Raw genomic sequence first — 230,686 nt, 5'->3', positions numbered from 1 at the left:
GAATACATGGTGAAATATAAACCAGAATATGAACTGTATTGGAGTTATGATCGTAGACATAAAAAAGTGTTTGAAAATAAAAATGTAAAGGCTGTTAGAAGATTTTCACCTAAGTGGATTCTAATCATGGCACAATCAAAATATTGGGTATCAAATAGCCGCTTGCCATTGTGGATACCTAAGCCAAAACATACTATATATTTGCAAACATGGCACGGTACACCTCTTAAAAGATTAGCTACCGATATGGATGAAGTTCATATGCCCGGAACAAATACGGTTAAGTATAAAGAAAACTTCATAAAAGAAGCAAATAAATGGGATTATTTAATATCACCAAATCGTTATTCTTCAGACATATTTAAAAGGGCTTTTCAGTTTAATCAATCCATGCTAGAAACAGGCTATCCTAGAAATGACTTCTTGATTAATAGTAATGATGATACGCTAACTGAAATTAAGGATTCCCTTGAGCTACCTAAGAATAAAAAAGTTATCTTATATGCCCCGACATGGAGAGATAACCAATTTTATGCGAAAGGTAGATATAAATTTGATTTACAAATGGACTTAGATCGATTAAAAAAGGAATTAGGAGATAATTTTGTTATATTATTAAGACTACATTATCTTGTGGCAGAAAACATCGATTTAACAGCTTATAAAGGATTTGTTTATGATTGTTCTAGTCATGAGGATATTCGTGAACTTTATCTTATTGCTGACTACTTAATTACCGATTATTCTTCTGTGTTTTTTGATTTTGCTCTGTTACAAAGACCAATGCTCTTTTTTGTATATGATATAGAGGAGTATAGAGATAAATTAAGAGGCTTTTACTTTGACTTTGAAGAAAAGGCTCCTGGTCCACTTCTAAGATCCACAGAAGAAATTATAAGTGAAATAAAGAAAATAGAGAAAACAGGGTTTGTTCCAACTGAAACTATCGAAGAGTTCTATAAGAAGTTTTGTTCTTTAGAGGATGGTCAAGCTACTAAACGAGTGGTTGACCAAGTATTTCAGTAAAAAGGATGTTCAAAAAGTCCGGTGAAAATGACACTTCGCATTTCTTCGTTGGCTTGCTTTTCGGATACTCACGTATTAATTGTATACGTTCCGTTCTTAGAAAACTTGGCGTTCGTCGTGCCCTAGTTGCACTTATGCAGAAACGCCTTCCTTTCTGCCTCAAAGCTACGCCGCCTTGAACTGCTCGGTCATTTTCATCCTTCTTTTGAACACGAACTAAAAAGGATGTTGAAAATGACAGTAAAAAAGGCAATTATTCCCGCAGCTGGACTTGGGACACGTTTTTTACCAGCAACAAAGGCAATGCCAAAAGAAATGCTTCCCATCGTCGATCGTCCTACAATTGAATATATTGTAGAAGAGGCAATTAATTCTGGAATAGAAGATATTATTATTGTTACAGGAAAAGGAAAAAGGGCAATAGAAGATCATTTTGACAATGTATATGAGTTGGAACAAAACTTAGTTCAAAAAGAGAAATTCGATTTATTGGAAAAAATAAGAAAATCTGCGAATGTAGAAATACACTACATTAGGCAAAAGGAACCAAAAGGTTTAGGACATGCTGTATGGTCTGCGAGAAAATTTATTGGAAACGAACCATTCGCAGTTTTACTTGGTGACGATATTGTTCAAAATGAAATTCCTTGCTTAAAACAGCTTATAAATGAGCATGAAGAAACGAATTCCTCTATTATAGGTGTTCAACAAGTACCTGATTCAGAAACTCATAAATATGGTATTATTGATCCGGAATCAGTAGAAGGAAAACGATATAAAGTAAAGAGATTTATTGAAAAGCCGCCAAAAGGGACAGCGCCTTCTAACCTAGCTATTATAGGACGATATATTTTAACACCTGAGATTTTCCACTTTTTAGGTGAGCAAAGTATTGGTGCTGGCGGTGAAATACAATTAACGGATGCAATTGAGAACTTAAATAAAGTTCAAGAAGTTTATGGGTTTGAATTCGAGGGAAAAAGATATGATGTTGGTGAAAAATTAAGCTTTATAAAGACAACTATTGAATTTGCTTTAGCAAGAGACGATTTAAGAGAACCATTATTAGAGTACATTGAAAGTATTAAACCGAACTTAAAAGGTTAAAAAATGAGGGATTATAATGGATAAACATTTATCTGAAAAAGCAAAAGAAATGTTGAACAATAAAGAGACAAAAGTATTTAATCATCCGAAGTCTCTTAAAAAGAGGTTTTTTAAGAGTGAGAGGAAAGTAACAATCGTAACAGCAGCTTACAATGCTGAACAGCATATAAAAAAATGTGTGAGTTCTGTCATTAATCAAACCTTATCATTTGATAAGATTGAATTTATTATAATTGATGATCATTCAAGTGACAGTACAGCTGATATATTGGTGGATTACTCGAAAAAATATTCAAATATAACGGTAGTATTATTAGGAGAAAACACTGGCGCAGCAGCAATGCCTAGAAATGTCGGAATTGAATTAGCTACTACCGATAAAATTCTGTTTTTAGATTCTGATGATTGGTTAGCGGAAGATGGAATTAAAAAATTAGTGGAAACCATGGATAAGAATAAGGATGATTTTGTTACAGGGCGAACGGTGAAAGTGGATGATTCATCTGAAGTTATCCATGCGGAATTTATGTCATATAAAAATAGATATCATATGTCTCCTTTTGAAATACCATATTTATTATATTACATGGGTCCACAATCAAAACTTATTAAAACAAAAATCTTGAAAGAAAACGACATACGTTTCCCAGAAATGAAATTTGGAGAAGATAAGCATTTTCTTCTTAGGGTATTAAATCATTGTAATTTTGCTTCTACTATTACAGATACTGTATGTTATCTGAATCGAATGAATGAAAATAATGCCTCTCTTACTAAGACAACCGATGTATTATATAAGAGAGAAGCAGACATGAAAATCATTAAAACGATTTATGATATGGATTTGCCTACTCATATAGAAAGTAAAATCATGAAAAGATTGGTTGAGTATGATTTAATTAAAGCTTGTGATAGTTTTGTTTTTGTACGAAGTGATAATAAAAAAGGATTTATAAATTATATTGTCGAAGCATTAAATATTTTAAAAGATCGTCCATATAATATAATTGAAACGTTTGATACGCCACTATATCAAGTAGCTGCGAAATTAGCTTTACAAGGTGAAGAACAGGACTTTATTAACTTATTTAAATGGTATAAGCAGGAAAAAAATAAGCATGTTGTCATAAAGGATGGACAAGCGTATTATGACGTTTACCCATTTGATGAGGATCATATCTATAAATTAATCCCAATCAACTTATTTGTTCGCGCAAATGATTCCTATGTTGAAAACAACTTTTATGTTCAAACCTTTGAAATTTACGGCGATCAAATTAGTGAAGTAGAACATGTTTTAATAAGAGATAGAAATAATACGGATAATGAGCTAACTGTTCCTGTAAAAATAACGGGTAATAAGGGTGAATTTCGTGTGAACTATGAAGACTTAAATACTTTAACTAACTCATTGTTTAGTGTGTTTATAAGATATAACGGTCATCATTTGGCGAATATAAAAAGAATTAATGAAAACAGTATTACTTACAAGAAGAGGAACTTCCAATTCTATACTACAAAGGCTGGTAATATTGGTTTTTCTCTTAAATAATCATGTATAAATCAGGCTATTCAGGCTGTATAGGTTAATGAATTAGCCTGATTCTTCATTGTGTTTTATTTCTGATACTTGTATAATTTATTTATGTGTAAGATGATGTTACATCTAAGATGTTTGAAAGGATATATCTATGAAATCTGCAATTACAGTTATTAAGGAGCAATTCAATCACTTCTATTTAATACGAAGGCTTTCACTTTATGAATTAAAAAGCAAAAATAAAAACAACTACCTGGGTATGTTGTGGGAAGTATTGAACCCATCTATACAAATCCTTATTTATTGGTTTGTATTTGGAACATTGTTAGGTCGTGCACCGGTTGAAGTAGGTGGGGAGACGATTCCGTTTATATACTGGCTTATGGCCGGATTCTTTCTTTGGATTTTCTTTTATCAGTCTACTATTCAAGGTTCCAAATCGATTTACTCCAGGCTTAAAATGCTATCGAAAATGAACTTTCCGATGAGTATCATCCCTAGTTATGTTATATTTTCGCAGTTCTATGTTCATTTAGTAATGCTAGGGTTATCCATCATTATTTTTCAATTTGCAGGTTATTATATTAATGTTTATTATATTCAATTGTTATATTATATCTTTGCAGCTATAAGTTTGATGTTTGCTATTTCACTTATAACATCAACCTTATCGACAATTATTCGAGATGTTCATATGTTACTTAACTCGGTATTAAGGATGATGTTATATATATCTGGGGTTCTTTGGCCATTCTCGATATTGGAAAAATACCCGCCAATTATCTTAACAATTGTGAAATTGAATCCTTTATATTATCTGATGGAAGGTTATCGTTCATCCTTCTTTGGAACAGAATGGTATTTCATTACAAACTGGCAATACACACTCTACTTCTGGGCGGTAGTATTCATTCTATTCCTATTCGGAGCAACACTACATGTTAAATTTAGAAGACATTTTATCGATTACTTGTAAAGGCTTGTGAATGTTATGGAAAAAGCGATTATTGTAAGTAATGTAACAAAAAAATATAAATTATATCATGGAACGAAAGAGCGTCTATTAGACTTGATCACACCTAAGAGTTACGGCGATGACTTCTACGCGCTTGCGAATGTGAATTTTGAAGCGGAAAAAGGCGACATTATTGGGTTCATCGGAACGAATGGATCCGGTAAATCGACATTATCTAATATCATTGCAGGAATTGTTCCGGAAACTTCAGGGAATGTACAAGTGAATGGACAATCCTCCTTAATTGCTGTTTCGGCTGGACTGAAAAATGATTTGTCTGGTAGAGATAATATAGAACTAAAATTACTCATGCTTGGTTTTAATAAAAAACAAATTAAAGAATTAGAGCCAGAAATCATTGAGTTTGCGGAATTAGAGAAGTTTATTGATCAGCCTGTAAAATCTTATTCGAGTGGGATGAAATCACGTTTAGGTTTTGCGATTTCGGTTAATGTGGATCCTGATATATTAATCATCGATGAAGCATTATCCGTAGGGGATAAAGCCTTTGCGGAGAAGAGCTTGAATAAGATGAAGGAATTTAAGCAAAAAGGGAAGACGATGATTTTCGTTAGTCATTCGCTTGGACAGATGAAAGAGTTTTGTGAAAAGATATTATGGTTGGAATATGGAATGGTAAAAGACTTCGGAACGGTAGAAGAGGTTATTCCAAAATATCAGGACTTTTTAAATCAATGGAAGAAAATGAGTAATCAAGAGAGAAAAGAGTATCGTGAAAAAGGAATAGAGCGTCAGAAAGAAGTACTATTCCAAAAAAGTTAAGACATATAAAAAAGGAAACTTGTCATTAAAGACAAGTTTCCTTTTTCGTATTTAGGGAATTATACTATTAGAGGGTTCTAATAAGGATTTTCCCCAGTTGTTGTTTGGGTAGGACTACTTAGCGTTGGATCATCAATAATATCTAGATGTGCCTGTAATGTTTGTTTGGTTTCTCCTAGAGCTAGCTCATCTAATTTATAGTAATACGTACGCCCAGGTTGATAATCAGAACCATCTAACGTTAATGTTTCGATATCTAGTGACTTACCTGAAGTTCCGTATGTGATGAAACTCTTCATCTCACCAAACCTCATATTCGTTGTTAGGTTGCCGCCAACAGCTTCAATGACATCATCAATATTCATGATTCCATGTACGGAAACACCTTTGGCGATGATTGCTTTCATAATTTCTTGTTGGCGTTGGCCACGCATAATATCACTATCTTTTTTACGAGTACGTGCTAATGCTAGAGCTTCTTCGCCATTTAACTTCTGTTCCCCAGGTAAAAGGTGAATCGCGTCTGCTTTGTCTTTTGAGTTCTGTTCTTTGAACTCATACGGAACATCTACTGTAATTCCGCCGACTGCATCTACCACTTCCATAAACGCTTCGAAGTTCACTTTCACGTAGTAGTCAATCGGAATATCTAAAAGACTCTCGACCGTATCGATAGTTGCAGTTGTGCCGCCATAAGCATGTGCGTGATTGATTTTCGTTTCATAGCCTACTCCTGGAATATAGACGAGTGAGTCACGTGGAATACTTAAAAGCTTAATGCTATTTTCCTTTTTGTTTAACGTAGCGACCATTAATGCGTCTGTTCTAGATTTCTCAGATGCTCCACGTTTTTCACTGGAGTCGATTCCCATGATAAGAACAGAAACATTATCTTTCGTCGGGTCGACCGGAATTTCTCGTAAATCTGATTTTTCTCTTCCATCATCTTCAAATGCACTGGAGAAAATGGAGTCAGCTTTTATATATAAATAAGATGCGTATGATAATATACCTACAAATACAATGACAATTGGTAACAATATTAGATAGATACGTTTACGAACTCTGCGTTTTTTCTTACGCCTTACGATTCGTGTCGATTCGTTTAATTGTCGTTTAGACATTTATTTTAATCCCCTTTAAATTTTTGATAGGATAATTAAAAAAATCAAAAAACCTAAACTTTATTTTACTATGAATCTATTTTTTCGTAAATGATTAAATGTGTAAGAATTGTCGAATGATGGAAAAAAAGAGTGAAACGAACTAGGAATAGTATTTTTGCTGTTCATTATTATTAACCGTGAACTATAAATTAACATTATTAATATTTATAAGCAAAATTAGCCACGTCCAGCTCCAGCGCCCAGCGACTAGCGAGACTTCCTTCACCTCCGTACGATAAAGAAGACTTGCCGAATGGTGAAACCAGAGGCTTAGTCGCACTTATACCCTTGTGGTGAAAGTCAACATCGACTCACTCCGTTCGTCGTGTTTCCTTTATCTCCTGCGGCTTAGTCCAGTCCGTACGTCGCTAAACGGGCGCTTGCGCTTTTGAGCTTCATTATGTAACAATAAGGTAAGTAATATAAAGTTTATTTAAATTTATATTCAATCATATTGACATAGATCTCATAATATACATACACTTGTCCTGAATATAATAAAAATTTGGAGTGAATTCATTGAAGCGATTAATTAAAGTTATGACTGTTTTTGGGACGAGACCGGAAGCGATTAAAATGGCGCCACTTGTTCTTGAATTACAAAAGCGGTCAACTGAATTTGAATCCATTGTTACCGTAACTGCACAACATCGTGAAATGTTAGATCAAGTATTAGAGATATTCGATATTACTCCTGACTATGATTTAAATATTATGAAAAAACAACAGTCTTTAGCACAAATTACAACTCGTGCTTTAGAAGGGCTAGATAAAGTAATGAAAGAAACAAAACCGGATATTGTCCTTGTGCATGGAGATACGAGTACAACCTTTGTTGCATCATTAGCTGCTTTTTATAATCAAATTGCTGTTGGTCATGTGGAAGCGGGGCTTCGTACATGGAATAAGTATTCTCCGTATCCGGAAGAAATGAATCGTCAGTTAACGGGAGTCATTGCGGATTTGCATTTTGCTCCTACTGAGAAGTCGAAGCGAAATCTATTAAATGAAAATAAAGCAGAAGATATTATATTTGTAACTGGTAATACCGCAATTGACGCGCTGAAAACTACAGTAGATCCAAACTATTCAAGTAAGATCCTAGATAGCCTAGGTGATGACAGATTAGTTTTAATGACTGCACATCGAAGGGAAAACCTTGGGGAAAATATGAACCAAATGTTTCGTGCGATTAAGCGATTAGTAGAAGCACATGATGATGTGCAGGTTATTTATCCAGTACATTTAAATCCAGTTGTGCAAAATACAGCGAAAGAAATTTTAGGCAATGATGATCGGATTAAATTGATTGAACCTCTTGGTGTAGTGGATTTCCATAACTTTGCTGCACGTGCGCATTTGATTTTAACAGATTCTGGTGGGGTGCAGGAAGAGGCGCCGTCATTAGGTGTGCCCGTGTTAGTTTTGCGTGATACGACAGAGCGGCCTGAGGGAATTGAGGCTGGGACGTTGAAATTGGCTGGAACGGATGAGGATACCATTTTTGATATGGCTAATGAATTGTTGAGTGATGAAGAAGCGCATGATAGGATGGCAAGAGCGTCTAATCCTTATGGAGACGGGGAAGCATCTAGAAGAATTGCGGATGCCATTGTAACGTATATGGCAAAGAAATAGGAGAGTAAAATGCGAGTGAGGGGCAGCCTTCACTCGTATTTTGGGTTCAGGGTGTAGAAAGATCAACTTATCGGTGCTTCTTGTCGTATATCAGCACACGAGGTTAATATATCAGTGCTCTATCTTGGTATATCAGCATACGAGGTTAATATATCAGTACTCTATCTTGGTATATCAGCATACGAGGTTAATATATCAGTGATCTATGTTGGTATATCAGCATACGAGGTTAATATATCAGTGCTGTATCTTGTTATATCAGCATACGAGGTTAATATATCAGTGCTGTATCTTGTTATATCAGCATACGAGGTTAATATATCAGTGCTGTATCTTGTTATATCAGCATACGAGGTTAATATATCAGTGCTCTATCTTGATATATCAGCATACGAGGTTAATATATCAGTACTCTATCTTGTTATATCAGCATACGAGGTTGATATATCAGTGCTCTATCTTGATATATCAGTATACGAGGTTGATATATCGGTGCTCTATCTTAGTATATCAGCATTATCTTTTTCCGTTGTCCCTGTCGACCTGTCATAGACTAATAAACCCTATCTTCATTTCCTTTCTCGCATGGGTGGGGAGCTTTTAATCTATTAAAAACTAACTAGGTTGTGCTAGTTTAGCCAATAGGAGTAATGGACTGGAGGAGAAAGGAATGGGAAAGGAGCGAGAGGAATATTTGTACGTAGGTCTTTAAGAACGGGAATAGACTTAGAAATGATAGCTTGGGCAGCAGAATTACCGTTGGAAGGAATCATGGAAATAAAGAATAATATGGAATAGGGGGATAATCTCAAAAATAAAAATAGCATGTGAAATTGAAGTGGTTTCACAAGCTATATAATCTTGGGGTTTAATAAAGTTGTTGTTCTATACACAACAGGTATATTCATCGTAGGTTTCATCAATCTAGTCGTCGTACTAATTAAAGAAATAAGTAAAAAATAATCCACCCGTCTCCACTGTTGAACAAAGGGTGGATTATTTACTCTAGTTCCACAGTGGCCGTACCACTACGGATATGCTGTCAAAGTCGAGGTGCTACCAACGCCTCGGCTTTCTTTTATTTGTATACATTTCTATAGCTTATTATACATAAATATATACTTTTAATCAAATTTAGTGAAAATAGGGTGCTATTTAGAACGGTTACCAAATTGGGGATATCATACTTAAGGACAAAGCATATACGTTTATTGTATAAAAAAATATTCCTTATGATTATATAGATAATTTAGCTGATACTATAATTACCTTCTTTCTATAAGTAATCCATTTTTTCGAAACATGATTATCTAATTTAAAGAGTAGTAAGGAACGTATTGTTTGGGAGAAATAAACCGTCAGAAAATAGAATAAAAAAACCGCATGAAATCAGGGATTAAAAATAGATTTCATGCGGTTTATTCATTTTAGAGGGACGAGCGACCTATGGGTAACGTTGTAGAAGGGGAACTAATCAATGTTAACAATAAAAGAACCTATAAAACAGTGAGGTATCTAAGAAATAAGCTACCAATCCCCTCTACAATGTAGTGGGTTGGTAGCCTAAGTATTTTACGACTGTTTTAACTTCATGTTATTCCAGTCTACTATATTAATCACCAGAGCTATCGTTCACATTATCCCCAGCTTCCGTATCTTCTGGATTTTCCGTTTCGCCTTTATCTATTTCATCCTTGTCATTTCCTGTTGATGGGTTGGCTTCCTCTTTATCCGGTTTATTATCATCCGGTTTTTGTTCCGGCTTTTCCTCTGGCTTCGGCTTTTCTACCGGTTTGGTTTCTTCTTTTGGTTTGTCGTTCTCTACTGGTTTACTATCCCCTTTATTCGAAGGCTTTGAACTAGAATTTGTATTTGGTTCATTTCCAGATGGTTTACGATAGGTGTTGGAACTAGAATTGGAACTGGAACTTGATGAATTCCTGTATTCATTCGTTCCGGTACTTTGGTTTGATCCGCCATTATTTGTCGACCCACTATAACTACTACTTGGGCTAATGGTAGGGGACGTGTCACCATTCTTTTCAAATACAGCTCGAATATCTTTATCTCCATCCATCAATACTTGTATTCTTGCCATATTTCCATTTTCTGATCCTTCCCAATGACTAAATACCCAACCGGATTTCGGTTGTGCATAAAGAGCAATGGATGTTCCCTGTTTAAAATGACTGTCTAATGTATCCCGAATAATGTTTCCTTCACCAGAAATAGAAAGATTTAATGTAGCCTGATCTACTGGTTCAAACACTGCCACAACAGAAATACTAGATTCCAATGTCATGTTTAGTGGATTCTGGGTCCCAGTAACGTCACCTTCCCATCTGACAAATTCGTAGCCGGCTTTCGGTTTTGCTTCTAATGTGATGTCCGTTCCAACTGGGTAACTCGTTTCATTAGGAAAGACGGATATAGTTCCTTCTCCTTGCACCTCTGTTTTAACAAACTTGTTTTTCCCTTCTACGATGAAATCTAGTTCCTTTTCTAAATCTTGGTACGTTACTGTAAGGCTTGTAACACCTTCATCCATTGCTTTAGCAGTAACTGCAATTCCATCTTTGGCGGATAGCTCGATGATTTCTTCGTCACTTGAACTCCATTCGGGGTTCAATTCCATTTCCTTTCCGTCCGCATCCACACCAGTAACCGTTAATTCCAATTCTTGATTAATGGAAAGAGGGTCGATTTCTTCTGGTGTGAATGTCATCTTATCCACTACTTGTTCCTCAATATGTAATTCATCCTTTTTTGTGAATGGGCCAACTTTTGCGGAAATAGCCACCGTTCCAAGTTCTTCCGCATGAAATGTCATGACTGTCTTTGATACATCTTCTATTGAACCATAATCCTCATTCTCTAAATCCCATTCTGCCTCAACTGGGAGGATGGATCCATCACTCTTTTCCCATTCCATTACAATATTGCGGCTATGGCCCTTTTGGATGTAATGTCTTTCTGGTGCAATTGTTATATTGGAATCTAGTTGGTCAATCAACTCGGTTAGTGCCTCATTATTGGTTGCTTCGATTCCGTCTTCTAATGTTTGTATGACTTGTGGCAAATCATTCAAACCTTCATGCGCCAAGGATAAAAAATAGTAAAACTGTGGTTCTTTCGGTTTTATTTCTATCCCTTCGTCTAATGTTCCAACGGCCTTGTCGTATTGCTTCAATCCCATATAGGCACTAGCAAGACCGGTCCGTGCTTCGGTATGGGATGCATCTTCCTCAAGAACCTTTTTAAATAACTCGAGACTTTTTTCGTATTCTTCTTTATCCAATGCTTCTTTAGCTGTCGCTAGATATTTTGTTGGAGAATCAGACTGCACGACTTGTATCGCAAAAAAAGCAGCAACTCCGATGGTAAGAGCACTTATTAAGATTAATAGAATTGATTTTTTCCTCTTTCTTCTCTTATTCTTCATAATTCTCATAAAAATAGGCCCCTCTAATATAGTGAAATTTACTATCATTATACATGATATGACATTTTTTTCTAGATGATAGGAGGGAGAACCTTACACTAAGTTGGAGTGACTAAGGTTAAAAAGTGAGTATTGGTTTGCTATGAGGCTATAATGGAATTAAATCAAATGTTCGTTTGGAAAAAGCACAATAACTAGAGTTTGAGGAAACTTGTCGGTATTTGTTAGTGTAAATGGTAGAAAAATAGAAGTAGACGGAAAAATATCGGTATCGGTGTTGAGCGGTGTATGTAAAACAAATGTTTGATCTATCGTAATTCTAGAAAATGATACTTTAAACAAACGTTTGATTCAAATCCCCACCCATCACCAAATTAACAAAAATTACCCATTATAACCAAAAACTTCACCGCCATAATGTAAGCGCGACCAAACATAAATCTATCAAGCATTTAATTAATAAAATTTCTGAACGCCCCCCATAAAACGACAAAATCTCGATTTAAATTTCAGAAAAGGCATACCTCAAACGAATTTGTTATGTTATAATTCCATACTGTAGTTAACTAATCAAGAAATTAACGCATAAATCATAGAAAAATAGCAAATCTTGGAGGTAAAGACATGGAAGAAACAATTTCCTTGAAGGAAATATTCGAGGTTTTAAGGAAACGAATATTACTTATCCTTTCTATTACATTAGGTGCAGCCATCGTAGCTGCTGTGGTTAGTTATTTTTTATTAACCCCAACCTATGAATCTAGTTCGCAATTTATTGTTAATCAGAAACAACAGGATCCAACAACACAATACACAACAGGTGATATTCAATCGAATGTACAATTAATTAATACGTATAACATTATTATTAAAAGTTCAGCAATCCTAGATGAAGTTGTGGAAAGTTTAGATCTAACATACACTTCTGAAGAGCTTGAAGATAAAATTAATGTAACAAGTGCAGATAATTCCCAAGTGGTTACAGTTACAGTAACAGATGAAACTCCTGCAACAGCTGTAAAAATTGCAAATACTATAGTGGAAACATTCCAGCATAATATTCCGGAAATCATGAGAGTTGATAACGTAAGCATTTTAACGAAAGCAGAACTTGCTAAAAGTCCTACTCCGGTTGCTCCAAATCCAATTCTTAATATAGTAATCGCTATCGTTCTAGGAATCATGGTTGGTGTTGGTCTAACATTCTTACTTGAGTACTTAGATAACACAGTGACAACGGAAGAAGATGTGGAGAAGAAACTTGGGCTACCTGTTATTGGGGTTATTTCTCAAGTGAGTGATAAGGATATAGCTGAAGGCAAGGCGGCTTTCCAACAACAAAGAACAAGAAGGGGTGGATTCGATGGCGCTCAAAAAACCGTCTAAAATAAATAACAAAATGAGACAGCTGATTACAAAGATTAACCCGAAATCACCTATCTCCGAACAATATCGTACGATTCGAACGAATATCCAATTCGCATCTGTTGATAATGAAATCAAATCACTTATAGTGACGTCTTCTGGACCTAGTGAAGGAAAGTCTACAACTACGGCGAATTTGGCTATCGTTTATGCACAAGCAGGAAAGAAAGTTTTACTTGTAGATGCGGATTTAAGAAAACCAACGGTACATTATACATTTCGATTAGATAATTTAACCGGACTAAGTAATGTTCTTGTTGGAGAAGTTACATTAGATGATGCTGCTAACAGAACAGATATTGAAAATTTAGATGTTATTTCATGTGGTCCGATTCCTCCGAATCCATCTGAGTTATTAGCATCAAGAAAAATGGAACAATTTATCGAAGAAGCGACACAGGCGTATGATTTAGTCATCTTTGATACACCGCCAGTATTAGCAGTGACTGATGCACAAATATTAGCCAATATGGTAGATGGTTCTATTTTAGTTATCCGTAGTAAACATACCGAATTAGAAACAGCTACGAAGGCGAAGGATATCCTAGAACCTGCAAGAGCAAAACTGTTAGGAACGGTATTGAACGGTCGTGAGAAGCAAGGTTCCAATTATTACTATTACTACGGTACCAATTAACAGAAAAAGACTCCTTGCATTTATTAACACGTGGGGGGTCTTTATCATGAAAAAGGGGTGTACGGAATGAATGATATCCATTCACATATATTACCTGGAATTGATGATGGTGCGAAATCACAGGAAGATAGTTTGAAAATGGCTAGAGAAGCCGTCAGACATGGAATTACTTCTATTATTGCTACTCCCCATCATCGAAATGGAAAGTATGACAATGACCGCGCAAGTATTAAGGGCCAGGTGGAAAAATTAAATGAACTACTTGTTCAAGAGAATATTCCTTTAACCGTTTTACCAGGACAAGAGACGCGTATCAATGGGGATATGATAGAAGACCTAGAGAATGCGGAACTTCTTCCTTTAAATGAAACGAAATATCTTTTTGTTGAGTTCCCTTCTGGCCATGTACCACGTTATTCAGCGCAAATGTTATTTGATATTCAAGTAGCAGGGTACAAGCCTATTATCGTTCACCCTGAAAGAAATAGAGAATTAATGGAACACCCATCAAAACTATATGAATTTGTGCAGAAAGGTGCACTAACCCAGGTTACCGCCGCTAGTGTGGTAGGGAAGTTTGGGAAGAATATTCAAACCTTTTCTCACCAGCTAATCGAAGCGAACTTAACGCATTTTATTGCATCAGATGCACATAACACAACGACTAGAGGGTTTTGTATGGATGAGGCATTTCGTGAAATGAAGAATAAATATGGTAGTGATTATTACTTTATGTTTATTGAGAATAGTGACTTATTAGTAAGTAACTTGAATGTTAATCGTATGGAACCTGAGCAAGTGAAGAAACGGAAGAAATTTCTTGGCTTGTTTTAGAAGCTTATTAAAATAATTTATTATGGGGGAAATAAAATGAGTAAAGTAAAAAAAGCAATAATTCCAGCAGCAGGATTAGGTACTAGATTCTTACCTGCAACAAAGGCAATGCCAAAAGAGATGCTACCAATAGTGGATAGGCCGACTATAGAATACATAGTTGAAGAAGCAATTGAATCGGGTATTGAAGATATTATTATTGTAACTGGTAAAGGTAAGCGCGCAATTGAAGATCATTTTGATAGAAACTTTGAATTAGAAGATAATCTAATGAGAAAAGAAAAGTTTGAAATGCTTGATAAAGTAAACCAGTCTTCTAATGTTGAAATTCACTATATTCGCCAAAAAGAACCAAAAGGGCTTGGTCATGCAGTATGGTGTGCTCGTAAATTTATTGGAAGTGAACCATTTGCGATACTGCTGGGAGATGATATAGTCCAAGCTGAAAAACCAGGATTAAAACAATTAATAGAGCAGTATGATGAAACAAATTCATCTGTTATTGGTGTACAACAGGTACCAGAAAATGAAACACATCGATATGGGATTATTGATCCGTTAACAATTGAAGGTAGGCGTTATCAAGTAAGTAATTTTGTAGAAAAGCCTGCACAAGGAACTGCCCCTTCTAATCTAGCAATTATGGGAAGATACGTATTGACTCCCGAAATATTTCAATTCCTTGAAGAACATGAACTTGGTGCGGGTGGGGAAATACAGTTAACGGATGCTATCCAAAAATTAAATCAAATACAAAATGTTTTTGCCTATGATTTTGAAGGGAAAAGATATGATGTAGGGGAGAAACTAGGTTTTATTCGAACTACTGTTGAAATTGCTCTACAAGATGAAGAGTTAGGTAAAGATGTTGAAAAATTATTAGAAGAATTAATATCCTTAAAAATAAATAACTAAGCACTTAGCGCAGATAAAAGTATATATTGGGTGGTGACATTTCTTGGAAATATCTACTTCTGATAAGAAAGTTAAAGATTCTGCTGTTAAAGAAATTAATTATCAAAAGGTTGTAGTTAATGATAATGAATTGTATCTAATAAGTAAGAGAACAACAGATATTTTCCTTTCAATTATTGGTATCATTTGTTTATCTCCTTTATTTTTTATTGTTTCTTTACTTATTAAGATAGAAGATAATAAAGGCCCAGTTTTTTTCAAGCAAATACGTATAGGTAAAGATGGAAGAAAATTTTATATGTATAAGTTTCGATCGATGGTATCTAATGCGGAGGACTTAAAAGCAGTTTTAATGGAACAAAACGAAGCAACTGGCCCTGTATTTAAGATTAAGAATGATCCAAGAGTTACTAGAATAGGTAGATTTATTCGTAAAACTAGTATAGATGAATTACCTCAATTAATTAACGTAATAAAAGGGGAGATGAGTTTAGTCGGACCGAGACCGCCTCTTCCTGATGAGGTTAACCAGTATAATAATTATGAGAAACAAAGATTAATTGTTACTCCTGGTTTAACTTGTTATTGGCAGGTTAGTGGTAGAAGTAATATAGGGTTTGATGAATGGGTAGAGTTAGATTTGAAATATATACGTGAAAGAAATTTAATGATAGATTTCAAATTAATTTTAAAAACAGTTCTAGTATTATTTGGTTCAAGAGATGCCTATTAATTATAAATGAAAAGAGGAAATGATAGTGAAAAATATTTGTGTTGTAGGTCTAGGTTATATAGGTTTGCCAACAGCAGTTGTCCTAGCTGATAGTGGTTACAATGTTCATGGAGTCGATATAAATGAAAATGCTATAGAAACGATTAATAAAGGTGAAGCACATATTTTTGAGCCTAATTTAAATAAAAAGGTTAATGAAGCTGTAGAACGAGGACTATTAACTGCATCGACAATTCCTGCAAAAGCCGATGTTTTTATTTTATCAGTCCCTACTCCCTTTAAAGAAAACCACAAAGCAGATTTATCTTATGTAGAAAATGCTACTAAGTCAATTGCAACTTATATAGAGCCCGGAAATATTATTATATTAGAGTCTACTAGTCCAGTAGGTACAACAGAAAAAGTAGTAGAATGGATTGAACAAGAAAGACCTGATTTAAATTTTGATGGACAAAGTAGTCAACAGGTTTATGTAGCTCATTGTCCGGAACGTGTATTACCAGGGAAAATACTTGAAGAATTAATTTCAAATGATCGTATAGTAGGTGGAATTAATGACATATCCACCGAAAAAACTGCTTATTTCTACAGTAGCTTTGTAAATGGTGAAATACTTAAAACTAATGCTAGAACTGCAGAATTATCTAAACTAACGGAGAATTCATTCAGAGATGTTAATATAGCTTTTGCAAATGAATTATCGATTATTGCTGACAAGCTAGATATAGATGTGTGGGAATTAATAGAATTAGCAAATCACCATCCACGTGTAAATATATTACAACCGGGGCCAGGTGTTGGAGGACACTGTATTGCTGTTGATCCATGGTTTATTATTGATTCTGCTCCTGAAGAATCTAGACTCATTCATACTGCACGAATGGTTAATGAATTAAAACCCAATTATGTTATAGAAAAGGTTACGGAAAAGGTCAATAATAAACCTAATTCTACTATAGCCTGTTTAGGCCTCTCCTTTAAAGCAAATATAGATGATTTAAGAGAAAGTCCAGCAGTAGATGTTGTGAAGGGATTGGCGACAAAATTCAAAGATACAGTTTATGTAGTGGAGCCATATATTAATGAACTACCCGTTAACTTAAGAGATTATAATATCCAGTTATGCAATACAGTTGAAGCTATTAATAAAGCAGATATAGTTGTATTGTTAGTCGACCATGATTATTTTAAAGAAATAGATGGTGACATTCTTAAAGATAAATTCGTTATTGACACTAAAGGTGTGCTTAACAAAGTCGTAGGTCAAAAACAAGGACCGATTGGGGAGTTAATCACTTGAAATACCTTATATTAACTAACATGTATCCAAAGGAAGATAGTCTTTATAGAAATGCATTTATCCATCGTAGAGTTTTAGAATATATAAAGTCTAAATTAGAGGTTGTGGTATTTGTTTTAGATAATAATCTGGATGAGATTAATGAATATACGTTTGAAGGTGTTAAAGTTATAGAGGGAAATAATGAATCATTTATTCATTTCGTCAAGAATGAAAAGCCTTATAAAATATTGGTGCATTTTATAAATAGACATATGATAAAGGCATTAAACTCTATTGATAGTCAGATACCAATAATTGTCTGGATTCATTTGATGGAAGCCATTGCTTGGTATAGGAGATTATTTAACTTTACTGAGCATAACTTTTTGAAATATATTTTACAAAATACTAGGCAATTATTTAACTTAAGAAAATTCATTAAAGAGTCAGAGGAAAGAGACATTAAATTCATTTTTGTTTCTAATTGGATTAAAAGTATTATGGAGAAAGATACTTTATCCAAAGTAAATAAATATCACATCATTCATAATGTAGTAGATACGGATTTATTTAAGTTTGAAGAGAAAGACACATCCCAAAGGAAAAAGATATTACTTATTAGGCCGTTTGAGTCAAGAAAATATGCTAATGATGTAGCTGTAGAGGCAATATTGAAATTGAAAAATAAGGAATTCTTCAATGATTTGGAATTCAACATTTATGGCTCAGGAAAGTTGTTTGATAAAACACTTAAACCATTAAGAGAACTCCCTAATGTAAATATAAAAAACAAATATTTAAAGCATAAAGAAATTAAACAAGAGCACTTGAAAAATGGCATATTTTTATGCCCAACCAGACAGGATTCGCAAGGGGTTTCCATGTGTGAGGCTATGTCTAGCGGATTAGTGACCATAACAACTGACAATTCAGCTATTCCAGAGTTTGTAGAGCATAAAAAAACTGGTTTATTAACTAAATCTCCAGCAGAGGTAGCTGAATCAATAGAATACCTATATTATAACCCTTCCGTATTTAATTATATTTCCAAGGAGGGTTCTGGGTCTATTTTTGATAAATGTAGACCAGATAAAGTTATTAAACAAGAATTAGAAGTAATACTAAACTAGTAAACATTAGGGGTAATCATTGGAGGTATAGGAATGCCTGGAATAACAGGATATATTGGGAGTAATATAAATCAACTTAATTTTATTAATCATGGTGATACTAATGAAGATAATCTAATAAAGAATAGAACCAAATCTGATAGCTTTTACTTTGAAAGGAAGGTAAACCAAAAGTTTATTAATGATAAGGTATTCTTTGAAGATGATAATTATTTAATAATTACTGATGGAGTTTTGCTAAATAGTAGACAATTGATGGCGAAATATCAAGAGGAAACATTAGAAAAGACATTAATAAGTATGTATAAAAATAAAAAGGAACTTTTCTTCCAGGACATAAGAGGTAGTTATTCCTGTGTTTTTCATGATAAAAATGAAGATTTATGGCTAATCTATACTGACCAGGTTGGCGATAAAAAGGTGTATTATTCTTTAATTGAGGGAGGGATATTATTAGGATCAAGAAGCAGCGATCTTTCAAATATATTAAAAGATAACAATAATTCACTTAGTTTAGATGAAGAAAGTTGTCTTTGTATGTTAACTTTTGGATATATGATTGATGATAATACTCTGTTTAAGGAAATTAAGAAGCTGCTACCTGGTCATTATATTAAGGTTGAAAGTAAAAAGATTGAAATTAAAAGGTATTTTCAATTCAATAATACCCCTACAATTTTTGGGAATGAAGATGAAATAATCGATGAATTAGATAGATTATTCAGAGATGCAGTCAAACTTCAATTTGATAAGGATCAGGAATATGGCTATAAGCATATAGCTTCTTTAAGTGGCGGACTCGACTCTAGGATGGTAAATTTCGTAGCTCACGATTTAGGATATAAAAATTTATTGAATTATACATTTTCACAGTCAAATTATCTTGATGAGAAAATTGCAAAACAAATTGCAGTAGACTTAAATCATGAGTTTATCTTTAAATCATTGGATGACGCAAAGTTTTTGCTTGATATCGAAAATGTAGTTAAGATTAGCGGTGGTACAAGTATTTATTATGGTATGGCGCATTCTAAAAATAACCTAGAATCTCTTAATTTAGCCCCGTACGGGCTTGTTCATACTGGCCAGTTAGGTGACGTTATTGTTGGGTCATTTTCGAAAAGTCGAAAACATGAAAAAGTAAGTTTCTCTGAGTATGTTTATTCCACGAAATATAAAGATAGATTGGACCGTATTGAATACATCAACTATGAAAATGATGAGTTATTTAAAATGTATAATAGGGGATTTAATTTTGCGTTAAATGGTAATCTTTCATTTCAAGAACAAACTGAGTCTTTTTCGCCATTTTACAACTTGGAATTTATGCAGTTTTGTCTTAATATTCCATTAGAAAAGCGGATTAATCATAATCTATATTACAAATGGATCTTAAGGAAATATCCAGCTGCTTCCCATTATATTTATGAGAAGATTAAGTCAAAAATTACAACCCCGAGATATTTAATAAAGTCAAAAAATCTATCCATAAAAATAGTCAATAAGGTTTTAAAAACATTAAAATTGCCGGCTTTATATGGTTACAATGCCAAGAGGGGAATGAATCCTTTTGATTATTGGTATAGAAAAAATCAGGATTTAAAAGAGTTCATTATTAGCTACTATAAAGAAAACATAGATTTATTAGATAGTCATAAAAGTATTAAAATTATGTGCCAAGATTTGTATAGGGATGGAATAACGGTAGAAAAGATACAAGTACTTACTATTCTGGCAACAGTTAAGGTGTTTATTGGTGATAATAGATGAATGAATTCTTAAAAAAGCTTATGCAAAAAGGTCTTTTTCACATTTTTGGCTCCAACTTAATCAATAAGATTATTAACTTCTGTAGTGGTATCTTTTTAGTTAGATTACTAAGTAAGACAGAATTTGGAAATTATAGCTACTCTCAGAATATATTAAATATCTTTTTATTATTTAACGGTTTAGGAGTATTGTTTGCTCTTTTACAATTTGGTAGTGAAGAGTCCGATGTGAAAAGAAACCTTTTTTATAAGCTAGGTTTTAAGGTAGGTATTCTTTCTAATTTAGTAATCTCAATCTTAATGATATTTTATGCTTTAACAATAGAGTTCCCAAATGAACAAACACAAATTGCATTAATTTTAATGTCATTTATTCCTCTATTTATGTTTTTGTATGAATTTATACAAAATTATTTAAGAACAGGATTATTAAATAAGGAATTTTCTTTTTTAAATACATTAAATAGTTTTCTAATTTTTACATTTTCTATCATTGGGGCTATTTCCTTTGGGGTATATGGTGTAATTATTGCTTTTTATATTTCGTATTTAATTTCAATCATATTTGGTTCTAATATTATAAGAACAAGGTTTACCTTTTTTAATAGGCAGAATTCAAATATAAATAGCATTGAAAAGAAAAACTTTATGGGATATTCTATTATCTCAATGTTTAATAATGTAATTTCACAAATTTTGTATTTAATTGATATATTCTTAATTGGCCTAATAATACACGATCCCCAACTAGTTGCAACATACAAGACGGCTACACTAATACCGTTTGCGTTAAATTTTATTCCACTTTCCATTATGACGTTTGTATATCCTTATTTTGCAAAAAATAGGAAAGAAAAGCAGTGGGTAAAACTCAGATTCAAAAAAATGGTAAAGATACTTTTATTAATTAACAGTTTTTTAGTATTCTTACTAATTATCGGGGCTCCTTTCATTATTAGGATGTTGTTTGGTAGTAATTATTCAGATAGTGATACTATCCAGGTGTTTAGAATATTATGCTTTGGATATTTAATAGCTGGTACACTTAGAATTCCTGCAGGTAATTTGTTATCAATGTTAAGACATGTGAAACCTTTATTTATAATTAACTTATTTGTCGGTATTGTAAATATAGGTCTGGATATAATTTTAATAAACAATTATTCAATTTATGGTGCTGCAATAACTACAGTCACTATTATATGTCTTTCTTCTGTTATTTATATTGTATTTTTAAACCGTAAGTTGAAAGCTTAGCTACCAGGTAAATAATATCTTTAGGAGTACAAACATGGGATTTTTTATTATAATATTTGGCTTTATTTTTTTTATAAAAAAAAATATAACTAAATTATTTTGTTTATATTTGTTTGTAAATCTTTCTATTCCATTTAATAATTATATTCATTATAAGTTGGTACTTGAATGGAAAGGCGTAGAAACAACAGATATCTTACTGTTATTTCTATTAATATTATTAGTGATTAATTTTATTAATATAGGTGTAAATATTAGATTTTCAAAATTGGATTTTATAATTGCGGCTTTATTTATATTTGTAGTCATCTATACTTTTATAGGGTTACAAAACAATAATGAATTTTTGCTGTCAGATGTTAAAACCTTCATTTACTTTTTTATAAATTATGTAATGTTTAGATCTTTAATAAATAAGGACAATTATTTAAGTGTAATTAAAACCTTTTTAAACTCTAGTTTTGTCTATTCTATTGTAGTGTTATCTTTGTATTTATTTATGCAGGATTACCTACCGTATATATATGGTGAAAGGTTATATGCTTGGTGGGGTAATAGAATTACATTTAGTAACACAACGTTATTTATTTTGACAATACCACTTTTATTGTTTGTACTAATTAAAAATGTGTTTCCAAAATATAAACTGTATTTCAGTATTGTTTTGCTTTCTAATGTAATTTCTTTACTCTTATCACAAACAAGAACTTTAATACTACTCTGTATTTTTAATTGTCTAATTGTTTTATTATTACTATTATACAAAAGTTATGGGCAATATAGAATAAATTGGAAGCTTGGTCTAAGGTTATTTGGGCTATTATTCTTTTTGACAACCACTTTTATAGTCTCAACTTATATTGGAACATCACAAGAAATTATTAGCGATATTGTTAATAGATTTCAATCCAATGAAGGTTCCTTAGACGTTAGAGAAATATCAAATGAAATGGCTGCGAATGAAATCGAAAGGAACCCCCTTGGCTACGGCCTTGGAAAAGAACTTGTTCTATATAACGTTGATTACACAATTAGTAGTGCGGGGGCATTTATTGATAATATCTTTTATACTTTAGGAGTAAAAGTAGGAGTAATAGGTGTATTAATATTTATAATAATCCTACTTAGTATTTTTATTGGTTTTATTTCTAATTTCAGAAAAAATAAGTTGTTTATGGCTCTTCTAATTATCCTTTATTTATCTTTTTTGATTACTTCAGCAGTGTTAAATGCACAGATTATTTATTCTGTACCGGTATTAATTATGTTTATAATGTTCATTACCGTACCTTTAAAGGTGTTGAGTTATAAATAGTATACAATTATAAATTGATTTAAGATAATATATTTAAAAAGTTAGGTTAGTGATGAAAATGCAAAGTATCCTTTTTATCATTTTGAATGATATTGATTTAGGAAATAACAATTCTGGTCCTTCTGTCCGTTCTTTAAGTATATTGAATGAGTTTAAAAAAAAGGGATTAAATATAGATATTATTATGGGGGCAAATCCTAAAGAGAGATTTCTGAAATTCAAGGAATTACCTGTTACTAATAACTATGATTATTGCTATATTGAGTCTAAGGTTGGGGTTACACGTCTCTATGATACATTAATTTTAAAATTAATTAAGAAAAAATTTAATAATGTAAAAACAGGTTTATATTATCGTGATATGTATTGGGCTTATAATATTCAAATTAGTAAAGGTAAATTGAAAAATATTCTAGTGCCAATTGTAAATAAATGGTTTTTAGGATTTTTAAGTAAAAATGTTAACGTGATTTTCGGTCAGAGTAACTCTTTTTGTGAAAAACTGAAGACTTTTACAAGGAATGAATGTGAGGTTAAAGTTCTTCCTCCAGGTTGTGAACAATTACCAGTAAAACAATCAACCAAAAAAGGGGTTGTGTATGTTGGTGAAATTGATCAAGTTTTTAGTGGTATTGAATTGTTAATTGAAGCTATGGAGCTTGTAAATATGAAACAAAGAGTTCCTTTAAATTTAGTGTGTAGGAAAAATGAATATCAATTAAATGATTATCTTCAGAAAGTTAATGCGGAACACGAATGGTTAAATATTTATCATGAAACTAAGGAAACAATATATAAAGTTTACAATAAAAGTAATTTAGCAATAATACCAAGATATAAAGATGAATACACAAAGCTATGTTTACCAATAAAATTATTTGAATATATAACATATGAACTTCCAATAGTAGCTATTAAACATGGTGAAGTAGCCAAGTTTATTGAAGAAAAAAATATTGGAATGACTTGCATTGGAAATCCTAACGAACTTGCAGAGAAAATATTAAAAACTATCAATTTAGATGAACGTGATAAGAAGAGCTTTATAAATAATATTAGAAAATGCAAAAAGGATAATACCTGGAAGGAACGAGTAGAGTTCATAAATGAAACTTTGTATAAGAAGAACACGTAATTAGAAATGTGGACGTGATAATAAATGAAAATCTTACATTATACGCTAGGACTTCCACCATACAGGTCAGGTGGGCTTACAAAATATTCTATTGATCTTATGAAAAATCAAATTACGCAAAATGATAAGGTCTATTTACTATTTCCAGGTCACTTTTTATTGGGGAATAAAACAAAAATCAAATTACATGACATTTTTGAAGGAATTAAAGTCTTTGAGCTTATTAATCCCTTACCAGTCCCCTTAATGGGTGGAATATCAAAACCAAATGAATTTATGAAACCTGTCTCTCCAAAAGATATTTATAAAAAATTTTTGGAAAATATAAATCCTGAAATTATTCATATTCATACCTTTATGGGGATACATCAGGAATTTTTTATTGCAGCGAAAGAATTAAAAATTAAGATGGTTTATACAACCCATGATTATTTCGGAATATCAACTAAACCTAATATTATTGAAGAAAGTGAAGATTATTTTACTTATAGCCATAGCGCATATAGCCTTCCTCTAATTTATTTAATGCAATCTAAGTTATATCGGATTACTAAGGATAGTAAACTGACTAAAAGGTTGCGAAGTTATAAAAAGGGGAATATTAAAGTTCAAGAGGAAAAAAATGGGACAAATGTTCACATAAAAGATAAAGATTTATCCGTACAATATAAAAAATTAAAAGACTATTATTATAAAATGTTAAATAGCATAGATTACTTTTATTTTAATAGTAGTATTGCAAAAGGCGTTTTTGAAAAGTTTATTGATGTAAAAGGTGAAATTGCCCCAGTTACGCACGACGATATTAATGATAATCGAAATCTGAAAACATTTGATACAAAAGCCCCGTTAAAAATCACATTTTTAGGTCCGTTGGAAGAATATAAAGGATTTCCTCTATTAAGAGAGGCATTGAATAATTTATTACAAAGAAACGAAACCAACTGGTATTTAAATATATATGGAAATACAAATGAAACTTTATTGGTTGGTAATGAGAAAAAGTATATTTCATTTCATGGGCGTTATAATCACGAGAAATTAGTGGATATTTTTAATAGTACGGATATTTTGATTGTTCCTAGTGTTTGGAAAGAAACATTTGGTTTTATCGCTCTCGAGGCTTTGTCACACGGCGTTCCCGTACTAATATCTGAGTATGTTGGTTCACAAGATATAATAAGGCATGGAAAAACAGGATTTATTTTTAAGGCTGATTCCGATGAATTAGCGAATTTAATAGGACTGCTGATTAGTAATCGATATATATTACAGGAACTAAACGAAAACATATGTGAAGAGGATTTTCCGTGGACTATGGAAATCCATACGAAACAGATCAAAAGACTTTACGAAAAAATAATAGGAGCAAATTAGATGAAAAACATTTTTATAATCGGCTCAAAGGGAATACCGGCTAAATATGGTGGTTTTGAAACATTTGTTGATGAACTAACGAAAAGAAGAGTCTATAAAGATATCACCTACCATGTATCTTGTATGGCGGACAATAATGATGAATTTTATTATAATAATGCACGTTGTTTTAATGTCAAAGTACCTGAAGTGGGAAGTGCTAAGGCAGTTTTATATGATTTACTAAGTATTAAAGAATGTATTCGATATATAAAAGAAAACCACCTAACTGATAGTATTGTTTATATATTAGCTTGCCGTATAGGGCCCTTCTTTTCTAAATACAAAAGGGACTTAGCAAGTTTAGGTGCACAAGTATTTGTTAATCCAGATGGGCATGAATGGAAAAGAAGTAAATGGAATTTTTGGATTAAACGTTACTGGAAGTTATCTGAACGTTTAATGGTAAAGCATGCTGATTTATTGGTTTGTGATTCAAAAGGAATTGAGTCGTATATTCATGAAGATTATTCTAATTATAATCCAAAAACGACTTTTATCGCATATGGGGCGGATGTAACAAAATCACAATTAAATCAGAACGATGAGAAGTTAGTTAGTTGGTATCAGGAACATGATACTAAACCGGGTGAATACTATTTAATTGTTGGGCGTTTTGTACCTGAAAATAATTATGAACTTATGATACGGGAATATATGTTATCCAAATCAAATAAGGATTTAATAATTATTTCGAATGTTGAGCAAAATGATTTCTACAAAGAGTTACTATTAAAGACAAAGTTTGATCAAGATCCACGTATAAAATTTGTAGGTACTGTTTATGATCAAGAATTACTAAGAAAAATAAGAGAACTTGCCTATGGGTATTTTCATGGCCATGAAGTAGGTGGAACGAATCCATCTTTACTTGAAGCATTAGCTTCTACTAAAGTGAATTTACTTTTGGATGTTGTCTTTAATAAAGAAGTAGGATTAAATGGTGCAGTTTATTTCAACAAGAATAAAGGTAATTTATCTTCTTTAATTAATGATGTTGAGAAATTTGATGATGATAAAATTAAGGATTTAGAGTTTGAAGCACATAAACGAATTTCAGATGAGTATTCTTGGGACAAAATTGTTAATAAGTATGAGATACTCTTTTTAGAAAAAAAATAATTTTGAAATTGGAGGTGATTTTTTGAAAGGAATTATTTTAGCGGGTGGAAGCGGGACGAGACTATACCCAATTACCCGGTCAATATCAAAACAATTAATACCCGTTTACGATAAGCCAATGATTTATTATCCGTTATCTATTTTAATGTTAGCTGGGATTAGAGAAGTACTAATCATCTCAACTCCAAGTGATACCCCACGCTTTGAACAGTTGCTGGGAAATGGATCTGAATTTGGAATTCAAATAAGCTATGCTGTCCAGCCTTCACCTGATGGGTTAGCACAAGCTTTTATTATTGGAGAGGACTTTATTGGTGACGATAATGTTGCACTTATCCTAGGTGACAATATTTTTTATGGTCATGGTTTTACTAACCTATTAAAAAAGGTGGTTTCCAGAGAATCGGGGGCAACCATTTTTGGTTATAATGTAAAAGATCCAGAAAGATTTGGTGTAGTAGAGTTTGATGGGAATGGAAAAGCCGTTTCAATTGAGGAAAAACCGGAAATACCGAAATCCTCTTATGCCGTTACGGGGCTTTATTTTTATGATAATCGAGTTGTAGATATTGCTAAAAGTATAAAGCCATCTGAACGTGGAGAATTAGAAATTACGGCTGTAAATGAAGCTTATTTAAATATGAACGATCTTCATGTTGAATTATTAGGCCGTGGCTTTGCTTGGTTGGATACTGGAACACATGAGTCTTTATTAGAGGCATCTGCATTTATAGAAACGATTGAAAAAAGACAAAGTTTAAAAGTTGCCTGTTTAGAGGAAATAGCTTATCGAAAGGGTTATATTTCAAAAGAACAATTGCTAGATTTGGCTGAGCCGTTAAAGAAAAATGGGTATGGTCAATATTTAATAAGCCTTACTAATCAACTAAAAGTAAATAAAAAGTAAGAAGGTGCAAAACATGGAAGTAATTAATTCAAGACTAAAGGAAGTCTTTGTAATAGAACCAAAAGTATATGGGGATCATCGTGGATGGTTTACTGAGACTTATAGTAAAAAGGTACTTGAAGATTATGGAATAAATACAGAATTTGTTCAGGATAATCACTCTTTTTCAGCAAAGAAGGGTACTTTACGTGGATTACATTATCAAATGGACCCAAAGGCACAAGCAAAACTTGTTAGGTGTACGAAAGGTGCTATTTTTGATGTAGCAGTAGATATCCGTAAAGGAAGCCCTACTTACGGAGAATGGTTTGGAATTGAATTAAGTGCTGAAAACAAAAAGCAATTATTTGTCCCAAAGGGATTTGCACATGGGTTTATGACTTTAACTGATAATGTAGAGGTCCAGTATAAAGTAGATGAAAACTATTCACCAGAAAACGAAAGAAGTATTTTATGGAACGATCCCGTCATAGGTATTAAGTGGCCAATGAATATCAAACCGGTTTTATCTGTGAAAGATGATGCGGCTCCACTACTTGATGATGCTGATAATAATTTCATGAGTGGTGAGTAAATAATGAAGATATTAGTAACAGGATATGGTGGACAACTAGGCTATGATGTAGTCAGAGAAGGTTGTAAACGTGGATTAGATATGCAGGGTACTACATCAAGTGATTTAGATATTACGAGTGAACTTAAGGTGTTAGAATACATCCAAAAAATAAAGCCGGATGCTATTATCCATTGTGCTGCTTATACTGCTGTGGATACTGCTGAGGATAATCAAAAAATTTGCTATGATGTTAATGTGAATGGGACTATGTATCTTGCAAAAGCCGCGAAAGAAGTAAATGCGAAATTTATCTATATTAGTTCGGATTATGTATTTGATGGAAAAGGAGATTTTCCTTTTTCTGAAATAGAATTGCCATCTCCACTTGGGTATTACGGGAAAACGAAATTTCTAGGTGAACAGGTTGTTCAATCATTGTTAGAAAAGCTTTATATTGTTCGTATTTCATGGGTATTTGGAAAAAATGGGAATAACTTTGTTAAGACTATGCTTCGTTTATCGGAAACAAAAGATGAAATAAATGTAGTTGGTGATCAAATTGGGTCCCCTACCTACACATTTGATTTAGCAACTTTGCTAATAGATTTGATTCAAAGTGACAAATTTGGAATTTACCATGCTACTAATGAAGGATTTTGTAGCTGGGCAGATTTTGCAAGGGAAATCTTTAGGCAGGCTAATGTTGATGTAAGAGTAAATTCTATAACTACAGATGAATATCCAACACGTGCAGTCCGACCAAAGAATTCTAGAATGTCTAAAGCAAAGCTTGTAGAAAATGGTTTTACTCCTTTGCCAGTTTGGGAGGATGCGGTTAAAAGGTATATTCAGGTATTAAAAGCAGAGGTGAAATAGATGACAAAGAAGAAAATTCTTGTAACTGGTGGAGCTGGTTTCATAGGTGGAAACTTTGTTCAATATATGGTTGATAAATATCCAAGCTATAATATTTATAATCTAGATTTGTTGACCTATGCCGGAGATTTGGCAAAGCATCATGAAATTGAAAAAAAAGAAAATTACCATTTTTTAAAGGCAGACATTGCAGATCGGGAGGCAATAATTCCTCTATTTGAAAAAGAAAAATTTGATTATGTAGTTCATTTTGCCGCTGAAAGCCATGTGGATCGTTCAATTACAGATCCTGGAGTATTTGTTCGTACGAATATATTAGGAACACAAGTATTATTGGATGCAGCCAAGGAAGTCGGCATTTCTAAATTTATACATGTATCAACTGATGAGGTTTATGGTGAATTAGATTTTGATCCAACAACCTTTTTCTCAGAAGAAACACCATTACAACCAAATAGTCCGTATAGTGCAAGTAAAGCATCTTCCGACTTATTAGTTCGTGCATACCATGAAACATATGGATTACCAATCAATATTACACGTTGTTCAAATAACTATGGGCCATATCACTTTCCTGAGAAGTTGATACCACTTACTATTTCTAGAGTATTAAATGATGAAAAAGTACCAGTTTATGGAGATGGCGGAAATATTCGCGATTGGTTACACGTTATGGATCATTGTGCTGCTATTGATTTAGTCATGCACGAAGGTGTTAATGGTGATGTATATAATGTTGGTGGTCATAATGAACGCACAAATCTAGAGGTTGTTAAAACTATTATCAATGCTTTAGATAAATCGGAGGATTTAATAGAATTTGTCAAAGATCGATTAGGACATGATAAACGTTATGCAATTGATCCTACTAAATTAGAACGATTAGGTTGGAACCCAAATTATACTTTTGAAACAGGAATCTCTCAAACCATTCAATGGTATCTTGACAATAAAGAATGGTGGGAACAAATTATAAGTGGAGAATATAAAAAATACTTTGAAAGGAACTATTCCTTAAAATAAGTTTGATATTCTTTAGAAAATTGCTATTTGAAATTTTGACCAAAAATTAATTCAAAGTTGGTAGATATAGATGAAAAAAAAAGTAATGGTGGTTTTTGGAACGAGGCCAGAAGCTATAAAAATGTGCCCCTTAGTTAAAGAACTAAAATTCCGGGATAAACTGGAAACTATTGTTTGTGTTACAGGGCAGCATAGAGAAATGTTAGATCAAGTTTTGCAAGCTTTTGATGTTGTTCCAGATTATGATTTATCAATCATGAAGGCAAAGCAGACATTATTTGATGTAACAATAAATATTTTAGAAAAAATGAAGGTTGTATTAGATGAAGTCAAACCGGATGTAGTCCTAGTGCATGGTGATACCTCTACAACTTTTGTAACATCACTAGCATGTTTTTATTTACAAATTCCAGTTGGTCATGTTGAGGCGGGGCTAAGGACTTATAATATTTATTCTCCATATCCTGAGGAATTTAATCGACAGGCTGTGGGAATAATGGCGAAATATAACTTTTCTCCAACAGAGATGTCTAAAGAAAATCTTTTGAAAGAAGGAAAAGATCCTTCTACTATTTATGTGACAGGTAATACTGCTATTGATGCTCTTAAAACAACAGTTAGAAATGATTACTCACATAAAGAATTAGAATGGGCACAAGATAGTAAACTCATAATGATAACGGCTCACAGAAGAGAGAATTTAGGTGAACCGATGAGGAATATGTTTAAAGCTATCAAGAGAATTGTTGATGAGCACATGGATATTAAGGTTATTTACCCTATTCACATGAATCCAGCAGTGAGAGAGGCTGCAAATGAGATTTTAGGAAATTGTGATAGAATTAGGATAATTGAGCCTTTAGAGGTTTTGGATTTTCATAATTTTTTATCAAGTTCTTACTTGATATTAACTGATAGCGGGGGTATTCAGGAAGAAGCACCAAGCTTAGGTAAGCCAGTTTTAGTTATGCGTGATACAACAGAACGCCCAGAGGGCGTAGCTGCTGGAACATTAAAATTAGTTGGAACAAATGAGGAAAATATTTACAATACATTTAAAGTACTTCTTGAAGATAAGGTAGAGTATGAAAATATGAGTAAAGCAAGTAATCCTTATGGTGACGGATTTGCTAGCAAGAGAATAGCCGATGTCTTAGAACTTTAAAAGGGTTATAGTAATTAAAATTATATTAATATAATTTTAAGGGAGTTAAATAGTTCACACCTATTATTAGGATTGTGAACTATTTTGTTTTGCATATATGCTCTATCCAACTTATTAATTTTAGATTATAATGTGGTTTGTATAAAATTTTAATATAGGGAAGATGAGAATGTCTACTAAAGGAAGGAATAAAATGGAAAAACCTCTTTGGAAGAAAATAAGTTTAATTGTTTTATCAATCGTTTTGGTCCTTATTATAGGTGTTGGTGCATATACCTTCTCCATTTTTAGTCATGCCAAACAAGTAGTAAATGATAACATGCAAGAAACGGTTACTAATATAGACAAAAAGGTAGTTAAACAGAAAGTGAATGATAGGCAATCACTTAATATACTCCTTCTTGGCGTTGATAAACGTGGCGGTGATAGAGGACGTTCGGATGCTTTAATGGTACTATCCCTTGATCCAAAGAATGATAGAATGCAGCTCGTGAGTATTCCAAGGGACACTCGTACTTTGATAGTAGGAAAAGGGACTGAAGATAAAATTAATCATGCATATGCCTTTGGTGGAGCAGATATGTCCATAGCAACGGTAGAAAACCTTCTAGATATCGAACTAGATTATTTTGTCCAGATTAACATGGAGGGATTAGCAGATCTAGTTGATTTATTAGGTGGTATTACGGTTGAAAATGAGTTAGACTGGGTGGATACAGGATACTATCAAAAGGGTTATCATTATGAGAAAGGACAAATTCAATTGGACGGTCCGCAAGCGATGGGATTTATTCGTATGAGATATCAAGATCCTAAGGGTGATTTTGGTAGAACAGAGAGACAACGTAAAGTGATTGCTGCTATTTTAGATAAAGGTGTCAATATTGGGGCTGTAAATAAAATCAAAGGTGCAATCAACGTACTAGGTAATAATATGACTACCAATATGGATTTTGATGACATGCAGGATTTATTATTTAATTATGCTAGTGTTCGCCATAATAGTGAAAGTTATATGATGCAAGGTAGTGGAACTAAAATTGATGGGGTATATTATTATCTTGTTCCAGAAGAGGAAGTTATGAAAGTTCATGGAATGATTGAAGACATGGAATCTTGATGTGAAATCCATATTAAATGTTTCTGTAGGAAATGAAAAAAGAAAGACAGTAATGCTTCGAAGCCTACTGCCTTTCTTTTTTCATTTATTTCAATTCTTTTTCAACTCGATCCATGACTGCGCGCGGAGTTCTGATAAAGCATTCTTACTTGCGTCAAGCGATTCACCTTTTATACCAAAGTAAAATTTAATTTTTGGTTCAGTACCGGATGGACGTAGGCAGAACCATGATCCGTCTTCAATCTTATATTTTAATACATTCGATTTTGAAAGAGGTATCGTTTGTTCTTTGTCGTCACTGGAGGTTAGTGTAAGAAAAAATCAATCCATATTCAATGTTAATTGGTAAGCCATAATATGGAACTCTAAAGGAAAGCCCCTCAACCGTCAGTTCTATATGTTGTCCCCTTAATTCGAAGGGCTTCATACCAGAGAAACTATCTTGCTTTAAATTAATCTCTGAATCAGTAATACTTATCTCTACTGGACCATTCTTCCATACATGGTGAGGGTCAAATTCGATTGAAAACGTCACCACTAATTTTACTTAATCGAAAATAAAACTTGTTATAGCTCTTAAATCTAAACATTACATGTTGTTTGTCATCTGATAGTTTGCATCTACTAACACAGATGTTCCCCTAAATGCGCTTGGAAGAACTTTTCTAATATCTATGCCATATTACCTTAACTCTGTTTCTGTAGTTTTAATTTCATTAATGAAATTAGAGGAAAATTCCTCCAGCAAATCTGTAGAGATGGTAACCCTGTCAGACCCAGTCGTCCTATTCCTCCTAAATTTCAGGCCAATGGGTCAGACCCCCATCACGTTAATGTGCTAAAGTGCACAGAGTGGGATTGGGGAATTGATGTTTTTGTCATAATATGTCAAAAATTAGCAGATTGTGATACAGTAAATATATGATAAAATAAAGTAGCAACTGAATATTGTGAGGGTGGTTGGTATTAAACTGGCACCTATGTCAAGGACACTCTAAAAAAGAGGGTTAAGCAGCTAGAAGATGATTCTATATTTAATAGGGGTCATCTTCTTTAAATTCCATTGATAACGACAATTGTTATAATTATTTTTGCCTTTAATTGGTATCGTAACGATAGGAGTGTTCCCGAAAGCAAGTAGGGGCAAAGTGTTTATCAAAACCAAGCATCTCTAATTCATTTCGCTTATTATAAGCGATGGAAGTACACCTCCAGTCTTTTGGGATGTTTTAGACGACTACCATTATACAAGATTGGGGAGGTACTTCCTTTTTCATGTCTTAAAAGCCTTGGCCTGTATGGGCTGGGAATTGTGAAATTTACTCAATTAAATATGAAAAATTGATTTCAGGGTCAGATCCCCACTGCTTTAAAGCGTTAAAGTGAAAAGATGAAGTGAATATGTTTGTGAAGCACGGGTACGGTTCTTTTGCTTCCATCCGAACGTCCTGCTATGTGAAGCAGTGATCAGTTATGTTACAACAGGGATTTTGGGGTCAGTGCTATTGGTGTCTTGAACAGATAAGTTAACCATATAATTCAGCTTACTTTTAATATATTTATAGAAATTATTTAGTAATACTGCTAATATTATAATGTGTGTATAGCACACAGTAACTACATAAAGCGGATGGGCGGTTGGCACTCCCTTATGAAAGGGGGTGTTTAAATGGTGACTTACGAAGCAATGGATATGCTATTTCAATTTGGAATCTTTCTAGCAACAGGATTATCAGTTGTTATAGCAATTATCACACTTGTCACCAATAGAAAAAAGAAGTAAGCTGCCCTATCCACTGCCAAGATTAGGGTAGTTACTTCTTTGCACAAACTACAATATCTGGTCAGCCGCTTATCATGCGGCATGTAGTTGCTTCGGCTGAGTGTTAGTAGCACTCAGCCATTTTTATTATTATAATTACATTTATTTATATTATACATGATTTCTTTTAGTGTATGCAATAGTTTAGTGTTTTTTGAGGATCTGATTAGACCCCCACTGCGTTAATGTGCATGGAAACATTATTTGGCAGAGAATAAAGTATATACTTTATTCTCTTGCATAAGTGCAACTAAGGCATTCGCCTAAAAGATTGGCAAACGCCAAGTTTTCTGAAATTTCTACGAGAAGTTCTGAAAGGATTTGTGCGTGAAGTAAGCGCCTATTTCTTTCGGAAGAATATACTAGAAAACAAGAAAACCACCCCGCGCCGTCCAAAGCAAAGGGGTGGTTCTCATAAATAAATCAAACATTTAAGACAGCCACCACCCTGACGGTAGAGGTTGCAGGGAGAAGCGCTCAAACGCATCTCTCTTTATTATATTCTTATTATACATCAATTAAACCTTGAAATAAAGAAGTGGGGCTTTTTTGGTGGCTTACAATGCAATGGGTATGCAATTTCAATTTGGTGTTTTTCTTGTTACAGGTTTAACGGGAGGGTGATTACTTTAGAGTCACCTCCGTTTTAAAAGAAACAGATGAGTTCAAACAAACGTTTGATCTAAACAACTATCTTCTGCTTCATCCGACATTTCCCGGGAAATAGTGCGGAAAATTATTGTTTGATTTCGACTTAGTTCGGGAAGTTGTATCACGTTTTTAAAGAGGTGCAAAAATCATTTATACATATACTTCATTTATGAAAGTAGTAATTTATTATAATTTGGTTGAGTACTCCTCATATGGGATGAACAACCAATTCTTTAAATATATTTAATGCAAAAAAGCTCATTTCTACAAATCAAACTCCCCAAAACACACAAAAATCACTTTTCCACTATTACAAAGTAACAAAAACGAATCCCAAAACATTCTATTTTCACATTTTAGCCTTTTGACAAACCAATAGCTTTTCAGTACCTTTTATCTAACAAAGAAGACAAAGGAGAAGGGTAAATGGCAACCGTTGTATCAAGTATTGGTTTGAAAGGTATTGAAGGCTATCGTGTTCATGTAGAGGTGCAGCTACTTCCGGGAGATGGGGTAAGTATTGTCGGGTTGCCCGATGCTTCAGTGAAGGAATCAAAGGACAGGGTTATGGGTGCCCTTTATGCAAATGATTGCGAGATTTTAGATAGGAAGATTATTATTAATTTATCTCCTGCTGAACAGAAGAAAAATAGCCCTATTTTTGACCTTGCTATGGCAATTGCCGTGATGAAGGAAGCGGATGAAGTCAAAGATGAGATACCTAATAATGCTGCGTTTTTAGGAGTATTATCTCTTGATGGGACTATAAGATCTGTAGAAGGGATGCTTCCGGCCATTATGGCTGCTAGAAAAGAAGGGTTTGAGATTTTATATTTACCTAGAATACAAGATGTTCCATTAGAAACAATAGATGGTTTGGAATTTCGATTTGTTGAAACACTTCAAGAAGTAATCGATTCCTTTTCCGGCCAATTATCAGCCTTTTCAATACAAACTAAATCCTTACAAGAACCTATAGAATTACCACCACCAACCTATGATAAAGACTTCAAACATATATTAGGACACAAACAAGCAAAAAGGGCATTAGAAATAGCTGCTGCAGGTGGACATAATGTGCTGATGGTTGGTCCTCCAGGCTGTGGGAAGAGTTTGTTGTCAGAAACATTCCCATCGATTTTACCACCACTAAAACAAGAAGGCCGTTTTGAGGTAATGAGTATTTATCAACTAGCTGGGATAAACCAGCAAAATGTATCTGCTCCACCTTACAGATCGCCGCATCATTCAGCATCTGCAGTCTCACTTATTGGTGGTGGAACCAATCCAAAGCCAGGTGAAGTATCGCTTGCACATCGGGGTGTTCTTTTTTTGGATGAAATGGCGGAATTTCCAAAAAGAACATTAGATATGCTTCGTCAACCAATGGAAACTGGCAAGGTAACGATTAGTCGTGCTGCCTCTACGGTAACGTATCCTGCTCAATTTTTGCTTATTGGTGCCATGAATCCCTGTCCTTGTGGATATATTGGTTCCAGGAATTATTATTGTACCTGTACACCAAAACAAGTGATGGCGTATAATAATCGCATCTCCGGTCCAATCCAAGATAGAATGGATATTTTATTGAAACTTGATACCGTATCATTGGAGAATGAATCCTTTGTAGATAATGAGACATCTGAAGTCATTCGAGAAAGGGTAATAAAGGCCCGAGAAACACAGTATCAAAGGTATGGGGAAGTGATAAGTAATGCTATCGTTCCAAATGAGAAGTTGTTAACTTATACTATATTAACGGACGAACAAGAGAAGATGATGCGCAGTTGGGCAAGCAAATACAACTGGAGCACAAGAGTGCAAATGAAAATAAGAAGACTTGCTCGTACGATTTCTGATTTAAACGGTGATGAGAACATTACCAATCAATCTATTTGGGAAGCAGTTACAATGCGGCGTACTCAAGCTAGGCATCAGCAAAAAGGAATGGTGAATTAATCATGGCGAGGAAATTACGCGTATGGTATCCGGGTGCCATGTATCATATCACAAGTCGTGGCAACCGAAGAGCAGCCCTTTTCTATGATGATTCCGATAAGCAATCCTACTTAGATATTCTGGAAGAAGCTAGGTTTTATTATCCTTTCCACCTCCATGCGTATTGCCTTATGACTAATCATATTCATTTGCAACTAGAAACCATCGACCATCATCCACAGCATATTATGAAAATGTTGAATTCTAGATATGCGCTTTATTTCAATAAGAGGCATCGTCTTGTTGGACATGTTTTTCAAGGGCGTTATGGTGCGGAATTAATTGAAACAGTTGATTACCAATTGGAGGTAAGTAGATACATTCATCTGAATCCGATAGAAGCGGAGATGGTTAGTAAGCCAGAAGATTATCCTTGGAGCAGTTATCGTGCTTATATATCCGGGATTAAGAATTCACATGTAACAACTGGTAAAATTTTAAGTTATTTTAAGGAACCGGTGAAGGAGAAGTATCGGAAGTTTGTGGAGGGAAATTTATGCGAGGTAATCACAGAGCATCGTGGTAAAATAGAAAGTATAGAAATTGAAATAGGGGGAAATTAAATTGCTTAATATGATTAGATGGGAAAAAATATTAAATGAAACAAGACCTAAATACAGAGATAAAAAAACAAAGGAAATGAATAATACAGGTACAAAGGATATATATTCTATTGTTGATCATCGAAATGAATTCGAACGTGACTACGATAGGATTATGAGTTCTTCATCATTAAGAAGATTACAGGATAAGGCTCAGGTGTTTCCTTTGCAGTCAAATGACTTTATTCGAACAAGACTAACGCACTCCATGGAAGTTTCAGCTATAGCAAGATCATTTGGCGTTTGGATTGAAAAATATTTAACAAAAAGTAAGAGGGGGAATTTAGCTGGTAACGATAATGGGAAAATTCCAGCTATGCTTGCTACAGCGGGATTAGTACATGATATTGGTAATCCCCCATTTGGTCATTATGGTGAAGATGTAATTAAAAAGTGGTTTCATGAATTTTTTGAAGCAAATCCATCTATTAATCTAACAACGGAAGAGAAAAACGACTTTCGGCATTTTGATGGTAATGCTCAAGGATTAAGGGTTCTCACGCGGTTGCAATTCCTTAATGACCAATATGGAATTAATTTTACTTATGGAACTCTATCAATTTTATTAAAGTATCCTTGGGATTCTTCAAGTAATATCAAGAAGGATAAGTTCGGGTATTTTCAACAGGATAAGGAATTAGCTGAAGAAATAATGCAACAAACTGTTGGGATACCTTTCGTTAGAAATCCACTAACATACTTTTTGGAAGCATCCGATGATATCGCATATTTGGGTTCTGATATTGAGGATGGGGTGAAAAAAGGAATAATACCATGGGAAGAAGTTTTTGAAAAAGATATTTTAATGGGCGATATCTATAAATTATATAAAAGGGAAATAGAACAGCATAAACTTATTCAAAAGCATAAGAAAGCTAAAGATAACCAATTTCCAGATTATCTGTTAACAAGTGTTCAAAACTTTAAGGTATGGGCCCAGGGGCAGATGATTCGTGAAGTGAAAGAAGTATTTATAAAGAATTATAAGGAGATAATGAATGGAACTTATGATAAGGGGGACCTATTGGAGAGTACGGATAGGGCATATCAATTAAATAATTTATTACGCGAATTGATGGGAAAACATATTTATCCAAACAATGAGGTATTGTCTCTAGAACTTGTTGGTGATTCAGTTATTACGGAGTTACTTAATGCTTTTGTTAAGGATTGTATTCTTCATGATGGTGAATTTAAACCCAGGGAGAAACCTGGAAAATTATTAAATATTATCTCTGGTAATTTTAGATTTGTTCATCAACTTAATGATGATGTTAATAATCCAAGAAGAGTAAAAGAAATTGAAGAATTAGATGATTATTCTAGACTTTTGCTTGTGACGGATTATATTTCCGGTATGACGGATTCATTTGCTCTAGATTTGCATCAAAAATTAAAAGGTGTTAAAATGCCTTAAAGAACCTTAAAGGGGTGGATAAGTAATATGCCTATTCATCATACAAATTTAAAGAAAAGGTTTGAAGAAATCTTCCAAGAACGTCTAGAGGCTAAAAAGCTCTTAAGCGACTTAGAAAATAATGGTGAATTATTATTATTTGGTGGCTGTATCCGAGACTATCTAGATCATGAGTTTGAACAAATTCCTAGAGATTTTGATATAGTTTTAAATGATATGTTTATTGATATCGATACAATTTTACAAATGAATAAATTCAGTTATAGGAGAAATAAATTTAGTGGATATAAAGTGTTTGTAGATGACATTGTATTTGATATATGGGATATAAGAAATACTTGGGCTTTTAAAGAGGATAAATTAAGTTATACTGAAGTTTCGGATTTGAATAAAACTGTTTTTCTAAATATAGATAGTATCTTTTACAATCTAAATGATTGTCAACTATATGATAATGGATTCAAGGATGCGTTATCAAACCAAGAATTAGATATTGTGTTAGCTGACAATCCATTTCCAGAACTAAATTTGGTAAGAGCTTTTAGGTATAGTGAAAAATATAAACTGAAATTTTCTACTAAGCTTGAACTTTTTATTAAAAAATTAATAAGCAGCCAATATGATAGTAAAAGTAATGCAAGTAGAACACTTATGGATATTGAAAATAAACGTTACGGTACGGTACAAATTGACTGGGATAAAGAACTAAGTAGGTATATAAATAAAGCAGAAGGGCAATTTGTTTTTGCTTAAATATTTTTGTCAAAGGGAGTAAAACTTAGGTTTACTCTCTTTTTTTGTCCAAAAAGTATGGAATCTAGTGTCAGACCTCAACCATGTTAATTTACTAGAATGCGCAAACGAAAAAGTATTTTTATAATCGACCTTTTCCTAGGGCTCTATGCGGATACGGTGTCAGTCCCACTACTTCCTAGATACGGCAATTTGGTGCAGGATGTTGTTTCTCTATTAAATTTCTTGGGGTGTTATTATACAAATATGTCTTTTTATTTATCTATTTAGTATATAATAAATTTGTAGTTATAAGAAAAAAGGGGTGGGATTATGCAAAGTGGTTCGAATAATAAGCCAGTTGCTATAAGAATAGAAAATTCAAAGGGCGGATATATTGGAAGAAACAAAATAATTGGTTTTGAAAAGGCCATTGAAGTGATTAATTCTGACGATATTGATATCGTTGATAATCTTATTAAGGGTGAAATCGTAAATGATCCAGAGGAATTCATTAAATTCTTAAGAGAAGATAAGTATGTGATGGAACAAATACAAGGGGCTAAGAAGGGTAATACTAAATCAAAAGCTTTCCTAAAAGCTATTGGAGAAAAAATAATTGTTGAATCTGTAGGATTTAGCTATAAAGCATTTCTATTAGCACATGGTATTGAAATATAGAAGGTGAACGGATTTTAGGGTCGGATTTTAGGGTCGGATTTTAGGGTCAGACCCCCATCACGTTAATGTGCTAAAGTGCACAAAAAGGGAAATGTGTTATTGGATGGATTTGTCATAATATGTCGAAAATTAGTATAATATAATATAGTGAGAATATGGTAAAATAAAGTGGTAACTGAATATTGTGAGGGTGGTTGGTTGTCTCTCTTCTTTCCTTATTGGAAAGGAGGTGATAATTATGGAAACATTTCTTGAATTTCTACGGGAAGTTCTGAAAGGCATTGTACGAGAATCAAGTGCTTTTTTCTTTCGGAAAAACATACTAGAAAACAAGAAAACCACCCAACGCCGTCGTAAGCTAAAGGGAGGTTCTCAAGATAAGCATTAAATATTATTGACAACCACCACCCTGACGGTAGAAGTTGCAGGGAGAAGCGCACAAACGCTTCTCTTTTTATTATATTCTTATTATACATGAAATAAACCTTTAAATAAACCTTGAGGATTAAAGTGACCGATTTAAGTGTCAGACCCCCACCACGTTAATGTGCTAAAGCACAACAGGTTAAATAGAAGAAAAAATCACTGAGAGAAACCCGGCTTTTGAAGAAACAAATAAGTTAAAACAAACGTTTGGTCTAAACGACTATCTTCTATTTCATCCGACATTTCCCGGGAAATATCAAGGGAGATTATCGAGTAATTCAGACTTAGTTCGACGAATTTTATCACGTTTTTTATGGAGTGAATTAATCATTTATATATATATCATTTGTGAAAGTAATAATTTTTTATCGTTTGATGTTGAGCCTTCACATATATAATCAATTCTCCAAATTACATTTAGTGAAAAAACCTATTTCTGCAATTCAAACTCCACGAAACATACAGAATTTAATTAACCGCTATTCCAAAACAGCAAAAACCAATCCCAAAACATCCTATTTTCGCATTTTAGCCTTTTGACAGAATCATAGATTTTCAGTACCTTTTATATAAATAAGTTGACAAAGGGTAAGGTAAATGGCAACCGTTGTATCAAGCATTGGTTTGAAAGGAATGGAAGGCTATCAGGTCCAAGTTGAAGTACAACTGCTTCCTGGTGATGGGGTAAGTATTGTTGGTCTACCAGATGCTTCAGTGAAGGAGTCGAAGGATAGGGTGATGGGTGCCCTTTATGCGAATGGTTGTGAGGTTTTAGATAAGAAGATTATTATTAATTTATCACCTGCTGAACAGAAGAAAAATAGCCCTATTTTTGACCTTGCCATGGCAATTGCGGTGATGAAGGAAGCGAATGAAATAAAAGATAACATACCGGAAATTGCAGCGTTTTTAGGAGTATTGTCTCTAGATGGGTCTATTAAACCCGTAGAAGGAATGCTGCCAGCTATTATGGCCGCTAGAAAAGAAGGGTTTAAAATTTTATATTTACCTAGATTAGAAGACATTCCAATTGAAACAGTGAATGGGTTAGAATTTCGATTTGTTCAAACCCTTCAGGAGGTAATTGAATCATTTTCTGGTCAAATTTCTGCTTTTTCATTACCGATTAAATCTTCACAAAAACCTATAGAACTTCCACCGCCTACCTATGATAAAGATTTCAAACATGTATTGGGACACAAACAAGCGAAAAGGGCATTGGAAATAGCTGCCGCAGGAGGGCATAATGTACTTATGGTAGGCCCGCCAGGTTGTGGTAAAAGTTTACTTTCAGAAACATTTCCATCGATTTTACCACCACTAAAACAAGAAAGCCGTTTTGAGGTAATGAGTATTTATCAACTAGCTGGAATAAGCCAGCAGAATGTATCTGCCCCACCTTACAGGTCTCCACACCATTCTGCATCTGCCGTCTCACTAATTGGTGGTGGAACTAATCCAAAGCCAGGTGAAGTATCACTTGCCCATCGAGGGGTTCTTTTTCTGGATGAAATGGCGGAGTTTCCTAAGCGAACATTGGACATGCTACGTCAACCAATAGAAACAGGCAAGGTCACGATTAGTCGTGCAGCCTCCACTGTAACCTATCCGGCGCAGTTTCTATTAATTGGCGCCATGAATCCCTGTCCTTGTGGCTATATGGGTTCCAGGAATTATTATTGCACCTGTACGCCAAAACAAGTGACGGCGTATAATAATCGCATTTCCGGTCCAATCCAAGATAGAATGGATATTTTATTGAAACTGGAAACTGTATCACTAGAGAATGAATCCACAGCAGATAATGAAACATCTGAAATCATTCGGGGGCGGATAATAAAAGCTAGAGAAGTGCAGTATCAAAGGTATGGAGAAGAAATAAGTAATGCCATAGTTCCGAATGAGAAATTATTAGAATGTACCATTTTAACGGAAGAACAAGAGAAGATGATGCGTAGCTGGGCGAGCAAATACAATTGGAGTACAAGAGTGCAAATGAAAATAAGAAGACTTGCACGTACAATTTCAGATTTGAACGGGGATGAAAACATCACCAATCAATCTATTTGGGAAGCAGTTACCATAAGACGTACGCAAAGCCTGCGTCAACCAAGAGGAATGGTGAAATAATCCATGGCAAGAAAATTACGTGTATGGTACCCCGGCGCGATGTATCACATTACAAGTCGCGGTAACCGAAGAGCGGCACTTTTCTATGATGATTCCGATAAGCAATTTTATTTAGACATTCTGGAAGTAGCTAGGTTTTATTATCCCTTTCATCTCCATGCATATTGCCTCATGCAAACCATATTCACCTTCAGTTAGAAACTATTGATCACCATCCACAGCATATTATAAAAATGTTAAATTCTAGATATGCACTTTATTTCAATAAGAGGCATCGTCTCGTTGGACATGTTTTTCAAGGGCGATACGGTGCGGAAATAATTGAAACAGTAGATTATCAATTAGAAGTTAGTAGGTATATTCATCTAAATCCACTGGAGGCAGAGATGGTGAGTAAGCCGGAAGACTATCCATGGAGTAGCTACTCTGCTTACATTTTAGGGATTCAGAATTCACATGTAACTACGGGGAAAATATTAGGCTATTTCAAGAATTCTAAAAGGGATAAGTATCGGAGGTTTGTAGAAGGGAGATAGAAGAATACTTACCTCGGCAAACCTATAAGTAATCATTTTTTGAGAAGCACGGGGACGATTCTCATGCTTCTTTTTGCATCAAAACTTAGGGGCTGAAAGGATCTGTGCGTGAAATTAGCGTCTATTACTTTCGGAAAAGCATTTTGAAAAACAAGAAAACCACCCTGCACCATTGCGAACATAAGGGTGGTTTTCAATATAAATAACTTTTATTGACAACCACTACCCTGACAGTAGAGGTTGTGGGAGAAGTACTACTAGTACTTCTCCCTTTCTCTATATCCATTGGACATAAATTTATTCCAAATTTCTATACATTAAAAATTGATGTGACCGTTGCGCACATTAAATACCAACTTTTATATATAGAATTTAGTTACCCTATGTCCCTATTTCCCCTAAATCAAATTTAAAATCACGACGAACATTAAGTTCTTGGCTTCCTTATTGAATTAGATTATTCTAAATGTAATAAAAAGAGAAAGGTGTGAGGATATGGCAACAGTTATATCTAGCATTGGTCTAAAAGGAATGGAAGGTTATCGTGTTCAAGTAGAAGTACAACAACTCCCAGGAGTGGAAGGTATTAGTATTGTTGGTCTTCCAGATGCTTCTGTAAAGGAGTCGAAGGATCGGGTGATGGCGGCTCTTTATTTGAATGATTGCCAGATATTAGATAAGAAAATTATTATTAACCTTTCACCAGCTGAACAGAAAAAGAACAGTCCGATTTTTGATTTAGCAATGGCAATTGGCATAATGAAAGAGGCTAAGGAAATCAAGCATCCAATTCCAAAAGATACTGCTTTTTTAGGAGTAATATCATTGGATGGGTCCATTAAGCCTGTGGAGGGTATGCTACCTGCGATTATTGCCGCTAAAAAAGAGGGATTTAAAATCTTGTACTTACCACCTTTGGAAAATTCCCCACTATCACATATAGAAGGGCTGGAAATCCGATTTGTTGAAACACTTCATGACGTTATTGAATCTTTTTCTGGTCAATTAAATTCTTCTTTTATTACTTCTAATCACACCCCTGAAACTCCAGAGATTACTAACCCTACCTATGATAAGGACTTCAAACATGTATTCACAAAAAGTTAAAGCGTCCGTTTAGCGACGTACGAAGGTGAAGGAAGTTGTGCTAGTCGCTGGACACTGGAGCTAGATTGGGACATAAGCAAGCAAAAAGGGCATTAGAAATCGCTGCAGCTGGTGGTCATAATGTATTGATGGTTGGACCACCTGATGTGGAAAAAGCTTACTAGCTGAAACAATTCCATCTATATTACCACCATTAAAACAAGAGAGCAGCTTTGATGTCATGAGTATTTACCAATTAGCGGGCATTACCAATACAAACTATCATATCCCGCCATTCAGAGACCCCCACCATTCTTCATCAGCCGTTTCCCTAATTGGGGGTGGAACAAATCCAAAGCCAGGGGAGGTATCACTTGCTCATCGTGGAGTACTTTTCCTCGATGAAATGGCTGAATTCCCGAAACGTACGTTGGACATGCTGAGGCAACCATTAGAAACGGGAAAGGTAACCATCAGCCGTGCAGCTTCTACAGTGACTTATCCAGCACAATTTCTATTAATAGCAGCTATGAATCCTTGCCCAAGTGGTTATTTAGGTTCTAGATACCGTTATTGTACCTGTTCACCCAAGCCGATTCTTGCATACAATAATCGTGTATCTGGACCAATAGAGGATCGGATTGATATTTTATTAACACTAGACACTGTTTCATTTGATAACGAATCAACCAATCATAATGAAAACTCTTTTGATATACGAAATCGTGTTGTTGAAGCGCGTGAAAGGCAATACACTCGGTTTGGTTCTGAAATCTATAATGCGATAGTATCCAACAAGCTGTTGTCACAGTGCTGTCAACTGAAAGAGGAGCAGCAGAAGATGATTCAGCAATGGGCAAGTAAATACCATTGGAGTACGAGGGTACAAATGAAAATTCTGCGTTTAGCTAGAACAATATCTGACTTAAGTGGTCATGAAGCAATTACCAATGAATCTATCTGGGAAGCTGTCACAATGCGTCGAACAAATTCTACGAAAAGGAAGAAGGGAATCGTGGGAGACCATTAAATTGGGTCTAGGGGAGAGAATCAATCTATAGATGGAATGAATCACAGAGGAGTGGTGATTAATGCCCCGTAAAGCAAGGGTGAGAAGTAAGAGCGGTATATACCATATTATACTTCGGGGTGCTAACAGACAAGAAATATTTCATGATGAGGAGGACTCTATGAGGTTCCTTCAAACGATTGAAAAGTATAAAGCCAAATCGGAAATGAATATTTTCGCTTGGTGTTTGATGAGTAACCATGTACATTTATTAATAAAAGAGGGTAATGAAAATATTTCGATTACCATGAAACGAATAGGTGTCAGTTTTGTCTCATATTATAACTGGAAGTACAGAACAATAGGTCATCTTTTTCAAGATAGGTTCAAAAGTGAAAATGTGGAAACAAAACAGTATCTATTAACAGTAACACGATATATTCACCAAAACCCTGTCAAGGCAGGAATTGTAGGTCGTGTTGTTGAATGGAAGTGGAGTAGTTGTCTTTGTTATTATGATAAAGATTATTTTCCCAATCATTTATTGGATAAGGATTTCATATTAGGGATGTTTTCTGTAGATAGAAAGACAACAAAAGAAAGGTTTCGATTATTAATGAGGAACGAAATAATGATCAATGTTTAGATGATTATGTTATTAAAAGACGAATGACAGACGAAGAGCGAGATAAAAAATCAAGCATTGCTAGGTTCAATTGAAATCGCACAGGTTAAGAGTTTGTCTAAAGTAAAAGGAAATGAAATCTTGCGAAAAGTAAAAAGGATTGATGGCTTATCACAGCGCCAGGCTGCAAGAATTTTGGTGTTTCTGAGAATCTAGTTTTTAAAGCGTAGCCGATCTTGGGTTTCTTAGGTGGGCGAGGAAAAAGTTGTGAATTGCAAACATCCTTTCTTCAATAAAAAAGGAATGTAATGTACCTTTACAGAATAATTGTGCCAATGCGTTTTCTTTTATCGATATGGTATAATGACGGCAAGGAAGGTGATCATAGTGGATTATATTACTAAGGAAACGTTAGATAAATATTTGAAGGATAAATCGATAATTGAATTAAAGGACTTTGCAGAGCTTTTTGAAAAGGAATTCGGAATAGTTATTCCTTTCAGGAGAAATGTCGATTATGAAAAACTAACGGAAGACCAAAAATGTAAAATAACCAAAGTGATTTTTTCGAATGAAGATGTATTGGAACAACTCCGTAAAGCATCAACTGAACGTGATTATGTAGAAAATGATGAAGAAGCAATACAGATTATAAGAGAGGCTAAAAATGGCCAATAAGTATTCTGTCAAATGGGAGAGGTCGGCATTACGTCAGTTGGGTCAACTTTACAATATAGATCATGAGAGGGTCTACAAGGCTTCCAAATTAATATTATCTCGCGACCCTTTTGGTCAATCTTATGGTTCTGCGGACTATCCCAACTTTAAATTTAATGGATATCATTGGTCGTATATCCATAATACTATAGTATTGTATAGGATTTCTGGACATGAAGCAGCTGTTTTTATTGAGGCTTGTTACCATGCAAATACGGGTTGGGCACTAAAAGTATTTTACGGTGAGCATGATCCCTTTATAAAGTAAATGTGCTAACATCGTCTCCATACCAAGAACATTCTTACCTCTATTTTTCATTCATCAATATTTCCTCATTAAAACGGGATACGCCAAGGTGTCAGCCACCCGACTAGACGTTAATGTGCTAAATTACACAATAGCGACTGAAGTTATTAACTATATAATTGTTAACATAAGGAGTGGAATACTTTGCATATAACAAGCAAAGTATTCCACTTTTATATTCTATACCTTTATGGAGTTTTTTAGTTAATATCTAAATGAGAGTTGGGGGAAGATACCAATTAACTGCTAAATTCTATAAACAGACGCATCTGGTTTTAGGGTCAGTACCCCACCACGTTAATGTGCCGCTGCTATATAAGATTAAAAAGGGAAAATAATTACTACACAGGAACCATGGTTATTTAGAAACAGGGTAAATTAAAACGGACGTTTGATCTAAACAACGAACTTCTACTTCATCCGATATTTTCCGGGAAATATCGCGGAAGATTTTAGAGTAATTCCGACTTAGTTCGGGAATTTGTAACATGCTTTTTAAGTAAAATAGAATTATTATTCATACCTATAATTTATTTTGTGAATGCATTTTGCAATTCTATATTTCTAATGCAAAAAAACCCGTTATTACAATCCAAACCCCCAAAAACACACAAAAATCACTTTTCCACTATTATAAAGTAATAAAAACGAATCCCGAAACATCCTATTTTCACATTTTAGCCTTTTGACAGAATCATAGATTTTCAGTACCTTTTATCTAAATAAGTTGACAAAGGGGTAAGGTAAATGGCGACCGTTGTATCAAGTATTGGTTTGAAAGGTATTGAAGGCTATCGTGTTCATGTAGAGGTGCAGCTACTTCCGGGAGATGGGGTAAGTATTGTCGGGTTACCCGATGCTTCAGTAAAGGAATCAAAGGATAGGGTGATGGGTGCCCTTTATGCAAATGATTGTGAGATTTTAGATAGGAAGATTATTATTAATTTATCCCCTGCTGAACAGAAGAAAAATAGCCCTATTTTTGACCTTGCTATGGCTATTGCAGTAATGAAAGAAGCGAAAGAGATAAAAGAGGAGATACCTAATAAAGCTGCATTTTTAGGAGTATTATCCCTTGATGGAACCATTAGAACTGTTGAAGGCATGTTACCGGCGATAATGGCTGCTAGAAATGAAGGTTTTGAGATTTTATATTTACCTAGATTACAAGATATTCCTTTTGAAACAATAGATGGTTTAGAATTGCGATTTGTTGAAACGCTTCAGGAGGTAATTGAATCATTTTCGGGCCAAATTTCCGCATTCTCATTACCTACTAAATCCCCGGAAAAAACTTTAGAAATATCACCACCTACCTATGATAAAGATTTCAAACATATATTGGGACACAAACAAGCGAAACGGGCATTGGAAATAGCTACTGCAGGTGGGCATAATGTACTAATGGTAGGTCCACCTGGTTGTGGAAAGAGCTTATTGTCAGAAACATTCCCATCCATATTGCCACCATTGAAATTAGAAAGCCGTTTTGAGGTAATGAGCATTTATCAATTGGCAGGAATTAGTCAGCAGAATGTATCTGCTCCGCCTTACAGGTCGCCGCACCATTCAGCATCAGCTGTCTCGCTAATAGGTGGTGGCACCAATCCGAAACCAGGTGAAGTGTCCCTTGCACACCGAGGAGTTCTTTTTCTGGATGAGATGGCGGAGTTTCCTAAGCGAACACTAGATATGCTACGTCAACCAATAGAAACAGGAAAGGTCACGATTAGTCGTGCAGCCTCCACTGTAACCTATCCGGCGCAGTTTCTATTAATTGGCGCCATGAATCCCTGTCCCTGTGGCTATATGGGTTCCAGAAATTATTATTGCACCTGTACGCCAAAACAAGTGACGGCTTATAGTAATCGTGTTTCCGGTCCAATCCAAGATAGAATGGATATTTTATTGAAACTTGAAACGGTAACACTTGAGAACGAATCCTCGGCAGATAATGAAACAACCGAAATTATTCGGGAGCGGGTAATAAAAGCTAGAGAAGTGCAGAATCAAAGGTATGGAGAAGAAATAAGTAATGCTATAGTTCCGAATGAGAAAATATTGGAATGTACCATTTTAACGGATGAACAAGAGAAAATGATGCGTAGCTGGGCGAGTAAATACAATTGGAGTACAAGAGTGCAAATGAAAATAAGAAGACTTGCACGTACGATTTCAGATCTGAACGGAGATGAAAATATCACCAATCAATCTATTTGGGAGGCAGTTACCATAAGACGTACGCAAAGCCTACATCAACCAAAAGGAATGGTGAAATAGTCATGGCTAGAAAATTACGTGTATGGTATCCTGGTGCGATGTATCACATTACAAGTCGTGGCAACCGAAGAGCAGCACTTTTCTATGATGAATCCGATAAACAATCCTATCTAAAAATTTTGGAAGAGGCTAGGTTTTATTATCCTTTTCACCTCCATGCGTATTGCCTTATGACTAACCATATTCATTTGCAACTAGAAACCGTTGACCATCATCCACAGCACATCATGAAAATGTTGAACTCTAGATACGCACTTTATTTCAATAAAAGGCATCGTCTTGTTGGACATGTCTTTCAAGGGCGATACGGTGCGGAATTATTTGAAACAGTAGATTATCAGTTAGAAGTTAGTAGGTATATTCATTTGAATCCGATAGAAGCAGAGATGGTAACTAAACCGAAAGATTATGTTTGGAGTAGTTATGGTGCTTATATTTCTGATTTAAAGAATCAGCATGTAACAACAGAGAAAATTTTAGGACATTTTAAAGTGCCGAGGAAGGAGAAGTATCGGAAGTTTGTAGAAGGAGATTAGGATTTTGAGGCAACCATAATTAATGCAGTTAAATAAATAATTTGGATAAGGTGGTGACACATTGCCAAGAATCAGCAACTTTAATGGAATCAAAATTGTCATGTATTATAATGATCATAATCCACCACATTTCCATGTAATATATAATGGAATATATACCAGTATTGAAATTTATACTGGAAATTATATGAAAGGTAATGAACCGTTACCAAAGCAAAAGGAAAAGGATGTTCTAGAATGGCTTGAGATAAATAAAGATGATATTATAAAAGTGTGGGATGATTGTATGGAAAATAGACAACCCAAAAAAATCCCCCCCTTATATATAGGAGGTGCCAATATGGTTTTAGTACATAAAGCAAAAATAGTACCTGGATTAAAAGGATGGCTATTAATTAATTTTGATGATAGAACAGCGAAATTAGTGAATATAAACCCAATAATGACTGGAGTTTTAGAAAAGTTAAAGGATCAAAGCTTTTTTGAAAAGGTATTTGTTGATGATGAATTAAGAACTGTTTCCTGGCCGGGTGAATTAGATCTTGATCCTGATAACTTGTATCAACATGGAATAGATGTTGATCAAGTTAGGAATCTAGTGCGTGCAGTTAAAAAAAATGATACATTTTCTAATTTTATCGATCAGGATATTGTATAAAGGGCTAATTTGTCAGACCCCACCTCGTAAGAAAAACTTGATACATACAATCTTGACACATAGTTATAGAATTAAGGGTGTATGATACTATTGTATTTAGAAAATCATTTAATGGTGGTGATTTTATGGGAAAAGTCCTATCTTCAAAGGACCTTATGAAATACATTTATGATATGGATAGCGAAAATTCAGTTTTTCAATTTTCTATACCAGGGAAAGGAAGATTCACTCTTGTTTTACAGGAGGAAGATGTACAATCAATAAAAGCTGATGTTGAGAAAAATCCGCAACTTGAGGAAATGTTCAAGGCAAGTGAGGAACAATACAAGAAAGGATTTGGGATTACAACTTCCGATCTTTTAAAATCATTTTCAAAAAAGATTTCATGTAATGAACTCCCGTAATATTATTTGGACTCCTATTGTAAGGGATAAGCTTCTTGAATTTAGAAGTGAAAGATTTACTTCAGAAGAAACCTTTGATTATATTTCCCAAATCATCCTAGAAACGGTGGATGTATTAGGGAATCCTGTTATCAGTAAAACCTATACGCAGGAATTTGGAAAATTTAAAGGAATAACTCGAATTGTCGTTAGGAAGTTTCCATTCTATTTTAAGCAAATGGATAATAATATTGTTATTATGGCGGTTTTGTTTCCAAGTGAAAATAAATAGTTTCTATAAATTTCTACCGTTCCCATTTAGATAGGGATCTTTTTTTATGCCCAAAAAGAATAGTTAAGGCCAATGTGTCAGATCCCCGCTGCTGGAACTAGTTGAATGTGCTAAAAGTGTTCCAGTATAGCCACAGCAATTTGCATCTAATCAGCAAATTACTGCACCATTATGTTGCGAATCCAAATACCCATCCATACATACTAATGTTCGTTCCATCTGCCTTTTTAATATATAAGGTGATACCTGAATTGGAAGGTTGTCTCCATTTTTAAAGAGAATGGTGGAAGAAGGTGTATTCGGATGAGTGTTGGGGTGATTCTCTATTCGACGCACGTGTTTGTAGGACAGCCAGATGCAGCCCTTATGGTTGGTTGCGTGGGTGGGGAAGAGATAGATATTTAGATGTGGATCAAGCGGAATAGGGACTTTCCGTTTGAATCCAGTATGATATTCGACAGCTTCTATTACCCCTTCGTATGTGATGAATCTATCTAAACACGCTTGTTTTATAAGTTGAATAGGTTTTTGTTTGATGTAACATTTTCGATTTGGTTCTATTGCAACGGTTTTGTAATCTGTATGGTTTGCGGCTATAAGTGCCATGGTACCTGAATGAATGGAATAACGTGGTAAGATCATAATCATTGGGGAAACACTCCTTATGTATGTAATGTTAGTGGGGGAGGTGGGGAAACCGTTGGAATCTATAGGTGGGCTGATGTGGAATTCGGCTACGTGATTTCGCTTCTATACTCAACTAATCTGGTTCCTCAGGGGGGATGCCGGTAAATGGCATGTGTGTATTCGTTAGTGCTCATCTTCCTCTATGTTGTTCAATTCGTTGTTAATTTCATCAAATATTCCATTAACATTTATTTGTAATAGGTTATATAATTTAAAAAGGGTATAAGCACTAGGCCCCGACCTACCATTCTCAATCTTAGTTAAATGTCCTTCACTAATCTTTGCTTCAAATTCAACATCATCCAGTGTTTTTGATAATTGTTCCCTTTTTATTCGTAGTTTATCACCTAATATTTGATCAAATGTTCGTTTCGTCACGATTAGAAATCCACCTTTTTAACTCAATTATCAAAGGATTTCGGTAATATTTTTACGTGCTATAGCACTTTGTGTTTTAGTTGGATTTTTGTTATGATATTAGGTTTGATATTATTCGGACAAACGTTTGTTTTCATTTTAATAGGCTTATTGGATTAGGCTTCATAGCTTTCTGGTGGTGAAGGTGAATCGGTAAAAAGTGCAAGGTTATGATTCATTTCATAATCTTGCACTTCTTTTCATGAGATAAATGGTAGATGATAAGTAGTTTTCAAACAAACGTTTGATCATTTTTGGTGGTCCATCGCTTTTCCGTTTGGACATCTGTATGGACGGAAAATGGACTGAAGGATGGACCGCTATCTGAACCATAAGGTGAACCGAAGTGCGGCCCCATTATATAAACAAAACGAAACATAAACGAAACATAATATTATTATTGCAAATGGGCGACCTTTTCCTGGCAGTGTTTTTACGGGGTTCTTTTTACTGTTCGACAAAATATGACAAAGAAAGTGCAAAAAAAGTGTAAAAACTGCCTAACTTCGAAAATATCGTAAAAAGACGTCTTTTTTGTTAAAAAACAGGGCGGAATTCAGTCGAAATGTGTCGAACTATGTCATTTATGCGAAGTTAGCGTCCTTTACAAATTTCATCGGGTTGATTATGCTAGATTCGACCTACAAAAGGGAGGATGTTGAATTGAAAGAAAATGATATGTTTGAAGAGATTTTTAAACAAAATGAGAAACGTATTTATTATCACATGCACAAGCTTGGCATACGAGATCCATTTGGTGATTTTTATTCGGAAGGGTTATATGCCATGTGGACTGCCTACCAAAAATATGAGCCAAATAAGGGCCCCCTCGCGACTTACTTCAATTACACCATTCGCAATCGCCTCATCGATCTTATCCGTAAGAAAACCAATGACGAACAGAACGAAGAAGACTATGTGGAAAAAGAAATCTTAACCTCCTATAACGGCAATAAACACAGTGCTTCTCAAATGCCGATTATGGACACAAGTGGAATTGAAGTGGAGGATGACGTTTTCTGGGAGCGTGTATTTTCCCAACTTACAGAAAAACAGCGAAAATGGGTGTATTATTACATCATTCGTGATATGTCGCTAAAAGAAATAGCGGAGCAAGAAAATGCATCTGTGGAAGCGGTGAAGGACTGGGGGAAGCAGGCAAGGAAGAAATTGCGGGCTTATTTTAGCCGGGAAGAAAGCTGATGTCTGATTGCTTACTACTAGCGATATGATTTTCGTTATTATGAAGCGGGCTAGACTGGTTCTGTGGCCTAGGATGTGAATGAGATTCAAGCAGTCGGGCGAGTATAAGCAGGCTATGAACTCGCTCGTGATGGAAACTTAGGCATATGGGCTTATAGAGCCAGTCTATGAGCCTGAATGAGATGGAAGTTCATGCAAACGGGGTTATAGAGGCGTGCTATGAACCCGTTTGGTATGGAAACTTAGGCGTATGGGCTTATAGAGGCGCGCTATGAGCCCGAATGAGATGGAAATTCATGCAAACGGGTTTATAGAGGCGTGCTATGAACCCGAATGAGATGGAAACTTAGGCATAAGGGCATATAGAGCCAGTCAATGAGCCTGAATGAGATGGAAGTTCATGCAAACGGGGTTATAGAGGCGTGCTATGAACCTGTTTGAGATGGAAACTTAGGCGTATGGGCATATAGAGCCAGTCTATGAGCCTAAATGAGATGGAAGTTCATGCAAGCGGTCTTATAGAGGCGTGCTATGACCCCGTTTGAGATGGAAACTTAGGTAAACGGTCTTATAGAGGCGTGCTATGAGCCCGTTTGAGATGGAAGCTTAGGCGTATGGGCATATAGAGCCAGCCTATGAGCCTGAATGAGATGGAAATTAGAGAAAGTGGGAGTATAGAAAGGGAGAGCAGGATGAATTACATAAAAGAATTAAATGCTTTTTACGTATCAATGGAGTATAATCCACTATCCAATTCGGCGATTGCCTTGTGGCATGCGCTGATGCATATCAATAACAGGACAAGATGGCAGCGTGAATTTCGTGTAGCGGGAATGGTTTTAAGGCTTAAATCTGGTTTGAACGAGTCCGCTTTTAAGCGAGCGAGAACGGAGCTAAAAGAAAAAGGCTATATTATCTATGAACCTCTAGGGGGCAATCAAGCACCGGTTTATCAAATGATTAGTTTGATAGAGAACAGTGATGATGGGCAACAGGTGGATTCGGTTGTGGATAGAGCAGATGAATGTTTTGCTGAGGTGGAAATGGTTGGGGAAACCGGGGATGAGCAAGGGGGAGGTGTTAAGGCTAAGGAAACCGACGCAGTACGATTCTATAAGGAAAACTTTGGTGACAGCAGCCCATACATGGAGGGCGAATTGAAAGATCTCGTGGATGATGTAGGGGAAGCGTTAGTGATAGAAGCGATGAAACGTACATTGGAACAGGGAATTACGAGATGGAGTTATGTGCTAGGTGTCTTGCATATATGGGAAAAGAAAGGAATTCGGAGTGTGGATGCGGCAAGGGCAGCAGATGTGGAATTTCGAAATGGGAGACAACGGCAATACCATTATTTTCCTAGAGGGAAGCGTGAAATCATTCCGGATTGGTTTGAGGAACAAAAGGAAACGAGGAAGCGATTGGAGGAACCGAATAGGGGTGTGGTAGTAGATCCGGAAGAAGCAGAAGCTGTTCGATTGGAGATTAAGAGGCTGAGGGAGGAGATGGGGTATTCTTGAACATTTAGGGTCATCATTCATTTGTGACTATTCGCTTATTTTACATACCACATATTTCTATTATTCCATCATTACGTTAAAATAGTATAGTTGGGACAATTTATCAAAGAAACTCCTACTGAGGGAAGTTTCGTTACAGGAGGATGGGCTAAATGTTTAAAAAGATTGCTAGTGATGCATTAGGATTGAGTGATATTGGTAAAATTATTCGGCCAGACGATTTTGACAAGACCGAATCAGATGATTATGTATTACATGAAGAAGGAGAACAAATTCATTTTCTGATTAAATCGAAATCAGATGAATATTGTTTCACGAATCGTGCCTTAATTCACTTAGATGGGGAAAAGGCGACGAGCAGTAAGCGAAATATCTATCGCTATGATTACTACTGCTATCCCATTCAAAATGTCACCGTTGAAACGGCTGGTACGATTGATTTGGACCTTGAAATAAAATTTACGATTGGGGAACAAACCATTTCTGTTGATATTGAGAAAAAGGAAGGCGAGGCCATTGCTGATTTATATAAATCATTAGTGACGATTTCGCACATTCAAGATAGTGATGCACGTGTCAAAGCCTATGCGAAAGATAGTCTTGATTTATCGAAAACCTTATTCACTGACAATCGTTTCCAGGAAGGAACGATTGCTAATGAGTTTGAAAAGGCTACAAAGTTTGCTTTTGATTGGCTAAATACGACATACAATGATAATACACGAAAAGATTTTGGCGATATCTTTAATAAGTATATTCAAAATTAAGAAGGGAACTTGCAAATGATTTGTGCGTGAATTAAGCGCCTATTTCTTTCGGAAGAGTATACAAGATAACAAGAAAACCACCCCGCGCCGTAGGAAGCAAAAGGGTGGCCTACAATAGAAATAAACAACTTTGACAACCACCACCCTGACGGCAGAGGTTGCAGGGAGAAGCGCTCGAACGCTTCACTCTTTATTATATTCATATTATACAGGAAATAACCCTTGAAATAAAGAAGCAGAGCGCGGAATTCTAGGATCCCCACTGCGATAATGAACTAAAGTACACAAAGAAGAATTGAGTAATTTGATAGCTTTGTCAAAATATGTCGAAGGATAGTAGATTATAATATAGTAAGAATATGATAAAATAAAGTAGCAACTGAATATTGTGAGGGTGGTTTGGTTGTCGCTCTTCTTTCCTTTATTGGGAAGGAGGTGATAATCATGGAAATATTTCTTGAATTTCTACGAGAAGTTCTGAAAGGATTTGTGCGTGAAGGAAGCGCCCATTTCTTTCGGAAAAATATACTAGAAAACAAGAAAACCACCCTACGCCGTCACAAGCAAAGGGGTGGTTTTCAAGACAAGAGTTAAATATTATTGACAACCACCACCCTGACGGTAGAGGTTGTAGGGAGAAGCGCTCAAACGCTTCTCTTTTTATTATATTCTTATTATACATGAAATAAACCTTGAAATAAAGAAGCAGAGCGTGGAATTCTAGGATCCCCACTGCGATAATGAACTAAAGTGCACAAAGGAGAATTGGGTTATCTGATGGTTATGTCATAAGATGTCGAATATTAGTAGATTATAATATAGTAAGGATATGGTGAAATAGAGTAGCAACTGAATATTGTGAGGGTGGTTTGGTTGTCGCTCTTCTTTCCTTTATTGGGAAGGAGGTGATAATCATGGAAACATTTCTTGAATTCATTCGTGAAATTTGAAAGGGTATTGTGCGGGAAATTGTTGCACATATCTTTCGAAAAAACGTACTAGATAACAAGAAAACCACCCCGCGCCGTAGCAAGCAAAAGGGTGGTTCACGCAAAAAATAGACAACCACCACCCTGACGGTAGAGGTTGCATCGAGAAGTGTTAGCGCACTTCTCTTTTTATTTTATTATAATTCTATTTATATTATACATGATTTAAAAACACATTTTCAAGGCCAACGTGTCATCCCCTCACTACGCTAGTCATTTCATTTTCTCCGGCAATGCATGTATTGATTCAATCAGCTGATTTAGTTTCCCCTCGACACGGTGTAAAAGGTAAAATGTGACCGCAACAGGGAAACCTACATCTGTGATGAATGCTATCCAAGCTTCCATGGAAAACCCCCCAATCTTTGTTTAGTTTAGAAATTAAAGTGCACGCTCCATGTTTTTTTGCAAAAATAGACCAGCGATCGACATCCGCTGGTCTATTTTCTTAAGTTTAGATTTCCATATCAATTTCTTCCACAGTGTTTTCCACAATTCGAGCGCTGTGCTTTTCTATAAGATCCCCACCAGTTGATGTAAAAGCATTTTCGTTGATGATAGTATCCATTGCAGCGCTGACTGCTGATGGGTTAACTGGTTCGATTGGGTTTTCTAACGAATACGTGACGATTTTTCCATCTTCGTTTGTGAATTTGAGTTCTAGTTTTCTCAAGTGTAGCCCTCCTTTCTTTAATTTTTGTTAGTGAGTTACCCCGCTGTAACGTCAGCTGTGTCTCTGCGAACGATGTTGTATAATGGGCGGTCTTGTAAACCAGCAAAAGCATGTGCTACCGCATAAAGTTGATCTGCTGTTGCAGCAAGTTTCACGTTGTTGAAACTTTTGGTTTTATATACTGGCATACCAGTCTTTAAATCATTCCCATCATTCAAAACAAGTTGTAACGTAGACTTGGTCAATTCGAATGCTGCCATTTGTTTCTCACCTCCTTTCACTTATACAATCGAAAGGAATGGAGGAGAGGGGGGATTGGAAAGGAAATTTTACAGGTAAGAAAAGATGAGGATTGGTAAATCGGAGAGCCTGGGGGACGAGAGCCTGGGGGACGGGTTCCTCGTCCCACGATATCAGCACATGTGGGAATTATATCGGTATACATGCCCGGGATATCAGCACGTGGGGAAATTATATCGGTATCCACGCTCGGGATATCGGCACGCGTGGGAATTATATCGGTATCCACGCTCGGGATATCGGTATATGCGAGTATTATATCGTTATTCATACTCGAGATATCAGCACGTGGGGAAATTATATCGGTATTCATACTCAAGATATCAGCACAGCGAGTATTATATCGATATCCACACTCGGGATATCAGCACACGCGAGTATTATATCGGTATTCACGCCCAGGATATCAGCACACGCGAGTGTTATATCAGTATCCACGCTGGGGATATCAGCACATGCGAGTGTTATATCAGTATCCACGCTGGGGATATCAGCACATGGGGAAATTATATCGGTATCCACACTCGAGATATCAGCACACGCGAGCAAGATATAGGTATTCGGGAGAGCTGTAGGAACAGGTTTCTCGTCCAAAATGATTTGTAAAAACGTAAGCAATTCCTTATTTTATTTGATTTCTTATTGTTTTATTTTAATTAGAATTGTGGCCTGAAATATTCACCTTAAATAATCGGCACAGATACCTCTACCCTCAGGGTGGTGGTTGTCAATACTATTTAATTCTTGTCTTGAGAACCACCCTTTAGCTTGCAACGGCATCGGGTGGTTTTCTTGTTTTCTAATATGTTCTCCGAAAGAAAAAAACACTTGATTCTCGCGCAATCCTTTTCAAAACTTTTTTTCAAGAATTATTTCCACGATTGACCTTTCGGGAAACTGGTGTTTTTTTACGGAAGAAAATTGGGACAAGGGACCTGTCCCTGTGGCTCTCTAATAATTTAAAAATTACTACTATTTTCTATACACTTGAAAGTCAAAATAAAAAGCCGATATAAAACAGGAATTAAATACTGGTTCTTTTAACCTGATTGGTAATGAAGGAAACGGTTCACAAAGGGCTTGTATTATCATTTTACCCAATTACGATATATACGGATGAGGATTGTCGTATTAAAAGAAGGAGTTTATATAGTGAGTATAACGATTAATGAAAAGAGTAAAGCCATTACAGACTTATTGAATGGAACATATGAGGCTTTAGGGTCGGTCATACCGATTAATTATCAAATAAGTAAACCTCAGTTATTAGGCAAGAACTTGGAGTTGCAGTTTGGAGTATTGATTGGAGTCACAGGAGATGTAAAGGGGAGTTTAATTTTAACTGGTGATCCAGGTGTTTTTAGTTCGATTGGAGAAGCGATGTTTGGTATGCCATTAGAAGGAGAAATGCTTACCTCCTTTAGTGGTGAATTAGGCAATATGCTTGCAGGCAGAATATCCACCATCATATTAGAGAATGGCATTCAAACCGATATAACGGCTCCAACCATTTTGCAGGGAAATACTACCTTATCAGGCTATGAAAAAGCTATTCATATGACTGCTGAATTCGATCATATTGGTGGAATGGATATCTATTTGCTGCTTAATTGAAAGAAGGATTGGGTAACGTTTTATAAGAATACTGAAAAATAGATACAAAAATCACAAAAGAGAGGTGTTCACATCATGAAATTTAAATCACTTAAAATTAATTCATCCATTAAAGCAAAATTAATTTGGATATCGATTCTTCTATTGATTGTACCTATGTTGATTATCGGAATGGTTAGCTATCAATATAGTAAATCTAGTTTGGATGAGATTGGTAAAACGAATTTGAAAAACAGTGTGGAATTTACCCTGGAGATCATGGAATCCTATCAAGCAGAGGTCGAAAAAGGGAATATGCCTCTGGAAGAAGCACAAGAAAATGTAAGGGAAATCGTTTTAGGCGAAAAGGATGCAGATGGTACACGTCCCATTAACCCAAATATTGATCTTGGTAAAAATGGATACATATTTGCTAATACTAGTGATGGGCTTTCTGTTGTTAATCCGAGTAACGAAGGCGATAATTCCTGGGATCTTGTAGATTCAAAGGGTAATAAGTTTGTGCAGGAGTATATTGACAAGGGGATGAATGGTGGAGGATATACATTCTATGAATATCCACTTCCTCATGATGAAAACCAAATAGAGGAAAAGGCTGTTTACTCTGCTTACTTTCCAGAATGGAACTGGGTAGTTAGTGCAGGTACGTATATGATGGAATTTAATGCACCAGCCCATAAGTTATTAAACCTAGTCTTCCTTGTAGCTGGAATTACCTTAATTGTCGGTATATTAGTAGTTTGGGTATTTGCTAACCGTATTTCTAAGCCAATTAAAAAGGTAACCGGACATATGGAACATCTAGCTGATGGTGATTTAACCCAAAATGACATTCAGATCCAATCCAAAGATGAAACGGGTCAACTTGGGGATGCATTAAATCTTCTACAAGGTAATTTGAAAAAAATCATCTTGAATGTTTCCAATACTTCAGAGACGCTTAACAGTCAAAGTGAAGAATTAACGCAATCCGCAAATGAAGTTAAATCAGGATCCGAACAAGTGGCATCCACCATGCAGGAATTAGCAGCTGCTTCCGAAAGACAGGCTAATAGTACAACTGATTTAGCATCTGTTATGAGTTCATTTGCCACAAAGGTACAAGAAGCAAATGAAAATGGGGAACGTATAGGCGATAATTCGGAGATGGTCTTAAGCATGACAAAAGATGGTTCCGCTTTGATGGAAAAATCTGTTCAACAAATGAAAAAAATCGACCAAATCGTACTTAACTCTGTACAAAAGGTACAAGGTTTGGATAAACACTCACAAAAAATTTCTAATTTAGTAACGGTTATTCAAAATGTTGCTGACCAAACGAACCTTCTTTCCCTAAATGCTGCAATTGAAGCTGCAAGAGCCGGTGAACATGGGAAAGGATTTGCAGTTGTAGCTGATGAGGTTAGAAAACTAGCCGAACAAGTATCAGATTCAGTAACCGATATAACCGACATTGTAACCAATATCCAAAATGAAACGAACCTAGTAACGGAATCATTAGAAGGTGGATATAAAGAGGTGCAATTAGGAACGGAACAAATAGAAACAACCGGGGAGACTTTTGGCAATATTAGTGAAGCTGTAACAGAAATGGTAAATAGCATTACCGTTATATCAGAAAACTTATCTGAAATGGCCGCTAGTGCACAGGAGATGAATGGATCCATTGAAGAAATTGCAGCCATATCTGAAGAATCTGCTGCAGGAATTGAAGAAACTTCCGCATCTTCTGAGCAGTCAAGCAGCATTATGGAAGAGGTAGCTGCAAGTTCAGAACAACTTGCAAAATTAGCGGAAGAATTAAACGGGTTAGTTAGAGTTTTTAAATTGCAGTAAAAGAATTTGGATGACTCTTTGAATGGATTTGTATACTATTTACTGGTTAGGAATTCAAAAGAATCATGCAATGACTTATGATAATTGATTTACTTCCAAATGCGTATCTTACTTTTAAAAGTAGGGTACGCATTTTTAGTAGTAAGTATAAAATCTTTCCCGTCTGGGGCTCCGATTACTCGCCCCACCGTAAAGATCTGCATAAGTGGAACAATCGGGCTAGTAGAAGCGTGCTATGAACCTAAATGGGTTAGAAATTCATGCAATTGGGCGAATAGGGGCAGTCTATGGGCCCGAATGAGATGGAAATTCATGTAACTGGGCGCATAGGAGCGAGCTATGAACCCGTACGAGATGGAAATTCATGTAAACGGGCGAATAGAGCCAGTCTATGAACCTGTACGAGATGGAAATTCATGCAAATGGGCGAATAGAAGCGTGCTATGACCCCGAATGAGATGGAAATTCATGCAAATGGGCGAATAGAGGCGTGCTATGAACCCGTACTAGATGGAAATTCATGTAAACGGGCGAATAGAGCCAGTCTATGAACCCGAATGGGATGGAAATTTATGCAAATGGGCGAATAGAAGCGTGCTATGATCCCGAATGAGATGGAAGTTCATGTAATTGGGAGCATAGGGGCAGTCTATGAACCCGAATGAGATGGAAATTCATGCAAATGGGAGCATACGGGCATTCTATGGGCCTGAGTGGGATGGAAACTTTTGCAACCGGGAGCATAGAACTAGGCTATGAGGTTAGTGGTAGTGGTTTTACAGGCGCGAAATATGTAGAAGTTCTTGCCAGCCTTTGGGTATACGACTCCGGACTTGGATGCGAAACATTCCATAGTCAATCAAGGTGAAGTGTTTACAGTCGTAGATACGCTCGCTGTAAGTGGATTTACTATGTATAGGATTAAGTTTGGTTTGGTTATTGCTGGTAATACAAGTTATGTGCGGGGGGTGTGTAGTGGGTAAGGAGTAAGGAGCTGAGGGATGGTTAATGTCTTGCTTGGATAATTTAAGGCTCTAAAATAATAAGACGCTTTTTTCGCTGTTGGTAATATATTAAAACTGCATTTTAAAAGTTGAAATGTACGTTTTATTTAATTGAACGTATTTAATTGTTTTTTTCCCCGGGATGAGATTCATAAATAAGGTGCTTAAGCACTGTGTATTTAATAATTATCTGAATTTACAGTCATATATCTATTGACACTTTTACCTCTTATAAGGTATATTGTAGGTAACAGAACCCACCACGCCTCTCACAGAAGCGGACCACGGTGGGTCTTTTTATTTCTAGGGGGATATGTAGGGATGGACAAGGATAGGCATATTAAAATGCCGACTACATTTACTGAACAGGTAGAATTATTAAGAAAGCGAAATCTGGAAATTCAAAACCCTAATCTTGCTAAGGAAACTTTGAAACGGATTAACTATTATAGACTCTCGGCATATATGCTAACTCTTAAAAAAGATAATAATTTTTTTGAAGGTACAACATTTAATCAGTTAATATCTATTTATGAAGTAGATAAAAAATTAAGACACTTATTAATGGAAGTGCTTAGAAAATATCGAAATTGCGTTTAGAACTCACATTACTTATCTAATTGCTCATAAATATGGCACCCTTGGTTATAGAAATAAAGAGAACTTTTTAGATGAAACATGGCATTCTGAGTTTATAAACGAACTTGAAAAGACATTCACTATCCGAAGAAAGGTGAATTATTCATTGAGCACCATTATCAAAATTACTCGGGGAAGTTCCCGGTTTGGGTTGCGATAGAAGTTACTTCATTCGGAATGCTTTCTAAGTTATATAAGAACCTAAAGGAAGAAGATAAAAAAGAAATCGCCAAAACATATTACGATATCCCATATACATATGTAGAGAGCTGGTTACGGACTCTGTCAAATGTTAGGAATATATGTGCCCACTTTGGAAGGATTTATAATAAGAATCTTAATTTTAAGCCGATGTTATTTAGAAATGAAAGAAAAATGATTAACAATCAAAAAGTTTTTGCTGCGATTTATGTTGCTAAAAGATTGCTAACTAAACAAGATGGAGATCGATTTCAAATGTCATTTGAAGCTTTAATTGATGAGTATGAAGAACATATCGATATAAGTTGTTTAGGTCTAAAAGAAAACTGGAAAGATCTCTTATATAGCCAGAAGTGATTTTAAAAAAAATAAAGAGCCGGGGGGACCTGTCCCTGTGGCTCTTGGAATCTATCCCCCTTGGCTCACATTCCATTTAAAATTAATTATCCTTCGAACTTAATTTTTCATTAATTTCTTTAATTGTTTCATGCATTTTAAAGAATAAAATTAATAATTCACAATAAATCCGCGTGAAGATTGGTCCTAATACGATAGTTAATAACCCCATGAATATTTGGTATCCGCCACCGTAGTAAGAATTAAATCCAGCTATAATTTGAATAAGTCCCAGAATGATGGAGAATCCTACCCCAATCCAAAAAAGCACCTTAATGATGGTTGGTGTAATCATCTTATTAAAACTAATAAAATTGTTCAATTCATTCACCTCCTCATTTCATTAAAAACACTCGATACTATTCCTATTTAATTATGGGAAGTATTAGAACGAATTTTAAATTCATTTATTTTTCCAAATCGTGAGGTTCTACCATAAAAATTAAAGCTTAAGAATGAAGCTCCCTAGGGTTAGACTCTTAGGGGGACGGGTTTTCCTCGTCCCACGATATCAGCACGCGAGGGGATTATATCGGTATTCATGCTCGGGGTATCAGCACATGTGGGTTTATATCGGTATTTAGGCTCTGATATCGGCACTCGTGAGAAGTATTATATTAAATTTAACAGTTTAAAAGTTTTTTCCAACTAAAAATTTAATTTATACATCAGTCTTATGCGTGTAAAATAATCGTAAATATGTTTGTAAATATGATTTAAATATACTTAGGAAAGTACGGTTTAATGTCCTAATCATTTGGTATCACTTCACTCTTCAAATTTTTGTCAAACATGTATTAAAGGCTAACTATGTTCTGGTAGGGTTGGTAGCAATTTTCATAATAAATAATTAATTCACAAAATTGTATTGATTTCTTATTCTGAATAATATAAAATAAAAATACAGAAAATTTCCATTGTTTTTCTGAAAAACTGGAGGAGAATTTATGAAAGTTACATTAAAAGATATTGCCGAAAGGGTTAATGTTTCTGTATCAACAGTATCTAGAGTACTGAATAATACTCCAACATCAATTGATGAGGAAATTCGAAATGATATTTTTAATATTTCTAGAGAACTAGGATATAAAAAACATATGAAACATATGGAAAAAAACAGAAATATTTCTGAAATGCAAGTTGGTCTTATATTAAATAACTCAAAGAATAAATATAAGGATCCATATTTTTCAGAAATTATCTATGGTATTGAACAGGAATTGATGAATCAGGGATTAAATATAAGATTCACATTGGATGAGCAGGAATTGGAGGGAAGTATGTTGCCCTCTAAATTCGCTGGAGATGACACTGCAATTATTGTTGTTGGTCCAATTAATAATTCTTCTCTTCAAGCCTTGAAAGAACAGGTTTCAGTAATCATTTCTGTTGGAGGCATTCCTTCTATATCAATTGACTATGTCACCATTGATTTTATAGAAAGTGCGATGATGGCAGTTAATCATCTCTTAAACCTTGGTCATCGGAACATTGCTTTTATTGGTGGGAATGAACTATCTGAAGGAGTTATTACCGGGGAATCTCGGTATCAAGGATATGAACAAGCCCTTAGAAACTCTAATATTCCTTTAAAAAGGGAATGGATTAAGAATGGTAGTTTTACGGTAAATGGTGGTTATCAGGCTATGAAGGAAATCTTGTCATTCGGTCACCTTCCTACTGCAATATTCATTGCTAGTGATAGGATGAGCTATGGTGCCTATAAAGCAATACAGGAAAAAGGATTAACCATTCCTAAAGACATATCTATTATTTCCTTTGATGATTTAGAAATGTCACCATTTTTAAATCCACCTTTAACTACTGTTCGTGTACATAAAGAGGAATTGGGGAGAATTTCCGTTAAATTACTTTCACAACGAATTATGAGTGAAATCACACTGCCTTTAACGACATATTTGCCAACCGAATTAATTGTCCGCAAAAGTTGCGGTAACAATAAAAATAATAAATAAAGGGAGGGAAAACTTGATAGTAATATCAATTAACCTAGCATAGTCACTTAGAGGAGGCATTACTTTGGAAGCGTCTAAAAAAGGGGGAATTAAAATGAAGGTGTTTAATAAAGCTGGTTTTATTCTTTTTGTATCCCTTATGATGGGATTATTTTTAGCAGGGTGTGCAGGGGCGTCTGACGGTAGTGGTGTAGAATCAAATTCTGCAGGAGATAGTGATAAAGAAACAGTGGAGTTTGTATACTGGGCTGCTGCCGGTGGTGAGGAAGAGGCATTTTTAGACATGATTGAAGATTTTGAGGAAAAGAATCCGGATATTGACATTAAAGCCAACCAAGTACCACCTCCATCATCAGGAGACTATTATACTAAAATACAAACAAGAATTGCCGCTGATGATTCACCAGATGTATTCAGAATACAATACCAAAAGTTTGGAGAATTTGCTAGTGAAGGTGCTTTACTAGATGTTACGGATTTATTTGAATCAGAAAAGGAAAACTACAATCCTAGCTTATTAACTGCGGTTACCTCTGAAAGTAAAATCTATGGTCTACCACATCACACTGATACATTAGCTGTATTCTATAATAAAACTTATTTAGATGAACTAGGTATCGAGGCTCCAAGTATACCTGAAGAAGCATGGACATGGGAGGAGTTTATTGATGTAGCATCAAAAATTGAGGATGCTGGACTAGCTGATAGTGGAATTGCAGTAAACTGGTCAGAGACTTCTGCTTATCGTGCGCTACCATTTTTCTTCCAAAACGGAGCAACCATACTAAATGAAGACTCAACACAAGGAAATGTAGATACGCCAGAGGCTATTGAATCATTTACATTTCTACAGGATATGTTTAAAAACCATATGACCCAAGGTAATAGTATGAAGGGTTCAGATGATTTTAATATGTTATTTTCTTCTGGAAATGTTGGACTCTTAATATCAGGAAACTGGATGATACCTAAATACGAATCTGATATGAAGGATTTTGAATGGGGCGTTACATACATGCCAATTAAGGAGTCAGCAGCATCTGACTTAGGAGGTAATGGTATGGCGATTCCAGCTGCTTCTAAACATAGTGAAGCTGCTAAGAAGTTTTTATCTTACATGGGTGAACCGGAAGTAATGAAGGCGTTTGTAGAGAAAGGTTTATTCCTACCCGCTCGTACTGATATTACTGAACCATTCAACTATGCAATTGAGGATCAAGAAATGCTTAACCTGTTTATCGAACAATCACAGACAGTACCTGAGGAATTAGCTGAAACGGTAACAACTAACAACTTTTCTAAGATAAATCAAGCTTTAGGAGATACGTTAGAGGAATTATTTATTTCGAATACGACACCTGAAAATGCCGCTAACAGTTTCAATGAAAGGATAAACTCTATTCTTGAAGAAAACTAAAAGGGGTTAGAGCTATGTATTTAATAAAAAATTGGTATAAAAAGAACTCAATAGCAATTGCCCCATATATATTTATTGCACCAAACGTCATATTATTTTTAGTATTTATGATTATTCCAATCATTTTCACCATTTACATCAGTTTCCATGATTGGGGTATTCTTGGGGCACCGGAGTTCACTGGATTTCAAAACTTTGTAAAACTTTTTTCTGATAAGGTATTCTGGATATCGCTTGGCAATACCGTATATTACACAGCTGCCACTGTTCCTCTGAGTGCTGCATTCGGTTTATTAGGGGCTATCTTGCTTAACCGCAAGATTCCTCTACGCCCAATATTTAGAACGATCTTCTTTGCGCCCGTTGTTGTCTCTATGACAGCGGCAGGACTAATTTGGACATGGATGTTTAATCCGCACTATGGACTATTTAATGAAGTACTATCTATCTTTGGTATTGAATCAGTAGACTGGTTAACTTCAACTACTTGGGCAATGCCAGCAATTATCATTACAACATTGTGGCTAAGAATTGGATATTGTTTAGTAATTTATTTAGCTGGACTCCAAGCTGTACCAGATAGTCTTTATGAGGCAGCAGATATTGACGGGGCTAATGATTGGCAGAAGTTCTGGAGAATTACATTACCCATGATCAAACCAACAACTGTCTTTATCGTAGTGATGGAGGTTATTCATGGCTTCATGGTCTTTGACCTAATCTATACAATGACGAATGGTGGTCCAGGAACCTCTACAACAGTCATCGTTCAATATATTTACCAAAAAGCATTTGTTGAAGGTGACATGGGCTATGCCTCAGCTATTGGTACCGTCTTCTTCTTAATTATTATGGTATTAACTGCTATACAGCTTAGGATAGGGAGGGATGATTCATGAGGTCAACGGCGACTACTATTTCCCATGAAGAACATCCAGAAACGAACCTACAAAATAACTTTCAACCAAAAACAAACATGAAGCCTAGTAGAAGGAAACGGACATTTTCTGCTAAAAAGACTATTGCATTTATCGCCCTATGTTTTATGTCTCTATTATTTATCATGCCTTTCTTTTGGATGTTATCTACATCTTTAAAATCTCCTGAAGAGGTTAGCTCGAAAGATGTTAGCCTTTTCCCAAAAGAGTTGAGATGGAGTAATTTTGTGGAGGCACTTGATGCAGCACCTTTCCTGGGCTATATTGGCAATTCTTTAATAGTTAGTATTTTAGCTGTAGTACTTACTGTGTTTATAAATTGCCTAGCTGGTTACGCCTTTGCAAAATATAACTTCAAGGGGAAAAATTTTTTATTTCTGATGGTACTTAGTACATTGATGATTCCAGTTCAAATAACAATGATACCTAATTTCTTTATTTTAAAAGAACTAGATTGGATTAATAGTTATGCTGGTTTAATTGTTCCTAGAGCTGCAGAGGCATTTGGCTTGTTTTTGGCAAGACAATACATTTTAAATGTACCTAACTCATTAATTGAGGCTGCAAGAATTGATGGGGCAAGTGAATTTAAAATTTTCCTAAAAGTAATCTTACCAAACATTAAGCCGTTAATTGCAGTACTCGTTATTTTTACATTTATGTGGAGATGGAATGAATTAGCATGGCCACTTATTGTTGTCTCCGAAAAAAGTATGTACACAGTTCAATTAGGCCTAGCTATGGTAAAAGGAGAACATTACATTGAGTGGACCCAAATAATGCCGCTTACTTTATTATCTGTTATTCCTATTTTACTTGTATTTTTGTTTTTCCAACGTTATTTTATTCAGGGCTTTGTTGGTTCTGGAATGAAGGAATAAATTTAATTTGAGGAGAGATATATGATGACAAAAGTCACTATTATAGGTGCAGGAAGTGTTGTATTTGCAAAAAGATTGATTTCTGATATTATTTCTTATCCAGAGTTATCAGATACCACTTTTTCGTTAACAGATATCAATGAAGATAGACTAAATACAGCAGAAAAAATGGCTAGTAATTTAATCAGAGGGAAAAAAGCCCGAGTATTCGCTACCACGGATAGAAAACAAGCACTTAAAGATGCAGACTTTGTATTGAATTTAATTCAAGTAGGAATGCATGAAGCAACCGTAACTGACTTTGAAATCCCTAAAAAATATGGACTTAACCAGACAATTGCTGATACTCTAGGTGTGGGTGGTGTATTTCGCTCACTTCGTACCATTCCAGTACTGCTTGATATATGCAAAGACATGGAAGAAGTTTGTCCAGATGCATATCTATTAAACTATACAAATCCAATGGCCATGTTAATGCATGCAGTTTCTAAAGCGACATCTATTAAATCTGTTGGTCTATGTCATAGTGTACAAAATACTGCTGATGATCTTGCATCCTACTTGAATATTTCAGTCGATGAATTAGATTATAAGGTTGCTGGAATTAATCATATGGCATGGTTTCTAGAATTAAAACGTAATGGTGAGGATTTATATCCGAAACTTTTTGAAGCGATGGAGAAAAAGGAAATCTTTAGTAAAGATAAAGTACGTTTTGAAATGATGAGAAGGTTGAATTATTTTGTTACAGAATCAAGTGAGCATATGTCTGAATACACGCCATATTTTATTAAAAGAGACGAACTTGTTCAACAGTTTGATATTCCGATTGATGAATATATTCACAGAAGTGAAAAGAATCTAGAAAAGTTTAAGCAAACCAAGATTAAAGTGGAAAATGGAGAAACAATTGAGGTAGAGAAAAGTCACGAATATGGTGCACCAATCATCCATTCAATCGTAACAGGTACAGATCGTGTTATTTGGGGGAATGTAGCAAATACAGGTTTGATTACAAACTTACCAAATGATGCATGTGTCGAGGTTCCATGCTTAGTTAATAAAGGAGGAATTCAACCTTGTTATGTTGGTAAATTACCTCCACAATTAGCCGCGATAAATATGACAAATATCAATGTACAACAACTAACCGTTGAAGCTGTTTTAACTAAAAATATTGATTATGTTTATCAGGCTGTAATGATGGACCCACACACTGCTTCTGTTCTCTCACTTGAGGAAATATGGGATATGACAAAAGAGTTAATTGATGCACATGGAAATTTACTACCAGAATTCACTTCTGGGAGAAACCTGCACTATAATAGCCCAGTTGTTAATCATTAATTTAAGGTTATAGGTCTATGGGTTTTGCCAGCGTCAGCGTTCACTGTCTTAAAGAGTTAAAGCGGACATGAAAAAGCAGCGCCATACCGTTCTAAATTTAGAACCAGTAAAAAAGGATCAAACAAAGGAAACAAAATTTAACGAACGACAATTATCTGAGTTGTTAATCAAGGTGCAGCATTTTGCATAAAATCAGCAAAGTACTGCACTATTTTTTTTGTAAATCCAATCTCCATCCATACATACATTCCAAAGTTCGTTCCATCTGCTATTTCAGTACATAAGGCTATATATGGAAATGGATTTCAGGGTCAGCCCCTACTAAGCTGAGACAATACAACACTATTTGAAAGTGCATAATACTGCTGGGATAGATTCCCACCACGTTAATGTTTTTTAGATGCCGAAGTAGATTATTTGATGGTTTTTTCGAAGATTAGTAGATCATAGTATTGTAAAAATATGGTAAATTGAATATTATGAAGGTGGTTGGTTATCGCTCTTCTTTCCATTTGAGGAAAGGAGGCGATATGAAAACATTACTTGAAATCATTCGTGAAATTTGGAAGGGTATTGTGCGGGAAATTGCTGCACACCTCTTTCGAAAAACGTATTAGATAACAAGAAAACCACCCGCACTGTAGAAAGCATAAGGGTGGTTCACGAAAGAAATAAAGCTATAAGACAACCACCACCCTGACGGTAGAGGTTGCATCGGGAGAAGTGTTAGACGCACTTCTCTTTTTATCTATATCCATATACACAAAATCATTACAATTTCTAGATTTAAGGCCAATATCAGAAACACGTGGAATTGATGCGGGCTCTACGTTATATTAATGCGCTAAAGTACGTAAATGATGAAGAAAATCAGTTTTTTCAGTCAGATTCCCACTCTGTTTTGATTAGCATTATCTTCATCCCAATTAATAGGATAAACAATCTTCTTCATACATATAAAGAAGTAAGGAGGTTGATTACATGGTCTGCCCCCGAGCTGCGATAATTACTTCAATCATCGTTGGGTCTATTTCAAATGTATTCCCGGAACAAAGAAGTTTCCCTTTAAGTCTAGCCTATTTAGCAATCTTAAAATGCGATTTTAATCCTACCGTTCTATCATAGGTTCCAATTGATAGAAACATCCTTGATTTATTTTTTAATTAAAGGTAAAGACTGTACTCCATTGACATCAAAAGAAAGAGTAATAAATTGCCATTCCTTTTTAGTTTGGAACACTCCGTTATTTCCAAATAAAACTAAAATCTCTACAGTTTTACCCCACAAAATTAGGACGGTACACCAATTCTTAATCCATAATATATTTAAGTAGTTTTTGATTCTCCTGATTCTCTTATTAACACTTTCCCTATTATTACTACTAGCAATCCTGCAGCTAATCCATAAATAATGGCATTCAGTGAAGTAATTCCTTCAACCATTAAATTGATGACTACTACAAGTGAGCTAACTAGCATTGAAGTTAGGACAACTTTCTTTGGAATAGATCTGAAAAATAACGCGATGATAATTGGTATAAATAGAGTTCCAGAAAGTAGAGCATATGCAAGGTCCAAAGCCATAACGATATTTTGTAGCTTTGCAGCAATAATGATTCCTGTTAGTCCAACTATTAATATCATCAGTCTTGTTAACTTGATTTTACTTTTTTCGTTAGTAATTTTTTTCAAAGGTATAATAATATCGTTAACAAACACGGTTGAAGCAGCCATCATAGTACCTGATGCAGTGGACATTGCTGCAGAGATAGCCGCTGCTATAGTTAGACCGATTAATCCAGTTGGTAGAATATTGATGATTAGGGCTGGTAAAGCCTGTTGTGGATCACTAAGATTAGGTAAAATAACGCTAGCTATCGTCCCTATTAGTGCTCCGGCTATTCCATAAATGACACAGTAGATTCCTGCCACTATAGTCCCTTTTCTGATAACGGACTTACTTCTACCGGTAAAAGCTCTTTGCCATACATCTTGTCCAATCATCATACCGAAGAAGTATAACAAGAAATATGAAAAAACCGTATTCCACCCCATATTTGAGAGGCTAAGAAATCCTTCGTTTACTCTAGAAGTAAGTCCTTCCAAGCCACCTACTTGAAAAAAACTAACAGGTAATAATATTAGTATAAGACCAATTGTCATTACCCAAAATTGCATAACGTCCGTCATTGTTACCGCCCACATACCACCTAGTAATGTGTAAATGACTACAACAATACCACCTACAACAATGGAAAAGAAAAGCGTCCAATCAAAAATAGTAGAAAACAATACTCCAACTGCTATGGTTGAAGTTACCATAACCATAATATTATAAACGACCATTACAATAGCACTATAGAACCGGCTACTTATCCCAAATTTATTTGCTAATAACTCACTTACACTAAATACCTTTAATTCACTTAGTCTATTTGCAAAAAATAATCCTAAGCCCACAATTCCAAGTCCGATCATCATAACCATCCACATACCTGATATACCAAATTGGTAACCTAATGCAGTGCCCCCAAAGGTTGAAGCACCGCCAAGTACTACCGCTGCCATTGCTGGTATAAATGAACCATAGCCAAGTCTTCTTCCTGCAACCACAAAATCAGCATGGTTCTTAATCTTCCTTGAACTAATAAAACCAATGGATATAAGTACAGCAAAGTAAAAAATGACAATGAAGAAATCAAAACCTGTCAAAGTATACCGCCCCTTTATACAATTAGTGGATAGCGCTTACAACTGGTTCGCATTCATTTTCTTTTGACGCGCAATTAAAGAAATGAATTCGTAAACGATACTTGCTCCCAAATGGGAAGTGATTTCTGCATGGTCAAGAGCTGGCAATACTTCAACTAAGTCAAAACCAACATAATTTAAATTCGGTAAATTCCTAACAAAATTTAGACCTTCATAACTAGTTAATCCACCAGGTTCTGGTGTACCAGTACCAGGTGCATATGCAGGATCAAAGAAATCGATATCGAAAGTTAAAAATACATGAGTGTCCTTCACTCTATTTTGAATTCGTTCAGAAAGTTTTTTAGCGGATAATGATTTAACATCATCCGTTGTAAGTACATCAAATCCTATATTCTTTGCTTCATCTAAATCATTAGGATCATAGACCGTTCCCCTTAAACCTATTTGTATCGATGTATTAGGATTAATTATTTCCTCTTCGGCTGCTCTTCGAAACGGTGTTCCATGGGTATATTTCTTTCCCCAGTAGTTATCCCAGGTGTCACCATGTGCATCAAAATGTACAAGGCTTAATGGACCATAAACTTGCGCCAAACCTCGTAATTCCCCCAAGGTGATGGAGTGGTCTCCCCCTAGACCTATTGGTATTATTTTATTTTTTGCTAGGGAACTATAATGGTTACTCATGATTTCATAGGATTCATGGATATGGCCAGGGATTAAAGGTAAATCACCATAATCAATAACAGAACAGTAGTCAAATGGATTTAACTTATGGAATGCGTTAGAAGGTCTAAGAAGCATGGATATTTCTCTTATGTTAGATGGTCCAAAGCGAGATCCAGAACGATAGCTGGCTGCTGTATCAAATGGTAAACCAACGATTGCAATATCTGCTCCTTCTGTTTCTGTAGTATTAGGAAGTTTCATGAAGGTTCTAATACCTGTATATCTTGGTGCGTTACTATAATGAATTGGTCCAAATTTTGGTTTCTCACTCACAATATCTCTCCTCTTATTTTAATTAATAATTTATCATTATAATGATATGAAAAAAGTTTCATATTTAGACATACTGTTCGAGTAATTTTACAGAGCCATGGGGACAGGTCCCTCGTCCCATGGGTTGATTAAATTAAACTTTTTTGAGAGATACAAGGTTGTATAAAAAAAGCAGTTTTCATCGTAAGAAATAGTGAAACTGCATATAGTTTAAAGCATCTTCTTCGTATTTTTTTCAAGGTGGGTGGGAGGTGGTGCACGAATACCGAAAAATGTAGAGTAAGTACTGATATTCGTGCACTTAGATACTAGAGGGATGGCCCTGCTAGACAGATATAATGAAGTGGTTGATTGAAAGCAAAATGTATTTTAGAACGAATGTTTGATTTAATTGAACATAACTAATTGCTTATTTATCCAGAATCAGTACTCATAAATAAGGGTGAGTAGGTACTTTAATTTTGTGAATTACCACGATTTACAGACATCCATCTATTGACACTTTGCCTCATATATAAGGTATATTATAAGTAACAGAACCCACCACGCCTCTCACGGAAGCGGACCATGGTGGGTCTTTTTTTATCTAGGGGGATATATAGGGATGGACAAGGATAGGCATATTAAAATGCCGATTACATTAAGTTAAATAAGAATCCAAAGGAAGAAGAAAAAAAGAAATCGCCAAAACGTATTACGACGTCCCATATACATATGCAGAAAGCTAGTTACGGACTCCGTTAAATGTTAACAGGAGTTATTATTTCCTTGCGGTGAGTAATAAAAAAGGTGCAATCTAATGTATTTTGCTTCCTTGCTATTCACGTTCATTTCAAACATACGTTTTTGGTATTCTTGAATAAGAAGCTTTTAACAACTTGCATAGGAAATTGGGACGATGGACCTGTCCCCTGGCTCTGGGTAAACTTAAAATAAAACTTTGTGACCGTTTCGCATCCTTTTACATAGAATGTGATTTATATATATAACACGAACATTTGTTCTTGACTACTCTATTAAATTATATTATTCTAAATATAATAAAGAAAGAAGGGTGTGAGGATTTGCAGCAGTTATATCTAGCATGGCCTAAAAGGGATGGAAGGTTATCGTGTTTAAGCAGAGGTGCGACTACTCCCAGGAGTGGAGGGTCTTCCAGATGTTCCCATAAAGGAGATGAAGGATCGGGTGATGACGACTCTTTATTCAAATGATTGTCAGATATATGATAAGAAAAATATTATTAAGCTCTTTGAGAGGCAGCATAATCGCTTAGAGAATAGATTTAGCTATTCTCTTCTATTAATATTACAGAACAAAGCGTAAGTTATAATCTTTTAATGGAGGGTTTATAATCGATCCAACGTATATTTTAGGGTTAGGTCAAACATTAAACACTATAATCAGCTCAGGGACAACAAAATATGCAATTGAAAGCATAAAAGGAATTAAAAAAGGTAATGATAAAGATGCTGTTATAGAGAAATATGAAGAGATATTTAGCTCAATAATTAGTGAAAATCAAGAATTAAGAACAGTGGCACTAGGCTATAAAGATGAATATGAAAAAATGAATATAAATGATGATGATATTGAGTATTTAAGAAATACTTTTAATAGAGTTTTAGAATTATTAACAAGTGTTAGTGAATATAGTGAGGAGCAACAGCAAGGTATAGAACAATTTTCTAGCCTCATTGATGTTGATACATTAAAGACTATGCAACTATTAGGATTTAATTATAAAAAAGCTATTGGTGAACCTTTAACAAATATAGTTAATCATTATATAACAAATTTATATAATAATGTTGATACAAATAACTATATCACTGAAGAGTCAGAAGAAGATGAATTTATTAAGGGATAGAGGTAGTAGGAAATATACAATACAAATGTAACCGTCAAGTAAAATTAAACAAATCCCATATATTCAGATCTCATGAATTTAAATGATTTGTGTACATTTGAACCCTCCATGCTTAAAATTTTCCTATCTATTTTTATTTTATAGTAAGTGTAGTTAAGGGGGTGGAGGGGTAGAGGCGATAATGGGTTAGACTACCGCCATTCTATACGATTTGATTAGTGGGGATTAAAGAATGCTTTATCTGTAAAAGAAGCCCAAAGATTTAATGTTATCTTTGAGCTTCTTTCAATCAATATTTATTCACCAGAATCCTCTTCCACATCCTCTAAAGGTTCATCTGCCGGTGGTTCTATCACATCTTTATCTTTTTCTTCATTCCCTGTTGATGGTTCGGTTTCCTCTTTATTCTCCTCATTCGGTTCAGGCTCCGGTTCCGGTTTTTCCTCTGGTTTCGGCTCTTCTTTTGGTTTTTCTGTTGGTTCCTCTTTCTCTACAGCTTTATTCTCTTCCTTATTCTCAGGTTTTTGATTATTGTCTTTTTCTACAGGCTCAGATGGTGGATTTGTGTGATTACTAGAATTAGAATTGGATGACTCTTTTTTGTTCGTTTTGTTATTTGGATTCGACTTTCCAGGTCCGTTATCGCTACTGCTTGGATTACTAATAGAATCATTTATCTTCTTAAACACGGCTTGAATATCTTTACTACTATCCATCACTACTGTGATTCGCCCGGCATTATGATTGACGGATCCTTCCCAGTGGCTAAATTCCCATCCGGATTTAGGTTCGGCAAATAGAGTAATCGCCTCTCCGTGGGCAAATTGATTTTCTAACGTATTTCGTATGATATTTCCTTCACCAGAAATAGAAAGATTCAGAGTCTGATCGGCTGGTTCAAATATGGCAACGACAGAAATACTAGTTTCCAATGTTATTTCTAGTGGGTTGTTCGTTTCGGTAATGGCACCTTCCCATCTGACAAATTTATATCCGGCTTCAGGTGTTGCTTTTAAGGTGATGTCCGTCCCAGCGGGGTAACTGGTTTTTTCTGGTGAGATCGATACGGTTCCTTCTCCTTCGACCTCAGCCTTAACGAATTTATTATTTCCATCTACAAAGAAGTCCAGTTTTTCTTCTAAGTCTTGGTAATTTACTGTAATCGTTGAGACCCCTTCATTCATCGCTGCTTTAGCAGTAACCTCATTCCCTTCTTGGGGGGATAAGGCGATGATCTCCTCATCACTGGAACTCCATTCCGGGTTGATTTCCATTTCCTCTCCATCCGCATCGAAGCCGGCAACCGTTAATTGCAACTCTTGATGAAGGGAGAGGGGGTCAATCCCTTCTGGTTTGAAGGTCATTTCTTCTACCACTTGTTCCTCGATATGTAGTTCAGCTTCCTTTGTAATGGATCCCACTTTAGCGGAAAGTTCCACTGTGCCAAGTTCTTTTGCTTGAAAAGTCATAACTGTTTCCGATTCTTCAACTAGTGAACCGTAATCCTCGTTTTCTAATTTCCACTCTGCCTCAACTGGGAGGATGGATCCGTCCGTCTTTTCCCATTCTAAGACGATATTTCGACTATGGCCCTTTTGGACATAATGTCTATCAGGTGCAATATTTATATTGGATTCTAATTGATTGATAGATTTTTGGAGCTTGGTATTATCGGTTGCTTTGATTCCATCTTCCAATGTTTGAATGACTTGTGGCAATTCGTTCAATCCTTCATGGGCCACGGAAAGAAAATAGTAAAATTGGGATTCTTTCGGTTCTATTTCAATACCTTTCTTAAGTGTAGCAATTGCTTTGTCAAATCGCTCCAATCCCATATAAGCTTTTGCTAGGCCAACGCGTGCACCGGTAAGTGATTTATCTTCTTTAAGAATCTTATGAAACAAATCAATACTTTTTTCATATTCTTCATGCTCCAATGCTTTTTTAGCTGCTTCTAGGGATGTTGTTCGTGTATCCTTATCCGATTGCCCAACTTGTATGGCGGAAAAGACAATAACCCCGATGGCGAGAATACTTAGTAAACATATTTTGATTAATTTCTTTCTTTTTCTCCTTAATTTAAACCTTTCGCTTCTCCTCATGAAAACTAGCCCCTCTAAATATATATATAGGAAATTTAACTACCGGATTCAATATATGTTTGGTTTGAAGGAGTTATTCCTTAATCATTTTGGACAAAAGATGTATTTGGATTGTAGGGTTGTAACTTTTACTTTTAGTAAAATTCAAAAAAATGTATTGCTAAATTTCTGTTACAGACTATAATATTGTTATCTGTATTACATTTTTTACCAAATTATTACAATTATGACTAAAACATTACAATTTAAGGAGAACGAGATGTCAAAGAAAAAAATTTGGCTTTGGGTGAGTATTGGTGTTGTTATACTTCTGCTTTCGGGGGGAACTGGCTTATTCTTGTTACAGCATTCAGCAAATGCTGCTTTTGGAAATGAGGAGTTTGAGCTATATGGAGAAAAAGTAGAACTTCTAATGGAAATGAACGAGGATATGTCGTTATATGCTGCTTTCTCCGGTAAAGTAGAGGCAGAAAAGATGGAAAAAGTATTTCTTGATCCAGAGAAAGGGACGGTCAAGCAAATCTTTGTTTCAGAGGGAGAAGAAGTAAAAGAGGGTACTAAACTATTTGAATATGAATTGGCAGAGGATTTAACGTATGAAAAAGATCAAAAACAAGTAGAGTTAGAAATGGCATACGTGGAGATTAACCGTTTGAAAAAACAAAAAGAACGGCTAGAAAAGAGTATTAAAGAGGCTTCTTCTAATGTAAAAAACATGACAGAACTTGAGGGAGAAGAGGTAGAAGATAAAGAATCATTGCAATCTGAACTGGAGCAAGTTAATTTTGATTTGAAAGTGAACAACCTCCAGGCGGGACAAATTCAAAAAGAAATTAATGCAATGAAGAAGAAAGTAGAATCCCCAGTTGTCGTTAGTAAAGGTTCAGGGGTTGTGCAATCCGTTAATCAAGATTTAATGGATGGAGCTCCATATGGACAAGAAGGTGGAACTACTGGTCCGCTATTGACGATTGTTTCAACGGGGGCGTACTTAATAAAGAGTGAAGTGAACGAACTATTACTGGACACGATTGCTGTCGACGATGAAGTTCGTATTACAACGAAAAAAGGAACCGATGGCGAATGGATTGGTAGAATTATAGAAATTGGGAAGCTTCCTGTGGGCAATGACGAAGAAAATATGGACGAATATTATGAGGAAGGGAATCCGCAAACATCTAAATACCCATTTACTGTATTACTAGAAGAACATGAAGGTCTTGAAATTGGTTTTCACGTTAATTTAGAAGCTATAGGAGCCGAGGGGGAGAAAGCAGGTAATGCGGTTGTCATTCCGATTGAGTATATTGTTCAAGAAGAAGAAGAACCGTATGTATGGGCTGTTGATCCGGAGACAAGCGAAGTACATAAGCAAGTGGTAGATATGACTGTATTGGATGACGGATTTTTAGTTGAAATTCCAAAAGGATTAACACTGGAAGATTATGTTGTATATCCGGATCCTTCCGTAAAAGAAGGAAAGAAGGTTGAGATTATTGACGATGATACGTTTGAAGAATTTGAGTAAATCTTACAAATTGGGTAAGGAGGAAATCCCGATTCTAAAGCGTATTAGTTTAGACGTAGAAGAAGGAGAGTTCCTTGCAATCATGGGCCCATCAGGTTCAGGAAAATCAACGTTAATGAATATTCTAGGTTGTCTTGACCTTCCGAGTTCCGGCGGGTATGAATTAGAATCAATGAATATGGTTACTGGACAGGAAAATAAGTTAGCGGACATTCGTAATCAATTTATAGGTTTTGTTTTTCAATCCTTTCATTTATTGCCACGCTTAACTGCTTTGCAAAATGTTGAGCTCCCATTAATTTATAATGGATGGAAGAAAAAGGAGCGAAAAGAAAGGGCGATGGATGCATTAAAAAAGGTTGGGCTGGAGGATAGAGCTTCATTTAGACCTCCGCAATTATCTGGTGGGCAGAGACAACGTGTTTCCATTGCACGAGCAATTGTAAATAAACCCAAATTTATATTAGCTGATGAACCAACAGGAGCGCTCGATACAAAAACCGGTGAGCAAATCCTTTCTCTTTTTCAAGAATTACATGAGGAGGGAGTAACGATCATTATGATCACTCACGATGAGCAAGTAGCAAAAAAGGCGGATCGAATTATTTATATTCGTGATGGTGAATTATTTAAAGATAGGAGCGAAGACGCTTATGCTTGAAAATATTCGTATCTCCTTTCAATCGATTTGGGGTCATAAACTCCGTTCGTCTTTAACGATGCTTGGTGTCATTATTGGAATTGCTGCGGTCATTGCAATTTTTGCTATTATTCAAGGAAGAAGTGAAGAATTAAAAAGTAACTTGATTGGAATGGGAAATAATACGGTTAATGTCGTCTTTGAAGAAGCGGATATGTATGAGGAAGAGGGGATGTGGGGAGGAGAGGTCACTAATCGAAGTGCCCCCCCTATTAAGCAGGAAGCAATCGAAGAAATTCTTACATATCCAAACGTGAATGGTATGTCTATTTATTATGAGGGCTGGCAAGAGGCTTATCACTTAATAAATGTTACCCATCCAAAACTATTGGGCATCGATGAACGGTATCTTGATCTCTTTCCGGCTACTATGGTTGAGGGAAGGGAGTTTACGGAATTAGATTTTGATTCATACAGTCAGGTTGCTCTAATCAATGATGTGGCAATGAGTGAATTGTTCCCTGAAGGTGATGCTCTACATCAAACCATCGACATTTCCGGTATGCCATTTAAAATAGTAGGTATATTTTCAGACGCAGAAGTGGATAGCGACTGGTATTATCCTGAGCCAACCATTTATTTGCCAGCTACGACTTGGCCATTGTTAAATGGATTTGATGCGCCGATGCAGGTTGCAGTTCAGGCAAGTTCTTCAGAGACCATTCAAGAAGTCGGGACAATGACAGCCGATCGCTTGAATATGGATTTACCTCCATATGAAACGGCGCTTTATCAAGTTGCTGACTTTGAACGAATGATGGAGGAAATATCACAATTTGATCAAGCTTTTGCCTTTATCTTAGGTGGCATAGCAAGCATTTCATTGCTCGTAGGTGGAATTGGTGTCATGAACATTATGCTTGTTTCCGTTACAGAACGAACAAGGGAAATCGGGATTAAAAAGGCTTTGGGTGCGAAAAGGCATGTTATTCTAGCTCAATTTCTAACTGAATCCGTCGTTTTAACAAGTATTGGTGGTGTCATTGGTATTCTTACGGGATTAGGTATTGCTAAAGCTATATCGGTATTTGCGAATATGCCATTCTACGTTTCGGTACCAGCAATTAGTGGTTCTTTTATTTTTTCCATGTTAATTGGTATTGTATTTGGACTTTTACCATCTATTAAGGCTTCCAAATTACAGCCAGTTGAAGCGTTGCGTTATGAATAGGTTTAGCAAAGGAATGGAAGATAACCGGGTTAATTTTCAACGGAATATTCCGATAATAAATAACGGCCTTAGAACCAGAAAACGTGAGGGTTTAAGGCTGTTTTTTTATCCAAGAGCAAAAGTCGTACTAAAAACGAGTGAGATTCCCGTCGGATAAGTTTAAACAAGCGTTTGATCTAAATGACTATTTTCTATTTTATCCGACATTTCCCGGGAAATAGCGCGGAAATATTATAGGGTAACCCCGACTTAATTCGGGGAAATCTGCAACGCCTTCAATGTCTTCGGAGCCATAGGGAGCCATAGGGACAGGTCCCTCGTCCCATTATATTTATAATTGAGCTGGGACGGCTATGATGTGCCCATTGTTTCTATGGCCCAGAATGTGATTGGAATTCAAGCGAATGGGCGAATAAGAGCGTTCTATGACCCAGTACGGGATGGAAATTCAAGTAAACGGGCGAATAGAAGCGTTCTATAACCCAGGATGTGATGGGAAATCGAGCAAACGGGCGAATAGAAGCATTCTATGGGCCATAATGTGATGGAAGTTCAAGCGAATGGGCGAATAGAATGATTCTATAACCAAGTATGAATAAAAATTCAAGCAAATGGTAGAGTAGAAAGGGAGAATAAGAGCCGTGGGAACGGGTTCCTCGTCCTACTTGATGATACCGTGTTCTAAAAATTGTTGAACTGAATTCATTTAATTTATTTTACCTCGCACTTTATCCAAATCGTTTATCAAATCAAGCCAATCTTTATAATCATCCGGTTCCTTTAAGTCATATATATTTGTTTCGCCACTAATTACATCTTCAAAGACTTCCTCCAATTTCCCACCATACAGCTTTTCGTATTCTTCTATCTGTTCGCTAATTTCTTTAATAAGAATTTTATCTGTGCGATTGCGAACTTTGAATTGCTCCTGTAAGGCTTGAATGCGTAATGACCAAACACCATCTTTCCAGTAAAAAGCATCGTGTTTTGGATAACATCTATGGCCTGCCCCTTCGACTTTCTCCATGCCATTTGCAACATATCGCATGATTGTAGCGCGAGATACTTTCATTTTCTTACTTAACTCACTGCTCGATAGTAAATATGAGTTTCGATACGTAAATTCAAGTTGACCACGTGTTGTATTATCATAAAATAACTTCTCAAGATAATATTTTGCTACAGCAAAATTTTCAACCGTTGCTTCATTTGTGATGGAGGCATCTAAGAATTCAATGATTTCCTCATCATCTATATCGTTTTTATTAATAAATACCGTGTCTTCATTCGGAGAAATACCAATTACAAAGCGTGTGAATTTCATCTGGATGGTGTATGCGTATATAGAAAACTTTCCTACGTTATCAAGATTTACATCTTTTAACATATTAGATATATTCACTCCATTAGATTGCTTTGTTTCATGTGCTTCTAAAACAGTCATCGCATTCCCTCCTTACTTATAGAATACCACACATGAAACAAAAGTGCATTTTCGTTTCATTATATGCAAATTACTTAAGATTAATACATGACGAATTAAAATAGGGAGAGCCAGTTCCTGAGCCATAGGGACAGGTCTCTCCCTATGGCTCTTTTGCGTAAGATTTTACGTATAAATTTTACGTAAGATAATGGTATGATGATGATAAAAGGAGTTGATATTATGCCGAATATTAAGCCTGTGTCTGATTTAAGAAATTATAATGATGTTTTAAAAGATATCTCTATAGGCGACCCAGTTTTTTTAACGAAAAATGGTCGAGGTAGATTTGCCATTCTTGATATTGAGGAATATGAAAGAAATCAAGCTACAATCAAGCTTCTTTCAAAATTAATGGAGGCTGAGAGGGCCATAAAAAATGGGGATGAATGGTTAACGGACGAACAGGTTAAGAAAGACTTGGGAGTATAACTTTCATGCATAATAAGAATCAATCCCCTTGCGAAACAAGACTTGGTTGCTATCAAAGAATACATTACCAAAGAGCTTGCCAATCCTGATGCTGCAGTAGATATGGTTACAAATATCATTGAGTGCTATGAAAAGCTGAGGGAATTCCCATAGTAAGGTATTGGGTTTCATCGAAAATAGAAGTCCCAACAGATTATAGGTATTTAATTTGTGGAAATCACCTTGTTTTCTACAAATTAGATAATGTAAATGTATCCATTTATAGAATTCTATATTTAAGACGGGATTATATGCAAATACTTCTTGGTGAAGAAGAAAATGAAATAAATAATGAATTCTAATGCTAATGGTTACCAAAATGAGAGATGCTAAGGTGCACAAAAATGTAAGGGGAGCTGATTTTTTTTATAATTTGCTCTCCTTTTAACATTTCTAGAAAAGATTAAGTTCGTCTATCTGTTATAACATCCCGTGTATTACCATAGGGCCAATCATATTACTTATAATTAGAAACGCTAAGTAATCACGTTTGGTTGAATGGGAGGTGCCAGAATAGAAGACTGAATTACCTTAAATATCATATCTTATCCCAGTTAATGAATATTGAAATGGGAAGATGAACCTGTCCCTCGTGTCCCTCTGTCCCTCGGTGTCAGCCTTTAATGTCTAAGGTAATGAAAAAGTGTATGGTTGTGTACTTTTTATAGCCATCTATTTTATAGGTGAACCCCTCTTTTTATACCAAAAACCGAATGTTATAATGAAAAATAACATCAATGTTCACTTTTTATTGATTATCCTCTGTTTTTCTGTTATATTATCAACGTATTAATTAAATATCATTACTCGTATATTCTCGGTAATATGGTCTGAGCGTCTCTACCTGGTTCCCATTAAAAGAACCAGACTACGAGTTAAAGTATAAGGATAGTTGTCCCATATTATGACAACTTGACATCCGTTTATAATCTAGCACTAGTTTCATTTTGCTACATTATATTACTTTACTCGTAGGTCTAAGGTATGGAGCTAATTCTATATTTTAGGCTTTTTTCTTTTGGCCAAAACCGTAGATACATCAAAGAATGAGGAGGTAAACATAATGAGTAAAAATGTATATTTAAATCATGATGGTGGGGTAGATGATTTAATCTCTCTATTCCTGTTATTGCAAATGGAGAATGTTAATTTATTAGGTGTGGGGGTTATCCCAGCTGATTGTTATTTAGAACCGGCGATGTATGCAAGTAGAAAGATTGTGGATCGATTTGGGAATGGGAAAGAAGTAGAAGTTGCTGCGTCTAATTCTCGTGGAAAGAACCCTTTCCCGAAAGATTGGCGTATGCACGCATTCTATGTTGATGCTTTGCCAATTTTAAATGAATACGAACCTATCAAAACAAAAGAATCTGAATTGTCAGCACATGAACATATGATCAAAGTTCTTCGTGAAAGTGATTCACCCGCTACATTAGTCTTTATAGGCCCATTAACAGATTTAGCGCGTGCGCTTCAGATTGCACCGGATATCAAGCAAAAGATTGAAAAGTTAGTATGGATGGGTGGTACTTTCCTTGAAAATGGGAATGTGGAAGAGCCGGAACATGATGGTACAGCTGAATGGAATGCTTTCTGGGATCCAGAAGCAGTAAAAGTAGTATGGGATAGCTCTATTCCTATTGATTTGGTGGCTTTGGAAAGTACGAATATGGTTCCTCTCACGTTAGATGTTAGAAAAAAATGGGCATCACAACGAAGTGATATCGGTGTTGATTTCTTGGGTCAATGTTATGCCATGGTACCGCCATTGGTGCATTTTCAAACAAACTCTACTTACTTTTTATGGGATGTCTTAACTACTGCGAGCATCGGAAATACCGATTTAGTGAAGAAGAAAAAAGTAAAATGCATCGTGCATGCGTCCGGAGCAAGTCAAGGGAAAACGGAACTCTCTCAGAACGGAAGAGAAGTTGAATTAGTGTATGAAGTAGATCGTAATGCCTTTTTTGACTACATTACAGAACTTGCTAAACAAAATAAATAAGGAGGATTCACTTCATGAGAAAAGTAATTATTGATACAGATACTGCTGGTGATGACACGATTGCCCTGCTAACGGCGCTACATTATTTTAAAGTTGAAGGTGTGACCATTACTGGTGGCAATGTGGACTTTGACCAACAGGTAGAAAATGCACTTTATACCATTCAGGTGGCTAATCCTAAAACATACGTCCCTGTTTACAAAGGGTTGGAAGGGCCTATCCTAACTAATTTAACAGAACGTCATCGAACTGTTGAAGATGTTCATGGAAAAGACGGGATGGGGGATAGCTTTTTCGAAAAAGCCGAACAGCGACCGGAAGAGGGACATGCTGTTGATTTTATTATTGAGAAAGTGAAGGAAAACCCTGGAGAAATTAATCTGTTAGCCATTGCACCGTTGACTAATATTGCTATGGCGATGAAAAAGGACCCGACTATCATAAAGGATATTCCTCATATTTATATCATGGGCGGAACGAATAATTCGTTAGGAAATATTACGGCAGCTGCTGAATATAATTTTTGGGTAGATCCAGAAGCGGCCAGAATTGTATTACATTCGGGGGTTCCTATTACACTGGTAGGATGGGATATGTGTACGGAGTATTCCATTATGGATGATGAAGACCATCGAGAAATTGAACAACTTTCCACTGCGGGATCGAAGTTTTTTATTGATATTAACCGCGTTGTGATGAAATTTAATAAGGAAGTTCATCGCCTGAATGGGACAACGCATCCTGATACATTGTTGGTAGCTATTGCAGCAAAAGAAGAACTAATGAGCCGTTCGACTGCGTACTATGTGGATGTCGAAACAAAGGGCGAATTAACTAGAGGATATAGCATGGTGGATATCAACAGTCGCAGTGGAAAAGAACCAAATGTTCGAGTATGTGAAAAAGTGAATCGGGAAATGTTTAAGGATCAATTATTGCATGTGCTAGGGTCCATTTCATAACCAAAGGAAATAAGTTTTAATCCATAAATCAAAGGTAGGAACACCTAGAGAGGACGGCAGGAAGATGCAGATTTTATGGGGAATATTTGGAATTATAGCAATTTTGGCCATAGCCTTTTTACTATCCACCAATAAAAAAGCGATAAATGTGCGCACGATAGTTAGTGCGTTATTATTACAATTTATTTTCGGGTTTATTGTATTGAAATGGAAAACAGGGAAAGAACTGTTTGAATGGATTACAAATTTTGTACAACGTATTATTGATACGTCTAATGAAGGAATTCAATTTCTATTTGGCGGAGTACTTGCTGGGGAAGGAGTCGCTTTTGTATTTGCCTTCCAGGTTCTTACAGTAATTATCTTCTTTTCTTCACTTATTTCCGTATTGTTTTATTTAGGAGTCATGCAATTTATAACGAAAGCTGTAGGCGGGTTTTTAGCTATGATTCTTAAGACTACGAAACCAGAATCGATGTCGGCTGCAGCTAATATATTTATAGGACTTACTGAAGCGCCATTAGTGGTCAAGCCATTTTTGGCGAAAATGTCCAAGTCAGAATTATTTGCTGTGATGACTGGTGGAGCGGCTTCTGTATCGGGATCTGTGTTAGTGGGGTATTCGCTTCTTGGTGTTCCACTAGATTATCTTATAGCTGCAGCGTTTATGGCTGCCCCGGCAGGTCTTTTAATGGCAAAAGTGTTAGTGCCAGAAACCGAGGTGCAAGCGGAAGACCAAGTAATTAAGTTTGAAAAAGATACGGAAACAGTGAATATCATTGATGCTGCGTCCAAGGGAGCATTAACAGGATTAAAACTGGCTCTAAATATAGGTGCACTACTACTTGCGTTTATCTCGCTTATCGCATTGGTTAACCTTGGCCTTGAGTGGATTGGTAGTTTGGTAGGTTTCGAGAACATTACGCTTGAGAAAATTCTAGGTGTGGTATTATCTCCATTGGCTTTTGTTATTGGGGTTCCTTGGGATGAAGCACTGAAGGCCGGATCCTATATTGGACAAAAATTTGTTTTAAATGAATTCGTTGCTTTCAGTTCTTTTGCAGAAGAAATCGATACTTTTTCCGATAAAACAGTAGCGATTATTAGCTTTGCTTTATGTGGATTCGCGAACTTAGGTGCTATAGGAATGATGATTGGTGGAATGGGAGGACTTGCCCCATCTCGGAGGAAAGATCTGGCTCGGTACAGCTTCCTTGCCGTCATTGGTGGTACACTAGCCAACCTATTAAGCGCAGCAATTGCCGGGATGTTATTGTAAAGAATCATTTTCAGGGGTGATTAGTTTCCTCATTGAAGTTAGATCATGATGAACAAACAGGGGATTTGATTATTTAAGTGGCGGAAAAGTAACTGATTTATTTAAAGGGGCTATAAAGGAGCATTCATTCGTGAGGAGGTGCTCCTTTTTTCGTGTGAAGAAAAGAAAATATGAAATTGTTCCGGGGAGGTTGTTAGGGGCGAGAGGGAAGAGATGCTAGCTCCTATGCGGCTGGGTTTGGGGTGTATTGGATAAAGGGGACCGCGATGTATCCTGTCACGGTAGAGTTAGAGCTAATTAGGATGGAAGTAGACCGTGATGAGGCCTGTCACGGTAGAGTTAGAGCTAATTAGGATGGAAGTAAGCCGTGATGCAGCCTGTCACGGTAGAGTTAGAGCTAATTAGGATGGAAGTAGACCGTGATGCAGCCTGTCACGGTAGAGTTAGAGCTAATTAGGATGTAAGTAAGCCGTGATGCAGCCTGTCACGGTAGAGTTAGAGCTAATTAGGATGGAAGTAAGCCGTGATGCAGCCTGTCACGGTAGAGTTAGAGCTAATTAGGATGGAAGTAAGCCGTGATGCAGCCTGTCACGGAAGAGTTGAAGTAAATTAGGATGGAAGTAGACCGTGATGCAGTCTGTCACGGAATGGCATTATTGACTTCTTTTTGCATTAGGATTGTGGAAATATTGGAGGGGAAAAAGAGGGGACATTTTATAGTAACTGGAAAATTCGTCCCCTTGATTGTGGCGTTTTCCTAACCCTAGTACGCCCGAATCACACCACAACCTATACGCTTTCCTGCATCTCCGGAAGGCTGTGAACGATAGTCATCCGGATTTTCATGAATGATGACGGACTTACCAACGATGTCTTTACTCTTGAAACGATTGGTAAAGAACGTCATTCTGGCATAACCATCATTGGAAAACAGGACTGGAAAATCACCTGGATGATGACCATGCGGCTGATTATTTGGATTCCAATGTCCACCAGCCTGCTGAAATGGGTCTGTTTTTTTCCCTACAGAACAATCCCCATTCTCATGTATATGGAAGCCGTGTGGACCAATTGGAGCCTGATTTCCCTGGGCTGGCTGATACTTCGGCAATCCCATCACTTCTACCGATACTTCCACTCCGTTTGGCACATCTTGAAAATAGACACGCCCACGCAAATTAGGTGCCAACTCACTTCCCCGGATATCCGCATATGCCCTGCTTCCTTCATTTCTGATGGGATTTAGCATATTTGTCGGAACATAAACGAATGGATAATAGCCATATGGGTACATTGCATTCTCCTCCTTTATCCTACACCATATGCCTAGGGGGAATTTTTGTGTATGGTAGGGGAGGGGGATTTGGGGAGGGCTTGTATATTTAATTTCAAACAAACGTTTGATCTGTTGATAGTGGAGAGATGGGAGTCTAGTCACCTCCCCCTGACTTCATTTGATTTGGAGGGCGCTTACATATATAATGAATATGTATCTATTTAGTTTATTGTGTAAACTAAATGTACTATTCTTTTAGATTAAAAGGGGGAAGTTACGAATTGGGACCACCTTTTATTTATCGTTATCTATATATCTTTTATTCTATTGTTTTCATACTTAATATTTTTAATGTGCTTACTAATAATCAACTATTAAATTACATTATTGGGATTTTTGCTTTAGTTATGCTCGTTATTTCTTATTTTCGGACATCTAGGCTTTTTAAAATCTTGTGTTCAGCTTTCCTTGTTATTGGGGGAATTGCTTATCTTTCATCCGACCATTCTCTTGTGGATCTGCCTAAGCATATGACTTCTAATATTTCGTTACTTACCTTATTATCTATGCTCCCTTGGATGAATAGTGTTGTTAAGGCAGGACGGTTTAACAGAATCCTCAATCAATTATTGCAGGTGAAGGTGACTGATTTAGGAAAGCTTTATCCGAGAAGTACAGCAACAACACTGACGTTAGCTTCTTTTTTAAATTTATCTGCTGCTACCATTTCTCAAAAGGTTTTGATACAAAATTTAAAAGGGACGAATCGCAGGCTTAGAAATAGTTTTATTAATACCTCAACCATAAGAGGCTATTCCTTGGCATTGGTATGGAGTCCGTTAGAAATACTTGTGGCGACATCCATTTTTGTAACGGGAGTAGAATACATTTCTGTGTTACCATGGTTATTGCTCATCTCTGTCATCACTTTTGTGTTAGATGCGATTTGGGGGCGAATCCATTATAGGAAGCATACATATCAAAGCGATGTAAAAGATTCTATAGATATGAAAAAACTTTTGAGGAATCTTGTTCATTTGGTTATCGCCTTAGCGTTGTTCCTAATATTAGTTATGATTTTTGGAAGTATTTTTGCTTTGGATTTCATATTTACCGTGACGATATTAATATTCCCTTTCGCAGCGGTTTGGGCTATATTAATGAAAAGATGGCGTAGTTTTTGGAGAATTGGGTTGGCGAACTGGAGAGATAGTACGAATAACATGCATAATTTTGTTGTCCTTTTTATCTCGTTATCCTTATTTGAAGTCGGACTAAATGGAACTAGTATTTTAGATGTTATTCAAAAGCCGTTCCTAGCGTTTTCCGAATATCCAATCATTATATTCGTATTACTTCAGATTATTTTTATTTTCTTAAGTATGTTTGGTGTTCATCCAATCGCGACAATTGGAATCTTAAGTACTGTAATCACCGTTCTTGTGGAAACGATTAATCCAATTAGTTTGGCCATTGTAATGATTACAAGTGCTATTGCTACATTAACTGTATCAACGTATGGACTTCTACTTCAATTAACTTCTATGAATATTGATGAGAATCCATACCGAATTACGTTAATCAATATTCCGTTTGCGCTTGTCTTTGGCGGAATTGGGACCATTGTGGCTTATTTAATTTTATGAGGGGAGTTTTTTGAAAATGAAAAAAGTAAGATGGGGCATTTTAAGTACGGCTAAAATTGCACAAAAAGAGCTAATACCGGCGTTCGAACGTGGGGTAAATGCTGAGGTGACTGCTATCGCAACAGGAAGTGGATTGGAAAAGGCGAAAACAGTAGCTGAAACGTTCGGTATTGAAAAAACATATGATCGTTATGAGGCGCTTCTAGATGATCCGGATATTGATGCTGTTTATATCCCATTACCGAACCACTTACATAAAGAGTGGGTCATTAAGGCAGCGAGGAAAGGAAAACATATTCTTTGTGAAAAACCAGCAGCGCTTCATGCCGATGATGTGGTGGAAATGAAAAAGGTTTGTGAGGAAGAAAAGGTCTTGTTTATGGAAGGGTTTATGTACTACTTTCACCCACAACATAATCGAGTGAGAGAAATTATTCGTTCTGGTGAAATTGGCGATGTGAAATTTGTTAGAGCATCTTTTTCCTTTAATTTATCACAGAAGGGTAACAGTATTAAAATGAGTCCGGAAAAAGGTGGCGGGAGTATATACGATGTAGGGTGTTATGGGATTCACGCTATTAGAAATGCTATTGGTGTGGAACCGAATTCCGTCTATGTTCATCCGGTAATCGATTCCGACTTTGGGGTAGATACGGATGTGGTTGCGTATTTAACTTTTCCTAATCAAATTCGTGCTACCTTTGATGTAAGTTTCGGGATGTATAGAAGAAGTGAATATGAAGTTATCGGAACAGAAGGAAGAATTATAGTACCTAAGGCATTCCGTCCAGATTGGTGGGGTGGAGATGGCTTTGTGATTACAGAAAAGGAGGATTCTTCACGAACAGAAGTATTCACTGCAGATCAATATCGTAATGAAGTAGAGCATCTTTCCAATGCTATTCTAAATGATTTATCATTAAATCAATTGGAGCATGATTTTGAAAATAGTATTAATAACATGCGAGTTATCGATGCTTGTTTGAAATCGATAAGTACAGAGAGTAAAGTAGAATTATAGAATGGTTATTAGAGTCACTTAGTGGGTAATCGGACCTGCTAGGTGATTTTTGTTTTGGGAATGGAATAATCCTCTACTCAGTCATAATCTTAACTGTATTAATCATTATCTATAATGCCTTGTAGAGTGATGCGCAAGGGATGGTGTAAATAGATTTCAAACAAACGTTTGATCACGGTTGTTTGCCATCAGTGTGGACGAATCATGGGCTATAGTGCGGGCAAGTTATGGATGCAAGTGGATTTTAGGTAGAGGATATGGGAAATTGTAGAGCAAGAAAATGTATCTGTGTAAGCTGTGAAAGCAAGCCAAGAAAAAATTACGAGCTAATTTTAAGGAAATGGATCTAGTGTAAGCTGAGGAGACTGTTCCGTGCGTATCCTAGGGTTATTTGTGGATTGGTAAAAAAGAAGTATGTATTGTAGTTGATTACTGAAAACTAGATCCAATAAAAAAAGACGTAATCCTGAAGATATAAATCTTTATGGAATATTAACGCCTCTTACATAACCTTCTGCATAATCTTGAAATGTTTTTTTAGTATCTTTAATAACTTCTTTAATAATTTTTTTCATCTAATTTCCCTCCTTGTTTTCTGTATATCCATTATCTAATATAGTGCGCTTTTCATCAATGTCAGTGAAAACGAAAACAATGGGCATGAAAACGAGAACAAGTGGCAAGAAAACGATTATATCCCTTATATACTTAAAAAATTGCCGTTTTACTTCGGTTATCTACATTATTTGAGTGGAGCCGTGGGGACAGGTCCCTCGTCCCAATTGATCTAATACTGAGATTTATTAAAGTTGTCGAAGTTCACAAATAAATTATTTATTAGTTAGGGTTGCTCTAAATGGGGTAGGATTGCCCATACATGTAGCTCATAGCATGATATCAGGGTTTAACGCCGTTATATCAGCACACGTGATTGTTATATCAGGAAAGCCAACCGTTATATCAGCACACGTGGTTATTATATCGGGGATGCGTACCGTTATATCAGCGTACAAGGTCATTATATCGGGAAAGCCTACCGTTATATCAGCACACGTGGTTATTATATCAGGAAAGCCTACCGTTATATCAGCGTACGTGGTCATTATATCAGGAAAGCCTACTGTTATATCAGCACACGAGGTCATTATATCGGGGATGCCTACTGTGATATCAGTACACGTGGTCATTATATCAGCGATGCTAACCGTTATATCAGCATACGAGGTCATTATATCGGGGATGCCAACCGTTATATCAGCATACATGTGCAAGTTATCGGGAATCACCGCCGTGATATAAGTAATCGCTAGACTTGTTCGGGGCCGGGAATAGTGACAGGTGATATATTCTAGTAAATTAATCAAGTAAACTTCGACTTGTGGAAATACATGTTTATTGTACCCAGAATGCTCCGTTAAATAATGCTGTGTTTAGGGGAAGAAAAAGAGCCGTGGTCCCTATGGCTCTTTGATAATAAAGCTTGGATTGATATCGACTTCAAACAATCGATTCCACGGAAGTGTTGCGGAAAAGGGGCTAAGTTTATCAATTATGATGCTTGCTTTATGATTTCTTGATAGATAAAAATGCTTTTCCTCAAATGCCTTTTTAAAAATAAAAGCTGCTTCTTTTTCTAAAATGTCTTGAACTTGGGCTTCATATTTTTTTGTAGCATCCCCTAAAGCTAAAGGATCGTCCCCGTTTTCTTTTATTTCCTCACTCAACCATGTATATGCATTTGTTTTATAGCCATAATCGATTAAAAACGAGCGGAATACTAATTCTGCATGATGTTTCGTTTGTTCGACTTTTTGTTCCATTGTTTTATCATCAGTAGTCTCAAGGTAAACTTCACGCATAATAGCAGTGGAGAGAGAAAGTCCGATACTATTTCCAGCCGTGTTCCATCCGCTATAAGCTGAAATAGAACCCATGTCCACGTTGTGTAATATATCCTCTACAAACATACTACTTGCCTTATTTATAATTGCCGTGTCGACAATGGCAATAGGTTTTTCCTCATTTGTATATTCTTTCATTTTATGAACGAATGATCTGGACTCTGGGGTGTATTTTGTTTTTACAAAATAGTAAAAATCAGCTTCTGTACTATTCTCTGTCATGCGTCCTCCTATTGCTCTAATATGTTCTGTTATGTTTTCCTTCATTTCCACATATTCCATCGGAGGTATCCAACTAGGAGCGAGTGGACTATCATAGACTACTTGAATGTTAGGTGTGACATTATATACTTCTACTGCAAAACGGGAGATGAGCAGGCTGGCCATTTCATCGGTTCCAGATAAAAGGGATACGTTCTGCTTTATATTTTCTGTAATACTATTTTTTAATGATTCTTGTTCTTGTTTATGTAAGCCAAATTTTGCCGCGTCATCTTGTCCATAGATTAGATAATCGATGGTTCCCTCTTTTACGAAAGAAATAAGTGTTTCGTTTATTATTGTGTTGCGTTTTCTTATATCTTTGTAATGTGCAAGAAACTCAGAATCCAATTCGTTTTCAAGGCGACTTGCCTCATCCTCTTTTCCATCTGTTCCTTTGGCGATTGCCCACTTGCGAATATTGGTATAAGCCTCCATATAACTTTCGTCTCTCGCTGTTGGCGCAAGACGAAGGAGCGAGCTATAAACATAGATTGGTTTTTCGGGAAAAAGTTTTTTTATCGTTTTGAGTAATAAAAGATTTTTCATTGCGTCTTCTTGAGAGAGGTTCCCCGTTCTTGAAGCGACAAGTCCGCCATAGACAAGCATATCCGACGATAAAACAAAACCATCCACATTTTCCGCCTGCTCCAGTACCCAGTGGGATAATGCTTTGGTATTACCGGGTGTTTCAAAGTGTCCAATCCATTCATTTGGGGGGAGTACTAGCTCCATACCGGTAATGTTTCCTAATTGTTTAGGCACCTCGGTACTTACAGGCCGATCATCTAAAGGGACATACAACAGCCTTGGTCTTATAGAGATATCATTCTCCTTTGCTTGTGTACTTTTGCTATTTTCTTGATAGGAGATAACATTATAACTAACCCATACTATGCCAAGAATTAGAAAAGCAAGCAAAAGAGAGTATACCCTTTGTTTTTTGAACACAAAAACACCCCATTTATAAAGAGTATTTGGTTAGAGAATGAAGCCTATATAACAATTAGCTTATACCTTGGAATAAGAATTTAAACAGGGAGTCGGAGGAACAGTCCATCGTCCCGCTTCGCCAGTTGCTGATGTTTACAAATAATTGAAGTTCATGAATCGATTCTCACTATCTATTAGTGGGAGTCAACTATAATAGGACAAGTTTGCCTGTTTCTGTGGATCTAGTAGGCGTTTTATAGGATATCAGCATTGGAGAGCGGGATATCAGGCTACCACCGCAGAATATCAGCACTGGAGAACAAGATATCAGTATACATCCCCAGAATATCAGCACTGGAGAACAAGATATCAGGATACACCAGGATATCAGCACTGGAGAACAAGATATCAGGCTATCACCCCAGAATATCAGCACTAGAGAGCAGCATATCAGGCGCCCACCGCAGAATATCAGCACTGGAGAGCAAGATATCAGGAATCCCCCAGATAAATCGGGATTCGTAAGTATGTTATTAAGTGGGACGATGGACCTGTCCCCATGGATCATTTTGGTTATTTTCGTGTAAAGTTCTTTAGAAATGGAAATGCTATAGAAAAACTATAGTTGGATTGGAGGGGTTTTATTGGGTTTGGCACAAATTGGTATTCCGGGTTTAATTCTTATCATCTTTTTAGCATTAATCATTTTTGGCCCTAGAAGACTTCCGGAAATTGGGAAGGCAGCTGGACAAACGTTACGGGAATTTAAGAGCACAACGAATGATTTAATTAGTGATGACGATGAGAACAATGAAAAAAAGAATAATAACAACAAAGTATTGGATGATTAAAATGGGCCGTGCAGGCAAGTGTCTCGGTCCACTTTTAGACGTATCAATATCATAGTAAGCCGTACTATAACAAATCGCATGCAACCTATGTAAGTCGCACATCAGTTCGTTTGATGTGCGACTTTTGCTAATTTATGTGAGATTCTTCCTTAAATCGTTATCGGGATGGCTCAGCCTTTATGATGTGCGATTCAAGAAGTTTCAGGTTTGAAACCGATCTGACTTTACTATGTGAAAAAAACTTTGAAAATATTTTTCTATTTTTGCATGGAAAAGTTTACTAATTAAATAATTGGATAAAATGAATAAAAACTATCATGCATGTAAGGAGGAATAAAGTTGTCGGATGAAAAAAAGGCACCGGATTTATCACGTCGTAAATTTATTAAAAATTCCGGTTACGTAGCTGGAGGGGCGATTGGCGGTGGTATACTTACCTCTCTTATTGGTACAAGTGTTTGGAATGGGGATCAAAAGACGGCCCCGGAGACTACAACGAATAACGCGGATTCCTATAATCGTGCGTTGATGTATTTTAGGAGAAGGAAGGATTTCGAAATTCTTAGTGCCGCTACAGAAAGAATTTTTCCTGAAGATGAAAATGGTCCAGGTGCTATCGCTTTAGGTGCTCCTTATTTTATTGATCACCAATTAGCTGGAGGCTTTGGCAATAATGAAAAAGAGTATACACGCGGCCCTTTTTCAGAGGGGACGGATTACCAAGGTTATCAATCCCCGTTAAAGCGGCATGAAATATTTTCGGCTGGGATCCAAGCTATGGAAAGGGAAAGTCAAGAAAACTATGGTACTTCCTTTGTTGATCTAGAAGGGGAACAACAAGATAAGATTCTGCAGAAGTTTCAAGATAATAAAGTGAAGATGAAACATGTTAGCTCGGCATACTTTTTCGATCAGCTTCGTACAGCAACTCTTTCAGGCGTATATGCAGACCCGCTATACGGTGGTAATGCCAATATGGATGGGTGGAGAATGAAGGAATTCCCTGGAAGTCAAATGAGTTATATTCAACAGATTGAGAGCGAGGAGTTTATCGACATTGAACCAAGCCCTTTGAAGGATCATTTATAAAATTATGGATTACGGAGGTTTCTTATGGTTAAAACGTTAGATAAAGTGGATGTTGTAACGGTAGGAGTAGGATGGGCAGGGGGTATCATTGCTTCCGAACTTGGAAAAGCCGGAGTAAAGGTTGTTGGTCTTGAACGCGGCGAAAATAGGTCAACAGAAGATTTTCAAATGGTACACGATGAATATCGATATGCGATACGGTATGATTTGATGCAAGATTTATCTAAAGAAACGATTACTTTTCGGAATAACCCGGGTGAAACGGCGTTACCCATGCGACAATTTGGAGCATTTCTGATTGGAACTGGAGTGGGTGGGGCTGGAACGCACTGGAACGGGGATACGTGGTTTTTTTCTCCTTATGATTTTGAAATAAAAACAATGACAGATAAGAAATACGGTAAGAATAAACTTCCTAAAGAGTATTTGATTCAAGATTGGGGCATCACATACGATGAACTAGAGCCATATTATGAGAAGTTTGAGAAGATGGCTGGAACAAGTGGAGAATTGAATCCCTTAAGACCTGAGAGAACGAGGGATTATCCAACACCACCGATGAAAAGTACGCCAATGCTTGATCGATTTGAAAAGGCGGCAACGAATCTGGGTCTACATCCATTTCGTTTGCCATCCGCGAATATTTCCGAGGCTTACACAAACCCTGATGGCCAAACGCTAAACCAATGTCAGTATTGTGGCTTTTGTGAAAAATTTGGCTGTGAATACGGCGCGAAATCGACACCAAATGTGACAGTGATTCCAACAGCATTAAAAACGAATAACTTTGAATTGCGGACACATGCGAATGTCGTTGGTATCCACCATGACGGGAAGCGAGCGACAGGTGTCCGGTACGTAGATGTTCAAACAGGAGAAGAATTTGATCAGCCGGCGGATATTGTTGTGTTAACTAGCTATACCGTGAGTAATGCTCGTCTTTTACTGCTATCGGATATTGGGAAACCTTATGATCCAAATACTGGGACTGGCGTTATCGGGAAAAATTACTGTTATCATATTACCCCAGTTGTTACTGGATTCTTTAAGGATAAGTTTAATGCCTCAATGGGAGCGGGTTCACTCGGCACGACCTTGGATGATTTTAATAATGATAACTTTGATCATTCCGATTTGGATTTTATTCATGGTGGTTCCATTACGATGAAGCAATTAGGTAAAAGACCGATTAATGAAAATGCAGCTCCGAAAGGCACTCCGAATTGGGGGAAAGAATTTAAGCAAAAATCAATCGAATACTTTAATCGTTCGATACCTGTAACTTCCCAAGGGACTTCTTTGCCACACCGAAATAATTATTTAAGTCTTGATCCGACTTATAAAGATGCTTATGGAAACCCATTGATGCGCTTAACGTATGATTTTACCGAGCATGATCATAAGTTACATGACTTTATTTCGGAAAGATGTGCAGAAATCTTACATGAAATGGGTGCCGATAAAGTTGAAACGAGGGATTTAATGGAACACTTCGATATTGTTCCCGCCCATAATGATCATATTACTGGCGGTGTTATTATGGGTGAGGACCCTGAGACTTCCGCACTTAATAATTATCTTCAAATGTGGGATATGGATAATGTATTCGTCATCGGTGCTTCTGCATTTCCACATAATGGCGGTTATAATCCTACAGGTACAGTAGGGGCATTAGCTTATCGGGCAGCCGAGGGTATTTTAAAGTTTAAGGAAAAAGATGGCCAATTAGTTAAAGCGAAGGATAGTAGTAGAGCATAGGCAATGAAAGGGCAGTTCTCACTTTAAATAATAAGTGAGGACTGCTTTTGTTTTAGTTTATTAATCGTTAGTTTTGGTAAATGAATTTTAATTGAGATGATTGAATTAGCGAAAGTGGGACGATGGACCTGTCCCTATGGATGTTAAAATGCTCCAGAACCTCCGCCGCCTCCACCAACACCTGTACCAGTACACGGTGTGACGCTTGAAGATTGGGCAGAAATTTCAGTTGCTGAATTAAAACTTGTTGAAGCTGAACTAGATATGGCCAAAAGTAAAAACATATTCGTCGGACTAGAAAAGGAGTCATCCATTGTATAGATGAAAGATTTATTTTTTTCTTTTAATTTGTTTTCATTTATTCCCGTCCAGAAGATAAGTGCACGTTCTTTGTCATCATCTGACCATGTATTCCATGTGCTAGCTGTTGTTTTTTCAAATTTCTCCTTTAACTGTATCCATTGATTTTTAATGATATGCCCTTTAATCGTCATGGGGCGGTAGGCAATCGCAAAAATAAATAGTACCACCATTAACAAAGCGAAGAAGAAACCCCACATAAATACTTCATGGATAAGCAAGATAATGATTAGTGGAATACAAAAGAAGCCAATTATTCCGTTTAACCAACGAAGTTTTAATTTTTTCTCTGTTAACTTGTGCGAATGAACCTCTTCTTTTATTAGTGTTAACCAATGCATTATTTGACTTTGGAAGTTTTCTTGATTTTTATTAACATAACTATCAAGTTGTTTAAATGAAAATACACTGTTTTTTCCCACTTTATCAAATAACAAATGAATGAGATGGTCCTCATGATGATGATTTGTCATTGGATTGACTAGACGATATTCATCCTCTTTTTTCTTTTGGACATTCCCTTTTCTCACAAGGTCCATGAGCCCGACGGTCAGCATCTCTGCATGTGGAATCGAATGATTTCGATAAAAGTAAATGGTTGCAGGCATACTCATGATTTGCTTAGGTACAAAAGAATGAAAAGTATTTTTACGTTGGGCTTCTAAATTAATATTTTGGCGCTTTCTCCAAGCGAAAAATAGGACAGCCAACAGATAAAGCGTGAAAGCCGTGAATAGATATGGTGCAATCATACGTAGCGATTCTTTTCGATTTTCGAAGGCGATTTGTTTTTCAATCATTGCTTGTTTTTCTGCTAGTAGTGTTTCACGAAGCGGGCTGTCATGGTGGACAGTGGTAGCTGGAAACAATTTTCGGTCATAAGCGACACGGATATCTCCCTTTTCACCACTATCTACCAGTCCCATTTGAAACATAACCGTTCCATTATTCTCCATATGCTCTGTACCTTCTGCTTCATCATAACCAAGGGCAATGACGTCATCTGTTTCTTGAGGTGGGTGAACATAGATGGTTAGGTTTTCGTAATCTGACTCATTACTCGTATCAAAAAATGGCCAATAAAATTGTGCCATATCAGAATATACTTCGATCCCATCCTCTATCAAATAGGATAGCTCAATCGTTATCACTTCATTTTTTCCACTACGGTAAATTTTATAGTTTCCTTCCTCTTGTTTTACCTTTAAAGGTGATCCATTTTCAGTCGCTTTAAAACTCGTGATGGAAGTTCCATCTTTTGGAATAAGATTACGTGTAATCCCGTTAAACTTTCCATCAAATTCATACGTGTGAGTCTCCACTACTTGTACATTGCCATTCTCCTTTAGATAGGCATGAATATCCGACTGGTCGATGGAAAAATCAACCGCCAATACTTGTAATGGAAATAGAAGCGTGACCATAAGTATAAAAAGAAATCCAATTGTCTTTTTCATAAAATTCCCCCTAATTCACTTACTATACATACGAATCAAATAGAAAAAAGTTTCAAAAAAAGAACCATAGGGACAGGTCCATCGTCCCGTTTATGTAGCGGATAACACGGGCAGCTTTTATTAACAGATAATTTCAAAAAGTTTTTAAACGTGCGAGTAAGGGAAAAAAAACTTATAATATTATAGTTATCATATTTAAGCTCATAATAGTAAAGGGACATAGGGACGGGTACCGTGTCCCAACCTATTTGGATTTGGGACGATGGACCTGTCCCTGTGTCCCAGAAGAAAGGAGTGCAAAAGTAATGGAGTTTATTGAAAGTATTGTTTCTAATTTAAATGATGTTTTATGGTCTTATGTGCTTATTATTGTTTTACTTGGTTTAGGGCTATATTTTACGATTCGGACTGGTTTTGTTCAGTTTTCCATAAGAGAAATGTTTCGAGTGATAACGGATAAACGAGCGTATTCGTCGGATTCAGAAAAAAAAGGGACAAGCTCATTCCAAGCATTTGCTATTAGTGCAGCATCAAGAGTAGGTACAGGAAATATGGCAGGAGTTGCATCCGCAGTGGCTCTTGGGGGACCTGGTGCATTATTTTGGATGTGGATCGTTGCGATTATCGGTGCGGCATCTGGATTTGTTGAGAGTACCCTTGGTCAAGTGTATAAAGTAAATGATAAAAATCTTTACCGAGGTGGTCCGGCTTATTATATCGAGAAAGGTTTAAAAAGTCGATGGTTAGGTATTGTATTTGCAGTCACCATTACATTTACATATGGACTTATATTTAATTCCGTCCAGTCTAATACCATTAGTCTTGCCTTTCATGATCAATTTAAAATCAGTCCGATTACTGTTGCTGTCATTTTAACCATTCTTACAGCATTAGTAATTTTCGGAGGGATAAGGAGTATTGCTAACGTTTCACAAATTATTGTACCGGTGATGGCAATCGTTTATATTCTTCTTTCCATCGTTGTATTAGTCATGAATCTAGAACTAATACCGGGCATTTTCAAGCTGATTTTTGCTAATGCATTTGGCTTCGAACAAGTTGCAGGTGGAGGTTTCGGTGCAGCTATCATGATGGGAGTAAAACGAGGGCTATTCTCGAATGAAGCTGGGATGGGGTCTGTACCGAATGCAGCAGCAACAGCTGACGTCTCCCATCCAGTAAAACAAGGACTCGTTCAAGCGCTTGGTGTGTTTTTTGATACATTGTTAATCTGTAGTGCAACTGGATTGGTTATTCTTGCTTCTGGTGGATTTGCAGGTAGTGAGATAGAAGGGATTCAGATTACACAATCTGCATTTTCTAATCATCTTGGAAGCTGGGCAGGTGTATTTGTTGCTATCGCCATTTTCCTATTTGCGTTTAGTTCGATTTTGGGAAATTATTATTATGGAGAAAGCAATATTTACTATATTAAGGAAAGTAAATTAGCTTTATTTATTTACCGAATCATTGTTCTCGTTATGGTCGTCTTCGGAACGCTTGCATCCTTTGATTTTGTTTGGGCACTCGCAGACCTAACGATGGCAATTATGGCCCTTATTAACTTATACGCCATTACAAGACTCTTTAAAATTGCTAAGATTGTTCTTGACGATTACCTAAAACAAAGAAGAGCTGGAAAAGACCCCGTATTCTATCGCGATGTATTAGAAAATCAAGATGGTGTAGAATGCTGGGCACGAAAAGAGGACAGGGAGGAGCCATAGGGACAGGTTCCTCGTCCCAGTATTATTCGTTGATTTGGGACGCTGCCCCCCTGTCCTAGAAAGAAGGGGAAAAGTTTGGCGAAAAAGGTAACGAAAACAAATGCTGTTCGTTTGATTGAACAGCAAAAGGTCTCCTATGAGTTGCTAGAATATAACACAGAAGAGGGGAAACCGGTAGATGGCATCTCCGTTTCCGAAAAAATCGGCTATCCCGATGAGTATGTTTATAAAACATTAGTTACAACTGCGGGTGCAAATCGTTATTACGTCTTTGTCATCCCTGTTGCAAAGGAATTAGATTTGAAAAAAGCAGCAAAGGCGGTAGGAGAGAAGAAAGTTGAAATGATTGCGGTGAAGGATTTACTCGGACTAACTGGTTATGTTCGCGGTGGCTGCTCACCAATTGGCATGAAAAAACTATTTCCTACCTATATGGATGAAACTGCAGAAACATTGGAGTTTATGATTGTCAGTGCAGGGAAGATCGGAATGCAGATTAAATTAGCTCCACAAGATTTAGCAGAAATTAGTCACGCGAAATTTGCAGCGATTACTTCATAGAGCCATGGGGACAGGTCCCTTGTCCCAACAATGATGATGCGGTATTTAATAAGGTAGTTCTCACTGTTAACAGAAGGTGGGAACTATTATTCATTTAAACGAACGTTTGATTAAAAATGAAGGACAAAGTTTCATCATATGATAGTAAGAACGAGAGTAAGAACGACGATCAATGCTCATACATTTAAGTAAGAGCAGCGAATTGGGACGATGGACCTGTCCCTATGGCTCTTTTATGCAAACGATTGCGTAATTTTATGATTTGTTGTATACTAATCGGTGCTTGGATATAGTGTTAAGAGTATTGTTTGTGTTTATAGAAAGGTCTGATAAATCGACACAATAATGGATGTTTTTATTGTTTTTATAATCTAGTAATTATTTATTTAATTTTATGCAAACGTTTGAGTGACTTTAGCGTGATTTATGTAAGCGATGTAATGCTCAACATGGAATGCTAAAGAAACAGTTCATTTATAGGAGGATATTATGTTATCAGAAAAGATTAATCAAACGAGTGAAGAAAGTCCTCAAAGACATTTGCCAAATTTGCCTATTAGTACGATTTGGTTAATAAGTTTTGGTTTCTTGGGAGTGCAAATGGCTTTCTCCTTACAAAGTTCAAATATGGGGCGAATTTTCCAAACAATCGGGGCGGACCCTACAAATTTAGGTTTCTTCTTTATATTACCGCCACTAGCAGGTTTAGTTGTACAACCTATTGTTGGATATCTTTCTGACCGTACTTGGATGCCAAGGCTTGGCCGACGTATTCCTTATTTACTTGTTGGAGCTATTGTTGCGGTAATTGTTATGTGTTTGTTGCCGAATGCTGGTAGCTTTGGCTTTAGCTCTATGGTTGCATTGGCCTTTGGAGCGGTTACCATTTTGTTTATGGATGTATCTTCAAATGTAGCAATGCAACCATTCAAGATGATGGTTGGGGACATGGTGAACGAGGAACAAAAGGGATTTGCCTATTCTATTCAAAGTTTCTTATCAAATAGTGGTGCTGTATTAGCTAGTATTTTTCCGTTTTTATTAACGATGATAGGTGTGTCAAATAGTGCACCAAAGGGAGTTGTACCACAGTCGGTTGTTATTTCGTTTTATGTTGGTGCAGCTGTTTTAATTATTTGTAGTCTCTTTACCGTGTTCAAAGTGAAAGAATATACACCAGAAGAGTATGCTGCCTACCATGGCATTTCTAAAGAATCTAATAAAGAACGTGTAAGCGTTTTTGGATTACTTAAGGATGCTCCAAAGGTATTTTGGACTGTTACTTTAGTTCAATTATTTTGCTGGATGGGTTTTCAATATTTGTGGACTTATGGTACAGGTGCAATCGCAGCAAATGTATGGAATACAAGTGATCCATCAAGTGCAGCATTTCAAACAGCAGGGAACTGGTTTGGTATTTTATCAGCTATACAATCCATTGCGGCAGTGGTATGGTCACTTGTTTTGTCACGTGTGCCCAACGACAAGCATAAATTGGCTTATTCCATCAGCTTATTATTAGGTGGTATTGGATTTGGTTCCGTATTCTTTATTCATAGTCAGGGAGCATTGGTTATTTCATTTATTTTAATTGGTATTGCCTGGGCGGCTATGATGACATTTCCGTTTACCATGCTTACGAACGCTTTGTCTGGTAAAAATATGGGAACGTATCTTGGACTTTTTAATGGTAGTATTTGTTTACCGCAAATTATCGCTTCTTGTTTAAGCTTTGTTTTGTTCCCGGTTATTGGATCGTCCATGCCAGCGATGATTTTGTTATCTGGTATTTTCCTAGTAGCTGGTGCATTATGTGTTCCGATCATTAAAGAAACATATGCAAGATAATGGTTTGTAGGTTTCCGTTTAATTGAGCTAATATATAGGGAAGAGGGAAAATTTTCCTATTCTATAAGTTGTTTAATAGTTCATTAAAGTTGAAAGTGGTGTAGTACATGGGTGTTACGATTAAGGATGTTGCCAAACAAGCAGGTGTTTCCAGCTCTACCGTCTCGCGGGTTATTTCGGATAGTCCTATGATTAGCGATAAAACAAAGCAAAAAGTTCGTCAAGCCATGGAAGAGATGGGATTTCATATTAATCAAAATGCACGGAATTTAGTTAGCCAATCGACTAAGACCATTGGAATTGTAATGAAGAGCTCTGCTAGTGAATCACTCCACGATCCATTTTTTCCCGAAGTTTTACGGGGAATTAGCGCCTGGTGTCACAAACAGGATTTTAGTATGAGTTTGACAGCAGGTGAATCAGAGGAAGCGATTTTTCAGGATGTTGTTAAAATGGTTCGGGGAAAAAAGGTCGATGGTATTATTGTGTCGTATTCCAAACAAGATGATAAAGTTGTCCCTTATCTAATGGAGTGCGGCATTCCCTTTGTTGTGATTGGGAAGCCTTTAGGTAAAGTGAGTGACATTACGTATATTGATAATGATAACGTAAAGGCTGCCAGAGAAGCTTCTGAGTATTTAATAGAACGAGGCCATGAAAAGATTGGTTATATCGGCATGTCACTAGAATATGAAGTGGCCAAATATCGATTAGAAGGGTTTAAAGAAGCAGTTCTATTCAATCAGGTGGATATATCTGATGAGTATATAAAGAACCCAGTATCCCCGGACTTCATTAGAAATGCTGTTAATGAGCTAATGGATCTAGATGCACCACCTACAGGAATCGTAATAATAGATGACCTCAGTGCACTTAATGCTCTAACTGTATTGAGAGAAAGAGATATTAAGGTACCAGATGAAGTTAGTGTGATTAGCTTTAATAATACGGTAGTCGCTAATTTTTCTAACCCTAGCCTAACATCGATTGATACGCAAATTTTTCAGTTAGGATATGAATCGGCGAGATGCCTTATAGAGGAGATAAGAGACCCGTCTTTATATAAAAAGAGTATTATCATTCCTACTAGTATTGTGGAAAGAAAGTCAACACTTTCATTAAATAATGATAAAAATGTGGAGGTATAATATGAGTAAAAAGTGGTGGAAAGAAAGTGTCGCCTACCAAGTCTATCCTAGAAGCTTTATGGATAGTAATGGGGACGGTATTGGCGATATAAAAGGGATTATTTCAAAATTAGATTACTTGAAAGAATTAGGAATAGATGTCATCTGGGTTAGTCCGATGTATAAATCCCCTAATGACGATAATGGCTATGATATTTCGGATTATCAAGATATTATGGACGAATTTGGGACAATGGCTGATTTTGATCAACTATTAGACGAGGTCCATAAACGTGGGATGAAATTGATTATGGACTTAGTCATTAATCATACGAGTGATGAACATGCTTGGTTTATTGAATCAAAATCATCTAAAGATAATCCAAAACGAGATTGGTATATTTGGAGAGACGGAAAAGATGGAAAGGAACCAAACAACTGGGAGTCCATTTTTAGTGGTCCGGCTTGGAAATATGATGAGGAGACTGGTCAATATTTTATGCATATCTTCTCGGAACGTCAACCGGATTTGAATTGGGAGAATCCAGACGTACGAAATGCTTTGTACGATATGGTGAACTGGTGGCTTGAAAAGGGGATTGATGGTTTTCGGGTAGATGCCATTTCTCATATAAAAAAGGAACCTGGATTAGCCGATATGCCCAATCCGCAAAAATTAGACTATGTTCCGAGTTTCCCTAAAATGATGAATGTCGAGGGAATTGATGCGTTTTTGACTGAATTCTCACAGAAGACGATTAAAAACTATGACATTATGACAGTTGGAGAAGCAAATGGTGTTGGCATTGACAATGCGGATAAATGGGTGAATGAAGACAACGGTTATTTCAATATGATTTTCCAGTTTGAATTTTTGGGCCTTTGGGAAAAGGCTACGGACGGGAGCGTTGACGTACAGTCATTAAAGGAAAATCTATCAAAATGGCAAACGGAGTTAGAAGGAAGAGGTTGGAACGCCTTATTTATTGAAAATCATGACCAAGTTCGCCGCGTGTCGAGCTGGGGGGATGAACAGAAGTACTGGAAAGAAAGTGCGAAGATGCTTGGTGCTTTATACTTCTTAATGAAAGGTACGCCATTTATTTATCAGGGCCAGGAAATTGGAATGACGAACGTCCAATATCCATCCATTGATGATTATGATGATGTTGGGATGATTAATTATTACAGGATTGAAACGGAAAAAGGCCGTCCACATGATGAAGTGATGGAAGTGATTTGGAAACAAAGTCGTGATAATGCTCGTACGCCGATGCAATGGAGCGCTGACCGTATGGCTGGATTTACGACTTCAAATGAATCATGGCTGAAAGTGAATCCGAATTATACGGAAATTAATGTTGCAGATCAATTGGCTGACCCAGATTCTATTTTGAATTTCTATAAAAAATTAATTCGCTTAAGGAAAGAAAATCAAGTATTTGTGTATGGAACATATGAACTGCTATTTGCCGATCATCCTAGTCTCTTTGTCTATAGGCGTACGTTAGGCGGTCAGCAGGCACTTGTAATCAATAACTTTGCTAATCAAGCAACAGATTTTGAGCTTCCATTAAGTATAACCTATGCATCTTCCCAGCTTGTTCTAAACAACTATGACGTTACAGATGAAGAGTTAATGAAAGAATTCACATTAAAACCTTATGAAACTAGGGTTTATCTATTAAAATAAGTGTATTTCCGAAAAGTCGCTATGCTGCCACTAAGGCCACATAGCGACTTTTTGAGCCATGGGGACAGGTCCCTTGTCCCATGATTTGGGACGATGGACCTGTCCCTGTGGCTCTTTTTGGCTCTTTTGTAATCGCTTTTAAAAGTTGTTGACACTATTTTATCAAAATGGTAGGATATTGATAGTTAATTAAATTAATTTATAAATGAAAGGGTTGTGGATTAGGATCAAAAAAAGTTCTATTTAACTTTTAATCTATTATATTTTTGTAAGCGGATTAGTAGAAAGATAACTTAGAAAAGAGGTTTATTACATGACGTTAGTTACAATTGCTTCCTTTGTCTTCTTTACGGCTTTAGTTGCTATCATTTCTTATTTTAAAACCCGTAAAGAAGATCTTAACACAGCAGATGGATATTTTCTTGGAGGTAGAAGCTTAACGGGGTGGGTCATTGCTGGATCCCTCATGTTAACCAATCTATCTACTGAGCAACTCGTAGGTTTGAATGCGGAAGGTTATGAATTCAGTATCGCTTCCATGGGTTGGGAAGTTGGTTCTGCCCTTGCTCTTGTTTTAGTAGCATTTTATTTGCTGCCACGTTACTTGAAGGGTGGAATAACGACAATTCCAGACTTCTTGGAAGAACGATTTGACCCGGGTGTGAAATTGTTTGTTACGATATTATTCCTATTTGGTTATATATTAAATCTCATGCCGCCAATTTTATATACAGGAGCGGTAGCACTACGAGAAATGTTCGATGTACAAGGAATGCTTGGTGTTGATGATACAACTGCTTTATGGGTCACTGTCTGGGCTATTGGAACGATTGGTTCGATCTATGCGATTTTCGGTGGTTTGAAGGCGGTTGCGGTTTCCGATACAATCAACGGGATTGGACTTTTAATAGGTGGGTTACTGATTCCGATTTTAGGTTTGGCCTTTTTAGGAGATGGGTCCCCAATTGCAGGTTTCCAGACTATTATTGAAAATACGCCGGAAAAATTAAATGCGATAGGGAAGGAATCTGAGCCGCTCCCATTCTCGACGATGTTTACGGGGTTATTATTAGTAAACCTATTCTATTGGGGTACTGCCCAACATATTATGCAGCGAGCGATTGCAGCGAAGAACTTGAAAGAAGGACAAAAGGGCTTATTGATCGCGGCGTTCTTAAAAATGCTAGGACCAGTTATTTTAATTCTACCTGGTATCATTGCTTTTAATTTACTAGGGGATAAATTAGACCCAATTAATGCTTACTCCGCACTTGTGAATCATGTGTTGCCATTGCCACTTGTAGGTTTCTTTGCGGCTGTGTTGTTTGGTGCGATTCTATCATCCTTTAACTCTGGCTTAAACTCAACCGTTACATTGTTCATGCTTAATGTGTATAAACCATATGTAAAACCACAGATTTCTGATCGCAAGCTCATTCGTAACGGTAAAATCTTTGGGACGTTCATCGCGATTTTTGCAATGTGTATGGCACCATTAATTGATTTGATGCCACAAGGTTTCTTCCAATATTTCCAAATGGTAAACGGTTTCTATAATGTACCGATATTTACTATTCTCATTATTGGTTATTTAACAAAACGTGTACCAGCCATTGCAGCGAAAATAGCACTAGTTCTGTTTATTGTTGTGTATGCCATTACACAGTTGTTCTGGGATACAGGCGTACATTATCTGCATATCCTTGCAATTCTTTTTGTCGTATGTTCCGCTCTAATGTTAATCATTGGAAAATTCAAGCCACGTGATACAGCGTATGTCTTGGAGGATAAAAAGGAAGTTGATATCACGCCATGGAAACTTGCCTATCCGGTAGGTATTGCTGCTGTTGCAGTAATGGTTATGCTTTATGTTATATTTTCTCCTATTGGAATTGCGAATTAATGGTAAAAGGTTGTTTTTAAATCGTTATTATTGATATAAAGTGCTACATAGAATGGTTATGCTTAATCAATCTAGCCACTTATCAAAATATAGAAAGAACACCTTCTAAGAAAGGGATTTACCATCATAGGTAAATCCCTTTTGTAGATTGTTTTTACATCTATTTCAAATTCATTTTGAAACTGGGACGAGGGACCTGTCCCTGTGGCTCTACTATGATAAAATAAGTCTAGATAAACAATAAAATGGAGGAATTTCCATGCAACGCGGTACATTTCAATTAATGAAAACAGTGAATAAGAAAATTATTTTAAATAAAATTCGTACATCGCAACCTATATCAAGGGCGCAAATTGCAAAAGAGACAGGTCTTACACCACCAACTGTGAGTAGTATCGTAAAAGAGGTGGTAGATGAGGGGCTTGTTATAGAAAGTAAGCTTGGTGAATCGAGTGGCGGAAGAAAACCAACGATGTTACATATTAACAGTGATGCATTTTATGTGATTGGGGTGGATGCTGGTCCTGAAATAGTAGAATGTGTTTTAACCGATCTTACAGGGAAAATATACGAGAGAACCTCAAGCTCATTAAAAGGGCAGTTGACAAATGAAACGTTTCTCAACTTATTGAAGGAAAATATTTATACTATTTTAGAGTTATCTAAAATGGATCAGGAAAAGATTATCGGTATAGGAGTAGCAATGCATGGTGTAGTTGACGTTGAAAATGGAACGTCCCTTAATGCTCCGAGCTTAAATTTAAAGAATATCCCGATTAAAGATGAATTAAGTAAAACGTTTGACCTGGAGATAAAGGTCGAAAATGATGCACGAGCCATGGCCTTAGGTGAATCTTGGTTCGGCGGACATGATGACGTAAATAGTATGGTTGCTGTCAATATTGGTCGTGGTGTTGGTGCAGGGGTTGTTATAAATGGGGAATTATTTCATGGCGCACAGGACATGGCAGGGGAAATAGGTCACATGACTATTGATTTGCACGGTGATGTTTGTAAGTGTGGGAACCGAGGTTGTTTGCAAACATTCGTAATTGGGGATGCCATTGTAAAAAGAATGAAGGAACGGTGTCATAATTTAGAAGAAATAACTGCTAAAGAAATATATGAACGGGCTTTGCAGGGGGAAGCAGCTTTTGTTCAAATCTTAGAAGAAACAGGAAATATTATTGGAATTGGGCTAACCAATTTAATCCATCTTATTAATCCTAGTAAAATTATATTGGGTGGAGGGGTCATGAAAAGTGAGAAATTCCTCATGCCCGCCATTCTTGAGACGATTCAGGAACGTGCGTTAACTCCTAAATCGAAAGAAACAACGGTCATGGTAACCAAATTAGGGGACGATGCGACACTGTTGGGTGCGGTGGCATTACTGTTGGTAGAGCTGTTTGATCCGGTATAATAGAAGAAATATATATAAAAGCCGATAATAAGTTAGCTTCTTTATTATCGGCTTTTATATATTCGTTAATAGTCTTTTTCATTAACTGATCAACTTCGTCTAGTGAAAAACCTTTCATCCCAGACAACCTATTTTCTTCTACTTTAACTAACTTTTCCCTAAGTTGTAGCATTTTTTCGCGACGTTCAAAGGATTTCATGTCCATAACAACGAGGTCGCCTTCACCGTTTTTGGTAAGATAAACGGGTTCCACGGATTCCTTACAAATGTTGGAGATTTCATTGTAATTATTGCGAATGGCAGCAGATGGTTTAATATACATAAGACACCTCCATAGTATAATTATATGCTTATTTTACTATAATTTTACTATTAACATGGTGTTTCGCCAAAATGAATCCCGCACACAAGTAACGAATTACCCCCAAAAATTATCGGAATCCCATACACAATTATCGAATTATCTAAAGTTAAAGGAAAGCAATTTTACTTCCATACATTATTCCTCCACACCAAATGCAAACTCAGTTCGCCTCTCATACACTTCTCCCGCATTTAAAACGATAGTTGGAAATCGCTCATGATGTAAGGAGGCGGGGGGGCCTTGTGTTTCAAAACAAACTCCTAGGTGTTTGCTAGAATCTGCTTCTCGCAATCTCAAACCTTCTTCCAGTCCATTAGAAGTATACATGACCATTCCAGGTTGATCCGTTTTTACAACAAGAACTCGGCCACTAGTGGGATCTTTCAAAACTACTTTATTTTCCTTTGTTTCATCAAAAATAAAATAATGATCATAGCCATTTCCAGCTATCTTATTTTGTCCAAAATGATGGTTAAAACCAGTACCTAGTATCCTCCCGGCGCGAAAATCAAAAGGGGTTCCTTCCACATCGATTAACGTTCCGGTTGGAATCAAATGCTCATCTAGTTCCATAAATTGGCTACTATCTATCGCAACATGATGATTTTTAACGGTTTCTTTTAAATTCCCACTTAAATTAAAGTAAGAATGGTTGGTTAATGCAATTGGAGTTGTTTTATCCGTTTTAGCCGTATAGTTGATAACTAATTGATTAGCACTGGTAAGGGTATAGGTAACCATAACATCTAGGTTACCCGGATACCCACCTTCACCATCGCGACTACGATGCTTAAGATGTAAACCAACTGTATCTTCTGTTTGAAACGTTTGCCCTTCCCAAATGACTTGGTGGAAACCGTCTGATCCTCCGTGCTGATGATTTTCTCCATTATTTTTTTCTAAAGAATAGGATTCACCATTTAATGTAAAAGTTGCACCTTGAATTCTTCCTGCCACTCTGCCAATTAATGCTCCAAAATAATTCGGATTGGCTTCATAATCTTGGTAATGTTTATAACCAAGAACGACATTTTCCTTTTTCCCATTCTGGTCTGGAACGATTATTTTTGTAATAATTCCACCATAATTTAGGATGCTAACGGACATATTCTGATTATTGGTTAGGGTATATTCCTTCCATGTTCCTAGTATATCTTTTTCCTCCATATGCATGGCTTCGGTCACCTACTTATTCAATGTCGCAATGAATCGATCGATAGCTTGTCGTTCTTTAAAGACACCTGCATCCTCTAGTACTCTTACAAATTTATGACCGAGTTCATCTTGGATTATTTTTTCCGCCTGTTCCTCATCTGTTACAAGTCCGTATTTCGATTTTATTTGCTTCGCCCATTCCTGATGATAGGCCGCTACATTGCAACGTTCACCAAGTAAATAGTTTTGAATTTCCGCTAATTCATCCTTTAATCTCGCAGGTAAAACAGCCAATCCCATCACTTCAATTAAGCCGATGTTTTCCTTTTTAATATGGTGAACATCTTCATGTGGGTGAAAGATTCCAAGTGGATGTTCATCCGAAGTTCGGTTGTTTCTTAACGCTAGGTCCAGTTCAAATTTTCCATTCCGATGTCTTGCAATCGGTGTAATTGTGTTATGAGGTGTATCTTCCGTAAATGCTAGAATATCCGCATCTTCATCCGAATAATGACGCCAAATATTTAAAATATGGTCGGCTGCGTTTACTACATGATCCATCTGTTCCCCTTTTAATCGTATAACCGATAATGGCCATTTTAAAATGGAAGCGTCAATTTCCGGGAAGTTAGTTAATGGAAAGGTAAACGCATCTTCTGCATTTGTCATCGTAAATTCATATCTTCCCGCTTGATAATGATCATGACTTAAAATAGAGCCTCCTACTATTGGCAAATCCGCATTCGAACCAATAAAGTAATGCGGGAATTTCTCCGTAAATGTCAGTAGTCTCGTAAATGCATCCCGATCTATTTTCATGTCACGATGTTCTTCTGACAGTAAAATGCTATGCTCGTTATAATAAACATACGGAGAATATTGTAAATACCAGTTTTCTCCTAAAAGAGGAACCTTGATAATTCGGTGGTTCGCTCTAGCAGGATGTCCGGTTCTTCCAGTATATCCTTCGTTTTCTTTACAAAGCAGGCATTTCGGATAGTTCACATCCCGTTTCATCGCGCGCTCCCGTTTGATTTGCTCTGGATCCTTTTCCGGTTTGGATAAATTAATCGTAATATCCATGTCCCCATAGGGAGATGCTGCTTGATACGATATATTTTTTGCAATTCGGTTCATTTGAATATAATTACTGTTTTTACTTAAGTTATAAAAGTAATCTGTAGCTTCTACTGGTGATTGCTTGTATTTTTCGTTGAATTTTTCATTCACGATGGATGGTTTATCCATGAAACAATTCATGATATTCGCCGTTAAAATTTCTTTTTCGTCTAATACATCTTCAATGACGTGGTGCTCAACAGCGTAGGAAATGACTTTTTCAAGGATATTCGGAATCGTATCCGCTGTAGGGTTTTCGACCGTTTCGGGAAAACTTTCTACGTTTAGCTGATTCATTACTTGATTTCTTACATAAATGTTATCTTCTTTTTCAATTAAGTTGGACTCGATTGCTTGATGAATAAGTCCCGCAATATGTTGAACAATCATGTCTTATCCTTCCTTTCCATACCCGTCAGGATGTGAAGAATGCCAGTTCCATGCATCTTGAATAATTTGTTTCACAGAAGTTCGTGTCGGGTTCCAACCGAGCACGCTTTTCGCTTTATCCGAGCTCGCAATTAATACGCTAGGGTCGCCAGCACGTCGTTTTCCGATTTGTGCCGGGATTTCTTTTCCGGTAACTTCACGAGCGGTTTCAATCATTTCTTTCACCGAAAAGCCTTCATTGCTTCCTAGGTTGAAAATATTGCTCTTTCCACCTTTTCTTAAGTAATCCAGTGCCAACAAATGAGCTTGAACCAAGTCTTCTACATGGACATAATCTCGAATACATGTGCCATCTTCCGTGTCATAATCGTCTCCAAAAATAGTAATATGGGAACGCTGGCCTAGTGCTGTTTGTAAAATAATGGGAACAAGGTGGGATTCGGGACGATGATCTTCACCGATTTCTGAAGTTTCCTTGGCACCAGCAACATTGAAGTATCGTAAAGAAACAAACTTCACGTCATGTGCTTGTTCTGTCCATTTCATCAGTTTTTCCATGATTAACTTTGTTTCCCCATATGGGCTTGTAGGGTTGGTAGGCATCGTTTCCGTAATTGGTACCGATTCTGGCTCCCCATATGTTGCCGCGGTTGATGAGAAGATGATATGTTTCACATCAGCTTCTACCATCGCTTGTAGTAAAACCTGTGTCCCATATACATTGTTATCAAAATATTTCAGTGGTTTTTCCACCGATTCCCCAACTAGCGAATTGGCTGCAAAATGGATAACCGCATCAATGGTCTCCTTTTTAAAAACAGAACGAAGAAAATCTATTTCGCGAATATCTCCTTCGTAAAACGTTGCTTTTGGATGTATTGCTTCTCTATGACCGGTCTCTAGGCTATCAATCACAACTACTTCTTCGCCCTGTTCCACTAATTGATAAACAGCATGGGAGCCGATGTATCCAGCCCCACCTAAAACTAATACGCTCATATTAACTCTCCTTTATCTAATCTTTTAGCACCATCACCAATCGTTGCAGGATAGAATGTAGCGTCATAACCAACTTTACCCTTGTAGATGGCGTTTACATTTTCTTTAAAAATTTCAACTTTCTCCTTCTCTACAATAGCAATAGCACAGCCACCAAATCCAGCGCCAGTCATCCGAGCCCCTAAAACACCATCTTGTTGCCAGGCTGCTTCTACAATCGTGTCTAATTCCAGACCAGTCACTTCATAGTCATCCCGAAGTGAAATATGGGATTCGTTCATCAGTGTTCCGAAATTTTCCACTTTACCTTGCTTTAATTGATTTAGAGCCTCGATGGTGCGAGCATTCTCGTAAACCGCATGTTTCGCGCGTTTTTGGTTTATTTCATCCGTTATGAGATGTTTATTATTTTCAAATTCTTCCGTTGTTAGCTCTCCTAAACTATGAATCGGTAATTTCTTTTGTAAGTCTTTTAAAGCTATTTCACATTCGGAGCGGCGCTCATTGTATTTTGATCCGGCAAGGGTTCGTTGTTTATTGGTGTTCATAATCATAATGACGTGATTATTTAAGTCAACAGGAGCATATTTGTAATCTAACGTGTCACAGTTTAATAGAATGGCATGATACTGTTTCCCCATCCCAACAGCAAACTGATCCATAATCCCGCTGTTTACACCGATGTATTCATTTTCTACTTTTTGACCAAGCCTAACCATCTCGATACGGTCGATATTTTTTTCAAAAAGACCTTCGAATAGAACACCAGTAACAAGTTCAATCGATGCGGAGGAAGAGAGACCGGCTCCATTTGGAATATTTCCGTAAAATAGAATATCAGCCCCATGGGAAATGTCATACCCGGCCTCCATTAAGGTAAGAATCATTCCTTTTGGATAGTTAGCCCAATCATGAGAAGGATCATAATTTAGGTTGGAAAGGTCACATTCTATGATTCCTTTGTCAGGAAAATTCATCGAGTAAAAGCGAAATTGTTGATCTTCACGTTTTGCCCCAAGTGCATACGTTCCAAACGAAATCGAGGCAGGGAAGACATGCCCCCCATTATAGTCTGTATGCTCACCGATTAAATTGATGCGGCCAGGTGCAAAGAAGGTACGTGGAGTAACGGCCGTGTTAAATATATTTTTAAATGATTGTTGTAAATTTGAAGTCATTAAAAGCTATCCTCCTAGTTTTATCTTTCAAGTAGAGCTTAGGTGGGTTAATTAATTTAATTAACTAAGTTAAGTTAAGTTTACTATCAATTGTGAAAAAGTGCAATGATGAATTGAAAAAAAGCCGGTGTAGCCATGGGGACAGGTCCCTCGTCCCAGAATTATCCGCCACCAATACCGGAATCGCACCCACGAGTAACGGAAAAACCCCACCGACTATCGTAATCGCACCCGCGAGTAACGGAAACACCCCCACGACTAACGAATCAATTAGTAGTTTCTTAATTTCCTTTTTAATTCCAGGTAGCTTTTGTAACGATTTTTATACCAATTGCCAACGCTTAACGCTAAAAAGGCCCAAACAAAGAACAATAAGCCGAGAATGACAAAAATCCCCCATTCTCTCTCCATCAGAATGGTATCTTTCGTAAAAAACCCCACAATGATGGAGGCAGGAATTATCCCAAATATTGAAATGAATATAAAATGAAGGAAGCGAATCAACCATGAAGGACGGGGCTGGATGGTTTTCAATTCCTCTTTTAATCTATTTTTCTCTTGCTCTCTTTTTCGCTCCCATTTACTTTTCTTTCTCTTTTTATTTTTTGCCAATTTCTCATCCAACTCCTAAACAATATTAAACATTTCCATTACCTTATATAGAACGGCAAGGATTAGAATTAGCCCAATCCCTAGCGTGAAAAAGGTAACAAATACATATTCAAAAAAGCGTTTTACTGGTGTATCGTTATCTAAAAAAGTATAACTCTTTCCTTTCCTCATCCCTTTGATCAAACGGAAGAATAGATAAATACTAGTTCCCCCTAAACCAAGTAGAATAAGAACGGAAAGAATAAAAAGTAGTAAAGGAACGATTATAAAACTTGAATACAACCAGGCGAAAACCCCCATCGTTAATCCAATTAAAAGGGCAATCTTTAAAGGCTTTAGGACACCTTCCGCAAAGGAATTTTCCGATTTTTGTTTACGACTCATCATTCCACTCCTATCTATCTTCACGGGACTTTACCAATTGTCTATTATACGTTAATACGATTCAATAGAGGGAAAAGATTCATTCTAATGTAATATATTGGCATTCTGTTGCGAAAACCTCCGCTTCAAGGCGCATGTTGACAGTCTCTCCATGTCGCAAAGGGTGACAATCTAACTCATTTATGGCATAATAAAGCAACTGTTTAGAAATGCAACGAATGAGGTGGTGTCTATGATTAAAGCTCTTTTTATTGCGCCCTATACAGGGTTAGCGGAAACGGTCAAAAAGACAGATATCCCTGATGATTTTGATATAGATATTGAAATAGCTAACCTAGAAGATGCGATTGATATTGCTGAACGTGCTGAAAAAGACGGGTATGATCTTATTATTAGTCGTGGTGGTACTGCTTCGATGATTGAGGAAGTTGTTTCCATCCCAGTTATTCACGTTGATATTAGTGGATATGATATGCTTCGTGTCTTTACTTTTATTCGAGAAATGAATGATGGCGTAGCACTTGTTGGGTTTGAAAACATTACTCGTAGTGCGGAAACGTTATTTAATATAATGGAATATGATGTTCGAATGGTCACTGTGAAAAGTAGAGATGATGTGACCCCAACCTTGGAAAAGTTAAAGAACGAAGGATTTACCGTTGTTCTTGGTGATACGATTACGATACAGGAAGCGGAAAAAATAGGTTTACGGGGAATATTAATTACGTCCGGAAAAGAAGCTATCATGGATGCGTATGATGAGGCTCGGCGGTTGTATCGTTTATTTAAAGGTGTAACAAGACAGGTGAATGAATATCATCATATCTTACATTCCCTGCCATTCCCGTTTGTTTTTGTGAATAACGAGAAAGAAATTTTGGAAAAAAATAGTTTGTTTCATAACGAACTTCTTCAACATGATGTGATCATTCCTGATGTTTGGAAAGTTGTGAAACGTGTTTTGGAAAGTGGACAAAGCGAGTGGGCTGAAATAGATAGGGAATCTAAGGGATATGTCATACAGGTTTTTCCTGTGGAAGAAAAAAAGATGGCAGGAATGATCGTACACTCCTCCTTTCCTAAATTAGATAATAAAAGTTATCAAATCAATCATAGTCCTGTCCGGCTGCCCATTATTGGCGACAGTCGACAGGCGGAAGGTTTGCGGAATCATTTAAACAAATTTGCATTAACAGACGATTCGATTCTCATTATAGGTGAAGCCGGAACAGGGAAGAGCACGGTAGCTCAAGCGATCCATTTTGAACGATTCGGACAAGACTACCCAATCGTCTCCCTGGGAGGAAGCCGTTTAAATGATTTGAATTGGGAAGAGCTTAACCGTACATTGTACAAGATCCAGAAAGGTACGCTTCTCTTTAAAAATATAGAGGAACTTTCAAAACAAACACAACATGAATTATTGGAGCTTTTACATCAAAAGCCTAATGAAATAAAAGTAATCACCTTGGTCAGTCATTCCCTAGATTCCGAGGTTCAAAAAGGTCAATTTCATAAAGAGTTGTACAATAAACTATCTAACCTTCCACTGCACTTAACACCATTAAGAGAGAGGAAAGAGGATATCGCAACATTTGTACACTATTTTCTATCTGATTTTCATGCGGAAAGTGGAAATGAAACATTAGGCATGAAAAAAGAGGCGATGGATTATTTAAAACAATTTGATTGGCCAGGGAATTTTAACCAGTTGAAGAACGTGATTAATGAATTAAGTTTGACGACTTCAGACTTTTATATCGAATTGAATCATGTAAAAGAGGTTCTGTCCCATTTAGAAACAGGGGATACATTTGAAGAAACTGTACTACATAACCGAACATTGAAGGAAATAGAACAAGAAATTATTAAAAAGGTACTTGAAGAAGAGAATCATAATCAAACGAAAGCCGCAAAACGATTAGGGATTAATCGTACGACGTTGTGGAGAAAACTAAATCAATAAAGAAACACCAAAGAAGAGATGGGAGCCTGTCTCTTCTTTTTGTTGTTTAAAAATGCAACAAACATACTTTGTTCTGTGGAAGTGAAATAGGCCTTTTTCCCATTTTTTGCAAAAATGTGTTGCAATATATATTTTTGTAGTATAAAATAACTATGGAAAACGCTTTAAGAAATTAAAAATTGTTACATAATGAAACAATTGATATGATGGAGGGAGTAAGTTTTATGAGAATTAAAGCTACATTAGAAAGAATTCCAGGTGGTATGATGGTTGTTCCGTTGTTACTTGCTGCAACAATCAACACATTCGCGCCGGATTTATTAAGAATAGGAAACTTTACACAAGCGTTATTTGTGGATGGAGCAAGTACGTTAATTGCTTTGTTCTTACTATTTACAGGTGCACAAATTAATCTTAAAAACGTTGGAGTTAGTCTTGGGAAAGGTGCAACACTATTAGCAACGAAATGGGTCGTTGGTGCGATTGTTGGTTTAATTGCTTTTATGTTTGCAGGTGATGATGGATTATGGTTAGGCTTAGCACCAATCGCGATTATTGCTGCGATGACAAATAGTAATGGTGGATTATATGTTGCGTTAGTTGGACAATACGGAGATAAGACAGACCGTGCGGCATACTCTTTATTGGCATTAAATGATGGCCCGTTCTTAACGATGGTTGCCTTAACTATTTTTGGAGCAATGGGATTTGTGGATGGAATGTTCTCTGTCGTTTCCTTTGTTTCTGTATTATTACCAATTGTTGTTGGGATGGTATTAGGTAATTTAGACGAGGATATGCGCAATTTCTTCAGTAAAGGAAGCTCTGTATTAATTCCGTTTTTCGCATTTGCGCTAGGAATGGGAATTAACTTTGAAAGCATTATTGAAGGTGGATTATCTGGTATTATCGTTGGTTTATTAACGGTATTCGTTACAGGTACTGCAGGTTACTTTGTATTTAAAGCAATGAAATGGAATCCAATTGTTGGAGTTGCTGAAGGATCAACGGCTGGAAATGCTGTAGCAACACCTGCTGCAATTGCTGCTGCTAGCTCCGCATTTGCCGCAAATGTGGAACTTGCAACGGTTCAAGTTGCTGCATCTGTTGTGACAACAGCTATTTTACTTCCTATTTACCTTGGATTTCTTGTGAAGAGACTGGAGAAAAAAGGGATTCGTGTACCAGAGGATTATGTGATCGATAAGTAATTCATTAAAGATGAGGGTGAGGGAACAACATGAATAGAACGATAGGAATTATTGCGGATGATTTGACAGGTGCAAATGATAGTGGTATTCAATTGACGACGAAGGGAATCGATACCTCGGTTTACTTTGAAATTCCAACTCATCATCATCATTTATCAAGTGGAATTGTGGTTGACACGAATTCACGTGCATTATTAAAGGAAGAAGCTGTTTCCATTACGAAACAGGCTTCCTTGTTTTTAAAAGAAGCTGGATATAAATATATTTATAAAAAAATGGACTCTACATTAAGAGGACAAACAGGGTTAGAGCTAAAGGCGATGAGGGATGTTTTTGATCCTGAATTTATCGTTGTTGCCCCTGCGTTTCCAGCGCTGGGCCGAACAACAAAGGGTGGAATACATTATGTAAATGGGGAAAAAATAGTAGATACAGAATTTTCCAAGGACCCCAAACACCCGGTTACAACTTCTTTTATCCCGGCTCTACTCGAAATTGAAATGGAAGAGACGATTGGTCTATTAACACAATTGGACTATGAAAGTGAAGTGTCCGAGTTTGAAGAAAAGCTAAAGACTTGGAAAAGTCGGGGCGTAACATATATTGTTTGCGATGCAGAAACACAAGATGATTTACGACTGGCAGCAAAACGTATCGCTTCCATAACCGAAAATGTCATATGGGCCGGCTCTGCGGGATTAGCAGAGGTACTTCCGGAAGTGCTTGGATTTGGACAACCGATCGGGGAGCAGGAATTTCCGATATCGAAACAAGTTATGACCGTTTGCGGTAGCTTGTCTCAAGTGACACAGAATCAAGTGAAATATGCAGTGGAGCAACCAAATGTTACGGCTGTTGAGATAAATACGGTAGAAATATTTGCCGAGGATTGGGTTTCGCATCGAAATCACTATATTGAAAATTGCCTAAACGGATTGCGTGAAGGGAACGACATTGTTCTTTTTGTGCCGTCAAATGAAACAGTTAGACAAGAAGTGAAACAGATTGGAAAAACGTTGGCGCTGACTGGCAACCAAATTGGAGAAAAAATCTCTCATGCATTAGGAGAAATTTCGGTTAAAGTAGCGGAAGAAGCGGAACAACTCTCTGGTTTTGTACTTACAGGTGGAGATGCGGCAAAAGATACTTCTCGTCAATTGGGTGGCATTGGTTTTCAGTTGATGAAACAGGTAGAAGCAGGAATTCCATTAGGATCTTTAATTGGAACGGAAAAAGAATATATAGCAGTAACGAAAGCTGGTGCATTTGGAAAAGAAGATTCCATTTATCGTGCCATGCAACAATTGAAGGGAGTTCGGTAAAAATGAGTAAGAAGCCAATTATCGGAATTACAATGGGGGACGCTGCAGGAGTAGGCCCAGAAATCATTGTGAAAAGTTTACAAAGTGAAGAACTATACGAACAGGCGCATCCTATTGTAATAGGAGATGCGAAAATGTTGAAACGTGCAGCTAATTTATTGGATATCAACACAACGATTCGTTCTATTGGGACTGATGCTGATTTTACAGAAACTGCTTTTGGAGAAATAGTTTGTGTGAATTTAGATATTCTTCCAGCTGATCTTCCTTTTGGAGTAGTATCAGCAGAAGCAGGTCATGCTGCATTTGAATTTTTGAAAACAGCGATTGAGCTTGCGAATGAAGGTAAAATTCAAGCGATTTGTACAGCGCCATTGAATAAAGAAGCGTTGCATAAAGGTGGCCATATTTATCCTGGCCATACGGAAATACTGGCAGAACTAACTGGTACAAAAGATTTTTCCATGATGTTATCTTCACCAAAATTAAAAGTGATCCATGTGACCACTCATATTGGTTTATTGGATGCAATTAAAACGATTGAACCAGAACGTGTTCATAAAGTAATAGAACTGGCACATGATACCCTTTCAAAATCAGGTATCCAAGGCCCAAAGATCGGTGTTTGTGGAATAAACCCCCACGCTGGAGAAAATGGGCTGTTCGGATATGGAGAAGAAGAAGAAAAAATTATTCCCGCAGTCGAGCGTTCACAGAAAGAGGGAATTAATGTAGAAGGCCCACTACCGGCTGATACTTTATTTTTCCGTGCCCAACGTGGCGACTTTGATATCGTCGTTGCGATGTATCACGACCAAGGTCATGGACCGATTAAAGTTCTAGGTTTAGAATCTGGAGTGAATATCACAGTTGGTCTACCAATCATCCGAACAAGTGTAGACCATGGAACAGCATTTGATATTGCTGGAAAAGGAATCGTGGATGATAGAAGTATGCTAGAAGCGCTCCGTCAGGCAATAGAACTAGCGCCAAAACAATAGGACGAGAGGACGTAAAGGCTCTGTGCTGGTAACGATAATAGTGGAATACTTTGTATAAATATTTTGCAAAGTATTCCATTATTTTTTTATTAGAGGTATTTTGGCTTTCGTCGTGTTAATGAGAGCCCGAACAACCGGGTATTTTGTTTGTATCGTCACTCATGGGGCTGATGAGAGCCCGAACAACCGGGTATTTTGTTTGTATCGTCACTCATCGGGCTGATGAGTAGCGGAATAATTGAGTTTTTCGTTAGCACCGCGACTCATGGTGCCGATGAGTAGCGGAACGATCGAGTTTTTCATTTGCACCGCGACTCATGGTGCAGATGAGTAGCGGAACGATCGAGTTTTTCGTTAGCACCGCGACTCATGGGGCTGATGAGTAGCGGAACGATCGTGTTTTTTGTTAGCACCGCGACTCATCGAGCCAATGAGTAGCGGAACGATTGAGCTTTTTGTTAGCACCGCGACTCATGGTGCCGATGAGTAGCGGAATGATCGAGTTTTTCGTTAGCACCGCGACTCATGGTGCCGATGAGTAGCGGAACGATTGAGTTTTTCATTTGCACCGCGACTCATGGTGCAGATGAGTAGCGGAACGATCGAGTTTTTCGTTAGCACCGCGACTCATGGGGCTGATGAGTAGCGGAACGATCGTGTTTTTTGTTAGCACCGCGACTCATCGAGCCAATGAGTGCCGGAATCCCCGAGTTGTTCATTTAAATCGCGACTCATGTATATCACGGAGTTTTAGTAGAACTTTTTTACTATAATCTTTCATCAAGAGGATGCAAAAAATACATAGAAAATAAATTGGAAAGGTGAGAAGATTTGAGAAGAAATTGGACTTCGGATGAAATTACATATTTAAAAGATAGTATAGGATTATATAAACTTACAACGATTGCCCGGAATTTAGATCGCTCCTATGATTCCGTAAGGGTTAAGATGACTAGACTTTCTCTATCTAATACAAAAGCACAAACAGGTTATATCACATTTCACGAATTGGCCCAACTTTTAAAAGTGGATCGAAATACTGTCAAGGGATGGGCGATGAACTATAAATTGCCCTATATCAAAAAAGCAACAAGAGCACGTAAATACTTCTATTTTATAGACCCGCCTGCTTTTTGGGACTGGGCAGAGCAACATAAGGATAAAGTTCAGTTTTCAAATATTGACCCTCAAAGTATACCGCCTGAGCCGGAATGGGTGGAGAGGGAAAGGAGAAAGGATACGTATTCTCCGAAGAAAAGGCGTTATCAAAAATGGACTACGAAAGAGGAAACCTGCCTAATAGAGTTACGTAAGAGTGGATTAACCTTTAAAGAAATCAGTGAAAAAATGGGGAGAAGTCCGATAAGTGTTGAACGGCATTATAAAAGAGTTTTAAATAATTGAGTTGAAAAATGTAAAAAGATCAATTCCCACCTAATAATGGGGAATTGATCTTTTCATTTCATCCCTATATTTTAAATCTACCGACAAGCATTTGTAATTCCTCTGCCATTTTAGATAGGTGTGTAGCAGAAGCTGTAATTTCTTCCATAGAAGCCAGCTGTTCTTCTGATGAAGATGCAACATTTTGTGTGTTGTCTGCAGATGTTTTGGAAATACGTGCAATTTCCTCCATAGAGGCATTCACTTGCTCTGCGCTTGCAGACATTTCTTCTGATACTGCTGAAACTTCTTGAATTTGAGAGGTTACTTTTTCTATTGATTGTAAAATGCTCTTAAACCCTTCTCCTGTTTGATTAATCATATCCATACCAAGAGATGTCTCTTCCTTACCTTTATTCATCATATTAACTGCGTGCGAGGTATCTACTTGTATTTGTTCAATTAATTCCGTAATTTGATCTGCAGAATCCTTGGATTGTTCCGCAAGCTTACGTACTTCATCGGCAACCACTGCAAATCCTTTTCCGTGTTCTCCAGCACGTGCTGATTCGATGGCTGCATTAAGTGCTAAAAGATTCGTTTGTTCGGAAATACCAGTGATGACTTCTATAATCGAGCCAATTTTATTGGATTGCTCTCCCAACTTTTTAATTACAGTAGCTGAATTATCTGTAGCTGACTGGATTGCATTCATTTGTTGAACAGCTTTTTGGATCAATTCATCTCCATCATTTGCTTCCTTGTTTGTTTCTGTAGCTAATTCTGAAATAGAAGAAGTAGTTTCGGCAACATGTTGGATACCGATAGCCATCTCCCTCATGGCCGCTAAACTTTCATTTGCACTCTGTTCTTGAGATTCAGCACCACTTGCAACTTCTTGAATAGACGCTGAAATTTCATTCGTTGCATGTGACGTCTGTTCCGCACTTGCTGTTAATTCTTCAGAAGATGCAGCAACTTGGTTGGATGTCGTTCCAACTTGTCCAATCATATCACGTAAGCTACTAATCATTCGATTAAACGATTTAGCAAGTTGACCAACTTCATCTTGAGATTTTACAGATAATTCTTTTGTTAAATCCCCTTCACCATCCGAAATTTCTTTTAATTGGTCATTGATATTTCTGATTGGTTGGACAATGGATTTTGTGATAAAGATACTAGCCAATATCGCTATAATTCCGGAGACTACTATTACAACTAATAGGATAGTTAGTAAAGATAGAATGGTATTATTGATTACTTTAATCTTTGGACCTACTAGCCACATACCAATAATTTCACCGTTTGAATTCTTTAATGGCTTATACATTGCTAAATAATCTTCCCCAACGATGTCTGCTTCTCCGATAAACGTTTCTTGATTTTTTAATACGACTTCTGTAACCTCTGGGTCAGCTTTTGTACCAATGGTTCGCTGTCCGTCTTGCATGACATTAGTTGCTACTCTAGTATCCCCTTGGAAAATAGTTACAGCTCCATTTGTAATTTCACCTATTTTGTCCATTAACTCATTATTATCGTTAATTTTTACATTCCCTTTATATAACTCTCCACCCTTGATTTCCCAATCACCTTCATACGTTTCATTCAACCAATTGTATCCAAGTTTATTAACAACCTGGACTCTATCGGTAAAAACTTCCTTCATCGCTTTATTCACTTGGAAATAGGATACAAAAGTTATAATAATAGATAAGAATAGTATGATTGCGATAATTAATAGATTAATTTTTGTTCCTATTTTTAGATTATTTATTTTCATAAAGCCGTTTCCCTCCTTTTTTTAAGCACATTATGAATGATGAATGACTTTAGAGCAGTATGTAAAATAGTCACCCATTACTATCACGATATGACCTTCTGACTATATTATCGACATAAATCGACAAAGGTTAATAGTCTCCATTATAAATATGTATATAAATTGCGAAAAGGGTGAATTAGAGTGGTGCTGGTTTTCCTAATAAAAATCCTTGTCCATTTGGTACACCTATCTTTTGAGCTGTTTTTAAATCGGTCTCATTTTCAATTCCCTCTAATACAAATTCGGTATGTGTATTTTCACAATATGTCAGGACGGATTTAACCATTTCCTGTTTTTGTTCGGAAGTTGATAGATTAAACGCAAAGTATTTATCCATCTTTACATAATCAGGTTCTAATTCAATGATGGCCCGTAAAGAAGCAGCTCCTTTTCCTACATCGTCTATCGCAAATAAAAATCCTTTTCTTTTTAAATTCTCCAAGCCGTGTAGAAAAAGAGGCATATCAAAAATAATCTCTGATTCATTGATTTCAAAGATAATCTCTTCACTTTTTATATTATTTTTGTTTACTATTTTATTCATAAAACTGGAGAATAGCGGGTTAGAAATGGTTGTAGGGAAGACGTTGATGAATAAGTTCTGTTTTACTTTTCCCGATTTAGAGTAGGTAGAAATAGCATTGCCGATAGATTTAGTCTCCAACTCGTATAGTTTATTCGCTGTACGGGCTGATTGAAATACTAATTCGGGGTTGTTATAAAGGTTTGTTCGAAATAAGACTTCAAATCCAATCCTATTTTTTTCATTTAGATTATACAATGGTTGAAAATGGTGATGGAATTGCTCTTCTTCTAGTAGTAAGCTCATTTCCTTATGCAACATATTAAAGATCCTTTCCACAAAAAAACATAGGTATTTTTTACTATTTGATAGTATAGCAAATTACCTATATATTTAGCAACAGTGATCCATAGGGACAGGTCCCTTGTCCCACACATTCTAATGCTATGATGTCAACTAAAACGCCGGAAGTTCAATGGAATCAGACATAAAGGGTGAAGACTACTCTTGTCTACACCTGCATAAGTCAAGTGGACTTTCGAATTCTAGCAAGGTTTTTAAAGAGTATTCACTATTTTGTAACAAATAATAATTATATAAAATAGTCAATATAGAAACAATTGACAGACAATTATAGTTAAGTTAACATTTATTTGAAAGGAATAATAATTTAAGAATCAGAATCATCTTCTACGCGAAAAAGACAGCGCTTTCTTAAAATTGAAAAGGATTGAAGGAGGGATTTTGAATGGATACGAAAAAAGTAGGATTTCTTGGATTAGGGAATATGGGTTTCCCGATGGCAAGTAATTTACTAAAAGCAGGTTTTACTGTTTATGGAGTAGATGCAAATGAGGAAGCAGAGAAAAAATTTGCTAAGATTGGTGGAAAAGTTGGCTTTACCTCTGCTACATTACCAAGTGAAGTGAATGTGATTTTCACTAGTCTACCAACACCGCAAATTGTGGAAGCGGTTTATTTAGGGAATGAGGGCCTTGTAGAGAATGGACAAGCACCTTTAACATTAATTGATCTTAGTACCATCTCTCCAAAGTTAAATGAAAAAGTTGCCAAAGCCTCATTGGATAAGGGGATTCAGTACTTAGGTGCTCCGGTAAGTGGAAGTGTTTCTGGAGCAGAAGCAGCAACTTTAAGTGTAATGGTCGGGGGCAATAAAGAAACATACGATTTCGCATTACCATACTTAGAAGCAATCGGTAAAAATATTTTCCATGTTGGGGAAGAACATGGGTTAGGAACAGTGGTTAAATTAATTAATAATTTAATGGCCGGTATTCATACTCAGGCAGTTGCAGAAGCTTTGTCTATTGCTGATGCTGCAGGTTTAGATCATGATATTGTATATAAAATTGTTAGTGTAAGCTCAGGCCAGAGTGATGTATTTAGACGAAACTATGAAAATTTTATCGCCAAGGATGAATATATAAAAGGGGCTTTCACTACAGCACTTCTATTAAAAGACTTAAAACTAGCAAATACTATATCCAATTCATATAATGGCAAATTACCATTGGGTGAAGCGCTAGTAGATTACTTTGAAACCAATATCGAGGATTATGCCGATAAAGATATGTCTTCAGCCTATCTCATGCTAACGGCACAAAAGGAAAAAGTGGATCAGTAAATTTACATAAAAATATGTAGGAGGAATAAATTAGATGACGACAGTTACGTTAGATAGACTAACACATTATATTAATGGAAAAAAAGTAGAAGGAAAAAATGATTTGGTTGGTTATGTATACAGTCCATCTACTGGGCAGAAAATAGCTACTGTTCCTTTTGCTTCAGCAGAAGAAGTTGATGAGACCGTTCAGTTAGCGAAAGAAGCACAAGCAAAATGGGCAAAAGTTTCTGTAGGAAAAAGAATTCAAGTTCTATTTAAGTTTCGCCAATTATTGGTAGAAAATACGGAAAAGTTAGCTATACAAATAGGAAAAGAAAATGGGAAAACAATCTCTGATGCAAAAGGAGAAATAGCCAGAGGAATAGAGTCCGTTGATTTAGCAATTGGCGCACCGGATATTTTAAAAGGGGAGCACTCTGTTAATGTTGGTGGGGAAATAAACGCATATTCTATGAAACAACCATTAGGTGTTGTTACATGTATCTCTCCGTTTAACTTCCCAATCATGGTACCGCTTGCAATGAGTACGATGGCTGTTGCTGTGGGAAATGCAATGATCTTAAAACCGTCTGAAAAAGTTCCATATTCTGCTTTATTCATGTCGGAGCTTTGGGAGGAAGCTGGCTTACCAGCTGGTGTTTGGAATGTTGTGAATGGGGATAAAGATACGGTAAATGCCCTTATCACACATAAAGATATTGAAGCTATAAGTTTTGTTGGTTCTACAAATGTAGCAAAAATTATCTATGAAACTGGTACAAAGCATCATAAACGTGTCAATGCTTTCGGTGGAGGGAAGAACCACATGGTCATCTTGCCGGATGCTGACATGGATAAAACGGTCGATTCTTTCATAGGTGCTGCTTATGGTTCGGCATCACAGCGTTGTATGGCTATTTCGGTCGCAATGCCAGTCGGACAAAAGACTGCAGAAGTGTTTACGCAAAAATTAAAAGAAAAAGTAAAAGATTTAAAACCAGGTGCTTATGATGACGAAACAGCAAACTTTGGAGCTGTCATAAGTGCAGAAGCAAAACAAAGCATTTTACATGCGATTGATGAAGCGGTAGAAGAAGGAGCTAATATTGTAGTAGATGGTCGAAACCCTGATGTGGAAAACAAGGAAGGATTTTACCTTGGTGCTACATTACTAGACAACGTTACTCCTAACATGAAAGTGTATAAAGAAGAAGTATTTGGTCCTGCACGTCAAATTGTTACGGTAGATTCGATTGGCGAAGCGATCCAGTTGATTAACGACCATCCGTACGGTAATGGTGTGACTGTATTCACCAATAGTGGCCGTGATGCTCGTAAATTCACACAAGAAATAGAAGTAGGGATGGTTGGGGTAAATGTACCCGTTCCAATACCGGTTGGCTATCATAATTTCGGCGGGTGGAAAGATTCACGATTTGGTGAAGGACAAATGTTTGGTCCGGATACTGCACGATTCTTTACAAAAACAAAAACAGTTTCGGAAAGATGGTTTGATCAGTCTGAAACAGATGAAACAAACTTTGATTTTCCTAGTAGTTAATGAAAAAGAAAAGGGCCATTACGGTGGCCCTTAATTTTTGGCAGATAGGAAAGTATAAAACTTTTCCCGTCTGGCACTCGGATTACTCGCTTCATCGCTAAGATTTACATAAGTGTAACTAAGGCATTCGCCAAAAGAATGGGTGGATGCTATGTTTTCTAACATAATTATGTAAGCACTTTGATATTGGGGATGTTTATGAAAAAGAGGTGATGAAATGATTGGGATATTTTTAGGGTTAGCCTTGTTAATTATTCTTGCTTACCGTGGATGGTCCATTATCTGGATTGCGCCAATTTGTTCTGGGGTTGTGGCGATATTTGGAGGGCTTGATTTACTAGATGCTTATACAAATACCTACATGCAAGGCTTTGTTGATTTTACGAAGAGTTGGTTCCCTGTCTTTATGTTAGGAGCTATCTTTGGTAAATTAATGGAATTCAGTGGGATGGCTCAGTCTGTCGCACATGGTATTATTAAACTTTTTGGTGAAAAACAGGCGATTGTTGGTGTCATTATGGCCTCAGCGGTTTTGGCATATGGTGGGATTAGTGTGTTTGTCGTTGTATTTGCCGTCTATCCACTTGCGGTAAGTATGTTTAGACAAGCCGATATTCCAAGAAAACTTATGCCGGCCACCATTACAGCTGGGATGATGACGTTTGCCATGACTGCACTTCCCGGAACTCCACAAATTCAGAATTTGATTCCAATGGATTACTTCAATACTACAGCCGCTGCAGCACCAATTATGGGGCTTGCTGCTACACTCGTTATGGCTGGGGGATCATATTTTTATCTGAAAAAAAGAGAACAAAATTTAAAAAAAGCTGGATATGGATTTGAAGAGTTTGAAAAAGATAAGGAAACAAACGGGAAGTTAGTGGAAAATCCACCACATATCCTCTTATCTTTACTACCATTGATATCTGTAATCATTACGCTAAATGTCTTAAAATGGGATATTGTGGTTTGTTTATTAGTTGGTATTTTACTCATTATCGTATTTTCATTAAGCAAAATCAAAGGTATGGTTTCAGCACTAAACCAAGGTGCTTCAGATTCTGTCATGGCCATGATTAATACGTCTGCAGCAGTTGGATTTGGAACTGTTGTACGAGTTGTTCCGGGATTTCAGAAATTAAGTGATTATATTCTAGGTATTGATGCAAATCCGCTTATTTCGATGGCTATTGCGTCGAATGTATTGTCCGGAGCAACCGGTTCCGCATCTGGAGGATTAGGTATTACGATGGAAGCGTTAGGCCATAAATATAATGAAATTGCTGCATCCTCAGGTATTGCACCAGAGGCATTTCACCGTATTGCCTCCATCGCATCTGGTGGTCTAGACGCATTGCCACATAATGGAGCAGTGATAACCATACTAATTGTCACGGGTTTAACGCATAAACAATCGTACAGAGATCTTGCAGTAGTAGCAATCGTCTTTCCGATTTTATCACTAATCCCAGCTATTTTACTTGCTAGTGTCGGCATTTATTAAGGATAGGTTATTTAATGCGTTCTTAAGATAGGTTCAAACAAATGTTTGATTATGTGTTTGTTTGGAATTAGAATACAGGTTGCTTTGAGAGAAGTGTTTGCTGGACTTCTCTCTTTATCTATATCAACTATACATAAAATTTATCTTAATCCCTACAAGTCAGATACATTTTCTACAAGGGGGATTTAGGATTGAATTTGGGTGTTACTCGAAATTCCAAGTTGTGCCCCGATTACGCTAAAAAGGCCCCTTAATCTTTACTGGCTACGGTTATTCCATATCAACATCTAAAATATCCATTAATCCTATTCTCGTATAGTCCTCTAACTGTATATATTTATCGGCAAGGTCAATCTTTTTTATTTTTCCTTTCATCATTTTGTAATCATAATTGGAATAATATTTAATTTCAACAGATAAGTGATGATGAATGGCGAGTTGCAGTTTCATGTTTATTTCCTCTAATTCTTGCTCATCTAACATTGGCTTTGCTTTCTTTTCTTTGTCTTTCCACATCTTATTTAACAGCTGGATATGCTCTGGTAACATCATAGCTGTCCATTTAATCGTGCCCCGGTCATTTACCTCAGACATAATAAAACCACCTCACTTAGAACATTTGTTCCCATTGTAACATAAAAATATAGTTATAGGAAGAGCCATAGGGACAGGTCCCTCGTCCCAAAAGAAACTTGGGACGAGGGACCTGTCCCCATGGATTAATTGGAATATTTCCTAAAGACAAGAATAAGTTTATTAGAGACGTTCTTCTAGATCATACATAACATCTAAAAATGTCTATTATGAAGGAGGAAATATTCTTGAGGTACAATAATCCAAACACAGAGGGTTCTATCGTTTCATTTAAAAAGCGCTATGATAATTTTATTGGTGGGGTATACCGCGCGCCTGTGAAGGGGCAATATTTTGACAATGTCACACCTGTCACTGGTGAGGTGTTTTGTGAGATCGCTCGTTCCACGAAAGAAGATGTTCAATTAGCAGTTGATGCGGCACACGCAGCAAAGGATGCATGGGGAAAAACATCGGTTGCAGAAAGGGCGAATATCCTTAATAAAATTGCGAATCGCTTAGAAGAAAATAAAGAGGTATTAGCAGTGGCAGAAACATGGGATAATGGAAAAGCCGTTCGGGAAACACTTGCTGCAGATATCCCGCTTGCAGTCGATCATTTTCGCTATTTTGCTGGTGCGATTCGTGCGCAAGAGGGTGGCATCAGTCAAGTCGACGAAGATACGGTTGCCTATCATTTCCATGAGCCATTAGGAGTGGTCGGGCAGATTATCCCGTGGAACTTCCCACTGTTAATGGCAACTTGGAAGCTAGCACCTGCACTGGCAGCAGGAAATTGTGTCGTACTAAAACCAGCTGAGCAAACACCAGCATCAATTCATGTTTTTCTAGATATTGTGAAAGATTTATTGCCAGCTGGAGTCGTGAATGTGGTAAATGGTTTTGGGGTGGAGGCAGGAAAACCACTTGCAACGAATCCTGGAATTTCTAAAGTTGCCTTCACGGGGGAGACGACAACTGGACGATTAATCATGCAGTATGCTTCGGAAAATATTATTCCGGTAACGCTGGAATTGGGCGGGAAGTCGCCGAATATTTTCTTTGAAGATGTGATGGATAAGGATGATGGTTATTTAGATAAGGCAATTGAAGGAATGGTTATGTTTGCTTTGAACCAAGGAGAAGTATGTACTTGTCCATCCCGCGCGCTCGTTCATGAATCCATTTACGACGCATTTATGGAAAGAGCAATTGAACGGGTAAAACAAATTAAAATTGGTCACCCACTTGATAAAGAGACGATGATGGGAGCACAAGCTTCAATCGAACAAATGGAAAAAATAAGTTCTTATTTGGACATCGGAAAACAAGAAGGTGCAGAAGTCCTAACTGGAGGAAATGTCAATAAATTAGAAGGGGAACTGGCTGGTGGATATTATGTAGAACCGACTATCTTTAAAGGCGATAACAACATGAGAATTTTCCAAGAAGAAATCTTTGGACCAGTTCTTTCGGTAACAACCTTCAAGGAAAAAGAAGAAGCATTGAAAATTGCCAATGATACGTTGTATGGATTGGGAGCAGGGGTTTGGACACGCGATATTAATACGGCATATCGTTTCGGTCGAGCCATTGAAGCGGGTCGTGTCTGGACCAATTGCTATCACCAATACCCAGCACACGCCGCGTTTGGCGGATATAAAAAATCTGGTATTGGCAGAGAAAATCATTTAATGATGCTAAGCCATTATCAACAAACGAAGAATTTATTGATTAATTATAGTGAGGCGGCAACTGGGTTGTTTTAGTGGATAGGAAAATTTCGGTATATATGTAAGTTACGTGTTAGCCGGCAGGGATTTGCGGCGAGTACCTGGAATATCGGTAATAAATACCGGAATATCGGTAATGAAAAACGAAATATTAGTATAGAGTAACGAGTTCTTGCCTATGAATATCGGACTTTTAAAAGGAGCATTCATTCCATCGTGATGAGTCGCTCCTTTTTTCATAAAAAAGGAGGAATCACATGGTTAAACGTGTTATTGCGACGGAAGAGGCGTTGAAATTGATTGAAAAATTAAAAGAAATTCATGGACCATTAATGTTTCACCAATCAGGAGGATGTTGTGATGGTAGTTCCCCGATGTGTTATCCGAGGGATGAGTTTCGGACAGGAGATTCGGATATCCTTTTAGGTGAAATCAGTGGTACGCCATTTTTCATGGCCAAAGATCAATATGAGTATTGGAAACATACGCAACTTATTATTGATGTTGTCGATGGACGAGGGGGGATGTTTTCCCTGGAGGGTCCTGAAGGTAAAAGGTTTTTGACGAGGTCTCGGGTGTTTACGGAGGAGGAGAGGAAACTGCTGTTTAAACAGTGAAGAAGGTGGAACAGCAATTGTTGCGATTATCGCACTGGTCACCAACAGAAAAAAGAAGTAACCGCCCACTACTCGGTCAAAGTGTAGGGGAATTAGGCATGTATGTTGCTTGGGAAGAGTGTTCGTAGTGCTCTGTCTATTTTTATTATATTATAATTCTATTTAGACCCACGCGTCCCAAAAAGATATATGGTGCCTAGGCAATATAGAGTTCTCGTATTTCCACAGGAATGTGGGAACTTAACTGTCCTAGAAGAGCGATTCTTACAAAAAATTTAGTGAGAATCGCTCTATTTTTTTGTGAAACTCCACTTATTTATCAAGAATAACGTCATTAGGGCAAATGGGACGAGGGACTGTCCCCATGGCTTGTTTCTCTATGATAAAATGGAGTAGAAGGTTGAGGGGGTAAAATACTTGATACCAAGTGAATGGAAAAATTATTTAGAAGAACATATTTTATTAAAAAATGAAGAACTTCATTTAATCGATATAAATGTAAACAATGGAAACGTGGATATCCCTGTGATCAAGAGAACCACTAGAACAAGAAGAACGGTTTCTAGGTTAACCATTGGAATCGTTACGGAAAACAGTGTTGCCCCACCTAACAAACTAGTAAAAGTGTTCACTAGCCCCAAGGTCAGGAAGCAGTTGACTCTATCGGATGAAATGTATGAATGGATTCGTAATGGATGGTTGATTAGGGAATATCGCTTTGAAAAAGATGAGAGGACCGTAAAGAGCGAGCAATATCGGATGGGATATGCTCTTTTTCGGTATCAACAGTCCATGCAAAAACAAGAGGTAGAAGAAAAAAAGCAGCTTATCCATGAATGGAAAACACGCTGGGAAGATACGAATGGCACCGGTGAAGGGAAGGATACGCTCCGCTCAGAATTACTAGACATATTAGAAAATAGATTAAATAGGATTGCCGATGAGGGACAACGGTTTATAGAAGGTCAAGTCGAAAAAATGGAAACAGTAAATTCTTCCTGGAGGTTTAGAAAGCAACTTCTATTCTTGCACTTTTTGGTAGCATTGTACCAGATTGCTACGGTGGAACATCATTATGACTGGAAGCAAATTGGCGCCCGTTATTACCGGAAAATTGGAGGGTCCAAGGAATTTGACTCCTATAAAAAGGATTTCCTTGAAGAGGTAGAACGAATTCTTGAACGTCCGCTACATTTGTTGGGCCTTGCTAGTTTGGGCACGATCACGCCGATATTTTTTTCTGGGTCAATGAGTGGGGAAAAGGTAACGTACAGCTATGGAAGTGTTCATGCTACAACCGATTTAGCTGTTTTTACCGACACCTTTCAAACGAGTGCGGAAGTGTTGTGGTTGGTGGAGAATAGAGGCGTGTTAACGCGGATGGCTTATGAAGAAGAATTTTTACTAGATTCTAGAAGTTTTGTGTTAGGAATTGATGGGCAGTTGAGATCAGCACACCGCCAATTGATTGGCAATCTTGTTCCCTTTGTGAAACAAGTGATTATTTGGACGGATGTTGATGAAGCAGGTTTAACGATTGCCAAAGAAGTTTTTCAGGTGACAAAAAATGAACAGGTCCTTACCAAATGGGTTGTTCCGCCGTTAGAGATTGTTACGGATATCGAGCAGTTTGAAGCACGATATAAACAGTCGATTCAGGACAGGAAGGAAGAACAGGAGCAAGAGATTGGAGGAGTGGGCTATTGGAAGAATTGGATAAAGCTTTAATTTCCATCTTTGATGCGGATGAAGATAAGCCAGAACTTCTCCAGTCGATGCGTGACATTGCAGCGTTATCTGGCGTTCTAAGTGAGTTAAGTGATAAGGAATATTTTCAGTCGCCGATTCATATATTACGTTTTTTGCGGGTGTTAAATATTATTAATCAAGAGGCACTTGGGATTACGGATCCAATCGAGAATGAGGACACGCTTTTTTATCGTTATCGTCATACATTTGGATTTGATGAAGAGATGACGATTGGGTACATGAAACATATGACGTTTGTGTTGGGAAAATTCAACTGGATTGCAAAAACGGGGAAACGAATTAAGATGCGTGATGTTGGGAAGCGAATGATGGATGTCTTGATTCGACTTGCGAATGATTCGCTTGCCTATTATCTCAATGATGATGTACAACGATCGCTTTTCCAAGCAAAACGGGATGCGGAATTAAGTGAGGCTTATGACGATAAGGGCATATCTGGTGGGAACAAACTGGTGAGTATGATTAAAAATGTGGAGGAAGCGGTCGCGTTATTAACCGAACGAGAGTTAGAGTATTTGTCCGATCGTAACGCATTGAATCAGGTCGAGGTTATCCATCAATTGATGAAGGAATTAGAAGGAAAAATGGTTGAAAGGCTCGCTAAATTTGAAACGCTAGATCAGGAACTTGTTTTTGCTTCTGTGAAACAAAGAGGGACGACAGCGATTAGTGAAGGCACCAAGATCAGTCTTGGGACGATCAACAAGATTCTTAAGTTTGCCCACCTGCAAGAGACAGATTTTATTCATACGATTCAACCAGAACTTTTCCGGAATTTTATTGTGAAGTCATTTGATCCACCAATCGGTTCGGACATACCTAATGCCCACCAAATCCTTAGTTTTATGGAACAGGGACAATATGAGGATGAGGAATTAGATGGGATGTGGGCACCGGTGAAATTTGCTAGTCCTTTGTCGCCAATGGCAATGGATGAGGGGATCCAGTATGTGGAGAACTATGAACCAATCACGGAAGAAATTGAAGAAACGGTGGAAGAGGATTTTCCGGAATTAGAAGAAGTGATGGAAGATCAACTAGAAGAACTCATGGGAGACTCGAGATGGCAAATGACCAAACAAATGATTCATACGGAACAGATTGAAACATATCTCGAAAAAGTGGATGAAGCTGGGTTGGAAGAATTAGTCGTTGAAGCTGGATCTGCCAAATGGAGTGACGTCTTAAATGGTCTAATTGGTGTGTCTGCACTTGTAGCTAATAAAAAGGCAGATATCGATGAAAAAGCAAATCGAAAACTGGAGGCCAATCAAACAGAAAAAGACTGGAGGTGGATAGAGGATGAACAAGGAACCTATGGAATTCGAAAACGAGGAAGAAGAGACTCATAATGTTAATCCCTTGTCAGCTTTGCAGTCGATCCAGGGATTTTTGACGAAAGAAGAAGAACTGGTCTTTATGCAAATCTTGTTTTCCTCCTCCGCTACCATTCGGATGGGGAACTTTGGTTTGTCGCGTAAGGAAGTAGAAAAACTACTTGGCATTACGAATGATGAGGAAGCTTTTGCTTCGTTTATGAAACGGGTGAATCAAGGGGTTAGCCGTTATTTTAAGGTGATTTATGATGAGCGTAGAAACCAAGTTGTGGCGCTAATGCGTGTACCTGCAAAACAAGCGAGGAATGTTTTGAATAAGGAAAGCCTTGCGATTCTCATGTTTATTTTTTATCACCAAGAAGTGTTGCAAAATGAATACACCCTTTTCTCGCAATTGATTCATAGTTTTGGGCATGAATCTTTGCAGGTGACGAGGAAAATTCAGGCAAACTTGGACCCTTTGAAAAAAATAGGTGCGATTGAAGTATATGATACGAATTCGAATGAAGAGGCCTATCAACTGACAGCCATTGGTGTGCATATGTTCTCCGATTCGTACTTGCGTCGGTATGCAGAATTTAGTCAGTCCAATCAGCTTCATATGGAAGATGTGTTACGGTTCTTTAAACGATACAACATGAATGGAGGTGTGAGTGATGATTCCGTGGAGACTTAGATTTTCTGGGATTCGTGATTATACGCCGACGGTTATGGATTTTTCGGATAAAGATGATCACATTCTTATTTCTGGACCAAATGGTGCTGGTAAGTCAACGATTACTTTTTGTATGGGTGGAGTTCTTTATTCTAGTAAGGTTGATTTAGAAGGATTAAAGTCGAATAATCTTCCATCTGATCAAACATGGCGGGCAAAAATTGAATTACTTTTCAAAAATGATGGGAAAGTGAAAGTGGATGCGCCACAGTTCGTGCAGTTTCGACTAGATATCGAGCAAAAGCCTGGGGATCCGATTAAGAGGGAGTTTTACATTGAAGAAGGAGATGTGATGGACCATTGGGAGCGTTCCACGAAGTTTTCCTCCGGTGGAAATTTTAATTTTTCCGAGTATAAAAACCAAGTGTTATATAAGTATGCGGTTGATCCGGATGACTTTTATTTGATTTGGTATCAAAAAGAAGTAAATCAATTTGCGATCATGCATCCTGAGGAACGTTTCCGGATTTTTAGCGAAATGAATGGAATTGATAAGATTCAGAAAAACTGGGAGCGAAGTAAAGAGCTTGTGAAGGAAACGGAACAAAGCTTGCAAGAGGCAGAAAGTAAGCAAGGGCTTAACAAAATGGATTTGAAGCAAAAAAAGATGATGCTCGACAGATACTATGATCGGAATCGCCGGCTTGAGGAAGGATTTAAGCAATATTATATTGGTTTGAAATGGTTGGAAACCTATCATTTGAAGCAAATTGATTCCTTGAAGGGTCAAATTACGGAATTGATGGATACAAAGGAAGAAAAGCTTGAGGAGAAGAAAAGACTAGCAATCCATCATGTGGAGCAAAAAGAGGAGCATGCGAAGTTTACGGAAATGCTTGGCTTACTTGATGGACGTCAACAGGAATTGGGGCATGAGTTGGAGGAGTCCAATCAAAAGTTGAAAGAAACACAAGAAAAACTAGATGCCATCTCTAAGCAAATTGAAGAAATCACCAAAAAGGTCGACCGTATTGGCATGACCGAAGAGGAAGTTACCAATGCGTTAAAAGAAGCAGAACAGAACTACGCTGAGGTGGATGATTCGATTCGTGAAAAGGAAGAAATGAGTAGTAGCCTTGCGAAAACTTTAGACATTTTAACCCCAGAATTAGCAAAATTGGAAGTGGAAATCGAGCAAGAGCATGTGAAGGAAAAACAGGTGAGAGACCTCATGGAAACGTACCACAGTAGCAATGCTGTTCAAGCGGAAATGGATAGGAACGAACGCAAGCTTGAGTTTCTTAAAGATGAGCTGCGTGAACTGGTAGGTAAGGAAAAAGTGTTAGGCAAGGAACTGGGCTACCTGAGAAAAAATCAGATATACAGCCCTCGCCAGGAGCAATCGGTTCATTATTTTGAAAAAAATAAGATTGAGGTCTATCCGTTGCGTGAGCTACTGGAGTTAGATGAGTCAGCAAAACAAAGTGATGAACAGTTATTTGATGCGATTAAATATACTTTATTTGTGAACCAAAAAGTATTTCAAGCACCAAATGACTTGTATCATGTTCCATTACCAAACGTGATTCCTGAAAAGAGCCTTACCCATCTACCGGACAAGCATATCAAAATTAAGGATAATTTAAGTGATAATCTCTATGTATTTGCTGTGAAAGCACTATGGTGGACGCAAACCTTTTTTACAAAAGAAATGCCTGTGATTGAAAAGGGGATGTTAATCGATCGACAGGGCATAAGAGGACCCCAAGAGGAAAATAAAATTATTTTAAGTGAAAAAGTGCTCAAAAACCATCAGATTAAGCTAGAACAAGAGCTTAATACGATCGAGGAAAAGATCGAACAGTTTAAGGAAGAAATGGATGAATTAAAAAAGAGAAATTCCATATTGTTTGGTCGGCGTGAGTCACTAAAGGATGCTGAGGCATTTTTGACGAAAGAAAATGAAAGAGAATGGCGGAGAGAGCAATTTGACAAGTTAAGTAGTGAAAAGAGCTATACTCTAGAGAAGCGAGATGCGACTCAGTCCGAAATAAATAAGCTTAACACATTACTTGCTGAATGGAAGCAGAAGGTTTCGACCTATAAGGAATTCCAAGCAACCTATGTTCAGTTTCAAAAAGAACAAGCAAAAATTGCAGAAGTGCAAAAGTTAAGGGGATTATTAGCTGAGCTAGGGCTAGAGAAAAAGGAGAAAAATGATCAGTTAAATGAACTGGAGGATTTACTGGACGAAAAAAGGCGTGAAGAGAGACAATTAGTAAGGGATTTGCAGGGATTGGAAGATAGAGTTACCTATCAAGACCGTGAAATTGAACAAATCGAGAGACAAATAAGGAATCGGTCTGATGAGCGGGTAACGAGTGAAGAGGCCTATTCTAGAACAAGAAAAGAAGTGAATAGGCTACAGGAAACGGCTCAACGGCTAATCGATGAGTTTGGCGAAGAGTCGAAACAATTGCCTGAAACAACAAGGCCACAAGCAGAGGAAATGCGAGACCTTGGAAAAACGAAATTTGACAATGCGAGGAACGAAACGGGCATTGATGATGCTGCACCGGAGAACTATAAGAAAATGAAAGAGGAATACGACCGGTCAGAAACAGAAGTGAAAAAATCAAAATTATTATTGGAAGAGTATACGGAAAGAATGGAACGCTTTAAAGAAGATTTGGAAGATACCATTAATATGAAAATAATTGGTGTGAATCAAAAGTTCGTTCATTATATGTCCAAGTTCGGATTTGAAGGGAAAGTTGATTGGGACATGAACACCGATCGACGTGGCCGAATTCGGTATACCTTATTCATAAAAGCACGTAAAGAAGGTCACCGGGGAAAATTAGAAGATGTGAGTGTGAAAGCGCGAGGAGGTAAAGTTGGTAAAGGTGTATCTGGTGGTGAAGAATCTCTCAGTTCGTTATTGTTTGCTCTAGCCTTACTACAAACTATCGAAGCATCGCCGGGTTATATTGTTCTAGACGAATTTGACAGTGCTCTTGATGAGGGAAGAAAGGATAAAGTGTTTGAATTATACGAGCAAGAATTGAAGCGGAAAATGATTATTCTTACACCGAAATCGCATGAAGAAGAGTATCTTTATCGCTTTTCCAAAGCATACGTGGTGCACCACAACCCAAATATACCAAAAAGTACAGTGTTTAAAGTAATGAGGGTTAATGAATGAGGCGGGGGCAATTCTCATCCCACTTTTTTGTTAATAAGCTGCAAGTATCCGTCCGTGTTAATCCCATTCATGGATAGTTGTAGCTATTGTTTTTCATAAGTAAGGTGATGTCATTTTCCAATCTTTCTTATTATGAATATTACTGACTATAAGACTTTTCACCATATGGTAAAGTATAGTAGAAAATGAATATTTGCGCGTAACATCTTGATAGCTTGCGATAGATGATGTTCTAGAGATACTTGGCTTACGAGCTCTCTTTATAATTAGGGCAGAATCCATACAGGGGAGGAACAGATGGAGAGTATATCTACTATCATTTTATTAATCATCTTTTACATTCTATATAAGAAAGGAATATTATGCATTAGAAGTCAAACGTATCTATTTTATAAGATGAAACGCACGAGTAATCGTCTAAGTGTTTCATATAAAAAGTATGATGGCCTTGAACATTATAGTTTCTGGGTGAAAAAAGGAAGTAAAGTAACCGTATCATACAATGTAACCGTAGAAGTTGGCTCTCTCCTACTAGAATGGCGAGATCTAAGAAATAATTGCTATTTTAAAAAGGAATTTTATGATAACGAATCCGTGACCTTTTCGTTTGAAGCAACTCGACGGCTTTATTCCATAGAAATACACGGGTAAAATACAAAGGGTGGCTGTACGGTTGAATTGGAGAGAGCTGCTTAGTTTGCACAAGAGCCTAGGGGACACAAGAGCCTAGGGGACAGGTCCCTCGTCCCAATAAGGCTGATTTTATGAAAAGTTTTAAACGCTTAAAGTTAAGTAGAACAACTTGGTATTCCCTTAAAGAAAAGGGAAGGATATCATATGATGTGATTATGCTATTCAAATTTGGTATTTTCGTTACAATAGGATTAACATCATATATAGCATTTATCGTGCTTGCTACCATAAAAGAAGTAATCACCCTTCGCTCCATCAAAGTGCAGGGTGATTACTTCTTTTTGTGTTGCATTCAAATTTTGTAAGCCGCTGTTGTTTCTCTCAATGTGTGGGGATGGAATCTTATGAGTAAGCTGCTATAGGCGGAAGTCCATTTAGGGAACCAATGAGTGCCGGAGCAGCAGAAATTTTAACTCGAAGCGCCACTCATCGTGCCAATGAGTGCCCGAGCAACGGAAATATTAATCAGAATCGCAACTCATCACCCCAATGAATGCCGGAGTAATAGAAATTTCAATTCAAATCGCCACTCATCCTATTACTTAACATGGCAAGAAGCATTTTATGCGTTGCCGAACGGAGGATTGGGCTTTGTTCTATATAGCAGGATTCCATCATAGTATATTAATATCATTATCATTCTAGCTGAAAGAGTGTTACTTCTAATTAGTGGTGTGATGACTCGAAGGAGCTTGAAAAGGATAGTCAAGGTTTCTTAGCAGCAGGTAGAATAACGGATTCTATTCGTCGATTGTTGTGAGTTTTTTAAAAACAATGTAAGCGTTGCCTATTGTGTTTATGAATCAGGTAAGGAGGGATTTGATTGTACCAATTAAAATTTACGGATATTGGTGAGGGGCTTCATGAAGCAGAAATTTTGCAATGGTTTGTAAAAGTTGGCGAAAAGGTGGAAAGAGATCAGCCTATTTTAGAAGTGCAAACAGATAAGGCGGCGGTGGAAATTACAACTCCTAAAAGTGGTGTTGTCAGGTCAATGGGGGGGAAGGAAGGTGATGTTGTTCTTGTTGGGGAGACTTTGATTGAAATCGAGTTAGACGGGAAAACAAGAAAAGGGCAGGACAAGCCAACACAACCTGCAACCGTTCCAAGCATTCAACCCCAACAGACAAATCCACAGCCCAATTCGACTATGAAAAAATCCACGAAGGAAAAAAGAGTGAAAGCAGCGCCCAGTGTTAGAAAGTTAGCTAGAGACTTAGGTGTGGATCTTACGCAAATTCAGGGATCTGCGAAACATGGAAGAATCGTGAAAGAGGATGTGTTAGCCTATTCGAATCCATCTACAAATATGCCAAAAGCTGCGACCACCCATCAACAAGCAACTCCTACATCAGGGACACTAGAGGATGAAGTGATTCCGATTCGCGGTTTGCGTAAGAAGATATCGGAAAATATGGTTCAATCCGTTTATACGATTCCACATGTAACCGGAATGGAAGAGATTCATGCCGATCGATTAATTCAACTAAGAAAGGAACTCAATCATGTTTCTTCGGAAAAGATTACGTTTCTCCCGTTTATTGTAAAGGTCGTCGTAGAAGCATTGAAGCGCAACCCAATCTTTAATTCAACCATCGATGAGGAAAACCAAACGATTTTATTAAAAAAACAATATAACATTGGCATCGCAACAGCGACAAGTCATGGTCTTATCGTACCTGTCATCCATCATGCAGATCAGAAATCGATAGAAGAAATAGCGATTGAAATATCGGAGCTGTCGAGGAAGGCTGAGGATGGCAAGCTTTCCTTAAAAGAAATTCAAGGTGGTACGTTCACGATATCGAATACCGGGGCAAAGGGAGGATTTTATGGTACACCAATCATTAATTATCCTCAAGCTGCCATCCTTGGTATCCATTCTATTAAAGAAAAACCCGTGATTTTGCCGAATCGAGAAATCGGAATTGGGAATGTGATGGGGATGAGTCTTTCTTTTGATCACCGAATTATTGATGGTCAGCCTGCAGGGTTATTTATGAATGATGTGAAATCCTTATTAGAAAATCCGGATAGATGGATGTTGAGAGCGAGATAGGAGGGACGGTATGTTTAGAGAAGAAGACTTAACGTTTGAAAGAGTAGAAAGGTTAAATGAAGATGGCGTTCTTTTACATGATAAAAAGGTAGTTTCGGATGAACAGGTGCTGGAAATGTATCAATGGATGTTAAAAGCGAGATTGCTAGATGAAAAGTTATTGCGAATGCAAAGGCAAGGACGGATTGGAACGTACGCTCCATATAGTGGGCAAGAGGCAGCGCAAATTGGAAGTGTTTTTGCATTAGAAAAATCGGATTGGATTTGTCCCAGTTATCGGGAGCACGCGGGAAATATGGTACATGGCATGCCGTTGGAACAGATTATTCTATATGCTAAAGGCCATCTGCATGGTGGTCGGGTACCTGAAGATGTCAATATTTTACCAGTTCAAATTATTATCGCAGCCCAAACCTTGCATGCAGTAGGTACAGCCTATGCGCAAAAGTATCGAGGAGAGAAACATGTATCGGTAAGTTATTTTGGTGATGGTGCTACGTCACAAGGTGATTTTCACGAGGCATTAAACTTTGCCAGTGTGTATCAAGTGCCAGCTATTTTCTTCTGTCAAAATAATCAATACGCGATTAGTGTGCCTGTAGAAAAGCAGATGGCCAGTAAATCCATCGCTCAAAAAGCAGTTGCTTATGGGATGCCAGGGGTGCAAGTGGATGGGAATGATGTGTTAGCTGTTTATGAAGTCATGAAGGAAGCGGTGGAGCGGGCAAGAAATGGGGAAGGTCCAACGTTAATCGAAGCTGTGACATATCGTCTAGGACCACATACGACCTCGGACGATCCAACTAAATATCGCTCTAAAGAAAATGTCGAGCCTTGGAGAGAGGTCAAAGATCCACTTCGGAGAGTGAGACTTTATTTAGAAAATAGCAATCTATGGGATGTTGAAAAAGAAAAAGCCTTTGTCCAAACATTCCAAGATGAATTAGATCATATGATTGATGAAATTGAATCGAAGGAAAAGGAATTCCCTAAAGTAGAGGAAGCATTTGAATATGTTTATCAAGAGAAAAATGCACAGTTGGAAGAACAGCAAGCGGAAGCAAGAAGGATAAGAGAAGAAGGTGATTGGCATGAGTGAAATCACGATGATTGAAGCGATTCGTCAAGCAATGACTCAGGAAATGGAGAGAGACTCCCGTGTACTCATTTTGGGGGAAGATGTTGGTAGGAATGGTGGCGTATTTCGAGCTACGGACGGATTAATCGATCAATTCGGGGAAGAGCGTGTCATGGATACACCATTGGCTGAGTCGGCTATTATTGGAACGGCTGTGGGAATGAGTTTGAATGGATTACGCCCGATTGCGGAGATTCAGTTTTTAGGATTTATTTACGAAGCAATGGATCAAGTTGCCAACCAAGCGGCAAGAGTGCGCTTCAGGTCAACTGGAAGATACCACGTTCCAATGGTCATCCGAAGTCCATATGGCGGGGGAGTTAGGACACCAGAGTTACATTCTGACAGTTTGGAAGCGTTATTTAGTCATACACCAGGCTTAAAAGTTGTGATGCCTTCCAATCCTTACGATGCGAAAGGGTTATTAATAGCTGCTATTCGTGACGAGGATCCCGTATTATTTTTTGAACCGATGAAACTATATCGATCCACGAAACAAGAAGTTCCAGATCAATTATATGAAATTCCAATCGGGAAGGCAAAGGTTGTTCGGGAAGGAAATCAGGCGACGATAGTATCTTGGGGGCCATGTGTTCCTATGTTAGAAAAACTAGTCGATCAATACAAAAAGGAAGGGGCTCATTTAGAATTAATTGATTTGCGCACCGTTGCACCAATTGATGCAGAAACGATACTAGAGTCCGTTGAAAAAACAGAAAGATTAATGATCGTCCATGAAGCGGTGAAAACGAATGGGATTGGAGCCGAAGTAGCTGCGCTCGTTAGTGAAAAAGGGGTGTTCTCCCTGTCCGCTCCGATTTTAAGGATAACTGGATTTGATACACCTTATCCTGTTGGGACGATTGAGGATGACTGGCTACCGAATGAGAAGCGAATAAAGGATGCGATTCAACAATTGTTGTCTTATTAGGCTTGCTTCATTATTAACTATGGTAACGGACTACTGACCTACCCCTTTTGAACTTGTTCATATTTATGATAGAAGGAACATATTAATTAATAGCGTGTGAAAGCGCTATCTATAAATAAAAAACTAGGGGGGAAAACATGAAGAAATTTATTTGGTTAGTGACTTTTTTGGTGATTTCCGTTGCTTTAGTGGGTTGCGGTAACGGTAGTAGCGGGAGTGAAGAGGGGGAAGCGACAAGGACGGTTGGGATTGCGATGCCTACGAAATCCTCAGAAAGATGGGTTTTTGATGGGGAGAATATGGTGAAGGAACTTGAAAAAATGGGGTATAAGACGGATCTCCAATATGCAGAAGATGTTGTGGAAAATCAAGTTTCACAAATTGAGAATATGATTACGAAAGGTGTCGATGTTTTAGTCATTGCTTCCATTGATGGCGAGGCTCTAACAGAAGTGTTGGAAAAGGCGAAGAGTCAAGATATTCCTGTAATATCATATGACCGTCTCATTATGAATAGTGACCATGTTAGCTATTATGCCACTTTTGATAACTTCCAAGTAGGTGTATTACAAGGAAAATACATTGAAGAAAAGTTAGGACTAGCAGATGGGGAAGGCCCATTTAATATTGAATTATTTGCAGGGTCTCCTGATGATAACAATGCTTATTTCTTCTGGGATGGGGCCATGTCCATTCTTGAGCCATATATAGATAACGGAAAACTTGTTGTGAAAAGTGGGCAGACAAGTTTTGAACAAGGGGCAACATTACGTTGGGACGGTGCAAAAGCTCAGGAACGGATGGATAATTTGTTAAGTGCCCATTACTCAGGTGAAAAGATTGATGTAGTTTATTCTCCATTTGATGGGATTAGTCGTGGTGTGATTTCATCGCTAAAAGCAGTGGGATATGGAACAGATGACAATCCGATGCCAATTGTAACAGGGCAAGATGCGGAATTAGCTTCTGTTAAATCTATTATAGCGGGGGAACAGACGCAAACAATTTTTAAAGATACTAGAGAACTTGCTAAGAGTGCGGTAAATATGGTAGAGGCAATCCTAAGTGGTGAAGAGCCTGAGATAAATGATACGGAAACTTATGATAATGGCGTTAAAGTCGTACCATCTAACTTGTTAGAGCCGATTTCCATTGATTTGGATAATTATCAGGAAGAGCTCATTGATACGGGATATTATACAGAAGAAGAATTGAACTAATAACCTAAGGCTTCACTTTGTGCTTTGGGATGACTTAGGCTGGGATTCCGTCTAAGTCATCCTACCCGTATTAAAATTAAAGGGTGGGATAACGAATGACCTCGACAATTTTGGAAATGAAGCAAATCACCAAAACTTTTCCAGGAGTAAAAGCTCTGGATGATGTTAATCTTCAAGTGCAAGAAGGTGAAATACATGCATTAATTGGTGAAAACGGTGCTGGGAAGTCGACCTTAATGAAGGTGTTAAGTGGTGTCCATCCATATGGCACGTATGAAGGAGATATCATTTATAAAGGAAACCGATGTGAATTTAAAAACATAAATGATAGTGAGAAAATGGGGATTGTTATCGTCCATCAAGAGTTAGCTTTAATCCCGGAACTATCTATTGCAGAAAACATATTCTTAGGAAATGAAACAGCTAAAAAAGGGATTATTAATTGGAATAGGACGTTTATAAATACGAGAGAATTACTCGGTAAAGTAGGATTACATGTCGAACCAGAAGAACAAATCAAAAATATTGGTGTTGGTCGACAACAATTAGTAGAAATTGCAAAAGCATTAGCGAAAGAGGTACAGCTCTTAATTCTTGATGAGCCAACTGCTGCCTTGAATGAAAAGGACACAGAAAACCTCTTGCAATTATTATTAGAATTTAAAAAACAAGGGATTACTTCCATCCTCATCTCCCATAAATTAAAAGAACTCTTCCAAGTTTCCGATTATATTACGGTTTTACGTGATGGAAAGACAGTAAGCTCTTATTCACTTAAAGAGGGAAATGTCACGGAAAAGCGCATTATTAAAGATATGGTTGGACGGGATTTATCCAATTTATACCCAGATCGAAACCACAAAATAGAAGATCATGTCGTTTTTGAGATAAAGAATTGGTCTTTGTATCATCCACTAGATTCTGAGAGAAAAATGTTACATGACGTTCATTTAAGAGTGAGACGAGGGGAAATCGTTGGTTTAGCCGGTTTAGTAGGCGCTGGGAGAACAGAGTTAGCGATGAGTATTTTTGGAAAATCATATGGTAAAAAAATCACAGGTCAACTTTTTAAGGATGGCCAAGAGGTTGTATTTAATAACGTAGATCAAGCAATTAAACATGGTGTGGCATATGTTTCTGAAGACAGGAAGGAATATGGACTTATATTGATTGATTCTGTAAAAAACAATCTTACGCTATCCAATCTAAGAAAATTATCAAATAAGAGTAGGATTGACGAGAATCAAGAAGTGGTAGAAGCGGAGAAACTTCAAGAAAAAATGAATATTAAGACCCCTACTATTTTTCAAACAGTAAACAATCTAAGTGGTGGTAACCAACAAAAAGTTGTTCTAGGGAAATGGATCTTTACAGAACCAGATGTTTTACTCTTGGACGAACCTACTCGTGGAATTGATGTTGGGGCGAAGTATGAAATCTATAAAATTATTAATGATCTTGCTGAACAGGGAAAGGCCATTATGATGATTTCATCTGAATTGCCAGAACTTCTTGGTATGTGTGATCGAATCTATACCTTATCTGAAGGAAGAATAACAGGAGATCATGATACAAGCGACGCAACACAGGAATCCTTAATGACTTATATGACAGAGAGCAGGAGGTCATAAAATGGATCATATAAAACAGATAATTTCTAAGAATGTAAAGGTATATGGCATGGTAATCGCCTTAGTTGGGATTGCTATTCTCTTTCAACTATTGACCGGTGGTATTCTTTTGACCCCATTAAATATTACCAATATTATCATGCAAAACAGCTACATTATTGTACTAGCAATTGGCATGTTGATTGTTATTATTACTGGAGAAATTGATTTATCTGTTGGTTCTGTAGCTGCTTTTGTTGGCGCTGTCGCAGGTATTTTATTGGTCAATCATGACTTACCAATCGTACTCTCGATTATGATATGTTTACTTATCGGTGCTGCCATTGGTGCATGGCAAGGATTTTGGACAGCATTTGTAAATATTCCCTCCTTCATCGTCACGTTAGCGGGTATGCTTATATTCCGTGGATTAACGTTAGTTGCATTGCAAGGACAAACACTTGCCCCGTTTCCGAATGGATTTCGTAGCCTAAGTTCATCATTTTTGCCAGATATATTCGGTGGAGGGGATCTTCAACTTTTCACGATTTTTATCGGAATTATCCTATCTGTTCTATATATAACAGGCGAAATTAGGATGAGACAATCAGACAGAAAGTATCATTTACAAGTATCATCAAACGTTTTATTTATAACAAGGTTAATTGTGTTTGTTTCCATCATTAACCTGTTTACCTATATGTTAGCGTTATATGAAGGAATTCCATATGTATTAATTATCTTGTTTGTATTAATTATCGGTTATTCCTATGTGATGAATAAAACAGTTCTTGGTAGACACATGTATGCAGTAGGTGGGAATGAGAATGCTGCGAAATTGTCCGGTGTGAAAACGAGAAAAATTAAATTTTTAGCTTTTATCAATATGGGAATTATGGCAGCGTTGGCTGGACTTATTTTCGCGGGTCGACTTAATGCAGCTACCCCACAAGCTGGTAATCTATTTGAGTTAGATGCCATTGCGGCAGCAGTTATTGGTGGTGCTTCATTTACTGGTGGTGTTGGTAAAGTTTTTGGAGCAGTAATTGGTGCGTTGGTTATGGGTGTATTAAATAATGGTATGTCACTAATGGGGATTGGGATTGATTGGCAACAAGCTATTAAAGGACTTGTATTACTAGGTGCCGTAGCCTTTGATGTGTTGAGTAAGAATAAATAAATGGAAAAGGAGGGAGGAGTGGGCACTGCGAGACTGTGGTGTTAGCCTCCCTAAATAAATTCCAAAGGTGTGGAGAAATCTCACGCTTATCGCTTTGTTCAGAAGGTGCCCGAAGATAAGAGGATGGGGACAAAGTATTTCATCAGGGAAAAACCCGAACATGATTGGTGCTTATAAACCGAGTCTACGTACAATTCCTACGCTAAGGTAGGTAAGTGTATTGCGCGATTTTAAAAAAAACACTTTAGTTACGTCAAAGCCTAACACCAAGACTGTTATACTTCATACTCTTTGACGCTATCTTCTTCAACTAGTACTGGCTGATAATAGTATTCGTTCTGTAAGTCTTTCCATGTAAAATTTTAATGATACAGTCTGCTACTTGTCCAATTTTGTTCTTGGGCCGGAGGGAAAGATCCCTATCAAAAAGTACATGCAATAGTTGTTAATACAAAGAAAGCAGATGCGGAATGAAGTCACCAAATTATGTATAATTAAATGAAAAAGCTATCCATCCTAATAGCTGTTTAGGATGGATAGCTTTTTCATTTAGATTCTGGTAATGCTAATTCTCTGGTATAAGGATGTTAAATATAGTGAATGGAGTTACCAATCTCTAATAAAATCGATATCCCCTATCTCGAATAATTAAAAGAAAATTAAAAACTCATTGAATTATTACATAAAATATTGTACGTTTAAGTAGTAAGTGAATGCGTTTACTTTGCAAGGTTGTTCAATAACTAATGATAGATTGATAAAGGAGGGAGAAAATTCAACGTATATAAGGCTGATTTGTAGTTTTATACTTATAATTTCTATAAATCATCTAGAATGGAATAACCTTACAACATGTACTTACTAATATCTATTTTAATCAGGGAGGAGTATATGATGGAAAAATACAGGGGGAAAGTTACCATTATTATTCTAGCTTTAGTTCTAGCTACTTTTTCTGCACCATCCCCTTTATTGGCAAATGAAAAGGAAACAGGTGACAATCAGCAAAAAGAAGATGAGGGGCAACGTCCTGATTTTAAAGAGGTTTCCGTACATGATCCTTCGATTATAAAAGAGGGGAATATGTATTATGTGTTTGGTACTCACATCGAAGCTGCGAAATCATCGGATTTAATCCAGTGGCATAGTTTTGCTAACGGATATACAACCCCAAATAACTCTTTTTATGGGGATCTATCTGAAAACTTAGCTGAATCTTTTAAATGGGCTGGTGAAGATGATTCTGATAGTAAAGGTGGATTTGCAGTTTGGGCGCCAGAAGTAATCTGGAATGAAAGTTATGTAAACGAGGATGGAACAAAAGGTGCGTATATGATTTATTATAGTGCATCTTCCACGTATATCCGTTCGGCTATTGGGTTTGCTGTTTCTAAGGATATGGAAGGTCCATATGAATATGTGGATACCATTATTTATTCAGGTTTCACGAAAGAAGACGCTAAAGATGAAAATAGTGATATTAACAAACAATGGAAAAACACCCATATCGATGAGTTAATCGAGGATGGAAAAGTTGATAAGCCAAACCCAAATTGGTTTAAGGATGATAAAGTAGGTTCTTATAACAATACGATGTACCCTAATGCTATCGATGCTGCGTTATTCTACGATGAGGATGGTAAGTTATGGATGACATACGGGTCTTGGTCTGGTGGTATTTTCTTATTAGAGTTAGACCAAGAGACAGGACAGCCGATTTATCCTGGAGAAGACGGAGAAACGTCTGATGGTCGCATGATAGATAGATATTTTGGGACGAAGATTTCTGGTGGTTATGGTAAATCGGGAGAGGGTCCTTATATCGTCTATAATGAAGAAAACAATTATTACTACTTGTACGTAACATATGGATGGTTAGGTGCTGATGGGGAGTATAATATGAGAGTATTTCGTTCGAAAAACCCAGATGGACCATACGTGGATGCGGATGGCCAAAATGCTGTTCTCCCGGGAAATGTAGACCATTCTCCATATGGCAATAAGTTGATGGGCCATTTCTTATTTGAGAGAAAAATTGGAGATCCCGGATCAGGTGTTGGTTATGGATATGTCTCACCAGGACATAATTCCGTTTATTTTGAAGAGGAAACAGGGCAACACTTCTTAGTATTCCATTCACGATTCCCAGAAAGAGGGGATTCGCATGAGCTTCGAATTCATCAAATGTTTTTCAATGAGGATGGATGGCCTGTTGTAGCTCCGTACCGTTATGGAGGGGAGACACTAGAAAAGGTAGATCGTAAAGACTTGGTAGGAGATTATCAGTTTATTAATCATGAATTAGATATATCTAATGACCTACACAAAGATATCCATATTACGCTCAATAAAAATAATAAAATAACAGGAGCGGTTAATGGTAAATGGAAAAAGACGGCTCATAACCAAGCAGAGTTGAATATTGATGGTGAAACATATACAGGTGTTTTTGTTCGTCAATATGACCCTGTTTCTGAAAGTCACGTCATGACTTTCACTGCATCATCAAAAAATGGAAAGAGTATTTGGGGAAGTAAACGTGAGGCAGGAAAGTCTGATGAAGATATTGCTAAGGATGTCGAAGAGGATTTAAGTTTGGGAGATACGAATAACGTATATACAGATGTAATCCTTCCTGTAGAAGGGACAAGGGGTACTACCATTACTTGGAGCTCCTCCCACCCAGAGATTATATCTGAAAAGGGGGAAGTAACCCGTCCTGAGACTGGAAAATCTAGTGTAGAGGTAACATTGACAGCCACTATTGTGAAAAATGACGTTACAAAAGAGAAAAAATTCGTAGTCACAGTGCTGCCAAAGAGTGAAAAAGAGTTAGTTGCTAAATATTCATTTGAAGATAATTTAGTAGATAATACAGGCAATTTTTCTGAAGGGACGATTACTGGTAATCGGATAGATAATACTGGTGGAGAGATTTCCTTTGAGAATGGAATAAAAGGAAAAGCGGCTGTTTTTAATGGACAATCAGGAGTGAAGCTTCCAGATAAATTAATTGCAGAGTCGAGTTACTCGGTGTCTCTATGGTTAAATCCTGAGAAACTAACGGGTCATACTACTAGTTTCTTTGGAGCAAGGGACTCTAATAATTGGGTTAGTTTATTACCAGGCGGTTTTCCAGGCGATAATCAAGTTGTACTTTGGTCTGGTGGATCTGTCTTTACAGATGCGAAAAGCGAGGTTCAACTTAAAAAAGATGAATGGTCTCATATCGCATTTACTGTGGATGAAGGAGATATTGTAGTTTATATAAATGGAGAAGAGGTTGTAACACAGTCTGGTTTTAACAATGTATTCACCTCAGGTAATAGCCAGTTTAGCCTAGGGGTAAACTGGTGGGATGCACCTTATCAAGGATTAATTGATGAATTAGAAGTCTATCATGGTGTACTATCTGCTAAGGATGTAAAAGCCTTAGCGAAACCAACAAAATAGTAAATGAAAAAAGACTAGGTTACCTACATACTTTGTAACTTAGTCTTGTAATATATATATGTACGTATAAGATGACAAAACTCGAAATAAACTTATTGACCAATTACGCTTAGAGTGATACTATGAAACTATCAAATAAATGCCTCTGGTTTATGGGACTTTTGCCATTGCTTTCATTCGTTTAGCCTATATATGTATGCGCTACCAAGACCTGGGTGTTTAGAATATTATGTGGGAGTGAACTTGTCAATAAGTAGGTCCATTTGCAATTTGTTTAAAACGCTTTAATAAATAACGAATATTAATAGGAGGTAATACGATGAGAAAGGTGTTTGTACTATTTCTTTTTGCCTTAATGTCCATAGTGTTAATGGCATGTGGTGGTAAAGGGGGGGGCTCTGAAGAAGCAACGGCAGATGAGTCAAAAGTTGTTGGTGATGATATAGAAGGTGCAACAGAACTAACGTATTGGACTTTTGTAGGGCAGCATATCGATTTGTTTGAAGAAGCAGCAATTCGTTGGAACGAAGAAAACTCTGATAGACCTATTAAATTAGTTGCGGAAGCATATCCGTTTGATCAAATGCACAATAATCTTTTACTTTCTCTTCAATCTGGTAAAGGAGCACCTGATATATCAGACATTGAACTTGGTAGATTTGCAAATTACTTACAAGGTGAGCCACAATTAGAGCCTATGAATGAATATGTGGAGCCACTATTAGATCAAGTTATTCAATCGCGTTTTGAAATCTATGCAAAAGATGGTAATTACTATGGTGTTCCTACCCATGTAGGGGCGACAGTTATGTTCTATAATACAGAAATCATGGATGAAGCCGGCGTGGATATTGATTCTATTAAAACTTGGGATGATTTTGTAGAGGCTGGGAAGCAAGTAGTAGAGAAGACGGATTCGGTCATGTGGAATGTTGGTACGACAGATTGGCTAATGGATTACTGGCCAATGATTTCACAACAAGGTACGGATATGTTTAATGAAAATGGTGAATTAATCGTTGATAGTCAAAAACATGTTGATACGCTACAATTTTTACATGATCTTATTTATGACTATGAAATTGCTGAGCTAACACCGGGTGGTATGAATCAATCTGAAGAGTTCTATGGATACATGAGTGATGGTGGTGCAGCTACTATTCTAGCACCAATTTGGTATATGGGAAGATTTATTGATAGTATGCCGGAACTAGAAGGAAAAATCGCTATTCGTCCATTACCAGCTTGGGAAGAAGGTGGAGACCGTTCTGCGGGAATGGGTGGTACAGGTACAGTTGTAACGAACCAATCTGAAGAGGCTGAACTTGCTAAAGAATTCTTAGCATATGTGAAACTTTCTGAAGAGGGAAGCGTTAACTTATGGAAAGTACTTGGATTTGATCCACCGCGCTGGGACGTATGGGAAAGTGACGCAGTAAGAGAAGATAATAAATATTACCAATACTTTGGAGATGGAATCTTTGATACCCTATTAGAGGTAAAAGATGAAATTAACAGTCTTCATCTAACTGAATATACTCCAGATATCGTAACGGAATATAATACGAATATTGCGGAAAGTGTATTACGTCAACAATCGCAGACACCGGAAGAAGCGCTAAAACAGGCAGCAGAAACGGTTCGTTCGTCAATGGAAAATAATTAAGAAAGGGATGGAAGCGGGGGCACCTGCTTCCATTTTTAATTATAGAATATATTAATTATTTTCTAAAAATATATTGAAATAATAGGGGAATAAAGTTATACTTTAAATACTAGTAACTTATACGTATATTTGATTGATAACTAAATAGATTTGATAATATATTCGTACATAAATCACTGGTATAGCGAGTGCATGTGTATTTAATACGTAACTTGTAAACGTATACAAGTGATAAGGCGATTTTATCACTAATTTGTTGAAGGGATGGGGTATATGGAAAATATAATAGATAAAAAGTTGACAGAAAACTAGATTAATTGATTAGAGAATATGGAATAAATAAGTATTGAATAAGGTTTATAAAATGGACTTATAACTTGTACGTCCAATATGATGAATTGTTGAGGAGGAAGCAATATGGAATCTTTGTCAAATAGTTCCGATCTATCCACAAAGCCACGTAGAAGTCCAAAATCACCGAAAAATAATTCGAACAAACAACCAAATTCGTTTTTAAGATTTATTAATTCAAAAAAAGTAGTCCCATATCTATTTGTAGCACCTTTTATTATTTCTTTCTTAATTTTAACGCTATATCCCGCAATACAAGGTATTATTATGAGTTTCCAAAGGGTGTTACCGGGACAAGTTACGTTTGTGGGATTGGCCAACTATGAAAGATTAGCTAATCCCGTGTTTTATAAAGCTCTACTAAATACGACGTTATATGTGATCTTTACCGTATTGATTTTAACTATTATTCCAATGTTGTTAGCTATTTTTTTAGATTCGAAGTTTGTTAAATTTAAAACGCTTTTCCGTGCTTCTTTATTTCTACCGGCATTAACATCTACTATTGTAGGAGGGATGATTTTCCGATTAATGTTCGGTGAGCAGGATACAGCAGTAGCTAACCAAATCATGAGCCTATTCGGTCTAGATGCTATAAACTGGAGGTTTACGAGTTGGGCTGCCATATTCTTAATGGTTATTCTTGCTTCTTGGAGATGGATTGGGGTAAATATTTTGTATTTTCTTGCAGCATTACAAAATGTCCCAGGAGAATTGTATGAAGCTGCCGATATTGATGGGGCTTCAAAATGGCAGAAGTTAAGATATATAACAATACCGCAATTAAAGCCGATTATCATATTTGTTAGTACGATTACCATTATTAATGGATTTAGAATGTTTGAAGAGAGCTTTGTCTTCTGGGAAGCTGGTTCGCCAGGTAATATTGGTTTATCCGTAGTAGGGTACATTTATCAAGAAGGCATCCGACAAAATGATATGGGCTATGGCTCTGCTATTGGTGTTATTTTAATGTTGATTATCGCTGTGATAAGTCTTATTTATCTTATTGCTACTGGAACCTTTAAAAGAGGTGAAAATTAATGAATGCTAAAAGAAAAAATAAAATCTTAACATGGATTGCTACGATAAGTTTTGGGGTTATTTCACTTATTGCTTTATTTCCCATTATAAGTTTGGTGATTTCGTCATTACGGCCATCATCCGAATTAATGAGACAAGGGATAAGTTTTAGTATTAACTTTAGTCAATTAAGTCTAGATAATTACTTATATATCTTCAATCAAGCTCCGGAGTATTGGGCTTGGTACGGTAATAGTTTAGTTATTTCGGCAATTACTATTGTATTATCCTTATTTTTCTCATCCATGGTTGGGTATGCTTTAGCAGTTTACGATTTTAAAGGAAAAAACTTCTTCTTCCTTTTAGTATTACTCATTTTAATGGTACCGTTTGAAATCTTGATGTTACCACTCTATCAATTAATGATTAATACACAATTAATAGATACGTACTTTGCAGTTGTTCTTCCAATGGTAGTTGCTCCTGTTGCTGTCTTCTTCTTTAGGCAATACGCTCTAGGATTACCAATCCAATTGATGGATGCAGCTAGGATTGACGGTAGCACAGAATATGGTATCTTTTTCAAAATTATGCTTCCCCTTATGGGACCTTCTCTTGCGGCGATGGCGATTTTGCAAGGATTGGGTAGTTGGAATAATTTCCTATGGCCATTGCTTGTACTTAGGTCGAATGATATGTTCACACTGCCGATAGGGTTAGCAACACTGCTTACACCATATGGAAATAACTATGATGTATTAATTGCTGGGTCTGTTTTAACCATTATTCCAATTATTATTTTGTTTGTTTTCTTCCAACGTTACTTCATTGCAGGATTAACTACTGGAGGGGTTAAAGGTTAAAGGTTAAAAGTTAGGAACGATATAAAGAAATAAAAGATGAATGAAGGTGAATGGAACATGTATGCTAGTGGATTTGTAACTACATTAGATCGTATTGCTACTTGGATCACTCGGATGGCGTTATTAAATCTGTTATGGGTTTTATATTCTTTACTAGGATTGTTGATAGCCGGGGTTTTTCCAGCGACCATTGCAACACTTGGAGTAGTCAGGAAGTGGCTGATGGGCGAACAAGACATCAAGGTTTGGAAAACATTTAGAAAAATATATAAACAAGAATTTACATCAGTTAATGGATTAGGGTGGATGCTCACTGGAGTCGGTGGAATCCTTTATCTAAATTATAAAGCAATCGAGGCGTTCGACGGCCAGCTTTATTTTATCGTTCCATTCGCCTTCTATCTGCTTCTGTTCTTATATATGGTTATTATTATATGGTCATTTCCGCTAAAGGCGCATTATGATGCAGGAATATTCCAACATATTAAAAATGCGTTAGTTATAGGTATAACGAAGATTCATATTTCTATAGTAACATTTATTGCTCTTTTCGCAGTTGCTTATCTATCATTAGAAATGCCAACGTTGATTCTATTTTTTATCTTTAGTTTGTCAGCACTCATTTGGTTTTGGTTTTCTTTTCGTATATTCATAACTTTAGATAATAAATAATATTTTACCAGTATAAAAATTAGGAGAGGCCTTATGATCGAGTATCCTCTCCTTTTTTCAATCATCATCCATATATCTGCTTCGTATCTAGTTTAGATTAACTACTTGTACTGACCTGATCTTTTTTCTTTAAATTCTGCTAACCATATATTTTTCTTATCTTCCATCAAACCATCCATACTAACATATGTCTTTATTTTCAAAAATCATCCTTGATTGTACGTACATTTTATAATAGAATAGCATTAAGTGATATAAATATACGTATAAGGATATTTTGGAAAGGTGTTGATTGCAGTTAATGAAGTAATTGACGCAGAAGTGAATCTGCAATTCCTAAATATGGATTAGTAATATTCATGCGGATAAATGTAAGTGGTTTCAATGTGAGGGAGAGAGTAGTTGTAATTAAACCAAATATACCATTGTGGTTAAAGGTCAAATTAAATTTGAGAAACGAATGTAGGTAGTTCCGTAAAGAATTGAACTGATATGAGGTAACTTGGAGTAGACGAATCGATTTGGGTTGAATCTACTAAAAAATTATCAAGGGTTGATAGATAAGTAACTTGCTTCTAATACCTAATGAAAAAGGAGTTTTATTATGGCAAAGCAAATATCGAATGCAAAGGTTGTCGTTGATAAAGACTATGTGATTTCTGAAATAGATAAACGAATCTATGGATCTTTCATTGAGCATTTAGGAAGGGCAGTATATGGAGGAATTTATGAGCCGGGGCACCCTACAGCAGATGAAAATGGCTTTAGGAAAGATGTGCTTGATTTGGTAAATGAACTTCAAGTTCCTATTGTTCGTTATCCCGGTGGAAACATGGTATCAGCATATAATTGGGAAGATGGAGTTGGACCGAGGGAAAATCGCCCAAGAAGATTGGAGTTAGCTTGGCGTGTAATTGAGACAAATGAAATGGGAACAAATGAATTTATGGATTGGTCGAAGTTAGCGAATACCGATGTAATGATGGCCATTAACTTAGGGACTAGAGGTATTGATGCAGCTCGCAACTTTATAGAATATTGCAATCATCCAGGTGGTACCTATTGGAGTGACTTAAGAAGAGAGCATGGGTATGAAGAGCCTCATCGTATAAAAACTTGGTGTCTAGGAAATGAAATGGATGGTCCATGGCAAGTTGGTCACAAAACTGCGGATGAATATGGACGATTAGCTGCTGAAACTGCAAAAGCATTGAGATTAGTTGATCCTAATATTGAACTAGTAAGTTGTGGGAGTTCTAATTCAGATATGCCAACATTTCCAGAGTGGGAGGCAACTACATTAGATCATACGTATGAGCATGTAGATTATATTTCTTTACATCAATATTATGGGAATCGTGATAATGACACTGCTAACTATTTAGCAAAGTCACTAGATATGGATAATTTTATCAAAACAGTTGTCTCCACATGTGATTATATTAAAGCGAAGAAACGCAGTAAAAAAACGATTCATTTAAGTTTTGATGAATGGAATGTATGGTTCCATTCGAATGAACAAGACAAGCAAATTGATCCATGGACTGTTGCACCGCCTCAATTAGAAGATATTTATACGTATGAAGATGCATTATTGGTAGGTAGTATGTTAAATACGATGCTAAAGCACTCTGACCGCGTGAAAATAGCTTGTATGGCACAACTTGTCAATGTCATTGCACCAATTATGACAGAAAATGGTGGGGCTGCATGGAAGCAAACTATTTTTTACCCATATTACTATACGTCTGTTTATGGAAGAGGAGTCGCATTAAACCCAATAGTTACCTCTCCTAAATACGATAGTAAGGATTTTACGGATGTTCCATATTTAGATACATCTGTTGTTTATAATGAAGAAAAAGAGGAACTTGTCATCTTTGCCGTTAATCGTCATTTGGAAAATGAATTACACGTTGATATAGATGTGCGCTCATTTGAAGGTTTTGAAGTGGTGGAACATATTGTTTTAGAAAATGAGGATGCAAAAGCTAAAAACATTTTAGGTAAGGAACAAGTGAAGCCTCACTCCAATGGACAATCTTATAAAGAGGCAGGAAAAGTAATTGGTATTTTACCGAAATTCTCTTGGAACATGATTCGCTTGCAAAAAAAGATAATTAATTCATAAGAGGTGTCATAATGGAAAACAAAATAACAATCAATACCGATATCGTCGAAGGTAAAATAAATAAAAATATCTATGGCCATTTTGCGGAACATTTAGGTAGAGGAATTTACGAAGGTTTATGGGTTGGGGAAGACTCGTCGATTCCAAATACCAATGGAATTAGAAATGATGTCTTGGAAGCCCTTAAAAAATTAGATATTCCCGTTTTACGTTGGCCAGGCGGATGCTTTGCTGATGAATACCACTGGAAAGATGGAGTAGGTCCACGTTCAAATCGTAAACGTATGGTTAATACGCACTGGGGAGGGGTTGTTGAAAACAACCACTTTGGTACACATGAATTCATGATGCTATGTGACATGTTAGGTGCAGAGCCTTATATTAATGGAAATGTCGGTAGCGGTACCGTTCAAGAAATGTCAGAGTGGGTTGAATACATGACCTTTGATGGTGAGTCACCAATGGCGAATTGGAGACGTGAGAATGGAAAAAAGGATCCTTGGAAATTGAAATATTTTGGTGTCGGCAACGAAAACTGGGGATGCGGTGGTAACATGCGTCCGGAATATTATGCAGATTTATACCGTCGTTATCAAACATATGTAAGAAACTATGCGGATAATCAAATTTATCGTATCGCTGGTGGTGCAAATGTGGATGATTATCACTGGACAGAAGTATTAATGCGAGAAGCCCATCATTTAATGGATGGTTTAAGTTTGCATTATTATGTACATCCAGGTGGATTCTGGAATAAAGGTCAAGCGGTAAACTTCAAAGAAGAAGAATGGGATATTACCATGCAAAAAACGCTGTATATGGATGAACTCATTACCAAGCATAGTACGATCATGGATAAATATGATCCGGAAAAGCGGATTGGTATGATTATTGATGAATGGGGTGCATGGTACGATGTCGAACCAGGTACAAATCCAGGATTCTTATATCAACAAAACACAATAAGAGATGCTGTTATTGCAGGGGTGCATTTTAATATATTTCATCAGCATCATGACCGTGTGCAAATGGCAAATATTGCTCAAATGGTTAATGTTATTCAATCAGTTATTTTAACGGAACAAGATAAAATGATTTTAACCCCAACTTATCATGTGTTTGAAATGTATAAAGTTCACCAGGATGCAGAAAAAATAGCTTTAAATATAGACACAAATACGATTCAAAAGAATGGTCAAAGTTATCCGCATATAAGTGCTTCAGCTTCTAAGAAAGATGATACAGTGCATATTAGTTTATGTAATTTAGATAAAGAACAGTCAGCATCATTAAGTGTTGATTTGCGTGGAATGGAAGTCAATAAAGTAAATGGTCGTATATTAACTGCGAATGAAATGAACGCCATTAATACGTTTGAAAATCCTGAAAATGTCAGCCCGACGGAATTTACAGAATATAAACAGGTGGGCAACCATTTAAATATAGAGCTTCCATCTAAATCCATTGTAGTATTGTCCATTAAACCGTAATTCTATATCCAAAGACACTGACGTTAAATTTAAGGAAGAATTATTAGATGGTGTTGGAACGATAGAAGGAGATGCCACATGAATAGATCTTAATTCATGGACAGGAAGTTTATACAAGTCTACCAATAATAATAAGATCTCAGTAAAAGTAAAAGCAGTCCCATATTATGCGTGGTGTAATCGTAACCCTAGGGAAATCTAGTCTAGATAAATGAAGATTAAGTATAAATATACCTTCTGTTTTTATTAAACTAATATACATTTAAAATAAGAAGCTCTAGTGTAATCTGTAACAGAAACTGTTATAATATACCTCATACGGACAAGTTCGAATTATATAGAAACAGAGGTGTACCATGAAAACGAAACACAGTATTGTAAGGGAATATATTCAATCTAAAATTCTAGATGGAACTTATGTACCGCATCAAAAAATTAGCTCGGAAAGTGAACTAATGGAACGCTTTAGCGTAAGTCGTCATACCGTACGTCTTGCCATTGGGGATCTCGTAAATCAAGGTTGGCTATATCGTAAGCAAGGAGCGGGTACATATTGTGCGGAAAGAAGCGAAATGGGATTGAGTGATTACAATCAGAAAAATATCGCTATCATTACAACGCATATTTCGAATTATATTTTTCCTTCCATCATACAGGGAGCGGAGTCACTATTAAGTAAAAATGATTATCATGTTAGTTTATATAGTACGGATAACAATCATGAAAGTGAAAAGAAAATACTGGAGAAAATCCTAACCTATCATGTGGACGGTGTCATTATAGAACCAACACAGAGTGCGCTTTCCAATCCTAATATAAATTACTATCTGAATCTAGAAAAGTCTAATATCCCTTATATTATGATTAACGCTTATTATGATGAATTGGAACCGTTAAGTATCACGATAGATGATGAAAAAGGTGGATTTATCCAGACAGAGTATCTTATTGAACAAGGGCATAAGAATATTCTAGGTTTCTTTAAAACAGATGATTTACAAGGAACTAGAAGAATGAAAGGCTATTTAAAGGCCCATCGTAGCCATCATGTATCAATTAGGCCTAGTAATATCATCACATACCATACGCAGGAAATAATGACTAAACCACAGAAAGAATTAGAAAAAATATTGGAACTTCCAAACGAGGAATGGCCAACTGCTATTGTTTGTTATAATGACGAACTTGCTATGTTATTGTTGGATGTATTACGTAAGAGAAACATCAAAGTACCAGAAGATATATCCTTAATAGGTTATGATGACTCTTTATTATCCAGAGTATCCGAGGTGAAGTTAACTACGATTAAGCATCCGCAAAGTGAGATGGGCGAAGCGGCTGCAAAAATGATATTAAACTTGATTGAACGGAAACAAGGTCTCAAGGAAGAAGCGGAAAAATCTATCGTGTATGAACCAGAACTTGTAGAAAGGAATTCAACGAAGGATATAAGAGAATTAGTTTAAAAAAATAAATACGGGAGAGGTTATCTTATGACTATAAAAGTGTTGGATAGTGTTCAAGTTACGACTAGTCTTGGTTTCGAACCCGAATTACCAAATAGGGTTGCCTTTGAAATGAAAGAGGGGGTAAAGGTAGATGTAGATGTTGTCTGGGAGGTCTTTCCAAAGGATAAATATGAAGAACCTGGAACTTTTCAGATAGAAGGAAAAATTAAAGTAAAAGAATATCCCAACCCTCTAGTAGAACAAAGAGCAGATCCTTATATTTATAAACATACAGATGGTTATTATTATTTTACAGGATCTTACCCTGAATATGACCGCATTGTTCTTAGAAGGTCCAAATCGATAACAGGTCTTAAAGATGCCGAGGAGATTGTTATTTGGGAAAAACATGAGGAAGGAATCATGTCTGAACATATTTGGGCGCCAGAAATTCATTATGTCGATGGAAATTGGTATGTTCATTTTGCTGCAGGGGATCGTGATGATGTTTGGGCTATACGTCCTTATGTATTAGAAAACAAATCTGAGGATCCCTTTGAAGGGGATTGGCTGGAAAAAGGTCAGGTTAATATCGACTTCCAAAGTTTCTCTTTAGATGCTACAACCTTTGAACATAGAGGAAAAAGATACTTAGTGTGGGCGCAAAAGGTGGAGAATGATACCATTTCTAATTTGTATATTGCGGAAATGGAAAATCCTTGGACCATTAAATCTAAACAAGTTGTTCTTTCCACTCCTGATCTACCTTGGGAGCAAGAAGGATTTTATGTGAATGAAGGTGCTGCCTTCCTGAAACGAAATGGTAAAGTGTTTATTGCTTATTCGGCTAGTGCAACGGACTACCGTTATGCAATGGGAATATTGACAGCAGATGAAAATAGTAATCTATTGGACCCGAATTCGTGGACGAAATCCAAAGAACCAGTCTTTGTAACATGTGAGGAAACGAAAGAATATGGGCCGGGTCATAATAGTTTTACAGTTGCGGAAGATGGGGTTACTGATTTACTAGTGTATCATGCTCGTCCATACAAGGAGATTGTTGGTAACTCCTTATATGATCACAATCGTCACGCACGTGTGCAACAATTATTTTGGGATCAACATGGGAATCCGTACTTTGGTTATCCTGGTATGACGAAAGATCTAACAGAAAAAAAGATTGTTGCTACAGTTACTGTGAAATAAGTGGCAATGGGGTGTAAAGGTTGTTTGCAATCTGTCATCGTATCAGATGAGTATATCCAACAACTAGTTAAGGAGCAATTACAACTGGAAACCGACTTGGTTGATGACCAAACATATCATAAAAGACTTCAAATATGTAAAAATTGTCCATCTTTCTTTTATGGGAATACTTGTAGCCATTGTGGATGCTTTGTTCAATTTAGGGCGAAGTTGTCTTATAAAACTTGCCCTTTTCCCAATGGATCAAAGTGGTGAAAGGTAACTACAAAACATAGCCGGTAGGATGTTTATCTTATCGGCTCCCTTTTTATATAAAATGGAGGGATTTGTATGCAAAGAAGTTAGAAAAAGTGCTATACAGTCTGTTTTTCCTTTTTTAAGAGAAAAACTTACAACAGCAATACAATAGCGCTTATTATCCAATGAAAAGAGGAGAAAACATGCAAGTAAAACAAGAAAAGTTTGGCGAAGTTGATAGTAACACTGTATCTTCTTTTACAATCACAAATGACAGTGGTGCAGAACTAACCTGTATTAATTACGGCTGCATTATAACTGAAATGATAGTATCGGACATGCAGGGTAATTTTGAAAATGTTGTCCTTGGTTACGATACGCTAGAGGAATATTTAAATGATACAACATACTTGGGGGCTATTATTGGTCGCGTTGGCGGGCGAATAAAAGGTGCGCAGTTTAAATTGGATGGACAATCACATACACTTGCGAAAAATGAAGGGAACAATCACCTTCACGGGGGGATAAAAGGATTCAATCGTGTTATTTGGGATGCTGAAGTATTTGAACAAGAAAACGAAGCTGGTGTTCAATTTAAGTATTTAAGCTCGGATGGTGAGGAAGGGTATCCAGGAAATGTAGCCATAAAGGTTACCTACACACTAAATAATGAAAATGAGTTAGTCCTTACTTATGACGCTGTTTCAGATAAAAAAACGCCTTTCGTGATGACAAACCATTCTTATTTTAATTTAAGCGGCAACCTTAAACGGGATATTTTAAATCACACACTAAAACTAAAGAGTGATAGATTCTTAGAACTGGATCAAGAATTTATCCCAACCGGTACAATGTTAGATGTAAGAAATACCCCGTTTGATTTTACCGGGGAGAGAACCATTAAATCAGGTACTGTTTCCAATCATTCGCAAAACGTTCTGGTAGGGGAAGGCTATGACCATCCATTTCTTTTAAGCAGTAATCATGATGAAGAAATCATACTGAAGGATCCTGAGAGCGGACGATCACTAATCGTAGAAACAGACGAGGTTGGTGTTGTTGTCTATTCTGGTAATTCAATAGGTGATAAAGGTTATATTCGAGATGTTCCAGCGAGGAAACATCTGGGAATTTGTTTGGAAACACAAGGTCTCCCGGATGCAATTCATCACCCTACATTTCCATCGACCATTATTGATAAGGAACAAAAATATAGCTCGGTAACGAAATACAAATTTGGAGTAGTGCGGTAGTTTCTCGGTGGCGAGTAAAAGAGCTGAAGGGACAGGCTCCTATAGCCATCAAGCTAACAAGAAAATAAGAAATCATCTTAAGTTTTGTTAGCTTTTTCCCTCTATTACTTTTTCGAATACATATTTGGAAACAAATAAACATAATAATGCTATTTCTTTATCAAATTTAGGCTTCAGCTGATCCTATTCGTTTCTTTTCATAATAAGCATTCCACGAATGATGGAAGGGGAAAATGTAATCTGAAATATACGGTGTGATTACACCAATTGTATGATTGTTAGCATTTTAATAGTTTTATTTTTGTTCTTGTATGCACATGTTTTGCAGTGGCTTTAATGCAATTAAAGATTTTAAGTTATTACCGTGAAAGTAATGAAAAAGTTATACACCTTTTCTCCTTATACTTGTCTTATTGAGGCCTTACATATAACATTTAGCTTTAAATTGTTCATATGTAGGGTGAAAAGGCAGAAAGTGTACCGTGAACTTATAAGGGCTAAAACATTTTAAGTTGACAGATGTACGTACAAGAATTACACTAGAATTATAATTGTAAAAAGAGAAATGAAACAACTTAAGTAAAAAGGAAAATACCTCCTTTTGATTTAGTTTTGAAATTGCTATCAGAGAGGGGATTAACGTGAAAACGAATCAAATAAATATCAAGAAGGCGATTGCTAAGGGAGAAACCTCGCTTGGAATTGAATTCGGATCCACACGTATCAAAGCAGTATTAATCGACGATCGTTTTGAACCCATTGCATCTGGAAGTTATGAATGGGAGAATCGATTGGAAGATGACTTTTGGACGTACAACTTAGTAGATATTATCACGGGTTTGCAAACAGCTTATAGTGAGATGAAGCAAGAAGTTGAACGAAATTATGGAATTACCATTCGAACGATTGGTTCCATTGGTTTTTCGGCCATGATGCATGGGTATATGGCCTTTGACAAAACTGGTGAACTACTTGTTCCGTTTCGAACATGGCGTAATACGACAACTAGCATTGCAGCAAAAGAACTAACTGATTTGTTCCAATTTAATATTCCTGAAAGATGGAGTATTGCACATCTCTATCAGGCGATATTAAATGAAGAGAAGCATTTGTCACGTGTTGACTATATAACCACTTTAGCTGGATTTATTCACTGGCTACTAACTGGGAGAAAGGTTATTGGTATTGGAGATGCTTCGGGCATGTTCCCAATTGATGAGTCAACGAAGAATTACAATGGAACCATGATCAAACAGTTTGATGAAAAAATTGCTGATAAGGAATTTTCTTGGAAGCTTCAAGATATTCTTCCTAAGGTTTATAACGGGGGAGAGCAAGCTGGTACATTAACTGAAATAGGAGCCAAAATTCTAGATAGATCACGAAATTTACAACCAGGCATTCCGCTTTGTCCGCCTGAAGGGGATGCGGGAACAGGGATGGTTGCTACGAATAGTGTGAGGAAACGTACAGGAAATGTTTCAGTAGGAACTTCCGTATTTTCCATGATTGTATTAGAGAAAGGGCTTTCAAAGGTCTATCCAGAAATTGATTTAGTTACAACACCAAGTGGAAGTCCGGTCGCGATGGTTCATGCAAATAATTGTTCAAGTGATCTTAATGCTTGGCTTGGCTTGTTCCGTGAATTTTCTGAGGCAATGGGACAAAAGCTGGAATCGAATCAATTATTCGAGGTGATGTTGAATAAAGCTTTGGAAGCGGACCCAGATGGTGGTGGTTTGCTTAGCTATGGTTATTTCTCGGGTGAAAATATAACAGGTTTAGAAAAAGGCCGGCCATTATTTGTTCGCTCACCAGAAAGTAATTTCAATTTAGCTAACTTCATGAGGACTCATCTTTTTACAGCATTTGGAGCCTTGAAAATTGGGATGGATATTCTGACGAAAAAAGAAAACGTGGCTATTGATGGTATTTTAGCTCACGGTGGTTTATTTAAAACCCCTATCGTTGGCCAAAAAATTATTGCGGCTGCAATGAATGTTCCTGTTTCAGTGATGGCAACAGCTGGAGAAGGTGGTGCTTGGGGAATGGCCATTCTTGCTTCTTATATGAAGAATAAAGATCAAAATGTGAGTTTAGAAGACTTCCTCGATAAGAAAGTTTTTGAAGACGTTAATGGGATGGAAATTTATCCTGATGGAATGGACGTTAAGGGATTTGAAGAATTTATTGAGCGATATAAAAAAGGTTTAGCAATTGAAGAGGCTGCTGTAGCTAATTTGATTTTATGAGTTGAAATACGGGAGGAATGAATGTGCTAGAACAATTGAAAGAAGAAGTGTTTCAAGCTAATTTGGACTTACCTAAACACGGGCTTGTGAAATACACATGGGGAAATGCAAGTGCTTTTGATCGGGATAGCGGTTTATTTGTTATTAAACCTAGTGGTGTTGATTATAAAACGATGAAATCTAGTGATATGGTAGTGGTTGATTTAGATGGAAAAGTTGTAGAGGGAGAATTGAATCCATCATCCGATACACCGACTCACGCTGTTCTTTATAAACATTATCCTGAAATTGGTGGGATCGTCCACACGCATTCTACTTGGGCTACTATTTGGGCTCAGGCAGGACTTGATGTACCGGCAATGGGGACTACTCACGCAGATACATTCTATGGGGCCGTACCATGTGCACGCTTTTTGACACAAGCGGAGATTGACCGTGGATATGAAGTCGAAACGGGCCGTGTTATTATTGAAACATTTGAAGAACGCGGGTTAGATGTATTAGCGGTTCCAGGTGTCTTACTTCATGGACATGCTCCATTTACTTGGGGGAAAGATGTTCAATCCGCAGTAATGAATAGTGTGGTGCTTGAGGAAGTTGCAAAAATGAATTTGTTTGCGCGTGAATTAAACAGTTTTGCTGAAGAATTACCACAAAGAATTTTAGATAAACATTATCTACGGAAACACGGAAAAGATGCCTATTATGGGCAAAGATAAAATAACTAAACTATTAAACTAGGAAAAGAGGAATATTATGTCTACGATGAGGAAAAAAGAATTTTGGTTTGTTGTCGGTTCCCAACATCTTTATGGAGAAGAAACGTTAGCAGAAGTTAAGGCAAACGCACAAAAAGTAACGGATGCTTTAAATGAAAGTGGTGCTTTACCATATCCACTCGTTTTGCAAGATTTAGCTATCAGTGCGGATCAAATTACAAATACAATGAAAGAAGTTAACTATAGGGAAGAAGTTGCTGGTGTGATCACTTGGATGCATACTTTCTCCCCCGCGAAAATGTGGATTCGTGGGACAAAATTATTACAAAAACCGTTACTTCATTTAGCGACACAATTTAATGAAAGTATTCCATGGCAAACGATTGATATGGATTTTATGAATCTAAACCAATCCGCTCATGGTGACCGTGAGTATGGTTTTATCAATGCCCGTTTAAAGAAACAAAATAAAGTTGTAGTTGGTTATTGGGAACGTCCGGAAGTGAAACAGCAAATTGCAGAATGGATGGATGTTGCGGTTGCTTTTAATGAAAGTTTCAACATTAAGGTTGCTCGTTTCGGTGACAACATGCGCAATGTTGCAGTTACGGATGGCGATAAAATTGAAGCACAAATCCAATTTGGTTGGACTGTAGACTACTTTGGTATTGGAGATTTAGTTCAGTATGTGAATGCGGTTAAAGAAGAAGAAATTGACACTATATTTGCAGAATATGAAAAACTATATGAATTTGATTATGGCACATACAGTAAGGAAGACTGGGAAGCTAGTGTAAAAGTCCAAGCAAGCTATGAAATTGCTATTAAGCGTTTTCTTGATGATGGAGGTTATAGTGCATTCACTTCTAATTTTGAAGATTTATACGGTATGAAGCAGCTTCCTGGTCTTGCGGTTCAACGTTTGATGGCACAAGGGTATGGTTTTGCTGGAGAAGGTGATTGGAAGACTGCGGCTCTTGATCGTTTACTTAAAGTGATGAGTCATAACCAATCTACAGGCTTTATGGAAGACTACACCTATGAATTAGCTGAAGGCCAAGAATCCATCCTTCAATCCCATATGCTTGAAGTAGACCCAACTTTAGCAAGTAACAAACCGAAAATTATCGTATCGCCATTAGGGATTGGTGATCGTGAAGATCCTGCACGTTTAGTATTTGATGGGAAGGCAGGAGAGGGTGTCGTTGTTTCTATGGCTGACTTTGGTACTCATTTCAAACTTTTAATCAATGAAGTCTCTGCATTTGAGCCAACTGAGCAAGCTCCAAATCTTCCGGTTGCCCGTGTACTTTGGGAAGTGAAACCAAACTTCCAAGATGGGGTTAAAGCTTGGATTGAAAATGGCGGTGGTCATCACACAGTTGTTTCACTGAATCTAACAACAGATCAAATTGTATCTTATGCAAAACTAGTTGGTTTAGATTACGTCATTATTAAGTAAGTATCTATTCTCCAAGGAGGCAATGCTTCCTTGGAGGGAAAAATGTAAATAGTGTGTTCCGATATAATAACTAATTGAGGCTCGGTAGCGTGAAATTTACGCCAATTTTTTGGTAAAGCTTTTACTTTTTATTTTCTTTAACAAGTTAAAAGAAAAACGAGTAAGTTTTTTAAAGTCTATTTCATCAAATGTTCACATTTACCAAAGACCCCCCATACTGAAAAGATTGCAATAAGAGAGTTCCTGCATGGTCAAAAAACCATTCTGTTAAAAGTTAGCCATTATAATAAACGTCGATGGGTTAGGCCTATTGTTTACGAGCAGTTCCCTGGTTAGTGAATTTACCTTACTGGGTGATAAAATAAGATTAGTTTGGCTTTTTCGATAAAGGAGTGCAATGTAATGAATGATGATTTTGTCATATCCATTTCTATTCCTCCATTTCCTATTTTTATCGAAGGGAATTTCACGGAATATAATGTAGGCGCTTTACATCCTGAGAGAAAACATTTGGAGTATTTCAATCTAATCTTTGTGAAGGAAGGTACTTTATATCTAGGAGAAGAGGGAATTGATTATGCTGTTGGTAAAAATGAGATGTTGGTTTTATTGCCAAATCAGCATCACTATCCAGTCAAACCGACAGATGAGGTAACAAAGTTTTATTGGTTTCACTTTTATACAACTGGGAATTATATTCAGAGTACTCAAGTCCAACAACTGGAATCGAATATCTCTATCCCCTCTGTTCATTTTCATAACAGCTATCATACCACTTATCTATACAAAAAAAGTCCTTTAATTGATACAGAAGAAATCTATGAGAAAATCCAGAACTTACTAGAAGCTACCGTAAAGGAAAATTCGAACTTCACATTCTGGGATACGCAACAACAGTTTTTCTCCCTGTTAAATCTTCTAAATGGACAAAATCACGCGAAAGATAGAAGTGTGATCATCGCTGAAAAGGTGGAGCAATTTATTCGTGAACATTATCAGGATGACATTACTAATGAAACATTGGTCACAAAGTTCAATTTACATGAGAATACAATTGCTAAATATTTAAAACAATATTATGATTATACACCAATGGAATACCTAAAGGAATACCGATTACAGCAAGCGAGGGATTTTCTAGTAAAAACGGACTATCCGATACAGGAAATAGCTGAGCGATGTGGTTATAAATGGGTTCCCTATTTTTCCAGGTTATTTAAGAAAAGATTCCATATATCGCCACTTAAATACAGAAAAAGTCATATGGAAACGAAGGAATAATCATCAGCAAGTCTATGATTAATTAACAACAAGGTATATTCCCTAAAGAGAAGATACCTTGTTGTTCTTTCTATGCATGCCTTTCTTACAGTTCCTATTTACTTTTACCCTTATTTTTCTCATATTTAATGGTTATGTCAATTGTAGTCTTGAACTCCTGCTTTAATCGTTGCATTATTTTCCTCTTTCCTGTTATTAACTAATATGAAACGTCCATCTGCATAAAGAATATCTCTTATAATTTCTCCATTTTCTGAAATGAAATGTGATTTGTTATCATAGAAATGGTATTCTGTCGGATATGGGGCATAACTATGAATTAAAAGTCCCTTCTCTGTCTGTTCCATACAACCATTTACTACTTTTATCTCATTGTTTTCTTTATATAAGAAGGTCTTTTTTCCAAATCCATCGAGATACGCAATAAGTTCCTCTCCCATATCCCAATCAGAGGTTTCTTCCACTTTGCTGAACAACTTAGCGAAAATACCACCATCCCGATAAAATGTTGATTGTCCAAAGCGATTTCTTGATAAATCGGGCCTATTTAAGTGGGGACCTGCCACACTGTAAGTAGATGCAGCTTCACCAATACTTAACCGCGTATCTGTTGCCTTTGCGTTCGTATCATAACAATATAAAATACCAACTGTAGCCCGATAAGCTGCTTTCAGGTAGCGCACATCGTGCAATGCTTCATATACTTTCAAAGTTCCGGCAGCCGTTAACCCGCCCCATAACGAGTGAATCATATAGGATAGGGCTTCCCACCAACGGTCCGGGTTCTGTGCTCGAAAATCATTGGAAAAACCGATATTGGCAATTAATAATTCTCCATATCTTCTGGCGGCCTCTATATGATTAGAACTTGCCAGAGCACCTGCTGCAGGGCCAAATCCAGCGTTATCATAGAAATGTTCAGTTACCGCTGCTTGGTAGATATCACTATCTTTGGCTACACGATCCGCAATACTGGACCATAATTCGTTAATTTCTCTGTATTTCTCTTGTAAGCCTCGATTTTTCAATTCTTTTAACAAATCATTTATATATAAGAAATATGTTCCAAGCATTTTTGTTTCTTCTTTTCCGCGCTCTGTCTCATGCAGATCCGGATTTACACGCAAACGAAAGACATCTGCCGCCCATTCTAAATAGGTGTCCGGGGTGTTATATTGTAAAACTTTCTCATCAAATTGAGATAATAGATATAAAACATGTCCAATATATTCAAAATCCATGCAACGATAGAAATTTCCATAAAGGAATGCCGGTTGGGTAAACTCCCCGTTTACAAACCACTTCGGTCGAATATACCTCACGCAGCTTTCTTCCACTTTCTGTACTTCATTAATATTCGTTGTTCCCAGTAGATTTTTTTTCAGGACAAAACCGAGTTTTCCTACAGATTCCCCTTGATTGGAAACAGGGGTATAAGAAAAAGGTATTTCTGAATCAGTGCCTTGATATAGTACATTACTTATATAGTGTGCACGATCCGTTATTACACTTTGTAGCGGTTTCATTACATTGATTATAATGTTATCGATTTTTCCATTACTCAGTTTTATGGAAATCTTATGTTCACCAGGTTCTGTAAAAACTAAATCCCCTTCATAATTGCTAGCATTTTTAGCAATATTGGGCATTATACGATCTACTGTTAACTCCTCACTTGGTCCTTTGAACTCAACGAATGCATCAACTAAAGAAACATTAGGAGCTAAGCTGAAAGAGAAGTGGTGCGGCTGATTTTTAATCGCAAGCGGCTCGGATTTATAAATAGGATGGCCGTATCTTTGGCCAGTCTGATAGAAATCCTCCTGGTTATTAAAGTCCTCGATGGCAAACTGCCAATCCTTGACTTCATCCGCTTTCATAGAAAAGCCGCCTTTTGAATAAATCCAGTCGGAATTGTGAAAATCAATTGGATATCCCCCGGCAAATATGAATTGGTGAAATAAAAGACCGTCCAGAGAAGGAGAAACGTTTTCAAAAAAGAGATTTTTATAATCACAATAGGTACCTAACGATTTGGTTTCGCCCTTAACTTGATAGACACCTAGATGTGGTGCCTCATTACTTCTCCTTACACATGCTAACTTTGTGAAGTCCTTGGATATCGATGGAAAAACAGCTGCTGAATGTTTGGTTTGCATCGTTAAATCATTGATGCGGTACATGACGTAAGCGAAAGAAGACCAAACGCTAAAATGAGAAATATGAATCTCTTGATTGGCTCGGTTCGTTAACTGAACCGTCCAAAACAAAGCATTATCTGATTGAAATAAGTCGTAAATAAAATTCACTGTTACATCCTCAAACAAATAAGTTACAGTTGCCACTTTCTCTGAAATGCTGACATCTGCTACCGTTTCCTGACTATGGTACGTTTGCTCATTAACTGTTATAGAAAAGTTACCGAATAATTTATCTGCATCATCAAATCCGGCTTGGTATAAATAATCCGAATCAATGACCCAGTTCATCTTATCAGGGTCATCTTTTAATACTAATTTAGATACATTTCCATTTGGAAATAGTTCAACTAGGAATTTTTGATTTTCCATCTGTTTACTCCTTTCTTTAAAAAAGATTGATTGGTATTACGTTTATTTATTTTAAATAGATTCATGCTAAACCGAATGCTATCTAAGTTTAATAAATAAATTAATTTACATGTTTATTTACATCGTCTACGAAGGGAAAAGAGATAATATGGATACAAATTAAAGCGCTACTGGTATTCGCCTATGCTTAGTATAATTAAATCAATAATGAAATTAAATAAACGATTTCAATGAGTTTTTATACTATTTCACTTCAAAAACCATAAGGCCAGGTTTATTCCTTGTTCCATGTCCGAAAAAGTATTATAGAAATTTGGCATGAGGGCCTGTCCACTCCAGCTCTTATGGAAAGACATATAATTAAAAGCAAATGAAGGAGAAGAAATTGTTTTGGTGAAGCCTATGAATAAACCGAATAAAAGTAGTCAGGGGAATAAGACTGAATAGAAATTAATTGTTTATCGTAGTAATAATGACAGGAATAACAATTAGAAATTATCTATGGGAATATTGTTAAATAATAGAAATAAGTGCTATAAACCTATTAAATTAGCAAAGCCATCATACATTAAAATGGATTAGAACATGATTAAAAACCATTTGGGGGAAATGTTTAGGCGAAGTATGTAGAAGATGATTTGATATCATGAAAAGTTTATATAAAAATAGCTTGATAAGTAGAGTGTATGGGTAAAAGCGCACTCTGCTTTTTGTATTTGGATAGAATTATTTGCTGTTCATAAGTTTTAATTAATACATGTACGTATATGATGTTAGCTCGGTTCGCCGTGAATATTATTGTGGTGTATATTTAATAATGTTCTTTAAAATTGTTGTTATAGTTGTATAATTGGAAATTCAGTAGGATTATTGTAGAAAGTATAGTGGCTGATTACAACATTATCATCAATTGTACGTACATTATTTAAATTTTTATTGACACTTGTACGTTCGACTGTTAATATAGTTCATAGATAGAGGTGGTTTGCGACATTTGATTGAATAATGGAAAAAGATTGATAGCGTTAGTATATTAGTAGAGTTTTTTTGAAATGTAAACCGCTTTCTCATTATAGAATTAAGGAGTGTATAGATATGGCAAAAGAAATAAATAATCCAATCGTTTTACAACGGGCAGATCCTTTCGTCTATAAACATGCAGATGGATATTACTATTTTACGGGTTCTTATCCTTTATACGATCGTATTGTTTTAAGAAGGGCAAAAAACTTAAATGATTTACAAGAGGCAGAAGAAGTAGCAGTTTGGTGGAAACATGATAGTGGGAACTTAAGTGAATTGATTTGGGCTCCTGAAATCCATCGAGCAAATGGAAGATGGTATATTTATTTTGCTGCAGCTCCTGATAAAAATATTAATGATGATACATTTAATCACAGGATGTACGTTCTTGAAAATACATCCGATAATCCACTTGAAGGGGATTGGATTGAAAAGGGAGAAGTGAAGACTGGAATGTCAACGTTCTCATTAGATGCAACAACTTTCTTCCATAAAGGAGAACAATATTATGTTTGGGCACAGCAAGATTTAAATATTATGGGACATTCTAACCTTTATATCGCAAAAATGGAAAATCCATGGACGCTTGCAACAGAACCAGTTATGTTGACAAAGCCTGAACTATCATGGGAAATCAAAGGATTTTGGGTAAATGAAGGTCCTGCCGTTTTGGTTAAGAATGGAAAGGTATTTATTACTTATTCAGGTAGTGCTACTGGTGTGGATTACTGTATGGGACTTTTAACAGCGAATGAGGAGGACGACCTACTTAATCCAAATTCCTGGAAAAAGAAACAAGAGCCAGTATTCGAAAGCTGTCCTGAAAATGGACAATATGGGCCGGGACATAACAGTTTTACAATATCAGAGGATGGCAACGATACCATTTTAGTTTATCATGCACGTAACTACACGGACTTAGTTGGAGATCCACTCTATGAACCGAATCGCCATGCGAGAGCACAAAAATTAGATTGGGACGAAAATGGTATTCCAATTTTCGGCAAACCAGTACCAGATACAAGATGGTCACCGGATACACCAGAAGTTTTGAAATAATGAGGAGTGAAAAGAAATGAACAACCTAAAACAACTTAAGTTTTGGAATTTTGGCGGAATGTACTTTTTCTACTTTATGATATGGGCATTAATATTTGCCTTTTTACCATTTTGGCTACAAAATACAGCAAATTTGGACACAAGTGTATCCGGATTAGTATTTTCTGCCATGGCTGTAACCGCTCTAATTCTAGAACCGATATATGGCGTGATTCAAGATAAACTAGGTTTGAAAAAATATTTATTTGGTTTTGTTGTTTTATGTCTCTTATTTATAGGGCCATTTGTTCAATTTGCATTTCTTCCACTTCTGCAATATAATGCAATATTTGGAGCTATTATTGGTGGAGCCTACTTAAGTTTATGTCTAAATGGTGGAGTAGGGGTTGTTGAAGCGTATATTGAACGTTCCACTCGTGAAAATAATTATGAATATGGCCATGTTCGTTTATTTGGGTCGCTAGCTGGGGGAACAGCAGCATTTATTGGTGGAATCATGTTTGTTAGAAATCCATTTAGTATTTTCTGGGCTGCAACCTGTTCGGCGATTATTCTTGGAGTATTATTGTGGACAGTTAAAGTAAAGAATGAGGACACCGGGGCTAGAACGGATATAGAAAAGGAAGAGGAATCCCCTGTTACAAAAGAAAATATAATGAATGTATTTAAAAATAGAAGTTTCTGGGGATTTTGTCTTATAATAATAGGTAGCGCAACCATGTTTGATGTATTTGATCAGCAATTTCCAAATTACTTTGCTAGTTTTTTCAATGATTCATCACGTGGAGAACTTGTGTTTAGTCGAATTGCATCTGTACAGGTATTTCTAGAGGCTGGTTTTATGGTGTTAACACCATGGTTTATTAATAAAATCGGTGCAAAAAATGGTTTAATCTTAGCAGGTTTAATTTTATTTGTACGTGTATTAGGAGCGGCTTTCTTTACAGATATCTGGATGCTTGCATTTTGGAGATTACTCGCATCTATCGAAATGCCTTTAATGCTTGTATCTATTATGAAATATATTACTGGTATTTTTGATGTCCGTCTCTCAGCAACAGTTTACATGCTTGGATTTAACTTTGCAAAACAGATTGGTATTACTATTTTCTCTTCTGTTATGGGGCAACTGTATGGAGTTATGGGATTCCAAAATGCATATATTGTAATGTCCATTATGATCTTGGTATTTGTTATCGCTGGTGGGGTTATTATGGTAAGTGAAAAGAAACATCATAGTAGAATAGAGCTTCGATCCGTATCATAACAAGGTTTGTCAACCCTTAATTAAAGCGGATACAAGTGGAAAGTTATAGACACATAAGTATAGAAGCAATTATTAAAGAGCCACTGTCTTCCTATAAATCACGATTGTTAGTTATAAGACCTTCTCTAGTAATGGAATTTAGTGTCAGCAAAGCTGGTGAGACAGTTCCTGGTTCTGGGGCTAATTTAATTAAGAATCCAAAACTCTCAACCTAAATCTGGTCGGCGATTGTTGCTCCCTTAAAGAAAGGGGAGGGATATATTTGGTGAGTTATGATGCGATCGATATGCTATTCTACTTTAGTATCTTTTTGCAACAGAATTGACAAGTATCCGTAGCGATTATCATGCATGCTGCCATAAAAAAGAAGTAATCACCCCCTTCAGTATAGGGTGATTACTTCTTTTTAGTACTTCATTCATATTTCATCTTTAACTATATGACGATATGTAGTTACCACACTTTATTTGAATGTACCGCTCGTTTTTATAGAGAAAGTAGGACGTTGGATCTGCCCTTCATCTCACTCTATCCCAAGTCATTCCACCCACTCACTCACTAAATCCTGGTTATCGTTCACCCATTTTTCAGCGCCAACCATCGGGTCTTCACCCTGTTCTTCTGCTTCATTCACATAGCCCATGAGCTCACCAATGGATTGATCATCCATTTTCCAGTTTTTTATCCATTCACTCACTTCTGGAAAGTCTTCCGCAAATCCTAGACGGGTTGCATGATAGATTTTTTCAGCGTCCCCAAACCCTTCTTTAGGGTCGTCTAAATATTTTAAATCTAATTCCGAGAAGATACGATGCGGATTCCACAGTGGTGCTACAATCGGCTCTTCATTTTCCATGGCCTTTTCGATTTCTGTTAGCATGGCAGGTTCAGAACTAGGTATTAGCTCATAATCCAAACCATATTCCTTCATTACTTCTTCGGTAGTTAACATGGTACCTGCACCTGGGTCAAAACCTGTAATCTCTCCGTTAAACAATTCGTTATGTTTCTTCAAGTCTTCTATACTATTGATGTCCTTCATATAACTAGGAACAACTAATCCTACCTTTGCATTGTCATACCACGTTTCTTCAGAGAAGTTAATCTTATCTTTATACTCTTCCACATATTCTGCATCTTGAACTGGTAACCAAACTTCTAGATTAATATCCAATGCATCGTTTTCTAATGCTGCCATTTGGGTTCCCATATCAAGTAGGTGAAAATTGACTTCATATCCTTCATCTTCAAGAATAACTTTCCACATATTCGTAACAGCTATATTTTCTGCCCAGCTGATTTGTCCGATATTAATGGTCCCTTTTGTCGCTTCGTCTTCTTGTTTTGCTGATGCCGTGCTATCTGAATTTCCACAAGCACTAAGTAACATCATAAGTCCGATTGTGATAATCAACATTTTCCCCTTTTTAAAATACATGTTTAAGCATCTCTCCCTATAAAATTAGTTTTTATTCTTTTGGTAAAAACGTATAAATTTCTTCCGTGCGAATACTTTCTACTAATTTTTCAACCCAACGATAATATACTTTTGATTGATTTAATAAATCGTAATTATCCTTTGCTTCATCTCGAATATCCTGTGAGATTGACTCATCTTCAAAAATTTCTAGCAAAAGTTTCTCTGCTTGTCCAATAGCTTCCATGTTTGTTTTTACTTCGCGTTCCCACATTTGGCAAAAATAAGCCATAAAGGAGTGGAAAAAATCCTTTTCTGCTGCATACGTATGTTTTCTCGTACCACGCTGAAATTTTTTCTTTACCATTTCAATTTGTTGTAGTTTACGAACGTTCGTACTCATACTTGGCTTACTCATGCCTAATTCTTCGCGCATTTCATCAAGGTTCATTTGCTCTTTAAAATACATCGTGGCGTAAATTCTTCCTGCTGCAGGAGTAACCCCATATAAATCCATTGTTTCTGAAATGGCCTCTATCACTTGGTCTTGTGCATATTCTAGCTTTTCTTTTGCCCTCTCATCCTGTGTTTTATCCAATATAAATCCTCCATATCAAAACGGCTGTTTACTAAATTAAATTTTTTCTTAACAAACTTAATGTTAAAGAAAAATAGAAATATGTCAAATCTGTAACATGGAAATTTCTCGGAAAAGATTAGAAAACTAGGCATTTACCAATCGTTTAGTGCATATTTTTTTCTTTTACTATAGATGGAAGGTTTACGATTCCTGTTTGCTAAAAATAAATTCCCCCTTTGACAAAAGAAATTGACTTGTGGTAAATTAAATTTATTCAAAACGTTAAATTTTTTCTTAACAAAATTAATGAATTTAACGATGATGAGGAGGGAATGGATTGGATATCAAGAAGAACTACATAAAAGGCGAATGGGTTCCTGCCCTCTCTGGTGAAACAAGAGAAATTATTAACCCATATAATCAAGAAGTCATCGCAATTGTTTCAGAAAGTAAGGAAGAAGATGCGAAACAAGCTATTGCTGCTGCAAGAGAAGCATTTGATCGTGGAGAATGGCCTAATACTTCTGCTACAGAACGCGGACGTATTGTTGCGAAGATTGCAGAGTTAATTGAAAGGGATAAAGAAGAATTAGCGAAAATGGAATCCCTTGATACTGGTAAAACGGTAGAAGAAAGTCGGGGCGACATGGATGATATCGCTGGGGTCTTCCGTTATTACGCGGAGCTTGCTGATAAAGATGGTGGAGAAATCATTGATTCTCCGATTCCGAATACCGTCAGTAAGGTGGTCAAAGAGCCTGTCGGTGTTTGTGGGCAAATTACCCCATGGAATTATCCATTATTACAGGCTTCCTGGAAATTAGCACCTGCATTAGCTGCAGGAAACACGTTAATTATGAAACCGAGTGAGATTACCCCACTTACTACGGTGAAAGTTTTTGAATTAATGGAAGAGGCTGGCGTACCAAAAGGGGTTGTGAACCTTGTACTTGGTGCAGGTAATACAGTTGGTGCAGAACTTTCTGCTAACGACGACGTAGACCTGATTTCCTTTACGGGCGGAATCCAAACCGGGAAAGGGATTATGCAGGCAGCTAGTGGCAATATGAAAAAGATTGCTCTAGAGCTTGGTGGAAAAAATCCAAATATCATTTTTGCTGATGCTGATTTTGAAATAGCGGTGGATCAAGCATTAAATGCTGTATTTTTCCATGCCGGTCAAATTTGCTCAGCCGGAACGCGTGTCATTGTCGAAGAATCAATTCATGACAAATTCGTTGATGCCCTTGTTGAACGAGTAAAAAATATTAAGCTCGGAAGTGGTTTTGATGAATCAACCCAAATGGGACCACTCATTTCTAAGGTTCATTTAAATAAAGTAGTAAATTATGTTGAAAATGGGATAAAAGAAGGTGCAAAAGTCGCGGTTGGTGGCGGACGCCCGACTGATCCGGAATTGCAAAAAGGATTTTTCTATCTACCTACTGTTTTAACAAATTGCACAACGGACATGGACGTTGTGCAAAATGAAGGGTTCGGTCCTGTCATTACGGTGGAGAAGTTTTCAACAGAAGCAGAAGCTATTAAACTAGCAAACGATTCGATTTACGGATTATCTGGTGGCGTTTGGACAAAAGATATTGCCAAAGCAGAACGTTGTGTTGCTAAAATGCGCATGGGAACGGTTTGGATTAATGAATTTAATGTCTACTTCCCACATGCACCATGGGGCGGCTATAAACAATCTGGTATCGGCCGTGAATTAGGAAAAATTGGTTTAGAAGAATACCAAGAAACGAAGCATATTTTCCAGAACTTAGATCCACAACCAATTAACTGGTTTGGAATAGATTCATAGAGTTTGAGATATAGAGGGATTATTGAGTTTACATAATAGATAATTTTAGGAGGAATAAACATGGGATTAAACATGAAAGTAGAACATATGCATAAATTTCACCAATTTGAATTGCCAACTGCTATTAAACACGGGATTGGCTCCATCAAGCATGTAGGGGAAGAAGTGAAAAATCTTGGAGTTACAAAAGCACTACTCGTAACTGACCCGGGAATTTACAATGCAGGCGTAACGGAACCAATTGAAAAACACTTAAAAGAGGCTGGCGTAGAAGTAGTACTTTTCAATAAAGTAGAACCGAACCCGCCAGTACGTCTCATTGCAGAAGGCTCTAATTTATATAAAGAAGAAAATTGTGACGGATTAGTTGCTGTTGGCGGAGGGAGCTCCATGGACACAGCGAAGGGGATTGGTGTTGAAGCAACTCATGAAGGTTCTGTATTAGATTATGAAGCTGCGGATGGGAAAAAGCCATTAGAAAACCGTATCCCACCATTAACAACGATTCCAACGACTGCTGGAACCGGTTCAGAAGTTACGCAATGGGCAGTTATTACAGATGAAGAGCGTGAATTCAAATTCAATACGGGTGGTCCGTTAATCGCAGCCCACTTAACGATTATTGATCCAGAATTACATGTTTCCATGCCAGCCCATGTGACAGCAATGACTGGTATTGATGCTCTCGCACACGCAATTGAGTGCTACACGATGCATTATGCACAACCTGTAACCGATGCGGTTGCATTACTTGCGATAGAATATGTAGCAAAATATATTCGTCGCGCATACGCAGATGGTGGAGATATCGAAGCACGCTACGGAATGGCACAAGCAGCAATGCTAGCAGGATTATCTTATGGCAGTGAATCTGCAGGTGCAGCGCACGCCATGTCTCAAACATTAGGTGGAATTATCCCAGTTGCACACGGTCAATGTGTTGCAGCAATGATGGGCCCAGTAATGGAATACAACTGGAAAGGTCATCCAGCTAAATTTGCTCGTATTGCAGAGGCTATGGGTGTGAATACATTTGGCATGACAACCGAAGAAGCAGCAAAAGCAGCTGTAAACGAAGTATATCAATTAGTAGAAGAATTAGAAGTTCCTACATTAGAAGAACAAGGCGTTTCACCAGAAATGATTGATCGTCTAGCGGAAGAAGCGATGAAAGACCCACAAACTGTCGGTAACCCTAGAGACCTAAACGTAGAAAATTACAAATGGATTTATGAACGTTGCTTTAACTTAACACCGAAAACATTATAAGAGCCAGGGGGACATAGGAGCCAGGGGGACAGGTCCCTCGTCCCAATCTGGATCTTAAATAAATGGTGCAGTACTTTTAGTGAAAACTAGAAGTACTGCGCTTTTTTTTAACGTTTTGTTTTCTGAAGGCCACACTAATGGGATTTCACCCTTTCGATGTGTAACGGAATGATGACTCTACCTCTAAGTTCAGAGACTAGGAAATAATGGGACGCGGGACTGATGTGACCCCTAAAAGTTAGAGTTTTTATTAAGCTGCTAATTGGTTGGAATGAATGCGGTATTGAACCGGACTCAATCCAGCCAATTTTTGCTTGATACGTTTGTTATTATAGTAATCTATATATCTCTCAATCTTGTCTTTTAATTCTTCAAAAGAACACAATGCTTCTCCATGATACATCTCTTGTTTTAGTAAACCAAAAAAGTTTTCCATTGGTGAATTATCTAAACAATTTCCTTTTCTCGACATACTTTGGAAAATCTTATTTTCTTTCAGTTTTTTTACCCACTTATTATGTTGATAATGCCATCCCTGATCGGAATGAATTGTTGTTCTATATTTTGAGTTCTTCACGATTTCTAGGGCTTCCTCTAAGGGTTTCATCGCAAGTTCTAAAGTCGGACGTTTACTTACTGCAAATGAAAGAATTTCAGCGTTAAACAGATCCATAATTGGATTTAAATATAATTTTATTCCGTTCGCACATTTAAATTCTGTGATATCCGTTGTTAATTTTTGAAGGGGCACATTGGTNTGGAATCGACGATTAATACGGTTTTTCGTAACCTTCCCAACTGTACCTTTGTATGAACTATACTTACGTGTTTTTCTCCAGAACTTGTTTCCTTTAAGATTTAGTTTGTTCATAATACGCTGAACCTTTTTGTGATTTACGTAGTACCCTTGATTTTCCAATTCTAGTTTAATACGACGGTAACCATAATTTCCGTTATGTTCATCAAAAATGGATTGAATAAGCTCTTCTAATTCCAGATCTTGGTTCTCCTTCTTCATCATTTTGATATGATAATGGTAAGACGATTCAGGAATACCAACAACCTGTAAAACATCTTTTAATTTGAATTCTTCTTTGAGTTCGAATGATAACGCTGCTTGTGCTTTTCGAGATAGCCTTCCGGATCTATCTGAAAAGCTCGCAACTTTTTTAGGTATTCTAATTCCAAACGAAGAAGCTCGTTTTCTCTTTCCAATTTTTGTTCGTATGTCATTTCTTTTTCATTAAACTTTTTATTTTTATTACGTTTAGATGCATCAGACATGGATGGCCATCCTTTCTTTTTAGACAGGCCTCCAACCCCACCTTCCCGATAAGCCTTCTTCCATGAAGCTATTCGAGTAGGTACCTTCATTCCAAAATGAAGGGCTGCTTCCATCTCTGAAGAACCTGTTCTCTCTATAAATCTTAATACATCCAGCTTAAATTGAACAGAGTAAGTTTCTATGTGTTTCTTAGCTTTTAGTCCTTCATCACCGAACTTTTCATATAATTTAATCCATCTATCCACTTGTGATTTTGACTTTATACCATACTTTTTGGCTAAAGGTCTAATTCCCAGATATCCTTCTTGATACTCTTTAACTACTTTAAGCTTCAAACTATCGCTATATTTTTTAGTCATCATAAACACCCCAAAAGTTAGTTTTTCACTCTAACTTTTGGGGTGCACTACAGACCTGTCCCCATGGATATGTCCCCATGGATACCATGGATAATTAATGAATCTTCGTACAAACTACATATGTGGAAGAATTATACTTTCTATTCGAATGGCTTACGAATGTGTAGGTTAAAGGAGGGTTCGCTAACATGCTTTTTGATGATCCGGTGTTGGCTAGCAGATTTTTAACACTAATGACACTAACTTTTCACATTATTTATGCAACCATTGGAGTTGGAGTACCGTTATTTATTATGATTGCACACTGGATTGGTATTCGAAAAAATGATGAACACTATATCATTATGGCAAGGCGTTGGTCGCGTGGGTACCTTGTAACCGTTGCGGTTGGGGTTGTGACCGGTACTATTATTGGACTTCAACTTTCCTTGCTTTGGCCGAATTTCATGGAATTAGCGGGGCAGATTATCGCATTGCCTTTATTTATGGAGACATTTGCCTTTTTCTTTGAAGCGATTTTCTTAGGCATTTACGCGTATACATGGGATCGTTTTGATGACCAGAGAAAACATTTTCTGTTGTTAATTCCAGTCGCTATCGGTGGAGGAATGTCTGCGTTTTTTATTACGATTGTCAACTCGTTTATGAATTCACCGACAGGATTTGAAATGGTGGATGGTGCGCTTGTTCATGCGAATCCAATTGCGGCGATGTTTAATCCTGCCATGCCAACGAAAGTATCCCATGTCGTTGTAACTGCCTATATGACCGCTGCCTTTTTATTAGCGTCGATTGCGGCATTTAAGTTAGTGAAAGGCTCCAAACATGTTTATTATAAAAAGGCATTATACTTAACGATGAAAATTGGACTAATCTTTTCCATTGCTACAGCCATTATTGGCGATTTTTCTGGAAAATATCTTGCTGAATATCAGCCGGAGAAACTAGCTGCGGCAGAGTGGCATTTTGAAACGGAGGGAGGAGCACCTTTAGTTATGTATGGATTTTTAGATGAAAATCAAGAAGTCCATTATGCCATTAAGCTTCCCTATTTGCTGAGTATTCTCGCACATAGTAACCCAACAGCGGAAGTGATTGGATTAAATGAATTTAAACCAGAAGAAACCCCGCCACTCGTTGTTCATTATTTCTTTGATCTAATGGTCACGATCGGAGTATTTTTATTAGTACTTTCCCTTATTTATTGGATTGGCATCAAGCGTCATTGGGTCTTTGTAAAATCTACATTATTTAGATGGCTGATTGTATGTAGTGGCCCATTAGCGTTTCTTGCAATGGAATTCGGTTGGTGGTTAGCCGAAGTGGGAAGGCAGCCGTGGATACTGAGGGGAATTATGACCGTAGATCAAGCAGCAACAACAAGTGATTATGTCGATGTCATGATTATTTTATTTGGTTTATTATATATCATTTTAGGGGTTGGAACCGTTGTGGTATTACGCCGAATTTTTAAAAATAATCCAATTGAAGCAGAACTAAAAGGGACTGATTCACCATGAGTTTAGAAATCTTAGGAATAACGGTACTTTGGGCATTCCTCTTTGGTTATGTCATTATCGGCTCCATTGATTATGGTGCGGGGTTTTTTAATGCGTACAGTATTATCACTGGAAAGCAACATATTTTATCAAGGATTATTCAACAATATTTATCACCAGTATGGGAAATTACTAATGTGTTTTTCGTGTTCTTTTTTGTTGGGATTGTTGGCTTTTTCCCGCAAACAGCTTATTACATTGGAACGATTTTTCTTGTTCCGGGAAGTATTGGCTTGATACTTTTAGCTATTCGAGGGTCCTATTATGCATTTGAGACGTATAGCTCTAAAGGTCATAAAGGGTATGCATTTATGTACGGATTAACTGGACTTTTGATTCCAGCCTCTTTATCGACAGTTCTTGCCATTTCAGAGGGTGGATTTGTTTACCTGGATGGTGGGGGAAATCCTGTGTTGGATTACACCGCGCTTTTTACTAGTCCACTGTCATGGTCGATTGTGGTGTTAAGCATTGTTGCTGTGCTATATATTTCAGCGGTTTTTCTGACGTGGTATGCCAATCAAACGGGGGATGTGGCAGCAACCAATTTAATGAGAAAATATGCATTAATCTGGGCATTGCCGCTTATTATTACCGCTGGTGGAATTGTTTATGAGTTAAGTTTTCATAACCCAAGTCATTATGAGCGAATCATGAACTTTTGGTGGATGTTTGGAGTATCTTTCGTTTTATGGGCGCTCACGGTTTGGTTGATTTGGAAAAGAAAAAATTATGGAACAGCAGTTTGGCTTTTAATTGGACAATTTTTGTTCGCCTTTTATGCTTACGGTATATCCCATTATCCATATATACTCTATCCGATATTGACGATCCATGAAGGATTTACGAACCGTGCGATGGCCATCTCTCTCGTTATCGTATTTATTCTGGGATTAGCATTACTTATTCCATCGCTTTATCTTGTGTTCAAATTATTTTTATTTAATAAGGAATATGTACAGGGCAAATATAAAAAATAGGAGTGGCTGACCCATGTTTGAAGACTTTTTAATTTTTATTGCTCCATTTCTTGTTGTCATTGTATCCATCATTCTATCCTTCTTAGTCGCCTTATCCGATTCACCTGAATTGGGGACTAGGGGACAGGTCCATCGTCCCAAAAGGAGGTGATAATAGTGGGAAAAGATAATCAAGAAAAACTCACAGAAAAAATCAATACAAAACTTGGTGGAATGGGTCTTTATGGAACGACATCCAACGCCGAAGTTGCTGGATACAAGACTTCTGGAGACATTGAGAATGCTGGCCAATTAGATAAAGGATTCCAAAGGGTGGAAGAAGAAGATATTTCAGCTACAGCTTCCATTAAAGAAGGCGATCAAAAGGAATATTAGAGGGAGGAGCTGGTTAAACTGGTACCCATGTCAAGGACACTATAAAAAAAGAGATTAAGCAATTAGAAGATGATTCCTATATTGAATAGGGGTCATCTTTTTTAGATTCCATTGATAACGATAATTGTTATAATAAACCATATAATGATTAATTTTAGATTTTAGTTCTTTTAGTGTTTTACAAGATTGATAGTTTACCTCATCTTTTAAATGACCAAAGAAGGATTCTTGAGGGGCATTGTCCCAACAATTGCCTTTCCTAGACATAGATTGGCCTAGACCATATTCTTTTAATAACTTTTGGTATTGTGGACTCGTATAGTGACTTCCTTGATCCGAGTGGATATAGGCATCTTCATGTAGGGTAATTTTCTTGTTGTTGACTAATTTYTGGATTGTCTTAGTTGCGATGTCTAAAGTAATTCGATCAGAAACGTGATAGGCTAGGATTTCATTTGACGAAGCATCTTTTACGGTAGACAAATAAGCCATACAATTACCACTATATGGCAAATAAGTAATGTCAGTTAATAACACTTTACCTGGAACACCTTGCTTAAATTCTCTGTTTAACTTGTTTGGAACAACCTGATGCTCCTTGGTTGCTTTAGCGATTTTTTTGTATGGATTTGGTCTTCTATGAGGGCAGACAATTCCATATTTCCTCATGATTCTTTGGATCTTTTTACGACTAAAGACAATGTTATATTCATTTTCCAATATCATTTTGATGGAACGTGATCCTTTCTTATACCCCCGTCGATTAAATGCCTTTAAAATYATTTCTTTCGCTTCTAAGTCCAATCGCTCTCTTACTTCTCTATAAGTAGATGCCTTTAGATAGCTATAATATCCAGAACGGGAGACCTCCAAAAGGTCACAAAAATACTTCGTCATTCGCTTATATTGATTTTGTTCAATAATCTCGTAAATTAACTGATATACTTTACTTGGGTCTAGATTTTCGCTTGCGTTTAGCAGCCTCCTTTCTGTCACTTCTAGCTTTTTTAATAGTTCAACTTGACCCTCCAGTAAATTAATCCTTGCTTCCTGTCTTTCAATGATTTCGGACGGAGTAAGTTCCCGTTTTAACGGTCTGCCAGAACTTGTTTTTCTTGTATCTGTAAGCCCCAATAATCCATCCTTTTCATAAGCCTTTTTCCATCTATAGGCTGATTGTTCAATTCGCTTCATTCCTATAACATCGACATCAAATCCGTTCTCAGTAAAAATCTTTCGCGGGAGTTTTCCGGCTAAATACTCATCCATAAATCTATTTTTAAATGCATCAGTATATGTAATAGCTCGCTCGCTAACACGTTGTACATTTGGATTCTTTTGAAGTGTTTTTATCTCTTTAGTTGAAAATGTTATCTTACTCATGTTGTCACCTATTCCCCATATCTTGAAATTCAAGTATATAAAAAAATACCTATAGATTAAACACTTTTTTTAAAGTGTCTTATCTACAGGTACCAGTTTAGGTGATTCAGCTCCTTTTTAATATGGACTGTTGAAACACAATCGCCTCCATGAGTGCCGAATGCCTGATGAATCCATTGCGCTCCGCAACTCATCCCCCCCATGAGTGCCGAAAGCCCGAAAAATCCACCGCGCTCCGCAACTCATCGGTCTTTTTAAAAATAATTACTAATTGAAAAGCGGATCTTACTCCACCTGTGTAATATGTAATATGTGAGCTATTAAATCCTAATAGATTCCCATTTCTGCTATGATACCGTTACCCATCATGAACAATTAGTAATTGAAGGAACCTCCCCTTATGTCTTAATTCATGTGTGGGACGATGGACCTGTCCCCCTGGCTCATGTCCCCCTGGCTCTATTCTTTACACTTTCTTTATACTTTCTGGTCTAATTATTTATACTTACCGCTTATTCTAAATGTATCAACATTGAAAGGAAGATAGTGTATGTCGGAAACGATTCTTAAAGCAACAAATGTTTCGAAAATATATGGTAAACATAAAGTGCTTGATAAAGTGTCTATTGAAATAAAACGAGGGATGATTTATGGCTTAATCGGGGAGAATGGCGCAGGGAAATCGACATTCATGCGCGTGATTATGGGATTAATTAGGATGGATGAAGGAGACGTTGAGCTGTTTGGAAAAACGGGTAAGAAGGGGTTACAACATGCGAGGAGAAAAATGGGACAATCCATTGAAACGCCTGCGCTTTACCCGGAATTAACGGCTCGAGGAAATCTGCAAGTCCAGGCGGCAAATGGTGGTGTTAGTGAACGAGGGATTGATGATTTACTTCATTTGATGAATCTCAAGGATACAGGTAAGAAGAAGGCCAAGAACTTTTCTTTAGGAATGCGTCAACGTTTAGCGATTGCTTCCACACTTATTACAAACCCTGAGTTCTTAATTTTAGATGAGCCGACGAATGGACTTGATCCATCAGGCATTGTAGAAATGCGTGAGATTATTCAACGACTAGTGACGGAGCGTGGAATCACGGTCTTACTTTCGAGTCACTTATTAGACGAGCTTTCACAGATCGCTACACACTACGGCATTTTGCATGATGGAAAAATTATTGAAGAATTTTCAAGGGAAGAGCTTGCACGCGAAACTCGTCAATACATTGAATTAGAAACATCTGAGGTACAAAAAGCAGTTGTTGTGTTAGATGAAATGGGGATAAGGGATTATGAGGTGATCAATGGAACTGAAATCAATATCTATGAACAATTAGATGATGTTGCGTCAATTAATCGTTCGTTGGTCTTAGCCAATGTGAAGGTTTCTCGAATTGGAACAACAAGACAAAAACTCGAAGATTACTTTTTGCAACTAACAGGAGGAAACGCCCATGCTTAATCTTTTAACAGCTGAAAAAATAAAAATATTTCGCAGTAGAAAACTATGGATTGCCCTGGGCATTTTATTTTTACTACCTCTCATCCAAGTTATGAACAGTCAATTAACTGTAAATTATGGAACAGAACTTGTTCAAGCCAAGGATACGGTTATTAATGGAGCGACAGGTATTCTAATGATGGAAAAAAACGGATTAACTATTTTGCTAGTCATTAGCGCTTTTATTAACTTCTTTATTGGGGAAGAATTTCAAAATGGAACAATTCGAAATACGTTGTCCTTAGGTCGGAGTCGCACGCATTATTATTTATCAAAATTTGTGATTGCTGCATTCGTTTCCCTTGTTGGAGTAATCGGCATGACTGCAATTGGTATGATTAGCTTTTCCATAGTATTTGGTTTTGGTGAAGTTGCTGAGATTGGCAATTATTTTAATTATGCTATAAAAACGTTTAGCACACTTTATTTATTAATTTTGGCAAATGTATCTATTTATGTGATGATTAGCTTTATAACAAAAAATAGTAGCTTCGCATTAGTTTGGAGTTTTCTTTATACCATTGCAACAGGATTTCTCCCTGGAATGTTCCTACAAACCGAACATTTTAAACAAGTGACAAACTGGTTTACGGAAACATTCCTATTCTATTCAGATTTTGCAAAAGATATCGCTCAATTTCCCAAGATGGTATTAGTTAGTCTCGTTACGATTGTGTTATCATCAGCTTTAGGAATCCTTTTGTTTAAACGAACAGATATAAAGTAGGTTGATGGCTATGGCAACGATATTAATCATTGAAGATGATATAGCGATTCATTCCCTTATTAAAGAAGCATTAATTTTACACGATTTCAACACACTAAGTGCATACTCTGGGACGGAAGGGAAATTGTTATTTGAACAAAATCAAGTAGATGTCGTGCTCTTAGATTTAATGCTTCCAGGGTTGAATGGAGAAGAGTTCTTGCAGGAGATTCGGCAAAAATCAACCATTCCTGTGATGGTGATTTCAGCAAAAAATGATCAAGATTCGAAACTGGAGCTTTTGATGAATGGAGCGGATGATTACATCACAAAACCATTTGATGTAAAGGAGCTACTTGTACGAATTGAAATTCAACTACGCCATGCGACAAAGGCTTCATTCAGCGAAATAAAAGAAATTCATTATAAGAATGTCAGTGTAAACATAGATACGCGTGAGGTGAAGGTTGATGATCAAACGCTTCATTTAACTGGACGTGAATACGCAATTCTACTTCTATTTCTAGAGAATCCAAAAAAGGTTTTCAGTCGCGCTAATATATTTGAAAGTGTTTGGAATGAACCGTTTTTAGCGAATGATAAAACGATTAATGTGCATATTAGTAATTTACGAAATAAACTCAATTCGGATGACACAAACTACATTCAAACGGTATGGGGCATAGGCTTCAAATTTGATTGACGAAAGGGCGTGAATGTTATGTGGGGCTGGATATTTGTCTTCCTAGCATTGGCGCTTCTTTTTTATATTTACTTCTTAAAGCGAGAACTTCGAAAATTGAAACACGAGGTCAAAGAGCTTCCAACTCGTGCTAGTTTTGGCAGTAGGCTATCCCTTGATTTTCGTGATAAGGCATTGCTGGATTTAGTCGATGAATTAAATCAAATGGTTGATGCTTTTGAAGAAAAAAGTTACCAGGCCAAAAAAATGGAAGAGAATGTGAAGTTGTCTATCGCTGGGCTCTCTCATGATTTGCGAACCCCGCTTACGTCTATCAAGGGTTATGTTCAACTCTTAAATGAGACGTCAGATGAAGCGAAGCGGATGCACTATTTAAAGATTATCGAACACTCTGTCCAACGGCTAATGGAAATGACCGATCATTTTTATGATTTAGCACGCATTGAAACGAACCAATAAGAAATAGAATTATCATCGATTTCTCTCTCCAATTTAGTGGAAGAAACCTTTTTATCCTTTTATGAACAATTGGAAGAAAAGAAAATTGAACTCCATTTTCCCGAACAAATAAAGGACACGAAAATTATTGCGGATCACTTTATGCTTACACGTGTCATTCAAAATGTTATTCAAAATATACTACGTTATGCCAATAGTAAAGCGGTTATCAACTATAGAAATGAACGAAATAATGTCATTTTTACTATTAAAAATGACATTAAACCGGATAATAAGGTCGCGGTTGAAAAAGTATTTATGCGTTTTTATACAGAAGTTACTAGTAGAACGAACACCGAAGCAAGTGGGTTGGGCCTTTATCTGTCTAAAAAATTAGTTGAAAAAATGAATGGGAAAATGGATGCGGAATTGAATGGCAATTGGTTCATACTTAAAATCCAGCTTCCGCAGTGAGCCGGGGGGACAGGTCCCGCGTCCCATTAGAGCGACTTTCATTAGTAGATGGTGAGAGTCGTTTTTTTCACGGATAACAATGCCGATAACCAGTAGGTGGTTGCTGATATATGGATGCTGAGTACTGATATCCTTCTCACAAGTACCGATATCATGATTAGGAATGCTGATATCTTTTTTATTAGTACTAGGACCAGTAGATGCCTAAACTAAACTATCCTGAGCAAGACTTTTAATAGTGGATAGTGATAAATTGTAGTAATTGGGCCAGTTTTAACCAATATTAGCATTAGAGCAGGTGGGACCTGTCCCACCTGTCACACTTCCCAGTGCAATTTGGCTTCTGTTTTTATGCTTTCGATGTGCTCTGTGATGGCATCTGAAAAACTTGGTAAGTCACGATTTTTCATAGCTTCATATAATCGTGAGTGATCTTTATGCCTTTTGAATGTGCTTTCGAGAGAGGTAGAATGGACAATACGAGATAAGGAAACATGCGTATTTAATGACGAAAATATCTCTTTTATTTTATTATTATCTGTCCAGTCTATTAAAGTTGAATGAAATTGCATATCTAACTTATTATACGAATCAAAATGGAAGGGGGAAACTTCAAGTAACGAATCCATTTCCTGAACCATTTTTCCCCATTGTTCTATCTTTTTATTTGAGATCGTGTGCACTATTTGCTTAGCAGCCCATAATTCAATCATTAATCGTGCATCAAGAACTTCGATAAATTCAATGAAATTCAATTCTGTAACATAAGTACCTTTACGAGGGATGATTTCGATTAATCCATCATAAACGAGTTGATTCACTGCGTCCTTAACAGGAGAGCGACTCACCCCAAATTCCTCAGCTAATTTATGAATATCTAGTTTTTCACTAGGCATGTATTCTCTGGCAATTATTTTACCACGCAGTACGTTATATACTTGCTTTGTTAAGAGAGAGGTTTCAATTTTAGACATGTTGTTGTTCCCCTTTTATAAGTAAAGACTTTTTCTATTTTGTGAATAATATTATTATATAGTGCTTTCATTAAAAAGAAAACGCCTACTTTTTTCTTATAAAAAGTGTTGACTCATTTATATAAATATTGTATTGTATTAAACGTGATATGTGAAATGTTACATGTTACATTTTAAAATTATAAAAGAAAACGGTTCCTATATGTTGTTAGATATTTCTATTAATTAGATAGGATCTAGTAATAAAAATGGAAACATTTAATCTAATAAACTATGGTACGACAATATGTTTTACTCGGATTCTTTTTATCATGTGATGAAAAGGATTACATCGGGATAGTAAAACCTAGGAGGAATAGACAATGAAAGCCATTCGCATACCAGAAGCAAACATCATTGAAGTATTGGACGTAGAAGAACCAAATATAGAACAAACAAATGAAGTAAAAGTAAAAATAAAAAGAGTAGGTATCTGTGGTTCCGATATGCATATTTATCACGGTACGAATCCACTTGCAACGTATCCTAGAATTGTTGGACATGAGGTAACTGGAGAAATCGTTGAAACCGGTTCCGAGGTGACTCGCGTAGCTGTCGGTGATCATGTCGTCATTGAGCCAATCACTTATTGTGGTGAATGCTACGCATGTAAAAGTGGAAGACCAAATGTATGTAAGGAAGTTTCTGTGTTTGGTGTCCATGAAGATGGAGGTATGAGAGAGTTTGTTACACTTCCAGAAACACAAGTGCATAAAGTAGATTCCGAGATTGATTGGGATGAAGCGGTTATGGCTGAACCTTATACAATCGGTGCTCAAGCAACTTGGAGAGGCGATGTTAAGGAAGGACAAACTGTCTTTATTCAAGGAGCAGGGCCAATCGGTATTACTGTTTTAAAAATGGCTAAATTACGTGGTGCAACGGTTATTATTTCTGACTTTACGAATGAACGTTTAGAATTTGCAAAAGAAAATGGAGCAGATTATACGATTAATCCAGCAGAAGTGGATGCAAAAGCTAAAATAAATGAAATTACAAATGGAGAAGGTGCGAATGTTATTATCGATGCAGTTGGAATTCCTCAAACCTTTGAGTTAGCTGTTGAAATAGCATCGCCAGCAGGAAATGTAGTGACACTTGGATTTAATGAAACACCATCATCCATTGCTATGATGCACATTACGAAAAAGGAATTAACGATAACTGGATCAAGATTACAAACGAACCAATTTGGAAAAGTTGTAGAATTAATTAATTCAAAACAATTAACTCATAACGGACTTGTGACACATCGGTTCCACATTAGTAAAGCAAAAGAAGCATTTGAGTTTATTGAGAAAAACCCGGATAAAGTAAGAAAAGCAGTTATTGAATTTGAGTAATTTAAAAAACATATAGCCTTACGTTCCGCTTTGAAGGTTATTTGAAAAAATTGAATTGGATTCGTTTTAGGGAGAAAAAGACAACAAGTATAGCAAGGGAGAGAGAAAGACATGCCATTAATTATTACAGCATTAGGTATTTTATTATTACTAGTAATGATCATGAAATTTAAGATTCATACTCTCATTACATTGGTAGTGGTTTCCTTCCTATTAGGTCTAGGATTAGGAATGCCGGTTAATGAAATTATGGGATCGATTGAAGCAGGTTTAGGAAGTACGATAGCGAGTACTGGTTTGATCTTTGGTTTTGGTGCGATTCTAGGTAAATTAATTGCAGACGCTGGTGGCGCACAGCGAATTGCAATGACGCTAATCGATAAATTCGGGGAAAAACGTGTACAATGGGCAGTTGTTCTTACCGCATTTATTTTAGGTATTGCATTGTTCTTTGAAGTAGGTCTTGTATTATTAATTCCAATCGTTTATCAAATTGCAAAACAAACAAAAATTTCCTTCCTATGGTTAGGATTGCCAATGGCTACTGCGTTATCTGTAACACACGCATTCTTGCCACCGCACCCGGGGCCAACTGTTATTGCTGAGCAATACGGTGCGAATATTGGTATGGTGTTAGTTTACGGTATTATCATTGCAATTCCAACCATTATTATTGCGGGTCCAATTTTTACTAAATTTGCTAGAAAATTTGCTCCATCAGCATTTGAAAGAGCCGGAGAAGGTAGTATTGCTAAACTAGGAGCTGCTAAAGAGTATAAATTAGAAGATACGCCTGGATTTGGTGTTAGTGCATTAACAGCATTATTCCCAGTAATATTAATGGGTGTCTCTACTATTGTTACCTTGGTTCAAAAGGGAGCAGGTTTAGAAGACAATTTATTTTTTGCAATCATAGAAACATTAGGTAAACCATCTATGGTTATGTTACTTTCTGTATTGTTAGCTATCTATACAATGGGGATTGCTCGTAAGATTCCAATGGATGATTTGATGGCGTCTGCAGAAGGATCTGTAAAAGCAATCGGTATGCTTTTACTTATTCTAGGTGTAAGTGGTTCGCTAAAAGAAGTACTAATGGACGGTGGAGTTGGTGATTATGTAGCTGTATTATTTGCCGATAGTACAATTTCGCCATTGTTCCTTGCTTGGTTAATTGCAGCAATTATCCGTCTAGCTCAAGGTTCTGCAACTGTATCTGCACTGACTACAGCTGGTTTGGTTATTCCAATGTTAGAAGGTGCGGATGTAAACCTAGCGTTAGTTGTGTTAGCAACAGGTGCTGGTAGTATTATCGCTTCACACGTAAATGATACCGGTTTCTGGATCGTTAAAGAATCCTTTGGTTTAACGATGAAAGAAACATTTTCAACCTGGACCGTACTCGAAACATTAATTTCTGTATGTGGACTCGTGTTTGTCCTACTGTTAAGTATATTTGTATAGAAGAGAAATGAGGGCAGGTCCCTCGATCTAAAAAAGCGCATTAATGAGACAGGTAATCTGTCCGTTAGTACGCTTTTTTACTTGTAGATTTTGAGAATTGCTCCTTGAAATACTGATATGTTGCTCGCAATCGCTGATATCTTCATCCTGTGTGCTGATATCCAGCCCGCGATTGCTGATATTTTCGTCCTGTGTGCTGATATCCAGCCCGCGAACGCTGATATCATCATCCTGACTGCTGATATCCAGCCCGCGAACGCTGATATCATCATCCTGACTGCTGATATCCCGCTCACAATCGCCGATATCTTCACCGTGACTGCTGAAATCCTTTCCCAACCGTCTCGAAAAAAATATATCGACACGTCTCGACATTTTAAAATGAAAGTGGTAAACTAAATGTGTAACCGGTTCCAGATAGGGGTTGGATGTTATGGCGATAACAATTCGTGATGTGGCGAAAGAGGCTGGTGTTTCGGCTGCGACCGTATCACGGGTACTAAATAATAGTGGCTATGCGCATGAGGATACGAGAAAAGCGGTATTGGATGCGATTCAAAAATTAAATTATAAACCGAATGAAGTAGCTAGGTCTTTATTTAAACAAAAGTCCAAATTAATCGGTTTAATCCTCCCAGATATTACGAATCCATTTTTTCCGGCATTAGCTAGGGGTGTGGAGGATCATCTTCGGGAGGAAGGCTACCGATTGATTATTGGCAATAGTGATGAGCAATTAAAACAGGAAATCGATTACCTTGATACGTTTATCCAACATAATGTCGTTGGGATTATTGCTTCTGTCAATGAAGCCCATAGTGATATGCTCAAAGATTTAAAAATACCAGTAGTTATGCTAGATCGAACGATAGAGAATTTGCCCGCTGTGTATGCGGACCAGTTTGAAGGGGGCAAGTTAGCTGCTGAGAAGATATTGGAACTTGGAAGTAAGGAAATTACAATTATAAGAGGCCCGGTTGAGGTGAGGCCTGTTTATGAGCGTTTCGTTTCTTCGTTTCAAACGTTAAGGCAGGCAGCTGTGAAGATAAATGTATTGGATTCCGAGCTTACGTTTCAAGGGGCGAGTAAATCGGTGAAAATGCTGTTTGACGCATACCCGAACACAGATGGAATTCTTGCCTGTAATGATATCGTTGCTGTTGCGGTCATGAATGAAGCGCAGCGGGCTGGGCGAAAGGTTCCTGAGGATGTTCAAATCATCGGTTATGATGATATTTCTATATGTGAACTTGTTTATCCGGGGTTATCAACAATTCGCCAGCCTGCCTATGAAATGGGCGCGAAAGCTGCGGAAATCATTATTAAAAAAGTAAATCGGGAAATTTTACCATATATACATTGTAAGTTACCCGTTCAATTTATAGAAAGAGAGTCGACAAGAAAGGTAGGAAAATAAGATGGTAAAAATTGTAGTAGTAGGAAGTGCCTCCATGGATTTAGTCGTGACGGCTGACAAAAGGCCAAAAGCTGGAGAAACGTTAATCGGAGAATCGTTTCAAACGGTTCCAGGAGGGAAAGGAGCCAATCAAGCAGTGGCAGCAGCAAGACTAGGTGCTACTGTATCCTTGATTGGACGTGTTGGAGAGGATGCATTTGGTAAGGAGATTGTTGAGAATTTAAAAGAAAATGGTGTTTCTGTAAACTATGTGGAACCCGTTCCACATTTAGCTTCTGGTACAGCACATATCACGCTCGCTGAAGGAGATAACAGTATTATTTTTGTGAAAGGTGCAAATGATGAGGTGATCCCAACATATTTAGAGAAAGCTGTTTCAACCATGCGGGAAGCGGATATGATTATGGTTCAACAAGAAATTCCAGAGGAAACGGTCGAATACATTGCTGACTTTTGCAAACGATTTAATAAAAAATGGTTACTGAATCCGGCGCCTGCACGGAAGATAAGTGACAAGGTCATTGAATCTGCAACGTATCTTACACCGAATGAGCATGAGTTTACCGTTATGTTCGGTGAAGAAATTCGTTCTGAAGTACTCTCTCGTTATCCCAATAAGTTATTCATTACAGAAGGAAAAAATGGGGTTCGTTATTTTAATGGAGTAAGTGAAGAAATTGTTCCGTCCTATGTTGTAGAACCAGTAGATACAACGGGAGCTGGGGATACCTTTAATGCAGCTTTTGCAGTTGCCGTTGCAGAAGGGAAAGCAATAAATGAGGCACTAAGATTTGCGAATCGTGCAGCATCCATTTCAATTACGAAGTTTGGAGCACAAGGCGGTATGCCGACTAGAGAAGAAGTGGAAGGAAACTTTTAACCATGAAAAAGCATGGAATTTTAAATAGTCATATAGCAAAAGTATTAGCAGATTTAGGTCATACCGATACGATCGTTATTGGCGATGCGGGACTACCCGTTCCTGATGGGGTGTTAAAAATAGATGTCGCATTAATACCTGGCACCCCATCTTTTCAAGAAGTGGTGAAAGCTGTCGCCAATGACATGGTTATTGAAAAGGTCACCATCGCGGAAGAAATAATAGAGGCTAATCCCAAGCAACATGAATTTATGAAAATGCATTCTGATTGGGAACTAGACTATGTAACACATGAGCAGTTTAAACAAATGACAGCAAATGCGAAGGCTATCATTCGAACAGGAGAAACGACTGCTTATTCGAATTGTATCTTACAAGCTGGTGTCTTTTTCTAGCAGATTCAAGAAATAAGTGCAACGAAGCGTTTTATAACGCATACTGAATGCCGAGTTTACTAAAAAGAGGGTGAACCATATGCAAATTTTGATGGAAAATATTCACAAGGCCTTTGGTGCGAACAAGGTTCTTGAGGGAGTAAATTTTGAATTAGAGCCTGGGGAAATCCATGCACTAATGGGCGAAAATGGTGCGGGAAAGTCAACGTTAATGAATATTTTAACGGGGCTTTTCCATCAGGATCAAGGAAAGATTACGATTGATGGGAAGGAAACTAAGTTTAGCGATTCTAAACAAGCAGAAGAAGCTGGACTCGCCTTTATTCGACAAGAGTTAAATATTTGGCCACAAATGACTGTTTTAGAAAATTTATTTATTGGAAAAGAGAAACGAAATGCACTAGGTGTTTTAAAAGAGAAGGAAATGAAAACGTTAGCAGATGATGTTTTCAAACGGTTGAATATTTCCATTCCCTTAAATAAGGAAGCTGGAAAATGTTCGGTCGGTGAGCAACAAATGATAGAAATAGCAAAAGCACTCATGCTTGATGCGGAGGTCATTATTATGGATGAGCCTACCGCTGCCTTAACGGATAGAGAAATTAGAATGTTGTTCAAAATTATGAAGGAGCTTACGGCAACTGGTGTTTCCCTTGTCTATATCTCGCACCGAATGGAAGAAAACTTTGAGATGTGTGATCGCATTACAGTCATGCGTGATGGTGTGTCTGTGGCAACTTCTTTCATTAAGGATACTTCTTTTGACGAGATTGTAAAACAAATGGTTGGGCGTGAGTTAGAAGATAGATACCCAGAACGAAATCCTAAATATGGGGAAACCGTAATGGAAGTGAAAGGATTAACAAGAGCAGGTGTTTTTGAAGATATCCATTTTTCCATAAAGGAAGGAGAAATATTAGGGGTATCTGGTTTAATGGGAGCTGGACGAACAGAAATTATGCGTGCATTATTTGGAATTGACCCTTACGATCGTGGAGAAATAATTATGAATGGAAAGCCCATTTCAATTAAAAATCCTTCAAGTGCAGCAAAACAAGGTTTAGCTTTCATTACGGAGGATAGAAAAGATGAGGGATTAGTTCTCGATTTTTCGATACGTGAAAATATTGCCTTAACGAATTTAGAGAGTTTTGCCCCAAATGGAGTTGTGAAAGAAAAGGATGAGAAACAGTTTGTAAACATGATGGTTGAGCGGCTAAAAGTGAAAACAGCGTCTCATGAAACAAAAGCTGGCAATCTATCAGGGGGGAATCAGCAAAAGGTCGTTATTGCAAAGTGGGTAGGTACGTCGCCTAAGGTTTTAATAATGGACGAGCCTACTAGGGGAATTGATGTTGGTGCGAAGCGTGAAATTTATAATCTGATGAATGAATTAACTGAAAGAGGTCTCGCAATCATCATGGTTTCCTCAGATCTTCCAGAAGTATTAGGAATGAGTGATCGAATTTTAGTCATTCATGAGGGAAAAATCTCTGGTGAATTGTCTAAAGAAGAAGCTACACAGGAAAAAATTATGACGTTTGCTACAGGAGGTAATTAAAGTGAAAACATCAAAGCTATCAACGATTTGGAATAAATTTATTCCTCTATTGGCGCTAGTCGCGCTAATCGTAGTTGTTACGATATTAAATCCATCGTTTATAGATCCAGCCAATATTATGAATCTATTGCGCCAAATATCTATTAATGGGCTGATTGCGTTTGGGATGACTTTTGTTATTTTAACAGGTGGAATTGACTTATCCGTTGGGTCGATTCTTGCTCTAACAAGTGCTCTTTCAGCGGGAATGATGGTTGCCGGAGTAGACCCGATCCTTGCTATTATTATTGGTACAATACTTGGGGCAGTATTTGGAGCACTTAATGGTTTGTTAATCGCAAAAGGGAAATTGGCTCCATTTATTGTAACCCTTGCAACGATGACGATTTTCCGAGGACTAACTCTTGTTTATACAGGAGGTAAACCAATTACTGGACTTGGGGATTCGTATGCCTTTCAATTATTCGGTAAAGGTTATTTTCTAGGTATTCCTGTTCCAGCAGTAACGATGATTCTTGCATTTATTATTTTATGGTTTATGCTTCATAAAATGGCATTCGGGCGTAAAACGTATGCACTAGGTGGAAATGAAAAAGCAGCACTTATATCTGGTATTAAAGTGGATCGAGTGAAAGTAATGATTTATTCCATCAGTGGGATGATGGCAGGGTTGGCTGGGATGATTCTTACTTCTCGTTTGAACTCTGCCCAGCCAACTGCAGGTCAAGCATATGAAATGGATGCCATTGCTGCAGTCGTTATTGGTGGAACAAGTCTTGCGGGCGGTAAAGGACGAATTGCTGGTACATTTATCGGGGTTTTAATTATCGGTATTTTAAATAATGCGATGAACTTACTTGGTATTTCATCCTTCTATCAACAAGTAGTAAAAGGTGTCGTTATTTTAATTGCGGTATTACTAGACAGAAAGAAATCATAAGAGGTGAAAAAGATGAAGAAGATAATCACAATCGCAATGGTCTTGATGATGGTCTTTTTATCAGCGTGTTCGATGGAAAGTCCATTTGTTAAGGACAGTTCCGGTGATGATGGAAATGTAAAAATTGGCTTAAGTATTTCTACGTTGAATAACCCATTCTTTGTTTCGCTTCGTGATGCGATTGTTGCGGATGCGGAAGCAAAAGGATATGAAATTATCGTTGTTAATGCACAGGACGACGCAGCAACAGAAATTAGTGGGATTGAAGATTTAATTCAACAAAACGTGGATGTTCTCTTAGTGAATCCAACCGATTCTGCAGCAGTATCTTCTGCCGTTCAATCAGCAAATAATGCAGGTATTCCTGTTATTACGATTGACCGTTCTGCGGATAAAGGGGAGGTAGAAACGCTCATCACTTCAGACAACGTGGCCGGTGGAGAAATGGCAGCTGATTTTATTTTAGAACATCTTGGTGAAAATGCAAAAGTAGCGGAAATTGAAGGGATTGCAGGTGCATCTGCAACGAGAGAACGTGGAGAAGGATTCCATAATATTGCGGATGAACAGCTTGACATTGTCGCAAGTCAACCAGCTGACTTTGACCGTACAAAAGGATTAACCGTAATGGAAAACACGCTGCAAGGAAATGGCGACATTCAAGCGGTATTTGCACATAATGATGAGATGGCGCTTGGTGCGTTAGAAGCCATTAAAGCGGCTGGTAAAGATATCGTTGTTATCGGTTTTGATGGAGTAGAAGATGCAATTGCTTCCGTTGAGGCTGGTGAACTTACTGCAACGATTGCCCAACAACCAGACCTCATGGGACAAGAAGCAGTTTCCACAGTAGAAAAAGTGCTTAACGGCGAAGAAATAGAAGAAGTAATCAAAGTACCATTGGAATTGAAGACAAAATAGAGCCTGGGGGACAGGTTCCTCGTCCCACTTTATTGGGGGCTGTTATTACTGTAAGTTACAGTAATAACAGCCTTTTAATCTAGAACTTCCATTTTGTTAATGTTGTTGCATTGCAAGGTTAAGGGCGTTAATAGACTTGTAACTTTAGTAATGCCATGCAGTGTGCATTAGCTAAACCAATCCTAAAATAAGATGCTACTTTGACAATGCGATTTTTATATGGGCCAAGTGATGCTCTTCATGCCAAGCCAATTTCGCTACCTTAGTTGCCACTGTTATTTTACCATTTATCTGATGAACAAAAGTTCGGTCTAATTGCTCTTTGGTTAAACTATGGCCCAAAGATACGATGCGTTTATTTATTCCTTCCAACATTTTTATAGAACATTCTACGGGAAGATTCGTATCCGGTTGAATGGCCCACTTTTCTTCATCAAAAGCTGGTACGGTTGGATTATCATCTGTTAAAGCCAGCTTCAAACGTTGATACATGTTCAACTGTGAATCAGCAATATGATGAACAAGCCCGCGAACCGTCCAGCTGCCATCACGATAAGTTTTGCTTAATTCCTCATCACTTAAAGAGTCGACAGTTTCTCCTAATCGAATCGTGTAAGTTTCAATTTGCTTTAACCATTCTTGAATATTTTCAAATGTTACCTTTTCGGGTACTTGTAATTTGCCAATTGGGTATCTTACATCCATTTTCAATCCCCTTTTCCCTAACCTTTAATTCAATTCAATACATTATTTTATTACTTGAGTAGCTTCAATCATTCGCTTAAGTGATTGTATTTGACCTAAATGCATCGCTTCATGGAAAGCCCCTGTTGCAGCTAATTCTCCATATGTCTCATTACCCAGGAATCTTTTTGGTAGTTTTTGATTGAATGCTTCGCTAGGAATCTCTTTAACTCGTACAAGTTGCTCGTTTAATTGTTCGACCAATGTTTCTACCTTAGGAATATCGCCTGCCCAGTCAGCTGGTTTTGTACCAGGGCCAAAAATTTTACTATAATTTGCTGGAAGCTTTTCTTGACCTTTGAAGAAGAAGTGCTCAGTTACAACTAGGATATGACCCACTTGCCAATGAATGTTGTTATTGAATCCTGTTGGAACGCTCTCCAAAACTTCAGGTGAAACACCTTCTAACGTTTGCGATAAAGCCTTTCTTGTTCTCGCAAATTGACCTTTAACTAGTTCGCTCATTTAATGACCTCCTAATAAAGTTACTCACACCTAATATATCGAATTTTCTGATATAAGTCTACGCATATGGAGCCAGAGGGACAGGTCCCGCGTCTCAAATACACAGCTCCATGACCTCCAAAAACTAATTGATTACCTTCTTTTTAATTCCGTTCTTCTATGGAGTAACTCATTAATTTTCAAAACATGATTTTCTATTTCGGAAATTGAAACCGCGTCACTTGCTTCTAAATTCGAGAGCTGTTTTTTTATATTGATTAAATAAGTACTAATGTCATTTTCCAAGTGAATGACAGATCTATTTCCATATCCAAAATCCGTTTCAATTTTTAATCTTTCTTCTAAACGCTTCACTTTTTCTACTAAAGGTTTTAGTTGCGCATTTTCTTCTTTATCCATTAAAAGTTCTAAAGCACTAGCTATTTCAAGTACGATATAATATGCTTGCTTTCCTTTAAGTATAGAAACAGGATTAACATCTGGTCGGCTTTCCTGTATATGTTTCCCAACAAAAAATAGGGATACAACAAAGGAAATAAATAATATAGATATAACTACGATATTGGAGAGGACTTTACCTAAAGGTGTATCCCATAAGAAAGCAAAAACGTCAAAATAGTAGAATACTCCAATTGCCAGTATTACAAATGGAGCTAGATAGATAATAAAGCTAGATTTCTTTTTCTTTGGGATAGTATCATCGTAATAATAATCTTCTAGTTTATAGCTTGATTCATTTAAATCTTTATCCAGCATCCCTTTCCAAGTCTCCTTCTTAATAAAATTGCCCCTCTATAAATAGAAGGGCAGCTATCTTAATCGTATTAAACCGCTTTTTTCTCACGTAACAGATTGCGCATTGCTTTAATTTTTTCTTCTGTATCCGTTACATCCATATTACCTTTTTGCTCATTCATAACGGTATTATCGCGAATATAGGCATTAATAGATGTTCCACCAGACGTTGTTAATGTAAATGATTCTACATCTCTTTCTAGATTGTTATCCGTTACTTTTGCCTTACCGAATAACGATCTTCCACCTAATAATGCTTTATTATTTGGTTCTAGTTTGATTCTTTCTGATCTAGTTGCTACAGATACAACATCTCTATAGAAATATTCGTCTGTTGTTTCCACGAAGTGATTTCCTGTAAGAAGATCAATAACACAAGTGTAAGAGTACACTTGATTTTCACTGAAAAAGAATACAACACCCTTGATTACAGATGCTCTTATTTCACTATCTTTCCCTTTTTTATAGTAGAATTTAGTATCTTGATTTAAAAAATGAGGGTATGGACCATGAACGACGATTGGTTCAATTAAACTAACCTCTTCTTCAATTAACCCAATTTTATGAAGTCCTTTTTTCTTCAGTTCCTCTAACTCTTGAGAAATTAACTGGTCTACTTGTTCGTCTGTAGCTGGAGTTTTCAAAAAGAAGGTGAATGCAAGCCACCCACCACCCGCTAATAATAAAATAATACCAAACGTTGGTACGGAAGAAATTAATAATAATCCTATAATTGCTACAATAAGTGCTTTAATTGAAAAATGTCTTTCAAAATAGTTTTTTACAAGCTTACGATCTACCAAAACTATTTACCTCCCTAAATTAATCCATAATGGTTGTCGTTTTTAAAGTGATATTTTTAACAAGTCATCCACTGCTTTTTTATCAGCGTCATTCAATTGATAGTTTTCTGCTTCCTCAAGAAGTTCTTGATAATTAGGACTTGTATTTAACCTTTTCTGATAATAGTAATCATATTTTATTAGTGCGTGAGTATAATAATATTTTCCAGACCCGGGCTGAAGGCTGATGGCAGCATCTAACAATTCTTCAACCTTCCTAATGGTAGTTAGTGGGACTAAGAATGGGCGTTTACCTTTTAATTTGCTAATCGCGTTATAATAGTAGTAATCACTATTCTCTATCATATCCTCTATAGCTTTATCAAAGTATTTACTTGCAAAATCATATAGACCGAGTTTTAAATAACATATCCCGATTGCTCCATTTAGCTCGGGATTATCTGGATCCTCTTTAACGAGTTTTCGATAATTGGCAATGTACTTATCGATACCCTTTTTATCAAATCCATCTAATCCACTAAATGTTTGAATAAGATACTCTGAACCGCAGAATTCACATGTATTACTATTTAATTTCACCCCTGCACCACATTGTGGGCATTCGGCTATTGTTACAGTGGTATTACCCATGATTCATCTCCACTCCAATCAGCATTTATTCCCACATTCTTCACAAAATGCATTCGTTGCCTTATTTTGATGGCCGCAATTACTACATTTTTTAACCCCTTGAGGTTGCCCACAGTGTCCACAAAATTTTGATCCCTCAGGTATTTCATGATCACAAGCATGGCATTTGTTTATAACCTGCAATGATTCGCCACAATTGGTACAAAACATAGAACTAGTAGAATTCAGGGTGTTACATTTGGAGCAGGATTTTGTCGTTTCGGATTTATTTTCTGGGGGAGCTGTATTGATATTTCCCGCCATATTGGAAAAAGCTTGTCCGGCAAATGGTGCTGCTCCTAGCCCCATTCCTAAGCCAATCCCAGCTTCAGCTAATCCTGAGTTTCCTTCGTTTGCTGCTAGCTTATCAAATACATCAAAGGAACGCTGACGATAATAATCTTCGCCTAATACATTTAGCTCCGATTTCCGTGCTAATGCATCTTTTAATTTTTCGATATCATCATTTGGAAAGTTGATAGATTCTACAAAGAAATTAACAATTCCCACTCCGAATCGATTGAACTCTTCATTTATTGCATTTTGACAGACTTCTGATAATTCACCAAGATAGGTTGTAATATCCAATAGCGATATATTTTTATGTAAAATATAGGAAGCTACAATTTCTTTAATTTTCGCATTAATTAAGCCATTAAAATAGGAACGAATAACTTGATATTCAGAAACATTTCCACCATTCACTGCTCCAATAATCTTCGTAATAAATAGTCTGGAATCCGTGATTGTTACCCCATACTGTCCGAATGCTCGTACCCCGAGAATGATTTGATACAAAGGATCTTTCACTTGAAAAGGAACCGATGTGCCCCATTTCATATCAAGCCTAGAGGTCATATTTATGTAATATATCTCAGCACTGAAAGGTGTTTTACCACCAAATGGAAGATTTACAAGCTTATGAAGGATAGGGATATTCCCACTAGATAACGTATGTGTTCCTGGACCAAATAAGTCTAATGCCTGTCCGCCTTTAAAAAATAAGGCCTCTTGACTTTGATTAACAATCAGCTGTGAGCCTAAAACAAATTGTTCAGAAGGATATTTATGTACTAACCAGGACTTACCATTGGATTCGCCATCATACTTGATTCTATCTAACATTGCCATCTACAAATACTCCTTTCTTTTAGGAATAAAGTTACAAACACTACTCCCATTATATTCGTAAGGACATATATCGTAATTCAAAATATTTGATTATTAGGAAGAATGTCCTACTAAATTATACCTGTGTTTGAAAAAAATGTCGATATAAATTTTTTTGAATCTGGGGAGCCGGAGGGACAGTCCTGCGTCCCAAAATGATTCATAGCTCCTTGCTGAAATGAAGCGCCCCTGTTTTAAAAAGGAAGACCGGGGCAAAAGATCTATCCTCGGATGCTGAATATACGAAATTTAAATAATTATTGTAATATTAAAATGCAAATGATATACTTGGACTAATTAAATAGGTTAAGGAATAGGTGCAATAAAGATGTTTTTTATTGCTTAAAAGGGAAATCGGTTAAATTCCGATGCTGTCCCGCAACTGTATATGGGAGCGATTCGATTACATACCACTGTTTTCATTTGTATGAAAATGGGAAGGTTCGAAAAGCGATGACCATGAGCCAGGAGACCTGCCTATTCTAGCAACATCCAAACCTACGAGGATAGGAGGTGTTAGATGCGACTATGTGGACATGATAGCAACTATTGTCATGCTTCATCTTTTTCGGTTTTTTTATGTGTTAATGCATGCTAACAACTTCTATAAGGGAGTTGTTTTTTTGTTTTCTAAGGGAGCCGGAGGGACAGGTCCTGTGTCCCGAGAAGATACATGGCGTCTTTAGAATGTGACGTTCTTGTTTAAGGAATACTGGGACAAGGGACCTGTCCCCGAGTCCCGCTGGAGGAAAACCTAATGTATGGGACAGTTAGTTATTTTATTAAAAGGTTAAAAGAATCCATAATGAATAATTTAGTAGTTAATCAAGCATCTACATTGCAAGTGTGTTATTCACAAATAAAAGAAGAAATTCATGCTTGTGCAGGTAATGAAGAGAAAGAGGAATCCTATTTACTTAACTTTGAAAAGGCTTTCCGTTATGTGCGAAATGAATTATTAGGTCATGAGGAGGAATTTGATGAATACGAAAATTGAATTTGTTCCAGGTCTTGAAGGGGTTATTGCAGCAGAAACAGCGATTTCTTTGCTTGATACAGAACGAGAAAAAATCATTTTAAGAGGTTATGACCTTATTGAATTGTCGCAGCGGTATGATTATTTGGATGTGGTGCATCTGTTATTAGAGGATAAGTTGCCTGATTCAGATGAGAAAAACCAATTGGAAGAAAAGCTGAAGAAAGAATACCATGTTCCTACTTTTGTAAACGATGTATTTTCTTTGTTACCTAAGCAGATACACCCGATGGACGGTTTAAGAACCGGCTTATCTATTTTAGCAGGGATTGATAAGCGTATCGATGACCGTTCCATAGAAGTGAATAAAAATCGCGCCTACGAACTGTTAGCAAAGCTTCCGACGATTACAGTGAACAGCTACAGAATTCTTAGTAACGATGAGCCACTTTACCCGCGTAAAGACCTATCGTATGGTACTAATTTTTTATACATGATAACGGGAGAAGTGCCGTCAGAACAAGAGGCGAAGATTTTTGATCGCTCCTTACTATTATATAGTGAGCACGAAATGCCTAATTCAACGTTTACAGCGCGAGTCATTGCTTCCACACAATCAGACTTATACGGCTCCTTAACCGGTGCGGTTGCATCGCTGAAAGGGAATTTGCACGGAGGAGCGAATGAGGCTGTGATGCATATGTTGCTTGAAGCGAAAACGGTCGCTGGATTTGAAAAAATGTTAATGGATAAGCTGGAACAGAAGGAAAAGATTATGGGGTTTGGACATCGTGTTTACATGAAGAAAATGGATCCGCGGGCATTGATTATGAAGGAATCTTTAAAGCAACTGTGTGAGAAAAAAGGAGATTTTTTATTGCTGGAAATGTGTGAAGCAGGAGAAAAGGTAATGAAGGAGGAAAAAGGGTTATATCCTAATCTTGATTATTATGCTGCTCCTGTATATTGGATGCTTGGGATTCCAATTGCGTTATATACACCAATCTTCTTTAGCGCACGGACGGTTGGATTATGTGCCCATGTGATTGAGCAACATCAAAACAACCGACTATTTAGGCCACGTGTTCATTATATTGGCGAGCGGTAATTACATCAACTGGGGAGTTGTGACCGCCCACCGATAAGTGACAAGCACTCATACTTAATCATATAGAAAATCTAATAGGAAAGGAAGAGGTTTTTGCTAAAAGTAAACGAACATACTCAAACCGATCAATTACTAGAGGAAATTACAGACTATGTTTTAAACAAAGACATTACTAGTACAGAAGCTTATACTACGGCACGTTATGTTTTGTTGGATACATTAGGATGCGGCATTCTTGCACTGGATTACCCAGAATGCACGAAATTACTTGGACCTGTTGTACCTGGCACAGTTGTACCAAATGGGACCCGTGTGCCTGGAACATCCCATGTTCTTGACCCGGTGCGGGGGGCATTTAATATCGGAACGATGATTCGCTGGCTTGACTATAATGACACATGGTTGGCGGCGGAATGGGGACATCCTTCCGATAATTTGGGGGGGATATTGGCGGTTGCGGATTATATTAGCCAGCTTCGTGTTGCTAAAGGGCAGCCTCCTCTTCTCATAGATGATGTATTGGAAATGATGATTAAAGCACATGAAATCCAAGGTGTGCTTGCATTGGAAAATAGTTTAAATCGCGTTGGGCTAGACCATGTATTATTTGTGAAAATCGCAACTACTGCTGTTGTTACGAAAATGTTAGGTGGTGGCAGGGAGGAAATTAATAACGCCTTGTCCAATGCCTGGATTGATAATTCAAGTTTACGAACGTATCGACACGCTCCTAATACAGGTTCACGTAAATCATGGGCTGCAGGGGATGCTACTAGTAGAGCGGTATTTTTATCCTTGTTAGCTGTAAAGGGAGAAATGGGCTACCAATCAGCCTTAACGGCACCAGGTTGGGGATTCCAAGATGTTTTATTTAACAAACAAACCTTAACGCTTGCTCGTCCATTAGATTCCTATGTGATGGAAAATGTACTATTCAAAGTTTCCTATCCTGCTGAATTCCATGCCCAAACGGCAGCGGAAGCAGCTGTCGAATTACATGCAAAGGTAAAAGATCGTCTAAACGAGATTGATAGAATCGAAATTACGACCCATGAGTCTGCAATTCGTATTATTGATAAAAAAGGTCCTTTAAACAATCCTGCAGACCGTGATCATTGCTTGCAATATATTACGGCAATCGGTCTCTTAAAAGGAAATATTGCTGCAGAAGATTACGAGGATGAAGCTGCAGCTAATCCGGTAATTGATCGTTTACGAGATAAGATGAAGGTTACGGAAAATAAAGCATATACCAAAGATTATCTTGATCCGAATAAGCGCTCAATCGCTAACGCGGTTCAAGTTCATTTTAAAGATGGGACATCAACAGAAAAAGTGGAATGCGAATATCCATTAGGTCATCGTTTTAGAAGAGAAGAAGCATTTCCGAAAATTATTGCGAAATTTTCTGCTAATCTATCGACACATTATACCGAAAAACAACGAAAGAAAATAGAAGAAGTGTGTTTGAATCATGATAAAATCCGTTCGATGCATGTGGATGAATTCATGGAACTGTTTAGCAAATAGGAAGTATTTCTGTATATAGGTGAAACTTAGGCATTCTCCAGAATTGGGTGAATGCCAAGTTTTCTAATCAAAAGGAGGGCCTTACTCATGGCTTGGATAGTTGATCAACCGTCATCTCAAGTAGAATTAGCAAATCAATTCAAAAAATTAATCAATAAGGAATCTATTTTACAAATCCCTGGGGCGCATGATGCCATGGCGGCGCTTGTGGCAAAAAATGCAGGATTTTCCGCCTTATATTTGTCGGGGGCTGCTTATACAGCGAGTAGGGGGCTCCCTGATTTGGGAATTATTACGTCAACAGAAATAGCTGAAAGGGCCCGGGACCTCGTTCGCGCCACGAATTTACCTGTACTTGTTGATATTGATACAGGGTTTGGCGGTGTCTTGAACGCTGCTCGTACGGCAAGAGAAATGGTAGAAGCGAATGTCGCTGCTGTTCAAATAGAAGATCAACAACTCCCTAAAAAATGCGGACACTTGAACGGAAAACAACTCGTTTCCACAGAAGAAATGGTACAAAAAATCAGAGCGATGAAAGAAGTTGCACCATCACTCGTTGTTATTGCACGGACAGATGCGCGGGCGGTTGAAGGTTTAGATGCCGTAATGGAAAGGTCACAGGCTTATATTAAAGCAGGAGCGGATGGAATTTTTCCAGAGGCGTTACAGTCGGATGAAGAATTTCGCTTGGTTGCTAGAAACATAGATGTCCCACTTTTAGCAAATATGACGGAGTTTGGCAAGACACCATATATCACGGCAGAAGAGTTTGAAAGTATGGGCTATAGCATGGTAATCTATCCAGTTACTTCATTAAGAGTGGCGGCCAAAGCTTATGAGCGGATTTTTACATTAATTAAAGAACAAGGCACTCAGAAGCAGGGCATTTCTGATATGCAAACAAGAAAAGAATTGTATGAAACGATATCTCTCTATGACTTCGAGGAACTGGATGAAGCGATAGCAAAGACACTATTGCCAGATTGAGCAAAGGGCACAGGTCTGATCTGTCCCTATTCCTCTCTTGATTATTCATACAAAAGTGATACGGTAATAAAGAAATACTTTATTACATAAAGGCGCCAAAGCGTTTAGGTGTGAAAGTGTTCTTTTATCCATAATTGACTATATGATTGCTAATGATGAATGTTTTTTTGATGGGTATGTGTCTACTATCCAGTGTTAACTATTTTACCTACGCGGCATTACTAAAACTCCACCTGAATCAGTCTTGGTAAAACATTAACATATACAAACAATGGATAACACATATGAAAGGGGTAGTTGACCAGTGATGGTTAACTACCCCTATTTAGTATGGGAAAAAAGAGTCAGAGTGACAGGTTCCTTGCCCAAATATCCTATTGAAAATTATCGAAATATTGGTTACAATGTCGAAGGAGCTGCTATTGGAAACATATTCCATAGGATTCAAGTTTAGTCATTTAGTTACAGTGGGAGGTGAGCAATAATAAAGGAAGTTTTGTTACGTTTGATTCTTATTTTTAGCATCATCGGTATCATATATTCTATTTACTCTATTATTACATACATAAACGAGTATCGTATTTCGGAAAAGAAATACGATGAGCTAAAGGTTCTTTATGATCAGAACGAAGCGAATCAAGTTCAGGAATTAAAGCGGTTAAATGAGGATTATGTAGGTTGGGTTACAGTAGATGGGTCAGAAATTAACTATCCTGTTGTTCATGGGGAAGATAATGATTTTTACTTAACACATAACTTCTATAAAGAAGAGGACAAGGTTGGAGCCATCTTCATGGATTATCGAAATCCGGATGATAGTCTGGAACCTCATACAATTATATATGGCCACAATATGAAGGACAACAGTATGTTTGGTAGTTTATCGAATGTTTTAGAATCAGAGTTTTCAAAAGATAATCCTATTAAACTAGATTTTCAGAATCAAACCTATGAATGGGAAATCTTTTCCGCTTACGTGACACGGGAGACGGATTGGATGCAAATAGATTTTGAGTCTACTGATCGTTATTTCTCGTTTATTCGTGATTTGAAAAATAAGTCAAACGTAGACTTTTCTAAAGAATTGAAGAAAGACGATAAAATCTTAACTTTAGCGACTTGTACAAGCCGTGTTTCTGATGAAAGAGTGGTCGTACATGCTAGATTAATAAAGGGGGAGTAAGAAAATGAATCCGAGAAGGTTATTTATGATCGTTGCCATATTTCTAGTTGCATTTTTTGGTGTAGCAGGTGGAGCTAGTGCAGCAGATGATAATATACTAGACATTGACTTTTCAACGGATAAAACAAGCTATGAATCTACGGATGAAATTACCTCAACGATTAAGATTACTAATCTATCCAATCGTTTCTATACGGAGAATATGGACATCCGAACAAGTTTGCCGGATGAATTTGAAATTATCGATGAGGATATAAAGGTTGAGGATGGAAAAATTATTTGGGATGTTGATCGCTTAGAACGTGGCGATTCCACCGAATTAACATTTACAACCAAATTAAAAGAAACAACGGAGACAGAAGAAAGCAGTAGCCCCGTAGTATCTGAAAAAACAGATAAAAATGATGGGAAAAAGAACGATGAAGCAAATAGCACAAAGGTAGATAGTGAAAAAGTAGATAGCTCCAAGGATGAATTGTCCGCACCTCAAACTGGTGATGAATCATCCATTATCAAGTATGTCGTTATCTTAATTGCTTCGATTGTAGCAGGGATATTTGCGTTTATTCTTATTCGTAAAAAGAAATTGCCTAAATATATTTCGTTTATTCTAGCAATCTTAATGTTTACTCCAGCATTATCGGTAGCCCATGCGGAGGAAAGTAACCCAAATGTAGAAAACATCAAAGAGACGCATGAACTAACCATTGGGGAACAAACGTATGAATTCGAAACATCCGTTACAGCGGAAATCCATGATGGACAAGTAGACATACCTGTTACAGGGACGATTTATCATTCAAATGGTGATCTAATTGCAAACAAAGAAATTACATTTGCTGCAACCGTTGATGGTGAATTAGTTGAGGAAGTTGTAAAAACGGACGAGGAAGGTTATTTTATTGCTCGTTTAGTGGAGAATGTTACCTATGAAGCGAAGACGGATGGTTTAGAAACTCAGATTAAAGCAGTTGATTTGAATGAAATAGAAGTTTCGAATCAAGAAGGTAAAATAGAACTTGGAAAAACGCTAGTAAATGGGGATAATCGTTCTTCTCTACAACCAAGTGCTATCTACCTACCAGATGAAATCACTTCTAAAATTACAGCAATTTCTTCCGATTTATCCCATGCTACTATCCGTGGTCAAGTGGATTTAAAAGCAAATGATTTTATTGTTGTTCCAGAGTGGGAAGGTTTTCCGGCTGGTATTGCTTTTCAAGTAACATCGGTTAAAGTAGACAATGGCAAAGTTACGCTGAATCTCGTTCAACCTGAAATTGAAGATATTTTCACAGAGATTATTGGGGATTTAGAAGCGGATATGACACCGGAGCGTTTCATTCCAGCTGAAGGTGTAAGCATTATGGATGACCCAACGGCTAGTTTGAATTACTATAGTCCACGTTTTGTATCCACTGCTCAGCCAGATTTATCTTTAGGTGGAAAAGTTACTTTGAATTTAAATAATCTTTACAAGGAAGATAATTTTTCACTAAATGGTTCCATTGATTTAAGTGGGAAAGTAACTGGGGATGTCAAATGGCGCTTAGGTCTTAATCCTGTAAAAGCATTTGATTTTAACTTTCAAGGAGAACAACGAATCAATGCAGAGGCAGCAATAAGTAAAACAAAGAAATTCAAAGACGTTCCTTTAGGTAAGTTTATTGTCCCAACACAAATACCAGGTGTTGCGGTAAATGTTCCATTTGATTTAGTTACATCTATCAATGGAAAGGTAAGTGTGAAAATTTCTACGGGAATGCGCCAAAACATTGGGTTAGCTTATGAAAATGGTTCCGGTATGAGAACATACCCGGAAGAAATTTTCGAACCATTTTTTAATACTTCGGATGTGAATGGATCAGGTAGTATCACTTCAGGTGTAAGAATGTCCGTACTTGCCCAAGTAGTGGGGCTCGACCTTTTTGGAGCGGCTGCTACTGGTAGTGTTACTGGAAGTGCTTCAACCTCTATTATAGGGGGGAATGGACCATTCCAATGTGCAACTATTGCTGGAACCTTTGATGGGAAATTGAATCTGAGATCCCCGTTATTTAAATGGGAGTCTGATGGAAGCATAAACTTCTCGAAAGCATTTGCAAGTAAGAAAATTGGAGATTGTGTAAGCTCTATTGAAATCAATCCATCTGAGTTGGAAATGGCTCCAGGGGAAACCAAATCAGTTAATGTAACTGCAAGAACGAATACCGAACAAACACCAATTAATAATGATGATAAATTGTCATTTGAAATTTCAGATGAAAATAGTATAAGTGTTCAAAAGAGTGCGAACCGAGTGGATGTGACTGCATCTGAATCTGCTCAAGATGGAGAAATGATTGAAGTAAAAGGTATCTATGATGAATCAGATATAACCGATACGTTAACGATTAAAATTGTCGATCATCGAGAAAAAGGGGAACTTGTTGGACAAGTAGTAGATGCTGTCGAAGGAAATCCAATCCATGGGGCAAGTATTCATGTTTATCATGATGATCGTTTAGTATCAACCGTAGAAACAGCGGAAAATGGAACATATAAATCCAAACTTTCACCGGGAACGTATCAAATCGAAGTTTCCCATGAAGGTTACATTACGGATAAATCACAAGTAGAAATTACTTCAGCAGATTCCACAACGTATGACTCTCAACTACAATTAGTTGGAAATGAATATGGTGGTAATGGAACTGTATCTGGACAAATAACGAATGCGGTTAATGGAAATGGGATATCAGAAGCGACTATTGACATTCGAAAAGGTAAAAACCAAACATCAGGCGAAATTATCAAATCATTGACAACGGATGAAAATGGCTATTATGAAGTTGAGTTACCTGGTGGAAACTATACTATTTCCTTAAGTGCAAATGGCTATATTCCATCACAAGCGAATATTTTAGCAATCGGCGGCGAAGTAAAAGAGGACCAAAATGGAACACTATCTCCTGATGGTTTGATTGATGAGAACTTACGAATCGTGCTAACATGGGGAGAAAATCCTCGCGATTTAGATTCCCATCTAACAGGTCCGAAAGCTGACGGTGGACGTTTCCATATTTATTTTGCTAATAAAGTATATAATGATGACGTGAACGATGTGAATTTGGATCGTGACGATGTTACATCTTATGGTCCGGAAACCGTAACGGTTATTAATAAAATGCAAATGGGAACCTATACGTACTCCATTCATAACTATACAGGACGTTACTTCAGTGAAGATAATCAACTAGATTTATCCAATTCAGGAGCTAAGGTTCAAGTTTACAGAGATGATACACTTCTACAAACATTTAACGTACCAGTAAACCAGTCTGGTAATTCCTGGCGTGTATTTGAAATTGTAGATGGTCAAATCATTCCAGTAAACCAAATTGAAACAATTGATAGTTGGAGCTCAGCAGACTCCTTTGCACCTATTAACTAATTGATTCATTTATAAAAGGAGTGTTTCGTTATCGAAACACTCCTTTACCTTTTAGGAAAGATATACATCATGAGATAATAGAATCATAGAAGAAGAACTTTCAGAACGAGAAGAAGGAGGATGGTTCAAAATGAAGAAGTTACTCATCATACTATTTTCCATTTTTATTGTCTATTTTTCAACGGAATGGGTTATACGAGGAATCCATTATGTTGTATTTAAATCAGCTACCTACATATCTTTTGTAAGTCCAATCGTACATTGGACGAAATATTTTGCTGTTGCCTTCCTACTTGCCTTATTATTTAAAAAATATGTTACGCTAGCGCCAGCTGGTCAAAAAATTATACCTATCGTACTTGTTCTTACTTTTGCCATGTTTTTTGTATCTTCCTTATGGTTTAATGCCGTAAATGAAGAAAAACTCGTCAAGCATCGTGTTTTCCTGCACCATGTTAAAACATGGGAAGAAGTAGACTATGTTTCAACTGAAATTCATCATGAGGAAAAAGTAGTAGTAGAAAGAACAAATAACTTAGGACCGTTAAAGGTGATACCAAAGTATAATATCCACTTTGAGGATGGTTCCGTTATGAACGTCTGGAATGATTTGTCATCCATCTATCAATTACATCAATTTGTATTAGATAATCATATAGAAGTTAAGTATTTAACGGAAGCCAAACATTTTGATCAAAACTTTGCCTATTATTTTAAAGATTCCTTAGATCAAGCACATTCTGTTTTTGGAGTGGAATAGGGCCGTGGAGTGAGGTATTTTCCCTTGTTCTATTGACTTTTAGCTTGATGACGTGGGATGCGGAACTGCCTCTGTGTCCCACTGATTTTGTGACATATATGTGAAAATAATCACAAGTTGTTGACGGTCCGGAATGAGGATGTTATATTCATATTATAATTTTTTTAGATGAATTGCCTATATTAATGTGAAGTTATGAGCAATAATGTATTATTGGAGGATGGTTAATGATGAAAGTAGCAGTTATAGGATGTACACACGCAGGGACCGCTGCGATTAATAATATATTGAATCTTTATCCAGAAGCACAAATTGATGTGTTTGAAAAAAATGACAATGTTTCATTCTTGTCTTGTGGAATTGCCCTTTATGTTGGCGGAGTAGTGAACGATCCGAATGGTCTATTTTACGCTTCAGTGGAACAATTCGAAAAACAGGGTGTACGTATGCACATGAATCATGAAGTAACATCATGTGATATAAATAACAAACAAATACAAGCAAGAGATATGAAAACAAATGAAACAAAAAATTATAATTTTGATAAGTTAATTATTACTTCTGGTTCTTGGCCTGTCACACCACCAATTCCAGGTTCCGATTTAGAAAACGTCTTGTTATGTAAAAACTTCGCGCACGCTAATGAAATTATCAAACGCTCTGAATCAGTAGAAAATGTTGTCGTTGTTGGAGCGGGATATATTGGTGTTGAGCTAGTTGAAGCATTTGAGCAAAATGGTAAAAACGTAACATTAATTGATAGTGAGGAAAGAATTTTAAACCGGTATTTAGATGATACTTTTACAGGACCTGTTGAAACAACCTTTGAACAACGTGGCATTGAATTAGCACTTGGACAGACGGTTTCAAAATTTGAAGGAACGAACACTGTGAATAAAGTAATTACCGATAAAGGGGAATACGAAGCAGATTTAGTTGTTATGTGTATCGGATTTAAACCTAATACAGAATTATTTAAAGGTCAAATCGATATGCTAGGAAATGGTGCCATTATCGTTGATGAGTATATGCAAACAAGTGTAACTGACGTGTATGCTGCGGGTGATTGCTGTGCTGTAAATTATAATGCAACAAAACAACCGGCCTATATCCCATTAGCAACCAATGCGGTGAGAATGGGGACGCTTGTCGCTCATAATCTTGATAAACCTGTATTAGCACATCCTGGAACACAAGGTACTTCTGGTTTAAAAATATATAATCATAACATCGCATCAACAGGTTTAACCGAAAGTGCTGCAACATTAGCAGGATTATCTGTCGATAGTGCGTATATAGAGGATAACTATCGTCCGGAATTCATGCCGGAAAATGCATTAATTCAATTAAAACTAGTCTATGAAATAGATACACATCGTATTGTAGGTGCTCAAGTAATATCTGATGCTGACTTTACTCAAGCAATTAATACAATAAGCGTTAGTATTGCAAACAACATGACCATTGAACAATTAGCGTTAACTGATTTCTTTTTCCAACCACATTTCAACAAACCAGTAAACTATTTGAATCAAGTTGCATTAGAAGCTATGGCTAAGGTAAATAAAAAAGTTGATAAGGAAACTGTGTCTGCTTAAATCATGGGACGAGGGACCTGTCCCTCTGGTTCATGTCCCTCTGGTTCAAAAAATGAAGCACAAGAATTATCTTGTGCTTCATCTAATGTCTTAATCTTCAATATAAACTTCTTTTAATTGAAGTAACTGTGTTGGTAGTTGTGTAAGGTTTTTAACTTCGTCGCGTACACCTATTAGGTATTCTTGGTGTAGAAGGTATACGAACGGTGCAAGTTCAACTAGTCTTTCTTGTGCTTTACTGTATAATTCTTGTCGTTCTGCTTGGTCGGATGTTTCTCTTGCTCCATCTAGATATTGATCTAACTCCTTATCCACTGTAAATGTACGGTTACCTGGAGCTCCGACGTTATCAGAGTGGAATAATGGGTATAGTCCATTATCTGCATCACCTGTTACAGTTGTCCATCCGAAGACCATCATTTCGTGTTCTCCGTTTGCAGTTTTATCTAACATAGCTCCCCATTCTAGGATTTCTACGTCTAGGTCAATTCCGATTTCAGCAAGTTGTGCTTGAACATTAGTTGCTGTGTCGACACGTTGGCGATCATCATTTGTCCAAATGGTTGCGGAGAAGCCATCTTCATAACCAGCTTCAGCTAATAATTTTTTCGCTTCTTCCACATTGTATTCTAAGCCGTTAAGGTCTTTATCATAACCGAAAATTCCTGGTGCTAATGGTCCTTGTGCTGGAATTCCTACTCCATCGTAAATCCCGTTGATTATTTGTTCCTTATCAATAGCCATGGAGATTGCTTTTCGCACACGGACATCATCAAATGGTTTTTTGTCCATGTTAAATCCGATATAGCCGATGGATGAGCTTTCTTGTTTTTGAACATGAATACCATCCGTACCTTCCACTTGTGCCACGTCAGATGGGCTAAGTGGAGTAGAAATATGAGCATTACCAGTTGTTAATTCTGAAATACGAGTAAGATCTTCTGGTACGACCTTGAATGTTACAGAGTCAAGTAATGCAGGCTCACCCCAGTAATTTTCGTTATTTACTAATGTTATGGATTGTCCATGTTTGCGTTCTTCAAATTTGAAAGGGCCTGTACCATTTGGCTTGGCGTTGATGACGGTTCCAGGTTGTTCTCCTTCTTCCATTGCTGCATAATCTTCTTTAATGAGTTCTTTTGACATCATTTGTCCACCCGGATGTGCCAAGTGTGCTGGTAGTGGTGCAAACGGAAACTCGGTAATAATTCGTACCGTATAATCGTCAACGACTTGAACTTCTTTAATCGCATTATACATAAATAATACAGCGGAGCCGACTTCTGGGTCAAGAATACGATCGAGATTCGCTTTTACTACTTCAGCATTGAAATCTGATCCATCATGAAAAGTGACACCTTGACGTAGTTTGAATTCCCATGTAGTATCATCAATTTGTTCCCAGCTTTCAGCAAGACCAGGTTGGTTTTCCATATTTTCATCTTGCGTTACTAAATTCTCATAAATATTGATTCGTACATCAGCAGATGGTGTATCGTTTGTTAAATGCGGATCTAATGACACAGCGTCTGCATGGGTAGCAATCACTAAATCGCCACCTTCATTTCTTCCTTCGCTAGTTGTTTCACCCTCATTTTCAGATGTAGAATTTTCATTCGGTTCGCTAGCACATGCTGCAAGGAACAAGGTAAGTAAAAGTGCAAAAACTGTTAGTAACGATGTTTTTTTCATTCTATGTCTCTCCTTAAGTAGTATTTTATAAAATATAGTTTTAGGCTCCATTATGCTAATTCAGCATAGGCCACGTCCGGCTTCAGCGCACAGGGACTATCGGACTTCCCTCACCTCCGTAAGTCCCTAACTGGTCGCTTGCGCCTGTGTTCTTAAAAAGCAAAACTCGAATGTTCATTCAAGTTAAACACAAATGCGGTGACTAAATCTCTTGTTGCCTTAAGATCGGCGACACTTATTAGTTCAATCGGGCTATGGGTATAACGAGATGGAATCGATAAAACTCCAGTCGGTATCCCTTTGTTAGCTAGGGCAATAGCGCCTCCGTCGGTACCAATTCCTGGGAAAACTTCTAATTGATAAGGAATATTTTTTTCCTCAGCAAGATTTTTCAATGTTTCTTTAATTGTCTTTTGAACAATGAGACTAAAATCCATTACTTTAATTCCTGTACCAGCGCCGATAGAAAGGGTTTGATCCATTGTTTCCTCTGGTGTATCACTTGTTGCAGTGGTATCGACTGTAATGGCAATATCAACACTCTCCAAGGATTGAATTGCTGTTTGTGCACCTCGTAAACCTACTTCTTCTTGAACAGTAAAAAGAAAGATTACTTCACCGGCAAAATCTTTATCGAGGAGGTTTTCCAAAACAGATAATAGAACGGCACATCCTGCACGGTCATCCAGTGCTTTTCCGACAATCACCGGTTGGTCTTCTTTTCCAATAACTTTCGTCTCCGTTGCCCAAGTAACTGGAGTGCCAATCTCAATCCCCATATCTATTGCTTCTTGTTTGGACGATGCGCCAATATCGATATATAAATTGGCATGAGCACGAACTTTATTCGGGTTGTCAAATTTTAGAAAATGAGTAGATAGTGTGCCAATGACTCCGTCTAGTTCTTGTTTCGAACCGAGTACTTTGACAGGTTGTGCTAGAAGATTTCGGTCATCATGGCCACCCAATTTCTCAAAACGTAGCAATCCATTTTTTTCAATCTTTTTCACAATGAATCCTATTTCATCCATATGGGCATTCAGTACAGTAACAGGTCCCGGCTTGGTACCTGTTTTTCTTGCAATGACATTTCCCATCGTATCGATTTTCACGGAATCGACTTTTTCCTTTACATAGTTATGAATAAAATAACTTACATTATGTTCATACCCAGATGGTCCATGTAACTCACTTAGCTGTTTGACAAGGTTGTCTATCAATATTATTTCCCCCTAATTTCTTTAGATTTAAAGATTCTTTTTATGATGAAACTACTGGCTGTAAACTACCTGACTCAATCGCTTCCGCATGATGACATGCTACTTGATGATCTGAAGTAGTATCTGATGAGCTTCGAAGCTCTGGAACTTCGGTTCGACATAATTCGGTAGCAAATGGGCAGCGTGTATGGAATCTGCATCCTTTTGGTGGGTCGATTGGGGAAGGAACATCTCCTTTAAGGAGAATTCGTTCTTTCTTATTATCGACGTCCGTACTAGGAATGGCAGATAAAAGCGCCTTTGTATATGGATGCTTCGGATTTTCGAAAAGGGATTTTTTATCCGCAATTTCGACAATTTTCCCTAAATACATGACGATGATTCGATCCGAGATATGACGTACAACTCCAAGGTCATGGGAAATAAATAAATACGTTAAATTTAATTCACGCTGTAATTTTTTTAATAGATTTAAAACTTGTGCTTGAATGGATACATCCAATGCAGATACAGCTTCATCTGCTATAATTAGCTTCGGGTTTACCGATAGGGCACGGGCGATCCCAATCCGCTGTCTTTGCCCCCCGCTAAATTCATGAGGGAAGCGGTCTGCTTGATGGGCACCGAGCCCAACCGTTTCGAGCAATTCGATTACTTTCTCATCTCTTTTTTCTTTCGGCCATACGTTTTGAATTTCCATTGCTTCGGTTAAAATTTGTCGAACCGTGTGTCGTGGATTTATCGAAGCGTATGGATCCTGGAAAATGATTTGCAGATGTTTTCGCATCCTATTCATTTCTTTTTTATTAAGAGATAACAGGTCGGCACCGTCAAATTCGACATTGCCTGAAGTTGGTTCATCCAGACGTAAAATAGCTCGACCAGTTGTAGACTTACCACAACCGGATTCTCCAACAATGCTTACTGTTTCCCCTTCATAAACAGTGAAAGAAACATCATCCACCGCTTTTACATAATTAACGGTTCTACCAAGGATTCCACCTTTAATAGGAAAATATTGTTTTAGATTTTTGACGTTTAATAACATTTTCTGCTCATCCACCAATATTCACCTCCGCTTCTTTCATCTTCGGTTGATCCCATTCATCGCTGTACATCCAGCAGCGGATTTGATTGCCGTTTTCATCAGTTCGTAATTCTGGCATTTTCTCTTTACAAATTTCACTGGCAAACGGACAGCGGGGAGCGAATCGGCAGCCTGTTGGCATTTCCGCTGGGCTTGGAACAGAACCTTTAATCACCTCTAAATCTCCATCGATATCGTGGTCATGGGGAGGAATGGAATTTAATAATCCAATCGTGTAAGGGTGTTTTGGCTCTTTAAATAGAGTTTTTACATTCGCATATTCCACCACTTGGCCACCATACATGACAGCTACATCATCACATGTTTCCGCAACAACCCCTAAGTCATGGGTGATCATGAGAACGCTCATCCCTAATTGCTTTTGCAGGTTTTTGATTAATTCTAATATTTGTGCCTGAATCGTTACATCCAGCGCAGTTGTTGGTTCATCGGCGATAAGAAGGGTTGGATTACAAGCAAGCGCAATGGCAATCATCACCCGTTGTCTCATTCCACCGGACAGTTCAAATGGATACTGTTTGACCCGTTTTTTCGGGGAAGGGATACCGACTAACTCTAGCATTTCAACCGAACGTTTGAGGGCTTCCCTTTTATTTAACCCTTGGTGAATACGGAATGATTCACTAATTTGCTCCCCAATCGTTAAGGTAGGATTTAAAGATGTCATCGGTTCCTGGAAAATCATCGAAATTTCGTTTCCACGAATGTTTTGCATTTCCTTTTCCGTTTTATCGAGCAAATTCTCCCCTTTAAAAAGAATTTCCCCACCAATGGTTTTTCCGGGAGATTCAATTAATTTCATGATCGACAGGGAGGTGATACTTTTTCCTGAACCAGATTCGCCAACGACGCCAAGTGTTTTTTGCTTCTCAATCTTGAAACTAACACCATCCACCGCTTTTACTTCCATTTCTTTTGTAAAAAAGGATGTACGCAAATCGTTTATTTGTAATATATATTCTAAAGAATTAGGTTTTCCCATTATGCATATTCCTCTCTAGTAGCCCTAATCTAAGTCAATTCGTTTATTTAAAAGTTTATACGCAATGTCGACAAGCAAGTTTACAAATACAAATAATAGTGCAATGACTAAAATCGTTCCTTGTACAACTGGAAAATCCCTTGCGCTTATAGAGTCAATAATGAGACGTCCCATCCCGTTAATCGCAAATACGGTTTCGGTTAATACCGCGCCGCCAAGGAGTGTGCCAAATTGTAAACCAATAACGGTAACAACTGGAATTAAGGCGTTCTTAAGGGCATGGCGGTAAATGACAATCCGTTCTTTTACCCCTTTTGCACGAGCAGTTCGTATGTAATCTTGTCCAATAACATCCAGCATGCTGGAGCGCGTCATGCGGGCGATAATAGCTGCACTTCCGGTTCCTAATGTAATAACTGGTAGTACGAGTTGACTAAAGCTACCCCAGCCAGATGGCTTGAACCAGCTAGTGTTATCCAGGAACGGAATCCAGCTTGGTAAATCAATCCCAATGGAAAACCACTGAATTAACATTAAGCCGAGCCAGAAATTCGGCATTGATAAACTAAAAAGTGCTAGAACCATAACACCTGTATCTACAAATGTATTTCTTCTCGTAGCTGAAATAACACCGGCAATGATTCCTATAAACACAGCTAAAACGGTACTATAAAAGGCTAATTCAACCGTTACCCAAAACCGGGAGCCAATTTCACTTACTACTTCAGTCCCACCGCGGATCGAATTTCCCAAATCGCCTTGGACAACATCAGAAATGTATCTAAAATATTGTACAGGTAGGGGATCATTTAAGCCTAAATTTTCACGTAAATTATCAACCTGTTCTTGTGGTGCACTTTCACCGGCCATAATTTGTGCCGGGTCACCAGGAATTAAATGCATCATGCTGAATACTAATATCGAAACCCCGATTAAAACAGGGATGGTTTGAAGAATCCTTCTTATGGTAAATTGAATCATGTTGTTCCCCCTCTAGTCTTTCGTCTTTGGATCAAAGACGTCTCTTAACCCGTCACCAAGTAAATTAAAAGCTACTACTACGATAACAATCGCAATTCCCGGAAATAATGCTACATGTGGCGCATTATATAGGAAGTTTCGGCCATCACTTAACATGGCTCCCCAATCCGGTGTCGGTGGTTGTGCACCTAGTCCAAGAAATGATAGACCACTAGCCGATATAATGGCGGTCGCTATGCTTAATGTAGCTTGTACGATAAGCGGGGAGGTAACATTAGGAAAAATATGTTTAAAGATTATTCTTCTATCACTAGCTCCCAATGCACGCATTGCATCAATATATTCTAGCTTTTTTACAGATAAGGTGGAACTTCTTACAATCCTAGCAAAGATAGGAATAGAAGAAATGGCCACAGCGATTATTACATTTAGTAAACTACCGCCTAGTACACTTACAATGGCAAGGGCTAATAGAATTCCAGGGAAAGCAAGCAATATGTCCATGAATCTCATAATAATACTATCTGTGCGTTTTCCGTAGTAACCTGAAATAATTCCTAGAAAAACACCAACAGTCGCACCAAGCGCAACGGATAAGAATCCAACAAGTAATGTGATGCTCGCACCATGAATGAGACGACTTAAAATATCTCGGCCAAAGTGGTCTGTACCTAACCAATGCTCACTAGATGGTGGTTGAAGCTTGTTTACCATATCTTGAGCAACTGGATCATACGGGGCAATCAAGGGGCCGAAGATTGCGATAATTAATATAAAAAGAATTAAGACTCCACCAACGATTGCCGATTTATTCGCTAAAATTTTGTAGACGATGTCTCTCCGTTGTTTAGAACGAGGGCTTTCGTTTCGAGTAATTATTTTGTCATTATCGATTTCTTGTAGTTGTTCCATTATGTTGTAAACCCCTTTTTCGGAAAATTAACATTAATATTATCATAAATTATCATTGTATAGAAGAGTTTGAACTAAATAAAGATTGAAATTTGTTGAAATTTGTCGAATGATGGAGACAATGAACCGGGGGGACAGTCCCTCGTCCCACTACTTGTAATTAGTATTCGTACTGCGTAAGTCAGCGCTCTTCCATTAGTTATCAGTACTACCACCCTAGAAATCAGCACGGAATTTACTAATGAAAATTATGAAAGATACATAGAACTTTAATGCCAGATGACCACCTCTAAAGAAAGGAGGTCGTATAAAAAGGAATTAAAGAAATTACTGTTATACGAAAATCAAGTATTCTATTAGCACTAGTTTGCTAGAATCGTTAGAGAAATAAGTAAAAAGTAACCTTCCTTTCCTCGACTAAAGGATAGGTTACTTTTCGTGAAACTAGTTATTAAAAGGTTAGCCGTTCCTCGTGCGGCAAGTAGTTGCTTAGTTCCTCGTTCACTATCTAGATTGGGACGAGGGACCTGTCCCCATGTCTCTACTTATCCCCAAATTTCTTTAGAAATATCCACGATGTATTTTAGCTTCGTCCATTGTTCTTCTTCGGTTAAAATATTTCCGTGATGTGTGGAAGCGAATCCGCATTGTGGGCTAATGCATAAATTTTCTAATGGAACATATTGAGAAGCTTCTTTCACACGTGCGATAATATTTTCTTTCTCTTCTAATTCACCATGTTTGGATGTAAATACTCCTAATACCACCCTTGGGCCATCATTAGGAATATAGTCTAGTGGTTGGAAATCACCTGAACGGTCATCGTCATATTCGAGGAAAAATCCATCTACACTTTCTTTGGCAAATAAGGTTGGAGCGATTTTTGCGTAACTTCCTTCAAATGCCCATTTAGATCGGTAATTTCCACGGCAAAGATGTGTAGTTATCGTTAAATCATCAGGTTTTCCTTCTAACACTCCGTTTGCAACGCGTAGTGCAAGCTCAATTAGTTCTTCCCTTGAATATCCGCTATCATTAAAAGGAATTTCGGGTGCATTTAATCCAGCTATATATACATCGTCTAATTGTAGATAGCGACAACCTAGATCATAAAAGGCTTTAATCGCATCACGGTATGCTTGAATAATATCATTCGCATATTCTTCCACATCTGGGTAGATTTCTAGGTTACGGATACCAGCATTGAAAAATTGGTTTGGACTTGGAATTGTTTGCTTTGCAATCGCACGGTCTCCAACAATTTCTTTGAAAAGAGCAAAGTCTTTCAAATGTGGGTGATCCGGGTTAAAAGAAATCTTTCCTACTACTCGAACATCATATCTTTCTGTTTCTTCCCCTTTAAAGGCGAATCCACTTTCAGGAACATAGCCTTCCACACCATTTAAATGCTCCATGAAATCCGTGTGCCAAAATCTTCGTCGTAACTCTCCGTCCGTAACTGCTTCTAGACCAACTTCAATTTGCTTATCTACAATTCGTTTAATTTCCTCTGTTTCTATTTTGTATAATTCACTTGCTGTAAGATTACCATCTTGGAATTCCTTTCGTGCTTGATGGATTCTTTCAGGTCTTAATAAACTACCTACATGATCTGCTCTGAATGGTGCTTTTACTGCTGTTTTTGTCATTTTTATCTCTCCCTATCGTTTAATTATTCCGTAAATTACAAAAGTAACTCCTTGTTGATAATTCATTCGTGGAAAGGCCACGTCCGGCTACAGTGCCTTTGTACCCTAAGGTAAAATCGCAAAAGAGCGGACTGGGAATCCGGATGCTTTCTCAGGTTTCGGACTAATACTGAAGATAACAGCACCTTTTGTAGGTACTTTATCTAGATTTGTTAATAACTCGATTTGATACGTATCTTGTTCAAGAACATAATATTCCCCAATTAGAGAGCCGTTTTTTCGAACATCGATTGCAGCATCTGTATCAAATGTTTCGTGACCAACGGCATTTATCTTCCTTTCTTCAAATAAAAACTTAAGTGCATCAAAACCCCATCCTGGTGTATGGCTATTTCCATCTGCATCCTTGTTCTCGAAAGTTTCTTTATTCGGCCAGCGTTTACTCCAATCAGTTCTAAGCGCAACAAAGGTACCTGCTTCTATTTTTCCATGTTCTTTTTCAAACTCTAAAATGTCATCGACTGAAAGGATAAAATCATTATTTTCTTCTGCCTCTTTTGACTTATCAATGACGACAAGTGGTAGGACAAGCTCCTTTAATTCAAGGTCTTCTAAGTAGCGCTTGTCCCCTGGAACGAAATGAATGGGTGCATCAATATGAGTGCCATATTGTCCAGGGAAATTAAATCGTTGAGCAAAAAATCCATCATCATGTGTAAAAAGTGTTTTAATTTCTGCATCGTCAAATGCAGCAAAATGTGGAGAATCAGGGCCAAATGTATGTGTCAGATCTATCCATTGTTTCTTTTTGAGTAATTCAATCGCATTTAAAAGTTCATTTTCTGTCTTTATTAGAGACATTAGATCACCCCCGTTTAAATAATTTTTCAAACAAAAAACCCTCTTCTTAAAGAATAAGAAGAGGGTTTACTATATAAATAAACGAAGTCACTCTTCTTATCTCTAAGCTTATTGCTTCTGGAATTGGCACAGTACTTTTACAAGTCCGCTGCCGAGGCTTCAAAGGGCCAGTCCCTCCACCTCTCTGGATAAGAAATATTAAGAATATTAAATTGATTAAACCAAATATATACTATCTAAAAATGAATGTCAAGGGTGAAAATTTTGTAAGTTGATTTAATCCGCAAACGGACCATTAATGATATGGATTAAAATTAGATAGTTTAGTATAGTTAGTATGTTTGGTTAAGGAGGGGGAAGATAAGATGAAATCTTTTATTAAAATATTTTTAGGTATACTTATTATAAGTGTGTTTTTAGTAGCTTGTGGTGGCTCCAACGAAAGTAAAATAATCGGAAGTTGGAAAGTAGTCTCAGATGGTAAAGTAGGGTCATACATGGAAATGAATGAAGATAGAATGATAGTTAGAAAAGAATCAAACGATGGTCCGATGACCGTTGACTACATTCTAACCGAAACTCAAGATGATAGTTTCATATTAGAAATTGTCAATCCAGAAAGCGGATTGAATGAATTTTTATTTGAAGGTTACTTTGAAGATAAAGATAATATAATCGTTACAAATACTTCAGATGGTGCAACAGAAGAGGACTATAGAATGATTAGAGTGGATAATATAGCAGAGGATAAAGCAAAAGAAAAAGTTAAAGAAGAGAAAAGACAAGAACAAGAGGAGAAAGAAAATGAAGAGAAAAGAATAAAAGAACAAGAGGAACAGAAAAAAGAAGAGATAAGATCACAAAAACAGATGGAAAATGAACAGTCAAAAGAAAAGGATTTAACACAACAAACAGCTGAAGAAAATAGTTTAAGAAATGAATATTTGCAGAAAGCAGACAATCTTGAAGAGAAGATAATAAGTGAGGCCAAAAAATTGTATGCACAAGATATGGTATCTGGTTTCTATGGCCAATACTATGGCGAGTGGGATGATTTATTACAAGAAGTTTGGGTAGTATTAAAAGAAACGATGCCCAAAGATGCATTTGAAGAATTAAAAATGGATCAAAAAGAATGGATTGATAGGAAAGAGAAAAAATTTGCTGAGATGCCAGATGAACATGCTTCATCAAGAGCTGCAGGAATGGACTTTTTAGCAAATGAAACTTCCGATAGAACTTATTTTTTAATTGAAAATTATATGGATTGATATAATGTTAGTTTGAGGGCTGCCATCAAGGTGGCTCTTTTTATTTTCATTGTATAGAAAATTAATAAAATATATCAGGAAAACTATGTAGGTCGTATTTCAGCTTTCTTATATTTTTAAATAACTTGTGGTATATTAAGGAACTATTAGAAATGGAGATGATATATATGTCAAAAGAACATTGGGATAACAGTTTTTCAGATAAAGATTTTGTTTATGGTAAAACAGAGAATGCATTTATAAACAGTATGAGCTATATCATTCCAAAGCATTCAAAGGTGGGGTGCTTTGCTGAAGGAGAAGGTCGGAATGCGGTTTATCTAGCTAAACTTGGTCATGAGGTAACGACTTATGATCAGTCGTCAATTGGCCTTGAAAAAACGGAAGAATTGGCTAGTCAAAATAATGTTAATGTAAAAACAGTTGAGATTGACTTGACCAAAGAAAAAGTTGGAACAGATCAATTTGATGCAGCAGTCATGGTATTCGGGCACGTACCAAAAAAGGACCAAAAATTTCTTATTGAAAGTATGATTGGGTCTGTAAAAAGTGGTGGGTATATTATGTTTGAAATATACTCTGAAAATCAACTTGAATATCAAACTGGTGGTCCGAAATCCGAAGAAATGTTATATGATCCAATCGATATTTTAAATTGGATTAAGGATTATAAATGTATCCATTTTTATTATGGTGAAGCCGAGCGAAATGAAGGAAAACGGCATACAGGTCTTGGTCATGTAATTCAGGTTGTCATAAAGAAATAGAAATGTGCCAGGGGGATGGAAAAGTAGGAGCCGTCCCCCTGGCTCTTGTAATTTGTCGAAATTTGCATTAATATATGACTATTGAACTATTACGAAATAACTATAATTATCCATACATAGGAGTGAAAATGATGAATTGGAAGAAAAAATATTGGTTGAACTTTTCTATTATTCTACTTTTAATAGTTTTGATATCAGGTTGTAGCACTTCCAAAGATGCATCGACAGAAGAGCAAGCTAATCAAAGTGACAAGCTTGTGATTGGGGTTGCCCATGCTAATTATGAGGACACCTTTTTAAATATGGTGTTAGATGGTGTAAAAGAATTTGTTGATGAACATTCCAATGAAATGAAAGCGGATTATATAGATGCTGGGAATGATTCCAATAAGCAAATTGATCAGGCAGAACAGTTTATTGAGCAGGGGGTAGATGCGATTATGCTTATCCCTGTAGATGTCATAGCTGCTGAATTAATTTTGGAAAAAGCAGAAAGAGCAGATATTCCCATTGTACTAATCAATCGTTCAAGTTTGGAAACGGAAAGTGTATTTATTGGTTCTGATGACGTATCTTTCGGAGTTATGCAAATGGAACGAATTGCCCAAATGTTAAAAGGTAAAGGAAATATTGCGATTATGAACGGACCGATGGGGCAAGAATCTCAAATAAATCGGACAAAGGGAAATAAACAAGTTATGGAAGAACATAAAGGGATGAAGGTCGTATTAGAAGGTACCGCAAACTGGAGTCAGGACGAAGCGAAAAGTCTTATGAAAACATGGATTGAATCCGGTATCAAAATAGATGCTGTCGTTGCTAATAATGATGAAATGGCGATTGGAGCTATAAAAGCTGCTGAGGAAGCTGGAATTCGTGATGAAATCATTTTTGCCGGTATTGATGGGACACCGGATGGCCTTCAGTATATCAAGTCAAATAAATTAGCAGTATCTGTTTTACAAAATGCGAAAGAACAGGGGCAAACGGGGATGAGTACTGCTTTACGTATGGCTAAAGGAGAAACAGTTCCGAAAGAGTCGATTTACATTCCTGCAGAACTAATCGTGAAAGAAAACGTGGATAAGTTTAGATAAAAAGGCTGGGTAGGAAAGTGAGGGGGTAAGGCTATGAGAAAAAATAAACGAGAAAAAAATAAGTCCTTTTCTATTAATAAAAAAATAGGCTTGAGTTTTTTAGTTATAGGTATTGTGTTCTTTAGTGCCTCGGTGATTTATTTTTCCCAATTGAAAGCGGTGGAAAAGTCTAATTTAGAAATCATGAATCGACACGTAGCTGTTTTGAAACATATTGATGAAATTCAAATTCAAGCGAAGAGTCAAATTGATCATTTACGTGCTTTCTTTTTATCGGGGAATACAGAATTAGTAGCTGAGATAGAAGAGTCAAATAAGGAAGTGCAGAAGAGAATCCAAGCATCACGGGAACTCGTGAATACTCAAGATGAGAAGGATAGTTTACGTAAAATTGAAATAATGAATAAGTTATTTCTAGATGCTGCGACTGTAGCTATCCCGTATCAAGATAGTAATTCCCAAGTGAAATTAATCGCCTCTTTAGCGGATATTCCAAGTACTATGGCAACGAAAATGGTTGATGAGTCGAAAATCTTAGCTGAATCTACTAATAATGAAATTGAATTAGCTATTAAAGAGAATAAAGAAAAGGTTCAACAAACTTTTATTTTACTATTAATTTCAGCCGTTGTTTCCCTGGGATTGTTAGTAGTGATAGGAATGGCGGTATCAAGATGGATTGTGAAGCCGATTGTACGTGTTTCC

199 protein-coding genes, 4 pseudogenes and 3 riboswitches (2 of these 206 only partly in view) are annotated in these 230,686 nt (G+C 36.9%); of the genes and pseudogenes, 155 read left to right on the top strand and 48 right to left on the bottom strand.

From position 1 onward, the window contains the following. The 5 genes and pseudogenes from A9178_RS11305 to tagH all read left to right on the top strand — a co-directional run. Positions 1-1,026 (top strand): annotated as a pseudogene (locus A9178_RS11305) (CDP-glycerol glycerophosphotransferase family protein) (its annotated part extends 126 nt beyond the left edge of the window); the annotation flags it as partial. Positions 1,027-1,260: 234 nt separating this feature from the next. Continuing rightward, positions 1,261-2,133 (top strand): UTP--glucose-1-phosphate uridylyltransferase GalU, encoded by an 873-nt coding sequence (gene galU / locus A9178_RS11300; RefSeq protein ID WP_068675314.1) that lies wholly within the window; start codon positions 1,261-1,263, stop codon positions 2,131-2,133. 16 nt (positions 2,134-2,149) lie between these two features. Further along, entirely contained in the window at positions 2,150-3,685 is a 1,536-nt protein-coding gene (locus A9178_RS11295; RefSeq protein WP_068675312.1) for a glycosyltransferase family 2 protein, read from the top strand. A 139-nt stretch (positions 3,686-3,824) separates the two neighbouring features. Then, positions 3,825-4,649, top strand: a complete 825-nt coding sequence (locus A9178_RS11290; protein WP_068675310.1) for an ABC transporter permease — start codon at positions 3,825-3,827, stop codon at positions 4,647-4,649. Between the two features lie 15 nt (positions 4,650-4,664). Continuing rightward, positions 4,665-5,471 (top strand): teichoic acids export ABC transporter ATP-binding subunit TagH, encoded by an 807-nt coding sequence (tagH, locus tag A9178_RS11285; RefSeq protein WP_068675307.1) that lies wholly within the window; start codon positions 4,665-4,667, stop codon positions 5,469-5,471. A 77-nt stretch (positions 5,472-5,548) separates the two neighbouring features. Here tagH and A9178_RS11280 read toward each other — a convergent pair whose 3' ends face one another. Beyond that, the gene (locus tag A9178_RS11280; RefSeq protein WP_068675305.1) at positions 5,549-6,595 is read right to left on the bottom strand and encodes an LCP family protein; all 1,047 of its coding nucleotides are present in this window, start codon (positions 6,593-6,595) and stop codon (positions 5,549-5,551) included. Positions 6,596-7,156: 561 nt separating this feature from the next. Here A9178_RS11280 and wecB (A9178_RS11275) point away from each other — a divergent pair. Together wecB (A9178_RS11275) and A9178_RS11270 are read left to right on the top strand one after the other, a co-directional pair. Further along, positions 7,157-8,275, top strand: coding sequence for a non-hydrolyzing UDP-N-acetylglucosamine 2-epimerase (gene wecB / locus A9178_RS11275; RefSeq protein ID WP_068675303.1), 1,119 nt, complete (start codon positions 7,157-7,159; stop codon positions 8,273-8,275). A gap of 198 nt (positions 8,276-8,473) precedes the next feature. Further along, a complete protein-coding gene (locus A9178_RS11270; RefSeq protein ID WP_156520757.1) occupies positions 8,474-8,827 on the top strand; it encodes a hypothetical protein in 354 nt (117 codons plus the stop codon). A gap of 1,060 nt (positions 8,828-9,887) precedes the next feature. Here the strand turns inward: A9178_RS11270 and A9178_RS11265 are convergent. Continuing rightward, positions 9,888-11,726, bottom strand: a complete 1,839-nt coding sequence (locus tag A9178_RS11265; RefSeq protein WP_068675299.1) for an InlB B-repeat-containing protein — start codon at positions 11,724-11,726, stop codon at positions 9,888-9,890. 615 nt (positions 11,727-12,341) lie between these two features. Between A9178_RS11265 and A9178_RS11260 the strand changes: the two genes are divergently transcribed. From A9178_RS11260 to A9178_RS11170, 19 genes are all read left to right on the top strand, one after another. Beyond that, the gene (locus A9178_RS11260; RefSeq protein WP_068675297.1) at positions 12,342-13,103 is read left to right on the top strand and encodes a YveK family protein; all 762 of its coding nucleotides are present in this window, start codon (positions 12,342-12,344) and stop codon (positions 13,101-13,103) included. Further along, positions 13,081-13,779, top strand: coding sequence for a CpsD/CapB family tyrosine-protein kinase (locus A9178_RS11255; protein ID WP_068675295.1), 699 nt, complete (start codon positions 13,081-13,083; stop codon positions 13,777-13,779). Before A9178_RS11260 ends, A9178_RS11255 begins: the two co-directional genes overlap by 23 nt. A 66-nt stretch (positions 13,780-13,845) precedes the next feature. Continuing rightward, positions 13,846-14,613 (top strand): tyrosine-protein phosphatase, encoded by a 768-nt coding sequence (locus tag A9178_RS11250; protein WP_068675292.1) that lies wholly within the window; start codon positions 13,846-13,848, stop codon positions 14,611-14,613. A 36-nt stretch (positions 14,614-14,649) separates the two neighbouring features. Continuing rightward, positions 14,650-15,528 (top strand): UTP--glucose-1-phosphate uridylyltransferase GalU, encoded by an 879-nt coding sequence (gene galU, locus A9178_RS11245; RefSeq protein ID WP_068675291.1) that lies wholly within the window; start codon positions 14,650-14,652, stop codon positions 15,526-15,528. Positions 15,529-15,571: 43 nt separating this feature from the next. Continuing rightward, positions 15,572-16,261, top strand: coding sequence for a sugar transferase (locus A9178_RS11240; RefSeq protein WP_068675289.1), 690 nt, complete (start codon positions 15,572-15,574; stop codon positions 16,259-16,261). 22 nt (positions 16,262-16,283) lie between these two features. Continuing rightward, the gene (wecC, locus tag A9178_RS11235) at positions 16,284-17,561 is read left to right on the top strand and encodes a UDP-N-acetyl-D-mannosamine dehydrogenase (protein WP_068675408.1); all 1,278 of its coding nucleotides are present in this window, start codon (positions 16,284-16,286) and stop codon (positions 17,559-17,561) included. Then, positions 17,558-18,673 carry a glycosyltransferase family 4 protein gene (locus tag A9178_RS11230; protein WP_231889832.1) on the top strand — a complete coding sequence of 372 codons (1,116 nt, stop codon included), beginning with the start codon at positions 17,558-17,560 and terminating at the stop codon, positions 18,671-18,673. Before wecC ends, A9178_RS11230 begins: the two co-directional genes overlap by 4 nt. 33 nt (positions 18,674-18,706) lie before the next feature. Next, positions 18,707-20,443, top strand: coding sequence for an asparagine synthase-related protein (locus tag A9178_RS11225; RefSeq protein ID WP_068675287.1), 1,737 nt, complete (start codon positions 18,707-18,709; stop codon positions 20,441-20,443). Then, a complete protein-coding gene (locus tag A9178_RS11220; RefSeq protein WP_068675285.1) occupies positions 20,440-21,699 on the top strand; it encodes an oligosaccharide flippase family protein in 1,260 nt (419 codons plus the stop codon). The genes A9178_RS11225 and A9178_RS11220 overlap by 4 nt, the downstream gene beginning before the upstream one ends. A 34-nt stretch (positions 21,700-21,733) precedes the next feature. Next, positions 21,734-23,014: a hypothetical protein gene (locus A9178_RS11215; RefSeq protein ID WP_068675283.1), complete on the top strand. Its 1,281-nt coding sequence runs from the start codon at positions 21,734-21,736 to the stop codon at positions 23,012-23,014. Between the two features lie 52 nt (positions 23,015-23,066). Continuing rightward, entirely contained in the window at positions 23,067-24,149 is a 1,083-nt protein-coding gene (locus tag A9178_RS11210) for a glycosyltransferase (RefSeq protein WP_082918177.1), read from the top strand. A gap of 99 nt (positions 24,150-24,248) precedes the next feature. After that, entirely contained in the window at positions 24,249-25,526 is a 1,278-nt protein-coding gene (locus tag A9178_RS11205) for a glycosyltransferase (protein ID WP_197482185.1), read from the top strand. Further along, positions 25,527-26,687 carry a beta 1-4 rhamnosyltransferase Cps2T gene (gene cps2T, locus A9178_RS11200; protein ID WP_068675275.1) on the top strand — a complete coding sequence of 387 codons (1,161 nt, stop codon included), beginning with the start codon at positions 25,527-25,529 and terminating at the stop codon, positions 26,685-26,687. A gap of 22 nt (positions 26,688-26,709) precedes the next feature. After that, a complete protein-coding gene (gene rfbA, locus A9178_RS11195) occupies positions 26,710-27,594 on the top strand; it encodes a glucose-1-phosphate thymidylyltransferase RfbA (protein WP_068675273.1) in 885 nt (294 codons plus the stop codon). 13 nt (positions 27,595-27,607) lie between these two features. Further along, entirely contained in the window at positions 27,608-28,168 is a 561-nt protein-coding gene (rfbC, locus tag A9178_RS11190; RefSeq protein WP_068675271.1) for a dTDP-4-dehydrorhamnose 3,5-epimerase, read from the top strand. A 3-nt stretch (positions 28,169-28,171) separates the two neighbouring features. Beyond that, a complete protein-coding gene (gene rfbD, locus A9178_RS11185) occupies positions 28,172-29,026 on the top strand; it encodes a dTDP-4-dehydrorhamnose reductase (RefSeq protein WP_068675269.1) in 855 nt (284 codons plus the stop codon). Further along, entirely contained in the window at positions 29,027-30,049 is a 1,023-nt protein-coding gene (gene rfbB / locus A9178_RS11180; protein WP_068675267.1) for a dTDP-glucose 4,6-dehydratase, read from the top strand. A gap of 70 nt (positions 30,050-30,119) precedes the next feature. Further along, on the top strand, positions 30,120-31,214 hold the full coding sequence (gene wecB / locus A9178_RS11175; RefSeq protein WP_068675265.1) for a non-hydrolyzing UDP-N-acetylglucosamine 2-epimerase: 1,095 nt from the start codon (positions 30,120-30,122) through the stop codon (positions 31,212-31,214). A 193-nt stretch (positions 31,215-31,407) separates the two neighbouring features. Further along, positions 31,408-32,334 carry an LCP family glycopolymer transferase gene (locus tag A9178_RS11170; RefSeq protein WP_231889831.1) on the top strand — a complete coding sequence of 309 codons (927 nt, stop codon included), beginning with the start codon at positions 31,408-31,410 and terminating at the stop codon, positions 32,332-32,334. 90 nt (positions 32,335-32,424) lie between these two features. Here the strand turns inward: A9178_RS11170 and A9178_RS18670 are convergent. Beyond that, positions 32,425-32,634, bottom strand: a pseudogene (locus tag A9178_RS18670) (hypothetical protein); the annotation flags it as partial. A 1,369-nt stretch (positions 32,635-34,003) separates the two neighbouring features. Here A9178_RS18670 and A9178_RS19350 point away from each other — a divergent pair. The 20 genes and pseudogenes from A9178_RS19350 (at position 34,004) to A9178_RS11090 (ending at position 51,222) form a co-directional block, all read left to right on the top strand. Continuing rightward, positions 34,004-34,117, top strand: coding sequence for a putative holin-like toxin (locus A9178_RS19350; RefSeq protein ID WP_231889830.1), 114 nt, complete (start codon positions 34,004-34,006; stop codon positions 34,115-34,117). Between the two features lie 1,116 nt (positions 34,118-35,233). Beyond that, a complete protein-coding gene (locus tag A9178_RS11165; protein WP_068675261.1) occupies positions 35,234-36,766 on the top strand; it encodes a YifB family Mg chelatase-like AAA ATPase in 1,533 nt (510 codons plus the stop codon). A gap of 2 nt (positions 36,767-36,768) precedes the next feature. Beyond that, the gene (locus tag A9178_RS11160; protein ID WP_231889829.1) at positions 36,769-37,368 is read left to right on the top strand and encodes a transposase; all 600 of its coding nucleotides are present in this window, start codon (positions 36,769-36,771) and stop codon (positions 37,366-37,368) included. A gap of 10 nt (positions 37,369-37,378) precedes the next feature. Next, positions 37,379-38,824, top strand: coding sequence for a dGTP triphosphohydrolase (gene dgt, locus A9178_RS11155; protein WP_156520763.1), 1,446 nt, complete (start codon positions 37,379-37,381; stop codon positions 38,822-38,824). 27 nt (positions 38,825-38,851) lie between these two features. Further along, on the top strand, positions 38,852-39,577 hold the full coding sequence (locus tag A9178_RS11150; protein ID WP_068675259.1) for a nucleotidyltransferase family protein: 726 nt from the start codon (positions 38,852-38,854) through the stop codon (positions 39,575-39,577). Positions 39,578-39,889: 312 nt separating this feature from the next. Further along, positions 39,890-40,237, top strand: coding sequence for a hypothetical protein (locus tag A9178_RS11145; RefSeq protein ID WP_068675257.1), 348 nt, complete (start codon positions 39,890-39,892; stop codon positions 40,235-40,237). A 238-nt stretch (positions 40,238-40,475) separates the two neighbouring features. Continuing rightward, positions 40,476-40,625 carry a hypothetical protein gene (locus A9178_RS19170; RefSeq protein ID WP_197482184.1) on the top strand — a complete coding sequence of 50 codons (150 nt, stop codon included), beginning with the start codon at positions 40,476-40,478 and terminating at the stop codon, positions 40,623-40,625. 635 nt (positions 40,626-41,260) lie between these two features. Continuing rightward, on the top strand, positions 41,261-42,793 hold the full coding sequence (locus tag A9178_RS11140; protein ID WP_068675255.1) for a YifB family Mg chelatase-like AAA ATPase: 1,533 nt from the start codon (positions 41,261-41,263) through the stop codon (positions 42,791-42,793). Positions 42,794-43,026: 233 nt separating this feature from the next. After that, the gene (locus A9178_RS19345; RefSeq protein WP_231889828.1) at positions 43,027-43,329 is read left to right on the top strand and encodes a hypothetical protein; all 303 of its coding nucleotides are present in this window, start codon (positions 43,027-43,029) and stop codon (positions 43,327-43,329) included. A 495-nt stretch (positions 43,330-43,824) separates the two neighbouring features. Further along, positions 43,825-44,436, top strand: a complete 612-nt coding sequence (locus A9178_RS19690) for a magnesium chelatase domain-containing protein (RefSeq protein ID WP_082918175.1) — start codon at positions 43,825-43,827, stop codon at positions 44,434-44,436. A gap of 65 nt (positions 44,437-44,501) precedes the next feature. Next, a pseudogene (locus tag A9178_RS19685) lies at positions 44,502-45,028 on the top strand (ATP-binding protein); the annotation flags it as partial. Continuing rightward, positions 45,011-45,445, top strand: coding sequence for a magnesium chelatase subunit ChlI family protein (locus tag A9178_RS19680; protein WP_369801975.1), 435 nt, complete (start codon positions 45,011-45,013; stop codon positions 45,443-45,445). The pseudogene A9178_RS19685 and the gene A9178_RS19680, both read left to right, overlap by 18 nt. Positions 45,446-45,506: 61 nt before the next feature. Further along, complete coding sequence (locus A9178_RS11125) at positions 45,507-46,070, top strand: REP-associated tyrosine transposase (protein WP_231889827.1); 564 nt, start codon at positions 45,507-45,509, stop codon at positions 46,068-46,070. Positions 46,071-46,436: 366 nt separating this feature from the next. Next, entirely contained in the window at positions 46,437-46,727 is a 291-nt protein-coding gene (locus tag A9178_RS11120; RefSeq protein ID WP_068675253.1) for a hypothetical protein, read from the top strand. After that, positions 46,717-47,034 (top strand): hypothetical protein, encoded by a 318-nt coding sequence (locus tag A9178_RS11115; RefSeq protein WP_068675251.1) that lies wholly within the window; start codon positions 46,717-46,719, stop codon positions 47,032-47,034. Before A9178_RS11120 ends, A9178_RS11115 begins: the two co-directional genes overlap by 11 nt. A 786-nt stretch (positions 47,035-47,820) precedes the next feature. Then, positions 47,821-49,353 carry a YifB family Mg chelatase-like AAA ATPase gene (locus tag A9178_RS11110; RefSeq protein ID WP_068675249.1) on the top strand — a complete coding sequence of 511 codons (1,533 nt, stop codon included), beginning with the start codon at positions 47,821-47,823 and terminating at the stop codon, positions 49,351-49,353. Between the two features lie 2 nt (positions 49,354-49,355). Then, on the top strand, positions 49,356-49,889 hold the full coding sequence (locus A9178_RS11105) for a transposase (protein WP_068675247.1): 534 nt from the start codon (positions 49,356-49,358) through the stop codon (positions 49,887-49,889). A gap of 61 nt (positions 49,890-49,950) precedes the next feature. After that, positions 49,951-50,547, top strand: a complete 597-nt coding sequence (locus A9178_RS11100; RefSeq protein WP_068675245.1) for a DUF4160 domain-containing protein — start codon at positions 49,951-49,953, stop codon at positions 50,545-50,547. 125 nt (positions 50,548-50,672) lie between these two features. After that, complete coding sequence (locus tag A9178_RS11095) at positions 50,673-50,951, top strand: hypothetical protein (protein ID WP_068675243.1); 279 nt, start codon at positions 50,673-50,675, stop codon at positions 50,949-50,951. Continuing rightward, the gene (locus A9178_RS11090; RefSeq protein ID WP_068675241.1) at positions 50,938-51,222 is read left to right on the top strand and encodes a hypothetical protein; all 285 of its coding nucleotides are present in this window, start codon (positions 50,938-50,940) and stop codon (positions 51,220-51,222) included. The genes A9178_RS11095 and A9178_RS11090 overlap by 14 nt, the downstream gene beginning before the upstream one ends. A 150-nt stretch (positions 51,223-51,372) precedes the next feature. On the opposite strand, the gene A9178_RS11085 is transcribed toward A9178_RS11090, so the two are convergent. Next, positions 51,373-51,870 (bottom strand): competence protein ComK, encoded by a 498-nt coding sequence (locus A9178_RS11085; protein ID WP_068675239.1) that lies wholly within the window; start codon positions 51,868-51,870, stop codon positions 51,373-51,375. A gap of 162 nt (positions 51,871-52,032) precedes the next feature. Further along, a complete protein-coding gene (locus A9178_RS11080) occupies positions 52,033-52,287 on the bottom strand; it encodes a helix-turn-helix domain-containing protein (protein ID WP_068675237.1) in 255 nt (84 codons plus the stop codon). A gap of 702 nt (positions 52,288-52,989) precedes the next feature. On the opposite strand from A9178_RS11080, the gene A9178_RS11075 reads away from it, so the two are divergent. The 4 genes from A9178_RS11075 (at position 52,990) to A9178_RS19160 (ending at position 56,410) form a co-directional block, all read left to right on the top strand. Further along, a complete protein-coding gene (locus A9178_RS11075) occupies positions 52,990-53,529 on the top strand; it encodes a sigma-70 family RNA polymerase sigma factor (RefSeq protein WP_082918173.1) in 540 nt (179 codons plus the stop codon). Positions 53,530-54,221: 692 nt separating this feature from the next. Then, positions 54,222-55,049 carry a DnaD domain-containing protein gene (locus A9178_RS11070; RefSeq protein ID WP_068675235.1) on the top strand — a complete coding sequence of 276 codons (828 nt, stop codon included), beginning with the start codon at positions 54,222-54,224 and terminating at the stop codon, positions 55,047-55,049. 152 nt (positions 55,050-55,201) lie between these two features. After that, a complete protein-coding gene (locus A9178_RS11065; RefSeq protein ID WP_068675233.1) occupies positions 55,202-55,816 on the top strand; it encodes a PH domain-containing protein in 615 nt (204 codons plus the stop codon). Between the two features lie 444 nt (positions 55,817-56,260). Continuing rightward, the gene (locus tag A9178_RS19160) at positions 56,261-56,410 is read left to right on the top strand and encodes a hypothetical protein (protein WP_197482183.1); all 150 of its coding nucleotides are present in this window, start codon (positions 56,261-56,263) and stop codon (positions 56,408-56,410) included. Positions 56,411-57,018: 608 nt separating this feature from the next. Here the strand turns inward: A9178_RS19160 and A9178_RS18655 are convergent. The 3 genes from A9178_RS18655 to A9178_RS11055 form a co-directional block, all read right to left on the bottom strand. After that, positions 57,019-57,153, bottom strand: a complete 135-nt coding sequence (locus A9178_RS18655; protein ID WP_082918171.1) for a YvrJ family protein — start codon at positions 57,151-57,153, stop codon at positions 57,019-57,021. Between the two features lie 106 nt (positions 57,154-57,259). Further along, positions 57,260-57,478: a DUF2922 domain-containing protein gene (locus A9178_RS11060; RefSeq protein WP_068675231.1), complete on the bottom strand. Its 219-nt coding sequence runs from the start codon at positions 57,476-57,478 to the stop codon at positions 57,260-57,262. A gap of 35 nt (positions 57,479-57,513) precedes the next feature. Further along, positions 57,514-57,738 (bottom strand): DUF1659 domain-containing protein, encoded by a 225-nt coding sequence (locus A9178_RS11055; RefSeq protein ID WP_068675229.1) that lies wholly within the window; start codon positions 57,736-57,738, stop codon positions 57,514-57,516. Positions 57,739-58,930: 1,192 nt separating this feature from the next. Here A9178_RS11055 and A9178_RS11045 point away from each other — a divergent pair. From A9178_RS11045 to A9178_RS19340, 7 genes and pseudogenes are all read left to right on the top strand, one after another. Further along, positions 58,931-59,392 carry a chemotaxis protein CheX gene (locus A9178_RS11045; protein ID WP_082918170.1) on the top strand — a complete coding sequence of 154 codons (462 nt, stop codon included), beginning with the start codon at positions 58,931-58,933 and terminating at the stop codon, positions 59,390-59,392. A 75-nt stretch (positions 59,393-59,467) separates the two neighbouring features. Beyond that, positions 59,468-61,228, top strand: coding sequence for a methyl-accepting chemotaxis protein (locus A9178_RS11040; protein ID WP_068675225.1), 1,761 nt, complete (start codon positions 59,468-59,470; stop codon positions 61,226-61,228). Between the two features lie 661 nt (positions 61,229-61,889). Continuing rightward, positions 61,890-62,096, top strand: a complete 207-nt coding sequence (locus A9178_RS11035; protein ID WP_156520756.1) for a hypothetical protein — start codon at positions 61,890-61,892, stop codon at positions 62,094-62,096. A 457-nt stretch (positions 62,097-62,553) separates the two neighbouring features. Then, positions 62,554-62,832: an Abi family protein gene (locus tag A9178_RS19675; RefSeq protein ID WP_082918169.1), complete on the top strand. Its 279-nt coding sequence runs from the start codon at positions 62,554-62,556 to the stop codon at positions 62,830-62,832. After that, a complete protein-coding gene (locus tag A9178_RS19670; RefSeq protein WP_156520762.1) occupies positions 62,816-63,031 on the top strand; it encodes a hypothetical protein in 216 nt (71 codons plus the stop codon). Before A9178_RS19675 ends, A9178_RS19670 begins: the two co-directional genes overlap by 17 nt. Continuing rightward, positions 62,947-63,189: pseudogene (locus A9178_RS19665) on the top strand (Abi family protein); the annotation flags it as partial. The gene A9178_RS19670 and the pseudogene A9178_RS19665, both read left to right, overlap by 85 nt. 57 nt (positions 63,190-63,246) lie before the next feature. Next, positions 63,247-63,429: a hypothetical protein gene (locus A9178_RS19340; RefSeq protein ID WP_231889826.1), complete on the top strand. Its 183-nt coding sequence runs from the start codon at positions 63,247-63,249 to the stop codon at positions 63,427-63,429. 82 nt (positions 63,430-63,511) lie between these two features. Here A9178_RS19340 and A9178_RS11025 read toward each other — a convergent pair whose 3' ends face one another. After that, positions 63,512-63,790 (bottom strand): DUF4282 domain-containing protein, encoded by a 279-nt coding sequence (locus A9178_RS11025; RefSeq protein WP_082918167.1) that lies wholly within the window; start codon positions 63,788-63,790, stop codon positions 63,512-63,514. Between the two features lie 625 nt (positions 63,791-64,415). Here A9178_RS11025 and A9178_RS11020 point away from each other — a divergent pair. From A9178_RS11020 to A9178_RS19495, 6 genes are all read left to right on the top strand, one after another. Beyond that, entirely contained in the window at positions 64,416-65,444 is a 1,029-nt protein-coding gene (locus A9178_RS11020) for a LacI family DNA-binding transcriptional regulator (protein WP_068675221.1), read from the top strand. 94 nt (positions 65,445-65,538) lie between these two features. Continuing rightward, complete coding sequence (locus A9178_RS11015; RefSeq protein ID WP_156520755.1) at positions 65,539-66,861, top strand: ABC transporter substrate-binding protein; 1,323 nt, start codon at positions 65,539-65,541, stop codon at positions 66,859-66,861. 14 nt (positions 66,862-66,875) lie between these two features. After that, a complete protein-coding gene (locus A9178_RS11010; RefSeq protein ID WP_068675217.1) occupies positions 66,876-67,760 on the top strand; it encodes a carbohydrate ABC transporter permease in 885 nt (294 codons plus the stop codon). Beyond that, entirely contained in the window at positions 67,757-68,680 is a 924-nt protein-coding gene (locus A9178_RS11005) for a carbohydrate ABC transporter permease (RefSeq protein WP_197482182.1), read from the top strand. Before A9178_RS11010 ends, A9178_RS11005 begins: the two co-directional genes overlap by 4 nt. Positions 68,681-68,704: 24 nt before the next feature. Beyond that, complete coding sequence (gene melA / locus A9178_RS11000; protein ID WP_068675215.1) at positions 68,705-70,027, top strand: alpha-glucosidase/alpha-galactosidase; 1,323 nt, start codon at positions 68,705-68,707, stop codon at positions 70,025-70,027. Between the two features lie 67 nt (positions 70,028-70,094). Further along, positions 70,095-70,217 carry a hypothetical protein gene (locus tag A9178_RS19495; protein ID WP_255376720.1) on the top strand — a complete coding sequence of 41 codons (123 nt, stop codon included), beginning with the start codon at positions 70,095-70,097 and terminating at the stop codon, positions 70,215-70,217. 1,135 nt (positions 70,218-71,352) lie between these two features. Here A9178_RS19495 and A9178_RS10995 read toward each other — a convergent pair. Both A9178_RS10995 and speB read right to left on the bottom strand, forming a co-directional pair. Next, positions 71,353-72,738, bottom strand: a complete 1,386-nt coding sequence (locus tag A9178_RS10995; RefSeq protein ID WP_068675213.1) for a sodium:solute symporter family transporter — start codon at positions 72,736-72,738, stop codon at positions 71,353-71,355. Between the two features lie 36 nt (positions 72,739-72,774). Continuing rightward, the gene (gene speB / locus A9178_RS10990) at positions 72,775-73,743 is read right to left on the bottom strand and encodes an agmatinase (RefSeq protein ID WP_369801973.1); all 969 of its coding nucleotides are present in this window, start codon (positions 73,741-73,743) and stop codon (positions 72,775-72,777) included. A 1,537-nt stretch (positions 73,744-75,280) separates the two neighbouring features. Here speB and A9178_RS10985 point away from each other — a divergent pair. Continuing rightward, entirely contained in the window at positions 75,281-75,613 is a 333-nt protein-coding gene (locus tag A9178_RS10985; RefSeq protein WP_068675211.1) for a hypothetical protein, read from the top strand. Positions 75,614-75,909: 296 nt separating this feature from the next. Here A9178_RS10985 and A9178_RS10980 read toward each other — a convergent pair whose 3' ends face one another. Then, complete coding sequence (locus tag A9178_RS10980; RefSeq protein ID WP_068675209.1) at positions 75,910-77,715, bottom strand: InlB B-repeat-containing protein; 1,806 nt, start codon at positions 77,713-77,715, stop codon at positions 75,910-75,912. A 259-nt stretch (positions 77,716-77,974) separates the two neighbouring features. Between A9178_RS10980 and A9178_RS10975 the strand changes: the two genes are divergently transcribed. Genes A9178_RS10975 through A9178_RS10965 form a run of 3 tightly spaced genes read left to right on the top strand, consistent with a single transcriptional unit; the run spans position 77,975 to position 81,114 of the window. Beyond that, positions 77,975-79,243 (top strand): efflux RND transporter periplasmic adaptor subunit, encoded by a 1,269-nt coding sequence (locus A9178_RS10975; protein ID WP_068675207.1) that lies wholly within the window; start codon positions 77,975-77,977, stop codon positions 79,241-79,243. Next, complete coding sequence (locus tag A9178_RS10970; RefSeq protein WP_068675393.1) at positions 79,218-79,904, top strand: ABC transporter ATP-binding protein; 687 nt, start codon at positions 79,218-79,220, stop codon at positions 79,902-79,904. Before A9178_RS10975 ends, A9178_RS10970 begins: the two co-directional genes overlap by 26 nt. Then, positions 79,897-81,114, top strand: a complete 1,218-nt coding sequence (locus A9178_RS10965; RefSeq protein ID WP_068675205.1) for an ABC transporter permease — start codon at positions 79,897-79,899, stop codon at positions 81,112-81,114. The genes A9178_RS10970 and A9178_RS10965 overlap by 8 nt, the downstream gene beginning before the upstream one ends. Positions 81,115-81,820: 706 nt before the next feature. On the opposite strand, the gene A9178_RS10960 is transcribed toward A9178_RS10965, so the two are convergent. Then, positions 81,821-82,558 (bottom strand): hypothetical protein, encoded by a 738-nt coding sequence (locus tag A9178_RS10960; protein ID WP_068675203.1) that lies wholly within the window; start codon positions 82,556-82,558, stop codon positions 81,821-81,823. A gap of 222 nt (positions 82,559-82,780) precedes the next feature. On the opposite strand from A9178_RS10960, the gene A9178_RS10955 reads away from it, so the two are divergent. From A9178_RS10955 to A9178_RS10940, 4 genes are all read left to right on the top strand, one after another. Further along, on the top strand, positions 82,781-83,029 hold the full coding sequence (locus tag A9178_RS10955) for a type II toxin-antitoxin system prevent-host-death family antitoxin (RefSeq protein ID WP_068675201.1): 249 nt from the start codon (positions 82,781-82,783) through the stop codon (positions 83,027-83,029). 826 nt (positions 83,030-83,855) lie between these two features. Then, a riboswitch (purine riboswitch) is annotated at positions 83,856-83,959 on the top strand. A 172-nt stretch (positions 83,960-84,131) separates the two neighbouring features. Continuing rightward, a complete protein-coding gene (locus tag A9178_RS10950) occupies positions 84,132-85,073 on the top strand; it encodes a nucleoside hydrolase (protein WP_068675199.1) in 942 nt (313 codons plus the stop codon). Positions 85,074-85,087: 14 nt separating this feature from the next. Then, complete coding sequence (locus tag A9178_RS10945; protein WP_068675198.1) at positions 85,088-86,035, top strand: nucleoside hydrolase; 948 nt, start codon at positions 85,088-85,090, stop codon at positions 86,033-86,035. Positions 86,036-86,099: 64 nt separating this feature from the next. Next, complete coding sequence (locus A9178_RS10940) at positions 86,100-87,314, top strand: NupC/NupG family nucleoside CNT transporter (protein ID WP_068675196.1); 1,215 nt, start codon at positions 86,100-86,102, stop codon at positions 87,312-87,314. Between the two features lie 763 nt (positions 87,315-88,077). Here the strand turns inward: A9178_RS10940 and A9178_RS10935 are convergent. Next, positions 88,078-88,608 carry a superoxide dismutase family protein gene (locus A9178_RS10935; RefSeq protein WP_082918166.1) on the bottom strand — a complete coding sequence of 177 codons (531 nt, stop codon included), beginning with the start codon at positions 88,606-88,608 and terminating at the stop codon, positions 88,078-88,080. 263 nt (positions 88,609-88,871) lie between these two features. Here A9178_RS10935 and A9178_RS10930 point away from each other — a divergent pair, with 263 nt between their 5' ends. The 3 genes from A9178_RS10930 to A9178_RS18970 all read left to right on the top strand — a co-directional run bounded on the left by A9178_RS10930 (position 88,872) and on the right by A9178_RS18970 (position 92,556). Next, the gene (locus tag A9178_RS10930) at positions 88,872-90,236 is read left to right on the top strand and encodes a hypothetical protein (protein WP_082918165.1); all 1,365 of its coding nucleotides are present in this window, start codon (positions 88,872-88,874) and stop codon (positions 90,234-90,236) included. Positions 90,237-90,252: 16 nt separating this feature from the next. Next, positions 90,253-91,257, top strand: coding sequence for a Gfo/Idh/MocA family protein (locus A9178_RS10925; protein ID WP_068675193.1), 1,005 nt, complete (start codon positions 90,253-90,255; stop codon positions 91,255-91,257). An 891-nt stretch (positions 91,258-92,148) separates the two neighbouring features. Next, a complete protein-coding gene (locus tag A9178_RS18970) occupies positions 92,149-92,556 on the top strand; it encodes a hypothetical protein (RefSeq protein WP_156520752.1) in 408 nt (135 codons plus the stop codon). Between the two features lie 158 nt (positions 92,557-92,714). Here the strand turns inward: A9178_RS18970 and A9178_RS10915 are convergent, their stop codons facing one another. Further along, positions 92,715-94,370 carry a DUF4127 family protein gene (locus A9178_RS10915; protein WP_068675188.1) on the bottom strand — a complete coding sequence of 552 codons (1,656 nt, stop codon included), beginning with the start codon at positions 94,368-94,370 and terminating at the stop codon, positions 92,715-92,717. A gap of 252 nt (positions 94,371-94,622) precedes the next feature. Here A9178_RS10915 and A9178_RS18965 point away from each other — a divergent pair, with 252 nt between their 5' ends. From A9178_RS18965 to A9178_RS10900, 4 genes are all read left to right on the top strand, one after another. Then, entirely contained in the window at positions 94,623-94,877 is a 255-nt protein-coding gene (locus A9178_RS18965; RefSeq protein ID WP_156520751.1) for a hypothetical protein, read from the top strand. Between the two features lie 119 nt (positions 94,878-94,996). Then, on the top strand, positions 94,997-95,203 hold the full coding sequence (gene tatA / locus A9178_RS10910) for a twin-arginine translocase TatA/TatE family subunit (protein ID WP_068675186.1): 207 nt from the start codon (positions 94,997-94,999) through the stop codon (positions 95,201-95,203). A gap of 339 nt (positions 95,204-95,542) precedes the next feature. Continuing rightward, a complete protein-coding gene (locus A9178_RS10905; RefSeq protein WP_068675185.1) occupies positions 95,543-96,292 on the top strand; it encodes a gluconate 2-dehydrogenase subunit 3 family protein in 750 nt (249 codons plus the stop codon). Positions 96,293-96,316: 24 nt separating this feature from the next. Further along, complete coding sequence (locus tag A9178_RS10900) at positions 96,317-98,050, top strand: GMC family oxidoreductase (protein WP_068675183.1); 1,734 nt, start codon at positions 96,317-96,319, stop codon at positions 98,048-98,050. Between the two features lie 143 nt (positions 98,051-98,193). Here A9178_RS10900 and A9178_RS10895 read toward each other — a convergent pair whose 3' ends face one another. Then, positions 98,194-99,867: a DUF2207 domain-containing protein gene (locus A9178_RS10895; RefSeq protein WP_068675181.1), complete on the bottom strand. Its 1,674-nt coding sequence runs from the start codon at positions 99,865-99,867 to the stop codon at positions 98,194-98,196. Between the two features lie 305 nt (positions 99,868-100,172). On the opposite strand from A9178_RS10895, the gene A9178_RS10890 reads away from it, so the two are divergent. The 7 genes from A9178_RS10890 to A9178_RS10860 all read left to right on the top strand — a co-directional run bounded on the left by A9178_RS10890 (position 100,173) and on the right by A9178_RS10860 (position 110,149). Beyond that, on the top strand, positions 100,173-101,594 hold the full coding sequence (locus A9178_RS10890; protein WP_068675179.1) for an alanine/glycine:cation symporter family protein: 1,422 nt from the start codon (positions 100,173-100,175) through the stop codon (positions 101,592-101,594). A gap of 75 nt (positions 101,595-101,669) precedes the next feature. Further along, on the top strand, positions 101,670-102,155 hold the full coding sequence (gene ybaK / locus A9178_RS10885) for a Cys-tRNA(Pro) deacylase (protein WP_068675177.1): 486 nt from the start codon (positions 101,670-101,672) through the stop codon (positions 102,153-102,155). A gap of 489 nt (positions 102,156-102,644) precedes the next feature. Further along, positions 102,645-104,003: an SLC45 family MFS transporter gene (locus A9178_RS10880; protein WP_068675175.1), complete on the top strand. Its 1,359-nt coding sequence runs from the start codon at positions 102,645-102,647 to the stop codon at positions 104,001-104,003. Between the two features lie 107 nt (positions 104,004-104,110). Continuing rightward, positions 104,111-105,151, top strand: coding sequence for a LacI family DNA-binding transcriptional regulator (locus A9178_RS10875; protein ID WP_068675172.1), 1,041 nt, complete (start codon positions 104,111-104,113; stop codon positions 105,149-105,151). Position 105,152: 1 nt separating this feature from the next. After that, positions 105,153-106,823: a glycoside hydrolase family 13 protein gene (locus tag A9178_RS10870; RefSeq protein ID WP_068675170.1), complete on the top strand. Its 1,671-nt coding sequence runs from the start codon at positions 105,153-105,155 to the stop codon at positions 106,821-106,823. Positions 106,824-107,136: 313 nt separating this feature from the next. Next, positions 107,137-108,726, top strand: a complete 1,590-nt coding sequence (locus tag A9178_RS10865; RefSeq protein ID WP_068675168.1) for a solute:sodium symporter family transporter — start codon at positions 107,137-107,139, stop codon at positions 108,724-108,726. Between the two features lie 259 nt (positions 108,727-108,985). Then, on the top strand, positions 108,986-110,149 hold the full coding sequence (locus tag A9178_RS10860) for an ROK family transcriptional regulator (protein ID WP_068675166.1): 1,164 nt from the start codon (positions 108,986-108,988) through the stop codon (positions 110,147-110,149). Here A9178_RS10860 and A9178_RS10855 read toward each other — a convergent pair. From A9178_RS10855 to A9178_RS10825, 7 genes are all read right to left on the bottom strand, one after another. Further along, complete coding sequence (locus A9178_RS10855) at positions 110,067-110,471, bottom strand: type II toxin-antitoxin system Phd/YefM family antitoxin (RefSeq protein ID WP_068675165.1); 405 nt, start codon at positions 110,469-110,471, stop codon at positions 110,067-110,069. The genes A9178_RS10860 and A9178_RS10855 overlap by 83 nt on opposite strands. 177 nt (positions 110,472-110,648) lie before the next feature. Beyond that, entirely contained in the window at positions 110,649-111,680 is a 1,032-nt protein-coding gene (locus tag A9178_RS10850) for an aldose epimerase family protein (RefSeq protein WP_369801972.1), read from the bottom strand. Positions 111,681-111,698: 18 nt separating this feature from the next. Continuing rightward, on the bottom strand, positions 111,699-113,177 hold the full coding sequence (gene galT, locus A9178_RS10845) for a UDP-glucose--hexose-1-phosphate uridylyltransferase (protein ID WP_068675161.1): 1,479 nt from the start codon (positions 113,175-113,177) through the stop codon (positions 111,699-111,701). A gap of 3 nt (positions 113,178-113,180) precedes the next feature. Further along, a complete protein-coding gene (galE, locus tag A9178_RS10840) occupies positions 113,181-114,176 on the bottom strand; it encodes a UDP-glucose 4-epimerase GalE (protein ID WP_068675159.1) in 996 nt (331 codons plus the stop codon). After that, complete coding sequence (locus tag A9178_RS10835) at positions 114,173-115,354, bottom strand: galactokinase (protein ID WP_068675157.1); 1,182 nt, start codon at positions 115,352-115,354, stop codon at positions 114,173-114,175. Before A9178_RS10835 ends, galE begins: the two co-directional genes overlap by 4 nt. Before the next feature lie 270 nt (positions 115,355-115,624). After that, complete coding sequence (locus tag A9178_RS10830) at positions 115,625-115,966, bottom strand: hypothetical protein (protein WP_068675155.1); 342 nt, start codon at positions 115,964-115,966, stop codon at positions 115,625-115,627. Between the two features lie 15 nt (positions 115,967-115,981). After that, the gene (locus tag A9178_RS10825; protein ID WP_068675153.1) at positions 115,982-116,350 is read right to left on the bottom strand and encodes a hypothetical protein; all 369 of its coding nucleotides are present in this window, start codon (positions 116,348-116,350) and stop codon (positions 115,982-115,984) included. A 232-nt stretch (positions 116,351-116,582) separates the two neighbouring features. Here A9178_RS10825 and A9178_RS10820 point away from each other — a divergent pair, with 232 nt between their 5' ends. The 5 genes from A9178_RS10820 (at position 116,583) to A9178_RS10800 (ending at position 123,254) form a co-directional block, all read left to right on the top strand. After that, entirely contained in the window at positions 116,583-118,316 is a 1,734-nt protein-coding gene (locus A9178_RS10820) for a sigma-54-dependent Fis family transcriptional regulator (protein ID WP_068675150.1), read from the top strand. Positions 118,317-118,540: 224 nt separating this feature from the next. Beyond that, positions 118,541-119,527, top strand: coding sequence for a 2-keto-3-deoxygluconate permease (locus tag A9178_RS10815; RefSeq protein WP_068675148.1), 987 nt, complete (start codon positions 118,541-118,543; stop codon positions 119,525-119,527). 29 nt (positions 119,528-119,556) lie between these two features. Then, positions 119,557-120,849, top strand: a complete 1,293-nt coding sequence (locus A9178_RS10810) for a four-carbon acid sugar kinase family protein (RefSeq protein WP_068675146.1) — start codon at positions 119,557-119,559, stop codon at positions 120,847-120,849. A gap of 2 nt (positions 120,850-120,851) precedes the next feature. Beyond that, positions 120,852-121,850 (top strand): 4-hydroxythreonine-4-phosphate dehydrogenase PdxA, encoded by a 999-nt coding sequence (gene pdxA / locus A9178_RS10805; protein ID WP_068675144.1) that lies wholly within the window; start codon positions 120,852-120,854, stop codon positions 121,848-121,850. Positions 121,851-122,681: 831 nt separating this feature from the next. After that, the gene (locus A9178_RS10800) at positions 122,682-123,254 is read left to right on the top strand and encodes a helix-turn-helix transcriptional regulator (RefSeq protein WP_068675142.1); all 573 of its coding nucleotides are present in this window, start codon (positions 122,682-122,684) and stop codon (positions 123,252-123,254) included. Between the two features lie 64 nt (positions 123,255-123,318). On the opposite strand, the gene A9178_RS10795 is transcribed toward A9178_RS10800, so the two are convergent. Next, positions 123,319-125,019: a methyl-accepting chemotaxis protein gene (locus A9178_RS10795; RefSeq protein WP_068675141.1), complete on the bottom strand. Its 1,701-nt coding sequence runs from the start codon at positions 125,017-125,019 to the stop codon at positions 123,319-123,321. Between the two features lie 178 nt (positions 125,020-125,197). Next, positions 125,198-125,905 carry an EAL domain-containing protein gene (locus tag A9178_RS10790; RefSeq protein WP_082918164.1) on the bottom strand — a complete coding sequence of 236 codons (708 nt, stop codon included), beginning with the start codon at positions 125,903-125,905 and terminating at the stop codon, positions 125,198-125,200. Positions 125,906-126,332: 427 nt separating this feature from the next. On the opposite strand from A9178_RS10790, the gene A9178_RS10785 reads away from it, so the two are divergent. From A9178_RS10785 to A9178_RS10775, 3 genes are all read left to right on the top strand, one after another. Then, positions 126,333-127,229, top strand: a complete 897-nt coding sequence (locus A9178_RS10785) for an NAD(P)-dependent oxidoreductase (protein WP_068675139.1) — start codon at positions 126,333-126,335, stop codon at positions 127,227-127,229. Between the two features lie 34 nt (positions 127,230-127,263). After that, positions 127,264-128,772: a CoA-acylating methylmalonate-semialdehyde dehydrogenase gene (locus A9178_RS10780; protein WP_068675137.1), complete on the top strand. Its 1,509-nt coding sequence runs from the start codon at positions 127,264-127,266 to the stop codon at positions 128,770-128,772. Positions 128,773-128,989: 217 nt separating this feature from the next. Next, positions 128,990-130,279: a GntP family permease gene (locus A9178_RS10775; protein WP_068675135.1), complete on the top strand. Its 1,290-nt coding sequence runs from the start codon at positions 128,990-128,992 to the stop codon at positions 130,277-130,279. Between the two features lie 270 nt (positions 130,280-130,549). Here A9178_RS10775 and A9178_RS10770 read toward each other — a convergent pair whose 3' ends face one another. Then, on the bottom strand, positions 130,550-130,873 hold the full coding sequence (locus A9178_RS10770; protein ID WP_068675133.1) for a YolD-like family protein: 324 nt from the start codon (positions 130,871-130,873) through the stop codon (positions 130,550-130,552). 227 nt (positions 130,874-131,100) lie between these two features. Here A9178_RS10770 and exaC point away from each other — a divergent pair, with 227 nt between their 5' ends. The 29 genes from exaC (at position 131,101) to A9178_RS10635 (ending at position 170,510) form a co-directional block, all read left to right on the top strand. Then, a complete protein-coding gene (gene exaC, locus A9178_RS10765; protein ID WP_068675131.1) occupies positions 131,101-132,621 on the top strand; it encodes an acetaldehyde dehydrogenase ExaC in 1,521 nt (506 codons plus the stop codon). A 221-nt stretch (positions 132,622-132,842) separates the two neighbouring features. Further along, positions 132,843-133,202 (top strand): DUF779 domain-containing protein, encoded by a 360-nt coding sequence (locus tag A9178_RS10760; protein WP_068675129.1) that lies wholly within the window; start codon positions 132,843-132,845, stop codon positions 133,200-133,202. A gap of 417 nt (positions 133,203-133,619) precedes the next feature. Continuing rightward, positions 133,620-134,930, top strand: coding sequence for a toprim domain-containing protein (locus A9178_RS10755; protein WP_068675127.1), 1,311 nt, complete (start codon positions 133,620-133,622; stop codon positions 134,928-134,930). Next, positions 134,906-136,324, top strand: a complete 1,419-nt coding sequence (locus tag A9178_RS10750) for a hypothetical protein (RefSeq protein ID WP_068675125.1) — start codon at positions 134,906-134,908, stop codon at positions 136,322-136,324. The genes A9178_RS10755 and A9178_RS10750 overlap by 25 nt, the downstream gene beginning before the upstream one ends. Further along, positions 136,275-136,985 carry a hypothetical protein gene (locus tag A9178_RS10745; RefSeq protein ID WP_068675123.1) on the top strand — a complete coding sequence of 237 codons (711 nt, stop codon included), beginning with the start codon at positions 136,275-136,277 and terminating at the stop codon, positions 136,983-136,985. Before A9178_RS10750 ends, A9178_RS10745 begins: the two co-directional genes overlap by 50 nt. After that, positions 136,966-140,169: an AAA family ATPase gene (locus tag A9178_RS10740; protein ID WP_068675122.1), complete on the top strand. Its 3,204-nt coding sequence runs from the start codon at positions 136,966-136,968 to the stop codon at positions 140,167-140,169. The genes A9178_RS10745 and A9178_RS10740 overlap by 20 nt, the downstream gene beginning before the upstream one ends. A 297-nt stretch (positions 140,170-140,466) precedes the next feature. Then, positions 140,467-140,820, top strand: coding sequence for a hypothetical protein (locus A9178_RS10735; protein WP_068675120.1), 354 nt, complete (start codon positions 140,467-140,469; stop codon positions 140,818-140,820). An 865-nt stretch (positions 140,821-141,685) separates the two neighbouring features. Then, a complete protein-coding gene (locus tag A9178_RS10730; RefSeq protein ID WP_068675118.1) occupies positions 141,686-142,921 on the top strand; it encodes a dihydrolipoamide acetyltransferase family protein in 1,236 nt (411 codons plus the stop codon). 10 nt (positions 142,922-142,931) lie between these two features. Further along, a complete protein-coding gene (pdhA, locus tag A9178_RS10725) occupies positions 142,932-144,020 on the top strand; it encodes a pyruvate dehydrogenase (acetyl-transferring) E1 component subunit alpha (protein ID WP_068675116.1) in 1,089 nt (362 codons plus the stop codon). Further along, a complete protein-coding gene (locus A9178_RS10720; protein ID WP_068675114.1) occupies positions 144,013-144,990 on the top strand; it encodes an alpha-ketoacid dehydrogenase subunit beta in 978 nt (325 codons plus the stop codon). The genes pdhA and A9178_RS10720 overlap by 8 nt, the downstream gene beginning before the upstream one ends. Positions 144,991-145,127: 137 nt before the next feature. Beyond that, a complete protein-coding gene (gene chvE, locus A9178_RS10715) occupies positions 145,128-146,210 on the top strand; it encodes a multiple monosaccharide ABC transporter substrate-binding protein (RefSeq protein WP_068675111.1) in 1,083 nt (360 codons plus the stop codon). A gap of 95 nt (positions 146,211-146,305) precedes the next feature. Next, positions 146,306-147,841 carry a multiple monosaccharide ABC transporter ATP-binding protein gene (gene mmsA / locus A9178_RS10710; RefSeq protein WP_068675109.1) on the top strand — a complete coding sequence of 512 codons (1,536 nt, stop codon included), beginning with the start codon at positions 146,306-146,308 and terminating at the stop codon, positions 147,839-147,841. Between the two features lies 1 nt (position 147,842). Continuing rightward, positions 147,843-149,000 (top strand): multiple monosaccharide ABC transporter permease, encoded by a 1,158-nt coding sequence (gene mmsB, locus A9178_RS10705; RefSeq protein ID WP_068675107.1) that lies wholly within the window; start codon positions 147,843-147,845, stop codon positions 148,998-149,000. Positions 149,001-149,891: 891 nt separating this feature from the next. Beyond that, the gene (locus tag A9178_RS10700) at positions 149,892-152,453 is read left to right on the top strand and encodes a LamG-like jellyroll fold domain-containing protein (protein ID WP_068675105.1); all 2,562 of its coding nucleotides are present in this window, start codon (positions 149,892-149,894) and stop codon (positions 152,451-152,453) included. Positions 152,454-152,772: 319 nt separating this feature from the next. Next, the gene (locus A9178_RS10695; protein ID WP_068675103.1) at positions 152,773-154,119 is read left to right on the top strand and encodes an ABC transporter substrate-binding protein; all 1,347 of its coding nucleotides are present in this window, start codon (positions 152,773-152,775) and stop codon (positions 154,117-154,119) included. A gap of 417 nt (positions 154,120-154,536) precedes the next feature. Then, positions 154,537-155,514 carry a carbohydrate ABC transporter permease gene (locus tag A9178_RS10690; RefSeq protein WP_068675102.1) on the top strand — a complete coding sequence of 326 codons (978 nt, stop codon included), beginning with the start codon at positions 154,537-154,539 and terminating at the stop codon, positions 155,512-155,514. After that, a complete protein-coding gene (locus A9178_RS10685; RefSeq protein WP_068675100.1) occupies positions 155,514-156,356 on the top strand; it encodes a carbohydrate ABC transporter permease in 843 nt (280 codons plus the stop codon). The genes A9178_RS10690 and A9178_RS10685 overlap by 1 nt, the downstream gene beginning before the upstream one ends. Positions 156,357-156,392: 36 nt before the next feature. Next, positions 156,393-157,028: a YesL family protein gene (locus A9178_RS10680; protein ID WP_231889825.1), complete on the top strand. Its 636-nt coding sequence runs from the start codon at positions 156,393-156,395 to the stop codon at positions 157,026-157,028. A 604-nt stretch (positions 157,029-157,632) separates the two neighbouring features. Then, positions 157,633-159,159 carry an arabinosylfuranosidase ArfA gene (gene arfA, locus A9178_RS10675; protein WP_068675096.1) on the top strand — a complete coding sequence of 509 codons (1,527 nt, stop codon included), beginning with the start codon at positions 157,633-157,635 and terminating at the stop codon, positions 159,157-159,159. An 11-nt stretch (positions 159,160-159,170) separates the two neighbouring features. Then, a complete protein-coding gene (locus tag A9178_RS10670; RefSeq protein ID WP_068675094.1) occupies positions 159,171-160,649 on the top strand; it encodes an alpha-N-arabinofuranosidase in 1,479 nt (492 codons plus the stop codon). A gap of 82 nt (positions 160,650-160,731) precedes the next feature. After that, the gene (locus A9178_RS19660; RefSeq protein ID WP_369801974.1) at positions 160,732-160,851 is read left to right on the top strand and encodes a hypothetical protein; all 120 of its coding nucleotides are present in this window, start codon (positions 160,732-160,734) and stop codon (positions 160,849-160,851) included. 154 nt (positions 160,852-161,005) lie between these two features. After that, entirely contained in the window at positions 161,006-162,115 is a 1,110-nt protein-coding gene (locus tag A9178_RS10665; RefSeq protein WP_068675092.1) for a GntR family transcriptional regulator, read from the top strand. 27 nt (positions 162,116-162,142) lie between these two features. Further along, on the top strand, positions 162,143-163,306 hold the full coding sequence (locus A9178_RS10660; protein ID WP_068675090.1) for a family 43 glycosylhydrolase: 1,164 nt from the start codon (positions 162,143-162,145) through the stop codon (positions 163,304-163,306). A gap of 6 nt (positions 163,307-163,312) precedes the next feature. Beyond that, on the top strand, positions 163,313-163,561 hold the full coding sequence (locus tag A9178_RS19335; protein WP_082918163.1) for a DUF6171 family protein: 249 nt from the start codon (positions 163,313-163,315) through the stop codon (positions 163,559-163,561). 185 nt (positions 163,562-163,746) lie between these two features. Beyond that, on the top strand, positions 163,747-164,796 hold the full coding sequence (locus tag A9178_RS10655; protein ID WP_068675088.1) for an aldose epimerase family protein: 1,050 nt from the start codon (positions 163,747-163,749) through the stop codon (positions 164,794-164,796). Between the two features lie 641 nt (positions 164,797-165,437). Continuing rightward, positions 165,438-167,048 (top strand): xylulokinase, encoded by a 1,611-nt coding sequence (locus A9178_RS10650; RefSeq protein ID WP_068675086.1) that lies wholly within the window; start codon positions 165,438-165,440, stop codon positions 167,046-167,048. Between the two features lie 23 nt (positions 167,049-167,071). Next, positions 167,072-167,767 (top strand): L-ribulose-5-phosphate 4-epimerase, encoded by a 696-nt coding sequence (locus A9178_RS10645; RefSeq protein ID WP_068675084.1) that lies wholly within the window; start codon positions 167,072-167,074, stop codon positions 167,765-167,767. Between the two features lie 37 nt (positions 167,768-167,804). Beyond that, positions 167,805-169,229, top strand: a complete 1,425-nt coding sequence (gene araA, locus A9178_RS10640; protein ID WP_068675082.1) for an L-arabinose isomerase — start codon at positions 167,805-167,807, stop codon at positions 169,227-169,229. A gap of 402 nt (positions 169,230-169,631) precedes the next feature. Next, positions 169,632-170,510 carry a helix-turn-helix transcriptional regulator gene (locus A9178_RS10635; protein ID WP_068675080.1) on the top strand — a complete coding sequence of 293 codons (879 nt, stop codon included), beginning with the start codon at positions 169,632-169,634 and terminating at the stop codon, positions 170,508-170,510. Positions 170,511-170,647: 137 nt separating this feature from the next. Here the strand turns inward: A9178_RS10635 and A9178_RS10630 are convergent, their stop codons facing one another. Next, on the bottom strand, positions 170,648-173,080 hold the full coding sequence (locus A9178_RS10630) for a hypothetical protein (protein WP_068675078.1): 2,433 nt from the start codon (positions 173,078-173,080) through the stop codon (positions 170,648-170,650). A gap of 1,095 nt (positions 173,081-174,175) precedes the next feature. Here A9178_RS10630 and A9178_RS10625 point away from each other — a divergent pair. Together A9178_RS10625 and A9178_RS10620 are read left to right on the top strand one after the other, a co-directional pair. Continuing rightward, entirely contained in the window at positions 174,176-175,162 is a 987-nt protein-coding gene (locus tag A9178_RS10625; RefSeq protein WP_068675076.1) for a glycoside hydrolase family 43 protein, read from the top strand. A 16-nt stretch (positions 175,163-175,178) separates the two neighbouring features. Next, complete coding sequence (locus A9178_RS10620; protein WP_068675075.1) at positions 175,179-176,429, top strand: oligosaccharide MFS transporter; 1,251 nt, start codon at positions 175,179-175,181, stop codon at positions 176,427-176,429. Between the two features lie 538 nt (positions 176,430-176,967). Here the strand turns inward: A9178_RS10620 and A9178_RS10615 are convergent. Together A9178_RS10615 and cudC are read right to left on the bottom strand one after the other, a co-directional pair. Beyond that, positions 176,968-177,867, bottom strand: coding sequence for a glycine betaine ABC transporter substrate-binding protein (locus A9178_RS10615; RefSeq protein ID WP_068675073.1), 900 nt, complete (start codon positions 177,865-177,867; stop codon positions 176,968-176,970). A 31-nt stretch (positions 177,868-177,898) separates the two neighbouring features. Beyond that, complete coding sequence (cudC, locus tag A9178_RS10610; RefSeq protein WP_068675071.1) at positions 177,899-178,444, bottom strand: choline uptake/conversion transcriptional regulator CudC; 546 nt, start codon at positions 178,442-178,444, stop codon at positions 177,899-177,901. Between the two features lie 319 nt (positions 178,445-178,763). On the opposite strand from cudC, the gene betB reads away from it, so the two are divergent. Next, positions 178,764-180,245, top strand: coding sequence for a betaine-aldehyde dehydrogenase (gene betB, locus A9178_RS10605; protein WP_068675069.1), 1,482 nt, complete (start codon positions 178,764-178,766; stop codon positions 180,243-180,245). A 60-nt stretch (positions 180,246-180,305) separates the two neighbouring features. Further along, positions 180,306-181,514, top strand: coding sequence for a choline dehydrogenase (locus tag A9178_RS10600; protein WP_068675068.1), 1,209 nt, complete (start codon positions 180,306-180,308; stop codon positions 181,512-181,514). A gap of 250 nt (positions 181,515-181,764) precedes the next feature. Here the strand turns inward: A9178_RS10600 and A9178_RS10595 are convergent, their stop codons facing one another. Both A9178_RS10595 and A9178_RS10590 read right to left on the bottom strand, forming a co-directional pair. After that, on the bottom strand, positions 181,765-182,691 hold the full coding sequence (locus A9178_RS10595; RefSeq protein WP_231889811.1) for an IS3 family transposase: 927 nt from the start codon (positions 182,689-182,691) through the stop codon (positions 181,765-181,767). Continuing rightward, complete coding sequence (locus A9178_RS10590; protein WP_068673912.1) at positions 182,592-183,158, bottom strand: helix-turn-helix domain-containing protein; 567 nt, start codon at positions 183,156-183,158, stop codon at positions 182,592-182,594. The genes A9178_RS10595 and A9178_RS10590 overlap by 100 nt, the downstream gene beginning before the upstream one ends. 188 nt (positions 183,159-183,346) lie before the next feature. Here A9178_RS10590 and A9178_RS10585 point away from each other — a divergent pair, with 188 nt between their 5' ends. From A9178_RS10585 to A9178_RS10575, 4 genes are read left to right on the top strand one after another with little or no spacing between them, the layout of a single operon-like run. After that, complete coding sequence (locus tag A9178_RS10585) at positions 183,347-184,678, top strand: cytochrome ubiquinol oxidase subunit I (RefSeq protein WP_068675067.1); 1,332 nt, start codon at positions 183,347-183,349, stop codon at positions 184,676-184,678. Next, positions 184,675-185,697 (top strand): cytochrome d ubiquinol oxidase subunit II, encoded by a 1,023-nt coding sequence (locus A9178_RS10580; protein ID WP_068675066.1) that lies wholly within the window; start codon positions 184,675-184,677, stop codon positions 185,695-185,697. The genes A9178_RS10585 and A9178_RS10580 overlap by 4 nt, the downstream gene beginning before the upstream one ends. Before the next feature lie 13 nt (positions 185,698-185,710). Further along, positions 185,711-185,848, top strand: coding sequence for a cytochrome bd oxidase small subunit CydS family protein (gene cydS, locus A9178_RS19155; RefSeq protein ID WP_197482179.1), 138 nt, complete (start codon positions 185,711-185,713; stop codon positions 185,846-185,848). A 5-nt stretch (positions 185,849-185,853) separates the two neighbouring features. Beyond that, the gene (locus A9178_RS10575) at positions 185,854-186,072 is read left to right on the top strand and encodes a hypothetical protein (protein ID WP_068675065.1); all 219 of its coding nucleotides are present in this window, start codon (positions 185,854-185,856) and stop codon (positions 186,070-186,072) included. Between the two features lie 54 nt (positions 186,073-186,126). Here A9178_RS10575 and A9178_RS10570 read toward each other — a convergent pair whose 3' ends face one another. Beyond that, on the bottom strand, positions 186,127-187,455 hold the full coding sequence (locus A9178_RS10570; RefSeq protein WP_068674021.1) for an IS3 family transposase: 1,329 nt from the start codon (positions 187,453-187,455) through the stop codon (positions 186,127-186,129). A gap of 550 nt (positions 187,456-188,005) precedes the next feature. Here A9178_RS10570 and A9178_RS10565 point away from each other — a divergent pair. Genes A9178_RS10565 through A9178_RS19325 form a run of 5 tightly spaced genes read left to right on the top strand, consistent with a single transcriptional unit; the run spans position 188,006 to position 191,283 of the window. After that, positions 188,006-188,923 carry an ATP-binding cassette domain-containing protein gene (locus A9178_RS10565; RefSeq protein WP_068675064.1) on the top strand — a complete coding sequence of 306 codons (918 nt, stop codon included), beginning with the start codon at positions 188,006-188,008 and terminating at the stop codon, positions 188,921-188,923. Next, positions 188,916-189,689: an ABC transporter permease gene (locus tag A9178_RS10560; RefSeq protein WP_068675063.1), complete on the top strand. Its 774-nt coding sequence runs from the start codon at positions 188,916-188,918 to the stop codon at positions 189,687-189,689. Before A9178_RS10565 ends, A9178_RS10560 begins: the two co-directional genes overlap by 8 nt. A 10-nt stretch (positions 189,690-189,699) precedes the next feature. Then, the gene (locus A9178_RS10555; RefSeq protein WP_068675061.1) at positions 189,700-190,371 is read left to right on the top strand and encodes a response regulator transcription factor; all 672 of its coding nucleotides are present in this window, start codon (positions 189,700-189,702) and stop codon (positions 190,369-190,371) included. Positions 190,372-190,389: 18 nt separating this feature from the next. Further along, positions 190,390-190,830 (top strand): sensor histidine kinase, encoded by a 441-nt coding sequence (locus tag A9178_RS19330; RefSeq protein WP_231889824.1) that lies wholly within the window; start codon positions 190,390-190,392, stop codon positions 190,828-190,830. 36 nt (positions 190,831-190,866) lie between these two features. Next, complete coding sequence (locus A9178_RS19325; RefSeq protein WP_231889823.1) at positions 190,867-191,283, top strand: sensor histidine kinase; 417 nt, start codon at positions 190,867-190,869, stop codon at positions 191,281-191,283. Positions 191,284-191,600: 317 nt separating this feature from the next. Here A9178_RS19325 and A9178_RS10545 read toward each other — a convergent pair whose 3' ends face one another. Continuing rightward, positions 191,601-192,257, bottom strand: a complete 657-nt coding sequence (locus A9178_RS10545) for a GntR family transcriptional regulator (protein WP_068675059.1) — start codon at positions 192,255-192,257, stop codon at positions 191,601-191,603. A 362-nt stretch (positions 192,258-192,619) separates the two neighbouring features. Between A9178_RS10545 and A9178_RS10540 the strand changes: the two genes are divergently transcribed. Then, the gene (locus A9178_RS10540; protein ID WP_068675057.1) at positions 192,620-193,639 is read left to right on the top strand and encodes a zinc-binding alcohol dehydrogenase family protein; all 1,020 of its coding nucleotides are present in this window, start codon (positions 192,620-192,622) and stop codon (positions 193,637-193,639) included. A gap of 111 nt (positions 193,640-193,750) precedes the next feature. After that, positions 193,751-195,103: a gluconate:H+ symporter gene (locus tag A9178_RS10535; protein WP_068675055.1), complete on the top strand. Its 1,353-nt coding sequence runs from the start codon at positions 193,751-193,753 to the stop codon at positions 195,101-195,103. Between the two features lie 27 nt (positions 195,104-195,130). Here A9178_RS10535 and A9178_RS18960 read toward each other — a convergent pair whose 3' ends face one another. Next, complete coding sequence (locus tag A9178_RS18960; protein WP_156520749.1) at positions 195,131-195,442, bottom strand: hypothetical protein; 312 nt, start codon at positions 195,440-195,442, stop codon at positions 195,131-195,133. Positions 195,443-195,536: 94 nt separating this feature from the next. Here A9178_RS18960 and A9178_RS10525 point away from each other — a divergent pair, with 94 nt between their 5' ends. From A9178_RS10525 to rbsB, 6 genes are all read left to right on the top strand, one after another. Continuing rightward, complete coding sequence (locus tag A9178_RS10525; protein ID WP_068675051.1) at positions 195,537-196,520, top strand: LacI family DNA-binding transcriptional regulator; 984 nt, start codon at positions 195,537-195,539, stop codon at positions 196,518-196,520. A 1-nt stretch (position 196,521) separates the two neighbouring features. Next, positions 196,522-197,400 carry a ribokinase gene (gene rbsK, locus A9178_RS10520; RefSeq protein ID WP_068675049.1) on the top strand — a complete coding sequence of 293 codons (879 nt, stop codon included), beginning with the start codon at positions 196,522-196,524 and terminating at the stop codon, positions 197,398-197,400. A gap of 2 nt (positions 197,401-197,402) precedes the next feature. Continuing rightward, positions 197,403-197,795 (top strand): D-ribose pyranase, encoded by a 393-nt coding sequence (rbsD, locus tag A9178_RS10515; RefSeq protein ID WP_068675047.1) that lies wholly within the window; start codon positions 197,403-197,405, stop codon positions 197,793-197,795. A 79-nt stretch (positions 197,796-197,874) separates the two neighbouring features. Further along, on the top strand, positions 197,875-199,356 hold the full coding sequence (locus tag A9178_RS10510) for a sugar ABC transporter ATP-binding protein (RefSeq protein ID WP_068675046.1): 1,482 nt from the start codon (positions 197,875-197,877) through the stop codon (positions 199,354-199,356). Between the two features lies 1 nt (position 199,357). Beyond that, a complete protein-coding gene (locus tag A9178_RS10505; protein WP_082918162.1) occupies positions 199,358-200,296 on the top strand; it encodes an ABC transporter permease subunit in 939 nt (312 codons plus the stop codon). A gap of 12 nt (positions 200,297-200,308) precedes the next feature. Then, entirely contained in the window at positions 200,309-201,217 is a 909-nt protein-coding gene (gene rbsB, locus A9178_RS10500; RefSeq protein ID WP_068675044.1) for a ribose ABC transporter substrate-binding protein RbsB, read from the top strand. A 195-nt stretch (positions 201,218-201,412) separates the two neighbouring features. Here the strand turns inward: rbsB and A9178_RS10495 are convergent, their stop codons facing one another. From A9178_RS10495 to A9178_RS10470, 6 genes are all read right to left on the bottom strand, one after another. Beyond that, positions 201,413-201,922, bottom strand: a complete 510-nt coding sequence (locus A9178_RS10495) for a YfiT family bacillithiol transferase (RefSeq protein WP_068675042.1) — start codon at positions 201,920-201,922, stop codon at positions 201,413-201,415. A 42-nt stretch (positions 201,923-201,964) separates the two neighbouring features. Further along, positions 201,965-202,426, bottom strand: a complete 462-nt coding sequence (locus tag A9178_RS10490; protein ID WP_068675040.1) for a DinB family protein — start codon at positions 202,424-202,426, stop codon at positions 201,965-201,967. A gap of 132 nt (positions 202,427-202,558) precedes the next feature. Continuing rightward, entirely contained in the window at positions 202,559-203,182 is a 624-nt protein-coding gene (locus A9178_RS10485; protein WP_068675038.1) for a hypothetical protein, read from the bottom strand. A gap of 68 nt (positions 203,183-203,250) precedes the next feature. Further along, on the bottom strand, positions 203,251-204,024 hold the full coding sequence (locus tag A9178_RS10480) for a hypothetical protein (RefSeq protein WP_068675032.1): 774 nt from the start codon (positions 204,022-204,024) through the stop codon (positions 203,251-203,253). A 42-nt stretch (positions 204,025-204,066) separates the two neighbouring features. Further along, positions 204,067-204,654: a tetratricopeptide repeat protein gene (locus tag A9178_RS10475; protein WP_068675030.1), complete on the bottom strand. Its 588-nt coding sequence runs from the start codon at positions 204,652-204,654 to the stop codon at positions 204,067-204,069. Between the two features lie 18 nt (positions 204,655-204,672). Beyond that, on the bottom strand, positions 204,673-205,824 hold the full coding sequence (locus A9178_RS10470; RefSeq protein WP_068675028.1) for an SPFH domain-containing protein: 1,152 nt from the start codon (positions 205,822-205,824) through the stop codon (positions 204,673-204,675). A 337-nt stretch (positions 205,825-206,161) separates the two neighbouring features. After that, a riboswitch (cobalamin riboswitch) is annotated at positions 206,162-206,358 on the top strand. A gap of 262 nt (positions 206,359-206,620) precedes the next feature. On the opposite strand from A9178_RS10470, the gene A9178_RS10465 reads away from it, so the two are divergent. The 8 genes from A9178_RS10465 (at position 206,621) to A9178_RS10430 (ending at position 217,441) form a co-directional block, all read left to right on the top strand. After that, a complete protein-coding gene (locus A9178_RS10465; RefSeq protein WP_068675026.1) occupies positions 206,621-206,860 on the top strand; it encodes a hypothetical protein in 240 nt (79 codons plus the stop codon). Beyond that, positions 206,844-207,947 carry a citrate synthase gene (gene mmgD / locus A9178_RS10460; RefSeq protein ID WP_068675024.1) on the top strand — a complete coding sequence of 368 codons (1,104 nt, stop codon included), beginning with the start codon at positions 206,844-206,846 and terminating at the stop codon, positions 207,945-207,947. Before A9178_RS10465 ends, mmgD begins: the two co-directional genes overlap by 17 nt. Before the next feature lie 93 nt (positions 207,948-208,040). Then, on the top strand, positions 208,041-209,477 hold the full coding sequence (locus A9178_RS10455; RefSeq protein WP_068675023.1) for a bifunctional 2-methylcitrate dehydratase/aconitate hydratase: 1,437 nt from the start codon (positions 208,041-208,043) through the stop codon (positions 209,475-209,477). 87 nt (positions 209,478-209,564) lie between these two features. After that, positions 209,565-210,467, top strand: a complete 903-nt coding sequence (gene prpB, locus A9178_RS10450; protein ID WP_068675022.1) for a methylisocitrate lyase — start codon at positions 209,565-209,567, stop codon at positions 210,465-210,467. Between the two features lie 505 nt (positions 210,468-210,972). Next, positions 210,973-211,650, top strand: a complete 678-nt coding sequence (gene srtB, locus A9178_RS10445; RefSeq protein ID WP_068675021.1) for a class B sortase — start codon at positions 210,973-210,975, stop codon at positions 211,648-211,650. A 4-nt stretch (positions 211,651-211,654) separates the two neighbouring features. Next, a complete protein-coding gene (locus A9178_RS10440) occupies positions 211,655-215,083 on the top strand; it encodes a carboxypeptidase regulatory-like domain-containing protein (protein WP_068675020.1) in 3,429 nt (1,142 codons plus the stop codon). 130 nt (positions 215,084-215,213) lie between these two features. Next, entirely contained in the window at positions 215,214-215,843 is a 630-nt protein-coding gene (locus A9178_RS10435; protein WP_068675018.1) for a hypothetical protein, read from the top strand. 230 nt (positions 215,844-216,073) lie between these two features. After that, positions 216,074-217,441, top strand: a complete 1,368-nt coding sequence (locus A9178_RS10430) for an FAD-dependent oxidoreductase (RefSeq protein WP_068675385.1) — start codon at positions 216,074-216,076, stop codon at positions 217,439-217,441. A 90-nt stretch (positions 217,442-217,531) separates the two neighbouring features. Here the strand turns inward: A9178_RS10430 and A9178_RS10425 are convergent, their stop codons facing one another. From A9178_RS10425 to A9178_RS10390, 8 genes are all read right to left on the bottom strand, one after another. Continuing rightward, positions 217,532-219,133 carry a glutathione ABC transporter substrate-binding protein gene (locus A9178_RS10425; protein WP_068675016.1) on the bottom strand — a complete coding sequence of 534 codons (1,602 nt, stop codon included), beginning with the start codon at positions 219,131-219,133 and terminating at the stop codon, positions 217,532-217,534. Positions 219,134-219,285: 152 nt separating this feature from the next. After that, positions 219,286-220,350 (bottom strand): M42 family metallopeptidase, encoded by a 1,065-nt coding sequence (locus A9178_RS10420; RefSeq protein ID WP_068675383.1) that lies wholly within the window; start codon positions 220,348-220,350, stop codon positions 219,286-219,288. Between the two features lie 43 nt (positions 220,351-220,393). Further along, positions 220,394-221,401 carry an ABC transporter ATP-binding protein gene (locus A9178_RS10415; RefSeq protein ID WP_197482187.1) on the bottom strand — a complete coding sequence of 336 codons (1,008 nt, stop codon included), beginning with the start codon at positions 221,399-221,401 and terminating at the stop codon, positions 220,394-220,396. A gap of 7 nt (positions 221,402-221,408) precedes the next feature. Continuing rightward, entirely contained in the window at positions 221,409-222,443 is a 1,035-nt protein-coding gene (locus A9178_RS10410; RefSeq protein WP_068675014.1) for an ABC transporter ATP-binding protein, read from the bottom strand. 24 nt (positions 222,444-222,467) lie between these two features. Then, positions 222,468-223,424: an ABC transporter permease gene (locus A9178_RS10405; protein ID WP_068675012.1), complete on the bottom strand. Its 957-nt coding sequence runs from the start codon at positions 223,422-223,424 to the stop codon at positions 222,468-222,470. Positions 223,425-223,436: 12 nt separating this feature from the next. Further along, positions 223,437-224,336, bottom strand: coding sequence for a nickel transporter permease (gene nikC / locus A9178_RS10400; RefSeq protein WP_068675011.1), 900 nt, complete (start codon positions 224,334-224,336; stop codon positions 223,437-223,439). A 545-nt stretch (positions 224,337-224,881) separates the two neighbouring features. Next, on the bottom strand, positions 224,882-225,985 hold the full coding sequence (locus A9178_RS10395; protein ID WP_068675010.1) for a 5-methyltetrahydropteroyltriglutamate--homocysteine S-methyltransferase: 1,104 nt from the start codon (positions 225,983-225,985) through the stop codon (positions 224,882-224,884). A 105-nt stretch (positions 225,986-226,090) separates the two neighbouring features. After that, positions 226,091-226,846, bottom strand: coding sequence for a cyclase family protein (locus A9178_RS10390; RefSeq protein WP_068675379.1), 756 nt, complete (start codon positions 226,844-226,846; stop codon positions 226,091-226,093). A 93-nt stretch (positions 226,847-226,939) separates the two neighbouring features. Then, positions 226,940-227,041: riboswitch (SAM riboswitch) on the bottom strand. 170 nt (positions 227,042-227,211) lie between these two features. Here A9178_RS10390 and A9178_RS10385 point away from each other — a divergent pair. The 4 genes from A9178_RS10385 to A9178_RS10370 all read left to right on the top strand — a co-directional run. Then, positions 227,212-228,117: a lysozyme inhibitor LprI family protein gene (locus A9178_RS10385; RefSeq protein ID WP_068675008.1), complete on the top strand. Its 906-nt coding sequence runs from the start codon at positions 227,212-227,214 to the stop codon at positions 228,115-228,117. Positions 228,118-228,284: 167 nt separating this feature from the next. Further along, the gene (locus A9178_RS10380; protein WP_068675006.1) at positions 228,285-228,884 is read left to right on the top strand and encodes a class I SAM-dependent methyltransferase; all 600 of its coding nucleotides are present in this window, start codon (positions 228,285-228,287) and stop codon (positions 228,882-228,884) included. Positions 228,885-229,015: 131 nt separating this feature from the next. Further along, entirely contained in the window at positions 229,016-229,981 is a 966-nt protein-coding gene (locus A9178_RS10375; RefSeq protein ID WP_068675004.1) for a substrate-binding domain-containing protein, read from the top strand. Positions 229,982-230,014: 33 nt separating this feature from the next. After that, on the top strand, positions 230,015-230,686 hold the start of the coding sequence (locus A9178_RS10370) for a methyl-accepting chemotaxis protein (protein WP_068675002.1). It continues 1,047 nt past the right edge of the window; only the first 672 of its 1,719 coding nucleotides appear in the window; the start codon lies at positions 230,015-230,017; its stop codon lies off the right edge, out of view.

The sequence above is a fragment of the Oceanobacillus sp. Castelsardo genome (assembly GCF_001659985.1).
GTDB lineage: Bacteria > Bacillota > Bacilli > Bacillales > Amphibacillaceae > Oceanobacillus.
Note: the sequence above shows the minus strand (reverse complement) of the source record. Positions and strands in the feature narration are given on the sequence as shown.

Excerpts from the sequence above, each read along its gene's own strand:
- galU (WP_068675314.1), top strand. The coding sequence starts at position 1,261 with ATGACAGTAAAAAAGGCAATTATTCCCGCAGCTGGACTTGGGACACGT.
- A9178_RS11295 (WP_068675312.1), top strand. The coding sequence starts at position 2,150 with ATGGATAAACATTTATCTGAAAAAGCAAAAGAAATGTTGAACAATAAA.
- A9178_RS11290 (WP_068675310.1), top strand. The coding sequence starts at position 3,825 with ATGAAATCTGCAATTACAGTTATTAAGGAGCAATTCAATCACTTCTAT.
- tagH (WP_068675307.1), top strand. The coding sequence starts at position 4,665 with ATGGAAAAAGCGATTATTGTAAGTAATGTAACAAAAAAATATAAATTA.
- A9178_RS11280 (WP_068675305.1), bottom strand. The coding sequence starts at position 6,595 with ATGTCTAAACGACAATTAAACGAATCGACACGAATCGTAAGGCGTAAG.
- A9178_RS11265 (WP_068675299.1), bottom strand. The coding sequence starts at position 11,726 with ATGAGAATTATGAAGAATAAGAGAAGAAAGAGGAAAAAATCAATTCTA.
- A9178_RS11260 (WP_068675297.1), top strand. The coding sequence starts at position 12,342 with ATGGAAGAAACAATTTCCTTGAAGGAAATATTCGAGGTTTTAAGGAAA.
- A9178_RS11255 (WP_068675295.1), top strand. The coding sequence starts at position 13,081 with ATGGCGCTCAAAAAACCGTCTAAAATAAATAACAAAATGAGACAGCTG.
- A9178_RS11250 (WP_068675292.1), top strand. The coding sequence starts at position 13,846 with ATGAATGATATCCATTCACATATATTACCTGGAATTGATGATGGTGCG.
- galU (WP_068675291.1), top strand. The coding sequence starts at position 14,650 with ATGAGTAAAGTAAAAAAAGCAATAATTCCAGCAGCAGGATTAGGTACT.
- A9178_RS11225 (WP_068675287.1), top strand. The coding sequence starts at position 18,707 with ATGCCTGGAATAACAGGATATATTGGGAGTAATATAAATCAACTTAAT.
- A9178_RS11220 (WP_068675285.1), top strand. The coding sequence starts at position 20,440 with ATGAATGAATTCTTAAAAAAGCTTATGCAAAAAGGTCTTTTTCACATT.
- A9178_RS11215 (WP_068675283.1), top strand. The coding sequence starts at position 21,734 with ATGGGATTTTTTATTATAATATTTGGCTTTATTTTTTTTATAAAAAAA.
- A9178_RS11210 (WP_082918177.1), top strand. The coding sequence starts at position 23,067 with ATGAAAATGCAAAGTATCCTTTTTATCATTTTGAATGATATTGATTTA.
- A9178_RS11205 (WP_197482185.1), top strand. The coding sequence starts at position 24,249 with ATGAAAAATCAAATTACGCAAAATGATAAGGTCTATTTACTATTTCCA.
- cps2T (WP_068675275.1), top strand. The coding sequence starts at position 25,527 with ATGAAAAACATTTTTATAATCGGCTCAAAGGGAATACCGGCTAAATAT.
- rfbC (WP_068675271.1), top strand. The coding sequence starts at position 27,608 with ATGGAAGTAATTAATTCAAGACTAAAGGAAGTCTTTGTAATAGAACCA.
- rfbD (WP_068675269.1), top strand. The coding sequence starts at position 28,172 with ATGAAGATATTAGTAACAGGATATGGTGGACAACTAGGCTATGATGTA.
- rfbB (WP_068675267.1), top strand. The coding sequence starts at position 29,027 with ATGACAAAGAAGAAAATTCTTGTAACTGGTGGAGCTGGTTTCATAGGT.
- wecB (WP_068675265.1), top strand. The coding sequence starts at position 30,120 with ATGAAAAAAAAAGTAATGGTGGTTTTTGGAACGAGGCCAGAAGCTATA.
- A9178_RS11170 (WP_231889831.1), top strand. The coding sequence starts at position 31,408 with ATGGAAAAACCTCTTTGGAAGAAAATAAGTTTAATTGTTTTATCAATC.
- A9178_RS19350 (WP_231889830.1), top strand. The coding sequence starts at position 34,004 with ATGGTGACTTACGAAGCAATGGATATGCTATTTCAATTTGGAATCTTT.
- A9178_RS11165 (WP_068675261.1), top strand. The coding sequence starts at position 35,234 with ATGGCAACCGTTGTATCAAGTATTGGTTTGAAAGGTATTGAAGGCTAT.
- A9178_RS11160 (WP_231889829.1), top strand. The coding sequence starts at position 36,769 with ATGGCGAGGAAATTACGCGTATGGTATCCGGGTGCCATGTATCATATC.
- dgt (WP_156520763.1), top strand. The coding sequence starts at position 37,379 with ATGATTAGATGGGAAAAAATATTAAATGAAACAAGACCTAAATACAGA.
- A9178_RS11150 (WP_068675259.1), top strand. The coding sequence starts at position 38,852 with ATGCCTATTCATCATACAAATTTAAAGAAAAGGTTTGAAGAAATCTTC.
- A9178_RS11145 (WP_068675257.1), top strand. The coding sequence starts at position 39,890 with ATGCAAAGTGGTTCGAATAATAAGCCAGTTGCTATAAGAATAGAAAAT.
- A9178_RS19170 (WP_197482184.1), top strand. The coding sequence starts at position 40,476 with ATGGAAACATTTCTTGAATTTCTACGGGAAGTTCTGAAAGGCATTGTA.
- A9178_RS11140 (WP_068675255.1), top strand. The coding sequence starts at position 41,261 with ATGGCAACCGTTGTATCAAGCATTGGTTTGAAAGGAATGGAAGGCTAT.
- A9178_RS19345 (WP_231889828.1), top strand. The coding sequence starts at position 43,027 with ATGTTAAATTCTAGATATGCACTTTATTTCAATAAGAGGCATCGTCTC.
- A9178_RS19690 (WP_082918175.1), top strand. The coding sequence starts at position 43,825 with ATGGCAACAGTTATATCTAGCATTGGTCTAAAAGGAATGGAAGGTTAT.
- A9178_RS11125 (WP_231889827.1), top strand. The coding sequence starts at position 45,507 with ATGCCCCGTAAAGCAAGGGTGAGAAGTAAGAGCGGTATATACCATATT.
- A9178_RS11115 (WP_068675251.1), top strand. The coding sequence starts at position 46,717 with ATGGCCAATAAGTATTCTGTCAAATGGGAGAGGTCGGCATTACGTCAG.
- A9178_RS11110 (WP_068675249.1), top strand. The coding sequence starts at position 47,821 with ATGGCGACCGTTGTATCAAGTATTGGTTTGAAAGGTATTGAAGGCTAT.
- A9178_RS11105 (WP_068675247.1), top strand. The coding sequence starts at position 49,356 with ATGGCTAGAAAATTACGTGTATGGTATCCTGGTGCGATGTATCACATT.
- A9178_RS11095 (WP_068675243.1), top strand. The coding sequence starts at position 50,673 with ATGGGAAAAGTCCTATCTTCAAAGGACCTTATGAAATACATTTATGAT.
- A9178_RS11090 (WP_068675241.1), top strand. The coding sequence starts at position 50,938 with ATGAACTCCCGTAATATTATTTGGACTCCTATTGTAAGGGATAAGCTT.
- A9178_RS11085 (WP_068675239.1), bottom strand. The coding sequence starts at position 51,870 with ATGATTATGATCTTACCACGTTATTCCATTCATTCAGGTACCATGGCA.
- A9178_RS11070 (WP_068675235.1), top strand. The coding sequence starts at position 54,222 with ATGAATTACATAAAAGAATTAAATGCTTTTTACGTATCAATGGAGTAT.
- A9178_RS11065 (WP_068675233.1), top strand. The coding sequence starts at position 55,202 with ATGTTTAAAAAGATTGCTAGTGATGCATTAGGATTGAGTGATATTGGT.
- A9178_RS19160 (WP_197482183.1), top strand. The coding sequence starts at position 56,261 with ATGGAAATATTTCTTGAATTTCTACGAGAAGTTCTGAAAGGATTTGTG.
- A9178_RS18655 (WP_082918171.1), bottom strand. The coding sequence starts at position 57,153 with ATGGAAGCTTGGATAGCATTCATCACAGATGTAGGTTTCCCTGTTGCG.
- A9178_RS11055 (WP_068675229.1), bottom strand. The coding sequence starts at position 57,738 with ATGGCAGCATTCGAATTGACCAAGTCTACGTTACAACTTGTTTTGAAT.
- A9178_RS11040 (WP_068675225.1), top strand. The coding sequence starts at position 59,468 with ATGAAATTTAAATCACTTAAAATTAATTCATCCATTAAAGCAAAATTA.
- A9178_RS11035 (WP_156520756.1), top strand. The coding sequence starts at position 61,890 with ATGAGATGGAAATTCATGCAAATGGGAGCATACGGGCATTCTATGGGC.
- A9178_RS19675 (WP_082918169.1), top strand. The coding sequence starts at position 62,554 with ATGGACAAGGATAGGCATATTAAAATGCCGACTACATTTACTGAACAG.
- A9178_RS19340 (WP_231889826.1), top strand. The coding sequence starts at position 63,247 with ATGATTAACAATCAAAAAGTTTTTGCTGCGATTTATGTTGCTAAAAGA.
- A9178_RS11020 (WP_068675221.1), top strand. The coding sequence starts at position 64,416 with ATGAAAGTTACATTAAAAGATATTGCCGAAAGGGTTAATGTTTCTGTA.
- A9178_RS11015 (WP_156520755.1), top strand. The coding sequence starts at position 65,539 with ATGAAGGTGTTTAATAAAGCTGGTTTTATTCTTTTTGTATCCCTTATG.
- A9178_RS11010 (WP_068675217.1), top strand. The coding sequence starts at position 66,876 with ATGTATTTAATAAAAAATTGGTATAAAAAGAACTCAATAGCAATTGCC.
- A9178_RS11005 (WP_197482182.1), top strand. The coding sequence starts at position 67,757 with ATGAGGTCAACGGCGACTACTATTTCCCATGAAGAACATCCAGAAACG.
- melA (WP_068675215.1), top strand. The coding sequence starts at position 68,705 with ATGACAAAAGTCACTATTATAGGTGCAGGAAGTGTTGTATTTGCAAAA.
- A9178_RS19495 (WP_255376720.1), top strand. The coding sequence starts at position 70,095 with ATGAAAAAGCAGCGCCATACCGTTCTAAATTTAGAACCAGTAAAAAAG.
- A9178_RS10980 (WP_068675209.1), bottom strand. The coding sequence starts at position 77,715 with ATGAGGAGAAGCGAAAGGTTTAAATTAAGGAGAAAAAGAAAGAAATTA.
- A9178_RS10975 (WP_068675207.1), top strand. The coding sequence starts at position 77,975 with ATGTCAAAGAAAAAAATTTGGCTTTGGGTGAGTATTGGTGTTGTTATA.
- A9178_RS10970 (WP_068675393.1), top strand. The coding sequence starts at position 79,218 with ATGATACGTTTGAAGAATTTGAGTAAATCTTACAAATTGGGTAAGGAG.
- A9178_RS10965 (WP_068675205.1), top strand. The coding sequence starts at position 79,897 with ATGCTTGAAAATATTCGTATCTCCTTTCAATCGATTTGGGGTCATAAA.
- A9178_RS10960 (WP_068675203.1), bottom strand. The coding sequence starts at position 82,558 with ATGACTGTTTTAGAAGCACATGAAACAAAGCAATCTAATGGAGTGAAT.
- A9178_RS10955 (WP_068675201.1), top strand. The coding sequence starts at position 82,781 with ATGCCGAATATTAAGCCTGTGTCTGATTTAAGAAATTATAATGATGTT.
- A9178_RS10950 (WP_068675199.1), top strand. The coding sequence starts at position 84,132 with ATGAGTAAAAATGTATATTTAAATCATGATGGTGGGGTAGATGATTTA.
- A9178_RS10945 (WP_068675198.1), top strand. The coding sequence starts at position 85,088 with ATGAGAAAAGTAATTATTGATACAGATACTGCTGGTGATGACACGATT.
- A9178_RS10940 (WP_068675196.1), top strand. The coding sequence starts at position 86,100 with ATGCAGATTTTATGGGGAATATTTGGAATTATAGCAATTTTGGCCATA.
- A9178_RS10935 (WP_082918166.1), bottom strand. The coding sequence starts at position 88,608 with ATGTACCCATATGGCTATTATCCATTCGTTTATGTTCCGACAAATATG.
- A9178_RS10925 (WP_068675193.1), top strand. The coding sequence starts at position 90,253 with ATGAAAAAAGTAAGATGGGGCATTTTAAGTACGGCTAAAATTGCACAA.
- A9178_RS18970 (WP_156520752.1), top strand. The coding sequence starts at position 92,149 with ATGATATCAGGGTTTAACGCCGTTATATCAGCACACGTGATTGTTATA.
- A9178_RS10900 (WP_068675183.1), top strand. The coding sequence starts at position 96,317 with ATGGTTAAAACGTTAGATAAAGTGGATGTTGTAACGGTAGGAGTAGGA.
- A9178_RS10895 (WP_068675181.1), bottom strand. The coding sequence starts at position 99,867 with ATGAAAAAGACAATTGGATTTCTTTTTATACTTATGGTCACGCTTCTA.
- A9178_RS10890 (WP_068675179.1), top strand. The coding sequence starts at position 100,173 with ATGGAGTTTATTGAAAGTATTGTTTCTAATTTAAATGATGTTTTATGG.
- A9178_RS10880 (WP_068675175.1), top strand. The coding sequence starts at position 102,645 with ATGTTATCAGAAAAGATTAATCAAACGAGTGAAGAAAGTCCTCAAAGA.
- A9178_RS10875 (WP_068675172.1), top strand. The coding sequence starts at position 104,111 with ATGGGTGTTACGATTAAGGATGTTGCCAAACAAGCAGGTGTTTCCAGC.
- A9178_RS10870 (WP_068675170.1), top strand. The coding sequence starts at position 105,153 with ATGAGTAAAAAGTGGTGGAAAGAAAGTGTCGCCTACCAAGTCTATCCT.
- A9178_RS10865 (WP_068675168.1), top strand. The coding sequence starts at position 107,137 with ATGACGTTAGTTACAATTGCTTCCTTTGTCTTCTTTACGGCTTTAGTT.
- A9178_RS10860 (WP_068675166.1), top strand. The coding sequence starts at position 108,986 with ATGCAACGCGGTACATTTCAATTAATGAAAACAGTGAATAAGAAAATT.
- A9178_RS10855 (WP_068675165.1), bottom strand. The coding sequence starts at position 110,471 with ATGTATATTAAACCATCTGCTGCCATTCGCAATAATTACAATGAAATC.
- A9178_RS10850 (WP_369801972.1), bottom strand. The coding sequence starts at position 111,680 with ATGGAGGAAAAAGATATACTAGGAACATGGAAGGAATATACCCTAACC.
- galT (WP_068675161.1), bottom strand. The coding sequence starts at position 113,177 with ATGATTGTTCAACATATTGCGGGACTTATTCATCAAGCAATCGAGTCC.
- galE (WP_068675159.1), bottom strand. The coding sequence starts at position 114,176 with ATGAGCGTATTAGTTTTAGGTGGGGCTGGATACATCGGCTCCCATGCT.
- A9178_RS10835 (WP_068675157.1), bottom strand. The coding sequence starts at position 115,354 with ATGACTTCAAATTTACAACAATCATTTAAAAATATATTTAACACGGCC.
- A9178_RS10825 (WP_068675153.1), bottom strand. The coding sequence starts at position 116,350 with ATGAGTCGTAAACAAAAATCGGAAAATTCCTTTGCGGAAGGTGTCCTA.
- A9178_RS10820 (WP_068675150.1), top strand. The coding sequence starts at position 116,583 with ATGATTAAAGCTCTTTTTATTGCGCCCTATACAGGGTTAGCGGAAACG.
- A9178_RS10815 (WP_068675148.1), top strand. The coding sequence starts at position 118,541 with ATGAGAATTAAAGCTACATTAGAAAGAATTCCAGGTGGTATGATGGTT.
- A9178_RS10810 (WP_068675146.1), top strand. The coding sequence starts at position 119,557 with ATGAATAGAACGATAGGAATTATTGCGGATGATTTGACAGGTGCAAAT.
- pdxA (WP_068675144.1), top strand. The coding sequence starts at position 120,852 with ATGAGTAAGAAGCCAATTATCGGAATTACAATGGGGGACGCTGCAGGA.
- A9178_RS10795 (WP_068675141.1), bottom strand. The coding sequence starts at position 125,019 with ATGAAAATAAATAATCTAAAAATAGGAACAAAAATTAATCTATTAATT.
- A9178_RS10790 (WP_082918164.1), bottom strand. The coding sequence starts at position 125,905 with ATGTTGCATAAGGAAATGAGCTTACTACTAGAAGAAGAGCAATTCCAT.
- A9178_RS10785 (WP_068675139.1), top strand. The coding sequence starts at position 126,333 with ATGGATACGAAAAAAGTAGGATTTCTTGGATTAGGGAATATGGGTTTC.
- A9178_RS10780 (WP_068675137.1), top strand. The coding sequence starts at position 127,264 with ATGACGACAGTTACGTTAGATAGACTAACACATTATATTAATGGAAAA.
- A9178_RS10775 (WP_068675135.1), top strand. The coding sequence starts at position 128,990 with ATGATTGGGATATTTTTAGGGTTAGCCTTGTTAATTATTCTTGCTTAC.
- A9178_RS10770 (WP_068675133.1), bottom strand. The coding sequence starts at position 130,873 with ATGTCTGAGGTAAATGACCGGGGCACGATTAAATGGACAGCTATGATG.
- A9178_RS10760 (WP_068675129.1), top strand. The coding sequence starts at position 132,843 with ATGGTTAAACGTGTTATTGCGACGGAAGAGGCGTTGAAATTGATTGAA.
- A9178_RS10745 (WP_068675123.1), top strand. The coding sequence starts at position 136,275 with ATGAACAAGGAACCTATGGAATTCGAAAACGAGGAAGAAGAGACTCAT.
- A9178_RS10740 (WP_068675122.1), top strand. The coding sequence starts at position 136,966 with ATGATTCCGTGGAGACTTAGATTTTCTGGGATTCGTGATTATACGCCG.
- A9178_RS10735 (WP_068675120.1), top strand. The coding sequence starts at position 140,467 with ATGGAGAGTATATCTACTATCATTTTATTAATCATCTTTTACATTCTA.
- pdhA (WP_068675116.1), top strand. The coding sequence starts at position 142,932 with ATGTTTAGAGAAGAAGACTTAACGTTTGAAAGAGTAGAAAGGTTAAAT.
- A9178_RS10720 (WP_068675114.1), top strand. The coding sequence starts at position 144,013 with ATGAGTGAAATCACGATGATTGAAGCGATTCGTCAAGCAATGACTCAG.
- chvE (WP_068675111.1), top strand. The coding sequence starts at position 145,128 with ATGAAGAAATTTATTTGGTTAGTGACTTTTTTGGTGATTTCCGTTGCT.
- mmsA (WP_068675109.1), top strand. The coding sequence starts at position 146,306 with ATGACCTCGACAATTTTGGAAATGAAGCAAATCACCAAAACTTTTCCA.
- mmsB (WP_068675107.1), top strand. The coding sequence starts at position 147,843 with ATGGATCATATAAAACAGATAATTTCTAAGAATGTAAAGGTATATGGC.
- A9178_RS10700 (WP_068675105.1), top strand. The coding sequence starts at position 149,892 with ATGATGGAAAAATACAGGGGGAAAGTTACCATTATTATTCTAGCTTTA.
- A9178_RS10695 (WP_068675103.1), top strand. The coding sequence starts at position 152,773 with ATGAGAAAGGTGTTTGTACTATTTCTTTTTGCCTTAATGTCCATAGTG.
- A9178_RS10690 (WP_068675102.1), top strand. The coding sequence starts at position 154,537 with ATGGAATCTTTGTCAAATAGTTCCGATCTATCCACAAAGCCACGTAGA.
- A9178_RS10685 (WP_068675100.1), top strand. The coding sequence starts at position 155,514 with ATGAATGCTAAAAGAAAAAATAAAATCTTAACATGGATTGCTACGATA.
- A9178_RS10680 (WP_231889825.1), top strand. The coding sequence starts at position 156,393 with ATGAATGAAGGTGAATGGAACATGTATGCTAGTGGATTTGTAACTACA.
- arfA (WP_068675096.1), top strand. The coding sequence starts at position 157,633 with ATGGCAAAGCAAATATCGAATGCAAAGGTTGTCGTTGATAAAGACTAT.
- A9178_RS10670 (WP_068675094.1), top strand. The coding sequence starts at position 159,171 with ATGGAAAACAAAATAACAATCAATACCGATATCGTCGAAGGTAAAATA.
- A9178_RS10665 (WP_068675092.1), top strand. The coding sequence starts at position 161,006 with ATGAAAACGAAACACAGTATTGTAAGGGAATATATTCAATCTAAAATT.
- A9178_RS10660 (WP_068675090.1), top strand. The coding sequence starts at position 162,143 with ATGACTATAAAAGTGTTGGATAGTGTTCAAGTTACGACTAGTCTTGGT.
- A9178_RS19335 (WP_082918163.1), top strand. The coding sequence starts at position 163,313 with ATGGGGTGTAAAGGTTGTTTGCAATCTGTCATCGTATCAGATGAGTAT.
- A9178_RS10655 (WP_068675088.1), top strand. The coding sequence starts at position 163,747 with ATGCAAGTAAAACAAGAAAAGTTTGGCGAAGTTGATAGTAACACTGTA.
- araA (WP_068675082.1), top strand. The coding sequence starts at position 167,805 with ATGTCTACGATGAGGAAAAAAGAATTTTGGTTTGTTGTCGGTTCCCAA.
- A9178_RS10635 (WP_068675080.1), top strand. The coding sequence starts at position 169,632 with ATGAATGATGATTTTGTCATATCCATTTCTATTCCTCCATTTCCTATT.
- A9178_RS10630 (WP_068675078.1), bottom strand. The coding sequence starts at position 173,080 with ATGGAAAATCAAAAATTCCTAGTTGAACTATTTCCAAATGGAAATGTA.
- A9178_RS10625 (WP_068675076.1), top strand. The coding sequence starts at position 174,176 with ATGGCAAAAGAAATAAATAATCCAATCGTTTTACAACGGGCAGATCCT.
- A9178_RS10620 (WP_068675075.1), top strand. The coding sequence starts at position 175,179 with ATGAACAACCTAAAACAACTTAAGTTTTGGAATTTTGGCGGAATGTAC.
- A9178_RS10615 (WP_068675073.1), bottom strand. The coding sequence starts at position 177,867 with ATGTATTTTAAAAAGGGGAAAATGTTGATTATCACAATCGGACTTATG.
- A9178_RS10600 (WP_068675068.1), top strand. The coding sequence starts at position 180,306 with ATGGGATTAAACATGAAAGTAGAACATATGCATAAATTTCACCAATTT.
- A9178_RS10590 (WP_068673912.1), bottom strand. The coding sequence starts at position 183,158 with ATGACTAAAAAATATAGCGATAGTTTGAAGCTTAAAGTAGTTAAAGAG.
- A9178_RS10585 (WP_068675067.1), top strand. The coding sequence starts at position 183,347 with ATGCTTTTTGATGATCCGGTGTTGGCTAGCAGATTTTTAACACTAATG.
- A9178_RS10580 (WP_068675066.1), top strand. The coding sequence starts at position 184,675 with ATGAGTTTAGAAATCTTAGGAATAACGGTACTTTGGGCATTCCTCTTT.
- cydS (WP_197482179.1), top strand. The coding sequence starts at position 185,711 with ATGTTTGAAGACTTTTTAATTTTTATTGCTCCATTTCTTGTTGTCATT.
- A9178_RS10565 (WP_068675064.1), top strand. The coding sequence starts at position 188,006 with ATGTCGGAAACGATTCTTAAAGCAACAAATGTTTCGAAAATATATGGT.
- A9178_RS10560 (WP_068675063.1), top strand. The coding sequence starts at position 188,916 with ATGCTTAATCTTTTAACAGCTGAAAAAATAAAAATATTTCGCAGTAGA.
- A9178_RS10555 (WP_068675061.1), top strand. The coding sequence starts at position 189,700 with ATGGCAACGATATTAATCATTGAAGATGATATAGCGATTCATTCCCTT.
- A9178_RS19330 (WP_231889824.1), top strand. The coding sequence starts at position 190,390 with ATGTGGGGCTGGATATTTGTCTTCCTAGCATTGGCGCTTCTTTTTTAT.
- A9178_RS10545 (WP_068675059.1), bottom strand. The coding sequence starts at position 192,257 with ATGTCTAAAATTGAAACCTCTCTCTTAACAAAGCAAGTATATAACGTA.
- A9178_RS10540 (WP_068675057.1), top strand. The coding sequence starts at position 192,620 with ATGAAAGCCATTCGCATACCAGAAGCAAACATCATTGAAGTATTGGAC.
- A9178_RS10535 (WP_068675055.1), top strand. The coding sequence starts at position 193,751 with ATGCCATTAATTATTACAGCATTAGGTATTTTATTATTACTAGTAATG.
- A9178_RS10525 (WP_068675051.1), top strand. The coding sequence starts at position 195,537 with ATGGCGATAACAATTCGTGATGTGGCGAAAGAGGCTGGTGTTTCGGCT.
- rbsK (WP_068675049.1), top strand. The coding sequence starts at position 196,522 with ATGGTAAAAATTGTAGTAGTAGGAAGTGCCTCCATGGATTTAGTCGTG.
- rbsD (WP_068675047.1), top strand. The coding sequence starts at position 197,403 with ATGAAAAAGCATGGAATTTTAAATAGTCATATAGCAAAAGTATTAGCA.
- A9178_RS10510 (WP_068675046.1), top strand. The coding sequence starts at position 197,875 with ATGCAAATTTTGATGGAAAATATTCACAAGGCCTTTGGTGCGAACAAG.
- rbsB (WP_068675044.1), top strand. The coding sequence starts at position 200,309 with ATGAAGAAGATAATCACAATCGCAATGGTCTTGATGATGGTCTTTTTA.
- A9178_RS10495 (WP_068675042.1), bottom strand. The coding sequence starts at position 201,922 with ATGGATGTAAGATACCCAATTGGCAAATTACAAGTACCCGAAAAGGTA.
- A9178_RS10490 (WP_068675040.1), bottom strand. The coding sequence starts at position 202,426 with ATGAGCGAACTAGTTAAAGGTCAATTTGCGAGAACAAGAAAGGCTTTA.
- A9178_RS10485 (WP_068675038.1), bottom strand. The coding sequence starts at position 203,182 with ATGCTGGATAAAGATTTAAATGAATCAAGCTATAAACTAGAAGATTAT.
- A9178_RS10475 (WP_068675030.1), bottom strand. The coding sequence starts at position 204,654 with ATGGGTAATACCACTGTAACAATAGCCGAATGCCCACAATGTGGTGCA.
- A9178_RS10470 (WP_068675028.1), bottom strand. The coding sequence starts at position 205,824 with ATGGCAATGTTAGATAGAATCAAGTATGATGGCGAATCCAATGGTAAG.
- A9178_RS10465 (WP_068675026.1), top strand. The coding sequence starts at position 206,621 with ATGTATGGGACAGTTAGTTATTTTATTAAAAGGTTAAAAGAATCCATA.
- mmgD (WP_068675024.1), top strand. The coding sequence starts at position 206,844 with ATGAATACGAAAATTGAATTTGTTCCAGGTCTTGAAGGGGTTATTGCA.
- prpB (WP_068675022.1), top strand. The coding sequence starts at position 209,565 with ATGGCTTGGATAGTTGATCAACCGTCATCTCAAGTAGAATTAGCAAAT.
- A9178_RS10440 (WP_068675020.1), top strand. The coding sequence starts at position 211,655 with ATGAATCCGAGAAGGTTATTTATGATCGTTGCCATATTTCTAGTTGCA.
- A9178_RS10435 (WP_068675018.1), top strand. The coding sequence starts at position 215,214 with ATGAAGAAGTTACTCATCATACTATTTTCCATTTTTATTGTCTATTTT.
- A9178_RS10430 (WP_068675385.1), top strand. The coding sequence starts at position 216,074 with ATGAAAGTAGCAGTTATAGGATGTACACACGCAGGGACCGCTGCGATT.
- A9178_RS10425 (WP_068675016.1), bottom strand. The coding sequence starts at position 219,133 with ATGAAAAAAACATCGTTACTAACAGTTTTTGCACTTTTACTTACCTTG.
- A9178_RS10415 (WP_197482187.1), bottom strand. The coding sequence starts at position 221,401 with ATGTTATTAAACGTCAAAAATCTAAAACAATATTTTCCTATTAAAGGT.
- A9178_RS10410 (WP_068675014.1), bottom strand. The coding sequence starts at position 222,443 with ATGGGAAAACCTAATTCTTTAGAATATATATTACAAATAAACGATTTG.
- A9178_RS10405 (WP_068675012.1), bottom strand. The coding sequence starts at position 223,424 with ATGATTCAATTTACCATAAGAAGGATTCTTCAAACCATCCCTGTTTTA.
- nikC (WP_068675011.1), bottom strand. The coding sequence starts at position 224,336 with ATGGAACAACTACAAGAAATCGATAATGACAAAATAATTACTCGAAAC.
- A9178_RS10395 (WP_068675010.1), bottom strand. The coding sequence starts at position 225,985 with ATGACAAAAACAGCAGTAAAAGCACCATTCAGAGCAGATCATGTAGGT.
- A9178_RS10390 (WP_068675379.1), bottom strand. The coding sequence starts at position 226,846 with ATGTCTCTAATAAAGACAGAAAATGAACTTTTAAATGCGATTGAATTA.
- A9178_RS10385 (WP_068675008.1), top strand. The coding sequence starts at position 227,212 with ATGAAATCTTTTATTAAAATATTTTTAGGTATACTTATTATAAGTGTG.
- A9178_RS10380 (WP_068675006.1), top strand. The coding sequence starts at position 228,285 with ATGTCAAAAGAACATTGGGATAACAGTTTTTCAGATAAAGATTTTGTT.
- A9178_RS10375 (WP_068675004.1), top strand. The coding sequence starts at position 229,016 with ATGAATTGGAAGAAAAAATATTGGTTGAACTTTTCTATTATTCTACTT.